Source organism: Heyndrickxia sp. FSL K6-6286 (genome assembly GCF_038630395.1).
In the GTDB taxonomy this organism is placed as follows: Bacteria; Bacillota; Bacilli; order Bacillales; family Bacillaceae_C; genus Heyndrickxia; species Heyndrickxia oleronia.
This window is the reverse complement of the sequence record NZ_CP152029.1, coordinates 521029-751714: the sequence shown is the minus strand read 5'-3', so window position 1 is coordinate 751714 and position 230686 is coordinate 521029. Positions and strand designations below refer to the sequence as shown.

Genomic DNA, 230686 nt, shown 5'->3' with positions numbered 1-230686 from the left:
TATAAAAATAATCAAGACTATCTAAAAGGATTTGTAGGTAGTGGAAGTTTAAATTATGATGATAAATATTGCTTTAATGCAAAGGATCTATCATTAAAATATAGAAAACCATTAATTTTTACATTTGAATTTAGTGGAACCGATAACGATATCATTAATTTTAAGAAGGAAGTGAATGAATTTGGAATCGCCAGCGTTAAGTAAAAAAGTAAAAGAGGATACATTCTTTACTTTAAATAACCTTTTGAATATACCGAAGGACGGGAGAATTCAATTAGATAAAGATAAAGAAGCTGTAAAAGCATACTTTTTAGAATATGTTAACCCAAATACCGTTTTCTTCTATACATTAGATGAAAAATTAGACTATCTAGTTGAAAATGAATACATTAAAGAAGACTTCTTAACAAAATATACTCGCGATTTTGTTAAAAAATTATTCAAAAAGATTTATAATAAAAAATTCCGTTTTCGCACCTTTATGGGCGCATATAAGTTTTATTCACAATATGCGATGAAAACGAATGATGGTAAAAGATTTCTAGAAAGATATGAAGATAGATTAGCATTTAATGCCCTTGCATTAGCGGATGGCAATGAACAATTGGCATTAGACTTTGCCGATGAATTAATTCATCAACGATATCAACCTGCTACACCTACCTTTTTAAATATCGGTAAAAAAAGAGCGGGAGAAATGGTTTCATGCTTCTTATTAACCGTATCAGATGATATGAACTCAATTGGTAGAAGTATTAATTCAGCATTGCAGCTTTCGAAATTAGGCGGTGGTGTTGGTATTAGTTTATCCAATATTCGTGCGAATAATGATCCAATTAGAGGGGTTTATGGATTGGCTGATGGGGTCGTACCTGTTATGAAATTGTTTGAAGATGCCTTTTCCTATGCCAATCAAGGTGGTGCCAGAGATGGCGCGGGTGTCGTTTATTTAAATGTCTTCCATCCCGACATTGTAGACTTCCTATCTGTTCGTAAAGAAAATGCGGATGAGAAAGTACGGATTAAAACACTCTCACTTGGTTTAATCGTTCCAGATAAATTCTATGAATTAATTAAGAACAATGACTATATGTATCTATTCTCACCACATGATGTCGAAAAGGTTTATGGCAAACCATTCGCTTATATAGATATCACTAAAGAATATGACAAAATGGTTGAAAATCCTAATATTCGTAAATCAAAAATCAAAGCTAGGGATTTAGAGACTGAAATTAGTAATCTGCAAAATGAAAGTGGATATCCTTATATCATCAATATTGATACAGTTAATCGTGCAAATCCGATTGATGGAAAAGTGATCATGTCCAATTTATGTACAGAAATTTTCCAAGTGCAAAGAGACTCAATGATTAATAATGATCAAACCTATGAAATTTTAGGAAACGATGTTAGCTGTAATTTAGGATCAACGAATGTCGTCAACTTAATGTCGTCACCTGACTTTGGAAAATCTGTAAGAACGATGCTCCGTGCCTTAACTTACGTAACAGACAATTCAAAAATTGATGTTGTTCCTCCTGTTAAAAATGGGAATGATATGTACCATTCAGTAGGTTTAGGGGCTATGAATTTACATGGGTTTTTAGCAAAAAGTAAAATTCATTATGGTTCTCCTGAAGCATTAGAATTCACTGATATTTATTTCATGCTATTAAACTATTGGACTTTAGTAGAGAGCAATAATATTTCAATAGAAACTGGACAAGTTTTTAGTGAATTTGAAAAATCAAAATATGCTACGGGTGAATATTTTAACAAGTATTTAGAGGAGCCTGAATTCGAGTTTAAGCATGAGAAAGTTAAAGATTTATTTAAAGATATCTTTATCCCTCGTCACAAGGATTGGCTTCAATTAAAAGAGTCAGTCATGGAGCATGGACTTTATAATGCCTATAGACTCGCAGTTGCACCAACAGGATCGATTTCATATGTCAACGAAGCGACTGCATCCATCCACCCAATTACGCAACGAATTGAGGAACGTACAGAAGGAAAACGTGGTAAGGTTTATTATCCTGCACCTTATCTATCTGATGAAACGATTCCTTACTATGAATCTGCCTATGATATTGATCAAAGGAAAATTATCGACACCTATGCCACTGCCCAAAAACATGTTGATCAAGGTTTAAGTATGACTTTATTTTTGAGATCAGAACTCCCATACGGAATGTATGAATGGAAAATTGATAGCGAATATCCTACTAAGAAAACAACTAGAGACTTAAGTATCTTAAGAAACTATGCTTGGAAACAAGGGATTAAGTCGGTTTACTATATTAGAACCTATACGGATGATGGAACCGAGGTTGGAGCTAATTATTGTGAATCGTGCAGTATTTAAGGAGGATTCGAATGTCAAAAGAATGGGATTATTATGAAGCGATAAATTGGAACAATATAGAAGATATGTTAGATAAAATTACGTATGAGAAATTAACTGAACAATTTTGGTTATCAACTCGTATGCCTGTATCAAAGGATAAATCGGATTGGACAAAATTGCCGGACCCTGAGAAGCGTTTGGTGGAAAAAGTATTTGGCGGATTAACCATGCTAGATACCCTTCAATCAGAAAACGGAATCGATGCATTGAGAAAAGATGCAAAAACACAACATGAGATCGCCGTCCTAAATAATATTCAATTTATGGAATCTGAGCATGCACGAAGCTACTCATCTATTTTTAGTACATTGAATACGAAAAAAGAAATTGAGGATATATTTAGATGGGCTAGAGAAAATGATCTTCTGCAAAATAAAGCACGGATCATTGACGAAATATATAAGAATGGTACGCCGCTTGAAAAGAAAGTTGCCAGTGTTTTCTTAGAGTCATTTTTATTCTACTCAGGGTTCTACACGCCATTATATTATTTAGGAAGAGCAAAATTAATTAATGTTGCTGAAGTCATTAAGCTGATCATTAGAGATGAATCAGCACATGGTGCATACATTGGATATAAATTTAAGATCGGCTTTGATCAATTATCAGATACGGAAAAAGAAGAAATCAAATCTTGGACTTATTCATTGCTTTATCAATTATATGAGAACGAAGTGAAATATACAGAAGCTTTATATGATGAAGTTGGTTGGACAGAGGATGTTAAAGTGTTCTTACGATACAATGCAAATAAAGCATTAATGAATCTAGGCTTATCACCTCTTTTCCCAGATTCTGCAGATGACGTGAATCCGATTGTCATGAATGGATTATCTACGGGAACAACGAATCATGATTTCTTCTCAACAGTTGGGAATGGCTATTTACTTTCCGTTGTTGAAGATATGAAGGAATCAGATTATAACTATTAAGCAAATGATAGATAGGGTTGTCTTGGGGGTCTAACCTCTTCGCTTTTTGGACGACCCTATTTTTTATTCAACAGAAAAGGAGAAATATCATGCAAATTAAGATAAAGTATTTTGATGAAAAATTAACGAGAATTAATAAAATTGTGCAAGGTGACTGGTTAGATTTACGTGCAGCACAAACAATTGAAATGAAAAAGGATGAATTTAAATTAATTCCACTAGGGGTAGCTATGGAAATACCTGAAGGCTATGAAGCACATATTGTCCCACGTTCAAGCACATTCAAAAACTTCGGGATAATCGAAACCAATTCGATGGGAGTTATTGATGAATCTTATAAAGGTGATAATGACCAATGGTTTTTCCCCGCATATGCCTTACGTGATACTGTCATTGAATTCAACGATCGAATTTGCCAATTTAGAATCATGGAAAAAATGCCAGCTGTTGAACTAATAGAGGTTGACCACTTAGGAAATGAAAACAGAGGTGGACTAGGTTCCACTGGAGTGAAATAAGCTTGTATTTGCTTGAAACAGCTGCTCATAAAATGACTGAAAGCCCTGCTGAGATAATCTCGGACAGGGCTTTTCACATCTATTTGACTTTCGAATTTTCTATAATGTTAAGCCGCCATCGACAACAACAATGGATCCTGTCATATAGCTTGCACGATCCGATGCTAGGAAGGAAACCATTTCTGCTAATTCTTCAGGTTCGGCATAACGACCGATTCTCATGTTTGGAATTTCTTCTGGAACATAACCAGATGTTTCAAACATTTCTGCCACACTTTTTGTGATACCTGTTTGAACACCACCAGGGCAAATGGCATTAATACGAATGCCCTTTTTCACATATTCCAATGAAGCTGATTTCGTTAAACCAACTACCGCATGTTTTGTCGCAGAGTAAGCTGCTAGGCTGTGTTCACTGCGGATACCAGCCGTTGATGCAGTATTAATGATTGAACCGCTTCCTTGGCTTTCCATCACTTTTATCACATGTTGCAATCCTAAAAACACACCTTTTATATTAACAGAAACTAGACGATCAAATTCTGATTCCTCTATTTCAGTAAGTGGAGCAAACTTTTGAATGATCCCTGCATTGTTGAAGAAAATATCAATACGTCCAAATGTTTCAACTGCCTCATTAACATAACGCTTTACATCTTCACTTTTAGATACATCTGCTTGAACAAAGATTCCTTCTCCACCCTGTTCTTTTACCAACTTTAATGTTTCTTCCCCTGATTCCTTGTTGAAATCTACTAATACAACCTTTGCACCATTGTTTGCAAGTTTAAGACTACTCGCTCTTCCAATCCCACTTCCAGCGCCAGTTATAATTGCAATTTTGTTTAATAATTCCATGTTTTTTTCTCCCCTATCTTTTTTGACTTGGTTTACATAGAAAATTGTATTACTTATTCGTATTGATTTATTGTACTTTTTTTACGCAAAATAGTATTTTTTTAATATATAGATAAAAAATATAATCGCCTTCATTTTTTTGTTACAACATACGAAATGAGGAATTCAGATGAAAAACTCCTTAACTGATTTACCATATATTTGCAAACTTTTACATGATACCCATCAAATTTCGGTGTTTTTTCTTAATTCATTCCAAGAATTTGAATATGAATATTTATCAAGTGACATTCGAAATGGACCCTATTATATTCCGTTGAAGGAGCTACTAGTAGTCCATTCCTATCAGAAGAATCCAGAGGAATTCCCTATCTTTTTTACGAAAGCAGAAATGAATTTTTTTATTATTCACCTGCAGGAAAACAAGCAATATTTAGGTTCTCTCATCATTGGTCCATCTTTAAAAAGTGAAATATCCGATGAGAGCATTCGTATTATTATGGATACATATAAAGACAACCCTAATAAAAGAAAACTGATTGAATTTTATCAATCATTACCCATCATTGATCAACCGGCATTTCTTTCACTCAGTTTATTAGTTTATTACACGATCTATCATCAACCATTAGATTCTTCAATAGTGATTCAAAATAACAAGGAGCTCGCATCATTTCATGCTCAAATTGAAAATTCCGAGCTTGAACTCTCAAAAGGTCGTCGAAATTCTATTTTTCATACAAATCTTTCCTATGAAAGAGTGCTACTGGACTATGTAAGAAAAGGTCGTAAAGATCAATTAAAGGAAATCATAAATTACTCGATTGTAGGGGAAGCGGAGCTAGGCTTATTATCTAAACGGAGCCGTATAAGAAGCGAAAAGAATTTAATGATTACTGGAATTGCCCTTGTATGTAGAGCAGCAATTGAAGGTGGATTAAATGAAGAAACCGCGTTCACATTAAGTGATTTCTATATTCAACAGCTAGAAGAGCTGGAACACATAAACGCAATATTAACGTTGATGGAAGAGGCCATTTATGACTTCACTAATCGCGTATACGAAGCCAATCAGCAAAAATATTCTACGGCCATCGCAATCTGTCAACAGTACATCTATAACCATTTGTATGAGGATATTACATTGGATCAACTAGCCGAGATCAGTCACTTAAGTTCAAATTATCTATCCTCACTCTTTAAAAAAGAAGTAGGCCAATCTATCAGTGAATATATTCAACAACAACGAATAGACGAAGCAAAAAAGCTACTAACACTAACCAATTACCCGATATCCGACATCAGTGCATGGCTAAGCTTCAACGACCAAAGCTACTTCATCAAGATATTCAAAAAATTCACCGGACTCACTCCAAAACAATATCGAAATGACCAGCAATAAAAGCAGTGGGGGTCTGACCCCCACCGCTTTAAAGTAGTAAAGAACAATTACGCTTGTTTAGCCAATTCTGTTATATAGTCAAAGAATTCATCACGATTTACATCGTAAACGAGATTGACTGGGCGTCCCTCATCTGTTTCAACTGTTCGGCCTTGGCTTGGTCCACTTGTGTGAACAATGCTGTTGATCCGTTTAACCTTCACTAGATCACTATTGCCAACAAATGCTGTTGTTAACACATCCCATAAGTAATAGGTTGAGTTGGTTGCAAAGTGCACAAGTGGTGGTACCATTGCATAGCATTGGCCAAGAAAGTCGACACCAATGTATTTACGCTCCGCTGCCCAACGATTCCGAACGTCAACCGTAAGTGGTACTTGGTTCGTGCTTTCAAGGGCGACTAAATCAATTTCTATCTTCGATTCCCATACACGTCCAGCTGATTCCGGATCCCAAAATACATTCCATTCCGCAGTCCCATCATGCTCAGGCTCGGCTACATTTCCTGCTTCACGGAAAGTGCCTCCCATCCAAACAAGTCGTTCAATTTTTTCCTCAATATCAGGTGCTACATCTAATGCACGGGCAAGATCAGTAAGTGGCCCAGTAAATAATAAAGTCGTTTTTCCCTCTGTCGCTCGAAGGCAATCAATCATATGAAGATGTGCAGGCTTCTCAGCTACAGGAGTTTCGACTTTTCCTGATTCATTTAAAATAGGCAAAGCATCGACATAAAATGCATGCATACGCCAATCTTTTGGAAAAGGATTTTTCCCACGAGAATTGGATTCGGCTACATCCAGACCACCCTGTCCGAAGCGATCAATGATTTTTCTACTTGCAAACACAGCAGGCTCCAAATAGCAATCTGCTGGAATAACCGATACACCCGTTAGCTTAACATTCTCCATTTTCAACAATAAGAATAACGAAATTAAGTCATCGACTCCACCATCATGATTAAAATAAATATTCTTTTTCATGTCGTTCTCCTTTTCCATTGATTTCACACCCATTATACAAGATTATTCTAATATATCAATAATTCGAACCTTGTCAACTATTAACAAAATTACATAACTAACTTTTAATAATAATATAAATATTAAAACATCTCGTATTTCCATTGATTCATAACCAACTCTAAGTTAGAATGTGTTTATTCTTAAAAACACAAATTAATATCCTTGTATAATATCAGTGGTAATGGTCTGATAGTTTCTACCTGGCAGCCGATAAAATGCTAGACTACAAGGAAGTATGAATAATGAGAGATTATGAATACATTTAATTAATTGCTCCTACCTTAAGAGCAACTAATTCTTAGTATCCCAATTATTTAAAAACTCTTATTTTTTCATGCTTTCTGTCAGTCGACTGAAGGTATGAAAGAATAAGAGTTTTTTATTTATCAAATAAAATATAACTGGGGTTGATGACTTGTTCTTTTTATTAAATATATTAGGTGTACTAATTGTTGCAGGACTTGTATTCCTTTGTTCACCAGCTAAGCGAAAAATAAAGTGGCGACCGCTTGTTAGTCTGTTTATTGTTGAACTGATCATTACATGGTTTATGTTAAGCACCCCCGTTGGAACATGGATTATTAATCAAATTGCTAGATTCTTTACTTGGTTAGTTTCATGTGCAAATGCTGGAATTTCGTTTGCTTTTCCATCAGTAATGGCAAACGAGACCGTTGATTTCTTCTTTAGTGCTTTAATGCCAATCATTTTCATAGTAACATTCTTCGATATTTTATCTTATTTTGGAATTATGACTTGGATCATTGATAAAGTAGGCTGGGTCATCTCAAAAATTTCTGGTTTGCCAAAAATGGAAAGCTTCTTCTCAATTCAAATGATGTTTTTAGGAAATACAGAAGCCTTAGCCGTTATTCGTGAGCAGCTAATGGTGCTGAAAAGTCAGCGTCTTTTAACATTCGGTATTATGAGTATGAGCAGTATCAGTGGATCAATCATCGGAGCTTACTTAACAATGGTACCTGCTGAATACGTATTTGCAGCGATTCCATTAAACTGTTTAAATGCCCTGCTATTAGCCAGTATTTTAAACCCAGTTGATGTTAGCAAAGAAGAGGATATCGTCTATGTTCCACCGAAAGAGGAGAAAAAGGACTTCTTTTCTACGATTTCAAACAGTATGCTCGTCGGAATTAAAATGGTTATTGTTATCCTAGCAATGGTTATCGGATATGTTGCATTAACCACATGTCTTAACGGGATTCTAGGATTCTTCATTCATGGTTTAACCATTCAAAAGATTTTCGGAATTATTTTCAGCCCATTCGCTTTCCTACTTGGATTAGGAAGTCACGATGCCATGTATGTTGCCTCATTAATGGGAATCAAAATCTCAACAAACGAATTTGTTGCCATGATGGACTTAAAAAACCATTTGAAAGACATGTCACCACATACAGTTGCCGTAACCGTTACATTCTTAACCTCATTTGCCAACTTTAGTACAGTCGGCATGATCTATGGGACATATAACTCCATTTTCGGAGAAAGCAGTTCAAGCATCATCGGGAAAAATGTATGGAAGCTTTTAGTCAGTGGTATGGCCGTATCTTTACTAAGTGCGATGATTGTTGGATTGTTTGTTTGGTGATAGAAATTAATTTTATCATTGCCATTAAAGGGCTGTCTGAAAAGACAGCCCCTTCTTTTTTAATAAGCAACTTATGCGAATAAATTCTAAAGTGTATTTTCGCCAACATTGTTACTATTTAAGGAAGGTTTTTACTAATACTATAAGTTCAAGAACGCTCTTTCTTTCATTTCACTTAGAATAGAGCTGCAAACTCCATAGACCTCTGAATCCCTTTTTGGAAAACCTGCAATTGGGCTTTTCAAAAGCATGCGAAAACAGCCTTTCTAAAAGACTCAGGCGATATCCATTTTATCTGTATACCCTACAGCAAAAAAATCCAGAATGCTAAGTAAATTGTGAGAAAAAAATAAAGGGATTCCCAAGTGGATATCCCTTTTATTTGACTATTTTTATAAAAAAATTATTTATGCCGGAAGATGCTCATAAGCCAGCTTTTTAATAATTTCCTTGTGTTGAGGATATTGAGAAATAAGATCTGCCTGTGTAAAAAGTTCAAAATCTTGAAAATCAAATCCTGGGGAGACCATACATCCAACTAAAGAACCTGTATCATTCTCCAACACTGAAGATCCGAAAATTGCGTGTTTCGGAACTAAAAATTGTGGCACCTCTCCGTTCTCAATATTCAAGCCTAATTTAACTTCCTCATATTCGCCATTTTCGTGAATCATATGAATGGTTAACGGACTTCCAGCATGGAAATACCATAATTCATCCGATTTCAATCTGTGAAAATGAGAAACATCCTGAGATCTTAATAAAAAGTAAATACTTGTATAAAGCTTTCGCTCACCATAAATATTTACCTTTTCCCCCGATTGAAAAGTTTCTTTGTAAAATCCACCCTCTGGATGAGGAATCAATTCTAGTTTTTCTATCCAATATTCTATTTCACTTTTTTTCATTGTCATAGTCCTTTCAACAACGTTTTAACGTCTTTATAAGGAAAGTATAGCAAATATTTATGTCGTTCTCCAAAGGGCAACTTTTGTCCTGAAGAAGTATCAACTAAAAAAAAAAGAATGCCCCCACAGTGAATATACAATGAGGGAACATTCTTTTCTTAGTGGAACTATGGATGCTTATTTAACCTAACACTTAGTTAATGGTGTCCTCTTCACCAGAATTGAATTCATCTAGCTCAAGCTTGTCATGCAATTTTTTAATTTCATCAGAAAGGACATATTCAAGATCTTTAAATTTTGATGAAATACTACTGCTTGAAACATTAAAATCATCAGCTAATTTCTTTTGTGTGAGGGATCCACCCACTGACAGAATTCTATCAACTAGATAAACCAAGGCTGCTTCATAAATAGCTGACTTTTTAATGGATGGTTTTTTCATCATGCAGTATTTATGCCAAAGCAGTATCCCCATTTCTGTAGCAGTTTCACCAAGTGGGTATGCTTTCATATATTCTTGGTAATCGACTGCCACTTCCTTATGCTGTGGCGCTATCCACTCTAAATCATCAATCGATACTTCTACTTGCCCAAATAGAAAGTAATCTAGCACCTCAAGAAATGAGGAAGACATAAAGTGAATAGGAGTTGCTTTCCCACTTCGTTTATATAAATTAATGATGCCCTCTTCTATTCTCACTGATGCACTAGCCGGCATATCTAAAAATGTCGCAAAGAAGAACGATTCTTCTCCTGCAGTTAAGATGGTTCCTAGGATCATGCCTTCTGGTTCTATATTATGTTCTTCTTCTAGCACCTTCACTTTTGTTATTTCATTAGTAAAGATGTCTCGAACGATCACATAATCATTTTCCATTTGTTGTTGAATTTTGAATACAGAAGGGGTCACATTTCTCCATGTTTGTAAACTATCCTTGATTTTTTGTCTATTAAACGTATGTATATGCTCGTCGATATACTCTGCTATAATCGTCTTTCCTTTTAACTCAACGGAAGTAATAAACCATAATAGATTAAAGAAGTAATATAATTCTTTCACCTCTTTTGGAACATCATATTCCTTCAGGTACTTACCCAAATTCGCATCTATCTCTTCTTGATGATTTTTCATTGCAAATTTGATAATATCCATCTGGATATCAGATAGTTCTTTTTCTATCAAATGTTCCATTGATACAACTGTATTATTTTTTCCACAGCATTTTTTATACTTTTTCCCGCTTCCACATGTACATAAATCATTACGTCCTATCTTCGCCATAATCAACTTACCTTTCCTCTGCTAATCTTATGTTGTAAAATATATTCCAAAAATGGACACCATTCTTCTTCATTTCATCACATACGTACATTATCTCTTCAATAAGTCATTGATCAGCAATGCCCCATAAAACTCATAGAAAAACTATGAACTTCGCATTCTTTGCTATTCTGATGACAATATACTGCCTACAATGAGCCTTATCCAGCACGTATCCCACAAAGGGCGAGTATTGTTCAAAAAGCTAAACTACTATCATTTGTAGAAAAATGGGGGCAAAAATTTTTTGCCCCATTTGTCCATATATAATAGTGAGCAATCATAGGAGCTTTGTCAAATAATTTTCATGGAAAGAATCACATGAAAATATCTCTTGGACGAAGTATCGTGTTTGAGTCGGGAATTGAAGAACTCTTTCCCGGCGCTCCATTCTTTGTTTCGTGGTAGATTGATATATTCTGAGGAGAAACCAAAATAAGGGGAGCAATCCAATAATTACTTTTAAAAAATTGTGGATATTGATTTGATTTAAATCCAACTAATATCCATCAACCAAAAAAAAGGGGATCACCCATCCCCTTTTCACAACACTACTCCGTTCTCACGTAATCGTGCTCTTAATAAAGAAATATTCAAATCTTTAGGATGAACTCTTTCTTTTAATGAAAGGGCCGCAGCAGTCCCAGCGGCTTGCCCTGTTGCCATGCAGCTTGGGGATAATCTTGTTGTTGCCAGAGCTTCATGGGTGGTTGAAATACATCTTCCACCAACTAGTAGATTATTAATTCCTTTAGGTACGAGACAACGATACGGAATACCATAGCTTCCATCTCCTTGAATATCATTTGCCTGTACACCTTTTCCAGTAGGATCATGAATATCAACTGGATAACCACTAAGAGCAATTGTATCCTCATATTTCCTACCGGCAATGACATCCTCAATGGTTAATGAGTATTGTCCATCTATTCTACGTGTTTCTCGAATACCAATTTGAGTGCCCACAGCAGATATTGACGCCTTTTCAAAACCAGGAACTTTCTCTTTCAAAAAATCTGCCATCATTAAGACTTGTTTACGTCCTTCCTTTTCCCCTTCTGTTAAATCAAACACATTTGTACCATCTAATCCTTGAACACGTGTGCAATTAACTAACACTTCATCCTCTTCAGGTCCTGCAAAGAATAATACTTGGTCTCTATTAATCGGAACACCTGATTCATTCCATTCCTTATAAAAGCCTTGAACTCCTGTTAAAGGAAGCTCATCTAATTCATTAATCGGCGTTTTTTTATAAAAATTGTTTGGGTTTTCTTTCATTACCTGCTTTACCTTATTTAAATCTACTCCGCGCATTCGGAACTTCATTGTCATAGGCTGAGTTTTATGATCACTTTCTCTTCCCTTTAAACAAGGCGCCCCCGATAGATAGGCAATATCTGCATCACCTGATGTATCAACAAAGCTTTTTCCAGTTACATGAATCGAGCCAGATTTCGTCGTTAAGTGAATGGAGGTAATGCTATTTCCTTCTACTTCTACCTTATCAACAAAGCTATGCACCAATACATCCACTTTCGCCTCCTCTAGCATTTCTAACGCTAAAATCTTATATTTTTCAGGATGATAGGGAGTTACCGTATTAGTAAATCCAACGGTATCTCGTAAATGACCAGGTGATCCTCCACAAGCCATCAACCGTTCAACAATTTCTTGTGCGATTCCTTTAATGACTTGCTTTCCAGAGCTTGTGTGGAACGTCATCCACGGATAAACTAAAGCAACTGTTGACATCCCTCCTAAAAAACCATATCGCTCAATTAACAGTGTTTTAGCTCCCATTCTACCTGAAGCAATCGCTGCATTAATACCCGCAGGCCCGCCTCCAACAACAACGACATCATATTCTAATTTTTCCTTCAACACTCCACTCCCCTTCATAAGCTAAAGCTTTTTATTTCCCTCCAGTCATGGACACACCTTCAATAAATTGCTTCTGGGCAAAGAAAAAGATAATTAGTAATGGAACAGTTGCCATAACGGATGCACTCATTAATAACTCCCATTTCGTACCTACTTCATCGGTAAATAATGCTAAAGCAAGTGGTAAAGTCATTAATTCCTTCGAGTTAATATAAATGAGTGGTTCATAAAATTCATTCCAGCTAGTTAGAAATGTAAAAATGGTCAGTGTTGCAATCGCTGGCTTTGCCAATGGAAGCATAATGTTCCAATAAATTCGGAAATATGAACATCCATCCAATTTCGCCGCTTCCTCTAATTCTTTAGGTACTAATAAAAAGAATTGCCTCATAACAAATACACCAAATACTCCAGCAGGTCCTAAGATCGGTATAGCAATTAACGGAACATGTGTATTGATTAATCCTAAATCCCTCATAAAGAGAAATAAAGGAATCGTAATGACTTCAACGGGAATCATCATCGTACTTAATAAACAAAGAAACAAAATAGAACTTCCTTTGAATTTTAATTTTGCAAAAGCATATCCTGCCAAAGAGCCTAAAAATATCGTTCCAATTGTTACTAATACAGCTATATAAAAACTATTAAAATAAAAAAGATGAAAAGGAGTTGATTTTAACACCTCGATATAATTTTCCCAGCGAAACGGTTTAGGAATAAGCTGAAAAGTAAAAATCTTTGTAGGATCTTTGAAACTAGTATTAATCATCCACAAAAATGGAACAATCATAATTAAAGAAAGGCCAGTAAGCACACCATAAAATGTAAATCTCGTTAAGATTCCATTTTTCTTTTTATTCCTCATGGAAAACCCACCTTTTTCTAACCCCCCATTGAATAAGAGTAAAGACTAAAATAATGACAAATAAAACAATGGCAATTGCAGAAGCATATCCAAAATCAAATAGTTTAAAGGCATTTTCCCAAATATAGTAAACCAATACTTTCGTACTGTTTCCCGGGCCTCCGTTAGTCATCACATAAATTTGCCCAAATACCTTCATGGAACCAATAATCGTTAAAATTAGGGTCAAAAATACAGTAGGAGTAATCATCGGTAAGGTAACATGCTGAAATTGCTTCCATTTATTCGCTCCATCTAAATAAGAGGCTTCATAAAGGTTTTTATCTACTTGCTGTAAGGCCGCTAAAAATAAGACCATGTTTAAACCCACATTTTTTAACGCGCTGACAAAAATAACGGCCCCCATTGCTAATTTTGGATCATATAACCATGCAGGTCCTTCTATTCCTAACCAACCAAGCAATTGATTAATAAATCCCTCATCTGTACCAAACATATACTTCCAAATAATTGACCAAACAACAATCGAAGTCATAACTGGAATGAAGATGGTCGTTCGAAATAAACCAATTCCTTTCAGATTTCTCTGTAATAGCAAGGCTAATAACAGAGCTAAAATAATATTGATCGGTACCAAGCCACCCGAGAAGATGAGTGTGTTTTTTAACACAACTAGAAAGTCTGGATCATTTACAAGTCTTTGATAATTTTCTGTTCCAATAAAATTAGGGTCATTCAGTAGCTTCCAATCTGTTAAACTCATATAAATTGAATAGATTAGAGGGAATAGCATGACCAACAGAAACCCCAGCATCATCGGACTCGTAAATAGATAGCCATAAAAGGACTCACTTCCAATAAATTTTCGTCGGTTTTTATTTTTCCTCAAATGAAGTTTCTTCTCTGTCTGTATGTTCGTTTCCATTTTTCCCTCCCCCTTTATAACGAATCAATCGCTTTTCTAAAAGAAGATACGGCCTTTTTTATACTTTGCGTATCATGACCGAGAACAATTGCTCCCAGCATAATCGCCTTAATTCCAGTCTGATAGAGCAACGGAATATCCGAAGGGGTAAGTTTGCGTTGTGACGGCACAAGAACAGGTACATCCACCTTCTGAACAAGTTTCTGATAAGCAAGAGCATCTTTAAAGGTTAAAGGGAATCCATATTCTTCACCTGGGATGATGGATGCCTCTAGTGCTGTTATCCCCATATTCTTCACATTTCCGAGTATATTGAAAGAATAATCAGCTGAAATAGCAAATGTCTTTTCCATTTGGTCAATAGACATCATCCAACCAGGCATATGATGCGCATAGATAGAAAAATAATCGAATCCACAATTAATTAATTCTTTCATTTCCCTTTCACTGATACTCTCTAATGCCCCTCCAGGCACAATTCCAAATGGACCTGTAAACTCACTTCTAATTTTGTGAAATTCCGTTCTATACGCCTCTGTCGCATAAAAATGATTTCCTGAGGCACGATGTTCTACATTAACATGTAGCTTTATTGCATCCACCCCAGACTCAATCGCCGCCCTAGCAAGCTCCCAATTATTTTCTGGTAAACTAACAATCAACGCTATATTCTTTTCTTTTAATAGTTGCGCTAAAGAAGTAGTCAACTTCATTCACTCCTATGAATAACGAACGGGTACTCTAAAAAGCAAAGGGGCTGACCCCAAATTCCCGAGGTCAGAACCCTTATTAGACAACCCCCTCATCGATTATTTCAACAATGGATCTATCTTTTTCTCCATCCCTTCAAGAATTTCCTCTGGCTTTTTCAATTGACCAAACAGTTCATCAAATCCAAATTGGATGGCATTATCAATTTTTTGCCATTCTATATGTCCTGCTTGTAAACGGGCATTGTTCATTTCATCGATCACAGCATGCTGAATACTTTCTTTTGGTGGATTATTTGGTTGATTAACAAACTGATCAGAGCTTAGGACTGACTCACGTGGTGGTACGAAAAATGTTGATGTTGCAGTGATTCCTTCCTCACTAGTAAAAAACTTCAGTAGCTCTTTTGCCTCTTTCGGGTGCTTTGTTCCTTTAAAGATTGAGTATCCTGCTTGACCCAGCATTGGGAATCGGCCTTCTGGTCCCTCTGGAAGTGGCGCAATATCCCATGTAAAATCCTTTACTTCACGTGCACTGGATACATAACTGTATACATCAAAAAACATGCCTATTTTTCCTGATTCAAAGCTAACCTGTTCCCCAGCTTTTGGATGGGATTTATCTGCAAACATCATTCGATCAAGCATTTTTAATGTATCTACACCTTCTTGACTATTCCACGTGAACTTTGTCTGATCCTCATTAAATAAATCCCCGCCATAACTCCAAGTTCTCGATAATAATGAAATCCAAGTATTCCAATCACGAAAGAAATTTGCGCCATAAACACCATCTGCTGTGATCGCTTTAGCAGATTTCTCAAATTGCTCCCACGTCCATGTTCCATCCGCAAAATGTTCATTTGGCGTTTTCTCCCCAGCTTTTACAAATAGGTCCTTGTTATAAAAAATAACCATTGGCGGCGTAGAAAAAGGAATTCCATACAGCTTATCCTCTTTTTTAAATAGATCTAATGTTGACGGAAAGAAATCATCCATCTTGTAATCCTTATCCTCTTTAAATGAAGTAATATCTTCTAAAATATCATTATCCATAAATTGTGGTACCATCCGCTCAGCTACCCAACCTACATCCGGCAATTCCCTTCCTGCTGCTAAGACTGATATTTTTTGCTGATAATCTGGAAAAGGTACACTTTGCAAGTTCACCTTAATATTAGGATGTGTTTTATAATATTTTTCTAACAGTTTCTTATATACTTCCTGATGTGCTTCATTTCCCCAAATCATAAAGGTTAATTCAACTTTTTCATCTTTTGATCCACTTGTTTTTTCCTTGCTGGAACACGCAGATGTAACCGTTATCAAAATAATCACCAACAAAATCAATCCGAATTTCTTTATCATTGTATTCCCCCCTCCCTTTTGCTACATTTTAAAACAAATACCTCCCCAATAAATATCCTGTAAAAAGTAGAAATAGTTCGTTATTGATAGATATTTTTATAGTGATTGCCGATATTGAATTGGGGTCATCCCAACCTCTTGTTTAAACAAAGTCATAAAATGCTTCGCACTTTTGTATCCAGATAGTTGTGCTACCTCATACACCTTTAAATGAGTTTGCCTCAATAATTTTTGCGCATACTTTATCCGTTTATTCGTTATATAGTCCGTAAAGGTTTGATTTAGCTCTGTTTTAAACAACTGACCGATATATTGCGGATGAAGATATACATGCTCTGCAATCATCTTTTATGTGATTTCTTGGCTTAAATGGTCATCGATAAACTGAAGGATCTTTTGAAATTGAGTCGATGTACCATCGTTAGTACTTTCATTTGTTTTAAAAACCTTGGAAATGACTTCGGACAACTCAATCCGGTTGACTGGTTTTAATAAATAATCAGTAATTCCATATCGTAAGGCTGTGCGGGCATATTCAAAATCATTATGTCCACTTAAGATAATAATAGGAATATCTTTAGATACCTGCCTTGCTTTTCCTATAAAAGTAAGACCATCCATTGCTCCCATTCGGATATCTGTAATAATAAGGTGTGGCAACCGTTGATGAATTCTTGTAATCCCCTCTTCGCCACTCTTTGCCTCTATCACCTGAATTCCACCGATAACCTGTTCAAGTAAAACCTTTAGCCCTTGTCTAATAATCTGTTCATCTTCAATGACTAGTACTTCCTTCAACCTTTTTCCCTCCTTCATTTATCAAAGGTAAAACCACTTGAATCGTAAAGCCGTTATTCACTTCACTTTGAATCTCTATTCCGTATTGCTTTCCATATAACAACTGGATCCGCTCATGAATATTGGGTAAAGCAATCCCATGATACTTTTTTGATGCGATCGGTACAGGAGAATGGATAGATTCATATAGCTCTTTTAGCTTTTTAGAGGAAACACCTTGCCCGTTATCAGATACAATAAGGGTAAGCTTTTCTTCCTTTCTATAGCCTCTAATAAAAATCGTTCCCCCCTGTGCTGAAATCCCATGAATAATCGCATTTTCTACAAGTGGCTGCAAAATTAGCTTAGGAATAGAAATATCTAGTAAGGACGGATCGATTTCTTCTCGATATTGAAGCTTCTCTCCTATTCGTACCTTTTGGATCATTACGTATGAATGAATAAACGAGATTTCTTCTCCCAATGTTACTAATTTGGAAGAATGGTCTATCGTATATCTCATTAACTTCCCAAGTGAACTAACCATATCCGACACATCTAAACTTCCTTGTGTGATTGCTAGCATATTAATGGATTCCAACGTATTGTAAAGAAAGTGCGGATTTAATTGACTTTGTAATGCACGAATTTCTGCTTCCTTCTCACGAAGATTGGTTTTGTATACTTCTGTTACGAGTCGATCAATTTCATTTACCATATGATTAAAGCCTTTGCCTAGCTCTCCTATTTCATCACCGGATTCAATCTGGACCCTCTGTGATAAATTTCCTTTTTCTACCTCACGCATGGAAGTACGTAATTTATGAATGGAACCTACTAAGGGCTTGGACAATATGACACCTAGTAAAGAGGAAATGATCATTCCAAGTAATACAACGAGCACAAGTACTTTCTGTAAATGATTCACTTCACTAAAAATTTCAGAACGAGGGGTCAGCATAATAATCTTGATTCCGGAGTAAGACGAAGTATTGGCAACCATCATATAGCTTTGTCCATCCATTATTGTCTTTGTATAATTATCTCTTTTTCCTTTATCAATCTGTAAAAGTAACGAATCGGGTATCATTTTCCTAGTGTTATTTGGATAAATTGAACGATTATGTTTGTCTACTATATAAATAAAGCTATTTGCCTGTGTATTTGATAAAATTTCTTTAAACAGTTCCTGTTTCAGGTCAATTTTTATAATCCCTAAAGATTTCTGTGTCGCTGGGTCTCTAATCAGTCTTGCGACCGAAAAAACATTCTCCTTTCTATTGATATAATAATTTGGCTGATGGAGAGGAAGAATAATCCATCCTCCATCTGCCTGCCTAATTTCTTTAATCCACTCACTTTTATTATCAAACACTTTTAGTAGCACCGTATTTGAATCCAAATTACTAAAAACAGTTCCATCGTTCGCAAGAATATGGATTCCTTTAATTTCATCTCTCATATGAATGAGACTAGAAATATACCTCCAAATTTTTACTCTTTCACTTGCTGGTGGAAGAGAAGCACCTTCCTTCATCACTTGATGATTTTTAAGAGTATTCAAGACATCTTGATCGTATAAAGGGGATAAGGAGATAATCTGCATTTCTTTAATATAGCGATTTAAATTACGATTCATTTGATCAGCAAGCTGAAGCTGATACTCTTTTGTTCGAAGTTGACTTGATTTTGCAAATTGATAATAAGTAATGCTTCCAAGAATTGTGGCAGTTAGAAGTATGAGCAGCGAAAAAACTAATATGAGCTTTGAACGATATGGAAGTGACAGTAATTTTCTTTTTGCCATCCTTTTTAATTTTGTATAGTTCATCAGACACCCCTCTTATAAATAGTTGTTACAAATACTTCGAGGTTTTCTAATGAATTCCTCCAAGGGGGGAAACTGTGCTACTCCTACGTGTTAACATCATACTTCTTTATACGTTTTATTTTTATAGGGATAAAATCACTGTCACAAATTTTCATTTTGCACGACTAATAATTAGAAAGCGTGAAGGTAGGTGAGGATGGAGTTGAATATTGATAAGAGGCAACTTGTCATGGAGTGGTATGAATTGTATTACGATGATATGTACCGTTTTATTTGGCTAATGCTGGGTGATAAACAGAGCTGCGAGGATTTTGTCCATGATACATTTGTACGTGCGTACACAGCATATGACCGATTCGATCATCGTTCCAGTGTAAAAACTTGGTTGTTTAGCATTGCAAAGCATCTTGTTCTCGATGAAATTCGGAAACGAAAAAGAAATAAGCATGTACCAGTTCTTTCATTTGAAAAAGAGATATCCTCTTCCTTTAATTTAGAAAAATATATTGAAAACAAGGAAGCAGTTAACCAGCTATTCACCTCGATTCAACAATTAAAGCCTAATTATCGAATGGTCATTATATTAATGAAGGTCGAAGAATACTCCACCAAAGAAACGGCAGGCATTCTTGGCTGGTCCGAGGTTAAGGTTCGAAAAACATTATCAAGAGCACTGCAATCACTTAGAAGGGACAGGGGGTCAGGTCCACTGTCCCTCCCTTCCTTTTACACTTTAAAGCAGTGGGGGTCTGACCCCCTTATTGTAAATTTTCAACAAACTCATCTAGTGTTGTTGAGTTTTTGACATAGATTCGTGGGAGTAGGTAGTTTTCGTTTGGTTTGCCTGTTTTTACATATGGTTCGGGGATTGTTGTTAGGCCAAATTGATAGTATTTCTTCGTTTCTGCTATTACTTTCTCATTAAAAATCCCATATGGATAAGCAAGGGCAATGACTGGTTTTCCTGTCATTTGCTGAATTTTTTCTTTAGATTCTTTTAATTCATAGTCAATATCTTTAACTTTCGTTAAATCAGGGTGTGTAGCTGTATGAGATTGAACAGAGAACATTCCCGAATCTACCATTTTCTTCAAATCACTCCTGGATAGTCGATTCGATCTACCGACAAAGTCAGAGATGACAAAAATCGTGGCTGTTGGATGAAAATTGGCCCCTTTTAGTTTTTGGAATATGGCAAAAGCATTTACATTATTTTTATATCCATCATCAAAAGTAATGAATATGGGCTTTTTCACTTGATTGATCTCCCCCCATCTTTCAAATGTCAATAATGTAAAGCCATTGTCTTTTAAATAGGCCATTTGCTTTTCAAAATTTTCAGGCGATACATATAAATCCTTCGAGCCCTGTCCTTTGAATTCATCAATTGAATGATAGATGAGGATAGGAATCTTTTTTTGAGCAAAGGTATGAGAGGGAATTCCAACTAAAGAGAAAAAAACGAGTAGGAGTACAACCTTTTTCATTATGTACCTTTTCTTAAACTTTGTTGCTAGGAAACGAAATAAATGAATGGAAGCCACGTTTTCCCACCCAATTAATTTTTTAGTAGAAATAATACTATACGAATAGCCAATTATCTTTGCGAAAACGGCACTCATTAAATTACCACCTTTACTTGAATTAACCAATCGTACAGTTATTATTTCGAATTTCTTTATTTTTATTTGCATTTTTTTCTAAATGCCTATATCTAAGTAAATATATTTAATGTCATACCCTAAAGATCAAAACGAAATATTCTACTACATTATCCATCATTCGTTTTACGTTCATTATTTAATCCTTATTGGATAAGTTCAAAATTAAAAATAAAAGCTCCGACCAGCGCTCCCCTTAACGAATCAAATATTTGAACTTTCCTTCAAGAGGGTGATATTCTAACATTACTATAGGAAGGAGTGTCTAATATGAGTAAATCCATTCCAGAGATAACTCTTAATGATGGGCTCGTTTTGCCAACTATCGGTTTTGGTACATACAAACTGAATGGAAATGAAGGGGCTAATGCAATAAAGAGCGCCATTGATGTAGGTTATCGTCTTATTGATTCCGCTTATAATTATGAAAATGAAGGAACCGTTGGAGAGGCCGTTCGACGCAGTTCAGTTCCAAGGCAGGAATTGATTATTACATCCAAATTACCAGGTCGTTATCATACATATGATAAAGCCGTTACAACGATTCAAGAATCATTATACCGAGCAAATTTAGACTATTATGATTTGTATTTAATCCATTGGCCTAATCCAAAACAAGATCATTATGTAGAAGCTTGGCAAGCATTAATTGATGCAAAAAAATGGGGATTCATTCGTTCTATCGGTGTTTGCAATTTCTTACCTGAACATATAGAACGGTTGGAAAAGGAAACTGGCGTTTTACCAAGCATTAACCAAATTGAATTACATCCTTTCTTCAATCAGGAATCACAAAGAACATTCCATCAAGAAAAAAACATTATAACAGAATCCTGGAGCCCAATCGCTCGAGCAAACCTACTACTAGAAAATGAAACGATTAAACAGATTGCTGAGCAGCATAATAAAACTGTTTCCCAAGTGATATTACGCTGGCATGTTCAGCTAGGAGCGATTCCAATCCCTAAATCCGCATCTCCAATACGTCAACTTGAAAATATCTCAATCTTTGACTTTTCACTAGATGATGCAGAAATGAAACGAATTAATGAACTGACACAACCGGATGGTAGAATGAAAAATCAAGACCCTGCAACGTATGAGGAGTTTTAACTAAAAGGCAAAACACTAGTAATTTTTTGAGGTTCTATCTTACACAACTAGGGCTGTCTGATACTTTGTTTTTCAGACAGCTCCATCATAACAAGTCCTTTTTACTAACATGTTCACATTCTTTCATTTCACAAGACACTTCTGCCTTTATTCTAGTAAAAACACGTTAATAGGTTTGAAGATATAGGCTTCATTAGACTTTAGGTAGCAAAAGTGATTATGTCAATATTTTTGCCGTAGCGAACCTATTTCGAAGTCTACCAATCCCTCTTATTTCACATTCAATAACATCTCCTTCTCCTACAAACTCTGCGCCGACAGGGCTTCCTGTTAAAATCACGTCACCTGGTTTAAGAGTCATGACTGTTGTAAGATAGGAAATCATTTTGCGAATCGGTATGATCATTAATTCGGTTGGGCTATTTTGCTTTTCTATATGGTTTAGGCTTGCTTCAACATGAACCTGAAACGGGTTCAGTTCAGTTTCAATAACCGGTCCTAAAGGTGTGAATGTGTCAAATGATTTACCGATTGTCCAATGGCCATCTTGATGGAAATATTGTGGGGCAGTTACATCATTGGCAATAGTATAGCCAAATACATAATTTAGCACTTCAGCTTCAGGGATGTTTTTTGCTTCCTTCCCAATAATAATCGCTAATTCCGCTTCAAATTTCACTTGGTCAATCCCTTCTGGAATGACAATGCTTTCCTCCGTTCCGATAACGGATGAAGTAGGTTTAAAGAAAAATACAGGAATGTCTGGTAGTTCACTTGGTAAATCTTCTACCTTGGAAACATAATTTGCTCCGATTCCAATAATTTGGTTCGGCTCTATGGGAGCCAATAATTTCACTTCATTTACTAGGAATTCCGAACCTGTATATTTCCAATCTCCAAATATATCCCCCGTTATTTCCTTAACGACTCCTTCGATAATTACTCCAGTATAAATGGTAGAATCCACTTGAAATCTAGTAAATTTCAACACACTAACTCCTCTCTACTTATTTCCGGAAAAAACTAGAATGCCCTCCATTTATTGTTTAACAGCAAATTTTGCCTTTGCCTCTAAACGGCGACGATGTAAAATTGGTTCGGTATATCCATTTGGTTGATCATAGCCTTTGAAGACTAGGTCACAGGCAGCTTGAAAAGCAATAGAATTAGAGTAATCCTCTGACATCGGTCGGTAATTAGAATCTCCCGCATTTTGCTCATCGACTATTTTGGCCATCCGCTGGAATGTTTCCCGTACTTGATCATCCGTACATATTCCATGATGGAGCCAATTCGCGATATGCTGACTCGAAATTCGTAAAGTGGCCCGATCCTCCATTAAAGCAACATTATGAATATCAGGGACTTTCGAACAGCCGATACCTTGTTCCACCCAGCGAACAACATAGCCAAGAATGCCTTGTGCATTATTATCTAATTCTTGCTGAATCTCTTCAGGCTCCCAATCAATCTGACTGGCTGCAGGAATCGCGAGAATATCCCTCAGTAAATCCACGCTTTCTTTTTCCAGCTTTTCCTGTACCTCTGTCACATCCACTTGATGGTAGTGAAGAACATGCAAAGTGGCAGCTGTTGGTGAAGGCACCCAAGCTGTATTAGCCCCTGCTTTGACATGACCAATTTTTTGCTTTAACATATCGGCCATTAAATCTGGCATCGCCCACATCCCTTTACCAATTTGTGCATGACCCTTGAATCCACTTGCTAGACCTACCATGACATTTGATTTCTCATACGCCTGGAGCCATTTCGCTGATTTCATATGATTTTTCCGAATCATTGGACCCATTTCCATCGAAGTATGAATTTCATCTCCTGTCCGGTCCAAGAACCCCGTATTAATGAATACAATTCGATCCTTCACCTGTCGAATGCATGCCTTCAAGTTTAATGATGTACGTCGTTCCTCATCCATCACCCCAATTTTTAACGTGTTTCGTTTTAACCCGAGCAAGTCTTCCACGCGATCAAAAAGTTCATTACTAAATGCTACCTCTTGTGATCCATGCATTTTGGGCTTGACGATATAAATCGATCCCTTTGTGGAATTTTGATAGGCTCCGTTTCCAAGTAAAGAATGTTTGGCTAGTAAACTAGTAAACACGGCATCCAATATTCCTTCAGGAACTTCGTTGGCATCTTGGTCTAGTATCATATTACTGGTCATTAAATGTCCTACATTTCGCACAAACATGAGAGAACGCCCCTTTAAACGCACCTCTTCACCAGTTAGCGAAGTATATAGTCGATCACTATTTAGAGTTCTGGTGATTATTTGGTCTCCTTTTTTAAACGTAGCACTCAAATCTCCCTTCATAAGTCCAAGCCAATTACGGTAAACGAGTACCTTATCCTCAGCATCTACTGCAGCAACTGAATCCTCACAATCCATAATCGTCGTTAATGCCGATTCCAAAAGGATATCTTTAATGCCTGCTTGATCGGTTTGACCAATTGGATGAGTAGGGTCAATTTGAATTTCTAAATGGAGTTTATTATTTTTTAATAAAATAGTGGATGGCTCCTCCGCTGTTCCTTTATAGCCAATACATTTAGACTCATCTTGGAGACTTGTCATTTGCCCATTTCTAAGTAAAATCGTTAGTTTCCCATCAACAATAAAATATTTCGTTGCGTCACTATGTGAAGCTCCTTTTAATGGAACGACTTGATCCAAAAACTCTCTAGCAAACTGAATGACCTTTTCCCCGCGAATCGGGTTATAGCTTCCTTCCTGCTGAGCTCCCGCTTCTTCACTTATCGCATCAGTCCCATAAAGCGCATCATAAAGGCTTCCCCACCGTGCATTTGCGGCATTCAATGCATAGCGTGCATTATCAACAGGAACGACAAGCTGTGGTCCTGCTTGAATGGCGACCTCGTCATCGACTTGTTCAGTTAATATGTTAAAATCCTCGACCTCAGGCTCTAAGTAGCCGATTTCCTGCAAAAATGATTGGTATTTATGAAAATCAAACTCCTGATTTTCACGGTGCCAAGTATTTATTTTATTTTGTAAATCATCACGTTGAGCCAATAATGCTCTATTTTTTGGAGTTAAATCTTTTATTAAGGTTTCTAATCCATTCCAAAATGGCTCCTGATCCACCTTGCTACCCGGTAAAGCTTCGGCATTAATAAATTCATAGAGAATTCGGGCCACTTGTAGATTACCTACTTTTACAAAATCATTCATCGTTTCTTTTCCTCCTTATTTAAATCTTTCAATCGAATATGGAGCAATCGATAAGGATGTATCTCCGTCGACTAATAATTCTGTCATTAATGTCCCTACTAAAGGAGACAGCGTGACCCCACTATGCATCGTTGCGACATAAAGGTTTTTGACAGAAGGAACCTTCCCAATAATCGGCAACCCATCTTCTGGGACAGCACGAATACCTGAAAAGGCTCTCACAACCTTTGCCTTACCAAGATCAGGTATGTAATACTTCGCCATATTTGCGGTCTCCTGAATGACATCTAATGTAGTTGAACGATTAAAACCTGCTTCCTCCATAGAATAGCCGATTAATACTTCGCCATTATTTGTCTGTCGCATTCCACTAATCGTATAATTGATAAACGGCTTTAAAGGTTCAGTTACGAGAATTTGCCCCCTTACCTGGTTCACGGGTATATGGACACCTAGCATTTTCCCCAATTCTCTCGACCATGTACCACCAGCTAAAATCAAGTTTTTACAAATATACTCACCTTTTTTGGATACAATGATGAATTGGTCGTTTTTCATTTGAATATCAAGGACTTGATTATAATACGAATAATCGATGCCATTCTTCTTGGCCGCTCTCATATACATATCAACCAATCTGAAGGGATTTACATTTCCATCGATTTTGCTAAATGTTGCCCCAGCAACATTTGGATTAATAGACGGTTCCTTTTCGATCACTTCTTCACGTGACAAAACCTTGATTTTTATGCCTATTTCCCGATAGGAATCTGCTAATCGTTTGGCCTTATCACGATCTTTCTCATTAAAAAATGGGGAGAGCCCACCCGTTCTTTTATATTCCACATCTCCAATTTTTTTGGCTAAATAGGGATAAAGTTCAGCACTGTACATACTGAATTCAGCATAGGATGATGGGGTTTTATTATGTACCCAAACCCAGGCTTGGGTGGATCCCGAAGTACCTGAAAGGGGATATTTTTTATCAATGACGAGGACGCCCTCTTTATATCGTTCAGATAGATGGTAGGCAATACTATTTCCAATGACTCCACCTCCAACGATAATCGTTTCATAGGCTGTATTCATTTCATCTCACCTTCCCATCTTCGAGCTCAACCTCATCAAGAACCGACTTCACAGCAGAAAAATGTTGACTGTTGGTAGACAATGTTTCTATTGAAATAGGTGATATAGGCATTCTTGTTCGTGGGAGGGGGATCTCCTGATACTCTTTTCCCGTTTGTTCATGAATCATTTGTGAGACAAGATCAGCACACATCTTTGCTTGACATGGCCCCATACCACAACGTGTAATTCGTTTAATATCATCAAAGGATTCCGCACCTAGACGAATCACCTCTTCAATTTCCTCATAACTTAACTCCTCACAGCGACAAATAATCGTTTCTTTATCCATATGATTCTCCTTTCATCCTTTCGAGAGTAAGTTGTCTCTAAGAAATAAATTGATCCTTTAGCTGAGGATGGAGGAAATTTTCAATATGCGTCATTCTTTCTATCCATAAATGAGGATCTTGTTTAGACTCTATTATTTTTATCTCTTTAAATAATGAATCTCTTAAGCTATTGGCTTCATCAAGCTCCAAAGCACCAAGATCCTCACATACACTAATTCCGGCGATCATTCCTGTTAATAGAATGGCACCATGAAACGATACTCCAGCAGCATTTCCACCTAGATAGACCCTATTTTGACTAGATTGGAGGCGTTCATTATATTGAGGGACCCACCCTCCAAGCTTTTCCTGGTAGCTAAAGGCACAATCCAATTGGTAAAATACGTCTGTAATCGGTTTTCTCCCACCATCTACACAAACAAGATCCGCATGGAATGCTTTTATTTCCTGATCGATCTGCACATAAACCTCTTCAACCTGACCATTTCCCTTTACCTCAGTAATAAAGGAATCGAGATAATAAGGAATATGTTCTTCTGTCATTTTTTCTATTTTGTCTTGATTGAGTGCTGTTAGTTTATTGGATTTCTCAATGATTCCTTCTATTTCGACGCCAACTTGTTTCAATTGAATCGCTACATCTATCGCAAAATCACTTGAACCGCAAATGACTGCCTTTTTTCCCGGGACGACAAAATTTCGATTGATTAATGTTTGTGCTGCACCAATCGTCATCACGCCTGGTAACGTCCATTTCTTAAAAGGAACAGCCCGTTCAGCAGCACCTGTTGTTACAATGACTTTCCTTGCCGTTATTGAAAAAACATTATTGCCATCGGATACACCAATACTTCCATCTTGATATAATCCTACAAATGTATGATTTAATAATATTTTCACGGGATATTCATTTAATTGATTAATTAATATTTCGGCTAATTCAAAGCCTCTCATTGGTGAAAATTGCGATGGTAAAAGCGATAGCATCTGGGTTTGTTGGACAAGCTGACCACCAAGATAGCTAGATTCATCAATCATAACAACATCTAATCCTCTCGATACAGTCTCAAATGCTGCTATTAATCCTGCAGGACCTGCACCGATAATGAGTACATCAGTTTCCATGACTATCTCTCCTTACATCTGGATCCCCCATATTCGGAAATATCTCCATTTCATCCTCAACCATTTTCATACATGTTCGAACATGGTCCTCGCCATTTACTGTCATATAGCAGCTACAGCATCTGCCACGGGAGCAAAATAAACCTCTCGCCTGCATAAGCTTTCGACTTTCCCCGAATTTTTTTACCCCATTCGCGATTAATGCAGCAGCGACAGTCTGTTGTTTATAGGCACGGAGTGGATTTCCATTAAAATAAATGGTAACGGGATCATGTAAACGCTCTCCCAATATTGGATGGTTGTTGATATGCATGAATACACCTACTTTTCTTTTGCTTTATTCGCATCCATTTACTATATTTCAAATGATATAATATTATAACTTTTATAATGAAAAATCCTTGCTTATTTCCAGACAGCAAGATTACTTTAGTTAACCTTCAAACGATTTCTAAGAGGGTTATAAGCAGTAATATCAATTTCCAACTCTTCTCCCATTGCTAGCTTTGCAGCTAGTGAACCAACATATGGACCCATAGTTAATCCTGAAGCACCTAGTCCGTTAGCAATGACTATTCCTTTCACAGTCGGAATCTGTCCTAAATATGGTAGAATATCTTGCCCAATTGGTCTAAATCCAATTCTTACTTCCTGCAAAGTACCCTCTGAAAGTCCTGGAGCAACATGGAGTGCTTCTTGAAGAACATCCTTTAAACCGGCAGCGGTTACACGATAATCAAAACCGGAACCAGTTTCCCGTGTTGCACCAACGACTACCCGTGAGTCTTCAAATGAGACAAGATAATGGCTACTTTGCGGTAGGATGACCGGCCATTTTGATGTATCCTGATCTGGAAGATGTAAATGAACAATTTGACCACGCTGTGGTTCAACCGGCGTATCAATACCAAGTGGCTCAAGTAACTCTGGAGCCCACGCGCCTGCTGCTATAACCACAGAGTCAGCCGAAATAAATTCATTATTTACATAAGCTCCTACTACTTTCTCATTTTTAATCTCGAGACTGGCAACACCAGTATAGGACTGTGCACCATGTTTCTCTGCTCCTCGTTTAAGAGCATCTCTTAGTAATCGACCATCTACTCTAGCGGCTCCAGTGACATGAACAGCTTGTAGATCTTCTCTTAAAGGAGGAAATAGTTGACGTGCTTCTTCGGCAGATAATCGACTAACAACTCCTACCTCCGGTGTTTCTGATTGACGCTCTCTAACCTTTTGTTCAATCACATTTAATTCATCCTCGTCAGTACTAACAGCTAAAGCACCTACTAATCCATATCCAAGATTGCTTTCACCATCTTCTTTTAGTTGGGAAACAAGTTTCGGATAGTAGCACGCACCACCTCTAGCAAGGGTGTAAAAATCTGGATCATCAACCTTAGAAATCCATGGACATACGATTCCAGCGCCAGCAGCAGTCGCTTGACCTTCATGTTGTTTATCAATAATAATCACTTCTGCTCCCTTTCTAGCCAAATGGAAAGCTGTACTAGCACCAACAATTCCTGAACCTATAACAATTATTTTCATTCCTTCACTGCCCTTCTTTATTTTTTCCACCAGTAATCTATCACGATAAAGTACTTACATTATTGGGTAATGACAGGATACAAAATGTTCATCCCCAACATTTCTAAATTCTGGTTTTTCTACTTTACATTTTTCCTTTCTAAATGGACATCTTGTATAGAATCGGCAACCACTTGGTAAATCCGTTTGATCAGGTAGATCATCTTCCAAAATAAACTGTTCCTTACGCTCTCTTAATGTTGGGTCAGGGATCGGAACAGAGGATATTAAGCCACGAGTATATGGATGAAGTGTATGACTAAAAAGCTCTTCTTTTGATGATAGCTCGACAACTTCTCCCATATACATGACAGCGATTCGATCACTAATATATTTGACTGCCGGAATACCATGTGCGATGAAAATATAGGTTAAATTAAATTTTTTTTGTAAATCCATTAATAAATTTAAGATTTGTGCTTGAATAGAAACATCTAAAGCCGAAACAGGCTCATCACAAATGATTAATTTCGGTTTTAAAGCAAGTGCACGAGCAATTCCGATTCTTTGCCTTTGCCCACCACTAAATTCATGGGGATATCGCCCAGAGAATGAACGATCTAACCCAACTGTTTCCATTAATTCATAAACTGTTTGCTCTAATTCCTTTCCTTTTGCTACTTTATGAGTTCGAAGTGGTTCTGCAATAATATCAAATACTCTCATTCTAGGATTAAGTGAGGAAAATGGATCTTGAAATACCATTTGGATATCTTTTCTTATTTTTTGCATTCCTCGTTCTGATAGTTTCGTAATATCAGATCCGTCAAAAATTATTTTTCCTTCTGTAGGCTCAAGCAATCGTAAAATAGTATTTCCAGTTGTAGATTTTCCACATCCTGATTCGCCTACTATCCCTAATGTTTCTCCTTTTTTTACAATTAAATCGATTCCATCCACAGCTTTTACATACTGCTTTGTTTTTCCAAAAAAACCTGTAGAAATAGGAAAATATTTCTTTAATCCTTCAATTTCTAATAGGGTTTCATGCTCTTTTTTCATATCGTCGTTGGTGGTAACAGTCATAGATTAATCACCTCTTCGTCACTATGAAGCCAACATCTAACTTCGGAACCATCTTTAGCTTGAACTAATGAAGGTTCTTGTTTTCTACAAATATCCATCGCATAAGGACAACGCGGATGAAACTTACATCCAACAGGCAATTCAGAAGGAATTGGTACATTTCCTTCAATCGATTCTAATTGATCCTTTAATTGGTGTATTTTTGGTGTACTATTTAGTAATCCCTTTGTATAAGGATGCTTTGGATTCTTAAAAATGTTAAAAACATTATCTTGCTCTACAATTTGACCAGCATACATGACAATCACTCGATCCACCATTTCTGCCACCACACCTAAATCATGAGTAATCATAATAATGGATGTCCCATATTCTTCACTTAATTTTTTCATTAGCTTTAAAATTTGCGCTTGAATGGTAACATCAAGAGCAGTTGTCGGCTCATCCGCTATTAGTAATTGTGGATTACAGGATAATGCCATTGCGATCATGACCCTTTGCCTCATTCCTCCGCTAAGTAGGTGTGGAAATGAAAAATAGTGTTTTTCCGCTCTCGGGATTCCTACCTTTTTTAACATTTCGATTGCTTTCTTTTTCGCTTCTGTCTTATCTACATTTTGATGGAGTCGAATTGCCTCTGATATTTGACTCCCAACAGTAAACACTGGATTTAGGGAAGTTAATGGCTCTTGAAATATCATTGAAATTTTATTGCCTCTTAATTGCCGCATTTCCCGCTTGGAGTACTTCAATAAATTTTTTCCATCGAACAGTATTTCCCCACCAACAATTTTTCCAGGTTCACTAACTAATTGTAGAAGAGAAAGAGACGTTACACTTTTTCCACATCCTGATTCACCGACAATACCGACTGTTTCTCCTTTTCCCACTGAAAAGGAAACACCATTTACAGAAGCAACCGTTCCACTGTCTGTAAAGAAATGTGTTTGTAAATCCTTCACTTCTAATAGTGTTTGAGTTTTAGCCATGTTATTCCCCCCCTTCCTATTTTCTTCCTTGTGTTCGTGGATCTAATACATCACGAAGCCAATCACCTAAAAAGATAATTCCAAGAACGGTAATTGTTATGGCAATTCCGGGGAACGTTGCTAGCCACCAGTTTGTAGCTAGATAATTCCTACCATCCGTCAACATTCCTCCCCATGAAACAGTTGGGGGCTGTATTCCTAATCCTAGAAAGCTTAAGGAAGCTTCTAAGATGATGGTTGTAGCAACACTTAAAGTCGAAATAACGATAAAAGAGGAAATAATATTAGGAAATATATGCTTTAACATAATCGTTGCATTTTTTGTCCCGATGGACTTTGATGCCTTTACAAACTCCCTCTCTTTAATACTTAGTACCTCACCCCTTACTACCCTTGCATATGTAACCCAGTTGGTAAATCCAATGACGACAATAAGAACCATGATACTAGGTTCAAATACAGCTAGAACAACTAAAATAAATAGAATACTTGGTATCGCAAGGAAGGAATCCACGATTCTCATTAAGATATTATCGATTACTCCACCATAATATCCTGCCAATATTCCAACTAAGATGCCGATGATACCTGCTAAAATTACTGAAAAAATTCCTACTAACAATGACACTCGAGTCCCATATATAATTCTACTTAAAATGTCTCTCCCTAAATTGTCTGTTCCAAGTAGATAAGTCGTAGACCCTCCGTCCAACCAAGCAGGCGGTTTCAGCATGTCTCCTAAATTATTTGCAGCAGGGTTATGTGGAGCTAAAATATTTGCAAAAATAGCAATAAACACTACAGCAAAGACAATGATGAATCCCATTGTGCCTGTTTTACTTTGGAGTAATAATTTTATTAAACGAAAAAAATGGTTATGTTTCGTATTTGTTACCGGTTTATTTACGTTAACAACCTGATCCTGATTTATATTTACTTCCACATCTTCACCCCCTATGAATAATTAATTCTTGGATCAAGTAAACGATAAATGAGGTCGGTTATGAGGTTAATTAAAATAACTAAAATAGCAATAACAAAAACCGCCGCTTGTACGACTGCCATATCCCTACCATTGACCGCTTGAACTAATAATTGCCCTAATCCAGGCCATGAAAAGACAGTTTCGGTAATTAATGCACCACTTACTAAATGAGTAACTTGTAATGAGGTAATCGTTACAACTGGAATCAGTGAATTTCGAAAGGCATGTTTGTAAACAACCAGTGTATCACTTACCCCTTTACTCTTTGCTGTCCGGATATAATCCTGGTTTAAAATGTCTAACATACTTGAACGAACTAACCTTGTCATTTCAGCTGCTACCCCAGTACCTAGAGTAATAGCTGGCAAAATTAAATGAGCCCATGTTCCCCTGCCTGAAACCGGAAATATTTGATAGTTTACGGCTAACATGAGAATAAGCATTATTCCAAGCCAAAAACTCGGCATTGCCTTTCCTAAAACAGAGCCCCCTGTAATGAACAGATCTACAAAGCTATTTCTCTTTTGTGCTGAAAAAATCCCTAATGGGATGGCAATAATTATGGCAATCAACATAGAAGCAGCTGCTAGCTCAAAAGTAGCGGGAAGCCGTTCTAATACTAATGGCAAAGCTTCTTGATGATAGCGAAATGATGTTCCAAAATTCCCCTGAATTAAATCACCGATAAAATGAAAATATTGATATAAAAATGGTTCATTAAGACCAAGTGCTGTTCTCAACGCTTCTCGATCAGCTTCAGAAGCATCTTCCGGCAACATTAAAGCAACCGGGTCACCAGCTAGATAAACTAAAACGAATACGACAAATGTAATAATAAATAAAACTGGTATAATTTGTAGCAATCTCTTCACCAGATACTTCTTCAATTCTTAGTCTCCTTTCAGAAACGGGACTAGCTTTTCTATCACAGTCCCGTTCATTTTCATCTCAACAATCAACTTACTTCAAAGAAATATCCGAAAAATTAATTACTTCATCTAACCTTGTTTGGAATGTAACTCGATCTGAAACTCCATAGTTAGCATTTTGTTGGAATAAGAAAATATGTGGTCTCTCCTCAGCAACAATAGATTGAATTTCTTGATACTGTTTGATTCGTTCCTCTTCATTCAAGTTTCTTCCAGCATCATGAAAAAGTTTTTCTACCTCCTGATTGTAATAATCGGTTTGTCCTGCTGCACGATCCTTTGTATAGTGAACCAATGAATAAGAAGCATCCAACAACCCATCTGCCAAGCCAATCATCAACAATTCTTTATTGGAGTTTGAATTATATTCATCTAAATACGCGCTAGACTCAAGTAATTTTAAATTTACTTTAATACCCGCCTCACCTAGCATACTCGCTACTAATTGGGCTACCTCTCCATCAAGTGGATATCTCCCTTTCGGTGCTGTTAATGTAATCTCTAGTCCATTCTTATAACCAGCTTCCGCTAATAATTTTTTTGCCTTGTTAAGATCATATTCATACGTGTTATATAAATCAGGATTAGAACCAACTACCCCTTCAGGTACACGTGTTCGAACGGGGACTCCTGTCCCTTTTAGAACAGAATCAACAATTGCCTTTTCATTTATAGCTAAGTCAATCGCTTCCCGTACTTTTGGGTCAGAAGTAGCAAACCCCTTTGTTGTTCTAACAACTAAAAGCATGACACGAGTTGTATCACCATTTAACAGTGACACACCCTTTTCTCCATTTACACGGTCCCATTCATTCGGAGGAATATCCGTTGCAATATCTACTCCCCCAGTTAGTAATTCCCCGACTCGAGTAGAGCTCTCAGGTATTGCTCTCACAACGACTTCCTTCCATTTCGGTGCTCCACCAAAATAATCAGTAAAGCCTTCTAAAACAACTCGATCATCACGATCCCATTTAACAAATTTATAGGGGCCAGAACCGACTGGTTTCTTTAAAAACTCATCCATGCCTACTTTTTCGATATATTTTTTCGGCATGATATCCGCGCCACTTTTGGCTAAAAGTCTTAATAATGTAGGCATAGGACCATCCGTTATAATTTCAAAATTCAAGTCATCAATAACATTTATCTTTGAAAGCTGTGTAAAATACGGAAATTCCTTTAATGTCTGATCCTTCATCACTCGTTCAAGACTATATTTGACATCTTCAGCAGTTAAAGGATCCCCATTATGAAATTTTACTCCTTCCTTTAACTTAAACTTCCATGTTACTTCATCTACATTTTTGTATGATTCCACTAGTTCTTGCTGAATTTCCATTTTATCGTCCCTATTGAATAATCGACTAAACATGTTCCTAAACACACGATCACCTGTTGTACTTAATGAATTTTGCGGATCTAATGTCGTAATATCAGCACTTTGAGCTAAAATTAATGTAGTTTTGTCTTTCCCCTTTTTCCCATTACTACTTTCCCCTGTTGAAGATTTGCCACTGCATCCAGCAATCATGAATGCCATAATAATACAAGCCACAAGAACGAACCTAAAAGACTTTTTCATAATTTTCCCCCTTTATCCATTGCTGATTTTTAAAATTTCAGATTATTTTTTATCTAAAATTATTAATAACTGCGGCTGTAACCTTAATTCCTTGAATATAATCATCAATGAATATATTCTCATTCGGCGCATGATAATTAGATTGGAGATTGGCAACACCTATTTGTACAGCTGGAATATTTGTATTTTTTAACATTTTATACATTGGACTTGATCCTGCTAGATTGCGCAAAATAACAGGTGGTTCTTGATAAACTTCATCCATGCTTTTAAGAACAGTATTTACAAATGGATGATTAGGGTCTGTATTAAATGGATGCAAACCATGTGCTTGCTTAATCTCAATATCGTTAAATCCATGTTTATCTAAGTGATTTCTTAACAATTGGGCAATTTTCTCGGGTGATTGATTGGGGACTAAACGAAAATCTAATTTTACCCTTGCAATTGATGGTAGTACGGTTTTTGACCCTTCACCGATATATCCTGACTCAATTCCACATATTGTGCATGTCGGGTCCGCTGTCAAACTTTCCTTTAATGCATCTCCTGATACATTTTTTAAAAATTTGGATATTCCGTATAATTTCTTTGTAGCTTCCTCATCATAAATCATCGATCCAATAAACTTTTTGTCTAGTTCACTCAATGGAACGATATCGTCATAAAATCCTTCAATTAATATTTCTTCATGTTCATTTTTCAATGTACTCAATGCCCAAATGAGTCTCCAAGCTGGATTTTCAATAATTGCAGCTTCTGAAGAATGTAAGTCCATATTGGCTCCCTTACAAGTTAACTCAACATAACATATCCCTTTCACACCTAATCCAACATGTGGTCGTTTGCTTTCAACTTCTCTCGAACCACCTTCCCAAATGATTCCATTTGTTTTGAGCTTGTTAGGATGCTCTTTCGCAAAAAATTCCAAGTGTGGACTTCCTACTTCTTCCTCTCCCTCAAAGATAAATTTAAGATTGATAGGTACTTTTCCATATATTTGTTGATATGCATGTACAGCACATATTCGAGCAATCAGGTTTCCCTTATTATCAGCAACCCCCCTTGCAAAAATTTTCCCTTCTCTTATGCTTGCTTCAAATGGAGGGCTTTTCCAATGATCAATTGGGTCTTCAGGCTGTACATCATAATGATTATAGAATGTGAGTGTTTTATCATGACCTTCTCCTAATTCGCCATAAATAATTGGATATCCATCTGTTGTTATTTCTTCAACCTCAACATTGATCATATTTAGAAATCTTTTTACAAGCTCTTTCATTTCTATCATTCCACGGTTTTGAGCAGAAACGCTAGGTTGATTACATGATTCGATTAACCAATCAAGATACATATCAGCATGATCTTCAATGTACTGAAAGACTTTTTCCATTCGTGCTTCATCCTTTCAAGGTTTGGGATAAACAAGTTAAAATATAAAAATATAATATTATAACTTTATATTTTATGAGTACAAATTAGACCTTATATCACTAAAGTCTAATTTCAATATAATATCTTGATTTTTCTTGTCTAATGATGAATCTTGAATATTCAATAATTTTTTGATCTTCTGTATGCGTAAACCTCTCTAATACAAATAGCTGCTCGCCTTTAGAAATATTTAAAAGGGCTGATTCATACTCATCTGCAATAATGGTAGAGAAAAAGATTTTGGCTTTCTCTAAATTCATTCCATATTTATTGGTAAAAACATTATAGAAAAGGTTATCTTCTATCATCTTTTCAGTGAGACCTGGAAATAAGGAGCTCGGAATATATGTATACTCAATACCAACTGGAGTGTCCTCTTCAATTTTTAATCTGTGAATTTTGTAGACTTTATCTTTGGCATCAATGTTAAGCATTTTACCAATTTTCACACCGGCTTCTTCTTCCTTAAAGGATAATGACTTATGTGGGTGGTGTTTATCTTCCCCTGCTTCATTCCGCAGTGAAACGAGCTGGTATATATCTTTATCCTCCTTTCTGCTTACAAAAGTTCCCTTTCCTCTCTGACGAAATAGAATTCCTTTGTTGACTAAATCATGTATGGCCCTTTTAACAGTGATGGTACTTACTTGGAATTGGGCTGAAAGCTCCTTTTCTGTAGGTAATTGATACCCAGGATCCCATTCACCTAAAAGAATTTTTTCCTCCAAGTAATCCTTTACTTGATGATATAAAGGTGTAGGCAAATTTTTATTTACTTTCATGTAATTCTCCTTAAATTGTTATAATATTATATCTTTTCTTTCCACAATTTAAGTTTACTATCATTTAACTTAAACGCCTAGAAAATTTATTATTTTTAAAGTATAACAGCAATAAAAAATATAATCAATATTATTTTTTGTTAATTTAAAATATTTAATTATTATTTAGTTTACTAAAGCTCCAAAGTGATTTCTCTCTAAGGAGCTTCCCAAATTTTCTATATATCTACTAAGCTTTTCTACAAAATCTGAGGAGTACTAGGCACCAAAAATGGAAGCACAAGAACCGTCCCTATTTAGATGCAAATACCTTGCCAACACCTAAGACCTTTTCAATTACGATCATTAATATAATGGTCAATATAATCATGATGCTTGAGATAGATGTAATAATAGGGTCGTATTGGTATTGCATATACGTATAGATTCTTACTGGTAGGGTTACAACATCCGTACTAACGATAAATAAGGCTACAGTTAAATCATCAAAGGAAGTAATAAAGGCAAAGATACAGCCCGCAATCACTCCGGATTTGATCATTGGTAGGGTAATGTGGAAAAATACCTTCCAGGAACTCGCTCCTAGATTCATAGCAGCTCGTTCAATGGAACGGTCAAAATCTACTAAACTAGCAACGACTAAACGTAGCACGAAAGGAACAGTTAAAATGATATGTCCAATAATCAAGGCAAGCGGACTGGCGGCAAGACCAATCCATGAATAATATTGAAGGAGTGCGACCCCAAACACGACGGACGGAATTAAAAGTGGTGAACCAACTAACTGTACAATTGCTTCTTTTCCCTTGAATTGATTTCTTACAATTGCAAGTGATGCTAAAGTGCCGATAACTGTTGAAAATATTGCCGTTCCTAGTGCAACAACAATACTCAAAATAAACGATTGCATAAATTCAGGATGATTGATTAATTCGGTGTACCATCTTAAGGTCAAGCCCTTTGGTGGAAACGTAATATATTCTGTCTTCGTCAAGGATGAGAATAAAACAACGACAATAGGTGCCAGTAAAAATAGATATACGATGATACAAAATGTATTTAACGTAAGTTTTGGAAGCTTTTTTCTCATTGAATAGCCACTCCTTTTTCAGAATAAGCTAATATTCTACTATAGATAATGATCGTGATAATGGCTAAAAAGATGAGAAGGAAACCAATTGCTGAACCATATGGCCAATTCAACATCACAGCCGTTTGTTCATAGGTTAAATAAGACATTACTTTTACTTGGGGTCCTCCAAGAATGGCTGGTGTGACAAATGAGCTAACACTTAAGCTAAATACCATCACTGAACCAGCAAAGATTCCTGGTAAAGTTAGCGGCAACATGACTGAAAAAAAGGTTCTTGCAGAACTTGCCCCAAGATTTTGCGATGCCCTAATGACAGACGGATCTATTCTTTCAAGAGATCCCATAATCGTTAACACCATATAAGGAAACAATACGTGAATCATGCCTAATATAACGCTGAATTCTGTATAAAGTAAGGTAAGTGGTTGATTAATAATACCTAAATCCATCAATGTATTATTTATGACTCCTTTATTAGATAGAATAATGACCCAACCATAAGAGCGGATGACCATACTTATTAATAATGGTGATAATACGATAAGAGTTAGGAAGTTTTTTAATCTCCCTTTAACTTTTGAGATTTGGTAGGCTACTGGATAGGATATGATGATCGTAATCAAAGTCGTTAATAGCGCAATTTTCACAGTCCGCCATAATACGCTTAAATAAAAGGAATCAGTCAGGAATTTGATATAATTTTGAAACGTCCATTCATTTCCAATTCCACTATTAGCATCAAAGGTTTTGAAGCTAGTCACAAATAGAAAAACTAATGGAACTAAAAAGAAAAAGATAAAGATAAGCAGTGTAGGTAATAGTAATAACCAAATATCAAGTTTTTTTCTGAAATTTTTCTTCTTTTTTTGCTGTAGTAACAATGATTGATCTTGATTCGTTGCGATTTCTCCTTGCATCGTCTCAACTCACCTCTTTTGAAGGTAATAGGTCCTCAGGCTTCCAATAGGTATAAACATTCTTTCCCTCTTCAATATGATGAGGATTCAACTCTGTATTTGAAATATCTGCAATGAGTTTTTTCTCTTTCACATTTAAAATATATCTTGTTTTTGAACCAAGGAATATTTTCCTTTCGACTCTTGTTTGGAAGCCAATGCCACCTTCCTCCTGTGATATTTTGATCCTTTCCGGTCGAATAAAGAAACTCATTTCCTTATTTCCAGAGGTTTGAACAGGCACAAGCTGTTCATTACCGTAAAAGCTAATTTTACATACATTATTTTCAAAGGTTTCGAGAACATTCCCTTGTACTTGGTTTACTTCACCAATAAATTTCGATACAAAATCCGTTTTTGGATGATTATAAATGGTTGTAGGATCATCGACTTGTTCAATGCACCCTTCATTCATTACAGCAATGCGATCAGAAATAGCAAGTGCCTCCTCCTGATCATGAGTAACGAATATCGTCGTAATCTTTACCTGTTTCTGGATTGTAACAATTTCTTCTCTCATTTCTTGGCGGAGCTTCGCATCGAGATTACTTAAAGGCTCATCTAGAAGAAGCACCTTTGGTTTAACGACCAATGCTCTTGCCAACGAAACACGCTGCTGCTGTCCCCCTGATAATTCCCTTGGGTAACGATTCTCATAGGCAGACAATCTAACCATTTCTAATGCTTCTGCTACTCGAATTTTGATTTCATTATTTGGAACCTTACGGAGCTTTAATCCATAGGCTACATTATTAAATACGGTCATATGGGGAAATAGAGCATAATTTTGAAAAACCATGCCCATTTCCCTTTTATTTGGCGGAAGTAAGTGAACAGGTGCCCCATCCACCATGATTCTTCCTCCGTCAACATCCAAAAAACCAGCAATCATATTTAAGGTCGTTGTTTTCCCACATCCAGATGGTCCTAGAAATGATATGAGCTCACCTTGCTGAATATCTAAACTTAGCTGTTTAACAACCTCAACTTGATTGAAACTTTTAACAATATCCTGCAAACTTAAATAACTCATCTAATCACCTCTTCATTAATGCGAGATTTCAATTTCTTTATTGGCTCTTTCCGTCCATTCCGCACGCTTTTCATTGACAAGCTTCCAATTTACTTTGATTAATTTGTCAATTTCCTCCTGGCCATATGGAATCTTCTTTGTGATCTCTCCTTCTAGTTTCACATTTTTATTAACGGGACCATCAAATAGCGCTTGTGAAAAATCCTTTTGAACCTCTTCACTTAATACATAATTTACAAATTTTTGTGCTAAATCATTATTAGGTGCATTCTTTACGACACTTATGGTTGACATCAATGCAATCGCACCTTCCTCAGGTACAACATATTCAATCGGGAAACCTGTGTCCTGCAATGTATACACCCGACTACTTCCCCACGCACTCGCTACTGTTTGTCCCTGTAAGAAGTAGTTAGATACATCGGCTGTTTTATCAAACGTTACGGCATTCTTTGCGATTTTTTTCAGAGCTTCAAAGCCCGGCTCTATATCTTCTTCACTTCCTCCATTAGCTTTTGCTGCCATGATGAGCAAGTGGACACCATAAGTATTTGCAATCGATGGTAATACTAAATTCCCTTTAAATTTGGAGTCTGCTAAATCATTCCATGATTTCAATGGCTCCCATCCGTTTTTCTCAAATAGTTCTTTGTTATAGGCAAGCCCTGTTGAGATAATTCCAAAGCCAATCCCAATATTATCTTCATCTTTTGCTATGTCATAAACATGTTCCATATTCGTAACTACTTTTTCATCTAATGGTGCTAAAAGTCCAAAGGCTTTTGCTTGTGCTTGTGGTCCATCATCTAAAAAAGCAACATCGATCTGTGGGTGATCCTTTTGTGCTTGAAGCTTTGATAATGTATCAACAGAGCTTCCGGTTATATACTTAACTTTTACACCATACTTCTTCTCAAATTTTGGAATAACTGATTCCTTCATTTTTTTCTCATAACTACCACCATAAGCCGCTAAAACTAACGTTTTGTCACTACCGTTACCTTCATTCGCTTTATTTCCTGTTTTGTTCCCACATGCTGACATGATCATAAGGAAAAGGCAAATGAATAATACAAAGAATTGTTTTTTCAACTTATTTCCCCCTTGTTCAATTTGTTATAAAACCAAATAACATCTACTAAAATCCATCTCTATTGTGACAATTCTGAAATTTTATCCCCTTAAGATTTTAATCATATAATCTTTGAGAATAAAATTTCTTATTGGGAATACATAAAAGGTGAAAAACCAATATAGTGAACGGTAATACTTCAACAATGCTTTAAATTTTGAGAATGTCTAAGAGGATAATAAGGGGTAATATCTAATTCCAATTTTTCATTAAGAGCCAACTTAGCTGCTAGGTTACCAACGAATGGTCCCATCGTTAAACCGGATGCACCGAGTCCATTGGCAATGATTAATCCATTTACTGCCGGTATATGACCTAATAAAGGAAGAATATCTGCACTAATGGGTCTAAATCCAACCCTTACTTCATGCAATGTACTATTTGAAAGACCAGGTGCTACAAATAAGGCTTCTTCAATAACTTCCTTTACACCGGCTGCAGTTACACGATAATCAAAACCAGAACCCGATTCTCTCGTTGCTCCTACAACTATTCTCGAATCTTCAAAACTAACAAGATAGTGACTACTTTGCGGAAGGATAACTGGCCAATTGGAGGTATCTTGATCTGGAAGCTTTAAATGAACGATTTGTCCGCGCTGTGGCTCAACCTGCAGTCCAATTCCATACGGTTCTAACAGTTCAGATATCCAGGCTCCCGCTGTTAGTACTACTGCATCAGCAGATAAAACCTCACCATTCACATGAACTCCAGTTACTTTTTCATTCACGATTTCGAGGCTGGCCAATCCGGTATATAATTGTGCACCATGCTTTTCTGCACCTCTTTTTAAAGCATCCCTCAATAATCTCCCATCAACTCGAGCTGCACCTGATACATAGACAGCTTTAAGATCTTCATTTAAAGGTGGGAAAAGTTCACGGGCTTCTCTACCTGATAAACGCCTAACCTCGCCGACCTCTGGTGTTTCCAATTGGCGTGTTCTAGCCGTTTGTTCAATCACATTTAGTTCTTCATCGTCATTACTAACAGCAAGTGCACCTACTAATCCATAGCCTATATTGCTCTCTCCATCTTCTTTAAGTTGAGAAACTAGTTTTGGATAGTAACATGCTCCAGCATTTGCAAGAGTATACCAATCCTTATTATTTACGCTACTAATCCATGGACAAACGATTCCAGCACCTGCTGCTGTTGCTTGCCCATCATGAAGTCTATCAACTAAAAATACTTCAGCACCTTTTTTTGCCAAGTGGTAAGCTGTACTTGAACCAACAATTCCCGAACCGATTACAATAATTTTCATAAGTTCATATCATCCCCTTCTTAATCAAAATTTACTAAACTAAAGTTATAAAATTATAATATTATATTCTTTTAAAATAAAAATTATATGTAAAATTACAAGATATTTTTTAAAGCTTTACTTCGATATAATACCTGGATTTCTCTTGCCTAATAATAAACCTTGAGTATTCAATAATTTGCTGATCCTCTGTATGTGTAAACCTCTCTAATACAAATAGCTGCTCGCCTTTAGGTATGTTTAAAAGGGCTGCTTCATACTCATCTGCAATAATGGTAGAGAAAAAGATTTTGGCTTTCTCTAATTTCAACCCATATTTATTCGTAAAAACATTATAGAAAAGGTCATCTTCTATCATTGTTTCTGTGAGACCTGGAAATAGGGAACTTGGAATATAGGTATATTCAATTCCTACTGGCGTCTCTTCTTCAATTTTTAATCTGTGAATTTTATAAACTTTTTCTTTCGCATTGATATCAAGCATCTTACCAATTTTCACACCAGCTTCTTCTTCCTTGAATGACAATGATTTATGGGGATGGTGTTTTGATTCATCCGCTTCATTCCGGAGTGACACTAGCTGGTATATATCTTTATCCTCTCTTTTACTGACAAAAGTCCCTTTTGCTCTTTGACGATAGAGAACTCCTTTGTTTACCAGATCATGAATCGCCCTTTTTACCGTAATGCTACTTACTTGAAATTGGGACGATAGCTCCTTTTCTGTTGGTAACTGAAAACCTGGTTCCCATTCACCAGAAATGATTTTTTCTTCTAGGTAATCCTTTACTTGATGATATAAAGGTGTAGGTAAATTCTTGTTTACTTTCATGTAATTCTCCTTAAATTGTTATAATATTATATCTTTTCTTTACACAATTTAAGTTTACTATCATTTAACTTAAACGCCTAGAAAATTTATTTTTTTAAAGTATAACAGCAATAAAATAGATAATCAATATAGTTTTTAGTTAATTTTAAATATTTAGTTATTATATATTACTTTAAAGGATTGATGTGTTTCTTTTGGACTACTTAAATGATTAAAAGACTACTCTTTTAATTCCATATATCCAAACGAATTGAAAAAAATCAAAAGCCCCAAAGAGATTTCTCTCTATGGAGCTTTCCTTTCTCCCTTATCTATCTACTAAGCTTTCGACAAAATCCGAGGAGTACCAGGCAACAAAAATGGAAGCAGAAGAACCGTCCCTATGCTTCTTTCATGTAATCGTTATATATTCTTTCAATCTCTTCTGGGATGGGTAAGTCTATTTCGATTAATTTGCTTTTTATGTGATTATAGTATTCTATGCATTGTTGTTTTTTGTTTTGTTTGATTAGGAATTCTAATAGTTGATACATATACTGTTCATTAAATTCATCGAGTTCTAGCATTTTTTGTAGGCAATTATATTTTAATAGTGAATTGGTGGAGGTTGAATTTGCTGTATATTTTTCAAGGACATTCAATACGCCTTGTTTTAGGTAGGATCGTATATGAATAGCCCAAGAATATTCTTCCTCTGCTAAAAAGTCACTCTCATAGCAATTTAATAGCTTCTGAATGGACACGTCATCGTGATTTCCTTGATCTAATAATGCATTGAGTTCATCCAAATCGCTTTTTATCTCAACATTTAATTGATAATGGTTATTGACTAATTGAATGGGCTCTTTGAGACCATTATCTTTGAGAAGCTTCCTTAATTGATAAATCGTTGTATGTAAATTGCTTGATGCCTTTTCAAAATCTAAATCTGGCCATAACTCCTCAATGATGACCGCATTTGCTATAGGCTGTTTTTGATGAAACCATAAGTATAAAAAAAGCTCACGTACCTTTCTTGTTCGCCACTTCATTACTTCATGCTGATTATTATGTAAATAAAAACTACCTAAAGTATGAGCATATAGGAGGTTCTTTTCGTGTTCTTTATTTTCCTCCATTTGTAGTTTCAATCTTTTTTGGACTTTCGTTAACGCTTTGATCAGTCGGTTTTCATGAACAGGCTTTAATAAATAATCTGTTGCCTCAACATCAAAAGCATCAACGGCAAATTGGGAATGTGCTGTTACAAATATCACCTGTATGAATGGGTGCCTTTTTACTAGTTGTTTCGCCACTTGTATACCTTGAATATCGATCATTTCGATATCTAAAAATATAACATCCACCGATTCTTTTTCAAGGAAGTGGAGGGCATCCACTGCATTTGTAAATGCCCCTTTTATCGAAACCTTAAATTGTGTGAGTCGCTTTAGGATGATACTTAAAACATCAATAGCCATTTTCTCATCATCCACAATAATTATATTCATGCAGCGCCACCCCCTGGTAATAGAATGACAATGGTTGTCCCCTTTCCTTCCTCACTGTATAAACGAAAACTTGCATTTTTCATTAATTTAAATTTTTTTAATGGATTCATATAACCAATGCGTGAGCTTTCCTCGTTTAATAGTTGCTGAAGTTTTTCCTCTGGAATACCGACACCATTATCATATATTTTAATACGAATAAATTGCCCTTCTCGTTGTACACTTACTTCAATCGTACCGCCCTCCGGTTTCTTAGAAATGCCATGAAAAACAGCATTTTCTACCAATGGCTGAAGTGATAATGCAGGAATCATTAATGCAATGGATTCATCAATATCATATTTTATCGTTAAACGATCACCAAAGCTCATCTTTTCGATATACAGGTATGCCTTTACAAGTTCAATCTCTTCTTCTATGGAAACAAAACTATTACGATAATGAACATTAAGCTTAGCTCGGAAATACGTTGCCAAACAGTAGAGCGCTTCTCGCGTATTATCCATATCGGTATAGCTCATACCAATAATTGTGTTAAGAGTATTATAGACAAAATGCGGCGTAACCTGGGAAAACAAATACTTCATTTCCACTTCAATTGCATCAATTGAAGATTGTTTAACAGCTAGCAAAGATTCAATTCGGATAAACAATTCATCCATCGAAACAGGCTTTTGTAAATAATCATTAGCACCAACTTGCAAAGTTAGCAATAGATCAGAATGCTTCATAATAGCTGTTAGCACGATGATTGGAAGCTCTAGCATGTCATAGTGCTTACGTACTCGTTTACATAGCTCATACCCTGACATCCCATTCATCATTAAATCAATTAACATACAATCTACCTGGTTTGTTTTAACATAGTCTACCGCATCAAAGCCATTATCAACAGCTATTACTGTATATCCCTTTAGAACTAATGCATCGGCTAAAACCTTGATATTCACATGGTTATCATCCACCACAAGTATTTTCTTATCATTCCCTTTATAGATTAAAGGTAAATTAAGTTTAAGAACCTCTGTGGATGGATACGGAGCAAGCGCAGCTGATTGCTCATTGATCACTTGTTCTTGCACTGCAAGTGGCATTGTAAATGTAAATGTTGTGCCTTCTCCTACCACACTTTTCACATGAATTTCACCATTTAATTTCTCGACAATATTTTTAGCAATACTCAAACCTAAACCGAGCCCTTCTTTTTTATATTGATGATTTACTTGATAAAAGGCATTAAAGATACGGTCCAAATCTTGTGTAGGAATACCAGAACCTGTATCACTAACTTCAATCATCATATGTTGATGATGGACATATGCCGTCACAATAATTTCCCCACACTTCGTATGTTTTATGGCATTATGCAATAAATTATACAGTACTTGCTTAAAGCGTAATTCATCGGTAAACATAGTTGGAAGTTCCAAGTCTACATCAGCAATTAAACGTACTTGACTATTCTTTGGCATGACACTCCGAATTTCTTCAACTACTTCGTTGATAACGGCTACTGAAACCTCAACTGGAGAAACCTTTACTTCCCCAGTCATTTGATTGGAGGAAAACAACAAATCCTCCACTAAATAACCTAAACGCTGTGTAACATTATGAATTAAGATAACTTGCTCCTGTTGAGGACGCTTCAATGGTCCCTGTGCACCTTCCATTAATGATTTTGCTAGATTTAAAATACCATTAAGGGGAGTTCGTAATTCATGTGATGTTTTAAGTAAAAATTCATCCTTCATTTCATTATGTTTAAGTAATTCATCCGACAATGCTTCTATTTTCATAAAGGCTACATTGGATCGATAGTTTAATAGCGAAGAAAAGCCTAAAAGCACAAGTAAAAACAATACAAATTCAGTATAATCAATAGGTATTCCCACTAAAAAGTTAAGAATGAGTAAAATAGTATAACAGCAAATAGCTGAAACAACGATTAAAACATAGCGAATACCTTCAAGGCGATTCATCATAACCCGAAACAGTGTCCACACATTATAGAAAATGATAGGTGCAGTAACCCCAATATAGGCTAAACTTCTATACAAGGATTCCTCCTCTGAGGTAGGTCTTAGATTTTTTGTAATTGGATTATATATACCGTAGAAAACAAAAACGACACCAAGCAAAATCATTACTATATAGATGGTTCTTTTTTTATGTAATTGTGGATACATATAATTGATAAAAAGGGTTAATGACATTAAAGCAATGGGTATTACTCCTAACTGCAAATGAAGTTGCTTCAATGGCGGAATATCAGGAAATAATAGAAAAAATGTTTTTTGGTTAATAAATGACATGTATAGCCCTAATGCTATTGTAAAGAGACCAAAAAATAGCTCCTCTTTCCGTTTCCGATTTTGCACATATGCAAGAATATAAATTGCTCCTAAAACAATATGCCCAATACTTATAAAGGCATCTACTGACACTTTCCATCGGTAATGTGTCTGGATGACCTCTTTCGTACCAAATTGAATAGGGAAAATAATTCCTGCACGAGAATAATAATAATTAGTAACATGAATAATAATGTCAAGTTCACGATTGATACTTCGAGCAAATACCGTATATTTATCATCATTCTCTGAACCATATTCACTCAAAACTGTGCTAGGATTTCCCTTTGCCCCTACCTCTACCCCATTTATAAAAACACGATTGGCTTGGCGGATAGCCCGAATATATAAGCCATACTCCGCATCAATCGGCACCTTTACTTTTAGATGGTAAGTCCCCACAGAAAGACCTTCGTCATTCGGCTCAACATACTGATGCCAATCAGACGGAACTTCAATCGTAGTCCTTTTGTTATTATAGATATCTAGCTTTTCCCCTGCGGGTATCAAAACATTGGGATAAAAGGACCAATCCCCATCTAGTTTTACCGGTTTCTTTAATTTCTCCGAGCCAATACTCACGACACCATCTTTTACCATTCGCGGATCATCGTTTACGAAATAATGCCAATTACCCAAGAGAAAGACAATAACAAACAGCATGATAATGCTCACGACAATTAATAGATTCTTCTTCATTATCATGTCTCCAAAAATGAATTTATTTTTATGTATATTTCCATCTTATGTCTTTCTTTTTTTTATATCAACTCCCTTCGAGATACTAACATAGATTCCATGAACAAAATCTGAACAGAAGTTCGATTGCAAGCTGTCACGATGATTTTAATCTGGCTTAAACTTTTTAAGGATGACCAAAAGTAGACTAAGGATAACCCCTAGTCTAGTTTCAAAAGATATGATTTTTTGGTTTTCTCTATTAAAAATTATTGTGACGATTGATTTAAAGGTTACAGTGTAATAGTGGTTTGGGTAGGTAATGAGCAACAGGGCACGTTTGGAAAAAAATAAAAGAAAAACGTCGTAGAGATGTTTACTCACCATGACGCTTTTCTATAACATTCGATAAATTTCGGGTGGTTTCAGGCGTAAACTTCTTTCTAGGAAGCAGAAGAACCGTCCCTATGCTTCCCTATGCTTCCAAAAATGTAAAGGAAGCTTGACGTAAAGTTAGCTTTACATTAAAATAATTCCAAAGAGGTGATGGTGGTTGAAAAATAAGGTACCCGAATACCGAAAAAAATATGGCTATTCCCAAGACAGATTAGCAGAAAAATTAAGGGTGTCTAGGCAAACCATTATTTCAATTGAGAAGGGGAAATATAATCCCTCCCTCCCCTTAGCTATGATAATGGCAGAATTATTTGAAACAAATGTAGAAAGCCTATTTTTTTTAGAAGAAGAAGATTATAAGTGAAGGATTTTAAAAACTAGGAGGATTGCCAGATGCATTATTCAAGAATACCCTTCTTCATACTAGGTATGCTCTTTTTAATGATGGCTGGATTTTTGATACTTGCAAGTATTAAAGCAAACGCTGCTCCTTCAACCATGATATTTATTCAACTAGCAATGGCGATTATGAGTTTTTGTTTATCCAACTTATACCCTCAGTTCAAGCAAAAGGATGAACGGATGAGACTCATTAGGCAAAAAGGAATGTTTGCTTCTTTTGTTGCGATGCTGATCTATTTAATTGTCTTTAATATAGGGATCCAATTCGATTTTATTATACTAACTGCAAATGAGATGCTTCATCTATTGTCAGCATTATTAATCAGCACCTTATTTATATCCTTTGTTATATTTTCCAAGATTTATTGATAAGTGTTCGAAGAGATGAATATAAGGGAGAGATGACTTGATGGAAAAATATATTATATTAGCAGTTATTATTATTGGGTTTTTACTATCATTGATTATCACTCGAAAAAATAAGGATGAGAATAACTCCTTATCCAAAAAAGGCGTTATGAAGCTAATGGGGCTTTTTGCAATGGTATTTATACTTGTAGTCATTTTGGTTGTATCTGTTAGTTAAAAATATTATTTTTTATTTTGTGGATTCACAGTAATTTTTCACCTTACAAATATAAAAAGGTAAAGCTATAGTAAAAATCCCTTGCTTTATTGGCAAGGAATTTTCTTTCATAATCGTTTTAAGATTGGTTAATGAAAAGCAAGGATTTAGAACAAGATTAAATACGAATCATACAATTATGCTCCGCTGCTTCCATTATACCTAAGACTACTTTCAACGAAGAAAGAGCATCTGATCCGCTTACAAGTGGTTCTTTGTCTAAACGAACACAATCAATGAATGCATCAATGACACCTGTGTTTGTTTGGTTATCATTTGTTTGAATGGATTCAAGCTTATAGTTAATCCTTTCCCCTTCTTTTGTTATCACTTCAATTTGATTTTCAGGGCTGTTGTATATTTTTATTATTCCTTTTTCACAATAAAGCGTCGTACTATTATCCTCTTCACCATAATATGTCCATGAAAAAGAGGCTGTACCAAGTCGTCCTTGCTTTGTTTTTAAAATACAGACGATGTTGTCACATACCTCAATTGGCTTGCCGTTTTCATCGACTTTATCGAGAGCACCTTGAAAGGCGCTAACTTGTTCGACTTCATCGTCTAATAAATAGTGTAGTAAATCAATTTTGTGGATCCCTAAATCACCTGCTACACCAAGGCCAGAGCGATCCTTTTTAAAAAACCAAGTCGATCTTGTTTTATTTACTCCCCACTGCTCTGGTCCTTGATGCCCAAATGTCGTTCTAAAGGTGAGCACATTGCCAAATTCTTTGCTGGCAATCATTTCCTTAGCCTTTTGATGGGCACGAGTGAAGCGTTGATTATGATCTATCATTAATTTGTTACCTGTTTTTCTTTGTGCTTCAACGATTTCGTTAGCATGTTCCATCGTTAATGATATTGGTTTTTCACATAATACATGCTTACCATTAAGTAAAGCCTTTGTAGAAAATATATGATGATTTTCATTCGATGAGCAATCACTTATTATTTGTATAGAAGGATCGAGTAATAGCTCGTCAACAGTTTCTACTACCCTTCCACCGAACATGGTAGCAAGATTTTCTGCTCGCTCAATATTTCTATCATAAAATATGATTTCTTTTACAAATGGATTCGCTTTATATTCTGGTGCATGGCGTAATTTGGCTATTGAACCACAGCCTATAATCCCCACTTTAAAATCCAAGTGAATACCTCCCTATTCCCTCTTTTGGAAGACAACTGCTACAATGATGATCAATCCTTTTACAAAGCCTTGAAGATGTGGAGATACATTCATTAAGTTCATCATATTATTAAGAATTCCTAAAATAAGCACGCCAAAAAATGTGCCAAGAATTTTCCCCTTCCCACCAGTCATTCTTGTGCCCCCAATAATAACGGCAGCAATTGCATCTAGCTCATAAGACACCCCTGAGCTTGAGGATGAGATAGAATTTAGACGGGAGGTTTCAATAACGGCAGCAACACTTACTAATAAGCCTACCAAGCTATATACAGCTAGTTTTACACGATTTACACGAATGGCGGAAAGAGTAGCTGCTTTCTCATTACTGCCTATAGCATAAACATAGCGACCAAACCTTGTTTTGTGCATCAATACATAGACAAGTACGGTCATAACGAGAAAAATAATGATTGGATAATCGATAATCCAAAGATCACTATTGGCAATAGCAGTAAATCCAGATACTTTCCCTGAAATACTTCCGCCATTAGCTATATATAGGGCAATTGAGCGTGCAGCGGCCATCATCCCTAAAGTAGCAATAAACGATGCAATCCTTCCTTTTGCTACCATTAATCCGTTCAAAAAACCAGCAAAAGAACCAACGATACATGCGGTTAATATGGCAACGAAAATACTACCTGAAGCATTTAATGCTAAAACGGAAATGACACCGACTAAGACGAGTACGGATCCAACCGATAAGTCGATTCCACCGGAGAGCATCACAACAGTCATTCCTAAAGAAATGATACCTATAATAGAAACTTGCATTAATATATTCATTTGATTATTAATGTCTAAGAATCTAGGACTCATTATCGATGCAGCAATAAAAATAATGATAAAGGCAATAATTACACTATAATCTGTCCATAGCCATGAGAAACGATTGCTTGCTTTCGATGATTTTGGTTGTGGATTTGATTCCTTTAATTCAGTATTAACCATTATGAAGGACCTCCCTTTTCGATCCAGTTGCATAACTCATAATTTCATCTTCTGTAGCTTGTTCACCAGTAAAGCGAGCCGTTATTTCCCCTTGATACATCACATGAATGGTATGACAGAGCTTTAAAATTTCCGGAGCTTCTGAGGATAAGATAATAATCCCTTTTCCTTGCTCGGCTAATTCGACAATATGCTGGTAAATCTCCCGTTTAGCACCAACGTCTATCCCTTGTGTTGGGTTATCAAAAATAATGATCTCCGTATCAACCTCTAACCATTTAGCGATAATCACTTTTTGCTGATTTCCGCCACTCAACTTATCAATGGTAATCCGTGGATTGTGTACTTTTATGTTTAATTTCCTTTTATAAAAATCAAATTTATTCTTTTCTTTCCCTTCATGAATAAAACCCGATTTTTCAAAATGCCCTAAAGAAGAGAGGCTCATATTATGAATCACACTTAAATCTTTTATAATCGCATTTTCTTTTCGATCCTTTGGAACAAGAGCAATTCCTGCCATTAATGCTTTTCGTGGATGATCTATTTTTACAACCCGCCTATTAACCTTAATCTCACCCGAGTATTTTTTTCGATAACCAAATAAGCTTTCAAATAGCTCTGTCCTTCCATCTCCAGCCAGTCCAGTAAACCCAACGATTTCACCTTTCCGGACAGTAAAATGAATATTTTTAAATAGTCCTTCACTGCTCAAATTACTCACTTCGAGTACAGATGGACCAAATGTATGCTTTCTTGTAAAGCGCTCTTCTGAAATTTCCTTACCGACCATGAGTTTTGTAATTGTCTCTATACTCTCATTTTCCATATCGCCATTCCCAACTACTTCCCCATCCCGAAGTACGGTATAACGATTACAAATCTCTTTCACTTCCTTCAGTTTATGGGAAATATAGATGATGGAAACACCTGAGCTCTTAAGATTTCTCATCTTTGCAAATAACCGTTCTACCTCATGTTCTGCCAATGCTGAGGTTGGTTCGTCCATAATAATTAGTTTCGATTTATGTAAGAGTGCTTTGGATATTTCAATCAATTGTTTATAGGAAGTATCCAGATTTCGTACATATTCCTTCGGATGAATATCCACACCTAATAGCGCTAAAATGTCACTTGTTTGGTTACACATTTCTTCTACTTTTAAAAATCCAAATTTATTTCGCAGCTCTGATCCTAAAAACAGATTTTCATAGACTCGTAAATCAGAAACGACATTTAATTCTTGGTGAATAAAACTGATTCCATACTGCTGTGACACACGTGGGTTTGTAAGTTTCACTTCATTCCCATTTATAATGATGGAACCAACATCTGGTTTGAGCACACCACCTAAAATATTCATCAAAGTGGATTTCCCAGCTCCATTTTCACCTAATAATGCATGAATTTCACCACTCTCGACTTGCAAAGAAACCTTCTTTAAAACGGATACACCGTTAAATGATTTTTCGATATTTTTCATCGCTATGAAAGGATTGGCAGACATTTCTCATCTCTCCTTTGTAGGGAAAAGGGGAAATACAACAACTATTCGACAGCTATTGTATTTCCGAATACTAATTTAAAGTTAGAAATTAAAACTTTGAATCTGGATCATAGTGCTCATCAACATTTTCTTTTGTCACTTGAGTGGCTTCTTTTACGACCATTTTTTCTTCTGGGTCTTCCCCTTTAGCTAATTTTGCTGCAATTTTCACTGCATCCTCAACCATCGTAGGTGAATATAAGAAGGTTGCTGAAATAAGTCCACCATCCTTAATGTTCTCAAAAACTTCCTTGCCACCACCGGCACCTGTTACAAATTGAATATCTTTACGACCGGCTTCTTTAATGGCTTGGAGGACACCTAGTGCCATTCCATCATCCTGTGTAAAAACTGCATCAATTTGAGAATGAGCTTGTAAAATGTTCTGCATTACTTCTAATGATTTTTCCGTTGAGAAGTCGCCACTCTGTGAAGCAATAATTTCAATTTCACTTTCACTCTCCATCGCTTCTTTAAATCCAGCTCCACGCTGCTCTGTCACGGAGCTTGGCGGACCTGTAATCTCTACAACTTTTCCTTTGCCTTTTAACTTCTCAATAAAGTACTTTCCAGCATTTACACCAATTCCTTCATTATCACCTTTTACCACAACTGTTGCTGCATCGTTTTCTAATTCTCGGTCGACAATGACTAATGGAATACCCGCATCTTTTATTTTCTGACCTACTGGAGTCAGAGCAGCTGATTCAATTGGGAGCATGACAATGACATCCACTTTTTGTGAAATCAAATCATCAATGTCATTTGCTTGTTTATTAGGATCTGCTGCATTGGTCATTACATAGTTAATTCCTTCACTTTTCTTGAGTTCCTTTGCTTGTTTTTCAGCATTATCAATGAGTGCTCCCATCCACCCATGTGTGGCAGATGGTAACGAAATACCGATTGTTAACTTATCGTCTCCATCTCCCTTACTACTACTACTTCCTTTTTCACTACTACAAGCTACCAAGACAAAAGCAGCTAATAAGCCTATACATAAAACTAGTAACTTTTTCAATCCATTCACCCCTTTGTTTTGTATAAAGCTCCCCCTTGAATGTAATCGATTACATTTTAAGGCCAGCGCTCTGATATGAAATCAATATTTTATAACAGAGCGCTAGTCTTAATGACTGCTTATCCTGATGTAGACTCGCGTATAACTAATTCATGATCTAAAATAACACTTTCCACCTCTTTGCCTTGTATTTTATTGATCAACATTTCGGCAGCTATCTTTCCCATTTTATACATTGGTTGGGCAATGGTAGTAAGTGTAGGATGGGTCATATTGGAAAAATCAATTTTGTCGAAGCCGACGATTGCTATATCATTCGGTACATGCAATCCATTTGCGTTTATTTCTTTAAGCGCTCCGATTGCTAACAGATCTGATACAGCAAAAATAGCCGTAGGTCTATCTTTTAAATTCAAAATTTTTTTCATTGCCTGTTGGCCGTATTCAAAACCTAATTGCTTTGTATGGTAGATGTAATCGTCATTCACAGTTATCCCATGTTCTTTTAAAGCCTTTAGGTAACCCATTTTACGTTGTCTGGCATATAAATATTTTTCATCTGAATTAATCAAAGCAATTTTTGTATGACCAATTTTAATTAAATGCTTTACGGCCCGGTATGCAGCTTCTTCACTATCAATGGTCACATATGGAATAAGACTATTCTCCGCATATTCACTGCATTGAATAATGGCATGCCTTTTAGCTAACTTTGTTAATGCTTCCATATCTACAGCTGGATCCATCGAAATAATACCATCAGCCATTTTTTTTCTAACTAAATCAAAATAAATATTCTCTCTTTCCGGATTGGAATCTGTTTCGCATAGAAGAATATTATAACTTTTACCAATTGCTGTGCTTTCAATCCCTTTAATAATTTCTAAATAGAACGGATTTGAAATTTTTGGAATTAACACGAGTAGTAATCGACTTTCAGAGTTTCTTAAATTCCTACCTAACATACTAGGCTCATAATTTAATTTTTTAATTGCTTCTTCTACTTTAATTCTTGTTTTACTTTTTACAGTACTCTGTCCATTTAATACTCTTGAAACGGTAGCTACTGATACCCCTGCTTCTTTAGCAACCTGCTTGATGTTTGCCATCTTGATCCTACTTTCTATGTCCTAACAAGTTTTTTGTAATCGATTTCATTTTCATGATATTATGAACAGAATTATCTGTCAATACAAAAAATTCATACAGAAAAACATTGATTATATTCAATAATTTATATATGGTTATAAATGTAATGGATTACAAATCAGTATATTCTGAACTTTTCTTATAAAAGGAGGGCTTTCTTTGAAATTAGGTGTTTTTACAGTTTTATTCTCCGATATGCCATTTGATGACATGTTAGACTATGTTTCTTCTAAAGGTGTGGAAGCTATTGAGTTGGGGACAGGGGGCTATCCGGGTAATGCACACTGTAATGTGGATATGTTATTAATGAATCCCCAGGCTTTACAACAGTTTAAGCAAAAGGTTGAGGAGCATGGATTAGTGATTAGTGCATTAAGCTGTCATGCCAACCCACTACATCCACAAAAAAAGATTTCGGAACCGGCAAATCAATTATTAGAAAAAACAATCCTTCTTGCTTCTGAACTAGGAGTCCCTGTTGTTAATACCTTTTCGGGATGCCCAGGCGATCATGAGCATGCCCTCTATCCCAATTGGCCCGTCACACCATGGCCCCATGATTTTCAAGAAATTTTAAAATGGCAATGGGAAAAGAAGCTGATTCCGTATTGGAAAGAAAAAAATGACTTTGCAGTGGCTCATAATGTAAAAATAGGTTTAGAGCTTCATGGAGGATTTTCTGTGCACACACCAAATACCATGCTGCGGTTAAGAGAGGCATGTGGTCCTGCAATTGGCGCCAACCTTGATCCAAGTCATATGTGGTGGCAAGGTATTGACCCAATAGAAGCTATTAAAATACTTGGTCGTGAGAATGCTATTCACCATTTTCATGCGAAAGATACAATTATCGATCAAAATAATATGAATAGAAACGGACTTACAGACATGACAGACTACTCGGAAATGCGTGATCGCGCATGGTATTTTAGAACCGTTGGCTTTGGTCATGATTTAAAAACATGGGCTGATATTGTTAGTACGTTGAGACTGATGAATTATGATTATGTTATTAGTATTGAGCATGAGGACGGGTTAATGTCCATTAATGAAGGATTTACAAAAGCTGTTGAAAACTTAAAACCTATATTAGTTAAAGACTCCATTACCGAAATGTGGTGGACTTAAATCTTGAAGGACAGTGGGACAACGGAACCGACCCCCTGTCCCAACAAGTTCCTTAATTTGACACAAAATTAATAAAGGATGAAATATTCGTTTTAAATAGATAAAAGTGAAATTAGGCAGAAAGTAGTTTGAAATTTAGTTTTTATTTTCTAGTTTTTGGTAGGCTGGTCTCTTGAATATGTAATCAGAAAGAGTATACTGGAGGTGTAAAAACTATAATTTTTTAGGAGATGCATGAGATGAAAGCATTAAGATGGCATAACCAAAAAGATTTACGACTAGAAAATATTGAAGAGCCTCAAGCTCTAAAAGGGAAAGTAAAATTAAAGGTAGAATGGTGCGGAATTTGCGGTAGTGATTTACATGAATATACAGCTGGTCCAATCTTCATCCCTACTGAAACACATCCATTAAGCGGGGATAAAGCTCCAATTGTTATGGGCCACGAATTTTCTGGACAAGTTGTTGAAGTAGGTGAAGGTGTGACAACTGTACAAGTTGGCGACCGTGTTACTGTTGAACCGATTTATGCTTGTGGTGAGTGTGAAGCGTGTAAAAAAGGAAAATATAATCTTTGCGATAAAATGGGATTTTATGGTCTTGCTGGAGGCGGCGGTGGATTTTCAGAATATGCAGCTGTACCAGCTGAAATGATTCATAAATTACCAGAAACAGTATCATTTGAACAAGGTGCACTTGTTGAACCATCTGCAGTGGCACTTCATGCTGTTCGTCAAAGTAAACTAAAAGTCGGCGACAAAGCCGCAGTTTTCGGTACAGGACCTATCGGCTTACTTGTTATTGAAGCACTGAAAGCTTCTGGTGCATCAGAAATCTATGCTGTCGAGTTATCCGAGATTCGTCAACAAAAAGCAGCAGAGCTAGGTGCCATCGTGATTGATCCTAAAAAATACGATGCTATTGAAGAAATTTACAAACGTACCAATGGCGGTGTTGATGTAGCTTATGAAGTGACTGGTGTCCCACCTGTTCTAAAGCAAGCAATTAACGCTACAAAAATTGATGGTGAAACAATGGTTGTTAGTATATTTGAAAAAGAAGCACCTATCCACCCTCATGATATCGTCATGAAAGAACGCTCTTTAACTGGTATTATTGGATATCGTGACGTATTCCCAGCCGTTATCAGCTTAATGGCTCAAGGCTATTTCCCAGCTGACAAACTAGTAACAAAACGTATTAAACTGGATGAAGTAATCGAAGAAGGATTTGAAGGCCTATTAAAGGAAAGAGATCAAGTAAAAATCCTTGTTAAAGCTGAATAAATGGCAAAACCAGATTTCTATGAAAATAGAAATCTGGTTTTCCTGTTTTAAGCACAGAATTACCTAAGGACTGAGTTATAGGAAATCATGTTACCATTTTGGGACAATGGAACCGTCCCCCTGTCCCTCCCTGTCCCTCCCTGTCCCTCCCTTTTTAACGACTTGTGTATCCAGCATCAGCATGTATGACTGTTCCGGTTACGTAAGAGGATTGGTCTGAGGCTAGCCATAGGCTTGCTTGGGCAATTTCTTCTGGCTGACCGAATCTGCCTAATAGACTGAGTTGAGGTGCGAATTCTTCTTCAGTTTGTCCAGTTTCTATTAAGGCACCTCTTAGCATAGGAGTATCAATTGCTCCTGGTGCTACTGAATTGACGCGTATATTTTTATCACCGTTTTCAAGTGCAGCTACCTTTGTCATTCCTACGACTCCATGTTTAGCAGCTACATAGGCAATATTATTCGGTTGAGGACGGAATCCACTTACGGATGAGATATTAACAATACTTCCGCCTTGTCCTTGTTTAATCATTTGTTGTAATTCATATTTCATACATAGTGCTGTTCCTGTAAGGTCAACAGCGATTAGCTTATTCCAATAATCTTCATCAAATTCTGCTGCAGGGGCATTATCTGGTGTTAATGCGGCATTATTGACAGCTACATCAAGACGTCCATACTTTTCAACTGTTTTCGCCACCATATTTTGTACTTGATCAGATTTAGAAATATCAACTTTTATAAAATAGGCAGTTCCTCCATTTGCTTCAATTTCAGATACTGCTGCTTGTCCTTTTTCTTCATTAAAATCTGCTACTACTACTTTAGCTTTTGCTTCTGCAAAAAGTTTAGCTGTAGCAAGGCCCATCCCCATTGCTGCACCGGTTACAATCGCTACTTTACCGTCTAATACTGGAAATGTCATTTCAATCACCTATCCTTAGATTTGTATGTTCTTCATACTTCCCTGAAATTCTATTTTTACAATTAAAATTATTGGGCATTTGCATACCTTTTAAGCCCAAATCCAATGTTTGCATAGAATCCTAGGATCAATTATGATGAAACAAATCAAGCATAGAATATTTATATAATAGCTTCAATATGCAATACTTAATGATATGTACGATAACCAACAGATTATTTGAATTTGTACACTAAAGTTGTCTAAGGAGTTATGTATGTCTGTTCAATATCCTGATAAACGAGTAAAGAGAACAAAGGAAAATTTCAGATCAACATTATTATCTTTAATGGAAGAAAAAAACTTTTCTGAGATTACCATTACGGAGATTGTAAAAGCCGCTGATTACAATCGTGGAACTTTTTATGCCCATTATAAAAGTAAGGAAGATGTACTTGAAGAGATAATTGATGAGATGTTTGAAAAAATGACGGAGGCTTTTCGTAAGCCCTACCTTCAATTATCTGTTGTGGATCTCGAAGAACTATCATCCCATTCCATTGTATTATTCGACCACTTTCTAGAAAACAAAAAGTTCTATAAACTGATGCTGAGTTCAAAAGTAACTGTTAATTTTAGAGAAAAAATGATTAAAAAATTAGTTCAATTATTTAGAGAAGACTATTCCGAATTCACCTATACTGAAGTAGACCCCGAAATTAATATCAAGCTTTTTAATACGTATCAGGTACATGGTATTATTGGTTTAATTTTAGAATGGATTGATCATGATTTTCCCTACTCTCCTGCGTATATGGGCGATCAATTAATACATATATTAAGTTTTTACATGAAGAAAGTAGTTATTAATAAGGAAGATGATTGAATTTCATTAGTATGATCCCTACTAGCTCAGCGCTTTTTGGAAAATTAAAAGCCTATTCTTCGATAAAAACCAAAGAATAGGCGATCAATATTTATAAAGGATTAAGATTTAATAAACTTATATATCAGGACAAATGATGGAAATATCTACTCCATAAAATTAACGATCACATCTGCAAGCTTTTTATTACTATCCCATCCATGCACATTTGCATAGGTTTCCTTTAAATTACTATAGTTCGGATGGGTGATTAGACTTTCGTTGTTTGTAATTTGCTCAATAATATCTTCTACATGATTAAATGTAAATGGTTCTAATAATTCTTCTAAATCCTCATACGCTCCTCTGGCATCTCTATATTTTTCTTCGTCATTTATATAAAGGAGTACGTTCCGATTGATCGGTAAAACATCAAAGATAATCGAAGAAAAATCGCTAATGAGACAATCCGTGATTAATAATAATTCTTGGGTTTCGATATCTCCTGAAGGGATAATGATATTATCAATCGCTAAATTTTGCTTTTCCATTGAGTGTAATTTAGCAATCACGACATATTCATTCCCAATTTCAGCCGCTAATTTTCTAAGATTAATCAAGTAATTAAAATCTGGGTATTTATTTTTAAAATTATAGTCTCTCCATGTAGGTGCATATAAAATAACCTTTTTCTCATTGGAGATTTGTAATTTCTGTTTTATTTCTTCCTTTAGTACTTGATTATTATCGTTGTCCTTCAGCCATTGCACCCTTGGATAGCCATAGTTGATGATTTTATCACTAGAAATGGAAAAGGCACTCTTAAATTTATTTTTTCCGCCTTCCGAATCGGATAAAAGATAATCCCATTTCGCCACATCTTTTTTCTTGTTTCGCTTATGGTTCCGATTATATTTAGAAACAAACTTTTCATGGCTATCAAAAAACAGCTTTTTATAGGGAGTTCCATGCCAAAGCTGAAGCCATAAAGCGTCTTCCTTCTTATAAAATGCTAAGGGGGTCCAGCTTTCAGTTATAAAAACCTTTGCCTCGCCAAGAGCTTTCCAAAATTCTGCACTCTTCGGTTTGATTCGGTATTCTAGAGGTACCGCTTCGTCTTTCGTAACATAATTAATGTTCAATTCCGGATATCTTTCCTTTAAATAATCAAAAAAGTATTTAGAATTACCCGTATAACGATAATCAAAACCTAAAAATAGGACCGTATTGCTTTGAACGGGAGACGACTGATATTTCTTTTTTATTTTTTCTAGATGATATAATCGTCTTTTTTTATTTAATTTACTTTCCTTCAATTTGTTTATATAAAAATGGATATCAATCATGTTTTTTAAGCTGCGATACAGTTTATAATAACGATTTAATTTTCCTTTTTTCTGTAATTTCCTTACTAACATAATCGTATTAATTTTATTATTCATAATCAATTTATTATGAAAGTATAGCTGATTAAATAAGACAATCTTCTCAGGGATAAAATAGGTTTTATTTCGGTTATTTAATAGCTCAACTGTACTTTTCACCATTTGTTTTCGGTATTTTTTTGGTATCCGTTTTTCTGAATATAGCTGCGCTCTGTAAAAAAGATATTTATAAACCATATAAAAAGACTCTTCATGTCTTGGGCTAAAAATAGTTAATGATCTGGAAACTGCTGTAAGATAATCATTCATATGCACGGTAGTATGGTAGTTTGTTTTTGTAGTAGAGCTAGGATTAATCCTAACTTTATAAAATGGATTACTGACGATACCAATCATATTGGCATTTTGAACTACATTTATATAAAACTCCAGATCTTCATAAATATAGCCTTCTCCATAACGAATATGATTTTTTTCCAAAAAGTCCTTTTTGTATAATTTATTAACGGTAAAATACGATTCTGCTTGAAATAGCATTTCACATTGATCCATCTCTAACCATTCTTCAATTAGGAATAGATCATTATTAACATATACTTCTCCTCTATCACTATAGAGATACGTCCAATCACAGAGTACAAAATCACAATCTCTTAGCTTTGCCTTTTTGTACATAACCTCTAACGTATTTTCATCAAGCACATCATCACTATCTAAAAAGAAGATGTATTCCCCTTTAGCCTCTTGTACTCCTCTATTTCGTGCAGCTCCTTGTCTTTGATTTTGAGACTGCTGTAAAACCTTTATCATCCTGTTTTCTTTACTATGAAAACCTTTTATCACATCTACAGTATTATCTTCAGAACAATCGTCTACACAAATAATTTCTATTTTCCCATTAAAGGTTTGATGATTGATTGAATCCAATGCGTCAGCTATTAAATCTTCAGAATTATATGTCGGAATAATCACCGAAATATCATACATTAATATAAACCCTCACTTCTAGAACTCTATTTAGTAAACATGATCGATTCTTCATCATAGTTCTTTACTTTTTGACCATATTTTATTTCTTTTTTATTTCGTTTGAACAAACCTGTTAATTTACTCATCACTCTTACGTAATAATTAAACTCATTCAATTTATATAAAAGACCATTTTTAGACAAGTAAAATTCAATGTTGAGACGATGTAGAGGCAGGAATATTTCAAATCCCGCATGTTTAAAGTCTCTAACGGTAACTCCCCATATTTTTATATCTTTTTTAATCTCTCTCTTAGGGCATTTCTTTAATTTTTTTCCTATTTTTATATAGATACAATCATTTTCTGTCAGACTATCGAATTCGGAACTATAGTAACCCTCTATTTTTATCCCCAATCCTACATAGGTTTTCTTTTTGATAATTATTTTATCGGAACGATGATTCTTAGAAATACTTACTCTCTTTAATGGCCATCCATTTCTTTTTAGCGATATTAAAAATTCTTTAAAGTAATGATTCATCTTTTGTTCAAGAATGATACGATCATCCACATACCTGATGATATTGATGAAGGATACGATGAATTTTTCTCTTTCCTCTTCGTTTAAGGAAGTCATAAATATTTTTGAGTTTTTCTTATATAGATATAGCTTAATATGATACACCAATAAATACTGAATATATGGTATGACCGTCCCAAACTTAGCCAGTGACAAATCGATCAGCTTCTTATAGCCGTTGTCTAACAAGTTAAACCTAGCCATATTCCCCCATGATTCATCTACTAATGAATGTCCGTTATCTTCTCTTCTATAATAATAGACAGTGTCTGTTACTACCCCATAATAGTTATTTTCTATTAGATATTGATTGAAAGACAGGGCATCTTCCCAATAAGAAATAGAGGTAACAAAGCTAAATTGATTGTTTTCGTATAATTTCTTTTTTATAAAGACGCCACCTGCATAATAATGAATAGCAGAGTACTCTTCTAAAATGTTAATGATTCGATCACCTTTACGAAAGCGATAATTAAGTGCATGGTCTTTTATCACACCTTCTGAATCAACATACTTAATTGGTAAAATTGCCAAATCTACAGGATAATCTCTAAAAAAATGATCGACCTTTTCGAGAGCATTCAGCTCCAACGTGTCATCTGCATCTAAAAACCCAATATAATCTGAATGTTCCGACACCATTTTACATCCTAAATTTCTTGCAGCACCAGGTCCGTTATTGTTTGTTTCTACATATTTAATATGACTAGGGTATCTTTCTTTGTATTGTTTACAAATAAGAGAACTATTATCTGTACTTCCATCATTAATAATGATCAATTCTATATGTTCTCGAAAATCTAATGTTTGATTGATCACACTATCAATTGCCTGACTGAGATAATCCATTTTATTAAAAACAGGCATGATGATTGCAAATCTCCCCAAATTTCTCCCCCCTTTATTCTAGTATAAAAAAATCTTATCTATAATAACATAACAAATTGTCGAATTTTGTATAAAAACGTAATAATTATTAACCAAATTCATATACTTAAAGGAAACAGTTAAATCAACCCATAAATATTACAAAAATTATCTAATTATCATAAATTTGAGAGGGGATTAGTTGGTCATATTTCCTTTTTACTATTGCTTTTGATTTACATAGAGAGTTACAAGTACATGTTCCTTCTTTTATATAGTTCCAATGCTAGATATCTAATTAACATTGGAACTGCTACACCTATGATTTTGATAGAACACTATTAAATATCAAATATATGTATTCTTAATCTTATTAAAATCGCTTGTGCCTCCAATTATAAAAAATGTAAATTTAGAACGAACTAAAGAGAAAAGAGGGCTGATTCATATTTCAATCATCCCTCTTTTCTAATTGGTTCTTTTATTAGTTATTTTATTAGTTCTTTTCCATTTTTATTAATTTCGTATTGATGTCTCTCGCAGCCTCTTCAATTTCTTCAAACGCCCAATTTCTTGTAGGTACGTCCTTTAATGTTGGTTTATCTACTCCTGATAATGGACCTCGTTGGAATAGGCGATTGAGTACCTTAACAGCTTCTGCCCTTGTTAGCTTCTCTTCTGGACAGAAGGTATTATCATTATATACGACCATAAAATTGGTTTCTTTAGCTTCTGTTACCCAGTACTTTGCCGAAACATCCTTATAATCTGCTTTTTGGATATTAACTAAGTTCCCACAGGTATCAAACATTGCTCTCTTTTTTATTATGAAGTTGTTCGTTGGCGTAACTAAATATCCTACTAGAGCTTTAGTAATACTATATTCTCAAACTACGCATAAACAATTATTAATTCTTAGGAGGAACAAAAACAACTCCGACACAAAAACCATATATTTATGGGGTTGGTAACCAATTCAAGCCAAATGAAGTTGTTACTCGTGTGCAAATGGCGGCGATGCTCGCACGTAATCTAGATAATATGTCAAACAAACGCATTGGGCCTATGCAGATATCATGGAAGCTAAAATGCAGGGATTTATGTTAGGGGTAAATTCAAATACATTTAATCCTGAAGGATCGATCACACGCGCACAAATGGCAACAATATCACAAGGAATATTAAGCAAAATCCTGTAGAAATTTGAATGGTATGTAATTGATAAAAATATAAGCTCCAGCACGTTGCATCGCTCTTGGTCTAAAAATATAATAAGTACACATGAATATGTTTATAGGAAGATATATGCTTTATCTGATTCGAAACTTTCACTGAAAGATCTCCATCTCTTCTTGCCTCAAATATTTAATAAATTATATTATTATGAGTTAGATTTTTCACTCCCCCAATTATTAGCCATATAAACGCAAAAGTACTAATAATAAAAAACGAAGTTCAACCTTATTTTTCTTCATAGTTCATCTCTATACAAACAATAATTATATATTGAAAGTAAAACTACTAATATACTATTTCCCTTACAAGTCTATAAATTGGTTACTTATCCTTGTTCTAATTTTAATTCTCCCATTAATAGATCCCACTAATTTGGCTTTGGTCTATATTGTTACAATTTTTACCATAATAACTAATATCCAATATAGTATCTTCAGATACATCAAAGACTTATTTCAAAGTATATCCATTTACTTCTTTTTTATTTTTTGATTCTAAAATCATGAACCTTAGAGATCGACGCTCCACAGTGTACAAACTCTTGTTCTTTTACAGGCATCTCTACATAAAAACAGTATTTATCCTCTACTATTTCTGTCCTCTTAACGATCACTTCTTTAAATCTAGTTAAAACTCTGTTAGAAATCATTATGCATATATCCCCGTCTCTACTTATTTCTTGACAACTCAAATTAAAAATAAATGGTTGATATTGTGCTTTTTTATGCACTCAAATTGTGTAAAAACCTAACAAATAGTATAGAACAAAAATATAAAGAAAAGCCCATAGAGACTTATCTCCACGGGCTTTCCATTAAAATTACTTATGTGATTTTAAATACGGGATAACCCATACTTAATTATTACTTAACTGAGATAGCAATAGGTGTAACTAAAGTTTTACCTTGTGGAATATCAACACCAGTTACAGCTGTAACTTTACTTGCAGCTGTATATCCAGGATCAGCAGCAAATGTAAATGTTAACTTTTTACCATCTGCAGATAATGTTTGAGTAGCAGTAGTTGCTCCTACATTATCAACATTGATTCCTAAAGTTCCACCTGCTGTTGCAGATACTGCTTCAGAGAAAGTAATTACAATACTAGCATCTTGTGCTGTAACTTCTTTTACTCCACCATCAAGTTTAATTTCTTCATTTACTAATCCTTTTGCATTAGTAGCAGTAGGATCAGTTGGTGTAGCAGCAGTTGATGCAAATGTAGCATCTAATTGAGCCACAGTTTTAATAGCATTAACAACATCATCAATTGTAGATACTACTTCTTTACTAACTGGATTATTAGCTAATTCTACAGTTACAGAATTTTTAACAGAATCATAAGTAGCTGTTGTTTTATCATTATTTTTAACTGCATCTACTATTTTTACTGTAAGACCATTAAAAGCAGTTCCATTAGAAGGTGCAGTAACTGTAATTGAATCAGTTGCATTAACAGCTAAAGTACCTGTTGCTTTTGCTCCTGTTACTGCTGATACTGCTGCTGTATATTCAGCACTTGCTGTTACTTTCGTTGCTTTAATACTATTTACTGCAGTTTTAAATTCAGAAGTTAAGTTTTCTGCTGAATATCCACCAGTAGGACGTTTTTCTAAAATTGTTTTAGCTACAGATAATTTTTCTGCTGAACTTAATCCGCTTAATGCATCTGCATAACTTGTATCTGCCTCTAAAGCTTCAAGTACCTTTTCAGGTGTAGTAGCTTTATTTACACGATCTAGAACAGCAGTTGCACCTACAAAATTAATTGTAGTACCTACAGGTGTTAGGATAGTTCCGGAACCTGAAGCGCTAATGTTTAGAGTTGTCGGACGATTAGTTTTAACATCAAATGTAATTTTACCGTCAGCACCAGTAGCTAATTGTAAAGAATTATTTGTTGTACCAAGATTTACTCCATTAGCTGTAACTCCACTAATATCACCAAATGTTGTAGTGAAATCAAATGTTACATTAGAACCTTGAACTCCGTTGAAATAAGGGAATCCATTTTGATCTACAGGTTGGAAAGTAACTTTTGCAGTTTCATTATAAAGTAACTCTTTAACTTCATTTCCTTCTTTATCAGTAACAGTTAATGATGCTGAATTAATTACAGCAGATCCGAAATAAGTTATTTCTGCATCTTTTTGTAAATCAGATGTGCTAAGTTTACCATCATTATTATTATCAACAAATACTGTAGGTAATGCATAAGAATCTTTAGTAGTGTTAATTACAGTGAATTGTGCTTCACCATCTTTATTTGTTACTAAAGAATACACACCATTTACAGGAGTAACATAATCTCCATTTGCATTATAAATAGATACATTACCAGATTTATTACCATCTTTGAATGTAACTTTAACAGGTGTGTTTGCAGGTGCTTTATTTCCTTTATTGTCAGTTACTGAAACTTTATAGCTACGTCCACCATTATTTGCAGCATGTTTACTTCCCGCAGCAACAGTAGAGTAAGAAGCTTTATCAGTACCTTCTGCTTTTACATCTAAACCAATTGTATGTTGAACACTGAATTCAACCGTTGGTGCAGCAGCTTGAAGTTCAGTAGCATCAAGTTTACCATTTCCTGAAGTTAATTCATTCAGTGAATTAATTACTGTGTTATCAGCAAACACGATTGGAGTAACTTTCGCATTTGAACCAGTTACTGTAAATGTAGCTTCACCATTTGCATTTAATTTTACTAATGCAAATTGTACGCCACCTGTGCTTGTTTGATAAGGGAATTTATTAGCATCAGTTGATACTAATTCAACTTTTTTGCCATCTTCTTTAATAGAGTAGACACTAGCATCAGTAATTCTTGCACCACGTTCTAATTTATCAGGTGTTACCCCAACATTTTCTTTGAATGCTACATTTACTGTAGAATTCGCAGCACCAGTCACTTTGTAAACTTTCTTAGCATTGTTTGCTAATGAGTTTCCTTCAGTAACTTCTTTAATAGCTAATGCTTCTGCCCAGTAAACTTTACCGTTTGAAGAAACGTCTGATTTACTAGTCGCATATGCAACTACATCGTCATTATGTTTATAGTAACGAGTATAAGAGTAAGAAGCTACACCATTTTCGTCTGTAAGTACTTCAACTTCAATTTTGCTATTTAAGTTAGAGTCTTTACTTACAATATTAAAAGTTACAGGGATTCCAGCTTTTGATTTGCCATCCTCAACTGTTACTTCAGCTTTTAAAGTTACTTCTTTACCAATTGTTCCTTGAACAGATGGAGTAGTTACTTTAATAGATTTTGGAACTACAGCAGAAGCACCGATGAATTTACCTAAAGTAGCTGAACCAGATTTAACAGTGTATTGTTTTCCACCTTCTTGAGCAGAAGTTGTAAGAACAACTGTTTTGCTATCTGTTTGTTTAACAGCTGCGTTAGAAATAGTTAATCCATCAATTGAGAATTTAGATGCTTGAACATCTTTAGCATCAACTGCATTTTTGAAAGTTACTTCAACAGTTGTATTGTTAGTTGCTTTAACTAATTCAACACCTGGGAAGTTGTTTCCAATTACATCACCAAATTTAGAGTCAGCACGGTGTAAAAGAATTGCTAAGTCTCCACGTTTGATAGGTGCGCTTGGATCGAATTTAGAAGCAGTTACCCCTTTGATTAATCCGTTAGCATAAGCTGTTTGGATGTAAGGAGTAGCCCAGTTACCAGCTTTCACATCAGTGAATGGAGTTGCAGCATTAGTTAATGTTAAGCCATAAGCGTCAACAACTAATTTAGCAAATTCCGCACGAGTAACGTTACCTTCTGGTTTGAATGTTCCATCTTCATAACCATTTACTAATTTTGCAGCATATAAGCTGTTGATGTATTGAGTTGACCAGTAGCCATCTTTAACATCTTTGAATGGAGTTTTTGTACCTTCTTCAAGGTGTCTGATAAGAGTGATAACTTTTGCTACCTCTCCACGAGTTACCTTGTTTTCAGGTTTGAACGTACCATTTTCGTAACCATTTAAAATACCTGCTTCTGCTAAAGCATCGATAGCTGTTTTGTACTCAGGTTTTGTAACATCTGAGAACCCAGCAGCTGAGCTTGCGATTGGTGCTACTGCAGATGCAACTAATGCTGCTGTTGCTGTAGTAGCGAATACTTTACGTGACTTTTTAGCCATGTTTGTATTTCCTCCCTTTTTTTATACTACATAGTTATTTAACTAGTTTCGGAGACATAGTTTACATGATAAGTAGTTTTAAGATCAGAATCTTTCCTACTATATGTATATATGAACCTATGCCGTCTCACGAGCCTAGTAAAATACGAATGAGCAAATTTAGCATATAATGCAACTACTAGTATATCTTACCTAAAATGTGAGGTCAACCATTTTTTGCTAAGGTTTCTAGATTTTCTTTGCATTGGATAAATTTACTCAATAAAGTTATTATTACAAGATATGACATGAATTTCAAGTGAATCTATCGTTGAAAATATTACCATTTCCAATTTTTAGATCACTTGTGACCTCTTCCTATTAATTTCGACAGAAATAGTGGAAAGTTAAGGCTATTTCTGTAAAAACTAACATGTTAAAACTATCATCTGGAAGAATATATTTCCAAGATTTAAGAAAAATATACATTACCCTTGACGAAAATACAAGAATAATTGGAGAAAATCTTTGATTCGTAATACATTTGTAATATTCTTGAGACAATATCATTCTTTTTATCTAAAAATATCCAATATTATAGGGGTTACGACCCAAACTACCGGTAATTCACTGCAAAATCCTGTACAATATTACTAATCCAAAGGATGGTAATCCATTACTTTATACACAAGTAAAGACAGACTATTTCCGTCTTCCCCCTCTAAATTGCACACTTTAAGGTACTTTTTCTAACCAATCCACGTGCACTCACAATAAAAAATCAAAATTTTCTCAATGACAAATATGGTACGAGTTTGGAAGTATTTTAGCTCCTTTTCTTACCAGATTTACATCCAGTCATCACCATTTCCGATTATATGTGGAAGCAACTTGTCTTATATCTAAAATTTCATTAATTTTTCAAACAAAAAAAGAGCCCACAATCATGTGAGCTCCTTCCTTTTATTTCAATTTAAATTCATCATTTAATTGTCTTGCGACAAATACAGCAAACTCTGCTCTAGTAATTGGCTGGTTTGGTAAGAAGGTTCCATTTTCATATCCATTGGATATATGGGCACCCTTTAACGCATTCACCGCTTCATAATAGTACATATTTGATTTCACATCACTGAAAGCTGCCTTCTGACTATTTGTATACCCATAGGCTCGTTGGAAGATTAACGCGACATCTCCACGAATGATCGGGTCCTGAGGCTTGAATTGCTTGTTTTCATAACCAGTAATAATCCCATTCGCATTGGCCTTGGCAATATAGCCAGATGCATAGAAGGTTGGTGACACATCACTGAAGACCGTCCGTTGTTGCGTGCCATCATAGGATAAGGTCTTTCCGATCATGGTGACCGCTTCTGCACGTGTGACTAATTCTTCTGGGTGGAAGGTTCCATCTGGATATCCCTCAATAATCTTGTTTTCTACTAAATAATTAATTTCATCGGTGTACCATGCATCAGCTTTCAAATCTGTTAACGCCGGTAACTTCGTTGACTTTGGTGCTTGGACTAACCCATATCCATATACAGGATCTTTTCCTGGTGCCCCGAGGTCAATCGCATTTGTTTGTAGTAGACTACGAATTCTTGAACTTTGCAGAGTTGGAAATTGCTGCTTATATAGAGCAAGGGTTCCTGTCACAAATGGAGTGGCCATCGATGTTCCTGTGTCATAAGCATAGTCATCTTCAGTATCTGTTAATGGATTGTAATACGTACTGTATATTTTATTCCCCGGTGCAACAACCTCTAAGGAATCTCCAGTATAGGAGAAGGAGGAATGCTGTCCGTTTTGATCAATTGATCCAACTCCGATAACACTTGGGTAACGTGCTGGGTATAAAATATCTGTTCCTAATGGTAAGGGCTTCAATGTATTTCCTGCTGCGGCAACAATGAGAATCCCTTTACTATATGCTTTTTCTAATTCCTGCTTTAAAGCTGTCGAGCCTTCTTTACTGGTAATACTAATGTTAATAATATCGACTTGATGATTGATCGCCCATTCGATCCCGGCAATCATATCTGCTTGACGGCCATTGCCTGCAGCATCCAATGCTTTGATGGCATAAAGCTCAGCATCTGGCGCGACCCCGACCGTCCCGATATCATTATCTAATGCGCCAATGATTCCAGCGACATGTGTGCCATGTCCATTATCATCTTCATAAGATTTTGTATATTCAACAAATGATACACCGCCCGCGATGTTTAAATCGGGATGCTTTTCATTTACCCCTGTATCGATTAAAGCAATCTTCACACCTTTTCCTGTTAATCCTAATGCTTTTGATTGCTGGGATACAACTTGTGGCAAACCCCAATTGGTTTGTTGGGCTTCGGTCTGAATTTCTGGATCGTCTTCCATCCATTTCACATGTGGAAGCTTTTTGATGATCTCTTTATTCGCTGCTGGGATGGTTGCTGATACGACCGATATTTGATTAAATACATGATGAATATCTTCGGTGTATTTTTTTAATTCGGTTAGATCTGTTCCTGGGTCAATCCCAATCATAACCCGTTCATGCTGATTCGAAGTCTCTTGTGCGAAACTTTCATGAGGAAATACCAAGATTAGAAGAATGAAAGAAAATAATAGGATGATCTTTTTCATGATGAATAGGTATCCTTCCTTTATAAAATGTAAGGGCTGTCCCATAAGTGTGTATGACACTTGTTATCTGAGACAGCCCCAATAGCTTATTGTTTGTCTTTCCAATTATAGTAATCTTTGATTCCATCAACGATTGCTTGTGCTGCTAGGTTTTGATAATTATCTGAGCCTAGTTTGCTTGCATCTGATTTATTCGATAAGAAGCCAAGTTCTATTAATGCAGCAGGAAGTGGATTGTATGTGATAACTTGATAATCAGCCGTTTTCACGCCACGATCTGTTGTACCGAGAGCTTTTACTAAGCGCTTCTGAATAAATGTTGCTAGCTGCTTGCTTGCTTCCGCACGAGGGCTTAATGCAGCCTTTGTATTATAGTAGGATTCCGTTCCATTTGCACTTTCACTACCAAATTTATTGGCATGAATACTTACAAATGTATCGGCTTTCGCATTTACCCCAATATTAATTCTTTGCTGCAATGTTGGATACGTATCCCCTGTTCTCGTCATGACAACTTTGATGCCTGCAGCTTCAAGCTTTTTCTGCACCTTTAGAGACACAGCTAATGTAATATCTTTTTCCACTAGTCCATTTCCAGAGGAACCGGGATCCTTGCCACCATGCCCTGCATCAATTGTGATAACATGTTTTCCAGTGACTGGAGGTGTTGGATCTTGTGGATCAGTTGGTGGTTGTACTACAGGTGGTGCATCGGATAGATACGTCGCACTTACATAACCTGTTAAACTACCATTTGTTATGTATGCCCAGTTATTCGCAATGCTGTAGACCGTCACTTTGTCACCGCTCTTTAAATAACCAATGGCTGCGTAGCTTGTGTCAGGTCCTTTTCTTACATTTAATGAGGTAGCATTCACATATTTGACGCCAAGGGGTTTTGCTTCAGAGGATACTCGGAAGTCTTCGTTCATCCCACGTGCGACCATTAAGGAGAATTCCTCGCGGCTAATATTGTTTGTTGGCTTGAACGTTCCATCTGGATACCCATTTGAAAGTCCGCCTGTTACCATTTGATTGATAACAATTCCTAGATTCGATGTCATAATCACATCTTTAAAAGAAACATTGCTTGTTTCTTTTAACTTGAATGCTTTTGTTAGCAGATAAGCCATTTCGCCTCTAGTAATCTTGTTTGTAGGCCTAAATGTTTTGTCTTCATATCCTGTAATAATCCCTGCTTCTACTGCAGATTGAATATAGCCAGATCCAAAGCTGCTTGCCTTTACATCAGCAAAGCTTGTAGTTCTCTTTGTTCCGTCTAATCCAATCGCCCGACCGATCATCGTTGCAGCTTCCTCACGAGTCACATTATTATTCGGACGGAAGGTCTGATCAGGATACCCCGTAATCACTTTGTTATTGATTAAATAATCAATCTCCGTTTTGGACTTTGCCGGAATATCGCTCATCGTGCCTGCAGCATGACCTTTGATAGGGATCATTGCTAGGACAAGAATCGCTAAGATGGATATTATTTTTTTGTAAGTCTTCACAGTCGCGGTTCAAACCTCCCTCTATTTGTCATTTCATGTCATAGTTTATCATAATTTTCTGCTCTCTTTGACATTTTTCTTGAAAAATATAAAAATAGTTTTTTGGACTCATATATTATTAGAAAAAATGATTAAACTCGAAGGTACTCCTTCTTTCATGAGAACAGTGCTTAGTAGCCTTTTCTCTGAATACGATAACCAAAATTTCCTGTTGATAATTGGAAGTCAAACATGTATCGTAAAAATTAGTATGATTTTAATCATATTCCGACGATTTTTGTCGGTAGACTGTGGTTAGGAGGCGACATGTTTTTTGAATAAGATTTGGGCGTTTATAAAGGAGCATCTGGCGTTCATCATTTTCTTGATGCTCATTACATTGAAACTACACTTATTTTCGAAAAATACAAATACAACATTTCTTTTAGATAATCTGGGATATTTTAAAAATGGCTTTTCGGTACTCTTTAAGCAAGGAAGCTTTGAAGCCTTTTATACGGGGCTATTTTTAGTTAGCTTTGGGGCATTATTGCTTCTATCGTTCTGGACCTTGTTTATGTCAGGACGAAAACAGTTAATTGCCTTGTTTATTTTAGACCTTGTTATTAGCTTTATCGCGATTGCGGATATTATCTATTACCGTTATTTCCATGATATCCTGTCAATCCCGGTTCTATCACAAGCGAATCAAACAGGTGCAGTTAGTGGAAGTATTAAGGATTTATTTCAATGGAAGGATCTTGTCTTTTTCATTGATTTGATTATTCTCATTCCGATCATTATCTTCCTATATATAAGGAAGATTAAATGGAAGAAGCAGATCGGCTACCGTGGCAAAGCCGCTACCTCTGTACTCGTTGCAGTGATTGGATTTATCTTTGTCTATGCGCCGACACAAGATTATATTAGCAAGTATGGGAATGTACTGTTCAAGCAAAACTGGTACAATATGTCCTTATTTAATAAGACTGGGCTTATTGGCTTCCACGCCTATGATGCGTATAAGTTCGTCGATGAAACCTTTATCCATAAAACCGTGATTTCGAAGGAAGATAAAAAGAAAGCACAGGATTGGTTCAAGGAGCATCAAAAAACATTGGCAGCCAACTCACCATATGATGGCATTGCGAAAGGCAAAAACATCATTATGATTCAGCTTGAAGCATTTAATAACTTCTTCATTAATCAAAAGGTGAACGGCCAAGAGATTACACCAAATATTAATAAGTTAATTAAAGATAGTATGTATTATAAAAACTTTTACCATGAAGCCGCACAGGGGCGGACATCGGATGCAGAATTTTTAACAAATGAATCGATGTATCCTTTAACATCAGGTTCTGTCTATGTGCGTTATGGAAATCAGAAATTTGATGGACTAGCTACGAATCTTTCCAAGGCTGGTTACACCACTGCTGCTTTCCATGCCTATGAAAAAAGCTTCTGGAATCGTTATGTCATGTACCAAAACAATGGCATGCAGCATTTCTTCGGTAAAGATGATTTCAAGCCAGGGGAAATCGCTGGTTGGGCATTGGGCGACCGTCCATTTTTCCAACAGGCCATTGATAAGATGAAGACCTTTGATCAACCATTCTATTCCTTTATGATTTCATTAACGAGTCACCATCCATATGAAATCCAATCACAATATAAGGAATTGAATTTAGAAGGCTACTCAGGCATTTTCGCGAATTACTTACAATCTGTTCACTATACAGATAAAGCGATTGGTGAAATGGTCGAACGTTTGAAAAAAGAAGGATTATGGGATAAGTCAGTCCTCATTATGTATGGTGACCACGATTATGGGGTCAAGGAAGATGCGAATATGACGAAGATCGCTGGTGTGGAAAATACACCATTGAATGTCGAGCGATTATACAATCAAGTACCCCTCATCATCCATTTACCGAATGATGCAGGAAAAGGTATTTATGAGAAAACGGCTGGACAGTTAGATATCGCACCAACCATCTTCCATCTACTTGGTATGAAACCTAACAATCTTTACATGATGGGAAGCAATATTGTATCCAAAGAAGATAATCTCGTTGTCTTCCGCTATGGATCCTTTACGAATGGGAAGGTGTATTATAAAGCATCCCAAGATGGTGTGTTCAGCAACGGAATTTGTTATGATTTAAAAACTGAACAAGAATCCGATGTCCAACAATGTAAAGCTGGATATGATGAATCCCGCGAACGTCTCACGATTTCCGACCATATGATTATGGGAAATTTAGTGACGGAGTTTGAAGGGAAACAGAAATAAATTCTAATAGGTGACGAAAACTTTCATTTCAGGCTTTCGTCACCTTTTTTCAAGAGGAGTAATTCGGGGGGCATTTACTCACTAAAATGAATGAAAGGTAGAAGCGAATGAAGAACAAAAAAATACTTATTCTCTGCTTGGCTTTGGTCATTGTGATTGCTTTATTTTTTCCTTTAAAGAAGCTTTACAATCAATCAAGGAATCAAGACAAGCCTGCGGAAAGTAGCAAAGAACTCACTACTGTTAAGCCGTATAAACATCCTGAATTGAAGGAAAGCTATGATGTTGTTGTCGTTGGTGGAGAACCTGAAGGGGTAGCAGCTGCTGTTGCCGCCGCTCGATCTGGTTCAAAAACACTCCTCATCGAGCATCGTGATGGACTGGGCGGTTTATTCACCTATGGAATGTTGAACTTTCTAGATTTAAGCCAGGATAAGAAAGGGGCACCTGCTAATACAGGAATCTTTTCTGAATGGCATAAGCTCGTAGGAAATCAAACAGGCTTTGATATTAAAGAAGGCAAGCTTGCTTTTCTAAAGCTTGTTCAGGACGAGCCTAATTTAACCCTTAGCTTAGAAACACAGTTAGTCGATGTTGTGAAAGAACAAAATCAACTTACAGGAATTAAAATTAAAGATGCCCAAGGGCAAGAAAAAACGATTGAAGCAAAGGCATTTATCGACTCAACCCAAGACGCTGATTTAGCAGTTAAGGCCGGTGCTCCATATTTTGAAGGTGGCGAGGATATTGGCTTGAAGGACCGCAAAATGGCGGTTACTTTAATGATCCACTTAAAAGGCGTTGATTGGGAAGAGATGAGAAAGGCAGCCGCGAAGGGATTGTTTGGCGGCGGTAATGTCCGCGCAACCGTTGGCTGGGGATTCACTGGCCTACATACAGCCTATAAACCAACCTTAGAGAATACTAGATTACGTGGCTTAAACATCGTGAAGCAAAAGGATGGCACCGTCTTCATTAATGCCCTACAAATCTTTGGTATTGATGGACTCGACCCTGAATCAAAACAAAAAGCCATCGAAATAGGTAAGCAGGAAACGAAAGGCGTCGTTGAATTTTTACAAAAGAACTTCCCAGGCTTCGAAAAAGCTGAAATCGTCGACTATCCGAATGAGCTATATGTTAGAGAAACACGCCATATTAAAGCTGAATATGCCGTGAAAATGTCTGATGTATGGGAAAACCGTGATCAATGGGATAGCATTGGCTTTGGCGCCTATCCTTCTGATGTCCAAGCAACATCACCACAGGATTACGGCTATGTCATGGCCGCACCTGTTCAATATGCAATACCATTCCGATCTTTAGTTCCACAGAAAATTAACGGATTACTCGTAGCAAGTAAGGCAAGTGGCTATTCATCACTCGCTGCTGGAAGTGCCCGCGTCGTTCCAACAGGAATGTCAGCTGGACAAGCTGCTGGTGTTGCCGCATCGCTAGCTATAAAAAATGATATTTCCTTCCGGGATATGAGTAAAGACAAAAAGCTGATAGAAACATTACGCGATCAACTTGAGGATCAAGGGGCGAAGCTCTACCATTTTGATATTAAATACAACTATCAAGGAGAATGGTACTATCCTGCGGTGCAAAAGCTCCTCAATTACGGAGCAGTCGTAGGTGGCTATGAAAACAAGCTTCCGGTTGACAAACCATTTAGTGAAAAGTTCTTCTTCTACTTCCTAGCGAATACAAAACGTATTTCACCAGTCGTGGAACAAAAGTATAACAATGGAATCATGGCTGTGAAGGACTTAGCAGCTGAAGATGATACACCGGTTACACGAAACAAAGCTGCACAAATGATCATGACCTATTTCGGTGAACCAGCTACTGGTGACCAAGCATGGAAAGCATTAATGCAAAAAGGCATCGTGAATGATACCTTTACCGATCATGTAAAAGAAGATCGTGAGCTAAAAGGGAAAGAAGCGTATTATTTAGCTTACTTAATGTATCAGTATATTGAAAAGGAAACAAAGTAAAAGATTGGAGCGTGGGAATCTAAGATTCTCACGCTTTTTTTGTTGTGGTGGTTGATTGTGCGTGTGGTTTTTACAATCCATTTGAATCAGCTAACATCTCTCATATAATACCTGAATTTTGTATTTTGTTGCATTTACAACAAATTATTTTTCTTATATACTTTTAATAGAGACTAGTATAAATCCAGAAGGGGCTAATAAATGAAAACATCAAAAAGAGTGACGAGAGATGCTGAGTTGAAAATTGCATTTTCTATCAGAGAAGAAGTATTTGTTAAGGAACAAGGCGTACCACTTGCAGATGAATTCGACGAATTTGATTCATTGGATGCAGACTGTGAGCATGTTTTAGTATATTACCATGAAAAACCGGTAGGAACAGGCAGAATCCGAATGGTTGATGGCGTAGGTAAATTGGAGAGAATTTGTATATTAGAGCCATACCGTAAGTTTGGACTTGGTAAAGTAATCATTTATGCATTAGAGGAAATAGCCGTTGAACAAGAAGTGACTAAAGTCAAATTGCATGGTCAAACACAAGCAGAAGGATTTTATAAAAAGCTTGGATATGAAACCTCATCAAGTGAATTTATGGAGGATGGGATTCCTCATATTTTAATGACTAAAACACTTAAAAGCTTGTAGACAATGATACTGTCTACAAGCTTTTATTGAGAGGCAAATCACGTTCACCCATTACCTCTTACATCTAACAATATCTTTCCGGTACTTAATCTACTCTCAATTAATTGATGGGCTAATTGAGCATCTTTTAATGGAAAACGATGACCGATTTCGAACTTTAGCTTCCCTTCACTTATATACTTTAGGACCTGTTTAGCTGTAGTCTGCAAAGAGTCTGGTCGCTGCATTCGAGTGGTGCCTAAACTAAAGCCAAGGATAGAGCGACAACTGGAGTGAAGATCGCTTGTTTTAATGGTCCCTGCCTTTCCACTAGAATGACCGAATTGAACGAATCGTCCATATGGAGCTAGACAAGTTAAGCTTCTTTCCGTCATTTCCCCTGCGATAGAGTCTAAAACGATCGATACCCCTTTGCCATCAGTAAGTTCATTTACTTTTTCCTCGAAGTTTTGATAGGTAACCACATGATCAGCACCCGCTTTTAATGCGATTGATGCTTTGTTTTCATTTCCGACTGTTCCTATCACTTTCCCAGCACCTAAAATTTTTGCTAATTGAATCGCAGTTGTCCCTACTCCCCCAGCTGCAGCATGAATAAGGATGGTTTCCCCTTTTTCTATCCTCGCTATATCCGCCAGCAATTTATAGGAAAGAAAGGATACCGTTGGACAAGCGGCCGCCGTATCAAAATCAATCGTGTCGGGTATTTCAAATGTAAGATTCTGTTCAGCCACTGCATATTCTGAATATGAACCACTCGCTGGAAAAGCAATGACTCGTTGTCCAATCTGTAAATGTTGAACCTTTGATCCCTTCTCGACTATGGTTCCAGCTACATCGAGCCCGGGCACAAATGGCAGTTTCCCACTACCTTTTTTACCGTATCTTGCCTTTACATCCGCATAATTGACACTTGTTTTCTCCACCTGAATCAATACTTGCGTAGGTTTGATCGTAGGAATATCTATATCCATGTATTTCATCACTTCAGGCTTGCCGAATTCAGTAACAACGATTGCTTTCATATGTATCCCCCTTCGATTATATGTTGGTTTACATTTTAAAGGAATTTCTTCAGAGGGAATATGACTAATAATTTATACTTTTATATAAAAAAATCTTATGGTTCCTATGAATAAAAAAAATGGTGACTGAAAAATCACCATCATTCCCTTCCTTATAAAGATCTTTTTTTGTATATCATTGCAGGGATCAATAAATATAAGGCATAGGCAAAAGACATCCATGCGGTAAAAGCAATAATCTGTGAATCGCTTAGCTTTGGAAAAATGAACTGGTGATTGGATAAGGAAAATGTGTCCAAGGCTAAACCAATAATCGTACCAATGACTCCGAATTTTAATGCTGCCTTTTTGGTTTTATCAAATAAAAGATACACATACGTAACACCCCAAAGTACAAATCCTGTGCAAAATAATAATAAGACAATACTGATCACATAATGATTTGTTCCAGGGCTAACAAGAACACGATCTCCGAAAAGTACAAAAAAGAGTGTAGCCAATAGCCATACAATCAACCCCCATACCGCTGTAACGATATAGCCTTTCATTCATTGCCCTCCCTATTTAGCAAATTCCCAAGTCCTTTAAGCAACCGTTCAATTTCTTCGTATGTTTTATCTACTGGAAAATCCTTTTGAACTAACGCCTGGAGCGCTATCCCATCAACTACCGCATTTAAAAGAATTCCCCATGTCTCAAGGGTAACGCCTTCAATTGGTGACTTGGTCCATAGATTGGTTAAATTATTCGTTAAAGCATTATTTTCTGCTACCATAACATCGCCTAATTGACTTCTTATTTTTTCATTATTAAAGCTTGAAGTAACTAGCGTAAAAAATAATTTATGAAAAAAAGAGTCATGTGAACAGCGACTTTTAGCAGACTCAATTGCTTGGCTTATGATATAGGAATGATCTTGCTGTGAAATTTCAGTCCAAGAACTTTCGCAAATATCCTTAACCATATCTAATAGCAATTGTTCCTTTGTTTTAAAATGGTAATAGATTGTTCCTTGTGTTACCCCTGCTTCTTCTGCGACTGCTCTCAAAGTAAATTTCTCTATTCCCTTATCAACCAAACACTCCTTCGCATATTGAATTAATTCATGCTTACTTACGACATTTGGCTTTGCCATTTCTTCACCACCTTTTTAGTTATTCAACTGACTAACTTTATAGTAATGGAAAATTCCGATATTTACAATCGTTTCTTTGCTGGAGTGAAATATTTTGGAGTTAGCTTTAGTACACTTGTTTAGTGAGTTTTTTGAAGGATTAGTGGATATGATTTAGGAGAAATATAAAAAGGGCTAACCTTAGCCCCTTTCCATACTTACATTTTTTTTGCTTTGATTGAAATGATGATTATCATAGCATTGACTTAACCATGCAACTAATGAATAAATGAACCTCTCAAAGTTGTAATCCCGTTTTCTAAGTACGCCTTTAAGCAGGTTAACGCAAAGACCCAGCCTTCCTTTTGCCCTAACATCGTGTTCACGATTTCAGGATCATCCTCATTAAAGCCTGATTCAGTTACTTCTATACGGGTACTTGCCTGATCTAACTCTACAAATAAGATAGTAACGATCGTTTCTTGATCTTCAGGTCCCCAGGAAAACACGATTTTCTTATTTTCCTCAACTTCTACCACATGGATTTTCCCCTCTGCATTGTATTCATCATATCTTAATGTAATATTTTTGCCTTGCTCCCATCTTTCCGAACTGGAGGAGAACCAGAAGTTTCCTATTTTTTCGGGATCTACGATTGCCTCGAATACTTCACTAGCAGGCTTCACTATTTTAAATTTTGTTGTTACTTGAGTATCCATTCTTACTCAACTCTCTTCTTGTATATTTAGTTCTATTATAAAACATTGTTCAAACTATTCAAATATCAAATAAGAGAGGATAACCGTATCCCCTCTTTTATTATTTCGTATTTCTACGTTATATATAACTATTCAACCCGGTTTCTACGGAATTTTTGAATGTTTCAACGTTGTCTCTCTGGATTCTACTAATTCACATTCTGTTTTTCCGCTATCTTAAATGAATCTACGATCGCTCCACCAACTACTACTGCTCTCTTAAATCTTCCTCCGATCCCAGAAGTTATACGCCTCAATATCATTGGTAATTGGCAATAGCTCATATCCGTTTTCCTTTAAGTAGCTGAGGACGGCAGGTAGAGCGTCTGCAGTTGTTGCTTTGTCGTGGAACAGGATTAATGGTGAGGTTCCACTCTTTTGTAGGGCTTTAATTTGATTGATTGTATAATTAGCTGTTTTTGGTCCGTTTAATAGTTTCCAGTCTAGACTATCAACATTCCAATCCCACATTTGGTAGCCTTTTGCATCCATCGCCTTGCGGTAGTTTGTGGTCATATATGGTTTGCTGCCATATGGAACTCGGATAACAGTAGAGTGCTGTCCTGTAATTTTTGCTAATGTACTTAAACATGTATTCATTTCACCAACTGCTGAGGCTGGGGAACGGTAAAATTTTTGTTGATCATGGGTCACCCCGTGACAGCCAACTCCATGTCCTTCGCTAACCATTTCTTTGACAACGGTTTGGTGCGCGGCCATATTGTCATTTAGCATGAAAAAGGTTGCCTTGGCATCATATTTTTTTAAAATATTCAGGATTCTTTCGGTATGTGCATTTGGTCCATCATCAAAGGTGAGGTAAGCGACCTTCCCTGGTTTTGTTGTTGTCTTTGTTAGTTCCTTTTTATATTTTTCATAGATTTGTTCATTTGTTAATTTTGCGTTTTTATCTGTAATTCTAGCAAAAGATCCTTTTTGTACATATTCAACTTGGTAACCGAAATATTCACCGATAAATCGGTATGGTGCAACCATTTGATTATTTACAAGATGGAGTGATACCTTCTGCTTTCCACCAGATTCCGTTATGATCATATTTTGCTTCAGATCAAGGGATAGTTTTCTTGATGCTTTCGTCAAAATAGCTATCTGCTTTTGCTGATCCCAGTTCACATCGACTCCTAATGATTGAGAAAAGAGACGAATTGGGACGTAGGTTACGTTATTTGACATAAATGGTTTAACATCTTTAAATTTTATCAATTCATCATTTATGACGATGGAAGCTGGCCCTGTTGAGCTCGCTTCAGCTTTTCCACTGAAGAAGCCTAATGCACAAATAAGACTCAGAAGTAGAATCATTGAAATTTTTTTCATGAGAAATTTCTCCCCTTTATTTTATCTCTTTTGTTTTTGTCGAAGCATGGAAAATAATATATTAGTAGATTATGGTAATAATCTATAGCCGTCAATAAAAATTTATTTAGGGCTTGTTCCTCCCTAATTAATATGAAGTTTACTAGAGTTTATGTATGGTAATTGAAAACTATGATTAAAAAAAATAACGAGGCTACCCTTATGTTGGGCATCCTCGTTATTTGATCATTTTTATTTTCCTCTTTTAATTTTTACTTCCTTCGTTGTTTCATTTCCGGCAATATCTACTACTTTGAAGACAAACGTATTTTCACCTTCGTTTAGATTTACATCATATTCAATCGTTTTATTGAATGCACGCATTTGATATGGTTCCTTCAGTTCCTGCGCAAAGATTTCACTGTCATTGACATAAACACGGATATCGTCGAAATTATCTTGGACATCTAAGGATACTCTTACTTTATCTGTGTCTTTATCAACAGTCGCCTTTGTGCCTTTAACCTTTAGCTTAGGTGCAGTGGTATCAACGATATATGGACGATTAATTTCGTGGAAGTTGCCACTTGCATCATACGCGATTAATTTCGTTTCGTAGATTCCATCCTTTTTCACTTTTAAAGTGGTGCTAAATTCGTATTTATTTGCTTCTGTTTCTTTTAAATCAACCTTTTGGTCACCAATTTTTAAAGAAGTTACTTTTGATTTGTCTGTGACATAACCGGAGAATTCAACTTCTTTCGTATTTAAGGCGTCCATAAATTCAGGTGTCAGTAAATGGATCGCAGGCTTTGTAACGTCAGTGCCGTAAGTGATAACCTGCTCAGTCTTATTTCCTGCATTATCGTAGGCAACCACCTTTAACTCTTGATCTGGCGCTACGATTTTTTCCAATGTATGCTTGTGATCATCCATTGAATAATAAGCTTCATTCGTTACTGATTTTCCATCCACAAGTACATCCCAATAAGCTAATCCGCTTCCGCCTTGGTTATCAGATGCTTGCACTGATACTGTTTGCGTTTCACTATTAAAGCTTGCTTCTAGCTTTGGCTTTGTTACATCGACTTTAACCGGTAATACAATGGTTTGTGGTTGAGCTTCTGGATAGTCGATGACGCCAGTAACAGCTAGATAATATTGGCCTTCCTTCGCTACTTGGCCATTGATTTTCCCATCCCAGCCAGTTTCGATATCTAAATGGAATTGAGTGGATTGTCCTGAATCATAGCCATCCTTGCGAACATTCTTATCTGTACGGAGCGTGCGAATTTCTTTACGATCCTTATCTAATACAACATATTTTACTTCTTTTGCATTTCTTAAGAAGGATAGGATTGGTACAGCATTATCTTGGACACCATCTCCATCTGGAGAAAATGCAATTGTATTCGGATCAACTTTACCTGTTCTTGGATTGACTCCGATGAAATCGAAATCATCGTCAATGGATGTAGTCACACCTGTCACGCCATAGAATGAGCGAGCTTCCCAAGATGGCTGATCAAAGATCGGTGCTGAATCCCATTTCCCTTTAAATCCAGTATATGGAACAGTTAATTCTGGATTTTTATCAGATGGATCTGTGAATGTAACAAATCCTTCTAACCAATATCCATTAGGGAATTGCTTACTTAAATCAGCATCTCCTTTTACTACACTTACTCTCACTTCTACTTTCGCTGTGCTATTTGCTGGAATGTTAATAGTGGACGTTTCTTTACCGTTCACCGTTACATACGCAAGGCCTGCTTTTACTAAATCACGTGAGCCTTGTGTATTTGGTTGAACGAATAATTGATTGTCTTTAGAGACAGTTTTATCTGTTTGGGCATTTGCATGTGCCTCATACGTTACTTCTTTATCTGTTAAGTTTTTAGCTGTTAATTCGAATGTGACGAAATCAGATTTTACTTCTTTTAAAGCTACTTTTGCTTCATTTGTTATCGAATCAGTGACAGTCACTGGTGTTGTTAGTGCAGCATTTAACTGCATTAAGCCTGCACCTTGACGTCTTGGAGAGACGAACACATCATTTAATGTAACTGGTGATGCTGTATTCATTAAAAGATTTTTTGCTAGCTTCACACGCTCAGCATTTTTCATCGTCCCATTTAACTGATTGCGAACACGTTCAAGTACAAGTGCTGCTCCACCTGAAACATGCGGCGCTGCCATCGATGTTCCACTCATCAATCCATACTTATTATTGTTTAATGTTGATAAAATTTGTCCACCTGGTGCAGTGATTTCTGGTTTGAAATCAAGGCTTGGTGTTAATCCCCATGAGGAGAACGCACTCATTTTTCCTGCATCAGGATTCGTAATTGTCTGCTGCTCCCCTTTAAAATCAAGAGTTACTTTTTTGCCACCAGCTAAAGCCGCTTTGATGTTATCCCCATCACTCTTTAACATGAACAAATAAGGAATGGTAATCTTAGCATCAGTTGCCATATTCACAATCCCATCGGAATTATTGTAGATGATGACCCCGATGGCTCCTGCTGCTTGAGCGTTTAATGCTTTATCTGTAAAAGCAATCTCTCCACGTTGAACGAGAGCGTATTTTCCTTTAAAATCCTTACCTGCAAATTCTTCTGCTTTTCCTAATCCTGCATCTAGGATTTCAAAGCTTTTTTGCGTATAGTCTTTCGGATGAGTACTTCCAGCTGATAAAAAGGCGGCATTTACCGGATCCTGTCCATCAACGGTATATGATAATGCATCGACATCCATATTTGTATTTTCATAGGCTGCAACCTGAAGTGATTCAGTTGCTAGACCTGGTGAACCGACCACCCCATAATCTGGGTTGGATGCAAATGGAGTACTATATCCATCTCCTAAAAGTGCTGAGTTCCCAGCAGAGATTGACATAAGAATTCCACTATCTGTTGCGCGCTTGATAGCTTCCTGTTCTGGATCATCAGCGGCGACAAATCCTGCAGTCGATCCTAAGCTCATATTAAGGACATCCGCTCCAAGCTTGATCGCGTCATCAATCGCTTTTACATATACATCACTATACGTACTCTTCATTTCAGGATCATTTCCAAACACCTTTAATGCAAGTAGCTGTGCTTCAGGTGCGATCCCTTGAATTCCACCATTTTCCTCGTCACCATTTGCTGCAACTGTACCCGCTACGTGCATTCCATGCATGGATGCTCCTGCGGTACTATCAATGATATCGCTGTTTTTATCCATATAGTTATAGCCATATGGTACCTTCGCCGTATAGTATTTTCCTGGAAGATTATTCGCTAGCTTAAGCTTCGTCACTCCATCCTTTGTGAGTGTTGCGGAAGCATCATCTGATAGTTTCATATCTTTATGATTATAGTCAATGCCTGTATCGATAATTCCAACGATCATACCTTGACCTTTAAATCCAGTTGTTCTCCATGCCTTTTGAGCCTGTACAAGCTCTTTACTATATTTCATTTCTGGTTGAACTTTTGGCATATCATACTTATGAACTACTTGGACTCTTTTTACGTTCGGAATTTTTTCTACTTTTGCAATATCGCCTTGCTTAATTTCTGCACTAAAGCCATTGACGACTGTTGTAAAATTATGTAGAAATTTGGCGTTAACTTTTTGCTCACTAATTTGAGTCTTCACTTTATTCTGACTCTTAATTGCGTCATTTTCTAACTCTTCTTTTGTTTTTTCATTTAATTCGCTAAATTTCATGCCCTTTTCTGTAGCGATATTAATTTTGGGATCATCTTTTAGTTCAATAATGACCCGAACATTTTCATTATTGCTTGCTTTGATTTTTCCCGTTTGCGGTGAAGCCACCTTTGGACTTGCACCTAATGCTGTGCTAGAAAATGCTAAAAGAAAGATTAATAATATTGCTGCACTTCTTTTGATCAATTCTGCTCCCCCTTAAGTTTGATAATTTTTTCTTACTCTAGTTGTATTAATATTCTGCTAATTTAAGAATAACATATTTTATATATATAGTAGGATCATCATTTTCGACATATTTTCCTTAATATCCGACTCGATTCGATTTCTTCTTTCCGCATTTGGTTATTTCTGCTATTCTTGTGTAGTAGGACTAGTGGTCTAAAGTGTACGAATGACCTAGTTACATAGATTTAAATATATGGAAAACATTTAAATTTAACCCTTTATTTACATAGCCGTTCTAATTCATCACGAACACTAGCCTTGAACAGGCGTTTTTCGTATACATTTGACCTTGTATGGCAAATATTCATAGAAAGGGAAACATTTATGGAAGAAAAGAAAAGTAAGAAGAAAAAAATATTAATCATCGTTTTAAGTATTTTAGGAGTGTTTATTTTAGGTGGCGGCGCCTTCGCCTATTCGGTGTATCACAACATCAATCAGACAGCTAAGAAAATTCATCAACCAGTCGTGAAGCGTGAGCAACCAGTGAAACGTGAAAAGGAAGTTACCCTAAAGGAACGTGATCCATTTTCCGTACTATTACTAGGAGTCGATAAACGGAAAAATGATAAAGGACGATCTGACACGATTATCGTTCTTACCGTCAACCCAAATAAAAAGTCTGTTGAAATGTTAAGTATCCCTCGGGATACACGAACTGAAATTGTTGGTAAAGGCACTACAGATAAAATCAATCATGCCTATGCCTTTGGTGATGTTGAGATGTCGATGGATACCGTAGAGAAATTTCTAGGTATTCCAATTGATTATTATGTGATGGTCAATATGCAAGGATTTAAAGATGTCGTGAATGCTGTAGGCGGAGTCGACGTCAAAAACGACTTAGAATTTACAGCAGGGAAAGAAACATTTGCTGTTGGTGATTTGCATTTAAATGGTAGTCAGGCATTAAAGTATTCGCGTATGCGTCATGATGATCCACGTGGTGATTTCGGTCGTCAAATGCGTCAGCGTCAAATTATTGATTCTATCCTTGAAAAAGGTGCCAGCATCTCCTCTCTTTGGACATATGATGACATCCTTGATGCAGTTTCGAAAAATTTAAAAACGAATTTAACATTAGACGATATGGTAGATATCCAAAGTAAATATAAGGATCTTCGACATAATATTAAACAATTCCAAATTAACGGTGACGGCAAAATGATCGACGGAGTTTGGTACTATCTTGTACCAGAGGAGGAACGCCAAGCAGTTTCCAATCGTCTAAAAGAACATTTAGAGCTACCGGCAACTACGGAGAGTGTAAAGACTGAAACACCTCAATAGGCAGAGCATGCAAAAAAGAAAGTAACCTTTCCAAATAAGTTACTTTCTTTTTTTTCTTGCTGTTTTCTTCTGATAATATTCGATCGTTTTCTCATGATCTTCTCGTACGGCATCTACAATGGACTTATCACTACTAACAGTAGCTTTCTTTTTTTTCTTGATAGTTTTCACAATGGGGACTGCCTTTGATTTTGACTGAGTGACTCTCCATCTACCTTCCTGCTGCTCAATAATGAGGTCAACGATTCCGAGGTAATTCCCCCAGCTACCTGCCTCTACTCCTGCTACTCCATTAATCGTACCTGCTTTATTGTCTACACCTTCAATGTTCTTGAACCTCGATTGATCTGGAAAAACGACATGTCGATGGCCAAAGAGGATAACATCAATGCCCTCAATTTTACTCAGCGGATACACTTCATCTTGTTCGTTCTTTGTAGCGTCAAGTCCGGAATGTGCGAGTGCAATGATGATGTCTGCCCCCTCCTCCTTCATTCTCGGAATGAAATACTCGGCTGTGGAGACAATATCCTTAACCTTGACCATCCCTTCTAAGCTTTTCTTTTCCCACTGCATCACCTTAGGTGTGACAAAACCAATGACCCCGATATTCACCGGATGCTTAATGCCAAATGCATCCACCACTTTCTTCCGAAGAATGACATACGGTTCATAAAAATTCACATCATCAAAATCAGTATTATTATAATCATTGATAAAGATATTCGCGTTTACATAAGGAAAATTCGCACCTGAAATTGAATGATGCAGAAAATCAAACCCGTAGTGGAAATCATGGTTTCCAAATGTCGCAGCATCATAATGAAGGAGGTTCATCGCTTTAAAAACGGGATGTACATTCCCCTCTTCCACCTTCCCCTTTTTGGCAGCAAATTCAGCAAGCTCATTCCCTTGCAATAAATCACCGACATCAAATAAAAGCGTATTCGGTACCTCAGCCCTAGCATTATTAATCAAGCTAGCCGTCCGCACCAGCCCAAATTCATCTGTATATCTATTCTCCTCATAATCGAAATTCATCATCCGACCATGCAAATCCGTTGTCTCAAGAATCCTTAACTGAACAGGGGCTAATGTACTTTCCTCCGCAGCACCATATGGCATCACAGAAAAAAGCACAACCATTTCAATCACCAAAACCAATGTAACTACGATTTTCCTCTTCATACCGAGCACACCCCATTCCAGGAAAAAAATTCAACTGGATTTATAGAATGTGCCAAAGTGTGGAAAATCATTCATTTTCTTTGAGTGTGGATGGGAGTGAGTTTAGTATTTGGATTTCGTTGGGGATGAGGAGAAGTTTGGGTGAATTTTCGATTCCGTTGCCCGAAGTTTGAGGGGGATTTGTAGGAGTTGGGATCCCTTTTCGCGCGAATTTGATGTTGATTCGCGCAAATTCTGGTCTCTTTCGCGCGAATTGAGGATGATTTGCACGATTTCGGTTCTTTCGCACGAATTTGAGGCCATTTACACAATCTCGATTCTTTCGCACGAATTTGAGGACATTCGCACGTTTTCGTATCCTTTTCGCACGAATTTGATGTTGATTCGCGCAAATTCTGGTCTCTTTCGCGCGAATTGGGGATGATTTGCACGAATTTGATGTTCTTTCGCACGAATCGGAGGGTGATTCACACAATATCGGTTCTTTCGCACGAAGTTGAGGAACATTCGCACGAGTTCTAAATTCTTTCGCACGAATCTGATGTTGTTTCGCGCAAATTCTAAATCCCACTCACACAAAAGAGGTCGGTTCTTTCCTCCCACTAAGGGACAAGAGAACCGTCCCCCTGTCCCACCACACACAAAAAAGTCGGTTCTTTCGTCCCCACAAAGGGGACGAGAGAACCGACCCGCTGTCCCTCTATTTGAAGATATTTGCTACTTTTTCTACAACGATTTTACTGCCTCCGCCTTTTTGAACTCCTTCGATGAGGAGGGCGATGAGGAGGTCTTTGTTTTTGGAGTCGTATGCGACGAAGACGCCGTTTTCTTTTCCGTTTTTATCTTCTTTAGAGCTTTTTAGTTCTGCTGTTCCTGTTTTTCCAGCTAGTTCAACGTTTGGAAGGTTTGCTCGATGCCCCGTTCCACGTGGATCTGCGATTACTTGTCGCATCATTTTGGAGACGGCTTGTGCGTTTTCTGGACTAATGATTTTTTCCTTCCAGATTCCTGTATTCTTTTCATCTACTAAAAGATATGGTTTCAGCATGTCTCCTCCATTTAAAAATGGGGTATAGGCAGTTGCAAGCTGCAGGATATTGGTAAGCATTTGTCCTTGGCCATAGCCAGTATCCGCAAGCAAAATTCCTCCGTCCTTCAATGTTCCATCCGATGAGATTTGTGATTTTTTCAAAGGATAGGTAAAAGGAATTTCTTCAGCAAATCCGAAATTCTTTAATCCTTTCACAAATTTATCTCCGCCCATATCGAGTGCTGCCTGGGCAAAGAAAATATTATCCGAATACATTAGTGCGGTTTCCATGTTGATCGGGCCAGATGTTGCATGGACACGACTAATTTCGTATCCACCCCAGCTTCCACCTTTTCCCCATGTTTTGCCGCTAATCGTTTTCGTATCCGTCGTTTTCAAGGTTCCATTTTGCAAGGCAATTGCGCCCGTGATTGGCTTAATGGCTGAACCCGGTGCATAAGACAGGGCGAAGCGGTTAATTAAAGGCTGTAATGGATCTTTTTCAAGCTTCGAATATTCTTCACCTGATAGTCCTAAAGCAAATGCATTCGGATCAAAGGATGGAGAACTTACCAATGATAGGACTTCCCCAGTTAATGGATGAATGGCAGCAGCTGTACCTGCATTTCCTTTCATTTCATTATAAATTCTGCTTTGTAGCTCCCCATCAATCGTTACGGAAATATTTTTCCCGTTTTGCACTTCTTCTTCAGCAATTACTTCGTCCGATCCATCCGACTTGATAATCGAAATTTTTTCTCCGGCTTTTCCACGTAAATCCTCTTCAAATAATTGCTCTAAGCCACGTTTTCCAATAACACTGTTCGCGGTGTACCCTTTCCCTTTCTGCTTCTCTAATTCCTCTGCAGTAATGGGACCAACATAGCCAACTAAATGGGCAGCTGCTTCTCCGAATGGATACACTCTTCCCGAAGTATCTTGTTTATCTACTCCCGGTAGCGCCCATAATTTTTGTAATAAGGCTTCATTCTCTGATGAAATCTTTTTAATTGGCACAAACAAGTTCGGTTTCACCCAACCAGCATTTAGCTTGTTATCAATTTCCTCTACAGACATATTTAATAGTGAAGCCAGTTGGCTTTTCACTTCTGCATCCTGACCACCCATTTTTTCTGGGACAATTCCTACCTCATAGATTTCTCCATTAATCGCTAAGCCACTTCCGTTACGATCACGGATTTCTCCCCTTTGCGGACTAATCGTTTCAGGTACAATTTTATCTCCCTTTTCAAGTCCTGGTAAAATTAAATTTGGTTTCCAATCAATATACCAATTGGCTTGATCATCTTTTTCCTCTTTTTTCAGCGTCACTTTTTCTTCATAATTTACAGCGCCTGCCATCGTTTGAAACGATAGTTTGACTGGAACGGAGACCTTATCTTTCTTTTTATAGTCCTCTTCCTTTAACTTTTTAAAAGTAATCTTTACATCCTTAATCTCAAGATCCTTATAGATTTTCGGATATCTATCAACAAAGTCTTTCGATTTATATTCTTTCTTTGAATGAGATGAAAGATAATCTGAATACATTTTCTCAAAATTATTTTTTTCCCAAAGCTTTACATATTCATTGAATCTCTCATTAGGTGTCGGCTCTTTTTCACAAGCAGCTAATACGAATAATGAAAGCAAAATAAAAAAGATAGCTTTTTTCAAAAAAAAGACCTCCTTATTTTTTCGTAATTCTATTATACTCATTCTCTCTATCATCCATGAAGAAAATTATCTATGTATTTTTATTTGATAGGACTTTTCTCATATTTTCTAAAAATTAGTAGTACCTTGGTCGCGAAATTTGCTAGAATAGTAGACATAATAGAGAAAGAAGGGGAAATACGCTGTGAAAAAACCATTAGTGTCGGTTGCTGCAACCACGATTCTTACAACCGCCCTTGCTCCGCAAGCATTTGTATATGCAGATACATACAAGGTTCAAAAGGGCGATACCTTATGGAAAATTGCTAATAAATACGGGACATCTGTAGCAAAGTTAAAAGAATGGAATCAATTAAAGTCGGATAATATTCTACTTAATCAGTCCTTAATCGTATCTACTAGCAGTTCCAAACCTAATCAATCGCAAAGTGTTTCCAAACCAACTGTTTCTGATCAGAATCAAGTAAAAACATATGTCGTTAAAGCAGGCGACACCTTATCCAAAATTGCAAGCCTACATAATATCACTTTAGCTCAACTTCAAACATGGAATAATCTTAATTCTTATTTGATCTACCCTGGTGATACGTTGAAGGTATCTCAATCAACCGTTTCAAATTCAGGTTCAAATTCCACTTCAAATGCAAGCGATGTCAATCCAGCTGCCCCAACCTACACCGTAAAGGCAGGCGATACTTTAGGAAAAATCAGCTTAGAATTTGGAATGACCATTGAAGAATTGAAAAAACTAAACTCTTTAACATCTGATCTAATCTACGTAGGACAAACACTCATTACTAATTCAAATTCGAATCAAATCACTTCACCAAATAATGGGTCATCATCAACAGGTTACTCAAGTCAAAAACTAATTGATGTGGCGAATAAATACTTAGGTACTCCATATGTTTGGGCTGGAGCTGATCCTTCTGGATTCGATTGCAGCGGATTCATTTATTATGCGTTTAATCAAGCTGGAGTTCAAATTCCACGTACATCAAGCGAAGGATATTACGGACGTTCATATTATATAAATACACCACAGCTTGGCGACTTAGTCTTCTTTGCTGATACGTACAAGAAAGGCATATCCCATTTAGGAATATACATAGGAAATAATCAATTTATTCATGCAAGTGATAACGGTGTACAAATTTCATCATTAGATAACTCCTATTGGAAGGCACATTTTGATGGATTTAAGAGATTATATATTATAAATTAGTTTGGATTCTTGCAATTATACCTTATTATTTTTAAACCTTGTGACCACTCTTTCCCAGAGTCTCACAAGGTTTTTTCATTAGATATCCTCATTTAACTATCTGCCAATCTTCTACATACTTTCCCGGGAAATGTCATGTTAGGCTGAAAATAAATGTTTGCTGTAATAATATAGGAAACCGCTGCGAATTGTGTTATAATTCCGAAAATAAGAAGTTGGAGTGAGGATATTGGATAAGAATTGTTTCATTTGTGATAAGCATGCTGGAACCATACAAACAGCTGGAAAGACAATTTACGAGGATAAATATGTATATGTCGGTCATATCGATCATGGTGGAGAACCCTGCTATTTAGGCCATATTATGATTGATTTAAAAAGACATGTGCCTACACTTGGTGATATGAATATGGATGAGGCGAAAGCTTTTGGAGTGATCATAGCAAGAGTGAGTAAGGCTTTATTACGTACGGAAAATGCAGAACATATTTATTCCCTCGTATCAGGAAATTCTGTCCCTCATCTCCACATGCATCTTGTCCCCCGATATCCGAACACACCGATGGAGTATTGGGGACCGATGTCTGTTCATGATTGGCCGGATGCTCCGATGGGAGATCAGCAATTAGTATCTGAGCTTTGTGAACGAATCAAAAACGATCTCTTGGAGAATGATGATGAAGCAATTTAATTGGGTAGGAAGCGAAAGGAACTTTGTCGATAAACCAACTATCAACAATGTAGGTCCTATTACGGTAGGGCGTTTCGGGGGAAATTCCTCATCTGGTTCAAATAAAAACGAGGATGGCTGCCTCGTTTGGGTAGATGAAGAGAATGATTGGGAATTTGCAATGATCCTTGATGCCCACTATTCTGCTGAAAGTGCCGAGTTGGTTATTGAAACATTCACCAATAAGAAAGCGGAGATTGTGGATGTTTTAGTCCCTGCGGTTAAGAAAGATTTTAATAAAGTACTAGAACATAAGATTCTACATATTTTTCAGGGGGAAGAATGCCTGCAAGCTTGTCGTGAGGTAAAAGGTGAGACTGCTTGTTTAATTGTTGTACGTAAAGCTCAATTCGTGTGGTGGTTTTCTATTGGAGATTGCCTGCTTTACTTACATCATCCCGAACTTGCCACATTAGGTCAATACCAACTGAACCAAAGGCATTTTTATGAGTGGGTTGGTCAAGTCAATACATTTGAATTGGATGTCCCATGCTATAGCACTGGAACGAGAGAATTACGAAAAGGTTCAAATCACCTCTTTTTAACAACAGATGGGTTAGTAGAATGTCCAGGTGATCCTTTTTCAACGCCAGATAAAATCTTTCATAGTGGTACCGAGTTATCCTGCGAATATATGGTTCATTCGCTGTTTCACACTATTCAAGATCATCATGTTAGAGATAGCACAACCATCCTTACTTGGAAGATTGATGTCTCAAAGGAAGGATGCATACCTAGCGATCTTAAGTAACATCAGGAGGTTATTATATTGTTAAAAGAACAGCTATATGAAATTATTCGTCATGACTATGCCCTACCTAAGGGGCTAGATGAATTTGAATCCGTACAGCAAGTGATTGGTGTCCTTGGATCTACGGATGCAGAACTAAGGGATGAGTTGGGTTATCGTATTCTAGCAAATTGGTTGGTTAAGAAAAATTTTTTAACTGGTTCGCAATTGTCTGTCATTCTCGAGCAAGCGATCTCAGACGAAATGCTATTTGATAAAATTGACGATGCTGAATCGGATCATGTATTTACGCGTACGTTTTCCTCCTTACTTATTGCGCTTATTTTAATCCGTGATAATCGGGAAGAATTTTTAAGTGAAACTGCATTTTTTCAAGCGTTCGAGAGAATCGGTTTATATTGCCGTTTGGAAAAGGATTATCGTTCTTATGTGGAAGGAAAAGGTTGGGCGCATGGACCAGCACATATATCAGATGCTATTGATGAATGTGTTCGCCATCGCTTTACTGGACTAGATGAATGCGCCAAGCTTTGGGAAGGCCTTTTACACTTGATCGAAGGAGCTCCCCACGTATATGATGCGGAAGAGGATGAACGAATCACGATTCCTATCATTGCCATGGTAGAATCGGGTAAGGTTCCATTTTCAACTTTATGTGAATGGCTTGAACGCATTGAATTACCATCAGAAAAGGATCTAATTTCCATGACGCGACGCATCAATATCAAACATTTTATACGATGCCTTACATTTGGTTTACTTGCAAAAGGACTCGGAAAAGTGGAAGATTTAATCATCATCGAGCGCAAATTCAACCCTTTTGTGGCAAGTTGAATAGGAGCTAGTCGTTAATTGGATGAATGTATCTCAGGGATGGAATCTGAGGTACATTTTTTTGTATATAGTTTAATAAAATCTATCTTATTGATTGGGTCTCATGTACATTCTAGTTTGTGTGGATGAATATCAGCTTCAAGTATGACCTCTGACACACATTTTTCGCTGTTACCTTTAAAAATCTGTCTCAAGTACGGCTTCTGATACACATTTTTGCTTTTGACCTTTGATAATCTGTCTCAGGCATGGCTCCTGACACACATTTTTCGCTTCTCCCCATGATAATCTGTCTCAGGCATGGCTTCTGACACACATTTTTCGCTTCTCCCCATGATAATCTGTCTCAGGCATGGCCTCTGACACACATTTTTCGCTTCTCCCCATGATAATCTGTCTCAGGCATGGCTTCTGACACACATTTTTGACCTTTACCCATGATAATCTGTCTCAGGCATGGCTTCTGACACACATTTTTGCTTTTTACCTTTGATAATCTGTCTCAAGCATGGCCTCTGACACACATTTTTCACTTATCCCCATGATAATCTGTCTCAAGCACAGCCTCTGACACACATTTTTCACTTATCCCCATGATAATCTGTCTCATGCATGCCCTCTGACACACATTTTTGACCTTTACCTTTGATAATCTGTCTCAAGAATAGCCTCTGAGCACACATTCTTCCCTAAAAACCCATGTTTAGCACACATCCCCCACTTAACCCAAAAAAATGTACCTCAAGAATAAATCCTAAGGTACATCTTCTAATCATAGGTAAAATTTAAATCGGCTACCGGCATACTGTGAACGGACGTATTCGAGGGGAACGCCGTTTTTTAGGTAGGCGACACGCTCTATTTGCAGGATTGGGGAATCAACTGGGATGTCTAATTGACTTGCCGTTTGTTTATTTGCGGCAATGGCCTCGATTGATTGCTTCGCATCTCCCAATGGGTAGCCTTTTTTCACTTCGATGAATTCATAGAGTGATTGCTGAATATCCTCTTTTGTTAGCCCTTCAGCCAATTTTACTGGAACAATTGAGGTTTCAATCGCAATCGGGATTTCATCGCCCAAACGAATTCGTTCAATATGATAGACATCTGTATCAGCATCAATGTTCAACTGATGTGCCTCTGTTTCAGTTGGCTTTCTAATATAGAAATCCGTAATATTACTGGCCGCTTTCTTCCCTCGTTGTTCCATTAGCTTAGTAAAACTGGTGATTACCTTTAGTGGCTGTTCGACCTTTTCATTACTAACATAGGTTCCACTGCCTCGTTTACGAGTGAGAATTCCTTCATCAACAAGGCCTTGTACTGCCTGCCGAATGGTCATTCGACTGACTTCGAATTGCTCCGTTAAAATTCGCTCAGATGGAATGGCCTCGCCTTTTTTCCATTTTTGTTGCTTGATGTTTTTTCTTATATGTTCTTGAATTTGATAATAAATCGGAATCGGTGATTCTTTATTTATCACTGGTATTCCCCACTTTTTTATTAGGTTACTTCAAGAAAGAAGGGCCCGATTCTCACCAAGCTATTAACAAAGAGCCTTTAATAATGATGCTGCTTCAGTATCTGCAAGGACAACCACATTTGGGTGCTTTTGCAGAACAGATGCCGGACAGCTTTCATCAACTGATCCCTCGAGCATTCTTTTCACTGCTTCAGCTTTGTTAGCTCCGAAAGCTAATAGGATGATTTTTTTTGCTGCCATAATGGATTGAATCCCCATTGAAAGAGCATGGGTCGGAACATCTTCTTCTTTCTCAAAAAAGCGTTTATTTGCTTCACGAGTGGATTCTGTCAATTCCACGACATGTGTTAATGAATCAAAGGAAGTGCCTGGTTCATTAAAGCCGATATGTCCATTTTCGCCAATCCCTAGGATCTGAACGTCCACTGGATGATCTTGCAGAATGGATTCATAATGTAAGCATTCTTTCTCTAGGTCCTCTGCCATCCCATTCGGTAAAAATGATTCTTTAAAATTCATGTGAGAAAATAATTCTGTGTTCATATAGCTATGATAGCTATGTTCATCTGTTGCCTTTAGTCCAACATACTCGTCAAGATTGACTGTAGAAATATTTGATACATCTAGCTTAGATTGACGAAATTTCTCATAAAATTTCAATGGTGTTCCACCAGTGGCAAGACCTAAAGTACGAATGCTGCCTTTTTCAATTCCTTCTTTTATTATATCAAATGCTTTTGCTGCTGCATCATCAACTGTTGTAAAAGTTAAAAGTTCCATGATTATTCCCCTCTTCTATATTGTTTTCCTAAATGATAGGTTTCTTCTACTTGTAAATTTTGATTCATGATTACGAAATCCGCATCCATACCTTTTTTCAGAAACCCTTTATGTTGGAGTCCGAATTCCTTCGCTTGATTGCCAGAGCTCATTTGAACAGCCTCTTCAATTGAGCAGCCAGTAAATTGAATAATGTTGCGGAATGCTTGATCCATCGTTAATATGCTGCCTGCAAGAGAGCCATTTTCCAAGCGACACTCACCGTCTTTTACGATTACCTTTTGTCCGCCAAGCTCTGATTCCCCGTCTGGCAGGCCTTTTGCTCTCATTGCGTCTGAGATAAGGACAATTCCCTTAGCCCCTTTTATTTTGTATGTTAAATTGACCATATCGGGATGAATATGAATCCCGTCTCCAATAATCTCTGCTTGAATATGTGAAGATAATAATGCATGCCCTGCAACACCTGCTTCACGATGATGAAGCCCGCGCATTCCATTGTATAAATGAGTAGCATGGGTCGTCTTACTCTCTAGAAGCTCTGCGCGCACAGCATCCGTATGTCCCATTGATGGTACAATTCCATTTTCGATCATGATGTTTTCAAACTCACGTGCACCATTTTTTTCAGGTGCATACGTAACCAATTTGATTTGCTCCCCTGATGCATGATGCCATTTTAAAAATAATTCGATGTCTGGGTCTGAGATAAATTCAAGAGGTTGCGCACCTGCTCTTTTTTCAGAAATAAAAGGTCCTTCTAAATGAACCCCTTCAATCGTCGTTCTGCCGGACTCTTTCGCTACTTTTACTGACTTAAGTGCCGCTTCAATCGCTGGATAATCTTGAGTAATCGTTGTTGCAAAGAAAGAGGTAACTCCTTCCTTAAGCAGTTGTTCACTCAGGAAAACAAGTTTTTCAGGATCCGCATCCATGACATCGACTCCATAGCCACCATGGATATGTACATCAATCATCCCTGGAATCACTAATTTGCCTGAAGCATCGATCTCTTCTATATTTTGATTCGATTGATAGTCATTCATCGATCCAGTTTCTAAGATTTTTTCCCCTGCGATACGTAAAAATCCATTGTCTATGATTCCTTCACCAGTATAAATTTTTGCATTGATTACCACTTTTTGTTCCAATGCAATCACCTCATTTTCCGTGTATTTTAGGAAATAATAAATTTATCTTGATACTTTTTATATAGTTGTCTATACCAATTATGGTATGTATTTTGGTTATTGTCAATGAATGAATGGTGATATACACTAATAACTTTTTCCCTTTTTATTATGGCTCGTTTCGTATAAAGTGTTGCATCGATTCTTGCCTTAAACGCTTGCAAAAAAAATTTCATACACAATTGACAGATTATTCGGTAATCTTACGATAGAAAACAGAAAATAATCCCTTTGGAGGAATGCGTCATGCGTTCAGATCGGGCAAAACAGAAAAGAAAAAAGAAAAGATGGATAATCGTTGGAGTTGTTTTGCTGTTATTACTAGTTGGAGCTGGAGCATACGCTTACTCCATTTACCATTCTCTAACGAAGGCAGTAAATACTATGCACACCCCTATTAAACGAGAAAGTACTCGGGTGGAGGAAATTACATTTCAAAGGCAAGACCCTTTCTCTGTTCTAATGCTTGGTGTTGATGAACGAAAGGGTGATCGCGGACGATCAGATACAATGATTGTTCTTACGGTTAATCCGAATCCGACGTTCAAATCCGTGCAAATGCTCAGCATCCCTCGTGATACACGGGTAGAAATCGTTGGAAAGGGAAAAGAGGATAAGATTAACCATGCCTATGCATTTGGTGGTGTGGAAATGTCCATGGATACAGTAGAAAAATTTCTAGATATACCGATTGATTATTATATTAAGGTGAATATGGAAGGCTTTAAAGATATAGTTGATGCACTCAATGGAATTACTGTAAATAATGATTTAAATTTCAGCTATGAAGGCAACCATTTTAAGAAAGGGCAAATACACTTAGATGGCAAGGAGGCTCTTTCCTTTGTCCGCATGAGAAAAGAAGATCCTCGCGGAGATTTTGGCCGCCAGGAACGACAACGCCAGGTCATCCAAGGTGTAATTAGTAAAGGAGCGAGCTTTACATCCTTAACTAGATTCAATGATGTGTTTAAAGCCCTAGGAAAAAACGTAGAAACAAATATTACTTTTGATGAGATGAAGTCTATTCAAAAGTATTATAAAGATGCACGTGAAAAAATTGAGCCCTTTCAACTAACAGGGCAAGGGACAAAGATTGATGGAATTTACTACTTTATTGTACCTAAAGAGGAAATTCAAAATGTACAAAGCCGGTTAAAGAAGCACTTAGAATTGCAATAGGTGTCTGGTACCATTTATGCATGTAACTTATCTGCATAATGGTGCCGACACTCATAAGAGGTGAATATTGTTGGAAACGAATAATCAAAAACCAAGTGGGTTGCTTAATGTACAGACGGGAAAAGAACATTTTTCACTTGATTTGTATCCACCTTCACCAGAGCTTAATCTATTTATCGAACATTATTGGATGGTAAATTGGGATTTAAGGGGACAGAAACCTTATCTGTCCGAAAATCTCCCACAACCTTCTGTACATCTTGTATTCGAGAAGAACCAATCTTCTATTTACGGTGTAGTCATGGAAAAATTTTCAATTCTTCTCGAAGAAAAAGGTACTGTTTTTGGGATCAAGTTTCGTCCTGGTGCTTTTTATCCTTTCGTCCAAATGTCAATGGATCATTTTACAGGACAAGCCATCCCTTCTCAGGATATTTTTGGCGAGGTTATGAATGAATTAGAGAGTGGTATCTTTTCCCTTACTGATCAAAAAGAAATGATTAATCTTGCGGAATCATTCCTTTTTTCCATAATACCTAACAAAGATGAAACACTTCTCCAAATTCACGCGATTATCGAAAAAATGAAATCTGATCCACTGATCAATACAGTAGAGGATATTTCTGAACATTTTCATCTCTCGGTACGAACACTCCAAAGATTATTTAAAAAATATGTAGGTATTAGCCCAAAGTGGGTGATCCGACGATACAGGCTTCTTGAGGTAGCAGATCAGCTTTCAAATGGTCACCCTCAACCATGGCAGCAATTAGTAGCTGACTTAGGTTATTATGATCAAAGTCATTTTATACGAGATTTTAAAAGCATTGTTGGGCGTTCCCCTGAGGAGTATATCCGAAAGTCAATATAATAAAGCAGAGACAAAAAATGGATGAACATTAGATCGTTTACCAAATATAGACGAGACAAAATGATCATCTCGTCTTTTTGTTCTATTCTTTTCACTAAAAAATTTCATTTCCAATTTTCGTATCTCGTTCCTCATTCTCTTGGATGATTTTTAGTTCATCATTTTTCGAAATGGTTAAATTCCCCTTTTTTTCTACTACATTTGAAGCTTTTTCATCATAAAATTTAATTTTTAATGTGTAATGATAATTGATTGTTCCATCATTATTCTCATTTACTTTTTTTAATTCTACATCTTCTAGTTCGATACTTTTCTTGGTTTTTTTTGAGATTTCAGGAGCTATTTGAAATAAACGATTTAAATGATGCTTTTCTTGAAGGTCTTTAGATAGGTACTTACTTACTTTTTCTTCGATGTTGGATACATCTGGAGGAGAATTGGGGTCTGTAACTGTATACTGTTCGATTTTATATTGCTTAATAAACTTTTCAACATTCTGCTCCTTTACCGTAGCTTTACTACATCCCATTAAACTAATGAGTAAAAAACAAGATAAAATGAAGCCAAAACACTTTTTTTTCATCTCTTCCCTCCTTTGTCTTTTATTAAGGCTCTTTTCTAAACCATTACTGCTAATGAAATAACTAATGCTGAACACGGCTGAATCCTTTATTGGGTGTAGAAGCCGACTGTTAAGCTTTTTACTAAACAGCCTTCATTTAAAATTACGTACCACCATCCAAGAAGTTTCATTTCTTTCGATGGAAAGTTAATAAAGCGTAAAATAATCCCCAATTCATTCAAAAATGTACTGGGGATTAGGGATTCTATCATTTGCTGCTTTAAAAATGGAGTTAAATCAATAACCCGATCCTTCCATTTCTTTCGCCATAGTAACTAGCTTATTTATCGTTTTCCAGTTACGCGTCGTAGCGGGAACACTCAATTTGTGTAGGTTGGTAGCTAGCTTTGAATCACGTACACTTTTCCTCTTAATAGTGCTAATAAATCCATTTAAATATATGGAGTTTGTCCTTTATCCTTCCAATCATCAAATGTGGGACCATATATGCCAGGCGGTCGTAATCCCGCTTGACGCATGAGCACGGTCAGCTGTCCGCGATGATGGACTTCATGCTGCACCAACAGATGCAATGATTTCGCCTTAGACCATTCCTCCCCATTGACTTCCTGGGAACTTTGCAAGTCAACATCCTTCCATTGTGTTTCCACTGCATCGACCAATGCCTGTGATACCTTCTTATATTCATCTGCGATTTTTTTTGCAGACGAGGGTGCTCTTTCTTCCCCATCCGGTTTTTCGAATTGAAGCTCAGCGCTTGACAAACTTCCAATAACCCAGACTAGATGCCAAGCAATCTGTCCTAATGTACGGTGTCCTGGTGTTATGGACTGCTGCAATGACTCATCCGTTAGCACATCCAATAAGTGGCTTGTAGCTGCTGATTCTGCTTTCCATTCTAAAATAAATTCATCAATTGTATGATACATTCCTTTTATCCCCCTTACAGTTTGTTCATACTTAAAAATTTAAATCATTTAAACAAAACTGTATTGTAAAAACGCGACAGATTCACTGTAACTTCTTCCGGTGAAAGAACGTCTGAATTTGTAAAGGGGGATAAAAAACACAGATGATGATGAGAATGGGTCTACTTTTAATATTGTTATTTAGTTTAGCAGGATGCTCGAGTGAAGAATCAAAACATAAGGATGCACAGCCACCAAGTGCCTCGATTCATATAGGAGAAAAAAACTACAAGACGAAATTGGGGACATATTGTTGGTCTTCAAACAATAAAGGAGTTTGTGTGGATACAGCAGGTCCTGTAGAGCTTCTAAAAGATCAAAAACCCATACACACCAAACCTGGGGAAACCATACAATTTGTAATGGATTATAATCCACAGCCTAATCAATTTCATGTTGTACAAATCAATAAGAACGCGGAGCTGGAAATTCCGGTTAAAAACAATCAATTTACCGCACCTACTCAAAAAGGAATTTATTATTATTCCTATGGAGTATGGTGGATGGATAAAAAAGATAAGAATTTATCACATGGTGATGCCTTCTATGCATTTGCCATCGAAGTTAAATGATTCAGTGTCTGACACAAGGTTCTTTTCCCAAGCATTTGATTTCAACGAGAGAAGAGCGGCTAGGTGTAAAAGCCGGCAGTTAGGCTTTTACACTAGCAACCTGCCTTCATCTCGTGTTAGGGTTTAAGTACTACTTTAATACAATTGTCTTCTTTTTCGTCAAAGACAGAGTAGCCATATTCTGCTTGATCGAGTGGTAATCGATGGGTGATGATGTCCGTTGGATCAAATGTTCCTTTAGTAATATGTTGATATAGCTCTGGGATGTAGTGAATAACGGGTGCCTGTCCCATTTTTAAAGTAATATTTCTTGCAAAAAAATCACCTAATGGGAATTGGTTATAACGTGTCCCATATACCCCTACTAATTGAACAGTTCCACCTTTTCTTACACATTGCGATGCCATAACAATTGCCCCCATCGCTCCCCCTTGTAGCTTTAATGCGGATCCAATTGCCTCAAGAACTGTCTTTTTTCCGTCCAGGCCAACACAGTCAATAACGACATCGGCTCCTCCTTTTGTTAACTCCTTTAAATAATCACCTGTGTTCTCTATTTTACTAAAATCAACTATTTCTACATGATTTGTTTTCTTAGCATGCTCCAAGCGATAGTGAATGTAGTCGACGGCTATGACTCTTTTTGCTCCTTTCATCCAAGCAAACTTCTGAGTTAACAGTCCAACAGGACCACACCCTAAAACGATAACCGTATCTCCTTCTTTGACACCTGCCGAGTCCACTCCCCAATAGGCCGTAGGGATAATATCGGACAGGAATAAAATTTTTTCATCCTCAAGCTCGCAATCTTCAGGAACGAGGAAAGGAGTAAAGTTTCCAAATGGTACCCTAAGATATTCTGCTTGACCTCCTGGGTAGCCCCCAAAAGTATCTGAATATCCGAAGTACCCTCCTGCTTCACCATGTGGGTTTGATTGATCACACTGACTTTCTAAATCATGCTGACAAAACCAACACTGCCCACAGGAGATATTAAAAGGAACAATTACCCTGTCCCCTTTTTTGAGTTTGTTTACAGCCGGTCCTACCTCTTCTACAATCCCCATTGGTTCATGACCGATAATAAAATTATGTGGCATATTGGGCATCATCCCATGAACTAGATGAAGATCGGAACCACAAATTGCTGTACTTGTAATCTTGACAATGATGTCATCGTCTTTATGAATAGTCGGTTCCGGAACATCCTTCACCTTTACATCTTTAATTCCTTGATAAGTTACAGCCTTCATCAAAGTACCTCCTTTGCTAGATCAATTTTTCAAAATTAGTTTCCCCATTATCCTTTTCTAGCCGCATTCCAATTTTTAACCTGCAATATATTGAATACTTTCAATTTTTAGATTGTTCTATTTATTCAATTCCCATATAATTTATGTCATGGGGAATTACTCCTCTAAAAATACTCAAGGGGGATGAGGATGGATAAATTTGTCGGATGGTTAAATGAAGTACTTTGGAGTCCGCCGTTAATTATTATTTGTATTGTAGTTGGGTTGTTTTTTTCATTTGCGACCCGTTTTTTACAATTGCGGCTAATTCCAGATATGTTAAGGCAAATGTTTAAAGGAAAAAGCTCGGATGCAGGAATTTCATCATTCCAGGCTTTATCTGTGGCTTTATCTGGGCGTGTCGGTACCGGAAATATTGCCGGTGTTGCTACCGCTATAGGGTTAGGAGGACCTGGTGCCGTTTTTTGGATGTGGCTGATTGCCTTTGTTGGCGCTGCTACAGCTTATGTTGAATCTACTCTTGCTCAAATCTATAAGGTAAAACAAGATGGTGAGTATCGTGGAGGACCAGCCTATTATATTGAAAAAGGGACTGGTATGAGATGGTATGGAATCGTATTTGCTGTTGCAACTATTATTTCATTAACCTTTCTAATGCCTGGTGTACAAGCCAACGCGATTGCTGAAGGACTTAATAATGCATTCGGGATGAATAAAATTCTAACGGCAACGATTATTGCTGTATTACTCGGAATTATCATTTTTGGTGGAGTCAAAAGGATTGCGGGTGTTGCTCAATTTGTCGTTCCTTTCATGGCTCTCGGTTATATTATTGTGGCATTAATTATTATTCTTATGAACTTTTCAGAAATTCCTGCGGTATTTGCTCTTATTTTTAAAAGTGCGTTCGGTGCTGAAGCTACATTTGGGGGAATAATTGGTTCTGCGATTTCCTGGGGCGTTAAACGAGGAATCTACTCAAATGAAGCGGGACAAGGAACAGGTGCCCATGCTGCAGGTGCTGCCGAAGTTTCTCACCCTGCCAAGCAAGGTCTTGTGCAAGCATTTTCTGTCTATATTGATACTTGGTTTGTTTGTTCAGCAACTGCATTTATGATTCTATTTACTGGTATGTATAGTACAAAGGCTCCTGATGGAACCTATCTTGCTAATAAAATGGGAACAGCTGATCCTGGTCCACAATACACACAGGCCGCTGTAGAAAGTGTATTACCGGGATTTGGTTCTGGATTTGTCGCTATTTCTTTATTCTTTTTTGCCTTTACAACTATTATGGCCTATTACTATATGTCAGAAACAAATGTTGCTTATCTAACGCGTGGAAAAAATAATCGTTGGGCTATTTTAGCCATTAAAATTGTTAGTATGGCAGCAGTGTTCTATGGCTGTGTCAAAACATCTGAAGTGGCATGGGCGTTTGGTGATACAGGACTAGGAATTATGGTATGGCTAAACATTATCGCCATATTGATCCTAATGAAGCCTGCTCTCGTCGCCTTGAAGGATTATGAACGGCAAAAACGAGAAGGAAAAGATCCAGTTTTCGATCCTGAGCCACTTGGCATCAAGAATGCAGATTACTGGGTTGAAAAGAAAACCGAAGATAAGCAAGAAGTCAGCTAATAGGTAGTCTAATTGGGGTCAGACTCCACACAATTGTGTTGTGGGGTCTGACCTATTTTTATGTTTTTTTCATTTGATATCCTGACAACAATCAGCCAAAATGAAACTATTGAATACATACACTGGTAGGTGCTTAGTAAATGTTAAATATTTTAATTGTGGATGATGATTCTCATATTCGCGAGCTTTTAAGACATACGCTGCAATCGGAAGGATACTTTGTTTTTGAAGCAACGGACGGAAATGAGGCATCACAATTACTCACTAAACAACAGATTCACTTAGCGGTAGTTGACGTGATGATGCCCCATAAAGATGGATGGCAGTTAACTGAAGAGATTAGGAAATACTATGATTTCCCTGTTATTCTACTAACAGCGAAGGATCAACTAGAGGATAAAGAAAAGGGTTTTTCAGTTGGTACAGATGATTATTTAACCAAACCGTTTGAGCCAAAGGAATTGCTGTTTCGTATGAAAGCATTATTACGTCGATTTCAAATGGTGAATTCCGAAAAAATCACACTAAATAATATTGTTATTGATCGTAAAAGCTATGAAGTGCATTGCAACAAAAAACAGCTGATGTTGCCGATGAAGGAATTTGAGTTATTGGCACAACTCGCAAGTTATCCTGACCGAATATTTACACGCGACGAATTAATTCAGCTTATATGGGGACATGATTTTGAAGGGGATGAGCGGACAGTAGATGTTCATATTAAACGGCTACGAGAACGCTTTAAGAATCATATGAATGACTTTAGTATTAAAACGGTACGTGGTGTCGGATATAAACTGGAGGTCGCCAAGCAGTGAAAACACTTTATTTACGAATCGTCGTCACGACAATCGTTGTGATGATATTCAGCAGTCTACTTTCCTTTTTCCTCTCCAATGCTTACTATCATTTTTATTTAAAGCCTCATAATGATGAAAAGGTAACGAGAATGGCTAAGGATATTCAATCCTATTATCAGAACCATTCCAGTATAGATATAAACCAATATTTGTCCCATATCAGCCAGTTAGGATATCAAATGTATTTAGTCGCTTCTGATGGAAATGGGACCTTCTATGGTGGTGATTTTCGAAAAAAAGAATTGGATCAAAATATTATTCAGGATGTAGTTAGTGGTAAAACATATCATGGAATCAATCAATTTCCTTCTAAACTGTTCGTGACGGGTTTTTTTGATAATGTCTTAAAGAATACAATTGGGGTTCCTGTAATCGTTGACGGAGCTCCTCATGCCCTTTTTATTCGCCCAAATCTTGAAGTCCAGTTTGGAGAAATGCGGATCTTTTTTGCCATTTTACTAACTTTTACTATTCTACTTAGTGTGATTTTTGTCGTGATTAGCACTAGATATATTGTAAAGCCAATCAGTAAATTAACAGAGGCCACCAAGAAGATTGCAAAAGGAAATTATAATATTCAATTACAAGTGCATCGGCGCGATGAAATCGGACAGCTTGCAAGTCATTTTTCCTTAATGACCAAGAGCTTGGAGCAGCTGGAAGCCATGCGCCAGGAGTTTGTTTCTAATGTATCGCATGAAATTCAATCACCCCTTGCCTCGATTCAGGGTTTCTCACAAACATTACAACTAGAAACTATTACGGAGGAAAAGAGAAAGCACTATCTTTCAATCATCGAGGATGAAAGTCGTCGTTTATCACAATTAAGTAAACAGTTACTTACCCTTGCATCTTTAGATAAAGAGGAAGGAATTGTTGAAAAGGATAGGTTCGATCTTTCCCAACAAATCAAGCAGGTGCTGTTTATGACAGAATGGAGCTGGAGAGAAAAAGACATAGCCATTGATATGGAACTTCCATCTGTTTTTATTCATGCCGATCAGAAGCTGCTTCAACAGGCTTGGACGAATCTGATTACAAATAGTATTAAATTTAGCGAAACCGGAGGTACGATTTCAATAAATATCCGTTCAGATAATGAAAAATGTTATATCGAGATATCGGATACAGGAATTGGCATTTCAAAAGAGGATCTTCCACATATTTTTCAACGCTTTTATAAAGCAGATAAATCGCGGATTCGAAAAGAAGGAAGTAGTGGTTTAGGACTGGCTATTACGAAAAAGATTATCGAATTGCATGATGGGAAAATCCACGTAGAAAGCATGTTAGGAAGAGGAACCACATTCTTTATGGAACTCCCTTTAACATCAAATTGATTTTTCCCTACTATTTAAAGGAGTCTCGGCTAATGTTGTCGAATAGATTTGTAAAATATGTTACTGAAAGAGTGATGAGGATGAATCCTTTTGTGTTTGCTTGTATTGCCCCTCATGGTGGTGAAATCATACCTGAATTAGGTGGTACGAAACCAGAAAGAATGAGGCTAACAAGAGATAGTATGATGAAGCTCGGTCATAAAATGCATGATGCTAAGCCAGACACGATTATTGTTCTTACACCTCATGGCACAAGAATTGATGGGTATTTTTCAGTATCTAATAGTGAAAAAATGTATGGATTTGTTGAAGAGAATGATGGATTTTACGAGCTTGAACGGTATGTCGATCGTGATCTAGCACTTGCCATTACAAAAGAAGCAAAGGAGCACAACATTCCTATTGCCTCTATTAATTACGGAACAGCCGCTGGCCCCATTTCCTGCTTGCCACTCGATTGGGGTGCAATTGTTCCTTTATCTTTTATGCCAGATGTACCAATTGTTGTTATCAATCCATCAAGAGACTTATCATTTGAAACACATATTAAGCTTGGCCAAATGATGAATCAGGTAGTCCAAAAATCGAACAAACGTGTCGCTCTAATTGCAAGCTGCGACTGGGCACATGCCCATGATGAGCGTGGTCCATACGGCTTTGACCCCGCTGCAGCACTACTTGATGAAGAGGTTGTTGGATTTATTCGCTCCAATGAGCTCGAAAAAATGGCCGAGTTTGATCAAGAATATATTGATGCCGCCAAACCCGATGGAATTTGGCAAACACTCATTTTAGCAGGTGCTATTCCAAAGGAAGCCCGCAATATTCACCTTTATTCCTATGAGGTTCCAACTTATTTTGGACTGATCTGCGCAGAAATCACATCCAGTCAAACATCCTATCATGTTTACTGATACCATATTAACAAATGGAGTCAGGTGCCTTCTTGGCCTGACTCCATTTGTTTTTTAAATAATTTTACTAATAACAGGTTTGCTAAATGGAGTGGGATCATACAATAAACAGTCCATCTTTTGGCTTTTATCCAGTTGAGACGATATAATAATTGATCCATTAGGTGGAGGGTTCCTAGTCCTAGTGCCCATTTTTTAGTTAGCAATGCAACATAAGCAATCACAGACTGGATCATAAAATATGCTGGTGCAATGATAAAATGCTGATAGTACTTTTTGCTCCATTTTATTCGGATTAAAAACTTTTTTGAGATAGCCACTAATACGAAATTTGTATTCAAATAATTCACCCAGAAGATTAGAAGAACAGTTATTCGCGCTGTCCATTTTTCTGGTTTTCCCTCAAGAAGTAGTGACCACTTTTTTACAACCCAAAAGAAAAAAGGTAAAGATATAAGCGTGTAGATTGTCTTCCACCAGTTTTTCTTGAATAAGCCTAATCGGATAAATAACCATTCAATTCCAGCATATAAAAATGTTGCTCCGAGACTCCATGTCCATTTTTTTTGAAACAAAGCAAGGGCTGTTGCCATAATCGGGACTGTAAATGCTTGAGAGATAATCGCCCCTAAAATCGTATCTTGCCATTTATTGCTAAAAACCTTTGGATAATACTTATAACTCTTCAATATATTAAGTACGAAATATTCGAAAACATAGGCTTGTCCAATGCTTGAAAAGAGCAGAATCCAAGGTTTTTTATCCCATTTTTTCACAAAGGTAATAATCACTAATACAAGATGTAGAAATGTTAAGATCGCATATATCAGTGAGTTTTTCTTCATAATAAGCCTCTTTCATAATGATTACATGCACTTTTTTCTATTTTTACTATCCACTTGTAATATAAATATAATAGGATCAATAAGATCGGATTGAGAATAATGGAATATCCGATATTCCACCAGCCATAATGAAAATATCCCCATGGCTCTGGGAGAAGAGCTAAAAATTCATATCCTAAAGTTCCAATTTCCCATACTAGATAATATAGAAATACTTTCCACCATTTCGCATGATGTGGATACCATTTTATAAACAATACATTTACAGGCGGAACTACAAGGAGATGAGCAAGCAATCCTGAATACTCAATCCCCTTGGTAAAATACCAATACCCATGGTATTTAAATTCAATATATAGATCGAAAATTGTTTGCAATACGAGGGTAAATGCGATAATGTGCACAATTCGATTAGTTGATAGTTTTTTTGCTGCTACTTTAAATGCAATAAAATTAAAAATAATAATTGCAGTAATAAGTCCTACCATAGTCTATCTCCTTTATTTAGATGTTCCCATTTTTACTATGTACGATTCTGTATGAATAATACTTAAGAAAAACGTTTTGGACAAAAAAGAGACCCTTCTAGGTCTCTATATGGACTTACTATATAAAACTGCCTGGGCGATGCCTACAAAATACTCCGATTCATCAATAATGTGCTTCATAACTACTTTTGCCGTTGGATTGTTGACGATTGGTTCACTTTCCTGAATCAGTTGATTACAAAAAGCAATGAATTGCACACTTTGCTCCAAACAAAAAGATACGAGTTTTGTTAGTTCCCGATATAATTCATAAGTAAATGTACCCGTTGTGCGGATGGTTGTTTCAATAAAACGTACCACCCGACCATGTGCCTCACGAAACGCGGTTTCCCATTCAAAAAGTGCATCAAAAAACTCAGTCTCTAAATCTTTCACAAGCTCCCGGATGACGACTGTATGCTCTTCTTCTTGCTGCTTCCAAAACTCGCACTCATCAAGCACGCGTAATGGCATTTGATTTCTATAGTAAAATTGCATGCAATCATTCCTTTCACTTTTTATCCCTATTTAAAGCTTATTACCAGGAAAGAGTGAAAAGAACTACTTTTGTACGGACTTAAACAGGATTTACACTGGAAGATAATGACTGTATAATACAGAAAAATCAAACATTTAACAAGGTGGATGTAATGATAAAAAATAGAAGACTATTTTCTCTCTCTCTTTTCCTACTGGGTTTATATGTTGTACTCATACTGCCATATCCTAACTCTTACTCTTTAGGTGAAACAATTATCCGAAATTGGTATACCCCTGCAAAAACCTATTATGTTACCAATGTTTTATTCCTTTTGGTTCTTTTAGGTTTAATCCTTCTCGGGATCTCACTAAAAAAGTTCCGTTACCGATTGATCATTCTTACAACCATTATAATCGCAAATATCCCACCCACAGTTACTGACTTCGTGCAAAAACATTTTTCCAGTGGAATTTATGCTATTGCTTATGATCAACAGTTGAGTCAATGTCATTTCCAAACAAAAAATAAGCACACCATGCAGGCCCAATGTCAATTGATTTTTGAAAACCACAGCAATGATACTGTCCCTTTTACAATCCAATTTTATAATCATGAAATTAGCGATTACCCTAATGGTTTAACTCTTTTAAAAGAAGCTGGACCCTTTGATGTCCTGGTAAAAGGAAATCAACGGACAAATATCAAAATTGAAAAGGATATTGATATTACTCATTTGAAATATGATAGCTTTAGCCAGGAAATCAGCTCCATCGATATTCGGATCAAGGCAGGTACTAGAACGAGGGATTTTATTAATTAACACTGCAGATCGTTATACATATAGGCTCTTTTCTCAATTGTTGTTATTTAGGGGTAAAGTTTTAATTAGTAAGAGGTAACCAAAGCGCGGGGTTAATGACCCGGTTGGCGGATTTCGAGTGGATTCGGTCACCTTTCGGCGGGATTGGTTACCCGGTTGCGCGATTTCATCCGCACTCGGTCACCTTTCGGCGGGATTGGTTACCCGGTTGCGCGATTTCATCCGCACTCGGTCACCTTTCGGCGGGATTGGTTACCCGGTTGCGCGATTTCACCCGGACTCGGTCACCTTTGAGCTTGATTGGTTACCCGGTTGGCGGATTTCACCCGGACTCGGTCACCTTTGGACATGATTGGTTACCCTATTGCGCGATTTCACGTGCACTCGGTCACCTTTCGGCATGATTGGTTACCCGGTTGCGCGATTTCACATGGACTCGGTCACCTTTCGGCGGGATTGGTTACCCGGTTGCGCGATTTCACCCGGACTCGGTCACCTTTGAGCTTGATTGGTTACCCGGTTGGCGGATTTCACCCGGACTCGGTCACCTTTGGGTCTGATTGGTTACCCGGTTGCGCGTTTTCACCCGCACTCGGTCACCTTTCGGCGGGATTGGTTACCCGGTTGCGCGATTTCACCCGGACTCGGTCACCTTTGAGCTTGATTGGTTACCCGGTTGCGCGATTTCACCCGCACTCGGTCACCTTTCGGCGGGATTGGTTACCCGGTTGCGCGATTTCACCCGGACTCGGTTACCTTTCGGCGTGTTTGGTTACCCTATTGGGGATTTCACCTGGACTCGGTCACTTTCGGGCGTGGTTGATTACCCTGTTCCGCGATTTCACGTGCACTCGGTCACCTTTTGGCATGATTGGTTACCCGGTTGCGCGTTTTCACGTGCACTCGGTCACCTTTCGGCATGATTGGTTACCCGGTTGCGCGTTTTCACCCAGACTCGGTTACCTTTCGGCGTGTTTGGTTACCCTATTGGGGATTTCACCTGGACTCGGTCACTTTCGGGCGTGGTTGATTACCCTGTTCCGCGATTTCACGTGCACTCGGTCACCTTTCGGCGTGTTTGGTTACCCGGTTGCGCGTTTTCACGTGCACTCGGTCACCTTTCGGCATGATTGGTTACCCGGTTGGCGGATTTCACATGGACTCGGTCACCTTTCGGCGGGATTGGTTACCCGGTTGGATTAAGTCCGTATAATTGTGTAAAAAGAAAAGGAGTCAAAATAATTCCTCTTGTCTACAATGTTAACAGCGACGAAAACAATGAGGAGGAAATTATTTTGACTCAAATTCAGTTTAACCTAAATATTGAAGATTTAAAAGACGCTGTAATGAATTCTGATTTAGGCGCAGTTATGAAAGCCTCTGTAGTTCTAGTGTTAAATACGGTGATGGAAAAAGAACGTGATAATTATTTACAAGCTGGGGCTTACGAACGTACATCTGACCGAAAGGACTCTCGGAATGGCTACTATGAACGTGGTCTCCTTTTGAATATTGGTAAAGTAACCTTGAAGGTACCTCGTACACGTAATGGGGAATTTTCCCCATCCGTTTTTGAAAGATATTCCCGGTGTGACCAAGCTTTTGTCCTTTCCATGCTTGAGATGGTTGTAAATGGAGTATCTACTCGGAAGGTCAAAAATATTGTTGAACAATTATGTGGAGAGAGCGTTTCAAAGTCTTTTGTTTCTTCTCTGACAGAAAAGTTGGATCCCGTTGTTAACACCTGGGCAAATAGGCCCCTAAATACAATGTATTATCCCTACATTTTTGCAGATGCCATGTATATCAAAGTAAGGGAACATAACCGTGTTGTATCTAAGGCAGTGTATATTGCGACTGCCATTAATGAAAATAATGGTCGAGAAATCCTAGGTTTAAAAGTAGATCACGTTGAAAGCTATGATGCTTGGCAAAGATTTTTTCAGTACTTACAATCTCGTGGTCTGCAATCCCCTAAACTAATCATATCTGACGCACATAAGGGCCTAAAAAAAGCCATTGCCGAAGAATTTGTGGGGACTACTTGGCAACGATGCACGGTACATTTTAAACGCAACATCTTTAGTCAATTGCCAAAAAAAGACATGGATGGGGTGAAACTAGGATTAAAGAGAATATTTGAAGCTGTAACAGTTGAGGATGCCAGAGGATTCAAAGAGGAATTTTTAAAGAGTTTTGGAGAAAATCCAAAACTAGAAAAGGCAATAGAGACATTGGAAGTTGGTTTCGAAGATGCCATTCAATACTTAAATGAACCTTCGAAATATCACCTTTATATTCACTGTACAAATTCATTGGAACGATTAAATCAAGAGGTTAGGAGAAGAGAACAAGTTATAAGGATTTTTCCTAATACACAGTCAGCGTTTAGATTAATCGGGGCACTTTTAATGGATATTGCTGAAGAACAAGCAAACAAAAAAATAAAGGTAGGGAATGCTCCATACCAAAGAAATTAGAAGATCAGTTGTTTTAGGTATGATGTATGGCCAAATTTCGAATTGACATTGAGCCTCCGCGGGCATGATGTAAAGCCAGGAAGCCAGGAGTTTAACAACCCCCGGCTTGCCCTCCAGGCTCTCATGCCCGCCCCTCAATGTAAATTCGAAATAAGTGTATTCCACTTAACATTATTTTGAGTATGTCGAAATTCATTGTAGACACTTTTACACAATTTTAAGGACTTGACTCCCGGTTTGGCGGATTTCACATGGACTCGGTCACCTTTCGGCGGGATTGGTTACCCGGTTGCTGGATTTCGAGTCGACTCGGTCACCTTTGGGCCTGATTGGTTACCCGGTTGGCGGATTTCACCCGGACTCGGTTACCTTTCGGCGTGTTTGTTTTACCCTTTTGGGGATTTCACCCGGATTCGGTCACCTTTGAGCTTGATTGGTTACCCTATTGGCGGATTTCACCCGGACTCGGTCACCTTTGGACCTGATTGGTTACCCGATTGCGCGATTTCACGTGCACTCGGTTACCTTTCGGCGTGTTTGGTTACCCTATTGGGGATTTCACCTGGACTCGGTCACCTTCGGGCGTGGTTGATTACCCTGTTCCGCGATTTCACCCGGACTCGGTCACCTTTCGGCGGGATTGGTTACCCGGTTGGCGGATTTCACGTGTTCCCGGTAACCAAATTACTTAAATAGTAACACCAAGTCAACATACAACGATGTTGACTTGTTTGAACCCCTCAACTTTATCAAATTTTCTGAATACACTTGATTTCCCCTCTATCTTTTCATTATATTTATCTGTATAAGGGGGTGATTTAATCATGAAAAAACTAGTTTCTCTAGCTCTTGCATGTATTTTAATTTTTGCCTTTGGTTTATCAGATACATCTAAAGCTAAGACGCAAATCATTTCTTATAAAAACTGCACAGAGTTAAATAAGGTATATCGCGGTGGTGTCGCTCAATCTGCATCAGTCAAAAACAAAGGAGGAAAAACTCGCTATACTCCTTTTGTTTCAAAGGAGCTCTACAATAAGAATACACGTTTAGACCGTGATAAGGATTTAATTGCCTGTGAGCGATAAACCTCTTTAAGTTAAAGATACATAATTGTTCTTCTTATTAGAGATCTATAATTGAGTTAGATCTCTTTTTTTATGCCTATTCCCTTTTTACCATCCCTTCTAAAAAGGAATTCTCCCCTCTTCACCGAAATATATAAAGGGGTGATCGAATGAAAAGAAAAGCATTACTATTTATTTTCGAGGGATTCTGTGAGTTTGAAATTAGCACAGCTATTTCAATGTTAAGAAGCACTCATGACTTACATACAATTGCCTTAGCTAATCATGCGTATCGGTCTGAAGCAGGGCTAAATGTACATCCTGATATGACTCTAAAAGAGATTGATGGAGCGGATTACGACGTTCTCATCATACCAAGTGGTGATTTAAAGCCTATAGCAGAAGCACATGAATTGTTTCGCTGGGTTGCTAACTTTGCTGAACAAGGTAAAATTATTGCTGCGATTTGCAGTGGTGTATATGTTCTAGCAAAATCAAAGGTCTTGCAGGATATCCCTTACACGGTAACTTTAACAAAGGAGCAACGAGAGTTTTTAGGAGGATTTCAAGAAGAGAATTTTCGTTACCAGCCCTTTGTCGTTCATGGACATATTCTTACTGCGCAAGGGCATGCCTTTGTTGACTTTGGAATTGAATTAACGAAAATGATTGGCGAGTTAGATAAGGAGGCAATTATGGATCTTCATGACTTTTATCACGGAAAGAAGAATCGCCGGATGGAAGAGTACAATTAAGGAGGTTTTTCGATGCAAAATCCATTTCATCATTTAGCGCGAGCCGTTTTTATCCATGAGAATAAAATACTACTTGCTCAAGCAAAGGGGATACAAACACCTTCCTCCCTGGTGGTCATATCGAATTTGGAGAAAGTGCCAAAGAAACTTTAAAAAGGGAAATTCAAGAGGAAATGGGTATTGATTGCACACCAGATCATTTTCTTGGATTAATCGAGCATAAGTGGGAGAAAAAAGGAATACTCCATTGTGAAATTAATCAACTATTTGAAGTCAAAAGTAGTGAACTTTCCCTTGATATTAATCCACCATCTTGTGAACCCCACCTCTCTTTTTTTGGTGTGGTATAGAGGAATTAGAGAAAGTAAATTTACAACCATATGTATTACGGGATTTAATTAGAAACTATGTGAATGGTGATCAAAAATTATGGTGGCAAGTACATTGGCCGAAGAGATTAACGAAGATAATAAAAGCTGAATGGAGATTCTGACATAAAATCATCATATCTATCTTGGATTCTCCCTTGTTTTGTCGATTCGGATTTTCTATGATGAAAACAATAGGATTGATCATAGGAGGATCCACTTTGAACATAGATATTCTTACAGAAGCAGAAGAATTTATTCGTACATACTACAAAGAAACGAATAAAACGGACGATCAACTCGAACAAAGACTGAATGAAATCCAACGGGAGATTCAAGAAAGCGGGCATTATTATCATACATATGATGAATTAGACTACGGTGCAAAAGTGGCATGGCGGAACAGTAATCATTGCATCGGCAGACTATTTTGGGAAAATTTACAGGTCATCGACCAAAGACATCTAACTACAGAGAAAGCGATATATGCTGCTTTACTTGAACATATTGAGTATGCAACTAATAAGGGGCGAATTCGTCCAACGATTACGATTTTCCACCAGAAAACAAAACATCATTCTGTCCGAATCTGGAATCATCAATTAATTCGTTATGCAGGTTACGAAACAGATGATGGCATAATCGGGGATCCAGATTCCCTCGCATTTACTAAAGCTTGTCAAGATTTAGGTTGGGAGGGTAAGCACACTCCTTTTGACGTATTACCTTTAGTCATTCAAATCGATCATCATTCCCCAAAATGGTTTGATATTCCTAGCGAATTGATTCTTGAGGTTCCTATTCGCCATCCGGAGCTAGAGTGGTTTGAGGACTTAGGATTAAAATGGTATGGCGTTCCTATCATTTCTAGTATGCGTCTTGAAATTGGTGGCATCACATATTCTGCCGCCCCATTCAATGGCTGGTATATGGGAACAGAAATTGGTGCGCGTAACCTTGCAGATGAATCTAGATATAATATGCTCCCCAAAATTAGTGATCTAATGGGTCTGAATAAGCGAAGCAATACCTCTCTTTGGAAAGACCGGGCATTACTTGAATTGAATACTGCTGTACTGCATTCATATAAAGAAGACGGTGTCAGTATTGTGGACCATCATACAGCAGCAAAGCAGTTTAAACGATTTGAAGAGAATGAAGTTGATGCGGGAAGAACCCCCACTGGAAATTGGGTATGGCTCATACCACCTCTATCACCTGCAACTACTCATATTTTTCATAAGCCGTATAAAAATGAGATTAAAAAACCAAATTATTTTTATCAACCTGTTCCATTTGCAAAATAAGCTGGATTTACATTAATTTGTGGACGATAATTTCAAGTTTGTGGATAATTGAAACTTGTGATTATGGTCCATTCTTTTTTGTAATAAATTTTTGTGGATAATCAATTTTTAAAAATTAATTGGTCTTGTTTTTGTGGATATATATTTGAAATTAAGATCTACTATTCCAGTTTTGTGGATGAGATCTTCTATTTTGTGGATTATATCACCTAATTGATATAATTTATTCGTTTATTTGAGGATTATTAACTTTCTATTGTGGATAATAGTTTCCAAAATTGAAGCATATATCCAGATTTGTGGATTATATTGTGGATACTATAAAATTCACAAATAAAGGAGCATAGCCGTTAGGTATGCTCCTTATCTATTAGTTATAAAATTTCACACGATCTTCTAATGGTGCGAATTCTTTGTCACCTGCTGGTGCAGTTGGTTTACCAAATGGCATTTGAGCAATTAGCTTCCATCCACTTGGAATGTTCCACTCTTTTTTCACTTCATCATCAATAAGTGGATTATAATGTTGCAATGATGCGCCAAAGCCTTCAAGCTCTAATGAAGTCCAAATTACATGTTGAAGCATTCCGTTTGATTGTTGTGACCAAACTGGGAAATTCTCTGCATATAATGGGAATTGCTTCTGTAATGATTCGATTACAGTATTATCTTCAAAGAATAATACTGTTCCATATCCACTACCGAAAGCATTCATCTTGTCTTGTGTAGAACCAAAGTTTTCAGCCGGAACAATTTTTCTTAATGTTTCTGTTGTAATATTCCATAGTTTTGTATGATTTTCACCAGTTAACACAACCACTCTTGCTGATTGTGAATTAAATGATGAAGGGGTATGCTTTACCGCATGATTAATCACTTCTTGAATTCTTTCATTAGATACTACCGCTTCACTGCTGATTCCATAATAAGAACGTCTATTTTCAATAGCAGAATAAAAATCTTTGTTTGTCATTGTATCGTCTCCTTGATGTGTGTCTAAATGTTTAACTGAATACGATTTCCAGAAGGATCTTCGATAAAGTAACTTCCCTCTACCTCACTTACCATAACTTCCAGGCTTCGCAAATTTTCTAGTACCTGTTGTCTCGCTTCTTCACTTGGAAACTGCAATGTGAACCATTTCAGTCCAACACTATTATCTGCAGGCTTAGGTGCGCCTATTCCATTCCAAGTATTTAAACCGATATGATGATGATAGCCACCTGTAGATAGGAAAAGCGCTTGATTTCCATATCTAGTGACAATATTGAACCCTAATCCCTTACAATAGAATTCCTCAACCTTTTCTAGCTCTGAAACATGCAAATGGATATGGCCCATCGTTGTTCCACTTGGGAGTCCCTCCCATTTTTGTCCACGTCCCTCTGCTAAAAGACCTTGTGCATCAATGGGTTCAGTTGTCATATGGACCTGTCCATCGTTCCATACCCATGTTGAGGCAGGACGATCTGCATAAATTTCAATTCCATTTCCATCTGGATCTGCTAGATATATCGCTTCACTGACTAAATGATCAGAAGCCCCTTGTAGCGGATAACCAACTTCAAGAAAATGCTGTAATATCTTCCCCAAATCCTTTCGACTCGGTAAAAGTATGGCAAAATGATATAGTCCAGTTGTTCTTGATTGCTTTTCACGTACATTATCAGGCTGCTCAATCTTTACTAACGGTGTTTTTCCATCAGCAGTTAAAAAGGCAACTTTATCTGTTTGCTTAATAATTTGAAAGCCAATGATCTGTTGATAAAAAGCAAGAGAACGTTCCAAATCTGAAACCTTCAAGTCAACTTGACTAACGAAAGTCTGAGGTGCTTGATGGAATTCCATCATGATTTTCTGCCTCCTAAGTTACTTTATGTAAGTTATTATATTTTTTATAGTATAGTTAGTCAAGTCATTTTATCTTAAAACCGTGCCTCTTTTTTCCCTAACGAATTGAAACATATAGAGCAAGATCGCCTTCAAAAGAAAAAGGGACAAAAATTGATACCTTTTAATTCTTACTAGGGAGCCATAACCAATCTTCTTAAAAAGATTGATGATGATATAAACGAAAATTGTATCAATAATAAAATTGATAGCCAAATACCTTTTAAACTTTCCATAGGTAAATTTGAGTATCCACAATGAACCCACAAAAAAAGGACCTGCAATAATGAGAAACATATCGGATATCGGCTTAGGCATAATTTTATTATAAAACCACCACCACACTCGTTTGTAAGCAACTATGCTCTCTAATAAAACGATAGAACATATGAATAACACACTTGGATAAAACCGTTTGAACGTGGATCTTCCTAAGAAGGGTAGCGTGAGAATAGGTAAGATTAAGGCCATTGCTAAATAAGGTTTGTATTTTTTCATTTGTGTACTCCGTTCTTTTTCCTTTAAATTATCCTTAACTACCTAGAATTATTAATAGAAAAGGCGATTGCTTTGTTTACAATCGCCTTCTTGTTTTTTATTAGATTATTGAAGTTTGCTTTTTTAAAAACTCTTTCACAACCGGCCAATCAGGAGGGCTAATTTTTTCAGGTAATTCCTTAAGTGAATAAAAACGTAACTCCTCCACTTCCTCTTTATCTGCCTGTAACTCTCCTTCATAATCGGAACAGATATAAGTAGCTACAACATTATAAACCTCATCACCATGTGGATATTGATAGTAGAGCTCCTCGCCTGAAAAAATCTGAAATAAACTAAGCTTTTTTGCCTTTAACCCAGTTTCTTCGTGTAACTCTCTTGCCGCTACCTCTATGAGGGATTCTCCCGGCTCCATTGATCCGCCAGGAAGCCCCCAGCAATGATTATCTTTTCTTAACTGCAATAATAATTCATTTTGTTTATTTAGAAGGATGACATTCGCTCCTGTCATAATAAGCGGACGACTTCCGACTACCTTTCTTAATTCCATGATATACCCCATCAACTTGACTCCTTACACGTCCTTTTACTATTCCTATTCGTCACATCTATAGGCTAATCCTTCTATATCAAGGAAAAAACGGTACCTTGTTTTACACTTAGTAACGTTTACGGAAATTTTACGATTTTTCTGATCGCTTCCATATAAGATAGGCGGTTGCTAATCCAATTGCACAGCCTAATAATGTTTCAAGCAATCTAGCCTCTATGAGGGCAGGAATAACGGTATCGGAACGGCCTGTTTCTGCAATAAGTAGGGCAAGTGGAGTAATGAATACGACGGCAAAGGCATAGTTACGAACAATAATCATTTCTACTAAAAATTGTAATGTCATGACACATAGCCCCAATAACCAATAGGAGGGCTGTAGGGCAAGAATTCCACCTGCAATAAAAACACCTACTGCTGTTCCTATTGATCGCTGGAAACTCCGATGGAGAATAATCGAGATCGTCGCACCTTGTAGCACACTTGCACATGAAATGGATACCCAATAAGGTCTGTGAAATCCTAAAGCAAATGCAAAAAGTGTTGCAACAAAAATAGCCGCTCCATTCCTTATTGAAGCTAATAGTATAGTTGAATCCTTTATGGCAGCTTTCCACGTATGATTTCTTGTTGTTTGAGTGATTTCCTTTTTATCAAAGAACCATTCCGACATTCCAATCAACCAAGCAAGACATCCCCCCATCAATGCGATGCCAATAGGAAGTAATGCTGCAGTTAAAGTCATCTGCAAGCCCGTACCAATTCCACAAACAAGGACAAAAAAATAGCCTGATGGAGGAGGAACCTTATAGGCACTACAGATAAAAGTCGACAGAAAACTAATGATTCCTAAAATCAAGGAAGTAGACAAAAAGGAAAAACCACAAATAATTCCTAAAGCAAAGGAAACTACTAATCCAATATTGACAATAATTAATTTAATCGCTCTTTGTTTATAAGATTCATTATGAACATATAAAGAGGTAAAACCTCCGATACCAGCAAGCAAGCCCCATTCAATATGGCCAAATAAAGCACCTATCAAAAAAGGGAGTCCCATCGTTATTGCAGCTGAAATGGCCTTTTTCCATGGATATTTCGGGGTACGATTAATATGAAATACCCCTCTCCACCCCTTATGTTTCGATGTCGTTCGTATCTTAATAATTTTTTTCTTGTTCACTGATAGCCCCCTAGGTTCAAGGTCATCTCTGCTCTATTTTATGATTCCTTTAACCTAGGCAATTCATGTATTCTATCATACCTCTTTATCTGAGGGGACATGCTTTTATCGTTTCTACTCTAGATCTTCCCCCACCTTCATCCACTACTTTAATTAAAGCCACCTCACTCATTTGCGCACCAATGGGTTTCATTCGCTTAGTGCAATACTCGAAAGCTTCTTTCAACTTATCCATAGGTAATCGATTTGCAATACTACAATGTGGAATCCATCTATTTGGGAGATAAAGTGAGTCCGGTTGATCATTAAATTCCTCCAGCATTTGATGATGCTTCATATGCACATCTAATAACTCAATAGAAGGTGTAGGAGCTAAAAATATCATCCCTGTTTTCATAAAGGTTCCTAATGAACTTAATGTAATCGGTAGCTTAGAACTCGATTCATAACAAGATTGAAGAAGAGGAATAAATCGATCTAAATCTAGCCTTTGATAAGAAGCAAATGTAATATGTGGTCTTCTATCTATTACTTCTTCAGCATAGGTGGATATGGCTTGATCACTAAGTTCTTTCCACACTTCTTTAATATATCTCTCTGATTCTTCGTCAAAATGCGCAACAACTCCGTACATAGAAGCCTCCCTTTAAAATTCTTTCTTTTTATCATCCAAATAGCTTTCATATACTTCTGTAACCTTGTTCTTATCCGGAACTAAGACATTCAGTTTTTTATTCAGTTTTTCAAGCAAAACAATCCCACGGAATAAACAGCCTCCAATAATTCCAAAGGCAATGATTCCCCCATAAACTGGTGGAATCATCACTAAAATGATTCCCAGTGCAAATGCTATTAAAATTGACCAAAATAAATTCATGCCTCACCTCTAATGATCGTAATTAATTCCGAAGGATGCGTTAATTTAGGATAAATATTTATGTTTTCCTTTCTACTTTCAGAAAGAAACCATGTGGCTTGATAAGGGATCATTCCCACTTGTTCAGCACCGAATAATTCATTTGATCCACCGTCACCAATAAAAATAACCTTTTCAGGTTCAACCTTTAAATTTTTGCATGCCATTAAATAGATTTCTGGGTTTGGTTTGGCACACTTCACCTTATAGGAAAAAATGACATCATCAAAGTACTGAGAGAGTGTACATGCCTCCCATGCAGATATCTCCTCTGGTGTACAATTACTGATTAGCCCTACTTTGATCCCTTGTCGCTTAAGTTCGGACAAGCACCCTATGATTTCCTCATTGATTTGTTCAAATGGAAGTGATTTTACTCTTTCTCTTTGCTTTTGCGCAGCGTCTAGCACTTTTAGATCAATCGGCATATTTTGGGCTCTTAAAATGTCAATCAACACGCTTCGGTAATTAGAAAATGTACCATCCATTCTCTTATCTAAACGCTTATGCCACTCTTTTTTGAATAGTTCCTCATTCAAGCCAATTTCATGGAACATATGGCCTTTCTCTCTTTTTCCATTTCTCCATTCCGAAATAAGTGTTTCAAATAAATCAAATAACACTGCTTGGATCAAGATAAGCCTCCTCCCTCAGTTCCCATTATCTACTTCTGCAAAGAAAGACCAATTACCTCCTATCAATACAGAAATAAAGGAGTATTAATGACTGTTATTTAATATAAATAACAATTAAGAATATTTCTATCTAGAGAATGATTAATGAATACAAAATTGGGGTAACACCGAAATCCTAATCAACTTCGTAATAACTGTATTAGCTGTAAAAGTCCACTGTAAAGGCTTTTATAAATATCAAAATAAAAGGAGAAATGATATGAAACATCCTGCCATTGAAATGTATGAGTATCATATTTGGGCAAATGCTGTGATTATTGAACGTTTGAAGGAGCTTCCTCAAGAGATTTATCATCAGGAAACAAATAGTGGCTTTTCCTCTATCGCGAAAGTGCTGTCACATATTTATCAAGTTGATTATGCATGGTTTGAGATTATAAAGGGTATGAGTATGAAGGAAGCAATGAGTGATGCCTTCCAAAAAGGTGAACAGCTGGAAGTGAAAGCTATTGAGGATATGGAAGCAGGTTACTTGGAATTATCGGAGCAAAACAAAGCTTTTCTGAACCAGTTAGATGATATAGAAAAGAAGCTAGTCGTCGATAATCCTTATGCTGGAATACTCGAAACGTCTATTTCTGAATCTGTATTACATATTGTTACCCATGGTTCCTATCATCGTGGAAACATTGCCACGATGCTTCGGCAATTAGGGCAAACATCCGTCATGCAGGATTATGGACTTTTTCTATATGCAAAACAAAAAAAATAAGGGGGACTTCCCCTTATTTTCTCAAACAGTGGTTCTATTTAGATAGCATTTAACAAGGACTTTTACAATCCGCCATTACTCCGCTGGTGGTCCAAACTTTCCAGCATTAAAATCGCGATAGGCTTGGCGAATCTCATCCATTGTATTCATTACAAACGGGCCATACGCCACTACCTCTTCATTTATAGGAACCCCAGAATAGACTAATACCTTTGAACGTTGGTTTCCCTTGATTACTAATTCGCTACCTTGCTGCCCGGATTCATTAAAGGTAAATGTTGCCACACCTGTTTTGCCTAGTGCTATTTCATTTGTACCTAATTCAACCTCTCCAGATAACACATATAGAAAGGCATTATGATTTTCGGGAATACGATGTATATATGTTGCTCCAGCAGCAACATTGATTTCAGACATAGTGATTGGCACCATACTATCAAGTGGTCCCTTTACGCCCTCGATATCACCAGAATAGACTTTTACAACTCCCCCATCAAAAGGCACATGTGGTACATCTTCTAAACGAATATCCTGATACGTTGTTTTCGTATTCTTTAACTCCTTTGGTAGGTTCAACCACAATTGTAATGTGTGGATTAAATCATCATCTACAGCCTCTTCTGCATGCCGTGCTGCCCAGCCGGCATTCATATATTGAACATCTCCTGCATCGAGTATAGAGTGGCCGCCAGCATTATCAATATGCTCCAGCCTGCCATCTATTACATAAGTAATCGTTTGAAATCCTCGATGAGGATGGTCTGAAAAAGTACCACGTTTAAACCAATCATCTGCCATCAGTATAAAAGGGTCAAACTCTTTTAATCGTTCAGGATGTAATACAAATCCTTGTTGAACGTGTGGATACCCATTTTGCTGATAGTTTACATACCAATGGTCTTTAACTGCTCGTTGGAAAATTGCTTTGTTTTCATTCATGTTCCATCCCTCCTATAGGAACATTATAAATCCAAAGTCCCATTACACCTATTAATATGTTTTACCAATGATGGACAGTAATGTTCTTCCAAACAGATTGCCAATCTTTCGCAACAATTCTATTTTCATAAATGCTTCTTCGTTCTTCATTCTCCTTAAAATAAGCAGTTGGCTTGATCAACATATTGATTACATCCGAAACTCCACAAGGGGCTGCCAAAATAAGCTGCTGGTCATCATCCAACTTCACCCCTAAAGCCGTGGCTGTTTCAGGAAATTTTGCTATAGCATCCACTGAGGAAGTATATGGTGGAATACCATTAACCGTGTGCATCCTTGCCTCATTTTTCACAGACCATGGTACATCTGGAAGTAAGCTCCTCAGCTTTCCTTCTAACCTCTTTTCTTCCTGCTCATCTATCCTCTCCGGATCAAAATATATGACATCAACATCTGCTAATGGGGTCCGATCCTTAACATGATGAAGCGTATCCCAAATCTTCGACCGGACAAATCCTGCACATACCCACCAATCAGGTAAATGAAGGGTTTGTACTGCACGTAAAATATCCATCATCCATACATCCTCTTGGATTAATTTGAGGATATCCTCTTTATTATTTAGCATGTTTAACACTTCCTTTGAAAAGTTCCTTTCTATCAAAAAGCCATAAAAACATCGCTTGATTGTGATCGAATAGATGGGGAATCTGAGCAAAATAAGCCATAAAAATCGATTGAATGGCAAGCATGACATACCAAATTGCGTCATATTCTAACTTACTTAATGGATTTTTTTGATGATAGGAATCAACTAATTTTTCTACAAAAGGAAACCATTCTGTGCTTAATTTTTTATCATGAAAAACCTCATTAAGAACACTCGTCGCACAATAGCAAAGATCAAAAATTCTTACATTCACCTCAGCTAGCTCATAATCGATGACACCTAGTAAATCTTTTTCTCCATAAATAAAATTTGATAGATGGGCATCGCGGTGAATAATTTGTTTAGGAAGATTATTTACTTTCAGTTGAAATTCTGATTCCAAATCTTGATAAATTTGATCTAACCGATCACTTCGGCTTTCTACCTTGTCCATTGCCTTTCTTGCAAAATGATAGATGGATTGATATACATCTCTAGTTGGAAATTGACTGATGAGGGGATGATCACTTAACAACTGATGGAGCATTGCAAGTGTTCTACCAAAATGCTGCGGTACTAGTGGATTTTCAATGATTTCCCTTGCAGAAAATACTCGTCCTGGCAAATAGGTATATAAACTAAAATACCTCCCCTCATCATCAATGATATATGTATTCTTTTTACTTAGCATGGGAGTAGGAACGCTGATATCAAAGTCTTGTAAATACTGTAAAATAGCAAGTTCGTTTCTTGCTACTTGGATATCCAACTTTCGTTTCAAAACATATTTTTCATTAGTAATGTCTTTAACTAAAATGGCTTGCTCGGAAAGTTTAGATATCTCTCCTGCTTGAACTCCCCAATATTTAAGGATTTTTTCTTTATTCATCTGATCCATCTTCATGCCCCATTTTCAAAAAGACTTTTTTCCCCTTCCTATTAGGAGATTCCGCTTCTCCTACTGCTTCCCGTACGTTTAACAAATCAAAATATATTTCCGGCATTGTAATTTTTAGACGTTGCTCCTTGACGAAGTTCATTATTTGATGAAATTTTTCTTGCCAATCATATGGCGATACTTGCTTGTTCCAATGGCGTAGGTGAAATAATTTCACATTGACTGCCGTTCGTTTTGAAACTTCCTGCCACTGAATCGGAATTCCCGATAAAAGCCCAATCGCTAAATAGTTTCCATGAGGTTGCAAACAATCGACTAACTGGGTACCCTCTATACCTCCAATTGAATCAATTGCTGCACTCACCCCACGCCCACTCGTTATTTCCATTACCGATTCCTTAAGTGAGGAGCAAGATGTATCGATTACATGTGCTGCACCTAGTTGAAGGAGCTCCTGTGTATCATTCGAATTCCTCGTAACCGCTATAAATTGAAAGCCAAATATCATCGATAGCTGAGCAAAAATCCGTCCAATTGCAGAACCAGCCGCATTCATAAGTAAAACATCCCCGGATCCCAAACATAAAACTTCCTGACAAATCACCAAAGCTGTTAATGGGTTGATATATAATTGGGCCGCAGTTTGATCGTTAATAGATGGCGGAATCGGTACCAACCATTCGGACGGAACCTTTACAAAATCCTGCCACGTCCCATCACCTCTTAATGGGAGAACCCGCTTCCCTAATAGATTTTGAGATACAGATGGACCTACTTCCTCCACAACCCCTACTCCCTCATACCCAGGCACCATTGGCAATGAAATACGATGGGAATACGAGCCTCTTACCGGAATTAAATCGGAAGGATTAATCGGACTCAGCAACATCCGAACGAGAACTTCCCCCTCTGCTGGCGGATTAACTCTTCTATTCACCACATAAAGAACGTCCTCTGGTTTTCCAAACTCATGACAAATCACACTTTTTGCTTTCAACACTCATGTCTCCTTAAAAAAGTACTATTCTCTTATTCTATAAAAAAAGCGTTACTTCCTCCATGAAGCAACGCAATTCATTTATGATTTTTTAAATTCTTGCAGCATATACACATAGCTGCTGATAAAAACGAGAGTAAAAATAATCATTGAGCCTGTAGAGAAAAAATCTCTTTGCCCTCTATCCGTAATCAAATGGATCAACATTCCCAGAAGATAATTGGCACTAGTAATTAATAAAGCAATCATGATGCCGGCTAGAATTGCTTTAAAATGATAAAAATAATTTTCCATAACACTCGATTCCTTTCTTTGCTCTACATATCAAATGACAAATTCACTGGTTCATCCAGCAATTCATAAGCCATTTCAATATTCGTCGTTGGTGTTTTTTCATCAACCACCTCAAACTTACATTGATCTAACCAAACATGACCTCGTCCAGAAAGTATGACGCCAAAAGCGATAACTGCACTATTTTCAGGGATATCAAGCACAATGGAATATAGATTCCAATTGGTATCCTTTACAATCGGACGATTACTCATATTATCAAATTGCATTACATCACCCGCCGCATTGTCTATTCTCATCCATAATCCGCAATATCCATCTACCTTTTCAGATTTAACAAAAGCAGAAAATTTAAGCCTTTGTCCAATGTATTTTTTTGCTTTAAACTGCTGCATCATCGTCGCAAATTCTTCAATGGTTGCTACTGACCTTGATCGGATATATCCTGAGGCTTTTCCTTGGTGGACGTTTTTTGTATCTAACCCCATCTCGTAATTATGCGGACTCGTTCCTGTAAGAAACCAACCTTTTATTTCTTGTTTTTGTTGTTCCATGTTTTCCCCTCCATTTTTATTCAAAATAATATTCATAGCTCGCCTATATTCCCCTGGTGGCATATGGTATAGCTTTTTAAATGCACGTGTAAATGCTTCAGGTGCCCCAAAGCCATAATAAAAAGCTATATTAATAATCGATTCATTCGTATCTATTAACATTCTTGCAGAATTGGTCAATCTTCTTATTCGAATATAGTCACCTATCGTCATACCAACTTCGTTCTGGAAGACTCTTAAAAAATGAAATTTTGAAAATCCACAAACACTAGCTACTAAATCAATCGAAAGCGGATGGTGTAAGTTTTCCTCAATATAATCAATAGCTTTCTGAATAATTTGCTGGTATTTCAAGTTTTGCACCTCCCTTATTCATAGATTACTAAATATCCCCTTTCCTTTCTTGACTTTTATTGCTAATTTTGTAAATTCATCAATCAAATTTCGTATAACTTGTTCACTCTTGTAAAAACTCAACTGCTGGATTTTACACCCAATAAAGGATTTTAGCGGTTTTTATGAAGTTTTCCGCTCTTTTCTCGTGAAGTGAAAGGAGGCACCTATATGGAACGGTGTTTTCTTCCTTCTTGGTAACCAAACACACCCTTTCGTTACCTTGGATACGCTTTATCCTCTTTGGGGGTAATCAAACTCTCATTTTGGTTACCCGTGACACGCTGGTTCCTGCTTTACGGTAACCAAATGCTCCTTTTCGTTACCTTGGACTCGCTATTTCCTCCTTTTCGGTAACTAAACGCTACCTTTCGTTACCAGGGACACGCGTTTTCCTCTTTCTCGGTAATCAAACACTCCCTTTCGTTACCCGGGACAACCGTTTTCCTCCTTCTCGGTAACCAAACACTCCCTTTCGTTACCCGGGACAACCGTTTTCCTCCTTCTCGGTAACCATACGCTCCTTTTCGTTACCCTGGACACTCGTTTTCCTCCTTCTCGGCAATCAAACACTACCTTTCGTTACCCGGGACACACGTTTTCCTCATCCTCGGTAACCATACTCGCTCTTTCGTTACCCTGCACACGCTCTTTCCTCCTTCTCGGTAATCAAACGCTACCTTTCGTTACCATCCACACGCTCTTTCCTCCTTCACAGGATTCACACTCACTCTTTGGGTACCGCTTATTGATTCAAACTTAACTTAATTAGCAACAATGTTGGAGAAAAGAGCCAAAATATAAAAATTCCGGTTGACCTCATGGTGTATTAAACATATAATACACACATAGCGTATGAATCATTTAATACATACACCAAAAAAAGGAGGAATTATAGATGAAAGTGTTGACTGTAAAGAATCTTAGCAAAGTATATAAAGGGAATATTGATTACGAAGCTCTTCGTCAAATTAACCTTTCAATAAACGAAGGGGAATTTGTTGGAATTATGGGTCCTTCTGGGAGTGGAAAGACGACCTTATTAAACATGATTTCAACGATTGATCGACCTACCTCTGGGGAAATTCAAATTGCTGGGGAGAATCCTTTTCAATTATCCCATAAAAAACTAGCTATTTTCCGCAGACGTGAATTGGGCTTTGTCTTCCAATCATTTAATCTTCTTCCCACTTTAACTGTAAAGGAGAATATTGTTCTTCCCCTTACACTTGATGGCGTCGATCTAAATGAAATGAATACAAAGGTGAATACATTTGCCGAAAAGCTAGGGATTTCAGCTATTTTAAATAAACGGACATATGAAATATCAGGTGGGCAAGCCCAACGAACTGCCATTGCACGTGCCTTGATCAACCATCCGAAGCTAATTTTGGCAGATGAGCCTACTGGAAATCTCGATTCGAAGGCGGCAAAAGATGTCATGGAGCTTTTAGAAAAGCTGAACAACGAAGAAAAATCTACCATGTTACTTGTTACACATGATGCATTAGCAGCTAGCTACTGTGATCGTGTCATCTTTATAAAAGATGGACAACTCGATCACGAAATTCAAGCGAGTCATAATCGCTCTGATTTCTATCAAAAAATAATTGAAAGGCTATCAATTCTAGGGGGGACATCAAATGAACATGCGACAATTCGCAACTAATAACGTTCTCCGTAATAAGCGAACCTATTTAGCTCATTTCCTAAGTAGTGCTTTCTCGGTCATGATCTTTTTCATCTATGCCATGCTCTTATTTCATCCTGATTTACAAGGAGAGCTTAAAGCAACTAGCCCAATGATTGCCTCATTAGGATCAATGGGGATTAAAACTGCGCAAGTGATTATTTTCATTTTTTCATTTTTCTTTTTGCTTTACTCTGTCAGTGCCTTTTTAAAACTACGTAAAAAAGAGTTTGGTATTCTAATGATTCTTGGAATGTCTAGGAAGCAATTTCATCGCCTGCTTTTCGTTGAAAATATGATCATTGGATTTGCCTCTATTATTGTGGGAATTGTTGTAGGGATTGTTTTTTCGAAGCTTCTTTTAATAATCTGTGCACATATTCTTGCTATTCAAGCTGGCTTGAAATTTTACTTGCCTCTAAAAGCAGCTTTCATGACTGCTGGAGCATTTCTCATACTCTTTCTTTTGATTTCATTATTCACTTCTAGAGTGATTCGCAAAGGAACAGTAGTGGAACTAGTAAAATCAGAAGAAAAGCCAAAGCCTGAACCAAAGGCTTCCCCATGGCTATCCTTTCTTGCTGTACTTTGCCTTGTTTTAGGATATGGGATGGTCCTTTGGTTTGCCATCATGCAGGTTTTTTCATTTAAGTTATTACTCTCTGGAGTTGCCCTAACAATTGTAGGAACCTACTTTTTATTTACACAGTTCAGTGTCTATACCATCCACAACTTAAAGAAAAAAGAAAAGTTCTTTTTTAAGAAAACAAATATGTTAACTATTTCGGAATTAATGTATCGAATAAAGGATAATGCAGTGATGTTTTTCTTAGTAGCTGTCATTTCTGCATCAGCATTTACTGGAATCGGAACATGCTTAGCGCTAGGAAACTCAGGTTTGTCCGAAATGACCAATCCTTATGCATTCAGCTATACATCTACAGATGAAAAAACTGAAAAGCAAAAGGTTCAACAGATTGAAACAGAACTAAAGAAAGCTGATTTTCCATTTAAAATGGGATCTTACACACCCCTTTACTCTTCAAATGGGGTAACTCTCATAAAGCTAAGTGATTATAATTCTTTGGCTAAAGCACTAGGCTACCAGACAGAAACTGTGAAAAAGAATGAAGCGATATTTACACCTACATCTGTCACTCAGAAAAATGCTTGGAGAATTAATGGACAAAAAATCGAACAATTAGATGTTGAAAAAGGGGATTTTTCCACCACATTTTCAGTCAAAAAGACATTGCCTTATATCGTATTGCCTGATATTGGCGACAACACAGCCGTTGTAGCTGATGAAATATATGAGAAGTTTTCCCGTCTCGAGAAGGAAGAAGAATCCTATTACTTTAAAGAAATTAGATTCGTTGTAAAAGATTGGCCAAAGACCAAGGAAGTAGCACAAAAATTAAATAAAGAGATGGATGATTATGGATTTAGTGCACTTGTGTTAAACTGGTTATATTCCAAGCAAGAGAATGGACTATTATTCATATTAAGTGGTTTAATCGGAATCGTGTTCTTTACTTTTGCAGCAAGCTTCATCTATTTCCGTCTTTATGCAGATTTAAACCGAGATGAACAGCAATATCGTATGATTTCAAAGGTTGGTTTGAGTAGAAAAGAAATGAAACAGATTATTTCACGGCAGTTAGTACTGTTATTTTTCTTACCTTTTGTCATGGCCCTTATCCATAGTTCTGTTGCCTTTTTTGCCTTGCAAAGAATAGTAGACTTTTCGGTATTGAAATCATCATTAATGATCTTTATTGCATTTTTATCAGCACAGATCATTTACTTTTTTATAGCTCGTTGGCGTTATTTGAAGCATTTATATAAAGAAGTAATGTAAGAGCAAAAACACCGTTCCCTTATTGGAACGGTGTTTCTCTATTATCGTTGGTTCATCCAGTTGATAAAATTATCAACAACTAAATCAATAAACTTAACCGTTGGTTCATGTGTTAGATTCCCTGATTCATCAATTTTTTCATGAACAGCACCTACATATACTTCGTTTCCTGGAAGTAAAGGAGATCCTACACCTGGACAGAATAAAATATCACGTAAATGTTGTTGAGCGCGTACTGTACCTAAAGCTCCCATTGTTGCACCCATGATCCAAGATGGTTTCCCAATCATGACTTTTTCCACACGAGATAACCAATCAATCGCATTCTTTAACACACCTGGAATAGAATAATTGAATTCAGGAGTTACCCAAAGGACTGCATCAGCTTCAGCTACTTTTCCTTTAAATTCAGTAACAACCTCTGGGGGATTCATCTCAATATCTTGATCATAATGTGGTAGATCCTTAATATTTAGTATTTCAAGTTCAAAGCGTTCTGCATACCTTGTTTGTATATATTTTGCTAGTTTTAAATTATATGATTCCTTACGAATACTTCCAACGATTGCAACTATTTTCATGTCTTTTTCCTCCAATTATTTAAAATAGTTGATATATCAACTATTAATTCGTCTCAAACCATTTTAACGTTCAGCCACATTCTCACGAACTTTTGTCAAAAGCCTTTGTAATTGAGTGACTTCTTCCTCAGTCATCCCTTTACTAATTGTATTAATAATATTCTGGTTAATCGGCATAACGTCTTTCCCAAGCATTTTTCCCTTTTCAGTAAGAAACACTTCAATCGAGCGTCGATCCTTTTGGCAAATTGTTCGATGAATGTAACCTTTCTTTTCAAGAGTAACAATCATTCTAGCAACACTTGATTTATCCTTATTTAACCTTAAGGCAATTTCATTTTGAGATACTCCCTCTTGTTCCCAAAGAATAGCCATAATTAAATTTTGTTCCGAAGTTAACTGGAAATCCGCAAGCTTTTTATTCACAAAGCTAGTAATTTCTAAATCAACCGAATGAATGAATACACCTAAATTATTTAATGGTTCATATTTCAAATAGATCACCCTAATTAGTTGACATATCAACGATTTACAAAACCTATTTTACAAAAAGGGATAAACCATTGTCAATCAAGTCAACCTACAATCTCAAATGACTTAATTTCCTGCAACATATACGTGGCAAATTCCTTTAGTAACCTATCATTTACTCCAACTCCACTAAATTTTGGATTTATATATTGAGATAGAGCCTTTGAAATTAATTCTTTATATTCATGAGGAACCATTTTCTCTCCCCATTCACCGCCTTCTTTTTTAGAAGAGACTACACCCTCTGATAAATAATAAAGCACTCTACATAAATTAAGTATATAGTACACGGGATTATGGATAATTTCTTGAACCGAATTGTCAATATCAAAAACAATTGATTGAATATAATAGCTTCGATCGATCTTCTTAAATACAGATTTCACTGGTTTTCCTAAAAGACATATTCCCCTTTCATATGTAACAACAAGATGCGCTGCCAGATCCGGATCAACGGTATCCCCACAAAGATAATCAGGATCTTGCAAATATCTATCCCTATGTACCTGTGAGTAATGTAGCTCAAATGGTGAAGGATGCTTGAAATCGATGATATCTTTTTCTACTAAAACACTCATCTCTAGGTTATAGTCTTCCAATTGCAAAATATCTTGAATAAGCCCCTTCTTTTTCTCCTTAGAAAGTTTCTCTTTCACAATAACTAAAATATCTACATCACTTTTTTGAGGTTGAAAACACCCCATTGCTAGTGATCCATGTAAATAAACTCCTATTAAATTTGACTTTAGATGCCTCTCGAATAGCGAACAAACCTTATCCAAAAATTGTTCAACCACCGGAATTCCCCCTTCCATTTTTAAGACTATTCTAATTTTTTATGATATAAAAAAAGGGATGACTCGTCAAAGTAAGTTGTCCCTTTTTATGCATTTGTTTATTCATACATCACGATATGTTTAAATCACATAGAAAACTTAACGCCGAGAAAAGTGGGATGCTATTCATGTGTTCATTTGAGGATATTTTGAAAAAGAATCGGATGATATAAAATTAGTGAATTGACGATGACGAATCAGCAGGATTCCGATGAATTCCGTATAAGAAATATCGAGCGAATCTTAGATTTTAAAGATACTATGTATTTGTAAAGGAGGGAAATGAATGTTACAGGAATTCAATCACTTAATGGATTATATAGAAACGCATTTAACAGAGGATATTTCTGGTAAAGAGATATCAAAAATTGTAGGACTATCTGATTATCATTTTAAGAGAATGTTTTCGTATATGGCTGGAATGTCATTGAGTGAATATATCAAAAACAGAAGGCTATCAGTTGCAAATGTTGAATTAATTAACGGAGCAAAAGTGACAGATATTGCCTATAAATATGGCTATCAATCAATCGAAGGATTTTCAAGAGCCTTTCGTGAATGGAGTGGTTTTTTACCTTCAGAAGTAGCTAAAAACAAAATTCAAAAATCATTTCCCAAATTTTCATTCTATATCGATATAAAAGGAGGAAAATCTATGGAATTCAAAATCGAAAAGAAAGAGAAATTTAATATAGTAGGTGTTTCAAAAAAAGTGCCTATTCAATTCGAAGGTGAGAATAAAGCTATCTTAGAACTCGCCCAGTCTATTTCCGAGCAACAAAAAAATGAAATGCACCAATTAGCCGATTTATATCCTCATCGAGTATTGAATGTGTCTTATGATTTTGATGATGGCTACCTGGAGGAAAAAGGATCTTTAACTCATATGATTGGTTTTGCAACTACAAAAGAAAATCCATTTGATAATTTAGAGCAAATTACTATTGAAGAAAGTTTATGGGCAATCTTCCCTAATCAAGGTCCATTTCCTACTACACTTCAAGAAACTACTGCAAAAATTTATTCTGAATGGCTGCCTTCTTCAGATTATGAATTAGTAGAACTACCTGGAATTTCTTTTACAGAGTACAATAGTATATCGGAAAATGTATATAGTGAAATTTGGATGGCAGTAAAGAAAAAAAGTTAAAGAAACACGCGGATTATATTTACAAAAAATTACACATTTAAATCTAAAAAGGTTGGGATTCTTTTCACTTAGGTCTCAACCTTTTTTTGTACTAATTTTACTTTTATATTTTCTCATATAATCGGAAAGTGGTCCCTTTTTCATATATTAGAGCTTGTCTACTGCACTTCGTAGCTTCTTAAGAGACTCACCTTAAATAGAAAAAATAAAAATGGGTAATGAGAAGGAAAAACTTGCTAAACTGAGTCCGTTTCGTAGACTTTGTATAAAAAACAGTAAGGACTGTCACTGTGGTAATGCCCGACAGTCCCTTTTAAATTAGTTATTCTGAACAATCTCTTGGATCTGTTCTTTGATATTTTCATTCGTATATCCGCCATGATAACAAATAACTGATTGAATATCATAGTCTAGAAATTTACTGAGAGAATGAATAGCCGTTTCCATATCTGGTGTATTTCGTGGAACGGGCCCTTGGATAGCACCATTATTTAAGACCATTGCATCTCCCACGACAAGCGTCTTGCTTTCATTAAGATATAAACTAATATGTCCCGGAGTATGGCCAGGAGTAAAAATGACTTGAATTCCACCAAAAAAGGACAGTTCCTGCCCATCTACAAGAGTATGGTCGACCTTCGCTTTCGGAGGATTCATATATAAAGCTTGCATCGAAGGTGGAAGCGTATCCCATACCTCTTTACTTATTTTTGTAGGGTCTGCCTTCATCATATGCTTAGTTCCTTCGATATAGGGTTTGTCTAACTCATGTGCATATACTTCAATTTTCCCTTGTGATTCCTGAAGGAGTTCTGGAAGACTGCCAATATGATCAATATCCTGGTGTGTCAAAATGACTGCTTTCAGCTTTTCAAAAGGTACTCCCACTTGGTGCATTGCAGCCTTTATAGCTGAAAGCTGACCTGGCATTCCTGTATCCACCAATATCGCCATTTCATCATCCCATAAAAGTGTTGGATTGATCTTAAAACCTTCAATATTGAGTTCAATCATTTCTACATGATCAGCTACTTTCATTTCTCTTCCTCCTTCATATATAATGCTTTATCAGAATATCCTAATTGCGAAAAAAAATGAAGAAAGCAAAACAAAAAGTTTTTATCAATTATTTTGATGCGATTTTAACACTTCCTTGGCAAATTCCAAACAATCCTTACAGATCGAGACACCAGGTCCTACTGCTAGCTCCCCGATATCCGCTCGACTTCTATTACAAAACGAGCAAACATCTGTGTAAGTTGCACCAGTTGCTTCTGAATTTTCTAACTGAAAAAACTGTTTGTAAACTGGACTTAGCTCGCTCCATACATCGAATTGATTGTTATCTAGGTCATAAAACACAAAGTTCCTTCCAGTATGTCCTCTATCCTCAATCTCCCCCACCTTCATTCCTTTTTGGATGAAAGATTCATGTAAGGTTTCCAATGCTTGTAGACCATTTACCTCAAAAGTAACAGAAAAACGTTCATGACCGTAGTAATCAATGAAATTAGCAGTTTGATTTTCTAATGAATTAACAAGAAAAAAGCTTTGATTGGCAAAGTTCAATATCGCTTTGTCCTGATCCTTATAACTTAACTCCGCCCCTAAATTATTCATATACCATTCAGTGGATTGCTCTACATTTGATACGGGTATATACATCGTCCCTACTCTAATTAATGATTCTTTCATCTTCTCATCTCTCCTTTTATGAATTTAAATGTTTTCTATATTTCAACCAATCTTTTCGTTTTACTATCCAATAGAAAATAGTGGGTCGATTGAGGAAAAGTATTTGTCTTTTTAAATCCAAATGAAACATAAAATTCATCCGCTGGATAAGTATCCGTACGAAGAACAACGACTTTAAAAAATCCCCTCGCATAGCTTAGAATTTCTTGCAAAAGAAGATTACCTACCCCTTGCCTTCGAAACGATTTGCTTACATAAAATCTTCTTATACGCCCAATATTTTTATCATTTGAGTAAGGGTCAATAGTTAATCCACCAATTCCAATTAACTCTCCATTTTTATGAAATGCCCCAAAAATCCCTTCACCTGGTTGGTTAAAAATATTCGCCCCACTTCTATATTCTTCTAAAAGTTTGTTTAAAAATCGAAAACCATCTTGTTTACTTTCTAGAATTAAATCGGATATTTCGTGATTGAGTAAGTGATCAATAGGCCTGATCTTAATAGTAATGATGATCCCCTCCACAACTTCCAATTCGACACACGCAAAATGGATGAAACCTTTGATTCGATTATTTGTAAGGTTATTGTCAAACCTCTCCTTTACAAAAACGTAATGCATCACTACTTTGCGCATCATTTTTCCACATTTTCATTTGATCGCCGACAGCTATAGTAAATTCCGCAAATGCCGTGCCTTTAGCCGTGATGATATTATCTAACACCTCAATATTGTTCCCCGTATAAGTAGCTCCTTCGAATACCTCACTAAAATGAGTAAACGTATTGTCTGTACAGGTAAACTTTTTTCCTTTTAGTAAACCAGCCTTTCCTAGTAAAGTAGCAGCAGCACATATGGTTGCAATAGGAGTTCCTTTTAAATGAGCATTCTGTAAAAACCCAGATAATAATGACTCATTTATGATTGTCTCAATTCCATCTCCGCCTGAGATAAGTACTAGATCATAATCCTCTACTTTCGCTTCCGCTAATGTTATTTGTGGTGTCGTAATTAATCCCCCAACACTTTCTACATGTTTTCCATCGACAGTTGCAGTAGTTACTTTGGCTTTTCCAACCTTTCTTAAGAAAAACAATGTATGAGCGATCTCAAAATCTGCATACATGGGATACGCGATAAATAGAATATTTCTCATTCAATACCTCCATGAAAAAAAATATTAAATAAGTTTTTTCGTACTCTTTCTATAACGGATTCCTATAAATTCTAATAAGATTTTTTACTCTATTAGAAACAGCAACAAAGTTTTTTTGCGTAGGGCTTTAAGTTACAGAAGCTTTCCCTTTTCTTCATACCAACGTATCATTCTCCACTTGCCATCTAATTCTTTCCGCCAAACTTCCAAGGATAACCCCTTCATCATCTTGTCTTCTTGTTTAAATATCACCTCATAGGAAACAGCCGCTTGTGTTTCTGTTTGAGGTACGATTGCTAAACCTGAATAAATAAATTTTATGTTTTTTCCTTTATAGAATTCTGCAGCTTCCTTGTTTCCTGCTCTTATCTGCTCTGCATTATAATGCTCTACTTCTCCCATATGAGGAATATACAGCATGCCCTGAAAATCATCAGCATACATAGTGTTCATTTCTTCGTATGAACCCATAGAAAAATTTTCATGTAGCTGCATCATTCTATAAATTTGATTTGCAACTTCGGATTCAATGCACAAAAAAATCACCCGTTTCTTTTAAAAATGGTTATTGAATATATTAATTTTTCAATCTATTGAGTAAAATAGAGACAGTTCACTAGGTTGGGAATGATCATTTATGATAGATTTGTTTTATTATAATTGGCAAGTTCGAGATGATTGGTTTCAATGGTGTGAAAATATTTCTCATGAGGAATTAACTTTCATGCGTAATGGTGGTATGGGTAGTTTCTTAAAAACTTTATTTCATGTGATTGATTGTGAGCAGTTATGGATTCATCAAATGCAGGGAACATCAGTATTGAAAAAGGAATTTAATTCTTTCTCGACGCTTGAGGAGGTTAGTGAATTCTCTCAATCTACCAGAATGATTACCAAAAACTTTCTTATGAATTGGAATAAAGAACAAGAGGATAAACTCCTTTATATCACAAGAAAAGATGGCTCGGTGCTATCCTTTCCATATGGGAAAGTTATCAGACACCTTATTTCACATGAAATTCATCATATTGGGCAACTTTCTATTTGGTCCCGGGAACTTGGTCTTAAACCGGTAAATTCTGACTTAATCATTAGAGAATATATTTAATATTGATGAGGCTGTTTAATAAGGAAAAGACGAAACAGCCCTTTTTTTTCCTTTATTATAATGACAGACTTAGGATTAATTGCTCTCCCATCTTTCCAGGTCTTCTACGCCCTGTATCAATATACCCGACTCTTTCATACACTTTTTGAGCATGTACATTTAGTTTATTAACCGATAAAACAATTTCATCACAATTGGGAAATTCTCGATTAATAAAAATCGGTAATTGTTCTAGTCCTTTTTTAGCATAACCTTTTCCCTGCTGTGAATGATTGACTGAAAAAGCAGTTAATAGCATTGCATTCGGATTATCTGTATATTCCTTCACTCTATCACTAGTATGCAACACAAAAAATCCAACAGGAACATGATTACTTACAATCATGATTGGATGACGTTCATGAGAAATTTCAAGCATTTCAATTGGTAACGCAGTAAAACGTACTTGTTCTTCAGGTAAATGATAATCAGTTATCAAGTCATACCATTCAGATTGATAAAACTGTAATTCAACCTTATCCACTGTAATCATATATAGCTCCTCCAATTGGAATATTCAATTGAATTATACCAAAACAGAACGTATGTTTGCAACAGTTTAGGAGGATAATTTAGAAACTTTTGATTTTAGTAATTCAAAGAGACCTTCCGGAACTAATCGAGACTCCTTTTGAAAATCTGATAAAGGCTTCCACATAACATCAAATTCAATCCCATTATCTTCTTTTCCTTTAAATATTGAAAGATTATAATAGGAGGAATCAATAAAGTCAGCTGCATATACTTGAACAATTTCATGACCTAGATCACCATCATACGTAAATATATTTTCTAACGTACCTAAGAGTTTTAAATGACAGATGTCTGCACCAATTTCTTCCTTAACTTCTCGTATGACTGCATCCGAACTCCTTTCTCCATACTCAATACCTCCTCCAACTGGACGATAAAAATAATTTCCTGTTTTCGGATCAATCCCTTCCGATACTAGAATTGAATCGCCTTTTTGAAAAATACAAATCGCTAAAGGTCGAATGATTCCCTTTCTCATGTAAAAACCCCCAATCTCTAGAATATTATCAATTCAACTTTTGCATGAGAAAATCCTTTTTTATCTGAAATAAAATTTCTAGTACTTCATCTTTCTTATGAAAAATAAGCAAATTCTGCTTCAATCATGGCTTTTATCTGAGTTTGCCCTGTTTGAATGGGAGTTCCTTCACTTTTTGCAAATAACGCTACATGGAAAGGTGATGTTGAGGGGGCCGAAGATATTTCAGTGATTTTTACTGGAATGTGATAAAAGGATATGGCTAATTGCTTCGTAATTGTTGCTGCCTTTTGCTGGGCATCCTTTAACGCTAGGGACAAAGCTTGATGGTAATATGCCTCGGGTTGGGCTAATGTAAATTGAATATATGCTATCATATTAGCCCCATTCTGCACGGCTACATCTATAACATTCCCTGTTAAATTAATCTCTTTAATTATTCCCTTAATGAGATGTGTAACTTTATAACCCTGCCTGATTATTTTTCCATTTTCACTTTCATATTGGACATCGATACGGTAATCAACAGTTTTTATCTCGTCATTGGCTATTCCCATTTGTAAAAATGCCTGAATGATTCTTGACATTACTCTTGTATTTTCTAACTGTGCTGTACTGACATCTTTATTTTCTGTCACTACACCTAATGTGATCTCCGCCATATCCGGTTGAGCGTTCACCAATCCTTCACCAGAAACCTTCATAAGATGTTTTTGCTTTCGATAAATTTGTGAATCTCTTGCTGAAACATGTGGATAATTTTGTTTACTATTCACATTATCCCCCCTTTTAAATACTAAGTCTTATGAATTTGCTGGGAGGGATATTCACTACAATATAAAAAATTATATTTATCCACAATTATGTTAATCTCGGTGATTTAAGATGTGTCTTAATACCGTCGGATGATACACATTTTTGAGGGTTTGACTTCATTATGTGTCTCAAGACCGGCGCGTGAGACACATTTTTTGGGGTTTGCATTCATTATGTGTTTTAACTCTAGGAATGAAACATATTTTATAAATTTTTTAATACTTTATTTGCTTTACTATGAGACTATGAAGGATTTTGGAAAAATAAAAACCTCTACTTTTTATGTAGAGGTTTTTCATTATGATTTTACGCGCCTTAGAGGATTCGAACCTCTGACCCACAGCTTAGAAGGCTGTTGCTCTATCCTGCTGAGCTAAAGGCGCATTCATTCTGGCGGAGAAAGAGGGATTTGAACCCTCGCGCCGGTTACCCGACCTACACCCTTAGCAGGGGCGCCTCTTCAGCCACTTGAGTATTTCTCCATACAAAAAATGGCTCCGCAGGTAGGATTCGAACCTACGACCGATCGGTTAACAGCCGATTGCTCTACCACTGAGCTACTGCGGAACAGGAAAATTTATAGATGGTGGGCCTAAATGGACTCGAACCATCGACCTCACGCTTATCAGGCGTGCGCTCTAACCAGCTGAGCTATAGGCCCGTTATAAGTGATTATGTATGGAGCGGGTGATGAGAATCGAACTCACGACAACAGCTTGGAAGGCTGTAGTTTTACCACTAAACTACACCCGCAGATCTCTTATCTTGAAGTAAAATATGGCTGGGCTAGCTGGATTCGAACCAACGAGTGACGGAGTCAAAGTCCGTTGCCTTACCACTTGGCTATAGCCCAATAAGTATTAATAATGGGGCGGATGATGGGAATCGAACCCACGAATGTCGGAACCACAATCCGATGCGTTAACCACTTCGCCACATCCGCCATAAATGGTGGAGGGGGACGGATTCGAACCGCCGAACCCTGAGGGAGCGGATTTACAGTCCGCCGCGTTTAGCCACTTCGCTACCCCTCCACAAATGAAAAATGGTGCCGGCCAGAGGACTTGAACCCCCAACCTACTGATTACAAGTCAGTTGCTCTACCAATTGAGCTAGGCCGGCATTAATAAATTATTATCCCCCAAAAGAGGAATAATATCAACATGATTAAATTTGCATTAAATGGTGGCTCGGGACGGAATCGAACCGCCGACACATGGATTTTCAGTCCATTGCTCTACCGACTGAGCTACCGAGCCAAATATAATATTTATTTTCTATATAAAATTGTATTCGCCATCGTCCCAATTTCAGAAAGCTTATTCAAGCTGTGGCTCAATTGGTACGCTGATGTATTGCTTTGTAGCCTATTCGGACGTGCTCTACCGACTGAGCTACCGAGCCATATTATAAAATGGCGGTCCGGACGGGACTCGAACCCGCGACCTCCTGCGTGACAGGCAGGCATTCTAACCAACTGAACTACCGGACCAAAATTCTTTCAAGAATACTTGAAATGATTGCGGAGGCAGGATTTGAACCTGCGACCTTCGGGTTATGAGCCCGACGAGCTACCAGACTGCTCCACCCCGCGATGATAGTATAATTAATTTTTTAATCCAATCTTATCATCAACTGTCCCGATTTCAGTATGCTTATTCTAGTAGCAGCTCAATCGGTACAACTCGTAGTTGTTCGATGAAGTAACGCTCGTTGCTCCACCCCGCGACGATATTATTAAAAATTTTTTAAAGGAATAGTTATGGCGGAGGAAGAGGGATTCGAACCCCCGCGCGGTGTAACCCGCCTGTCGGTTTTCAAGACCGATCCCTTCAGCCGGACTTGGGTATTCCTCCAAATAAATGGACCCTGTAGGACTCGAACCTACGACCGGACGGTTATGAGCCGTCTGCTCTAACCAGCTGAGCTAAGGGTCCTTTACTCCAAAAATATTAATAGCGGCGGAGGGGATCGAACCCCCGACCTTACGGGTATGAACCGTACGCTCTAGCCAGCTGAGCTACACCGCCATTTTAAAATTAATATGGAGCCTAGCGGGATCGAACCGCTGACCTCCTGCGTGCAAAGCAGGCGCTCTCCCAGCTGAGCTAAGGCCCCATGAATTTTCCTGGTCGGGAAGACAGGATTCGAACCTGCGACCCCATGGTCCCAAACCATGTGCTCTACCAAGCTGAGCTACTTCCCGTTCATGGCGCGCCCGAGAGGAGTCGAACCCCTAACCTTTTGATCCGTAGTCAAACGCTCTATCCAATTGAGCTACGGGCGCATACTTGTATTTTACTATAACTATTATGGAAGAATCTTTTGCTGTGCAAAAATCCTTAAATCTTTTACTTCGTAAAAATTTCTAGTGCCGAGGACCGGAATCGAACCGGTACGGTAGTCACCTACCGCAGGATTTTAAGTCCTGTGCGTCTGCCAGTTCCGCCACCCCGGCAAGGGTTGTTTGGAGCGGAAGACGGGATTCGAACCCGCGACCCCCACCTTGGCAAGGTGGTGTTCTACCACTGAACTACTTCCGCGACTTTATTTTATAATGCGGGTGAAGGGAGTCGAACCCCCACGCCTTGCGGCGCCAGATCCTAAGTCTGGTGCGTCTGCCAATTCCGCCACACCCGCGTTATGAAAAATGTTTTTCGTTACAAAAAACAATGGTGAGCCATGAAGGACTCGAACCTTCGACCCTCTGATTAAAAGTCAGATGCTCTACCAACTGAGCTAATGGCTCGTACTTTTTTTAAAAGTGGTGCCGGCCAGAGGACTTGAACCCCCAACCTACTGATTACAAGTCAGTTGCTCTACCAATTGAGCTAGGCCGGCATTAATAAATTATTATCCCCAAACAGAGATTAGTTGCAATGGTCGTCCAGCTTTCAGTTTGCTTATTCAAGCAGCAACTCAAGCTGTACGCTGTTGTATTTCAAAGTTGTTATTTCGGTCGTGCTCTACCAATTGAGCTAGGCCGGCATATATATGGTGGAGGATGACGGGATCGAACCGCCGACCCCCTGCTTGTAAGGCAGGTGCTCTCCCAGCTGAGCTAATCCTCCATATGATGACCCGTACGGGATTCGAACCCGTGTTACCGCCGTGAAAGGGCGGTGTCTTAACCGCTTGACCAACGGGCCACATTAAAATAAAGCAAAATAATAGCCCCAAAAAGGGGCCTATAGCCTGGCAACGTCCTACTCTTGCAGGGGGAGAGCCCCCAACTACCATCGGCGCTAAGAAGCTTAACTTCCGTGTTCGGGATGGGAACGGGTGTGTCCTTCTTGCCATAATTACCAGACTATATTTTAAAGGATTTGTACCCTCAAAACTAGATATATAAAGAAGTGTAATAACCTTAAATCTATTTGGTTAAGTCTTCGATCTATTAGTATTCGTCAGCTCCATGTGTCACCACACTTCCACCTCGAACCTATCAACCTGATCATCTTTCAGGGATCTTATTTAGATAAACTAAGGGAAATCTCATCTTGAGGGGGGCTTCATGCTTAGATGCTTTCAGCACTTATCCCTTCCGCACATAGCTACCCAGCGATGCCTTTGGCAAGACAACTGGTACACCAGCGGTGCGTCCATCCCGGTCCTCTCGTACTAAGGACAGCTCCTCTCAAATTTCCTACGCCCACGACGGATAGGGACCGAACTGTCTCACGACGTTCTGAACCCAGCTCGCGTACCGCTTTAATGGGCGAACAGCCCAACCCTTGGGACCGACTACAGCCCCAGGATGCGATGAGCCGACATCGAGGTGCCAAACCTCCCCGTCGATGTGGACTCTTGGGGGAGATAAGCCTGTTATCCCCGGGGTAGCTTTTATCCGTTGAGCGATGGCCCTTCCATGCGGAACCACCGGATCACTAAGCCCGACTTTCGTCCCTGCTCGACTTGTAGGTCTCGCAGTCAAGCTCCCTTGTGCCTTTACACTCTGCGAATGATTTCCAACCATTCTGAGGGAACCTTTGGGCGCCTCCGTTACCTTTTAGGAGGCGACCGCCCCAGTCAAACTGCCTGCCTGACACTGTCTCCCACCCCGATTCAGGGGTGCGGGTTAGAATTTCAATACAGCCAGGGTAGTATCCCACCGATGCCTCCACCGAAGCTGGCGCTCCGGCTTCAAAGGCTCCTACCTATCCTGTACAAGCTGTACCAAAATTCAATATCAAGCTGCAGTAAAGCTCCACGGGGTCTTTCCGTCCTGTCGCGGGTAACCTGCATCTTCACAGGTACTATAATTTCACCGAGTCTCTCGTTGAGACAGTGCCCAGATCGTTGCGCCTTTCGTGCGGGTCAGAACTTACCTGACAAGGAATTTCGCTACCTTAGGACCGTTATAGTTACGGCCGCCGTTTACTGGGGCTTCAATTCAAAGCTTCGTCTTGCGACTAACCTCTCCTCTTAACCTTCCAGCACCGGGCAGGCGTCAGCCCCTATACTTCGCCTTACGGCTTCGCAGAGACCTGTGTTTTTGCTAAACAGTCGCCTGGGCCTATTCACTGCGGCTCTCTCGGGCTTGCACCCTAACAGAGCACCCCTTCTCCCGAAGTTACGGGGTCATTTTGCCGAGTTCCTTAACGAGAGTTCTCTCGCTCACCTTAGGATTCTCTCCTCGCCTACCTGTGTCGGTTTGCGGTACGGGCACCTTTCACCTCACTAGAGGATTTTCTAGGCAGTGTGGAATCAGGAACTTCGGTACTAAATTTCCCTCGCCATCACAGCTCAAGGTATATGGTGACGGGATTTGCCTCGTCACCCCTCTAACTGCTTGGACGCACTATTCCAGCAGTGCGCTTACCCTATCCTCCTGCGTCCCCCCATCGTTCAAACGGTGAAGAGGTGGTACAGGAATATCAACCTGTTGTCCATCGCCTACGCCTTTCGGCCTCGGCTTAGGTCCCGACTAACCCTGAGCGGACGAGCCTTCCTCAGGAAACCTTAGGCATTCGGTGGAAGGGATTCTCACCCTTCTTTCGCTACTCATACCGGCATTCTCACTTCTAAGCGCTCCACCAGTCCTTACGGTCTAGCTTCGCAGCCCTTAGAACGCTCTCCTACCACGGACATCCAGCATTTTTCCGAAGGAAAAGATGCATTGATGTCCATCCACAGCTTCGGTGATACGTTTAGCCCCGGTACATTTTCGGCGCAGAGTCACTCGACCAGTGAGCTATTACGCACTCTTTAAATGGTGGCTGCTTCTAAGCCAACATCCTGGTTGTCTAAGCAACTCCACATCCTTTTCCACTTAACGTATACTTTGGGACCTTAGCTGGTGGTCTGGGCTGTTTCCCTCTTGACTACGGATCTTATCACTCGCAGTCTGACTCCTAAGGATAAGTCATTGGCATTCGGAGTTTGTCTGAATTCGGTAACCCGATGAGGGCCCCTAGTCCAAACAGTGCTCTACCTCCAAGACTCTTACCTTAAGGCTAGCCCTAAAGCTATTTCGGAGAGAACCAGCTATCTCCAAGTTCGATTGGAATTTCTCCGCTACCCACACCTCATCCCCGCACTTTTCAACGTGCGTGGGTTCGGGCCTCCAGTAAGTGTTACCTTACCTTCACCCTGGACATGGGTAGATCACCTGGTTTCGGGTCTACGACCTCATACTCTATCGCCCTATTCAGACTCGCTTTCGCTGCGGCTCCGCCTCTTCAGCTTAACCTTGCATGAAATCGTAACTCGCCGGTTCATTCTACAAAAGGCACGCTATCACTCTGCATAAAGCATAGAGCTCTAACTACTTGTAGGCACACGGTTTCAGGTTCTCTTTCACTCCCCTCCCGGGGTGCTTTTCACCTTTCCCTCACGGTACTGGTTCACTATCGGTCACTAGGGAGTATTTAGCCTTGGGAGATGGTCCTCCCTGCTTCCGACGGGATTTCACGTGTCCCGCCGTACTCAGGATCCACTCTGGAGGGAACGAAGTTTCAACTACAGGGTTGTTACCTTCTTTGACGGGCCTTTCCAGACCTCTTCATTTACTCCGTTCCTTTGTAACTCCGTATAGAGTGTCCTACAACCCCAAGAGGCAAGCCTCTTGGTTTGGGCTTCTTCCGTTTCGCTCGCCGCTACTCAGGAAATCGCAATTGCTTTCTCTTCCTCCGGGTACTTAGATGTTTCAGTTCCCCGGGTCTGCCTTCCTTACTCTATGTATTCAAGTAAGGATACTACCCCATTACGGGCAGTGGGTTCCCCCATTCGGAAATCTCCGGATCAAAGCTCGCTTACAGCTCCCCGAAGCATATCGGTGTTAGTCCCGTCCTTCATCGGCTCCTAGTGCCAAGGCATTCACCGTGCGCCCTTACTAACTTAACCTAAAAGGTTATTTAAAACTACTTAATGGATTCATCCATAAAGTGGCGATTCTCGGTTATTACTTGGTTACTTCTTATATATCTAGTTTTCAAAGAACAAATATGAGAGATAATTCTCTCAAAACTAAACAAACAGAAAACGTCTTAACCACGTAAGTGGTTTTCCATATTCCTTAGAAAGGAGGTGATCCAGCCGCACCTTCCGATACGGCTACCTTGTTACGACTTCACCCCAATCATCTGTCCCACCTTCGGCGGCTGGCTCCAAAAGGTTACCTCACCGACTTCGGGTGTTACAAACTCTCGTGGTGTGACGGGCGGTGTGTACAAGGCCCGGGAACGTATTCACCGCGGCATGCTGATCCGCGATTACTAGCGATTCCGGCTTCATGTAGGCGAGTTGCAGCCTACAATCCGAACTGAGAATGGTTTTATGGGATTGGCTAAACCTCGCGGTCTTGCAGCCCTTTGTACCATCCATTGTAGCACGTGTGTAGCCCAGGTCATAAGGGGCATGATGATTTGACGTCATCCCCACCTTCCTCCGGTTTGTCACCGGCAGTCACCTTAGAGTGCCCAACTGAATGCTGGCAACTAAGGTCAAGGGTTGCGCTCGTTGCGGGACTTAACCCAACATCTCACGACACGAGCTGACGACAACCATGCACCACCTGTCACTCTTGTCCCCGAAGGGAAATCCCTATCTCTAGGGAGGTCAAGAGGATGTCAAGACCTGGTAAGGTTCTTCGCGTTGCTTCGAATTAAACCACATGCTCCACCGCTTGTGCGGGCCCCCGTCAATTCCTTTGAGTTTCAGCCTTGCGGCCGTACTCCCCAGGCGGAGTGCTTAATGCGTTAGCTGCAGCACTAAAGGGCGGAAACCCTCTAACACTTAGCACTCATCGTTTACGGCGTGGACTACCAGGGTATCTAATCCTGTTCGCTCCCCACGCTTTCGCGCCTCAGCGTCAGTTACAGACCAGAGAGTCGCCTTCGCCACTGGTGTTCCTCCACATCTCTACGCATTTCACCGCTACACGTGGAATTCCACTCTCCTCTTCTGCACTCAAGTCTCCCAGTTTCCAATGGCCGCTTGCGGTTGAGCCGCAAGATTTCACATCAGACTTAAGAAACCGCCTGCGCGCGCTTTACGCCCAATAATTCCGGACAACGCTTGCCACCTACGTATTACCGCGGCTGCTGGCACGTAGTTAGCCGTGGCTTTCTGGTTAGGTACCGTCAAGGTACCGCCCTATTCGAACGATACTTGTTCTTCCCTAACAACAGAGTTTTACGATCCGAAAACCTTCATCACTCACGCGGCGTTGCTCCGTCAGACTTTCGTCCATTGCGGAAGATTCCCTACTGCTGCCTCCCGTAGGAGTCTGGGCCGTGTCTCAGTCCCAGTGTGGCCGATCACCCTCTCAAGTCGGCTACGCATCGTCGCCTTGGTGAGCCGTTACCTCACCAACTAGCTAATGCGCCGCGGGTCCATCTGTAAGTGATAGCCGAGGCCATCTTTCAATTCTCCCTCATGCGAAGAAAAAAGTTATCCGGTATTAGCCCCGGTTTCCCGGAGTTATCCCAGTCTTACAGGCAGGTTACCCACGTGTTACTCACCCGTCCGCCGCTAATCATCAGGGAGCAAGCTCCCATCAGATTCGCTCGACTTGCATGTATTAGGCACGCCGCCAGCGTTCGTCCTGAGCCAGGATCAAACTCTCCAAAAAGATGTTTGATATAGCTCTTATAAATAAAAGTAATTCATTGACGTTTCTGTTTTGTTTAGTTTTCAAAGAACTATTTTTGCGACGTTATTTATTTTAACACCACAACTCCGAAGTGTCAATTACTTTTTTAAAATAATTTTTTCGAAGTGTTTTTTTGTCGTATATCCGACAAGATAATACTTTACTAGATAATTAATCTTTTGTCAATAGTTTTAAAAAGTTTATCTAATATATTGTTTTTGTTTCAAATTTGTTACTTTGATATATTACTATAGTATTTCTTGTCATGTCAACAATAATTTTTCTTCTTCTCAACTAATACTGATTTACCTAAGAAATACAATAACAAAACAGTAAGAGGCAAAGAAAAGTAGTTATTAATACACTAATTGAAACGCGCCGTCATGCTCTCCATACTCTTTGCGCATGAATTGAAATAGTTGATGCTGACGGTAATCTTTGCACAATATCCTCTATTAATTATTAAAGAAAATAGGAAAATAACAAGAATAGTAGTAAAAAATCACAAATAGATTAAAAGTGCTAGCAAATTATGTTTGCGTTTGTTTGAGTGAGTACATCATTCACATCATTTCCAAGCACTCCTTGACTCAAGAAACAAAACCAATAAAAAGGAATGAAATATAGAACATGCATTTTATTAAAAAAAACAATCCACTGAATTTCATCCCTTCTGCCAACTACTTTAAACAAAAGCTTTATTACCGGTGACTATAATAATTGAAATGAAGATCCATCGATAATCTTTACCCCTCCTCTTTTTTCCACTTCATTCATTAATTTAAATAGAGCAGCATCCTTCTTTTTCGCCTCAATCATACAATCAATATGTGTAACGCTCCCTTTAATCTGATTTAAAAAACGAAAGAACATATCAATATCAACGTAATCAGCATGATGCCTAAAGGATTTTTCACTTTTAGGGCTCGAAATATGCATTTTAATGGGTAGCGGTGAATCCTTCCATGTTTGTATAATCCTTTCCCAACTCTCCTCCCATTGTTCATGTTGATGAAGGACTAGATGATGGTGATAATCAAAGACAAGGGGAATGCCCAACTTTTCACATAAATATAAAGTATCCTCTACAGTAAAAGATGTATCATCATTTTCAAGCATGATCATTTTTTGTATAGGTAAAGGAACCGTCATCCAATTCTCAATAAATCTTTCAAGGGATTTCTCTTTCTCCTTATAATCCCCCCCTACATGCATCACACAACGATGGGTTGGATTGATTCCCATTCCTTTTAATAGTAGATAATGGAGTTTTAATGTTTGAATGGAGTTCTTTAGAATTTCTTTTTTCGGAGAATTAAGTATGACAAAATGATCAGGATGAAAATCTATCCTCATCTGATGGGATTTGGCGTATTCCCCTACTTCCTTCAATAAACCTTTCAAGGGCTTGATGTAATCCCAATCCAGAAGCTCCTCATGATTAGCCAAAGGAATCAATCGGGAAGTTAATCGATAAAAATGAATGTCAGATGCCACATTATGCTTTAATAGCCTAAGTGTATTTTCTAAATTTTTGCTTGCGATACGTTCTAGTTTTCGGAGGGCGGCTTCACGATCAGGGATACGTTGAAATTGTGCATACGTCATCGTCTTTGATGGGGAAGCATTTTTTAATTCCATACTCATTGCTACATAACCTAAACGGACAATCATCATTCTATCACCTCATATACTAGCTCTTTTATTTAGGAGAAAATCTCTTACTGTTACTTCGCTCCTTAAAGATGAGGAACAATACTTGGTATAGAATATAAACCCCAATATATGCACCCGTAAGTAAGAAATAAACATTTAGAAATACGGAATGGATAGTAGTCATAAAAACGGTGTTGTCTTTGATTACATTTAGGATTGAATAAGCAGCAATATTTCCAAATATAAGGAAAGATAATAACGCTATACTATTAAATAGTAGACGAAGCATTCTCCAGTAATGTTGCAGTATATACATAATGATTGGAACAATCACACTAGCTATACCAATGAAAAATGACATATTTTCTTCTTGCCTCTCCTTCTAACAAGAACTCCTATAACAAATCTTATAGATTTAGATGTTGTAACATCTGAATATGTTGCCTATCTTTGTTTAAAAGTTCTTTAATTAATTGCAAGCTCTCTTCATCTAATTCATCATCAATCAATTCTTCAGTTTTATGAATTCCCATATTTTCTCCTTTAATAGCATCTTCTACAATTCCATCTAATTGGTCTGGAATCATTAAGTTATGTATAGAACCCTGTATAGAGCCCACTAATCCCTCGTCATGAACCGGAGTTCCACCAAGGTTTTGAATTCTTTTGGCCACTTTTGCTGCATCATCTTTAAGTTCTTGTTGAATTCTTTGGAACTTTTGTTTTGTTTCTTGATCGGTTATTTTCTGGATATATTGTTCATAAGCATGAATCCCCATAAATTGACCTTTTAAAAAATTATTGAGAGTTTTTACAGTCTGCTGATTTTTCATTTCATAATTCCTCCATTTACATAAGGATCAAACGAAAAGTGAGGTGTCTATTAAGGAGCTAACGGGCTAACCCTTAATTTTTTAGACACCTCCTTATAACACCATATTGACATTCCTAGTCTTTAGATTTAATCCCTTTTGCATTCGGGTCTACAATATTCCCACCATAATCAGGTAAGTGTCCTGCATGCTGCTTATTATATAAAGAACCTGCTCCCTCAGAGCTATTCATTTTGGTTTGCTTTTGTTTATGATTATTTCTCATAAAAAACACCTCCATTACTTGATATCATCTGCAGCTAACTAAAAATTATCCTTTTATTTATTGAGCTGATTCACTTTTTTCCCATTCAAAATTCTGCAAAAATAATTACATAATTTCCTCTTCTATAGGCATACTGACAGTGACTCTAAAAGAAGTTAGGTGAAAAAATGGACAATAATCAAGCATATAAGCCTGGAGAAGTTGTTTATGTCATTATCCGTAACCCTCATGCTCAAGATGTTGCGAATGTACAACAAGCTGCAGTGGTACAAAATCCGGAAAGCCCCAATCAGCTGGCACTGTTTTTACACGAAACATACTATCCATTAACCGATGAGTTTGCTGTATTTCCATCAGAGAGTGAAGCGGAACAAGCCTATCAAGAAGCCTTTGGTTTTTCCGAGGATGAATTGGGTGGCTATTATGGTTAAGCCCTTTGTTCCTCAGCTCGTTTATGTTGAGCCACAAGCTTTAGAATATTCGCTTGGAAGAGAACTCGTGTCTAGATTTGAATCGATGGGAATCGAAATCCGGCAAACCACATCACATAATCAAATAAGGAATTTGCCTGGCGAAAATCACTTTCAAAAATATCGCATGGCCAAGTCCACACTTGTTATTGGGCTAAGAAAAACATTGAAGTTCGATACTTCAAAGCCTTCAGCAGAATATGCCATTCCGCTTGCAACTGGGTGTATGGGGCATTGTCATTATTGTTATTTGCAAACAACCATGGGAAGCAAGCCCTATATTCGAACCTATGTAAATGTAGATGAAATCTTCGATGCAGCAGAAGAATATATGAAGGAAAGAGCTCCAGAGATCACTAGATTTGAAGCATCCTGTACATCAGATATTGTAGGGTTAGATCATCTTACCCACTCATTAAAAAGAGCGATTGAATTTTTTGGGCAATCAGAATATGGGAAACTTCGTTTTGTTACTAAATTTGCACATGTGGATCACCTGCTTGATGCCAAACATAACGGAAAAACCCGCTTTCGATTTAGTGTAAACGACGACTACATCATTAAATATTTTGAACCAGGAACATCCAGACTTCATGAAAGAATTGAAGCAGCTGCTAAGGTTGCTGAGGCTGGCTACCCATTAGGGTTTATCGTCGCCCCTATTTACTTACATGATGGTTGGAAATCCGGTTATCATGAAATGTTCGAAAAGCTAGAGGCAACCCTTCCCGCTATTGCAAAAAAAGATTTGACCTTCGAGATGATTCAGCATCGCTTTACAAAGCCCGCCAAACGAGTCATCCAAGAAAACTATCCGATGACCAAGCTTGAATTGGATGAATCAAAGCGAAAATGGAAATGGGGAAGATATGGGATTGGGAAATATGTATACACAAGCGAAGAGCAAGAAGATATAAAAGATACATTGGGTGGATACATTCATCGCTACTTTCCTGAAGCAAAGATAGAATATTTTACTTAGGCTAGGTTTATATAGATTTTGATTTTATAAAACCTTATTGTTTTTCGAAGAGGGTTGACGATCCTCAACCTGATATTATTCGTTAAACTAAATTGTACATTCAGAAAAAAGCCAAAATAAATGATGAGCTGCTTTAAGGAAGCCTTCAGCAGCTCACCACTCTACTACAGAGCTTGTAATCCTTTTTACCCCTCTAATAGAAGTTAGATCCTCAATAAGTCTAAACATAGATAAATCTTTTTGCTTTGCCTCAATCATGACATCAAAGTCGCGATCTATTTCCTTTGCCAACTTAAAGAAAGGAAGGACAAAATCTGCGGAAACAAAATTAGCATGTGAACGATATTCTTTCTCAGACTTTGGAGATGAAAGGTGGACCTTTGGAACCATTTGCCGCGATTCCCAGGTATTAAAAATGCGTGGTAAATAATGAATCAACTCAATCCCATCTTTATTCGCCATATAATGATGGTAATCGAGAATCATTGGTATCCCCTCTTTTTCACAAGCCAGAAGTGTTTCTTCAACATTATATGTTTTGTCATCATTTTCTAATGTCATCACTTCTTTAATTTTCTGAGGTACTAATTTCAAGTTTTGATGGAACCTTTTTAACGTAGCCTTTTTATCGCCATATGCTCCACCTATATGAATATTAATCAACCCTCTTTCTAATGCATTCATCGCTTGAAGCATAGAAAAATGGTATTCCATGTCCTTTAGGGCATTTTGTGTCACTTCCTGCCTTGGACTTGTAAAAAGGGTAAATTGATTGGGATGAAAACTGGGACGTAAATTGAATTGATTCACCAAATGTCCCAGGTCCTCCCATTCACTTTTAAACGGAGTAATAAAATCCCACATGACTTCTGGATGCGTTGCTAATGGAACGAGAGAGCTTGAGAATCGATAAAGTTCAATTTCATTGCCAATATTATAATGAAGAATTCGTTTTGTATTGTACAGATTTTGTGCAGTCGTCAAGTGTAGCTTCTCCAACCTGCTATCTTTAGGTAAACTAGAATATCTAGTAAAGGTGACCGTGCTTGAAGGACTAGCATTCCACAGCCTCATTGCATTGGCAACATATCCAAATCGAATCCTCATACCCTTCGCCCCTTACATAAACACGACAAGTTACACTTCCATCTTAGGTGGTTCTTCAAGCCAACCCTTCTCCATCATCAGTCTTGCACCTTCTAGACTAAATTCATATATATCTTTACCAAATACAGTGGTTTTCACTATTAAGTCATTTCGTAAATTAAAGCCGACACTAAATCCTTGTCCCCCAAGACTAAATCCACTTAGTAGATACGTACAAAATAACATCAGCTTTTCAGAAAAAGGAGCGTCTGTTGAACTTGTTAGTGTTCCACCTGATGTCACAGGGGGATTAATATTATTTTGATTCATAATATCTGATAATTCCTTTATGATTTCACTCGAAATTGCTTTTCCTTTAGTAAAATATTTTTTTACTTCATCATCCTTGGAACATTGAGCGAATCCCCTCATTAATTTTGCTCCCAAATCATTCGTCTCATACGAATGATAGATCAAACCAAATTCCACTGCATTAATCTGTCTTTTTTGACCAAAAATATTTGTTCCCTTCATGTATTGTGTATCTGCTATATAGTCAACAGTTTTAGGCATCATTGTATAGGTTGGCTTTGGGAGAAGATCTCGTTCAAGTAGATATTGTGTAAATAGATTGTAATAGGTTTGTGTTAAATCTGTTAGTTGTTTATAAAATTGAACGATGTCCTCACGATAGGCTATCGTCATATGTAGTACATACATCCCCATACTAATCTCTTTTAGTATTCGGCAAAACATAATATCAAAGCCATTTTCAAATAATGTAGGTGCACTAAGATTTACATCTCCGTTTGTAAATCCAATTGGTACTGCTGCTCCTTCATTTTCAAGAAACGTTTTAATTTCGATGACCTTCGGATGGAGCCCTTCCCACAAACCTGACATCAGTTCCTTTGCTCTTTGATCATCTGATTTCTCAATAAAATACTCTAATATCCGTAGAATCATTGTCTTTTTATGATAAGTTGTCCAAAGTGACCCAAGTTCGGTAGAGCTCATTTTAATATGATTTGACATTACATCTATTTCCTCCTGATATTGATCCAAGGCTATATTACCTACATATACTCCATTAGACCTATATAATCTTACACCAATCATATTGATAAATAGTATGTCTGTCTGATATTGGAATTATGCAATTCTATATGCATCTCTCATCATAAATATCCTTATAGGTAAAAAGTATGGTCATTTCCATAATCCGTTGTAATCACCTTATTTTTGCCATATGATAAATATTATAGAATGGTAGAATCAACCAATAATTCAGGCATAAAATCAGTTCATATTTTTAGAAAGGAATTCATTTATGAATGATACTCAACGATTTCAAGTTCATTTAACGGGAATGATAGATATTTTATCTAACCATCTATACAACGAAAAAGATGTATATATCCGTGAACTTCTGCAAAATGCGAACGATGCATTAACCGCAAGACGTAATTATCATGAAGATTTTAAACCTTATATTCATATGTCACTCACAGAAAGTGGTGATTCGCCTCCTACCATTATTTTTGAAGATAATGGGATTGGATTAACTGAAGAAGAGGTTCATCAATTTTTAGCAACGATCGCTAATTCATCAAAAGGTGAAAAGACATTCGGAGATACTAATTCTGATTTCATCGGCCGTTTTGGAATAGGCTTATTGTCTTGTTTTATCGTTAGTGATGAAATAGTCATGGTTTCTACCTCAGCAAAAAATAACGAAACGATAGAATGGCGCGGAAAAGCGGATGGAACCTATGAAATTCGCAAGCTGGAAGGAAAGACTTTTACTCCAGGAACAAAGGTCTATATACGTAGAAAAGAAAAGCTCAATTTACCAGGTGATTGTTTTGAAATTAGCACCTTGCGCCAAACGTTAAAAAAATACGGGGCTTGTTTAGAGCCTAACATTATTCTTGCATATAATGGCTTCGAAGAAGAAATCAATCGCTGGAGTCATCAATTTGCTAATAAAAGTCTTCTGCATCAAATGTCTAGCACTGACATTTTAGCTTTCGGTTCAGAGATATTAGGTATGGATTATCAAGATTATTTTTTTATTGAGAATAAAACAGGTCGGACATATGGTATTGCTTATATTGTTCCCCATACAATCCACATGAATGCCAAGAAATCGAATGCAGTCTTCCTAAATCGAATGTTCGTGACAAAAGAAAGCCAGCATTTATTACCCGATTGGGCTTTATTCATTCATTGTATTTTATGGACAGATGAGCTTAGTCCTATTGCCTCCCGTGAAGATTTCTATCAAAACGATGCATTAGAACAGGTGAGAGAGAGTCTCGGAATAGCAATCAAGAAAAATATAATTGACCTTCCCGATGTTACTTTAACTAAATTAATGCATATTCATTACTTAGGATTTAAAGCACTAGCTAGTCAGGATGATGACTTTTTATCATTTATATATCCTTATTTACCGATGAGAACATTAAATGGTGAACAATCACTGCAGACAATCTTAAAAAACGATGAAACGGTCTATTATACAGACACTGTTGATGCCTTTCGTCAAATCCAGGATATTGCAAGAGCGAAGCAAATGAACTTAATTAATGGTGGCTACACATACGATATTTATATTTTAAACAAACTTTCCCTACTATTATCTAATCATCAACTTCGCTTAATTGACCCCTTAGAAATGACAGATACATTAAAAAAATTAAATTCTGAAGAAGCAGAGCTCTTTGTACACATCATTAACGAAATCAATCAAAAAATGAATGATTTTAAAGTAAATGTTGAACTTCGACGTTTTGAACCTAATCATTTACCAACTCTCTTTATTCACTCCCATCAATCACAAGAGGATCGTGAATTAGAACGTATTGCAGAATCATCCAATTCCTTGTTTAGTGATTTATTAATGTCATTGCAGCCTCAGGAGCCTGCAAGACCTATTCTCTATTTAAATTGGAATAATGTATTAATTCAAAACATCTTAACATCAGATAAAACAGCTGAACAGCTATGTGTAATTGTACAAATTCTTTATATACAGGCTTTACTATTAGGGCATTATCCTTTAAAAAATAATGAATTAGAGATGATGAATCAAAATTTATTGTACTTATTGAAACTTGTTTAATATTTCCGAACTTTACTTATTGCCTTTGTAAAAGCCCTATCGCTAGCTCTTCACCTTGGCAAAGGCCGTAGCAGCTTTTGAAGTTTTGCAGAGAGAAAGTTTAAATACCGGGAAGGTGGTTTCTCCGGGACTCGGTAACCTTTGTGCGGGTTCGTTACCCTATAAGTGGATTTTTCATGGATTCGGTAACCTTTGCGTGGGTTTCGTTACCCTGTTGGTGGATTTTTCACCGACTCGGTCACCTTTGCACAGGGTTCGTTACCCTTTAGGTGAATTTCTCACGGACTCGGTAACCTTTGCACGAGTTTCGTTACCCTTTAGGTCGATTTTTCGCCAACTCGGTAACCTTTGCACAGGGTTCGTTACCCTATAAGTGGATTTTTCGCAGATTCGGTCACCTTTGCACAGGGTTTGTTACCCTATAAGTGGATTTTTCGCGGATTCGGTAACCTTTGCATAGGGTTCGTTACCCTTTAGGTCGATTTTTCACCAACTCGGTAACCTTTGCAAGGGGTTCGTTACCCTTTAGGTCGATTTTTCGCCAACTCGGTAACCTTTGCACAGGGTTCGTTACCCTTTAGGTGAATTTCTCACGGACTCGGTAACCTTTGCACGAGTTTCGTTACCCTTTAGGTCGATTTTTCGCCAACTCGGTAACCTTTGCACAGGGTTCGTTACCCTTTAGGTCGATTTTTCGCCAACTCGGTAACCTTTGCACAGGGTTCATTACCCCCTAGGTCGATTTTTCGCCGACTCGGTAACCAAAGTACCTGTTTACATTCCGTGAAGGAAGAAAACACCGATCCAAGGGAAAATAGCGGAAAACGCCATAAGCCCGCTCCGAATCCTTTACTAGGTGTAAAACATGCAGATTGCGCTTTGACTAAAGCAATAAACTATACGAAAACTGCCTAAAAAAATAAATGAGGTGATTACAATGGAAGATTATATCGAATTATTTGAAGAAACCTTAATGATGGAAGATAACGATTTGGCTAGAATTCCCATACTAGAGCGTATCATTCGAGAAGCGGATAGTCATAATGATATAGAGACTGGAATCGAAGCTCGTTTCGAATTAATTGAAACATGCAATTATTCTGGTTACCCCAAAAAGGTATTACAAGCATTTAGCTGGTTAATGCAAAAATATGAGGAAGATGAATCCTCTGTGGATGAACAACAATTATTCTGGTGCTATAAATGGATTGCGGAGCATGTAGTCGATTTTCCTGAGATTTCAAAAACACAAATTGATGCTCTGTTAACAGATATGAAGGAAAAGTTTAAAGCACGAAACTATTCTTTAAAACCCTATTATCGCGAACGTCTTTATAGTGCGATGAAAATGGGTGATCTAGAGACAGCCAAACAATTTTTTGATAAATGGAAAGAAACACCTGCTGACTGGATGTCTGACTGTCGTGCTTGTGAAGTAAATGCAGAAGTGGAGTATCATTTGTTTGCAGGGGATTTAGAAAAGGCCTATCAGGTTGCACAGCCCCTTCTTATGCAATCACTCACTTGTGCAGAGGTCCCTCATGTCACATTTAGTTATATGGCTTTAGCCTTACATACTATGGATAAAAATGATGCAGCAGAAAAGTGCTACAAAAAGGGATACAAAATGGTCAAAGAAAATGGAGAGTTCGCTGAAGAGATTGGAAATTATATTTTATATTTATTAAAAACCAATCGAAATGACGAGGCAGCTACTATTTTTAATAAAAACTTTGAGTATATTCAAAAGGTGGATACTACAATTGGAAAAATACTATTCTTACAATCTGCATATCCTATTTTCTTAGCACAAAATAATGTTGAGTGGCTGAAGCAAACAGAGAATTATACTAAACAACTTGACTCTCGTAATGGTACTGATTTTTATAAGAATCGCTTAGATGGAATTAAGCTATTAACTATATAAACGAAACTTACAAGGAAATGAGGAGAAACAAATGCAAGTACAAACTAATGCATATCGAGCAGCAAGGGAAGGAACATTAGAACGCAGCTTTTCTGATCTCATCGCGGTTGTTCCCGATGTATTATCTATAGAAGTGGTAAAAGCAAGATTGTTTGAAATTTATGATGAAGTTTCCATCCTTAATGAGGATGAAACTAGTATATTAGTAGAAATAAAATCAGACGATTCTGTAACACCTTATGAAATTCATGTTCAGCCTACTCCAGAAGATGTTCAATATGAGCAATATTACCGCCAGGATCAAACAACTACTGAAGAGGCATTTAAGCAAGCGTATACTGGTTCAGAGATATTTGTTCGAACATTATTTAACGGAGATGTGCTGAGTGGTTTCTACTACCAATTAGATTTTCTTTGGCGAATAGCACCAGACATGTTATTTGCTTTAGATTTAAGTGCAGCATCAAAAGTGATTTCACGAAGCTATATTCAATACCATATTGAAAATACTATCTTACCAGACGTACAGGATTTATACGTTATCCACTCTATTTATGAAGGCGGTGAGGAACAAGAGCCTTCCCAATTCTGGTTCCATACACATGGTTTAAGTAGAGCTGGGTTAACTGATGTAGAGTTAATTATTCCAAATCGACTCTCTTCGTATTATGGAATCCCTGATCTATTTAGTACCTTTGTTAATAATGCAATTGAAAATGGTAATGTTCCAATCAATGAGCCTGTATTGGTTGGCCAAAGTCAATCCGGCTATATCCAAGTAATTGCTGTTCCATGGGAGGAAGGCTTATCTTATGTCGGAAAACAAACATTGTCATTTGATTTAACTGATATCGAAACTGGCGAAATTCGCTTACAGCCGATGGATGCGGGCTATGAGTTTATCGGTGGGATGAAGGATCGTGATGAAATCCATCAACAGCCGTCCTGTATCCTATTCGAATATAAGGAAGAAACAGGATATATGGAATGCTTCTTCAAAGAATATGCTGATAACCAGGAATTAATGTATTACAAAACCAATAGTGAGACTGCACGTATTTCCTTTAATGCTAAGCAAAGCTTTGGTTACTTTAACCAAATTTTCAATATAGAAAAAGAAAATGAGAACTTTCGATTCCTTGGGAAGTTTGGCATCCCTTACTCAGAGGAAGAGCAGGAACATATGTGGTTTGACATGCAGGAAATAGCTGAACCAACGATTAAAGGAATACTCATTAATCAACCCTATTTTATCGATGACATGCAGGAAGGAAATCTTTATGATCTTAATTTTGACCATTTAACAGATTGGGTAATTTACGCTGGTGAGGATGTAATTAACCCAACAAACCTGTATCAATTTTTAGGCTAAAACACTTTACTTTTTTAAAGGAGGGATTCCAATGACAAAGACAATAGAGAGAACTGCGCATACGTAAAAGCGAGAAATACATCATTTCTCGCACTTAAGAATAAAGGAGAAATGATTATATGTTAACACTTAAAGGAAAATATAATGAAGCTATTTGCTATACCGATTTATTAGATGATGCCACAATTGGTCAAATCATCACCTTATGTAATCAAGAATTTGCAAAGGACAGTACCATTCGCATTATGCCAGATACCCATTCAGGAAAAGGCTGTGTGATTGGAACGACAATGACGATACAGGATAAAATTGTTCCAAGCCTTGTTGGGGTTGATATCGGCTGTGGTCTGTTTGTAGTAAAAATTAAAAAAGGTCGGATTAAACTTGATTTTGAGAAACTAGACAAACTCATTCGTAACCAGATCCCAAGTGGACATAGCACTCATGATAAACCGGTTGCTGATTTTGATTTACATGAAATTATCGCACCCATACACCGTGGCTGGGCATCTCGTAGTCTTGGTACACTTGGTGGCGGAAACCATTTTATTGAAATAAATGAAGGAAAAGATGCAATCTACTTAGTCATCCATAGTGGCAGTCGGTCTCTTGGCAAAGAGATTGCTGAGTATCATCAGGAAGTGGCTTATGAAAAATTATCTGCACTTCGTAAACATTTAAAGGAAGAAATGAAGGCTGCACATCAAAAGGGCAATATTGCCGAAGCAAATAGACTGGAGAAAATTCGCAACGATAAGAAGTTGCCCTATGAATTATCCTATTTAGAGGCACAAGACTTACAGAACTACTTGCATGATATGAAAATTGCACAAGCTTTTGCCCAATCAAACCGTGCCCAGATGGCCCAAACCATTCTAAAGGGAATGAAATGGCATAAAGATGTCATTGATTCATTTGATTGTGTTCATAATTACATTGATATCGATCATCTTATGCTACGTAAAGGGGCAACCTCCGCCCAAATGGGAGAGCCACTTATTATTCCATTAAACATGCGTGATGGAAGTATTCTTGCAACAGGGAAAGGACATCCTGATTGGAACTATTCCGCCCCACATGGAGCAGGCAGGATATTAAGCCGCTCAAAAGCGAAGGCACAAATTAGTCTTGAGAGCTATCAAAAGGCGATGAAAAATGTGTGGACCACATCGGTGTCAAAGAAAACATTGGATGAGGCGCCACAAGCATATAAACCAGCCAAGGAAATCGAAAAAGATATTCACGATTCAGTTGAAATTAAAGAAATCATTCGCCCACTTTATAATTTTAAAGGGTGAAATTCATTAGGGGGATTGTCGAAATTTGACACTCCCCTATCAATTTGAAAAGGAGAAATAGTATGAACCTAGAAGAATATAAACAGCAAATGGAGGAGGATGATTTCTCTCCCGGCTGGGATGAAATCGATGCTTCTTTTTCAGAAGTATATGGGACCCAGGAGCCAGCACATTATGGAACGAATATGGTAGCTCGAGCAATTTTTGGTGGAGATGAATATATTGATGGCTATAGTATCTATACATCGGATAAAGGATATAAACATATTGTTACCTTTGGTTTAAGTGAGCTTTACGGGAATGAAGAAGCCTTCGGTGGAGAATATAGCAAATGGGGTTATGAGTTAACGATAAAATTACCCGAAGAAGACAATGAAGAATGTATGTGGGCAATAGATATGCTTTCCAATTTAGCTAGATATACTAATCAATCAAAAGCCTGGTTTAATCCCTTTGATTATGTCGCTGGAAATGGTGAATCGATTCGTATTGGATACCCATCAAAAATCACTGCATTAATTATTGTTCCGGATACAGAGATTCACGGAAAACAAACTATCCATGGGAGATTGGATTTCATGCAGGTTGTAGGTATAACAGAAAATGAACTTCAAGCCATCAAAGGAAAAGGTTTAGAGGAGCGCGAAGCATTTGTGTGCAGGATGCAACAAGATAATCCAGAATTAATTACAGATATGAAAAGAGAAAAAGAATATATAGAGTAAGGCTTGCTCGTTATTTTTTTCAAATAGAGATACATAGATTTAATTTATAAAATATAAATTTCCTGCTTAAACTTTTAAGGATAGTGAGGGGCTACCCCAATAGCCCTCTCCTATTCAAAAAACTCCATATGTCCTTTTTCCTGCTTATAATATTTCAATCGATCTTGTAGTGTTCCCGTATGAAACTCAAATTTGTGACCGTCTGGATCAGTGAAATAAATAGATTTTTTATCCTTCACATCTCTTGGACGCCCCGGAAGAAGATTCACCTGCAAGGACTTTAGCTTTTCCAGCATCTTATCAAAATCCTTCTCTTCTATTGAAAATGCAAGATGTGTATAGGATTGATGGATTTCGTTACGCGGAATATCCTTTTCTTCATTAAGAGCTAACCATATCCCATTTAACTCAAAATAAGCTAAACTCCGACCCTTCACTAAAATCCTCGCATCAAAAACTTTTTCATAGAATGCTATGGATGCTTCTAAATTTGAAACAGAAAATAATAGATGGTTGATGCCTTGTACTTTCATGGTAGCCTCCAATATCCAGTAAATTTATGACCCTTTCTTCTGCATATGTAAAATCCAAATCGCCATTTGCAGGGTTGTTGCATGATTAAATTTTTGTGGATCATATCCTGTAACCTCTTTGATCTTCTTCATTCGATAGATTAGTGAATTTCGATGAATATATAAACTTTTTGCTGTCTCACTTAAATTTAAATGATTGGCAAAGAAATGTTCCAGTGTTTCTATTAATTTCTCTGATAAATTTCCTAATATTCTGTCACAGAACTGCCTAATTGTCCATTTATCCAGTCGATCTAAAAGTACCATTGCTTCAATTTCAGTGTAAGTAATCATACTTTGCGCCTCACTTCCTAATGCAAGTGCTGACATAGATTCGCTAAAGGAATGACGAATATAAGTATCCATTTCCACCACAGATCCAATTCCAATTCTAATTTGTGTTCCTTTTGATGTTAGCCGTTGAATAATCGTTAACAATTTTTCTTTTACCTTTTTTTCTGGAAGTGCAGAGGTTAATAGAAATAAACGATTTGCACTTAAGAAGCCGATCATGGCATGTTGAGAATGAAAAATTCCTTCTAAAAGTTGAATCAATTCCCTTCGATTATATTGACTTGATCCAAGTTCGATGGTTGCGACCTGATAGGGTGATTCCAATTTTACTCCAATCAAATGAAGTCTTTGCTGAATGGATTCCTTATCTATTGACTCCTTCATTAACTCTTCAAAAACCAGCTCCTTCAGTCTCTGCTTCCATTCAAGTTGTTCGGTTATGAATGCCTGCTGTATCATCATTTCTGTTATCATCTTTACTAATTCGCTAAACTCAGCTATCTCATCCGGATGTCCGGTAATTCCTATGACTCCGATGATTTTCTCTTGAAACACAATTGGAAGATTGATCCCCGGGAGTGAACCCTCCCACTTATGAGGATCCTGTTCGTATATATATAATGGCTTACCCGATCGTAATACTTCCATTGCTCCGAAGTGGGCCTTATTCACCCTTGTAGGATCACTTGAAGCAATGATCGTTCCTCTTTCATCCATAATATTTATATTTCGGCGCAGTCTTAACGTGGTTTGTTTTACGATTTCTGTCGCTATCCCCTGTGTTAACAATTTTATCCTCCCTTTTTATATAACTTTGGTATTAAGCCACACTTTCAGCCCCCCCTAATAAAGGGTTTCCTCGGTTCTAAGGAGGATTTGCAGTTCTTTTCTCACTTTATGTTTGAAAAAGAGTATAAAGAAAAAATGACGCTTCATTCGCTCACTTCATCTTCTATTTATCGATACGATTGCCCTTTTATCAAAGATGAATTTATTCTTTTTTGTATAGTATAAACAAAAAATATTCTAAAATCACATGAAATTTCATACATTTTGTACGATGTATAACGATTATTGCAAGATTATAATATTTTTAAAAGTAATTTAGTAAGGTGGTAATTTTTAATGAAAATTGTAATCGCACCTGATTCCTTTAAAGGTAGTTTATCAGCCTTTGAGGCAGCTTCTGCAATTGATCGCGGAATTAAGAAAGCGCTTCCTGAGGCGGAAACCTTAGTCGTTCCCGTTGCTGACGGTGGAGAAGGCACGATGGATAGCTTAGTAGCTGCTACAAATGGACATAAAGTGGATGTAACTGTGACGGGGCCATTATTAGACAAGGTTCAAGCTTCTTATGGCATTCTTGGAGATCAACAAACATGTGTGATTGAAATGGCTAGTGCCTCTGGACTCTGTCTGATTCACCCTGAACAAAGGAATCCACTTCTAACCACTTCATACGGCACGGGTGAACTCATCAAAAAAGCGCTGGATGACGGATGTAGAAAATTTATTCTCGCCATTGGTGGAAGCGCTACCAATGATGGTGGAATTGGGATGCTTCAAGCATTAGGAGTAAAATTGCTAGATTCAAATAGAAAGCCAGTAGGCTATGGTGGGGCTGCGTTATCACAAATCGTTGCCATTGATATGGAGGAATTTGATTCTCGAATTTCGACTTGTAATTTTATTATTGCCTCCGACGTACAGAATCCTCTTATAGGAAGGAATGGTGCCAGCCATATTTTTGGCCCACAAAAGGGCGCAACACCTGAAATGATCACATTTTTAGATCACCATCTATCAATCTGGGCAGATTTAGTAGAGGAGACAACTGGAACTCGTTTACATGATAATCCAGGAGCAGGTGCAGCAGGCGGCATTGGTGGAGCCTTTCAAGCCTTCTTCCCTTCCATTACTAAAAGAGGAATTGATATTGTCATTGAGTATACAGAATTGGAAAGGAAATTAGCTGAAGCTCAATGTGTATTTACTGGTGAGGGACAAATTGATGCCCAAACCGCATCCGGTAAAACACCGATGGGCGTCGCACAAATTGCGAAAAAACATGGCATACCTGTTTTTGCCCTAGCTGGTTCAATTGGTGAGGGAATTGAACATTTATATCCTTGCGGAATAACAAGTGTGCATAGTATTGTAAACGCCCCTATATCATTGGAGGAAGCTATAGAGAAAGCAAATGAATTATTAGCAGCAACCGCTGAACAGGTGATAAGAACTTACACTGCCACACTTAATGCTAGATAGATTCATAAATTTTGGCAATTAGATAACAAAATATAAAAGGAGCTGAGTGTCATGTTATTTTTAGTATTAATTATTGGGGTATTATTAATTGTTTTCGCAACAACTAAGTTCAAGCTTCACCCGTTCTTATCCCTTTTACTCGGAACGCTTTTCGTTGGATTTGCCTCTGGTATGCCGTTGACAAAAATTGTAGAAAATATTAACGGTGGTTTCGGTGGATTAATGACTAGTATTGGTCTTGTGATTGTATTCGGAACCATCATCGGTACGATTTTAGAAAAATCAGGCGCTGCCTTACGTATGGCAGAGGTCATTCTCCGAATTGTAGGTCCCAAAAGACCACAGCTTGCTATGAGTTTAATTGGATACATTGTTTCAATACCTGTATTTTGTGATTCTGGATTTGTTATTTTATCAAGTCTAAGAAAAGCATTAGCTAAACGAGCTAAAGTTGCTGTTGCCTCCATGTCTGTAGCACTTGCCACCGGATTATATGCAACACATACACTTGTTCCACCTACTCCTGGCCCAATTGCAGCCGCAGGTAATATCGGTGCCGATGGATTTTTAGGTACAATCATCCTTATTGGACTGATTGTCTCTATTCCTGCAACAATTGTTGGCTACTTTTGGGCAAAAAAAGTGGCAAGTAAAATTGAGGTTGAAGATGATCAAAATGAACTAGAATACGATTATGATAAAATTGTAGAATCATTTGGTAAAATGCCATCCGCCTTCCAAGCCTTTTTACCGATCATCTTACCAATTATTTTAATCGGAATTGGTTCTATCATCACGGTCGTTGGTGGTAATGGAAATATTGCATCTTTCTTTATATTCTTAGGGCAGCCTGTCATTGCCTTATTAGCAGGTGTGATTGCAGCATTTACTTTATTGCCAAACTATACTGAAGAAACCTTAACCAAATGGGTTGGTGAAGGTTTATATGATGCTGCTCCTATTCTATTAATAACTGGTACTGGCGGTGCCTTTGGAACAGTCATCAAAAATACTGGGATTGCCGACGTAATTCAAGGCTGGGATCTCGCTAACTCTTTCGGAGGAGTATGGTTCTTACTCATTCCATTCCTTATTGCAGCTGCCTTAAAAACGGCTCAAGGTTCTTCCACAGCAGCCTTAGTCATTACATCTTCATTAATTGCACCTATGCTGCCATTAATGGGAATTGAAGGTGCAGTACCACTTGCATTAGTTGTCATGGCAGTAGGAGCTGGTGCAATGACTGTCAGCCATGTCAATGATAGCTTCTTCTGGGTGGTGACTCAATTCAGTGGAATGAAGGTAACAGATGCTTATAAAGCACAAACAATGGCAACATTACTCCAAGGAGTAGTCACCATTATTTTTACGATGATTCTATGGATTATTCTCGTCTAATTATTTAATGTACACAAGTTTAAATCGTTCAAAACACTTGGTTATCCAGGTGTTTTATTTTGCTTTTTTTCAAACATTATTGCTATTTAAGTAAAGTTTTAATTTTACTGTGCCATAAGAACTGCTAGAATCTTTATTGGGAGTAAATCCAATAGTTGAGCTTTTGCAAGAACAACAAACTATACGAAAACAACCTTTATTTCTTTTGAATGGTTCCAAATGCTGCACCTAAGGCAATACCAATGCCTAAACCTAAAGCAAGTTGATCGAAAAGTAATCCAAAAACTACTCCAAATGAAAGGCCCATTGCTATACCATAACTAAAGGAATGGTTTTGTTTCTTCTTTTTATCTTTCGTCAATTAAAAAACTCCCTTGATGAAAAATGATAGGATATTACTTCATACGGATGGACGATCAAATGGTTTCAATTTTCGTATGTTTGAACTACAAAAAAAGAGGCGATTCATCGCCCCTTCTACCTCTATTCATTATTCACTTTTTCTCCATTACCGCAAAGTAATTATTTTCATTATCAGCAAAGTTAAATACTTTACCTGTAGGTAGATGAACCATTTCCCCTACAGTAATCTGTTTCTCTTTAAGCTCTTTATATAATTGATCTACATCATTGGAGAAAAACATTAACGAAGGTGTACCCAGATTCATTTCCGGCTCCATCTTTGCAATGATTTCCTTATTATGTAGAATAATACTTGTTTCTGCCTCTTTAGTTGGTGCAAGCTCAAACCATTTCATTCCTTGACCATTATCTTGCTCAAAAACAATGACAAATCCTAACTTCTCTGTCCAAAATTTAACTGTTTCCTCTTGATTATTTACATATAGCATGATTTGACCGACTTGATTAATCATTTGCTTCTCCCCATTTCCTCTATCTCCGAATTTTTATTCCTATTTTTCACATACAAAGCAATGGTTAAACACTATCTGATTTTTTTCCTGTAGTACTTAACATTACATTCCCTTATTATACTTCCATATTTCCTTTGTTTAAAATAAATACTGGATTTTAAATGAACCATTTTCACTATTATAAAAAGCTTTATAATCATTGATCTAATAAGACCTCACCGGTGAAATTAAATGAAGCTGAGCGGAATTCCCGACAGGTTCAATTAAAATTGGTTTCATCGTTCCTCCAAAGCTTATTCTGATTTCCTCATCACTTATTGCCTTTAAAGCATCCATTAGGAATCGTCCATCTAATGAAATACTTAATTCATTAAAACCATCCATTGATATTATCGCTTGTGTCTCTTCGATCTTTCCTATTTCAGAAGCATTCGAAGAAATTTTCAACTTTTCCCCTTCGATACTTAAATGGACATTATTATTTCTCCATTCATTGGCGAATAGACAAGCGCGGTCAATACCTTGTAGGAATTGGTTTGTATTTATTATAATTTTTGTTTTACAATCTTTCGGTATAAGACCAGCTATATTAGGATATGCACCCTCGATTAGTCGAGAATAGAGAGTAGTAGCTTCAGATTTTACAATGAAATAATTGTCGGTAATATACAGATCTATGACACTCGATTCAAATTCGGAAAGCTTAATTAATTCATTCAGGCTAAATCTTGGGATGACCACTGAGCATTGAAGATTAGATTCGATTGACTGTTCACATAATGCTAAGCGATGAGAATTGGTCGCTGCACAAACTAGTTTATTAGGAGAGAAAGACATATTCACACCTGTTAGAATCGGTTTCATCTCATTTTGTGAAGCTGCAAAGGCAGTTCGTTTGATTGTATCGAACAATTTACTCCCTACCATTCTTATATGTCCTTCACCATTGAATACTGGTAGATTTGGATACTCCTCTGAATTTAATCCATTAATATTCGTTATTATTTCACGCGATTGAATGGTTACGACATTTTTATGATTCACTTTAATATGCAGATCATCAGGCATTTTTTTAACGATCTCGCTCAAAAACTTTGCGGGGACGACCACACTTCCTTCACTTTGAACCTGGATCATTTGCTTACCATCACGCATTAATGGGATATACTTTTCAATAATAATATCTGAATTACTACCGATTAAGATTACTCCATTTTCATCTACACTCATCTTAATTCCTGTCAAAATAGGAAACGGTGTTTTCGAGGAGACCGCTTTACTTACATCGACTATGGCTTGTTTTAAACTCTCTTTATTGATGAAAAACTCCATTTTGATAGTCCTCTCAATTTTGAATAGTATTCATCTATCAATTCGGCATGATTCGATAAAATTCCTGTTAAATATTTTCTATTCAGCCATAAAAAAAAGATTTACCCCATTGTAAGAGCAAATCTCCATTATCATGAACAACAATTATATTATCTATTTGAATAAGAATGTTCTTTAAATTTTATATCTATATCTGGCAATCCGCACATTTTATTTGTAGTGTGTAAATTAATTTCTATATAAGATCATGCGATTACCTCTAACTAATCCCAGAATCCTCCATCGGAATGAATAATTTGGCCTGTAATCCATCTAGCATTATCACTTGCAAGAAAAGCGATTAAGCGTGCAGCATCCTCAGGTTGTCCAATTCTTCCCATAGGAAACTTCGGTAATAGATACTCCTTAAGCTCAGGATTCATCCATCCCGTATCTGTTGGACCTGGGTCCACTGCATTCACTGTAATAGAGTGCTTAGCTAAATCAGGGGCAATCGATAAGGTAAAGGCAGAAATTGCTCCTTTCGTTGCTACATATGCTAAATTTCCAGGCTCAGGTGCTTTATCTTGACCAGAGATAAGGTTGACCACACTTCCACTCTGTTTGCCCTCGATTCTTTTTGCAAATTCAACCGTAAGCATACAAGTACCGCGAACATTCACTGCATAATGCAGGTCAAGCATCTCAGCTGTCATCGTTCGATAATCAACATCTACACTATAGGTTGCGTTATTTACTAAAATAGCGGGGAGCCCAAGTTGAGCTTCAACCTCATTTAAAAGGATGGAAGGAGCATCTGGCTTACTTATATCTAATTCCATAGAACCCACTCGTCTGCCCATTTCTTTTATTTGCCGTTCTAGTTCTTTAGGGAAATCCATTTCCGGAATATAATAATCCATCTTTTGATCATATGGAAGGAGGTGGGTAAAAAATATATCTGCTCCACTTTTTGCAAGTTCTAAACAAATAGCCGCACCAATTCCTTCCCTTCGACTAGCTCCGGTAACGATAGCAATTTTTCCATGTAATTGGTCCATTTAATTTCTTACCCCTTTGTTAATCTTTTTATCCTCTGTAACAATTTGTTTTTTTGTTAAATGATGTCGAAATAGAAAACGTATTAGTTAAATAAATTTAGAGAAAGTATTGTTTAAATAAGTTAAATAAAATAATGATTCCGCCAATGATCATAAATGAGATTCCAAGAAAATATGGGGCTAAACCATTAATCTGATCAAGTATTGTTGCAAGCTTACCGGGAGGATCACCCCATCCAGTTAGATGTGGCACATAAATCGCAAACGCAAGGTGCATCATTCCAAATAAGAAAACACCAGCTAAAAACAAGATATAGCCAAATATTTGTACATCTTTTCTCAATGTATCTGTCCCCCTGTATATCTATCTTTTCCTAACAACAAAGGTCACTGCATTGGTTTTCATTAAAATATCATTCTCATTTCTTTGAATCTTGTATTCGAGTGGTTTTACCTGCATTGTAAGCTCATCCCATTTAGAGTATGTGTCTCTCAATTTCTCTAGCAAATGATCCGTTGAAAGATTAACCTCCATCATTGGTTCTAACTTCTTACCACTTTTAATATCTATCTCTTGGACATTTGAATTTACGACTAAACAGTTGATTCCTCCTCGTATTGTTCCTTTCACCATTCGATTTAGAACAAGATCCAAGCATTCTTCCGAGTCAACATGCTCTAAACTCGATACAGCGACAATATAATGAAACGCACATTTTTGAATTTCAAAGGAAGCAATATCTTCTTTTATCGGATAAATCTTATCTTCTACCCCAAATCTTTGACTATAAAGGCTCAACTTTTGTATAGCAGAATCAAGTATATCGACGCAAACCACTTTCCCTTTGTCTAGTTTTTGAGCCATCGGAATGCTATTTCTTCCTATTCCACTACCCAGGTCGAGAATCTTTACCTCTTCGACCCCCTCTAAAAATTCCATATAATCCAACACTGTTTTAACTGGTTTATGTAACCATGATCCTTCAGTAAATAATGAATATTGGTCATAGCAATAATCGTGATAGTTCTTTTCTGCTTCCCGTATACTTTTGATTCTATCCATTGATAGTCCCCTATATTTATAAAATTTCACTCATAAGCATTGTTCTTTATTTAATTTCATGTTCTCCTTTAATAAACAATGAGCATGTTGGATATTTCTCCTCAAATAATCAGGCAATTCCTCATTTGTTACAATTTGTTCAGTAGTCAGCCAAAGAATGCCATCCACTTCTTCCGGACTTTTGGCATATGCCTCACCAGATACATGCTCACATAAAAAAAACGATATCCACTACATGTTCTCCCATATCCGTTAAAAAAGAGGAGCTATTCACATAACCGTGGATTTTTACCTTTATACCCACTTCCTCTTCAATTTCTCGGTGCAATGTTCTTTCTAATATGTCAAATGAAGGTCCCTCTCTATCCACCTTGCCCCCAACTAATGATAATTCTCCCCCTGCATGTTCTTCCAACATACTTCGCTCAATCAAAAGCCATTTCCCATCCTTAAAAATGGCACCTTCTACATTAACAATAAACATACACTTCCCCCTATTTCCAAACTTCATCTAATTTATCCGAATAAAATTCCAATGCTTTTTTATATTCAAGAATATTTGTATCCACAGTTGTTTCTACTAAATTCCTCAAAAGAATTTCCATTGCATGATGATGCTCATTCAAATTGTATAAAGTCAATGCATAGAATACTTGAATTGCACGGTTATTTGGAAATTGCTCAATTCCCTTTGTCAGAATTTCCTTCGATTTTTCGTATTGTCCTAATGTACGATAGGTGCTACCTAATCCTAATAGAGCACCTTCTAATGCTTCATCTTGAAGTCCCAGTGAAATCGCTCTTGTATAGTAAGGAACCGCTTCACTTTCTTTCCCCATCACATCAAAGCTCCATGCACATTGATAATTCACCATCGGATTATCTGGTTCATGTTCAGCTAGTTGGATTAACATTTCGTTGGATTCCTTGAGATGTCCTTCCTTTCTCAAAAGCAAGGCTTGATCCATTAGATTCATTTCCATTCCCCCTATTAATTTTCTATGTATATTCAAAATTCCTTTGGAAACATTAATTTCGAGGTGATATATATGAAAAAATTCACAATACTATTCTTGGTATTTTTCCTTATCGGAAGCGGTTCAATGGGGGTCAATGCAGAGACACTTAAACCTGCCAAGAAAACGAAGATTAATGTAACAACGGAAAACATTTTTGTCGATTTAGTCACTCCCTATGTAACAGAAGCAGTTAAGAAGGAACATGGAAATAAGGCAACATGGAAGTCGGAAGGTGTAAAGCATCTTTCAATCAATAATGACCACACGGTGGATCCACCTAAAAGCTGGTATGAGGTAAGACTGAATATTTTAGTTCACGACAATGAGAAAAATGAAAACCATTCGGATACTGTGATAGTAAAAATTGATACAAACACATACCTAGGAAGTTCTCTTCAAAAAGATATCAACCTGGAAAATGTATCAATCGAGGTTAAGCAATACATTCATGGTGAACAAAATGAAAAGCAAATGAATTAGGATTTTATAAAAGGCACGGATTCGTCTCAAATCGCCTATTGTATACGAAACCGCTGCCTTTTTTCTACGAACTAATAAAGCATGCTAAAAGCTGATCTCATAATTTAACCATTCCGAATTTGTTTGTTTTCCGCCCATTTTCTCATATAATGACTGAGCATGGTAATTATCATGTGCTGTCTCCCAAGTCATTGCCGCATAGCCGTGATTCTTCGAAAATGTTAAGCTTTCTTTAAATAACTGTTCTCCCACCTTTTTCCCTCTAGCGTCTGGAGCAACAAACAAATCATTTAATATTGCTATTTCCTTTACCCTTGTCGTACTAAACGTAAAATATAGAGTGGAAAAACCAATTAGCTTTCCATCCTCTTCAGCAACAAATTGAATTCCTCTTTCAGGATGTATGAATAAAAGATTGATCAGTTCTCGTACATCCTTCTCATCTGGACGAGGCCGTCTGTAAAAATCAACAATATATTGATACATTAAAGGGATTAAAGCATCTACATCCTTTTCATTCACTCTGCGTATCATATCTAGACTCCTTCTTATTCTTGAGAATTCTCTTCATAGGATATTTTCACTTTATCAATTGTAGGGAGTACCTTTTTCACTGCACTTTTTACTTCTTGTAGAAAATGCTTCCTCATCCAATCTGCCGCAAACTCGTTTGTTGCATAAATCACCATTTCTGATTTATCAATATTATGTATTCTTGCATGCTTAAACCATGTCTTTAAAGCATTGGGCTCAATCGATAATTTTAATTCTTCCATTACTTCCTGCCATAATGCATCATTCTCCATCTGCACTTCCCTCACTTATATTCTCATCTTCGATAGATATGAATCGAGTTAGCTCCCCAAGACTTTATTAAATGATCAAGGGAAATAATCTGCCATCCGTTAAATATTGACTGTCCGTCTTTCTAATGCTCTTTTCACATACATTGTTTTTTACGCATATAGCTTGAATCCTGAATTGAGTAGGCTACGTGCTCTTTTCTACATCCTATACTTTACTTGATAGCGGATAACACTCGTAAAAATCCTAAAGCCCATTTTTACTTTATTAGAAATAGTAACAAAGTTTTAGAAAAGAGCTTTATTAAAGAAATAGTCTCTCCCTAAATAAAAGGTTGTATGGATCATCTGACCATTCTCGTCTTGCCAAATCAAAATATCCTTTGGATTTAAATGATTCATAGAAGTGGTTACTTCTTTATATCCTCTCCATTCTAATCCTAGTTGAAATGTTTCAGGATGAATCCATTGATTAATCAGCCATTGGCATTTTTGTCGATTTTCGGTTGCTGCAGCTAACACTGCCGCAAAGCAATTGGGGCCATTTTCTTTAGAGAAACGATTAAAGTACGGTATTATATGTTGAAATTGATTGACTACTTTTTGAACTTCCATATTCATTGGCGTAGAGTTGGTTGTATATAATTCTGCCAATTTAATTAATAACTCTCTTTTAAAGGAACCTGGCAAGAGAGTCCACATCTGCCTTTGAAACGCAAGATATCGCTGTTGATCCTGAAGTATATAGGGTTCAATGATGCCCTCTATTTCTTTTTGCATCATACGTGATTGGCTTTGAAATACAGGTTCTATTAGTTCCCAGTCAAAAATAAGCCCTCTACCAAATGCTTGCTGAGTCTTTAAAATATCCTGCTGCTTTCTCCTATCAATCATTGGAAATAGATTTTCTGGGACCACACAAACGTAGTTTGCTTCGTTAGAGATCTGCCACATTTCATAGCTATTAATCATATCAATGGTTTGATAAGAATTATGTTTTTTAAACTCTTCTCGAGGGATCACAAGGCTATGCTCAGGCATGTATTCTTTTACTTCCTCTAGTGTGGGAAAGTAAAATAAATCATATTCAGGCACTACCTTCTTCTCCCAAGCTTGGATGATATCATCCTCTATATCCATCATTCTCTCCGCGTTTACCATAACTCTCCCGCCTTTAGAGCCTTATTTAAAATATTGCCTAATTGTTCCTTTTCCATCTGCTACTTTAACCTCTGCAAATGCACCATTAATGAGTGTGATTTGTGGTGGAACATGACCACAGTCGATATCATAAATAATTGGAATTTGTAGCTCATGTTCAAGTTCCTTATACACATCTATCGCTGTATAATTATCAACTGGTTGATTTGCTGGGCTACGGCCAAGCATAATCCCCGCAGCTTGATCAAACCAACCCGCTAATTTCATCTGAACTAAGGATCGGCGTAAATCAGCTGTATTTAACTCGCAATTTTCCAAATACCATAGAATCGGCTCTTCATTTATATAGTTCTTCCTAAAGTTCTGGACATCCCCAAATGGTGTACCAATTAAGTGCCTAATCACATCGATACATCCACCAAGTAATCTTCCTTGAATATGAACACTTTCCCTATCGAGTGTTTTCCATTCAGTTTGTTCTGTTAAATGATAAACACATGGTGAAGGTTGATCATGTCGCCATGCTTTCTGATATTTCTCAGATGATGATTGAAGAACAGAGGCACCTTCTTTAGTAGCTAATACTGTTTGCCACATTGCTGTAGTTGGATCGGAATACTCTCCTCGTAAATCAACGAGGTTTACTCCATGAGCAGTTGCAATCCCTGTCTTTAATGTAATTGCCAACAGCAACACACTTACATCTGAGTATCCGAGTATCCATTTTTCTTTCATATTATCAAAATCAATTTTTTCAAGAATCTCAATTAATAATTCTCCTCCCCAAGGAGGAATAATCAAATCAATCTTTTCATCAGCGATCATTTGATTCAATTCATTCGCTCTTTTTCTAGCAGGGGCAGATTTCGCCTTATCCTGTGTCCAAACCGTATCACCACAAATGATATTGAAACCATATTCCTCCATACGTGTGCAGGCCTGTTTGAACATATTATGCAATTCAACATTGATTCCAGAAGAAGGGGCAGTAACACCGATGGTTGCATTTTTGTCTAATAATGGATATCTAATCATCATTCTTCCTCCTCTATCTTCGTGTTTCCCTGTTAATGATTGACCTTTTAATGAGTGGAATGAAAGGACTTGTTAGTCTTCATCCAAATTTTATTAGTTAAAAATATTACCTAAATAGTAGTAATATTTGAAACAAGAACCTTTAATAAAGACCAACTATCCAAAACATAAATAAGCCTATAAAAATAAAGCTAAGTGTAGCACCAAGTATAATCTGATTTTGACAAGCTTTTTCTTCTTTTATTTTCTTTATTAGAGTAACTAAATTCAAAAACCATAGCATTCCAATCAAGGGTAAAAAAAAGAATAGTAATAAGTCCATAAATTCTCCCTCATATAGATCATTACAGCTTAGTTATAATTATTTATTCGACACAAATAAGTTCGAAACCTTTATTGTTAAATAATTCCTTTATTTATGTAGGAAATGGATGTATTCTTTTTGAGAAGATCCTTTGTTTCCGGTATACCGATGTATTTTTGCGCCAGTTCCAAGTCCATCCATACCACTTCTTCAATTTCATCAGGATAAGAAATTTCAATTTCTCCACCAATCCATTTCCCTCTAAAATGAAAAAAGACTGCATGATGTCCTCTGGCTTTAAAGAATGCTTCATGAATTCCTACTATTCCATTGACTTCTACTTCTAAACCCGTTTCCTCTTTTACTTCTCTAATTGCCCCCTCAACGAGAGTTTCTCCAGATTCAACTGCACCACCTGGAAGAGTATAGTAGGATGATTGTTCCCCTTTATTTTTTACCATTAATACTTTATTCTCCTGCTCATCATACAGAAGAACATATGCCACATCTACTCGTTTCATCGTAACTCTCCTTTATCTTAAGTAAGTAGTTTTCCATTATAATTGCTGATCCTTATCAACACTGTTGAATCTATGAAATTACGCGATTAACCAACTCTTCGATTGATCCAATGACCTTTTCTACTTCTGGTAAATGATAAAAAGTGCTTGTTACATGAGGTTGATTGATATCTGAAGTTGGTGAATAAAGGTAGATCTTTTTTTCTTGGCCAAGCGCCAGCCCCAATTCAATATGTGTTCCTTTCCCTCCTGGTAAAAGAACAATGACCGTATCCGCCTCTAAAACTGCTTCTTTTTCTTTTTGACCTATCTCTCTTAATTCTTCAATAGTTGATATATGCTCATTTTTCGTCCAATCATAAGTATGAATATGCCCTTTCTCTTTTAACTGGTTGGCAACATCCCTTACTACTTCTTTATTTTTCAAACCTGAAGCGATATAAAATTTCATTCTTCTCTTTCCTCTCCTAAAAGTAGAAAAAGGAGATGAGTCGTCCATCTCCTTTTTCACATTTGTACTAAACCGAAAGAATAAATACACCACCACAATGGGAAATAGGGTGAAATTCACACTGACATAACTCTTTTAAAGATGAAATAATTTCATCGGCCACGAAATAAAATTCATCATCGTCCCAATATGCTAAGCTATCTATTTTACATTGTTCGAGGGATTGTCTTGTCTGGAACGAAATATCGCCAATATAAATTTTTCCCTCTTTCTTTAATAAAGGCAGCAAGCTTTTAATGAATTCTATTTTTTTCTCGTCCGTTAAGTGGTGTAACGCATACGTACTTATGATTGAATCATATTTCTTCCCGTTTAACTGTTCAGGTAGACCTTCTGTAAAATCAAATTCTATTAAATGAGCAGACGGCATTTTTAATTGTGCAATTTCAATCATTTTATTAGAAAAATCAATTCCAGTAATTTCATGTCCATTTTCATATAATTTATTGGTTAATACTCCCGTCCCAAATCCGATATCTAAGACAGACTGATTTCCACTTTGCATCACTTCATTAAATATCGTATTTAAGATGATTTTGTATCCAGCAAATGGATACAGATTACTTTCTTCACTTAATTGAACAGTTTGATCATAATCGTTTGCCCATAAATCGAACCCAAGTTTATTTAACAAGAATGCTCCTCCTCATATACCGAGCATTCCTCTTTAGAATGCTCGATTAGCTATTTAATTCTCCTAAATATAAATGGTGATTATTCTCTAAGTGCTTCATCACGTATCCCACCTTTCTTATACTATTATCTATAATATCCCAATTTTCTTTACATTGGAATTATTTATTTCAAATCCCATTTGGTGTTAATCAAGTAGATGAACCTCATCACCTATCTGTAAATCCCCTGTTTTTATGACAGATGCATAAACACCAAAATGATTATTTCGATTTTTCACTATCGTTTTCAGCAAAGAAGAATTTCTTTCCGCATTTTCAGGATTTACTGTAATAATCATGCATCTTTCACAATGCCTTTTTAGTTGAAGTTCAACTGCACTTCCAATCTTCATTCTTTTTCCAAACCATTTTTCTTCGATAAATGGAGTTTTTTCCTTTAATGATAGGAGTAAATTGGGACGAAACCTCCGATAATCCACCTCTGTTTCTCCCCATAATTGCTCCAATGCAGCTAAAGAGGCATCCGTAACTAGCTGTATATTCTCCTCTTCAATCGCCCCCACTGGGACATGTGTCGGACTATATTGAACAAGAGAAACCATTCGTTTCGATTTGTTTTGTATTTCTTGAGTAAGATTCTCGTCTCCCCAATGAAGAATCTCTCCAGTAGGCGTTGTAATTTCGACTTTAGGATACTCATCCAACTTTTCTGTCCCTATAAATCTCGCTTTATATTGAGCCATTTCTGGGAATTGCGTAATAGTCAGGTACTTATCGCGCCTTGTTTCATCTTTAAAGGCATGGCTACGATCCCCATACAAACCATATTCCATGATTTTTGTCTTTGCCACATTCTCTCCCTGAAAGGATTTTATAGGATAACGAACAATTTCTGCGATATGACCGATTAACATGTCACTCCCCCTTAATATACTAACTTTATACTCCTTCCTAATTACGAGAATAACGTTCAGATAACTTCTGTTTATGAGCATGAAATACTTTTTCTAGAGGAATATCGTACTTATTCGCAATAACAATGATATTCCCTAAAACATCTCCTAGTTCTTCCGTTAACTCTTGCTTATTCTCTTCATAAGAACCATCCACCTCATCTGGTCGATCTCTCCCAATCTCTAGGGCTCGGATCGCTCGTGCAACCTCACCTGTTTCTTCTGCTAAAAAGCCAATTCGAATAAAAATATCTAATTCTGACCATCCCCTGCTATCATAATAATCCTTGACCCATTGTTGAAATTCAGTAACATCCATTTTTTCCCTCCATTTCAATACCTTAAGTTTAACAAAATACTGAAACTTTTATATAATTGTTCATGATATTTTTAAGGGGGAGATCATATGAAAAAGTTAGCTGTATTTTGCGGATCTAGTAGCGGAGCATCTAGTATCTATTTAGAAGAAGCAAAAAAACTTGGAAAAGAACTAGCGAAGCGAAACATTGCGCTAGTTTATGGTGGAGCTAGTGTTGGAGTCATGGGTGCCGTAGCAGATTCACTTCTAGAAGAGGGTGGTCACGTAATTGGTGTTATGCCGACTTTTCTAGAAAATAGAGAAATAGCCCATAAGAAATTAACTGAATTATTTATTGTTGATACAATGCATGAGAGAAAAGCAAAGATGGCAGATTTAGCAGACGGATTCATTGCATTGCCTGGAGGACCTGGAACATTAGAGGAGTTCTTCGAAATTTTTACATGGGCTCAATTAGGTCTTCATCAAAAACCATGTGGTCTCTTAAATATTAATCATTATTATGATCCTCTCCTTGCATTATTTGACCATATGACAAAGGAACAGTTTCTACATGAAAAATACCGTCATATGGCGTTAGTGTCTAATGACCCAAAGGATTTACTTGATCAATTTAATACATATGAACCGCCAGCAGTAAAGACTTATTCAACGAATAAATAGAAGGAAGGGATGGTTTTAAAATAACCATCCCTTACGTTATTTGTTTAATCAGCTCTTGTAATCCATTCGGATATAAAATAAGTGATTCGATATCCCCCAGGGAAATCCATTTAGCTTGGGTAATCCTTGAGCCTTCTACTACTTGAAAGGTATCTTTCTTATAAAGTAGTTCATCCTTAAATTCAACTTCATATATTTGCGTGATTTCATGCCCGATTCGTCCATTAATTTCATAAATATTTTCTAAGCAGTGTATGTACCTTTTTATTGCTATTTCTACATCTAACTCTTCCTTATATTCTCTTATAAGCGTTTCATAAGATCTTTCACCAAGCTCGATCGTTCCTCCAATTGGACGATAAAAGTAGCCTATTCCTTTAGAATGGACTCCCTTTTGTTCTTCAAGAAGGATTTGATCATCTTTTCTTAATAATCCTAATGCATTTGCTCTTGGAACCATTTCTTCATCCCTTCATCTTATCCATTTTGACTGTTTTCGTAAGTCTGTTGCTTTCCTACTGCTGGCTTTTACAGCTAATAAAGGCTCAACGTTCTTATGAAGTTTGTAGCTCTTTTCTTAGTGGAATTAATGGGCTTGACGGTCTTGAACCTACTTTTAGTTAAAACATGACTTAAAGAGCAATAAAATCTTGAAAAAAGAGTTTTGATTTTTAAAATGAATATTCCTCCATTTTGATTGGTGTTATTGTCCCATTTTCCCAATCATCTCTAATGATTGCATAGCATAAAGAATCTGAAACACTCCCATCGTCATTTTCCCATGAGTTTCGTAGATACCCTTCCTTTACAAATCCACAATGAAATAATGTTTTACGCATTGGAATATTATCTGCCCGAGTATAAGCCTCTATCCTGATTTTTTTCTCAGGTAATTGAAATAGGTACTTAACTATCCAATGTACACAGTATTTTCCTATCCCTTTACCTCTATACTCTTCACTTAAGCGAAGATCAAATAAAGGAATAGTATCTGAAATATCATGAATTATTACTAGTCCTATTTTCTCCCCATCTATTTCAATCCAGAAAGTCTCCCTGTCCTCGTGATACCAACCATTCCTAAAGCTTTCACTTATTTTTTCCGCTGAAGGGATAGTATTTCCATGATATTCCCACTGATTCATTGTCATGAATGAGATTAATTCTTCAAGTTCATTTTCTAATGGTCGAAAACATAAATTTTCCATATTCCTTTCCTTTCTCCTGAACTATAGATTCTTTTAAGTACACCGATAAACTAATCGTAATATTCTGTTATTTATCACTATAGTAAACTACTTCATATACGTTTTTAAAAACTCTATATTGGAATTAAAATGCTCCGAATGATTCCACAAACTGTATGTATTCGGAATTTCGCTTGGAAAATCAAACAAATCGACTAGATATTGTTTTAACTTATTTAAGTCATCTTTTACACCTATTGGTCCATGACCTGGAACAGCGATATGGAAGGATAGCTTCGAAATTTCCTCTAATATTTCAATCCATTCTGTTGGGCTTCCATCACCTATCATTGGATGATTTTGTATGACTAATAAGTCTCCCATAAAAATGATCTGTTCCGTTGGAACATATAAAAAGGCATCACTTTTTGTGTGACCTCCACCATATGTTATTAGCTGTATTTCTCTCTTACTACCTTTTATACTATATTGCTTATCAAAAACGATATCAGGTAGTACGAGTTTTAATTGAGGTAGAGTCTCTTTTATTTCTTTTAGTTGGGAAATGACATCCTTCTGTGGACTTGGCTCTTGTTCTAATGTTTGGATATATTTCATTAACTGATCAATTGTTTGTTGCTGCTGCTTGATGCGTGGTGGATGAATTTCTTCCATTAATTTTCTAGTGTGGACTGTGGATATAATTTTACAATCTTCAAAGCTTTGATTTCCACGAATATGATCGCCGTGCCAGTGACTATTAACGACATATGAGATTGGATTTCCTATAAGATCTTCCGCTGCTTTTCTCAAATCTCTTGCCGCTTGAGGAGTATTAAAGGTGTCAAAGATCACTGTTTGGTCACCTAAATCAATAATACCTGCATTTCCAATCCCCCCTCCATATTCCGTTACAATGGCCGCATAGATTCCTTCCTTTATCTTCTCCAATGTAAAATGCTTCGATTGATACATATGAATCCCCCCATCCCTTATCTATTTTCATTGTAAGGTTTTAGTTAACTTAAATCATCATAATTCTTCAGTAAATCAATAAACACCTCAAGCGCTTTCGTTTTAAATGATGTGCGTAAAACAATGGAAAACTTCCGTTTAAAAGGAGTCCCTACGATTGGAATGATTTTTAATAAACCCATAGACATTTCCTTACGAATAGTTAGTTGAGATAAAAGTGTAATCCCTAGACCTGATTCAACCGTTTCTTTAATTAATTGCGTACTACCAAACTCCATGACATCCTTTGGAGCAATAGACATGTGGCGAAAAATTTTCTCTGCCGCCATTCTAGTACCTGAACCTAATTCACGGACAATCCACGTTTCCTCCTCTAAATCGGAAATGCTCACTTCTTTTTTTTGAGCTAAGTGATGATTGGTTGAAGCGATGACATACATTATATCTTCCGCAAATGGCTCAACTGTTAATTTAGAATCTTTATAGTCTCCCTCAATGATTCCTACATCTAATTGATGTCCCATCACCAGTTCCGCAATTTCTTTTGTGTTTCCGATAATAATTCTTGGCTTTATCAATGGAAATTCCTCATGTAATTTCGCTATAAAATGTGGCAGCACATATTCACCAAATGTATAACTCGCACCAATGGAAAGGGGACCACTTGCTCGATTAGTCAAATCATCAACTAAGTTCTGCATTTTCGAATAAAGGCCTAGAATTTCCTTTGCATGATAATAGATAATTTCTCCTGCTTTGTTTAAACGCACAAATTTATTCGTCCGATCTAAAAGTTTCGTCCCATAAGTACGTTCTAACATTTGTATATACTGGCTGACTGCTGGTTGCGTCATGTGAAGCTCCTCAGCCGCACGTGAAAAATTCCCTTTCTCAACCACTGTTACAAATACAAGTAAGTGTTGATCCATTCATATCCTTCTTTCCCTATTATAAGTTATTACTTATAATTAACATCATATATATTTATTTTCCTTATCGTCAATATTGACTTATGCTAAATCTATAGAAAATCACTGGAGGTGTTATAAATGCAAGCAGAAAAAGTTCTACAACTAGAACCAATGGAACCAAAAAAGAAACCCTCCGCTCTATATTGGATCAGTGGTATTGCATTTACGTTCTTTATCGCTCTTCTCGGTTTCTTTTTAGCCATGGTGCCTGGATTCGACCACGTCGGACAATTAGCTTCTGCCATTATTATTGCAGTTATCTATCGTCAAATTTTTGGGTATCCTGAAATGATTCGTTCTGGTATAGCCTTTTCTTCTAAACGACTATTGCGTTTTGCTATTATTTTATACGGTTTAAAATTAAATATTGATACAGTTTTACATGATGGAATCGGACTTTTAATTCGTGATGCAGGAGTGATTACCTTTGCCATCCTTTTAACGATTTGGTTGGCTAAAGTGTTTAAAGCGGATAAAAATATTTCCTTATTACTCGGAGTTGGAACTGGAGTATGTGGCGCAGCTGCCATTGCTGCTATTGCTCCTATTGTTAAGTCTAAAGATGAAGATACTGCTATCGGTGTTGGCATTATTGCATTAGTAGGGACGATTTTCGCCATTACCTATACCATTTTACGACCTTTTTTACCTTTAACTGCAGTAGATTATGGAATTTGGTCTGGTATTAGTTTACATGAAATAGCCCATGTTGCCTTAGCTGCAGCACCTGGTGGAGAGGATTCTCTTGCCATCGGACTACTAGCTAAATTAGGACGTGTTTTCCTTCTTGTTCCCTTATGCTTTATCTTTATGTATTTTATGAAACGGAAAAGCCATGGGCAGGAATCTGGTGATAATAAAATTGAGTTTCCTTGGTTTTTAATTGGTTTTATCCTCATGAGTTTATTTGGAAGCTATATTCTAGGAAGTCATATTCCTGTGACAGATGGATTTAAAAACGGAGTATCCAACCTAACTACTTGGTGCTTGACGGCTGCTATGGTTGGACTTGGGCTTAATGTTAGTTTAAAAGATCTTCGTACAAAAGCATTAAGACCTTTGATCGCTATGCTTATCACTTCCGTTTGTTTAAGTATAATCGCCTATTTTATCGTTTAACGATTATTACTAGTTGCCAGCCTTTAACTAAAAGGGTTGGCTTTTTAGTTTTCTTTGTGCTATCATAAATGAATGACAGTCATTCATAAAAAGGGTGATACTCAATGACCAAAAAATCGGAAGAAAAATACGATAAAATATTACAAGCAGCGATTCAAGTCATTTCCGAAAAAGGATATGAAAATACGTCCATCTCAGATATCGTTAAAAGTGCGGGAATTGCACAAGGAACCTTTTATTTATACTTCCCATCAAAAAGTTCCTTAATTCCTGCAATAGCTGATCATTTACTGACGATTACATTTGAAAAAATGAAGCTAGTCGTTTCTGACCAGGACTCATTTTGGATAGTTTTAGAAAAAGTCATTCGTACGACCTTTGAAACTACGGAGGATTTTAAAGATATCATCATTCTCTGTTATTCAGGTTTAGCGATTGAACATTCGATGGAAAAATGGGAGATCATCTACCAGCCTTTCTACCAATGGTTTGAAGAAAAAATCAATCTTGCCATTAAACATCAAGAAATCATTGATACGATTGATGTTAAACTTACAACGAAAATGATCATTAATCTCATGGAAAACACTGCGGAAAGATATTTTATCGGTAAAGAACATGATGCACTAGAAGAAGAATATCAAAAGGAAATTTATAACTTTATAAAAAGATCCTTATCAGCTTTTTAAATATTGGATACTTACATCCAATATTTTTTAGATAAAAAAATGAATGATAGTCATTCATTTGGAAAGAAGGGGAGAAATATGGAATGGTTATTATTATTACTAGCTGGCGCTCTTGAAGTCGTATGGGCGACATTATTAAAACATGCAGATAGCCTAATGGATTGGTTGATCACTCTAGTCGTTATCATCATAAGCTTTCTTTTACTCATTCGTTCATATAAGAAAATTCCTGTTGCTGCTGCTTATACAGTTTTTGTTGGAATCGGAACAACTGCAACCTACTTTGTTGGAGTTATTTTAGGAGATCCATTTTCTTTTAAGCAATTAATATTCCTAGTATTTTTAATTACTGGAATCATTGGAATGAAGGTATTTACCACTACTAATAATGAAAGGAGTGAACAATAATGGTTTGGGGATTACTATTGCTTGCAGGAATAGAGGAAGTCATTGCTACTATATCCATGAAATACTTAGATGGATGGAAGAAAAAATGGCCAATTATTGTAATAGTCGTCGGTTTTTCACTGTCCTTCTATTGCCTTTCAACCGCTATGCAAACCTTACCCGCAGGAATAGCCTATGCCGTCTGGACAGGAATTGGTACCATCGGGATTACATTAGCTGACCTTTTTTGGTTTAAAGAAAAGATCAATAAATTTCAGGCTTTCTCACTGCTCTTTATTTTAATTGGTGTCATTGGTATGAGTCTCACTTCTTAATGCTGTTATTTTTATAGATAAAAATGCTGCTCCAATTGTCTTTTGTGAGCAGCATTTTGATTATTCATTTTGTACCATTTCATAAAATCGTCTTTTTGAATAACATGAAGAACACATGGAGACTGGGTTTGCCTTTCAATTTTTGCATGCTCATCCGGAAAGATTGATTCCACATTAAAAGTGATATAAGGTAATTTTTCTTGTGCCTTTATGGACCGAATATTGTCCTTTTTTGCTCCAGCAAATACAAGCTCTAAATTAAGCTGTTGAAAAGCAAATATGAGAATTTCCTTTTTCGCCCATTCATTATATCCTTTACCCCAGTAGTCAAATCCAATCCAAGTACCAATATGACAGCTCTTTTTGTTATGATCGATGTCCTTTAATGTAATCACGCCAATTAAACCTTCTGTTTCATTGTATATGACCCGCGAATACTGCTTACCTTCCTCCTCTTCTTTTTTTATAAATTTGATAAAGCTAATTGTATCCTGAATCGTTTTCACAGATAATCCTAGTGCCTTGCTTACTTGAGGAGCACTAGATAGCTCAAACATGCGACCAGCAAACTTAATATTGTGCGGAACTAACCTATTCATGAAATCTCCCCTTTCTGATGTTTCATTCATTGTTCGACATTTCTTTGAAATTCCCTTCGGCGACAGCAGGAATATTGAAACTTTTGAAGAAATGAAGTTATTAAGAGAATATATATAAGGGAGGAAAAATAGAATGAATTTGTTAGAACACAATATATAAAAACGTATAAGAGGACCTCCTCTACTAAACAATTAAAATTGTTAAAAGAAAATCTGGAGGAGATCAATCATGATAAAAGACGAATTATTTTCTACTTATATACAGGAAAAAAATCAAACCTTTTCAGGATGGGATTTTTCATATCTATCAGAGACTGGGCGGGTGCAAAATGGAATCCTTTCTTGGTCCTATGGAAGTATCGTCCTTCCGCTTATAAAAGAAGCACAAGCTATGCTGGACATGGGGACAGGTGGTGGAGAATTTTTATCCATGCTGACACCTTATCCACCAACTATTTGTGCTACGGAAGCCTATCCCCCAAATGTTCCAATAGCTAAAAAAAGGCTAGAACCTTTAGGAGTAAAAATTGTGCAAATTGATGATGATAATGAACTTCCATTTGAAGACAATAGCTTTGACTTAATTATTAATCGACATGAATCTTACTCACCAACTGAACTAAAAAGAATTCTTACTAATCAAGGAATTTTTCTTACTCAACAAGTTGGAGGTACTGATTGCTCTCAAATAAACGAACAATTAGGGGCACCTTTAAATGAAGAATTCAATCATTGGAATATGCGCTATGCAATTAATGAATTAGAGGATCATGGGTTTAAAATTATTGATCACCGTGAGGAATTCCCTATGCAAAGATTCTATGACATTGGCGCATTAATCTATTATTTAAAAGCAATCCCTTGGCAGGTACCTGATTTCACTATTGAAAAATATCAGGATCGACTCTATCAAATCCATAAAATCATACAATCCAAAGGCTATTTCGATGTACAACAATCTCGATTTATAATTAAGGCCGTCTTAGAATAGAAAAAACCGGGTATACCGGTTTTTTCTGCTTAATTAGGATTTAGCTACGGGGGCGACCGGGTCATTATGTAACTTACACTTTTCCTTTTGACACACATTTTTGGACTTTTTCCCTCATTATGTGTCTCCACCCTTGCCTTGGACACACATTTTTGGCTTTTTTTCCTCATTATCTGTCTCCACTTTTGCCTTTGAGACACATTTTTGACCTTTTTCACTCATTATCTGTCTCCACTCTTGCCTTGGACACACATTTTTGGCTTTTTTTCCCGATTATGTGTCTCCACTCTCTCCTCTGACACACATTTTTGACCTTTTCCCCTCATTATCTGTCTCCTCTCTTGCCTTGGACACACATTTTTGACCTTTTTCACTCATTATCTGTCTCCACTCTTGCCTTGGACACACATTTTTGACCTTTTTCACTCATTATCTGTCTCCACTCTTGCCTTGGACACACATTTTTGGCTTTTCTTCCCGATTATGTGTCTCCACTCTCTCCTCTGACACACATCTTTGTCCTTTTTTCCTCATTATCTGTCTCCTCTCTTGCCTTGGACACACATTTTCAACCTTTTTTCCTCATTATCTGTCTCCACTCTTGCCTTGGAGACACATTTTTGACCTTTTTTCCCGATTATGTGTCTCCACTCTCTCCTCTAACACACATTTTCAATATTTTTTCCTCATAATGTGTCTCCACTAACACCTCTGACAAACATTTTTGGCCTTTTTTCCCGATTATGTGTCTCCACTAACACCTTGGAGACACATTCTTGTCCTTTTTCCCTCATTATGTGTCTCCACTCTTTCCTCAAAGACATTTCAACCTTTCTTCCTCATTATGTTGCTCCATTCTAACTTTCAAAGTATTTCTTTAATTTCCTTCAACGCTTTGGCTGTTTGAATATGGTTTAACCAACTAGCTTGAACAGTGGTTTGGTTAGTGATAACTAATTCAACAATATCCGCATCATGGAGTACGGTATAGATTGGTTTTTTCAGTCCATTTATCCTTGAAGCGGACATTTTTCTAGCGAGGTGAGGGTTTAAATGAAAAGCAAAATCAATGACTGTGGATTTTTCCGGTAAGGTGATAATATCCATTTTCGGTGTAAATACTGTTAGTTCCTTTTGAAATAATTCAAATGAAATCAAGTCGTGAAATTCAATTGGATTTGTTGTTACCGATTGTACAGATTGAATCGTATCTTTTAATATTTTGCTACTAAGCATTGGTATAGGATCGTTCTTTAATAATTGGAAGATACTTGTCTGCTCTGTTTGAATAATAAATTTTACTTCTATTTCATTAATAAGAACTTTTGTAGTGAGATGCTTTGAAAACATATTTTTCTCTATTGCAATATTGTCTTCGAAATGTTCTAGGGGTTGAAAAAGTTGGTGTACAATTCCAAGAGCAGTGTAGCAATGAATGGATTCTTTAGTTGTTAGCTTAATCATGAATAATTCAGCTAGTGATTTTTTTTCCTGGATAATAGATGCTGCTTTGTAGATTGGTTCCCTTTCCCAAGCCATCTTAATATCAAGATTTCCCTTACTTCTTATTATTCTGTCTGAACACGAATCGAAAATAGTGATAAATGTTTTAGTATAATTATTGACTAGCTTTTGGACTTCGTGAAATTTTGGCGGGTTTAAATACTTAAATGATAATTCCTCTAATTCCTCCTGCATTTGATACAACCCTAGCCGTTCAGCTAATGGAGAAAAAAATAATAATGTTTCATTGGCATATGGAACTTTCTTTTCAATTTTCTTTACTTCCAGTGTTCTCATATTATGTAACCGATCGGCAAGTTTGATTATAAGAATACGAATATCCTTCACCGAAGCAGACAATAGCTTCTTTACATTTATTGCACTATATTCCTCTTTGTGAAGATTCCCTTTTTTCTCCTTCGTTAAGCCTTCAACAATTAAAGCAACCTCTGAACCAAAGGAATCCCCAATTTCAGGTAAAGTGACACTCGTATCCTCCACAACATCATGGAGTAGAGCAGCAATTAGCGTAGTATGATCAGCTTGGTAATTCATTAAAATTTCACACACAGCTATCGGGTGAATAATGTAAGGTTCTCCGGTTGCCCGTTTTTGACCTTTATGTGCATCTTTTGCGAACAATAAGGCACGTTCTAAACTTTCAATCTCATCCTCTTGTAAATATAGGGCTTGGTCAAAATTCACATTCATACCTCCTTGGTTATAAAAAAAATAAATCGAATGATTTACAATAATAAGTCTATCTGTGAATGAATGGCTTATGAAAATTAGAATGCAAGGGAATAAATAATACGATGAGTATTCAACATTATGGAGTGAATAGAATTGAACTTCAATTCATTTTGGTATTTCTTATTACTTATATATAGCGTAATAATATTTATGTTTACCATATTTAAAAAGAGAAATATACAAACATTATTATTAGTATTTGCAATGATTGGATTTGGCTATTTCATTGAGACGATAATCTTTAACTTTTTAGGAAGCTATGATTATTACCCTCATATAATAAAATCCCCATCCTTTTATGATAATAATTTGGGGGCATTCTTCTCCAATGCATTAGCACTACCAGTGACAGCTACCTTCATCGTAACCCTTCATTTGCATTGGGTTTGGATGATTTTATTTTCACTTTTCTTTGTTGGAGTAGAATGGCTGTTTTTGAAGCTTCATATTTATTCACATAATTGGTGGACTTTAGTACATACAGGGGGCGGAATTTTTGTATATTTTGCAATAGCAAAGTTGCTTTATCTACAAATTCTACGTCGAAAAAATGAATTCTTTCATTATTTAATTCTTTATTTCATTGTCGGAAGTATTTCGGGAAGTGCACATATTCTACCCATTATCTTTTTTTCGAATCGGGTGTATCACCCTGGCTGGTTTGCTGATCCAGGTCGTGATTCTATAGCATTAGCAGCTGTATTCTATTTATGTGCTAGTCTTTACTATTGTCTTTTAGCAAAACTGGCATGGAAAATTGAGTGGGCAAAATATGTTCTAACAGGAATCCTAATGTTTATAGTAAACCTAATTCTTATCTCCGCTGGCCTTCTCCAGAGTCTAGTATGGTGGGATATCCCGTATTATGTTGTATTGTCTTTAGTACTTTTGAAGATCTCGATAGTAGTTGAAAAAAGGTTGGCGGGCACCAATGATCCAGCAAATCAAGAAAACTATTTTTAATTTGCCTTATTGGTGCCTGACACCGACTTAAATTATATATTCCTGATGCTTTTCGTAGTCACTTTTTTTGCATTCAAGTATGAGCTTTGTTCCTGTTTCTTCATAGCTCGTGTTAATCACATGGGCATATTCGTTGAAATAAGAAATGATGCCTCCCTTGTCATAAGGGATCAACATTTCACATTTGATATAATCTGTAAAGATTTCTTTTCTGATTAGTCCAATCAACTCATCCATACCAATTCTCTGTTTAGCTGAAAGAAATATATCTTCCCCTCTAACTGTTGGAATTTGCATATCCTTTAAATCGGATTTATTGTATGCATAGATCGTTGGGATATTTTCAATTCCAATATCCTTCAATGTTTCATTCGTAATATTGATTAATTGTTCATAATTTGGATTAGAATAATCAACGACATGGATGAGTAAATCACTTTCTGCCACCTCTTCTAAAGTTGAGCGGAATGCTTTTACTAGGTGATGTGGTAGCTTACTAACAAAGCCAACTGTATCCGTTAATAAAAATGATTTTTGATCTGCTAATGAAATATTTCTAACAGACGTTTCCAAAGTAGCAAAAAGCATATCTTTTTCAAAAACCTGTTTATTTTCAAGTGGATTAAACTTTTCCACCAATGCATTCATAATTGTTGATTTACCTGCATTCGTATAACCAACTAATGAAACAACAGGTACATTATTCTTTTTCCGTTGCTTACGTTGCGTTTTGCGGTGGGCCACTAAAACCTCCAGCTCTTTATTTAATGCTGTAATCTTGGCTTCAATTTTACGTCGATCCAGCTCTAATTTTGTTTCACCGGCACCTCTATTCTTCAAGCCAGACCCACCACCTTGGCGTCCTAAGGATGCACGTAATCCCACTAATCGAGGAAGCATATACTGTAGTTGGGCCACTTCAACTTGAAGCTGAGCCTCTTTTGTTCTAGCACGTTCAGCAAAAATATCTAAAATTAAAATCGTTCGATCAATGACTTTACAATCAATATCCGCTTCTAAGTTTCGAATTTGTGATGGAGATAATTCATCATTAAAAATCACTACATTCGCATCCAGCATTTCCACAAGTGCACGAATTTCATCAATTTTCCCTGTACCTACATAATGGGACTTATTTATTCTTTGTAAATTTTGTACGATTTCTCCGCCAACTTCTATATCACATGCATCAGTTAAATTTCGCAACTCTTCCATTGAATAGGCAAAATCAGGCTGATGATTTAGATTTACACCGACTAATATTGCTTTTTCTCTTTGTTCCATATAATTGACCTCCATTGTAAAATTACCCTGTCTGTACGAATCTGAGTAACGGATATGATTAGCATCCCCAAAAAAGGAGTCACTAAAAAACAATAAACTAAGGGAACAGCCCCACTGATTACTTATACATTCCTATTTTGTTATGTTAAAAATTGAAAAAAAGACAACAAAAAAGAGGGTAGAATCGTCTCTCCCTCTACTTGTTATATATTTAGGAAAATCAACACTATGATTTTCTTAAAGAATATAAAATAGGTTCCCTGAAGTAGGCAGACCAATCCGGTTACTCTGTACAAAGACAGAGCCTTTGAGCACTATTCAATTAGTAGCACAAACCATTTAATCGGATTGAAATGAACTTCAAGGCAAACCCTCCGTTCTGTAAAAAGTTATAAATATCTTACCATAAAACAAATTATGATGACAACATCTGGTCACCTTAATTTTCAGTTATTTTACAAAAAGGATATTTTTCCAATATGCAGGCTGCCAAAGTTCATCTAGCACCTTCCGCCTCTTGAATAAAAAATACCTAGCAAGGGCAACCCTTGCTAGGTATTTATTCTCGCTTATTCAATAATATTAATTTTACCTTCTGCTAGTTTTGTAGCCACATTACCGAAATCGTCGACTACTTTGACTTCGATGACGGCACCTTCAACTTTTATGTTGTTTGTTGCTGTCCAGTAACCAACATAATGGCCTTCAGATGTTTCCATCATTGGCAATTCTGTTGCATTATCACCTTCAACATTTGTTAAAGGCATGTGGATAGCAAATGTTGCTTTAAGTCCAGGTTTACTATCAAATTCAATTTTGACAGAACTTCCTGGCTTCAGGTCTTTATTTTCTGTTGGCAATAGGTTTTCGATTACAGGTCCATCGTATTGTGCTGTTACTGTAATCTTTTGAGTCACTTTATTACCTGCTTTATCTTGAGCAACGACTTTGATTTCGTTTTCTCCGTTTTCTAGCATGATACGCTTAGAATATTTTCCATCTTTTACAGTTGCTGCTTGACCGTTTACTTTTACCCAATCAAGGTTAGCATCTTCTACAGTACCTTCTACAGTTACTGTTTCTTTGTTTGTTTTTTCATTGTTTTTCGGACTATCAATTGAAAGAGTTGGTTTTGTTTTATCCAATACTACTTTAACCGGAGCGGATTCGTCCGTTGATCCAGACTCCACAGAAGCTTTCACTGTTAAAACATTTTCTCCTTCTGTTAACGTAACATCAGAAGCAAATGTTCCATTTTCAGAAGCTTTAACCGTTGCGACTTCTTCACCATTATTTAAAATATGCACATCTGTTGCTGGAGAAGCTGTACCTTCCACTTTTACTGTTTCTTGATTTGTAAACTCTCCATCTTTCGGAGAAGTAATGGTTGGTACTTCCACTTCATAGCTAACACGGGCACGAATCATATAGTTTCCTTCTTCAGCAGGGGATGGTGACCAAGCCCCACCAACTAATTGCCAGCTACGTTTTGCATTTGGTCCATTCTCATCCGTTCCTAATCCAGGAGTATTAGGATTTGGTCGTGATTGAATATAAACCATATAGAAGTCTCCATTTACGACAATTCCTTGTGCCGAAAGGTCGACAACTGTCCAATCACCATTTCGTAATGCCGTAGCATCAATTGGTCCAGCAAGTTTCTTACCTGGTGCTCCATCAGCTCCAGAAGCATCCCAAACTTCTACCTTGAACTCTGTGCCACCTGGTACAGGCCATTCTGTATCCCAGAAACGGAATACACCTGCTGTAACAATGGCAGATTTTTTCCCTTCTGGTAATGACATTTTCACTGCCCAGCCATTTCCTGCATCATAGAATGCATGTGCATTTTCGGCTGTACCATCATCATAACCGATATCACCGCCAGGATAGCTGATGATTGGCTCTAAATCAATATTGATATTGGCTGTTTCTCCACCATTTACTGTCACTTCAACATCTTGACCATGATAGTAAGGTGCAATGACTTTTAATGTGTAAGTTCCTTCATATGCAGTTAGATCATAATTTCCACTTGCATCAGTTTGAACCGGAGCGACAGCCGCATCCTCTACAAGTAGAACAGTTGCCCCTTGTACTGGTTCACCTGTTGAGCTATTTGTTACAGTACCACTAACATTTCCTTTTGCTAATTCTTCTAATACAAAATTCGCTGTTGCCACACCATTATTTTGAATATTTACGCTCTGTTGTGCAGGGCGGAATCCATAAGCATCAGCTTGTAGGGTATATGTGCCAGCTGCATGGGACATTTCATATTCACCATTCGCCGGATTTGTTGCTACGGAACGTCCAGTTTCTACTACACTTACTTGCGCACCTATAGGTAATAGTGTAGGATTAACTTGTTCCTCTTGGGTAGGAGGAGCATCTTTCTTAGGTAATTCTGGCTTAATTGTAGCTGGATTTACCTTTTCTTTTTTCGCTGAATCTTTTACATCATCTTTAACAACACCTAATGTACCTTTACCTGCAGAAGTTTTTCCACTAATTGATGTTGCTGAAAGTTTCACATCATCAATATACCAGCCTTGTTTCGGAACGCTTCCATCAGATTTTAAATTGAATCCAATATAAATACGTTGTCCGCTATATTGCGATAGATTTACTTCTTGATTTGTCCAGCTACTTGTTGTGCCATTTAATCGTAAAAGCTGTGTCCAGTTCTCACGATCAGTTGAAACAAATACATGGGCAAAATCATAGTTATTCTCTAATTCATACCAATTTTTGAATTGTAGGTATGTGTTTCCTTCTGGAAGATCGATTGGAGGCATAACAAGTGTCATGTTAGCACTATTATCGTAGTTTCCAGCAAGATTCGTTGCAAATACCTTTTCACCAGAAGCAGCACTTCTTGGTCCAGAAGTTGGCACACCCCATTGCCATGTATCCTTAGTTCCAAAGGAAGTCCAACCAGTTGGAGTAGATTCGAAGTCTTGAGAATATCCAACTGTGATACCAGCTAGGACATTAACTTCATAGATTTCGCTTGTCACTTCATTATTGCCAAAATCTAATACTTTCCAACGATATTTTAAAGAAGGTTCTTTAATCTTGTCACCAGGGATGACTGCTGAGTATTCTCCAGTTTTGAAATCTCCGGATTTTCTTTCAGCATTTACGCTTTGCCATTCCCCATTTTCATTTTGATACTCTACTGTAACAGATGATACACTAACATTGTCACTTACTTGTGCAGATACAGTTAAATCCATGCCTGAATATGTTTCAGAAATTGCACTGTGCTCTAAAGTAGGTGCTTCTGTATCATCCCCAGCTTTCGCTACTTGACCTTTTACTTTTCCAAGTCCATTCATAATGGAAGATACTGCGTCAAAAGCGTTTACTAAGCCATGCCCATATCCATTGTTCGGAGAGTTAGGGAATGTTGCATCTGTTAATGGTGTTGCTGTATCCATTAGAATTTGTTCAATTTCATCAACAGTAATTGCCGAATTGACTTGACGTAGTAATGCAGCTACTGCCGAAACATGTGGGCCTGCCATCGATGTTCCATTCCAACCGCCTTCATAGGCACCACCTGGAACTGATGAGCGAATATTTACACCTGGTGCTGATACTTCAGGCTTAGTCTCATTATATGGAGATGGTCCTTGTAATGAGAAGCTTGCTAATTTATTGTTGATATCTGTTGCACCTGTAGCAAAGCTTTCTGGATAGTTTGCTGGATTGGCGACTGAACCAGGTCCACCTGGATTGAATATATCTGTATTACCTGCAGAGAATTCTGGGAAGATTTCTGCTGCTCTCCAGTTTTGAACCATTTCACGGTACCATTCATCTAATCCAGGTCCGCCTCCCCAAGAATTATTTACTACATCAGGAGCCATTTCTGGGTGTGGGTTCCCTTGGGCATCTTTAGGAGCTAAAACCCATTCACCTGCTTCTAGTAGATCAGCATCTGTTCCACCATCGGCTGTGAATGCTTTTACAGCAATCCATTTTGCACCAGGAGCGACTCCAATTTGATTAGCTCCATTTGGTTCAGAACCAACCATCGTTCCCATCGTATGTGTACCATGTCCGTGATCATCATATGGTGTTGCTCGGCCAGCAGTTGCATCGAGCCAGTTCATGGCATTAGTTGGTGAATTTGGATTGGCAGGATTATATCCTCGGTACTTTTCTTTCAATGCTGGGTGATCCCATTGAACACCTGTATCAATACCTGCAATGACCGTCCCAGTACCATCGATTCCCATATTCCAAACCTGTGGTGCACCGACACGATCAATATTCCATTCGATACTATTTGTTTTTTCTTTTGGTTCAACTGCTGGTTTTACTACTTTATTTGGCGCTTGAATTACATTACTAAACAGCTGACGTGTTTCATTCGGAAGAACTTTTCCAACAGCCTCAAAGTTTGATAGCTTTTGCATAACTTCCTTCGTCGCTGTTACCGCCATTCCATTAACAATGTAGAAAGATTCAAAATCCTTCACATTGCCATTTTTTTGTTCGTTTTCAAGGAACTTAATAACTTCAGCTTGTGTACTCATCGCTGTTGCCCGTAATTCGGATACAACAGCTGAACGTTTTGCAAGTTCTGTTTTCACTGCTGAAAGATTTGCCTTGTTTGCATTTTCGGCTGCTTTTTTAGCGACCTTTTTCGTGTCTGCCTGCTCTTTGAATTTAATAAGGAAAGTAACCTGATCATTGTCAGACTTAAATTGTTGTAAAAGCCTTTCACTGACCTTGGAACTTGTTACCCCTCCTTTAGTGTCAAAGAGTGAAGTGTGTGGTTTTTTCGTCACAGATAATGATTCTGCATTTGCAAAACTTGGTGTAAGCAAGGATACAGACATCAGTACGGTAGCTAAAACCGAGGTGGCCTTTTTGACCTTTTTTCTTTTCATTTCTAGTTTTCCTCCCCTCTCAAAATAAAAGATGACAACTACTTTCCTCCTTTCTATAGACTGCTTGGTGAAGGTTCTTAGTTGTCAAAATAAATATATCTCTATAAACAAAAAATATTTGTCATAATTTGTCGCTGTTGGTCTGAATTTTCAGAAATTGGTAGAATCGTATCAATTAACATTTTCATAAAGTGCCAAAAGAACTACACAAGCCCATTCTTTTTAATGAAAAAGGTTGAGATCTCAACCTTTTTATTACACCTCTATATAGGTACACTCAACTATTGTTTAAAAATTTCCATATCACAACTGAAAAACACGAATTTAAACCTACTTTATCCCCCTTGTAAAAGGTAAAAAAAAGCAATATTAGTCTTAAAGTACCTAAGGAAGAGCATAAGTAAAAAAAACTGATGGTATATTTACCCATATAATAATAAATATCCATTTAGGACATCCTTCTTTTTACATATGAAGCGTTTATTTTTATTGACAAAGCCAAAGACTAGAATGATACTAGACTTTAGCAATGAATCGTTTCTTGAATTTTGTCGGCTTTGAAGTCCTAATCATTTAGCAGAGAAAAGTCTTGCTAGAATTTAATATATACAGATTTGACTCACGTACAAAATAAGCAATGATTATGAATCTAGCTTTATCATTTTTTTATTGGAGGGTTTAAATGCAAAAAACAAATACAAAAATGGTTACAATTGCCCTTTTTGTCGCTACTTTTCTAACCGCTATTGAAGGGACAATTGTCAGCACTGCAATGCCGACAATTGTAAGTGATTTAAAAGGGATCGAATTAATGAATTGGGTATTTGCGATTTACTTATTAACATCCGCAGTAACTGTACCAATTTTCGGCAAGCTGTCAGATTTATATGGTAGAAAATTTATTTTTATGATCGGCACTATTATTTTCCTTATCGGATCTGCACTATGTGGTTTAGCTCAAACAATGGAACAATTAATTATTTTCCGTGCAATACAAGGAATTGGTGCAGGTGCAGTCATGCCTGTAACAACGACGATCATTGCAGATATTTACCCATATGAAAAAAGAGCAAAAATTCTAGGTCTTATGGGAGCCGCTTGGGGAATAGCCGGAGTAATTGGACCACTTGTTGGTGGATTCTTCGTAGACCAATTATCTTGGCATTGGATATTCTATATTAATGTACCGTTCGGCATTCTTGCGATGTTAATGGTTGGTTTTGCTTTAAAAGAAAATATTGAAAAAACGAAGAAGAAAATTGATTTTGCGGGAGCAATTACATTTTCAATTGGTATGTTATCCTTGCTCTTTGCCCTGCAAAGAGGAGGAGATACTCATCATTGGACCTCACCTTCAATTCTTCTTACATTTGGAATTGGAATAGTATTATTAGTCTTATTTATCTTTATTGAATCAAAAGCAAAAGAGCCTTTAATTCCACTACAACTTTTCCGATTAAGGGCAGTATCGATCGCAAATGTTGTCGGTTTTCTTGCAAGTGCTGTACTTATCGGGATTACCGTTTATATCCCAATGTGGGTACAAGGGGTTACTGGACACGGAGCAACCATATCTGGTCTTATGCTCGCTCCTATGTCTCTTACCTGGATGATTGGTTCCTTTCTTGGGGGAAGATTGTTATTAAAATATGGTGAACGGTTGACCGTCGCTATAGGTACTGCAGTTATTTTCATTTCAACCATTTGGTTAATGTTTTTCAATATTCATACGGCTGAATTTTATTTCTATTTATTAGCCGCTCTAATTGGAGTAGGATTTGGAATGGTAATGACTATTACTATGGTCAGTGCCCAATCTGCTGTTGATTGGTCAATGAGAGGGGCTGCTACAGCTTCCAATACATTCTTCCGGACATTAGGGCAATCTGTTGGGGTCGCCCTTCTTGGAACTTATTTCAACTCATCAATTTCAGTTAAAACAACTCAATCCAATGTGAATACTGAAAGCTTAAATCAATTGATTAATCCGAATCTCGCTAAAGAACTACCTGAACAAATACGTGCATCATTACGTGAAATTCTCGTATTCGGTTTACACCATTTATTTATCGCTATGATGATTATTGCTTTGGTTGGCTTTTTTATTTCATTCCTTTTACCAAAGCTACGTGCAGAAAGAGAAGTTAACTAAAAAGGGGTTGTTATCAAGGGATTAATCCCTTGATAACAACCCTATTTTTTGTACAATATTTTCAACCTGACTACTAATAAATTTTCAGTTTACCGCTTGAAACCTTAGCATCTATCTTATACTCTCCTGAACCATGAGTGCCTTTGACTACTTTTTCATTATCTTGTCTATTATTTAGCGGAAAATCACAAGAGAAAATTCCACTGCCTACCTCTCCATTTAAGGTAAAGCTCGCATCCTTCGGAAGATCAAGATTGGCCATTCCAGAGTTTACCTTCAACATAATTGAATCATTTAATTCTGCCATTTGAATATCCATTTTACCTGAAGAAAGCTTTGCATCAAGCTTTCCTTTATATTGATTCACATCTACAATACCAGACTCCATTTTAATTGTACCTGTTTTAGCAGTGATCGCATTTATATTAGATTTACCAGAAGACCCTTTATGGTAAAAACGCTGGACATCTAAGTTTTCCAGTTTCATTATTCCAGAGCCCATTTTCACATTAAGATTCTTTAGTTTCATAGGGCTATTTTCAGCCTTCCCTGACATCACGATACGGCCAGATCCAATAGCTAGATCAATATCCTGATCGTAGCTTTCAGGGATATAAACATTTAATCTGCTTTTAGACCAGAAATTGATTCCGTCTAACCATTTCCGTTTTACCTCTATCCGAATCGTATCTCCACTACGATTCATGTTTAACTTCCCTTTTCCTGTTATTTCAGCCTTTATGTCCTCACGATCATCTGGAATGACTTTCACATCATAACTGCCAATATCTAAATCAATCTTTTCAATATTCTTTATTGATTCCGTTTGTTCTCCTTTGTTCCCGAACGGAAACCATGACGCTTGCTTTACATTTGAACCGACAAAATATAGAACAATGAGTACAGCTAGAAAAAACAATAATTTTTTCATCCTTTATCTTCCTTCCTGTCAACTTCTTATTTTCATCATAAGGAATAAATCTACCTGCAACAATGCACTATAGATTTAAAAAAAGGTAAGACCTTAGACATAGGATAAAAAAATCTTTCTCACTGTTTATTTGTTAGAGCTAAATAATCCATTACAACTTTACGATGGCTTTTTACAATTCCTTCTGGGAGTTCAAGTGGGTCTATAAATTGACAATCATTTAATTCAACCTGATCGACTACAAGCGTACCACTAAAATTTTCCGTGTAATAGGCAACTGTTACGGCAAAAAATTCATCACCATTTTCTGCCTTAATATATTGACTAGGTCCTGAATAAACATTTATTAATTTCAGATCCTCAACTGTCAGCCTTGTTTCTTCAAAGACTTCCCTACGAGCCACATCTTCAGTTGATTCCCCTAATTCCATTAAGCCCCCCGGCAAGCCCCATGATCCCTTTGGAAATTTTCGTTGCTGTAATAAAATGCGGCCATGCTCATCAACCATGACAACTACTGCACCAACCAAAATTAATGGTCGATGACCAACCAGCTTACGTATGTCTTCAATATATCCCAAATTTAATAACTCCCTTATTAGATTTTATAATCTACAGGTGTAAGAGGCTCTCCACCAAGTAAAACTCTTATAAGATTCTCCGCAGCCAACTCGGCCATTTTTAGTCTTGTTTTCTTACTGGCACTTCCGATATGTGGCAGTGTGACTACGTTTGGTAATGATAATAACGGAGAATTCAGGTCAAGAGGCTCTTTTTCAAAAACATCTAAACCTGCAGCCCAAATTTCTCCATCCTTCAAGGCTTCATATAGAGCCTTCTCGTCAACAATCCCACCACGAGCCGTATTAATTAAAATAGACGAGCTTTTCATCATTTTCAATTCCCTTGCACCAATCATGTGATGTACTTCTGGGCTGTAAGGAATTAAAATACTAACAAAATCAGAGTTAATGAGAAGTTTATCTAAATCACAATATCCTAATCCCAATTCATCCTCCAAGCTAGTCTTACGTGCACGACTGTAGTACAGGATATTCATTCCGAAACCTCTTGCTCTTCTCGCAACGGCTTGACCTATTCGTCCCATACCGATTATTCCAATGGTCGATCCATAAATATCTTGACCGGTTAACTGCATAGGTGACCAAGTTTTCCATTGATCACTCCGTAAATATTCAGAAGCCTCCACTATCCTTCGTGCAGTAGCCATTAATAAAGCAAATGTGAGATCAGCAGTTGTTTCCGTCAAAACACCAGGGGTATTAGTGACAATGATTCCCTTTTGTGAGGCGGCCTTCACATCAATATTGTTATAACCTACGGCTAGGTTACTAATAATCTTTAGATGGGATGCATATGAAAGAAGCTCTGCATCGATAGTTTCTGTTAATAGACAAAGTAAACCATCTACATGCTGAATTTCTTGTATTAAAATCTCCCTTGGTACTGGTACATCTTCTTTATCCCACATACGTATATCTGCATGGTCAAGCAAGTAATGATAGATTTGTTCAGGAATTTTCCTTGTAATATAAATTTTTGGTTTCATTTCATCACCCCATACTTACTTCTAGAAGGATGAATCATTTCCCTCTAATCCTTGAGATGATCATTTAAAATACTTTCCTCTAAAACAGTAGTCGTATCCCCATAAACTTTGGTAATATGTTTTTCTCCCCATGCACATAAAGAATCTAAAATACTTTGTAATGTCCAACCATATTCGCTTAATTCATATTCTACTTTCGGCGGGATTTGTTGATAGATAATTCGATTAATGACGCCATCCTCTTCTAACTCACGTAATTGTTGAGTTAACATTTTTTGTGTAATATTCGGCATTAAACGTTTTAACTCACTCGTGCGTTTTTTTCCATGTGTCAAATGACATAAAATCACACACTTCCACTTTCCTCCAATTACCTCAAGTGTTGCTTCCACTGAAATATTGTATTTCTTTTTTTGCATAATGATCCTCCTCTTTTAATGGGAACCAAAAAGTACCTATATTACTTTTGGGTTCCTATATAACAAAAAAGTGCGTACTTCCCAAACTTATTTCTATCTTCCATAATAGCATTTGCCGGTCGAATTATACTATAAGTTTTTATTAATATATATTTCCAAAAAAACAAGGAGGAATGAACATGTCTTTAAATAAAAGACGAAGTACGATGGCATTATTAGCACTCGCAGTAAGTGCGTTTGCCATTGGTACAACTGAATTTATTAGTGTGGGTTTATTACCACTCATTGCAAATGACTTAAATATCCCCGTTACAACAGCAGGTTTAACGGTTTCCTTATATGCATTGGGAGTCACTTTCGGAGCTCCCATCCTTACATCTTTAACATCTAGGATGTCGCGCAAATCTTTATTACTATGGATTATGATCATCTTTATCATCGGAAATAGTCTTGCATTTAGTGCAACATCTATTGGTGTTCTTCTTGTTGCACGTGTAATTGCAGCCTTTTCTCATGGAATATTCATGTCAATTGGATCGACCATAGCTGCGGATTTAGTACCAGAAAATCGCCGTGCAAGCGCCATTTCCATTATGTTTACAGGATTAACCGTTGCTACAGTCACCGGTGTTCCATTTGGTACATTTATTGGTCAACAATTCGGCTGGAGACTTGCCTTTTTATTAATTGTTATTGTCGGTGTTATTGCCTTTTTTGCAAACTGGATTCTTGTTCCGTCAGATTTAAAAAAAGGAGAAAAGACATCCTTTAGGGATCAAGTTAAATTAGTAACAAATGGTCGGCTAATGCTCTTATTTATTATTACTGCCTTAGGATATGGGGGTACATTTGTTGTCTTCACCTATTTATCACCTCTATTACAAGAAGTAACGGGATTTAAAGAAGGTACTGTTGCCGTTATTTTGCTCATTTATGGGGTCGCTATTGCTATAGGGAATATGCTAGGTGGAAAACTTTCTAATCGAAACCCTATTCGTTCATTATTTTATATGTTTATTATACAAGCTATTGTGTTATTTATTTTATCCTTTACTGCACCTTTTAAAGTAGCAGGACTTATAACTATTCTTTTCATGGGACTGTTAGCTTTTATGAACGTTCCTGGTCTACAAACATATGTAGTTATTTTAGCTGAACGATTTGTACCAAGCGCGATTGATGTTGCCTCCGCCGTAAATATTGCCGCTTTTAACGCTGGTATAGCGCTTGGATCCTATTTAGGTGGTATAATCACACATTCGATCGGGCTTATTCATACCGCTTGGATCGGCGCATTAATGGTACTTGGGGCTGTTATTCTTACTAGTTGGAGCTTGAAACTTGAGAAACAGGATCGTCAACGTAAAGTTAATTAATAAAACGATTGATAACTATAACTATTTTATCTATTAGGAGGAATTAAAATGATTCAACATTTACAAGATACAACAACATTGCATAATGGAGTAAAAATGCCATGGTTTGGGTTAGGAGTATTTAAAGTTCCGGATGGGGATACAGTAGTCCAGTCTGTAAAAGCAGCTATCATCAATGGATATCGAAGTATCGATACAGCAGCAGTATATGAAAATGAAGAAGGTGTTGGTCAAGGAATCAAAGAAGCACTTGATGAAACAGGACTTTCACGCGGGGATCTTTTCATAACCTCAAAGGTATGGAATGATGACTTTGGATATGAATCTACCTTAGCAGCTTTCGAAACTAGTTTACAAAAACTTGGATTAGACTATTTAGACCTTTACCTCGTCCATTGGCCGGTAGAGGGGAAATATATCGACACATGGAGAGCATTAGAAACACTTTATAAAGAAGGAAAAATAAAAGCCATCGGTGTAAGTAACTTCAACATTCATCATTTAGAAAGCTTATTAAAACATGCAGAAATTAAACCGATGGTAAACCAAGTAGAATACCATCCTCGTTTAACTCAAAAGGAACTTCATGAATTTTGTAAAGAACATGGTATTCAGTTGGAAGCATGGGCACCGTTAATGCAAGGAGGATTATTTGATCATCCTACATTACAAGAGATAGCAACGAACCATCAAAAATCAGTTGCCCAAGTTATCTTACGATGGGATTTACAAAATGGTGTTATCACCATACCGAAATCAACAAAGGAAGAAAGAATGATTGAAAATGCATCGATCTTTGACTTTGAATTATCTGCAAATGAAATGAAGCAAATTGATGCATTAAATGAAAATCGCCGTGTCGGTCCGGATCCAGATAATTTCGATTTTTAACTCTATCCATTTTCAACCTAAATAAATAGTAAACTCTAAAAGGGTCTGATCTCACATATAAGCATATTCTAGAACTAGAATATTGCATTGTGAGGTTGACCCTTTTTGCTTTTGGCTCTTTTTTGTTGCTATTTAAGTAAAGTTTTAACGAATAACTATCGGCTGTAGATCGCTATACCTTTTATTTTACTGAGAAAAGACTGCAATCTTCCATAAGAACCACTGGAATCCTTTATTGAGTGTAAAAGCCGGCAAAAACAGCCTTTATTTATAACTGATCTAATGCCTGCTTAAGATCCTCCCAAATATCCTCCCACGCTTCAAGACCTACCGATAAACGAATCAGTTGATTAGTAATGCCCATTTTTATACGCTCTTCTTCAGGAACAACTGCATGTGTCATCGTTGCTGGATGCTGAATTAATGTTTCAGAATCTCCTAGACTAACCGCAATTTTTATTAATTGACAATGATTTAAAAACTGCTGTGCCTCTTCTTTAGTACCGTCAATTTCAAAACTGATCATTCCACCAGGATGCTTCATTTGGCGTTTAGCAAGTTCATACTGTGGAAAATCTGGATCACCAGGGAAGTACATCATTTTCACCTTAGGGTGTTTTTTTAGCTGATTCGCAATTTTAGTCGCATTCTCACAATGGCGATCCAAGCGAACCGGCAGTGTTTTTAATCCTCTAATTAATAACCAAGCATCGAAAGGACTAATGATTCCGCCAATATCTTTAAGCGTCGTCATCATCATTTCGCTCAGTTCTTGCTTCCGACCTACAACCAATCCAGCAATCACATCTCCATGACCACCAATATACTTGGTCGCACTATGAATCACATAGTCACAACCTAGGGTTAAAGGCTGTTGTAAATAAGGAGAGCAGAAAGTATTATCAACAACAACAGGAATTCCCTTTTCCTTCGCAATCTGTACGACCATCTCTAAATCTACTAATTTCATCGTTGGATTAATAGGCGTTTCGATATAAATACATGTGGTATTATCCTGAATAGCAGACCTTACTGTTTCCTCATTTGAAAAGTTAATTAGATCATGACTAATCTGATGCTTATTTTCCATTAATTGAAGTAAACCAAACGTGCAGCCATAGATTCCTTCTGAACAAAGAATATGATCCCCTGTCTTTGTTAAATAAAAAAGGGTTGCCGAAACAGCAGCCATTCCAGATCCAAAGGCCAAAGCCATCTCTCCCTTTTCAAGAGCGGCGATCCTTTCTTCAAGCACTCGTACCGTTGGATTCCCTAATCGTGAATAAATATACCCCTCTGTTTCCCCCGCGAAACGCTTTTCCCCCTCTTCAGCAGTTGGAAAAGTAAAGGTTGACGTTTGAAATAATGGTGGCACAAGACTCCCTTCATGCTGCATGGAATCGTAACCAGTATGAATAACCTCTGTTTCAAATCGCTTCTGCTTTACCATCTAAGTGACCTCCCCTAATAATATAAAGCTATATATCTATCATATGATAGATAGTTAATTTATGGAAGCGTTTTCAACTATTCTATTCATATCAAAAAAGGCTGCCTCAATGAAGCTAGCCTTTTACTGATCCAGCAAGTAATCCCTTAACAAAATACTTCCCTAATAGGATATAAACTAATAATGTTGGTAGTGCTGCTAGTACAGCTCCTGCCATCTGAACATTCCATTGTACAATTTGACTTCCTGATAAATTTTGTAATGCTACCATGATTGGTTGCTGATCCGAAGTGGTAATCGAGATGGCGAATAAGAACTCGTTCCATACATTTGTAAACTGCCATATTGCTACAACAACAAATCCAGAAATAGATAAAGGTAGCATAATATTAGTAAAAATTCGTAAAAAACCGGCCCCGTCGATTTTTGCTGACTCAATCATTGATAAAGGGATATTCGCATAAAAGTTGCGAAACATTAATGTAGTAATTGGTATCCCATATACGACATGTACTAGCACTAAACCTGGAATCGTATTATAGAGCTCTATGTTTCTTAAAAATTGGATTAATGGAATCAAAATGCTTTGGTATGGTATAAACATCCCAAATAATATAAGCGTAAAAAGGACTTCCGATCCTTTGAATTTCCATTTTGAAAGAACATATCCATTCAAGGCACCTAACAAAGCAGAAAGTATGGTTGCAGGAATAACTAGATAAAGTGAATTCATAAAATTAGGCGCCAATTTTTCAAACGCTTGCCCATAACTGCTAAAATCAATTTCAGAAGGAAGCTTCCACATATTGACCAATGTTACTTCATCTAAAGGTTTAACACTTGTGACTAAAATAACATAAACAGGAATTAAAAAAAGACACGCAAGCAGAATAAGAATGATATAAATCAATGGTTTTGAAAAGCTCTTAAGCACCACGTTAATCACCTCTCCTGCTCATTATTAAGTAAGGTACCATAAAAATAGCGACCGATAATAACATCATAATCGCAATTGCTGCCCCATTGGCATAATAGTTGCCACGGAATGTCGTTTCAAACATATACACTCCTGGAACATCCGTAACATAATTCGCACCTGGTCCAGTCATAGCAAATATCAAATCAAATATTTTCAATGAAATATGAGCCATGATGATCACTACGCTTATTGTAATCGGACGTAAAAGTGGAATAATCACTTTTCTATACACTTGAAATTCGGTTGCTCCATCCATCCGTGCCGCTTCTTTCAATTCATCAGGTATTCCACGAAGTCCAGCTAAATACATCGCTACCGAAAATCCTGTCATCTGCCAAACGGCTGCAATCACTACTGCAAGAATTGCTACGGGAACACCCACTTCGATGTGACCTAATTTAAACCCTGCCAAAATATTTGTATCTGTATACCATAGAGGTTCAATTCCAAATTTCTTTAAAAAAAGATTAACACCTGTTGATGGATTTAAAATCCATTGCCAAACCACTCCTGTTACTACAAAAGATAATGCCATTGGAAAAAAGAATATATTTCGAAATATCGATTCACCACGTATTTTTTGATCAAGAAAGATGGACAAGACGAGTCCCATCAATAAAACTAAGCCAATAAATAGAACGGTAAACACCACCGTATTACGGACATCTGCCTGAAAACGATAATCGTTAAATAAATACAAATAATTTTTCAAACCTGCAAATGAAAAATCCGGGACGAGCGTATTCCAATTACTTAACGAAACATATCCAGTCCATCCAATGAATCCATATACAAAAATAGCAATTAATATAATAGAAGGTAATAAAAAGCTAATCGCTAAAACATGATCCTGTGTTAGCTTCTTTCTGCGTTTTTGTTCCGGATGAACAATAGCCGATTGATTCTTTATTAAATTTGGTGTCTCCATTCGTGCCCTCCTCTCGGTACTCACTAGTAAATTGTCTTTGACTGGTTTTCTCTTTTTTTGTTTGGTTCCTCGAATTTTGTACGGTTCTGTCTCTTTTTTGTGTGGTTCTTCCTTTTTATTGAATGGTTTCTTTCTTTTTTTGACTGGTCTTCTCTTTTTTTTGTTTGGTTCCTTGACTTTTGTATGGTTCTGGCTCTTTTTTGTGTGGTTCTTCCTTTTTATTGATTGGTTTCCTTCTTTTTTTAACTGGTCTTCTTTCTTTTTTGTTTGGTTCCTCGACTTTTGTATGGTTCTGGCTCTTTTTTGTGTGGTTCTTCCTTTTTATTGATTGGTTTCCTTCTTTTTTTTAACTGGTCTTCTTTCTTTTTTGTTTGGTTCCTCAACTTTTGTATGGTTCTGGCTCTTTTTTGTGTGGTTCTTCCTTTTTATTGATTGGTTTCCTTCTTTTTTGACTGGTCTTTCTCTTTTTTTGTTTGGTTCCTCGACTTTTATATGGTTCTGAACCTTTTTTGTGTGGTTCTTCCTTTTTATTGATTGGTTTCTTTCTTTTTTTGACTGGTCTTTTCTATTTTTTGTTTGGTTCCTCGATTTTTGTATGGTTCTGGCTCTTTTTTGTGTGGTTCTTCCTTTTTATTGATTGGTTTCTCTCTTTTATTGACTGGTCTTTTCTATTTTTTGTTTGGTTCCTCGATTTTTGTACGGTTCTGGCTCTTTTTTGTGTGGTTCTTCCTTTTTATTAATTGGTTTCTTTCTTTTTTTGACTGGTCTTCTTTCTTTTTTGTTTGGTTCCTCAACTTTTGTATGGTTCTGGCTCTTTTTTGTGTGGTTCTTCCTTTTTATTGACTAGTTTCTTTCTTTTTTTAACTGGTCTTCTCCTTTTTTTGTTTGGTCTCTCGACTTTTGTATGGTTCTGGCTCTTTTTTGAGTGGTTCTTCCTTTTTATTGATTGGTTTCTTTCTTTTTTTGACTGGTCTTCTCTTTTTTTTGTTTGGTTCCTTTCCAAATTCTAATGACTTATATTCAAACTTCAAAAAGAGGAAGAGAAAGCTCTCGTCCTCTTTTATAAAAACTTATTTATTTCAACTCAGCCTGAGCAGTTTTGAGTGAATTTAATAGGCTATCTACATCTAATTGTGTTACAAAAATATTAACTGCCTGATTTGCCTTTGTTAAGAATCCTTCAGCTGCTGCGGAACCATGAGCTAGGCTTGGAGCCAATTCTGCAGATTTGAAGTCTTCGATCGTTGACTTTCCGTAATCATCATATTTTGATGTGTCGGCATCTACTCGTGCTGGAATGGAACCTTTTAAAGGATTAAAAGCATCTTGCCCTTCGACAGATCCAAGAACACCTAAGAATGTTTTTACATCTTCAGCATTTTCCACCCCTTTTGGCAGACCAAATGTATCTGTTATTACTGTGAATATTCCTGATGAGTCAGGAGTTGTTGTATATCCAAAGTCTTCATTCAATGTAAGTTTTAAATCATTTACGAAATAACCTTTGGCCCAATCTCCCATTATATTCATTGCTGCGTCTCCATCGGCTACTAGTTGTGAAGCGTCTTGCCAGTTTCTAGAGCTGTGATCTTTATTGATATATCCCATCATTTTCTTAAAAATTTCTGCTGATTCCTTCACTTTCGGGTCATCAAAGGCAAGCTCCCCTGTCCAAAGCTTGTTATATCCATCGACACCAAGCTTTGCTACCAATACATTTTCGAAAATTTGTGTGGCTGTCCAGGGTTCTTTATCACCTAATGCCAGTGGAGTAATCCCCTTTTCTTGTAATTTATCTGCTATAGCAAAAAATTCATCAAATGTTTTTGGTACTTCAAATCCATTGTCCTCAAATACTTTTTTGTTGTACCATAATACATTTCCACGATGAATATTTACGGGAACAGAATAGATATTGCCATCTTTACTTACCATATCAATTAATGATTGTGGGAATTTATCGCTCCAACCTTCTTTTTCATATACATCATTGATTGGTTCCATTTTTCCTGCAGCAACCCAGCCTTCATTCAATTCCGCTCCTCCATGAACCTGGAAGGTAGATGGTGGATCATCCCCTTGCATTCTACTCGCCAGTACAGCTTTTGCATTGGTTCCTGCACCACCAGCTACAGCTGCATTTTCAACTGATATATCTGCATGTTTTTCCTTAAATAATGCTAATAATGCCTTTAATCCATCCTCTTCACCCGCACCTGTCCACCAACTGAAGATCTCAAGTTTTTCCTTTTTCCCCTTAGATTTCTCACCATCGCTGCTGGAGTTTTTGGAACTACAAGCACTTAATGCAAATACGAGAATAATAGCCAGCATGACAAAAATACTTTTACGTTTCATACTTCTTCCCCCTTTGTTCACTGAATTTAACAATTCCTACACTCATAATTTATCAGACTAATTCTTCCTGAACGCATGTAAGCGCCTTCATTATTTTGCGAATATCTGCATTATTTTGTTGTGCACTTCTCGCCATTTAATAGCAGAAAAATAGTAAGCCTTTGCATAAGAATAAAAGGGATAAAATAATACAATTTTGTTGTATCTTGGAGAACAATAGGTTATTATAACCAAGTCGCTAGTTAAAATGCACTAAGAATATGTGAGATAAAGGCAAACTATTTGAAAAAATAGGACGCAAAACCTAGGGTCTAAGGTTGGGGATAATCATCCATTCATACTATGATCGCCTGGCTACCTAATCATTGGCTATTTCACAATCCGGGATAGTCTCTTTGTTATATACATAGACTACAAGCAAGGTGATTTTCCCTTGTCTAGCTTACATATTAAATCAACAAATCTAACAAGAAAGGAGTACTAGACAATGAGAAGTATATTTTCATTTAAAAGTATAAAAGCGAAGATGTTATTTGGTTTTTCCTTAGTGATCATACTTGTCATCGGATTAGGTATTTATAATTTTTCGGTGACCATTTCAAGCAATAAAACGGCACAGAATATTGCAAAACATGAACTCCCTCTTTTATCTGCTAATAAAGGATTGGTCGCAACAATTGCGAATAGAATAGCAACTGCTCGGGGGTATGTATTATTTGGAGGAGACTATAAAGACCGCTTTAACGCCTATACAGAAGAGGGACAAAAATATGAAGCGATCGTTCGAGGTGTACATGCCTCAGATGAATTCAATCGCTTGATGGACCAAACGAAAGAATGGCGTGAATTTATTCAGGATAAAGTATTTGATGAATATGACAAAGGGAATGTGGAAAAAGCAAAGGAAAATTTACAAGAATCGATAACCGTTGGCCGTGATTTATTAAACGGTTATCAAAAACTGGCTGATGAAAGTGAAAAGGAGATTAATCAAAAAGAACAAGATATCATTGAAAGTGGGCAAACGTCCTTACTTGTGGGAACCATTGTAACAATTCTAGTCATTATTATCAGTTTTGCCGTAGCATTCATTACATCAAACAAGATATCAAAACCAATTAAACATGTCATGCAGCGCATGAAATTAATTGCAAATGGTGATTTGAGCCAAGAGCCATTACAAACTACTTTAAAAGATGAGGTTGGACATCTTATTATTGCAACAAATGAAATGAATCGGCAAACTCGTGATTTATTAAACCGAATTAATACAGTATCCGGATCTGTAACAAGTCAGAGTGAAGAGTTAAGCCAATCAGCAAATGAGGTAAAGTCAGGATCGGAGCAAATTGCCATTACTATGCAAGAACTGGCTTCTGGTACTGAGGTACAAGCGAATAATACAAATGAACTTTCCTCCATTATGGGATCATTTACACTTAAAGTTGAGGAAGCAAATGAAAAAGGAAGGCATATTCAACAATCATCCAATCAAGTACTTTCAATGGCTTCAGAAGGTAAAAAATTAATGGAATCCTCCAATGATCAAATGGCTAAAATAGATCAAATTGTTCAAGGTGCCGTCCAAAAGGTTCAAAGCTTAGATTCACAATCACGAGAAATCTCAACATTAGTTTCTGTCATTAATGATATTGCAGAGCAAACAAATCTCCTCGCATTAAATGCAGCAATTGAAGCAGCAAGAGCAGGTGAGCATGGAAAAGGTTTTGCTGTAGTCGCTGACGAGGTACGAAAACTTGCAGAGCAAGTTTCCCATTCTGTAACGGATATCACAAGCATCGTAATCAATATTCAAAAGGAATCAGGTATGGTGGCAGAATCATTACTGAATGGATACTCTGAGGTTGAAAAAGGGACCTCCCAGATTCAAACAACTGGTAAGACATTTACTGAAATTAATGAAGCTGTGATAAAAATGGTAAATAGTATAACAACCATTTCAGATAGCTTATCGGAAATGGAAGATAATAGCCTAAAAATGAATCGCTCCATTGAGGAAATTGCATCCATATCTCAGGAATCAGCTGCTGGAGTTGAGCAAACCTCTGCTTCCTCACAGCAAATAAGCAGTTCAATGGAAGAAATCGCTGGAAATTCAGAAGATCTCTCCAAATTAGCTGAGGAATTAAATGCTTTAGTGAATCAATTTAAACTATAATTCTTAAGCAATAGTTGTCTAGTAAGTATTTTGATTACTTATTAGACAACTTTTTTTATTTGGCTCTTTTCTCAAACATTTAAGTAAAGTTTTAACTAATAACTATCGGCTAAAAGATCATTAACCCTTTCATTTCACTGAGAAAAGTGCTGCAAACTCCATAAGAATCATTGAATCCTTCATTGGGTGTAAAAGCAGGCAGTTGGTTTTTACCAAAGCAACAAACGATACGAATATAGCCTTTATTTTTATCTCTAAATGAAAAAACGATTCTTACAAGAAGAATCGTTCATCACTTATGCGATAGATTTTGTATTTCTACATTTCATTCCACACTTACAAAGAATACTATGCTTTAAATATTTGATCTTTGTATGGCAGATGGGGCAAACCGTTTTTTTCATCATCAATTCACAGCTCCCTATTAGCCCCTTCGTTTCCAGCTCTGGAATAGGAGCTTACTATTTGGATAATTCCTGACATTCCTTACATATGCCATACACCTCAAAATGGTGCAATTGAATAGAAAAATGAGAGAGCCTTGAGGCAACTTGCTCTACTTCCTTTAACTTCGGATAATTAAAATCTTCTATTTTTCCACATGATTCACAAATAATATGATAATGATCTGTTGTGGAGAGTTCATATTTACTTATTCCATTACCATAAGGCAATTCCTTCAAAATACGTAGTTGAACGAATAATTTAACATTGTTATAGATCGTTGCCAAACTAATATAGGGTAATTCTCGATGGATATCTTCCACAGTCGGATGTATGTTGAGCTTTTGAATGGTACTCAATATTAACATTCTTTGCGGTGTAATCCGTAATCCTCGTTCTTTTAGAAAAGGAATAAGCTCCATCATCTGTTCTTCTTCCATAACCTTGTCCCCTTATAAAAAAAGCTCTTTCATAAGATTCTCCAATAACTATGTACTTTTTTCTCCACTCTATGGTTAATTCTTCTGCCCACCATTTAATTTAATGTAAAAAAAGGTTTTTAAAATAGGGACTATCTCGCATTGAGACAGCCCCCTATAGTTGAGAATATGAGAATCAAAATGAGAATGATTGATTACTATTTGCATTTTTGCAAATCGAACGAGTATACCTATAACCCTCTTTTTACACTTCTTGTGGTATAGATAATCCTAAGCCTTCTGCAATACGAGTTCCATACTCTGGATCAGCTTTATAGAAATGTCCAATTTGACGTAATTTGATTTCCTCTAGTTTAACGGGTTTCATTGCCTCTACAATATTATTCACTAAACGAGTACGTTCTTCTTCGCTCAATAGTCGATATAAATCACCTGCTTGAGTATAGTGGTCGAAGTGATCATATGCAACTGCATCTGCTACCCCGCTTACTGAATATGGCTGTTGTTTATCCTCTGGTGATTCTTTCGGTCCATCAAAGCTGTTTGGTTCGTAGTAAACAGAACCCCCGCCATTATAGAAACTCATTTGACCGTCACGTTGATAATTATTTACTTCATTTTTTGGACGGTTAATTGGTAATTGATTATGGTTTGCACCTACACGGTACCGATGTGCATCAGCATAGGCGAATAGGCGCCCTTGTAACATTTTATCAGGAGATGCTTCGACACCAGGTACCATTGATCCAGGTGAGAAAGTCGCTTGCTCTACTTCTGCAAAATAATTTTCTGGATTACGGTTGAGAACCATACGACCTACTTCAATCAATGGATAATCCTTTTGAGACCATACTTTCGTTACATCAAATGGATCGAATCGATACGAATTCGCATCCTCAAAAGGCATAATTTGTACATATAGTTTCCATTCAGGGAAATCCCCTTTATCAATTGCATTAAATAAATCTTCTGTATGATAATCTGGATTTTCACCAGCTAATTTTGCTGCTAATTCAGGATCAAGGTTCTTCACACCTTGTTCTGTTCTAAAATGATATTTTACCCATACAGCTTCACCATCATCATTTACCCACTTAAAGGTATGACTTCCATAACCGTGCATATGGCGGAGTGTTGCTGGAATACCACGATCAGACATAAGAATAGTTACTTGATGTAACGATTCTGGTGAGTGTGACCAGAAATCCCAAACAGCTGTAGGGTTTTTCAAGTGTGTTTGTGGATCTCTCTTTTGTGTATGAATGAAATCAGGAAATTTAATTGCATCGCGAATAAAGAAAACTGGAGTATTATTACCGACAATATCATAGTTTCCATCTTCTGTATAAAATTTAACCGCAAAACCACGTGGATCTCGAACGGTATCTGCAGATCCAAGTTCACCTGCTACTGTTGAGAATCGAATAAATAGTGGAGTTCGTTTTCCTACTCCATTAAACACTTTTGCCTTTGTATAGTTTGAAACATCATTTGTTACTTCAAAATAACCATGCGCCCCTGCACCTTTCGCATGTACGACACGCTCAGGAACACGTTCTCTATTAAAATGAGCTAATTTTTCTAGTAAATGTACATCTTGAATTAGTGTTGGACCACGAGATCCTGCTGTCATTGAGTTTTGATTATCCCCGACCGGTGCTCCCCAACTAGTTGTTAGTTTCTTATTTGTACTCAATCAAATCACCTCATTAATAATTTTTCGACAGACGAGTCATCGACTCTATTCTGCTTTTCTATAAAACTATGATAACACTTCTCAAAATAAAATCAATACTTTTTTATAATAATTATAATTTAAAAAGAAATATTAGGTGACTTACATTTCATAAAAGGACAATACTTCCCTTTATAAAGGTATTCGTGATTAAGTAAATTATGTCCAATTTTATTCAAGTTGTTTGATTTCGATATATCGTCGGTGATAGACCAGTTTTCTTCTTAAATACACGACTGAAATAATTTGGATCATTATAGCCAACACTGTAGCAAATTTCCTTTAGGCTTTTATTTGTATGGATTAATTCCCTTTTTGCATGTTCCAATCTTACATCAGTTAAATAATCAATAAAGGTAACCCCAAATTTCTCCTTGAACATTTTTGTAAAATGAAAAGGACTTAACTCTACAAAATCAGCTACTTCTTCCAATGAAATATTTTTCTCATAATTGTTTTCTATGTATTCTTTCGCTGTTTGTAAGTATCCTTTCTGATGGTTTGCTCTCCACGCATGAATAAGTTCTACTGCCTTCATTACGAACTGCCGTAATGAAATAATCCATTGCTCTTCCTGTATTGGCTTTTGTTTAATCTCAAAATGTATCCCATATTCCTTTAGCATTCTGGTAATCACAATAGATAATTCTTCATAAATATGGCTGTTTTTATCTTTATTTGCTTCCATATAAATTTCAAATGCCTGAAGTGCACGGTGATGATCACCTAATTTTATCGATTCAAGTAGATGTCTTTCTTTTTCAATAGAGGCTTGTTCAGTTAGATAATTGGTCTTTTCATATAGATGGGCAGTTCCCCATTTTTTTGATTCCAGGGCTAAAATCGCTTCATGATAGGAGTTCATAAGTCCATCGATGGTCTCAAAAGGCTGTCCTAAGCCTACCATCCATTTAGTATGATGGAATCTTTCCTTTAATGTTCGTACGACGGATCGAGCTATTGTAATCGCATTTGATCGCTTTATTTCATGACTTGATCTCATTAGTACAAGTACAGGAATTTGATTATCTGCCATAGGTCCTACAATACAATTCTCATCAAGCTTCGTTTTTAATAAGGATTTAACCCCGCTATATATTGTCCGCTTCTCATCATTGGTTTGTATATGATCTTGGCATTGCATGGAAAATATCATCATATATCCAGCTCGCACTTCAATTCCTAGTAATTTGCTCCATTCATCAATATTCATTTCCTCAATATGATTCATTAATAAGGTTGATAGCCATTCTGATTCAATGACCGATAAAGCACGGGATAAATTTCTTTTCATCTGTAATGATTCCATATATTGTTTCCGCTCTTCGAGTATTTCTTCGCGAACTCTCTTTAAAGCCGCTATCACATCTTCTTGCTTACTTGGTTTTAAGATATATTCTTTTACCCCTTGTTGCATAACTTCCTTAGCGTATTCAAAGGTATTAAAGGCGGAAACCATGATGAATTTGATCTGTTTATCCATCTTTTTTATTTCTCTCACTGCCTCTACTCCATCAATACCAGGCATTTTAATATCCATCATTATCAAATCCGGCTTCAACTCACGTGCCAGTTCAATAGCCATTCGGCCGTTTGGAGCCTCAGCAATAATTTCTATTTCCGGGATTCCGTTATGTATCATTTTAGCTAAGCCTAAACGTTCCAGTCTTTCATCATCGACGATGATCACACGCAAAATGGATTCACCCCTTTTTGAGCTTCAAACGAAAAACAGTCCCCTCTCCCAGCTTTGATTCAATGTCCATTACATCCTTTTGCTGGTAAAAAAGTTGAAGACGCTTCATGACATTTTTCACACCAATTCCTGTTGAATGTCCGGTTGCTCTCTTACCAGTTAACCGCTGTTCATTTGTTTCACCCTTTAATAATTGGCTTATGATTGACTGCTCCATTCCATTTCCGTCATCTGCCACTTCAATCACGATTTGATCCGTAGTTTGGTAAATGGTAAGTGTGATCCTTCCCCCTTCCTCCTTTGACTCCACACCATGGATAAAGGCATTCTCCACAATAGGCTGTAACGTTAGACGTGGAATGTTTGCATACATACATCTTTCATCTATTACGGTTTTAAATGATATACGATCCCCAAATCGGGTTTGCTGGATATAAAAATATTCTTTTACGCAATTCACCTCATCCTTTAATGTTGATGGTTTATCAATATTCTCTAGATTGTATCGAAGCAAGGTAGATACCGCTTCAATTAACCGTGTTGTCTCATGCGCATCCTCTAAATAAGCCATTTTTGAAATATTGTTTAACGTATTAAATAAAAAATGGGGATTGATTTGATTTTGTAAACTCTTAAGCTCCATTTCTTTTAAAAGTGTATCGAGTTCAGATTTATCTTTAATTTCATTCACAAGACCTACAATATTTCGTCGCATTTGGTTAAACGTTTCAGTCAATAATTTCAATTCATCCTTACTTGTTACTTCAATATCCCTTCCAGTTAAACGTCCTGCAGAAATCTCCCTTGCTGCTTGAGATAGACGAGCAATCGGACTTGTGATCCCACGAGAAATATATATAGCGAGTATCCCACAAATAATTAATAACGAGCCTAGTAGAAAAATAGTCGATAACCGATAATAATGATTTCGTTTCTTAAGCTGCTTAAAAAAGGATTGATAATTCGTTAATTCCTGATCAATTAAGGACATCGTTGTCTCCTGGATAAAATTAGCCACATTTGTCGCTTCATTAAAATAAGCTGCATACTGATTTATATCGCCCGTTTCAAAAGCATGTATGGCAATATAACTATCCTCCAAGAAACTTTCGAGCATGTTCTCATAGTTGCCAAGAGTAACAAAGTTTGATTGAGTTTCTATTTCTTCCTGCAATTTCTTTTTGTTTTTTCGAAGCTCATTACTAGTTGTGATAAATTCCTGTTGAAACATCGGGTCCTTTTTCACAATATAGGCATTCATTTTTTCGACCACGGTATTCGTTTGCTGGGCGATTTCATTTAGTAAAAGAAAGCGTCCAAAGCTTCGATTATATTCTTTCATAATCTTTTCGCTACTGTCATATACGAAAAAAGCTACACCATTAACTAAAACAACTAGAATAATAAAATAAATGAGGAGCTTCGTTCGGATCCGGATCATTGCGGTAATTCTCCTTTTTGCTCTATTAGGTCTTCCCTATGAATCACCCGAGTATCCGTATTATTAATTTCTGGTATAGTTTTTCCTTCCTGAATTTGAATCATCATCTCAACTGCCTTGTATCCCATTTCATAAGGCTTTTGTACAATCGTCGCATCAATCACACCTTTGCGAATATAGTCCAGTGTTTCATTAATCGTATCAAATGCAATGATATAGGTAGATTGTACGCGGTTTAAACGCACGACTGTTTGAGCAATTCCAATACCGTCTAGAGCACTTGTCCCATAAAATGCGTTCGTCTCCGGATGTTCAGTTAGGATTTTATTTGCCTTTTCGGCCGCACGAATTCTAGTAATATTGGACTCTTCAACAGTGATCACATGTATTCTGTCTTCATTAGCAATTGCATCCTTAAATCCTTTTACTCGCAGCTTTTGATGCTCCGCCTTGAAGCTACCAGTAATAATCGCAACATTAATCTTTCCCTTCGTGTCAGCTATTAAAGAAGTTCCTGCCAGAAATCCTGAATAATAATTATCTGTTCCAATATATGCCCTTCGCTGACTTGAAGGGGCGTCCGTGTCCACTGTTATTACTGGAACCCCTTTATTCACTAAATGGTTGATTACAGGGGTAAATTGCTTATCATTATATCCCTGAGTTAACACACCATCTACCTTCGAGGCTGCTGCTATTTGCAGCTTTCTTAAGTGTTCATTTATATTGGATTGCTTTGGACCTACATACTCTAGTAAAATATGATTGGCTTTCGCCGCTGCCATCGCCCCTTTTTCGACTAGCCGCCAATAATCATTATCCAGCTCTTCTGGTATTAACATAAAATGATATTGGTAATCGGGCATTATCTCGCCTGGATTTTGCTTACCAAGTGTATGCATCTTATTAGCATATAAACAAGCTAATGTAAACGTTATCAAAAACAATAGGATGCCTACGATATAAAATAGTTTTGCTACGCGAGTCATATTATGGGATGGGCCTCCATATAAATAGTTTTTCTTTTCAGAATAATTAATCTCATCATAGCATGTTTATTGTTTGTTGAAAATATTTACCCCTTCTCTCAAAATGATGTATTCAACATAATAAAAACTTATCAATATTAATAATTATTATAAAATTTACTAATGTACTATTATTAGTTAATCTAAAGGCAAGAAGTTTCTGAATAAGGGGGAATCATTATGTCTTTAGATTTTCTTCAACCTGATGATCAATTTACTTATGCAAAAAGAAAAACCGATGAATCTTGGATTCAATTCATGAAAGAAATGATTAATTTTGAAGGGAAAAGGGTACTAGATATCGGCTGTGGTGGTGGAATCTATACAAAGGCTATCGCTGAAATGGGAGCAGCACAGGTAATCGGCGTCGATTTTTCAGAAAAGATGCTTTCCGCAGCAAAGGTATATTGTCAGGGTTATGATACTGTTCAATTTATTCACGGAAATGCTATAGAAACAGGTTTGGACAGTGATCAATTTGACATTGTGCTTGAAAGAGCGCTCATCCACCATATTAAAGAGTTAGAACCGTGCTTATATGAAGTATTCCGTTTATTAAAACCTGGTGGCACATGTATTATTCAAGATCGCACACCTGAGGACTGCCTACTTGAAGGTAGCCCAACACATATTCGAGGATACTTTTTTTCAATGTATCCTCAGCTGATTGAGAAAGAAGTAGCTAGAAGGCATTCTAGTCGAGAAGTAATACGAAAACTACAACATTTAGGTTTTCAAAATATAACAGAAAATAAACTATGGGAGATAAGAAGAGTTTATGAAGACCAAGAGGATTTATGGGAGGATTTACGAAATCGAACTGGACGATCTATTCTCCATGAATTAAATGATCAGCAGCTAAATTCTCTTATAAAAGATTTACAATTAACTTTAAAAAATTGCTTCCCTCTCATTGAAAAGGATCGTTGGACAGTATGGGCTGCAAATAAGAATTCATAAAGAAAGTTTATTAAATAACATAGTGACTGACCATATCATTGTATAGAGGTAGTCACCTATAAAATGATATGGATCAGATCCTAACTACACTTTTTACATTTTCGAAAATTCATCAACTAAATCACTGAACTGTTTTAACGCATTTTGAATGGGTTCTGGAGATGTTAAATCGACACCTGTCTTCTTTAAAAGCTCAAGTGGATAATCGGAGCTTCCACTTTTTAAAAACTCAATATAGGATGCTAATGTTTTCTCGTCGCCTTTAAGAATTCGATCCGCTAAATGGATGGCAGAAGCAAAGCCCGTAGCATATTTATAGACATAAAATGGTCTGTAGAAATGTGGGATTCTTGCCCATCCATATTTAACTTCTTCGTCAAATATGATCGCATCGCCATTGTATTCCCTAAACAATTCTTCATATATTTCACTAAACACTTGTGCATTAAGTGGTTGTCCTTGTTCAGCTTTTTCATGGGTTTTCAGTTCAAAATCAGCAAACATCACTTGTGTAAATAATGTTCCTTTAAATTTATCGATAAAATGATTGAGTAAATACCAACGCATCGTTTCATCCGTTTCCTGGTTCAATAGGTAATGAATCAGTAATACTTCATTCACTGTTGATGCAACCTCTGCCACAAAAATACTATATTTTGCTGTATTTTGAGGTTGAGTTTTGTGAGAGAAATGGCTATGCATTGCATGACCCATTTCATGTGCTAGAGTGAACAGGCTACTTAAATCATCATGATGATTTAAAAGTACATATGGATGAACTCCGTAAACTCCTAAATTATATGCACCGGATCGTTTGCCAGGCGTTTCCCTCACATCAATATATCTAGCATTTTTAAATGAATCCAAAATTTTTATATATTCATCACCTAAAGGCTTCAGTGCATTTAACATGGTACTGTAGGCCATTTCATAACCTATTTTTTGTTCTACTCCTTGAACAATAGGCACAGATAGATCATATTGGTGAAGCTCCTTAAGACCTAGCTTCTCTTTTCTTATTTTCGAATACCGATGTAACGGAGCGATATTTTCCTTCGTTGTAGAGATCAAATTTTCATAGACCTCTTTAGGAACATTATCACTAAATAAGGCTTTCTCTAAGGCAGAAGGATACTTTCTAATTTTAGCCGTCGTCACATTATTTTTTATAGCAGCGGCAAGTGTGGAAGCAATGGAGTTTTTTAATTGTACATAAGGCTGATAATACGCTTTGTATGCTTCCTTTCGCTTCGCGCGATCTTGATCTTCAATTAATTTTGAATACATTCCACGAGTAAGTTCAACTTGTTCACCATTATCATTTGTTACAGTGCCAAATTTAATATCAGCATTATTGATCATGCTATATGTATGACTTGGTGAAGAAAGCGCCTCACCTAATTGAGAAAGTAACTCTTCCTTTTCTTTCGTCAAAACATGTGCTTTATAGCGGTAAGCCTCGAGCAAATTCTTTTCGAAATATTTCAGTCCTTGTTCTTCTTTCAGATAAGCTTTTAACGTTGATTCATCTAGACTCAATAGAAATGGCATAAAAAATGCAGTAGAAGAACTGATCTTCACTCCAAGTTGTTTTGCCCTATCCTGTAATGACTGTGCTGAAGATTCTCTCGTATCTATATCCACCTGGAGCATAGCATATGCCGATACTTTGCCAAACATAAAGGATAATTTTTCACTTTCAGTTAAGTAAGAAAGTAATGTTCCCCCGTCATGAATCTTTCCATCATAGGATCGCAGCATCTCGGCTATTTTCTCAATCTCCTTGACATCCGCTTCCCAATCCTTTTGAGAATTATAAATATCCTCAAGCTTCCATTTTTCAATTTCAGGTACATCGTTCCTTGAAGAATAGGTAATCATATAGAACTCTCCTTTGGTTAGTTAAGAATCACTTTGAAAATAAATTTTCGACATAATACATACTATAAACGAAAGCGCTTGAAATGCGAGAATTTTGCAACAACAAAAAATCTCTCCTATTCGACAATATTCTCGTTTCTCTGGATATTGTTACTTAATAAATTCACGCCCGCATTTGAAAAACGTCCATAGCGTTGAATGAAAAAAGCAAATCATAAAAGATTTGCTTCTTTAGAACATTATTCTTTTATATAGGTCCAACCTTCTTCTTGTCTTACCTTTCCAGCTTTCATGAGTCTACCTATTGCACGTTTGAAAGCTGCCTTACTCATGTCAAATCGTGCAGAAATATCTTCTGGTTCACTTTTATCCCAATAAGGCATTTTTCCACCGCGCCCCTGCAGATAGGAATAAATTTTCTCTGCATCTTCATCTAATGTTTCATGTACACGGCCTAATAAGGAAACATTAATCGTTCCATCTTCCTTTACATCAATAATCCGACCTTCTACCTTCTGACCAAGTCGCGGCTCCTGCTTACGCTCTGACTCATGGATAAATCCAATGAAGTTCTCTTCCGTTAATAAGAAGGTCCCAATTTTCAGCAAACGATAGGCCCACCCAGTTATGTTTCGATTAAAATCCTTTCGTGTTGCCTTCTCTGCTACCTCACGCATAATATTTTCTGTTGCCAATTTCCCAAACAAGCGTCCATTTTTATCTGCTTTCAACGAACAATACAATCGATCTCCGATAGTTGGCCACAGACTATGAAGGGCTGGTAGATCATCTTTTGAGACAAGAATGTCTTTACTAATTCCAATCGAAACAAAAACACCTAGTGACTCTTTTACTTCAACTACCTCAACCCAGTCATATGTTCCGATTTGAACAGTTGGTATCGTTAATGTCGCTGCAAGTCTCCCTTGATGATCCTGAAATAAAAAGACTTTTTGGGATTTCTCAGGATCAAATTCCTCAGGAACTTCACTATTATGAAGAAGAACATCTTCCTCACCATTTGTTAAAAAATAGCCAAATGGGGCTTCCCGTTCTACATCTAATGTTACTACAGTTCCAGCTTCTAAACTTGTCATATAAATAAATCCTACTTTCCAATAATTTGTTAATGTTTTTTATTAGCGATCAATTATTCCGGCTTTTAGCCTTATTGGGCTATAGCGCTCTTTTCTAATTATCATACTGAAACGGTTAAGAGAAAACAATGAAAACATGATTTCCCAATCGTAAATTAAGCTTTGTCATTATATCATTGTTTTTCCCCATTAAAGAATAAACAATCACTTCAGGAAGAAGAATATAATTGAAATTAATTAGGAAGGTGAGCTGATTCCCATAAACCGCGAAAAAAACATTCATGTCAACGCTGACCCTCATCTTAATTCCGAATATGAGGGAATTGAAAATGATTCATTCGGGGGACCCACAATGGGCCTTCTTATCGATACAAAAAAAGCAAATAATCCATTTCATGTTACCTCTTTAAGAAAGGATCCTGAAATGGAGAGATTTTCAAAATGGTTTGATGGAAAAATCCCTGGAAAAGAAGGAGATGAAAAACAATGACCCAATCTAAAAGACAACAAGAACGTCAATGGACAGTAAGAAAACAATCCCAGAACCCCCATGGAAAAATAAAATCTTTAGAAGAAATCGCAGATGAAATGACTCCAAATAAGAAGAAATAGGAAATGGATAGAGTGGGTTAAGGAGCCAGATCCCTTATAATGTACTTTATTCGACTGGGGTGAGACACATTTTTGGGCAATATCTCTTTTTATGTGTTTCCATTAACCCGGGTGAGACACATTTTTGGGCATAATCCCTTTTTATGTGTTTCCATTAACCCGGGTGAGACACATTTTTGGGCAAAATCCCTTTTTATGTGTTTCCATCGACTTCGGTGAGACACATTTTTGGGCAAAATCTCTTGTATGTGCTTCAATTGACCCGGGTGAGACACATTTTTAAGCAAAATCTCTTGTTATGTGTTTCCATTGACCCGGGTGAGACACATTTTTAAGCAAAATCCCTTTATATGTGTTTCCATTGACCCGGGTGAGACACATTTTCAGGTAAAATCCCTTTTTATGTGTTTCCATGTTGTAATCTACTTGAATAGAACAAGCTAAAAAATCCAAAAATTATTTAAACAAACGTTTGATTAATTTTCAAAAGTATAAAGGGGAGGCATTATACCTCCCCTTTTCTACTTATAACGTATCTATTAAATCTAATAGATCACTTGCAAATTTGGAATCAATTTTCTTTCCTTTTTGTGCTTGAATTTCATTGGAAAGAGCATTTAATTTTCCTTGTCTAGCGTTTTCGTTTTTTGCCTTTTGAATTCCTTCTACTTTAGACATTAGGCTATTGTAAATCCCTTTATTTGTAATATACCCTTTATCATAACCATATGTGATCCATTCATCTAAATGATCAAGATCCATTACGACAGTAAGGGTAAATTCTTTAATACTCTCATTCCCCAGTTTATCTATTGCTCGAACTACAATCGTATGATTCCCTACCTGCAGTGAGAATGGCTCAATTTTTATCGGATTAGAAACTTCTTTTCCATCTAGAGTGATTATAACAGACTCCACTCCACTGCCCTCATCAGTTACCGTAACATACTGTTCATAGGCTTCAGTTTGATAAAAACGTAATTGATCCAAATCATGAATAACCGGACCATCAGCATCAGCTTTTACAAAATGGTCAAAGCTAAGTGGCTTAAGTTGATACACATCTTTAAAAATAGATGAAATTCCAATGATATCTAGGACATCTCCATTTTTATATGATTTTGAGAATTCATCATAGGTTACACCCGTTCTCTCATCCACTCGCACTTTTGTTGTTTTTCCATCTTTCATTGCATCAAATTCAAATGCACGTCCTGCTACAACTAAATGATCGATTTTTACCTGTTTCAGTGCAACAAGCTCGCCTTGATTTTCATTCGTTAGTTCATTCACCGTTTTAGCTTGTGGTAAAGATTTTGTTCCTGTTTTTTCAATAGAGATTAAATTAGCAAGTTCCAATTCACTATTATACAGTTCAGTTGTACCTGTAATTTTTAATACATCTCCGGGCACATATCCAGCTTCATTTTGAAATACATAAATACCTGCTGAATCATCTTGAAGATAAAATCCTTGTCCTCCGAAGACACCTGGTTTCGAGGTAACGATTCCTTCAATTGTTACCGTCTTACCGACAGTCTCATTTCTTACTTCCTTAATAGAAATTTTCTCTGGTAGATTTGGTTTGTCCTCTGGAAGTGGCTCACTATCTACATTTCCAATCGTTACTGATTTAGTGACCAAATTTTTGCTACCATTTTTTAAACGTAAGCTTGCAGCACCTTCTTTATTAGGATTGATGCTTACCGTTAAATCCTTGCTTGCGCGACCTGTTTTATCGGCTGTCACCGAGAACTCAGAGCTATAGTTATACGATGTTGGCCATGAACCATCCTCGTTCTGGAATTTAGCAATTTGCTCTCCTCCAGTTAAATATATTCCTGCCTTTAAACCAGTAACTGTTTGTCCCGGTGCTAAATGATCAACTGTTACACGAATTTGGAACTCTTGTTTATTAGGTAATATATCTTGATGAACAAATGAATATTCCGCATTTACTTCAGCAGGCTTAGATGATCCGTATGAACCAGCCGCAAATGTAGATGGATCATACCATTTATATCCCGCAGCAGGCGCAGACCATGGTTCTGGCTGTGGTTCTGTCGATTTACTTGGAATCTCCATATCTTGCATTGGTGACACTTCATCTAAAGTAATTCCTGTTTCTTCAAAACTTGTATATTCTTCTTGCTCAGCTAACCAATCAATTAGATTTGTTAATAGAACAGCATCATCTTGTTCTTTAAAGCCATCATATGTTGTTTTCTTCGCGCCATTTTCTTCACGTGTATATTTCGGTGATGAATCCTCTACTGGAGAAGAATCACCAATAAATGCAGCCTTTCCTTTTCCTAATTTGGAAATTGCCACATAAGCCCCTTCATCCACGCCGCCACCAAAGTAAACACCTTGGTCAACCGCATTATTCCATTTATCTCTAGAAGATAATGCTGGAAGATAGACAAGGCCTTTAGCATGAGATGGATCAGTAATCGCTACTGTTGATCCTGCATGTACGGCAACGGAGTCAACCCCACTTGTTATTCCAAATGTTTCATTAGGTGAAACAATCGTTGTTGCGTTCACATCACCTATGGCATTGTATCTAAATCGAACACCAAAATGATCTGATAACCAATCAGAGCTTTCTACTCCTTGCATAGCAGCAGAGTTAGCTTCCTCCGCTGTCATTCCTTTTGCTGGGTTATCAAAAGCTCCTCTTCTGTATCCATTAAATACTTCTGAAGCATCCCAACGATTTTTATTACGATCCGCATTATAATGATCAGCAATAAAGAAAATACTTCCACCCGATTCAACATATTGAATCATGGCAGCCTGCTCAGATGCTTTATAAGGAATATTAGCTTCCCCAATGACTAACACATCGTAATCCTTTAAATCATCATACGTAATCGGTGTTGTCTTTCGAAGTTCTTTGACATAATAACCATTTTTAGCAATTGCATTGCCAAAGTCAGAAAAGCCACCATCAATAACCCAATCTGCAGCACCAGCTGTTTGGCCATGAGTGTTATCAAATAATACCTTCTTACCATTCGCATTTGTAGGTTTAATCTCTGGTGCAGGATCATTCGGTCCTTCCGCTTGAACAGCATGCATCCCAGTAAGTGATGGCAGTGTTCCTAAAACAAGAATCGCCATGACCACTTTTAAAAACAGACTCTTAACCTTCTTCATGTGTGACCTCCCATAGGAATTTTGTAATATGACACACTTTTTTTACAAGATTCATAGAAATGTGACATACCTATCAATAACTTTATCAGCATTTTTTTTTGCGATATATAGGACAAAAGACAGGAAGAAGGAAGAGGTCTGGTTAAGGTATAGTTCTAAATAAATAGGTCATTTTAACCAAAATCAGAATATAAAAAAAAGACTGCCAAAAATACAAAAGATCATCCCCCTATAAAAAAACAGTATTAAAAATATACTGCATGTGATGAGTTATGATCCTTTTTTGACAGTCTTTCTACTATCAATTATTGAGAGTACAAATAGTTTATTGCTTTGCTTTTCAATTTTTACGAAAGCAACAAAATAGGATTGCTTTATTCAATTACGGGTAAAACTCTTGTTTCCTTACTCATATCCGATTCACAAAGTGGACATTTCGGATTTTCGTCAAAGGTAAAAGCTTCTCTCATCCACCCCTGGCAGCTTTCACTTGTACATGACCAAACATTCGTTTCAACTTCGGGAACAGGCTCTTTCTGGCCTTTAAAATATGCCATATTCGTTCTTCTCCCTTCTATGTACTATCTTTAGTATAACCTATTTAAAGAAATTAAGATATATTATTGAAATCTTTTTAAGGAATGTTAATATTAGGAATAAAAAGGGGCTGCCCAAAAATAGACACCCCCATTTATACGTCTATTTTATAACCATGCTGCTCCAACAATAATAAGAAGGATAAACAATACAACGATTAACGCAAATCCTGCTCCAAATCCTCCCCGTGCATAACCATATCCTCCATATCCACCATAGCCGCCACAACCGCAACCATATCCGAACATTCTTGTAGCCATCTCCTTTTTATTAAATAATTTTTAATACAGATAAGCTGCTCCAACAATAATTAGTAAAATAAATAGGACAACGAGCAATGCAAACCCTGTTCCATATCCAGCTCCACCCATTTATTAACACCTCCTCTTAGCTTTACATTAATAGACTATGGTAATTTGCCTTCAATCGATTGGGGTTTTGACTATTTTTTAAAAAAATATTGCCTCTTTTCTTAAACATTGTTGCTATTTAAGTAAAGTTATAAGTATAAATATCGACTGAGGATCGCTACGCATTTCATTTTACTGAAAAGAGCTGTAATCCCCATAAGAATCGCTAGAATCCTTTATTGGGAGTAAAAGCCGGCAGTTGCGCTTTTTACAAAAGCAACAAACGATACGAAAACAGCCAAAATAATAAAGCTGCAGTGACATCAAAAAAATACATGCCTAAAAAAAAGCAGCGAACACTTTTATACTGTGTATCGCTGCTATTTTATTCTTTTGATATCCATTTGGTCCCTTACACTCTTTTTGCCAACAGCATTAATGTCATATCATCCATCGGTGGATTGTGTAGTCCTGCACGTACATCTCGGTAGTAACGTTGTAATGGACTTTTTTCGGATAAACTTCTTGCCCCGACAATTCTCATCGCTAGATCAACAATTTCTACTGCCTTATTCGTTACTGATAATTTAACCGCACTTAGCTCTGGTGAAAGTTGATTTTGTTTTTCTATTGAAGACTCATCCCACATCTTTGCAACCGAATAGAGGAAATGCCGTGATTCCAACAGCTTAAGTTCAATTTCACCAATTTTTTGCTGGATAGCAGGTAATTCGAATATTGGATGCGGCAAACTGTTTGGTTTATAGTTTTTCGCAAAGCGAACGGCTTCTCTCTTTGCAGCTTCAGCAATCCCTAAGTAACATGCTGGGATATGTAATAAATAGCCTGTAGCTGTCTTTTTCCTGTGCACCAGCTTTTCAGTCAAATACTCCAATGGAATCACTACATTTTCCAAAACTAAATCATGACTACCCGATGATCTCATTGCGATGCTATCCCATGTTTCTTCTACGGATACACCATTTGCTTGGCTAGGAATTAAGAAAAAACCCACTTCATCCGTTTCTTCAATCGTTGCTGATACTACAAAGAAATCAAGCATTTGAGACATCGTTGCAAATGATTTCCTTCCGCTAATGACCCATGTATCACCATTTTTGATCGCCGTAGTCAATGGTCTCCCACCTCTTGTGGGGCTGCCTGTTTGTTCTTCCGTTGCACACACATTTAGGAGTGCACCATTTTGCACTTCTCGACAGATAAAAGTAAATAGACTTTCCTTCCATGGTCGATTTTTTGCTAAATTCATCATCGTCCCCATATGCCAGCCAATGGATAAAGCTGTGGCACCATCTCCAATCGCTATCGCTTCTTGGAATCGAACAAAGTCATATAAGGGAATTTCTCCGCCCCCAAACTCTCGTGGAGCAGTAAGTTGTGTATAATTACTATTCTTTAAGTCTTGTATATTTTCAAAAGGAAAACGACCTGTAGAATCATTGTTAGCCGCACGTTGTTTAAAAGCTGGAATAAGGTCATTAATTGCATGTAATCGATCTTCTAAGGTCTGCATTGATAATAAATCCATTGACTACACCTCACCAGTTAAGTTTTGTATTTATTTTATACGTTCTTCAATTAAATTTCCACTAAACCGGTCGGAATTATCAACAAAAAAAATATATCGCTTCATTATGACTAATACAAGTTCGTTAACAAAAATGAAAGGTAAAATGTTAAAATAAAAGCAAAAAGGTCGTTTGACATGATTATTCTTTTATTTTTATTTATTTTTGCCCCATTGACCATTTTGATCCATGAGTTTGGACATGCATTGGGCGCTATGGTGATGAGAGCGACTCATATAGAAATGATGATTGGAACTGGAAAAAAGATTTTTACTTTAACAGGTCGAAAGTGGAAACTCTCCTTACATCTTTTGTACTTTCTCGGAGCACATACATCATGTGAGCGCCAACCCTTTTTTTCAAAAATTGAACGAATCATCATCAGTAGCTCTGGCCCCTTATTAAATGGCATTGTTGGTTTTTTCCTTCATTATTATATTCCTCTTAATCACTTAATGATTTGGGAACTTTTTGTGCTATTTAATTTTTGGCTCTTCTTGATTAACCTTATTCCCTACCGCATCGGTGGAAAGCCATCCGATGGATATACAATTTTACAATTATTAAAAAGGCGCGACTAACCCCGATATCTAAGGGGAAAATTTTTTCTTTGATATCCTGGAGATAAGCGCGGAGAATCGATTATGGCAGACTTAACTTACTATCAATTATGACATGTATCACTACTTAACCTAAAAAAGGTCGACTAAAACGGTGTTTTAATCAACCTTTTCTAAGATTATATATTATTGTTTTTCTCATTCAGTTCTTTTTCCAATTGTTCAATTTTTGCATCAAATGAATTTCGATCAAATCCCGGATTTGTATTCGATTCAAGCTGATCCATATAGCGCTGTGTATCCTCGAATCTGGATGATGCCTTCCCGTCTGTAGAATGATCAAGAACTGAATTTACCTTCTTATTTACTTGAATGGCATTTTCACGCCCCATTAATTCCAAACGTTTTATATGCATATCCTTTAATTTCATTTGCATTTCCCTATGCTTCTTCTCAAGGTCCTCTAATTGAACCGAAGTTTGCTGATAAGCTTCTTTTAATCTCTCTGCCTGTGCCTGGTACAACGCCTCTTCATGTTTAGCTGTTTCATGTAATGACATTTCATTTGCTTTTAAGGCAATTTCAGCTTGTTTATTCCGCTTTGCAAGCATTTCTTCTACCTGTGTCAATTCTCTTTGAAACTCTTCTTTCAACATATGCTGTCTTTCAATTAATTTCGCGACTTTATTGGTCTCCTCTTCACTTTCACGAAGATACTTATTTAATAATGCAATCGGATGTGTATCGTCTTTTTTTTCCATACCAACTTGTAAATCTTCTTTTATTATATTTTTAATTTTTTCAAATAATGTAGTCATATTTCATTCTCCTTCATTTGATTAATGATTTTGCTATATACATGGGGTCTATTTATTACTTGAATTTTCCTTGGATTTCATTCCATTGTTGATCAAAATTTGTGAATGGATCTTTTGATGCTTTAGCTGGTTTTTCTTCCTTTTTCCAATGTTTATAACCTACATATAAAAGATAGATGGCTAAAACCCCCGCTAAGGCAGGAAGATTAGCAAATGTTGCAGATACTCCCATTAAACCGATGATCGCCCATACTATTTTTCCACCTAATGAATCTGATTTAAGAAATTGCTTAAGTGAAAAATATGCGACAATCACACTGATGACCAATCCAATCAAATTCCCTAAACTGGATAAAGCTATAATCCCTAACCCAATACCTATACAAACCATCAAGAATTTTTTCATTTTCATTTCTCCTTTCGATACCTTTATGATAAAGAAATCTCTTAATGTATTTAACGCACCCTAGCTTTATTTTTTTATCAGACCTGCGACCTACCCTATCTGAAATTTAAAAAATAAAGGCTATTTTATCGAACATTTTTACTACTTAACTGAAATTTCAACGAATAAAATGGGTTAAAGTTTGACAACACCCTTCATTTTCTGAGAAAACTTTCATGATCTTTCGCTCTCAACCCAGAATGAAAATGGGTTCTCTGTCCCATAATGTAGATACCACAAACAGTGAGTATATGACGTAGCTCTTATTGGTGGTCTTACCCTGTTG

At 37.0% G+C, this 230686-nt stretch carries 209 protein-coding genes, 25 tRNA genes, 3 rRNA genes, 2 pseudogenes and 2 riboswitches (1 of these 241 cut by a window edge); of the genes and pseudogenes, 65 read left to right on the top strand and 174 right to left on the bottom strand.

All coding sequences use genetic code 11. From position 1 onward, the window contains the following. The 4 genes from MHI39_RS03955 to MHI39_RS03940 form a co-directional block, all read left to right on the top strand. On the top strand, positions 1-204 hold the 3' portion of the coding sequence (locus MHI39_RS03955) for a class Ib ribonucleoside-diphosphate reductase assembly flavoprotein NrdI (protein WP_342540726.1). The gene continues 177 nt to the left of window position 1, outside the view; only the last 204 of its 381 coding nucleotides appear in the window; the start codon falls outside the window, past its left edge; its stop codon occupies positions 202-204. Then, positions 176-2368: a class 1b ribonucleoside-diphosphate reductase subunit alpha gene (nrdE, locus tag MHI39_RS03950; RefSeq protein WP_180212243.1), complete on the top strand. Its 2193-nt coding sequence runs from the start codon at positions 176-178 to the stop codon at positions 2366-2368. Before MHI39_RS03955 ends, nrdE begins: the two co-directional genes overlap by 29 nt. Before the next feature lie 11 nt (positions 2369-2379). Next, complete coding sequence (gene nrdF / locus MHI39_RS03945) at positions 2380-3342, top strand: class 1b ribonucleoside-diphosphate reductase subunit beta (protein WP_058004631.1); 963 nt, start codon at positions 2380-2382, stop codon at positions 3340-3342. An 89-nt stretch (positions 3343-3431) separates the two neighbouring features. Further along, positions 3432-3860: a dUTP diphosphatase gene (locus MHI39_RS03940; RefSeq protein ID WP_180212244.1), complete on the top strand. Its 429-nt coding sequence runs from the start codon at positions 3432-3434 to the stop codon at positions 3858-3860. 99 nt (positions 3861-3959) lie between these two features. Here MHI39_RS03940 and MHI39_RS03935 read toward each other — a convergent pair whose 3' ends face one another. Next, complete coding sequence (locus MHI39_RS03935) at positions 3960-4718, bottom strand: glucose 1-dehydrogenase (protein ID WP_071974743.1); 759 nt, start codon at positions 4716-4718, stop codon at positions 3960-3962. A 169-nt stretch (positions 4719-4887) separates the two neighbouring features. On the opposite strand from MHI39_RS03935, the gene MHI39_RS03930 reads away from it, so the two are divergent. After that, positions 4888-6120 (top strand): helix-turn-helix domain-containing protein, encoded by a 1233-nt coding sequence (locus MHI39_RS03930; protein ID WP_342540725.1) that lies wholly within the window; start codon positions 4888-4890, stop codon positions 6118-6120. A 47-nt stretch (positions 6121-6167) separates the two neighbouring features. Here the strand turns inward: MHI39_RS03930 and MHI39_RS03925 are convergent, their stop codons facing one another. Beyond that, positions 6168-7103 carry a nucleoside hydrolase gene (locus MHI39_RS03925; RefSeq protein WP_342540724.1) on the bottom strand — a complete coding sequence of 312 codons (936 nt, stop codon included), beginning with the start codon at positions 7101-7103 and terminating at the stop codon, positions 6168-6170. Positions 7104-7287: 184 nt separating this feature from the next. Further along, a riboswitch (purine riboswitch) is annotated at positions 7288-7391 on the top strand. A 169-nt stretch (positions 7392-7560) separates the two neighbouring features. On the opposite strand from MHI39_RS03925, the gene MHI39_RS03920 reads away from it, so the two are divergent. Next, positions 7561-8754, top strand: coding sequence for a nucleoside transporter C-terminal domain-containing protein (locus tag MHI39_RS03920; RefSeq protein ID WP_280617000.1), 1194 nt, complete (start codon positions 7561-7563; stop codon positions 8752-8754). A gap of 407 nt (positions 8755-9161) precedes the next feature. Here MHI39_RS03920 and MHI39_RS03915 read toward each other — a convergent pair whose 3' ends face one another. The 10 genes from MHI39_RS03915 to MHI39_RS03870 form a co-directional block, all read right to left on the bottom strand. Continuing rightward, a complete protein-coding gene (locus MHI39_RS03915) occupies positions 9162-9662 on the bottom strand; it encodes a cupin domain-containing protein (protein ID WP_259548928.1) in 501 nt (166 codons plus the stop codon). Between the two features lie 193 nt (positions 9663-9855). Then, complete coding sequence (locus MHI39_RS03910; RefSeq protein WP_342540723.1) at positions 9856-10944, bottom strand: SEC-C metal-binding domain-containing protein; 1089 nt, start codon at positions 10942-10944, stop codon at positions 9856-9858. Positions 10945-11526: 582 nt separating this feature from the next. Next, complete coding sequence (locus MHI39_RS03905) at positions 11527-12867, bottom strand: FAD-dependent oxidoreductase (RefSeq protein WP_342540722.1); 1341 nt, start codon at positions 12865-12867, stop codon at positions 11527-11529. A 31-nt stretch (positions 12868-12898) separates the two neighbouring features. Beyond that, complete coding sequence (locus tag MHI39_RS03900) at positions 12899-13735, bottom strand: carbohydrate ABC transporter permease (RefSeq protein WP_078109627.1); 837 nt, start codon at positions 13733-13735, stop codon at positions 12899-12901. Beyond that, positions 13725-14552, bottom strand: coding sequence for a sugar ABC transporter permease (locus MHI39_RS03895; RefSeq protein ID WP_235813356.1), 828 nt, complete (start codon positions 14550-14552; stop codon positions 13725-13727). The genes MHI39_RS03900 and MHI39_RS03895 overlap by 11 nt, the downstream gene beginning before the upstream one ends. Before the next feature lie 122 nt (positions 14553-14674). Then, the gene (locus MHI39_RS03890) at positions 14675-15367 is read right to left on the bottom strand and encodes a hypothetical protein (RefSeq protein WP_257234079.1); all 693 of its coding nucleotides are present in this window, start codon (positions 15365-15367) and stop codon (positions 14675-14677) included. A 102-nt stretch (positions 15368-15469) separates the two neighbouring features. Continuing rightward, positions 15470-16738 (bottom strand): sugar ABC transporter substrate-binding protein, encoded by a 1269-nt coding sequence (locus MHI39_RS03885; RefSeq protein ID WP_180212249.1) that lies wholly within the window; start codon positions 16736-16738, stop codon positions 15470-15472. Positions 16739-16834: 96 nt separating this feature from the next. After that, entirely contained in the window at positions 16835-17083 is a 249-nt protein-coding gene (locus MHI39_RS03880; RefSeq protein WP_342540721.1) for a helix-turn-helix transcriptional regulator, read from the bottom strand. Between the two features lie 3 nt (positions 17084-17086). Then, positions 17087-17536: a response regulator gene (locus MHI39_RS03875; protein WP_342540720.1), complete on the bottom strand. Its 450-nt coding sequence runs from the start codon at positions 17534-17536 to the stop codon at positions 17087-17089. After that, a complete protein-coding gene (locus tag MHI39_RS03870; RefSeq protein WP_342540719.1) occupies positions 17514-19346 on the bottom strand; it encodes a sensor histidine kinase in 1833 nt (610 codons plus the stop codon). The genes MHI39_RS03875 and MHI39_RS03870 overlap by 23 nt, the downstream gene beginning before the upstream one ends. Before the next feature lie 202 nt (positions 19347-19548). On the opposite strand from MHI39_RS03870, the gene MHI39_RS03865 reads away from it, so the two are divergent. Beyond that, the gene (locus MHI39_RS03865; protein WP_342540718.1) at positions 19549-20151 is read left to right on the top strand and encodes an RNA polymerase sigma factor; all 603 of its coding nucleotides are present in this window, start codon (positions 19549-19551) and stop codon (positions 20149-20151) included. Here MHI39_RS03865 and MHI39_RS03860 read toward each other — a convergent pair. Beyond that, positions 20105-20833, bottom strand: coding sequence for a polysaccharide deacetylase family protein (locus tag MHI39_RS03860; protein WP_342541418.1), 729 nt, complete (start codon positions 20831-20833; stop codon positions 20105-20107). The two genes, MHI39_RS03865 and MHI39_RS03860, sit on opposite strands and share 47 nt — an antisense overlap. 444 nt (positions 20834-21277) lie before the next feature. On the opposite strand from MHI39_RS03860, the gene MHI39_RS03855 reads away from it, so the two are divergent. Further along, entirely contained in the window at positions 21278-22120 is an 843-nt protein-coding gene (locus MHI39_RS03855; protein WP_078109633.1) for an aldo/keto reductase, read from the top strand. A gap of 217 nt (positions 22121-22337) precedes the next feature. Here the strand turns inward: MHI39_RS03855 and MHI39_RS03850 are convergent, their stop codons facing one another. From MHI39_RS03850 to MHI39_RS03745, 22 genes are all read right to left on the bottom strand, one after another. After that, entirely contained in the window at positions 22338-23108 is a 771-nt protein-coding gene (locus tag MHI39_RS03850; protein WP_342540717.1) for a fumarylacetoacetate hydrolase family protein, read from the bottom strand. Positions 23109-23159: 51 nt separating this feature from the next. Continuing rightward, complete coding sequence (locus tag MHI39_RS03845; RefSeq protein ID WP_342540716.1) at positions 23160-25337, bottom strand: malate synthase G; 2178 nt, start codon at positions 25335-25337, stop codon at positions 23160-23162. 15 nt (positions 25338-25352) lie between these two features. Further along, a complete protein-coding gene (locus MHI39_RS03840) occupies positions 25353-26426 on the bottom strand; it encodes an FAD-binding oxidoreductase (protein ID WP_342540715.1) in 1074 nt (357 codons plus the stop codon). A gap of 1 nt (position 26427) precedes the next feature. Beyond that, complete coding sequence (locus tag MHI39_RS03835; RefSeq protein ID WP_342540714.1) at positions 26428-26757, bottom strand: (2Fe-2S)-binding protein; 330 nt, start codon at positions 26755-26757, stop codon at positions 26428-26430. A 37-nt stretch (positions 26758-26794) separates the two neighbouring features. Beyond that, positions 26795-27883: an FAD-dependent oxidoreductase gene (locus MHI39_RS03830; RefSeq protein ID WP_342540713.1), complete on the bottom strand. Its 1089-nt coding sequence runs from the start codon at positions 27881-27883 to the stop codon at positions 26795-26797. Next, complete coding sequence (locus MHI39_RS03825) at positions 27873-28196, bottom strand: (2Fe-2S)-binding protein (protein ID WP_078109638.1); 324 nt, start codon at positions 28194-28196, stop codon at positions 27873-27875. Before MHI39_RS03825 ends, MHI39_RS03830 begins: the two co-directional genes overlap by 11 nt. A 116-nt stretch (positions 28197-28312) precedes the next feature. Further along, positions 28313-29434 (bottom strand): FAD-dependent oxidoreductase, encoded by a 1122-nt coding sequence (locus MHI39_RS03820; protein ID WP_342540712.1) that lies wholly within the window; start codon positions 29432-29434, stop codon positions 28313-28315. Positions 29435-29488: 54 nt separating this feature from the next. Beyond that, positions 29489-30499 (bottom strand): oligopeptide/dipeptide ABC transporter ATP-binding protein, encoded by a 1011-nt coding sequence (locus tag MHI39_RS03815; RefSeq protein ID WP_342540711.1) that lies wholly within the window; start codon positions 30497-30499, stop codon positions 29489-29491. Then, a complete protein-coding gene (locus MHI39_RS03810) occupies positions 30496-31488 on the bottom strand; it encodes an ABC transporter ATP-binding protein (protein WP_259548912.1) in 993 nt (330 codons plus the stop codon). Before MHI39_RS03810 ends, MHI39_RS03815 begins: the two co-directional genes overlap by 4 nt. A 16-nt stretch (positions 31489-31504) precedes the next feature. Continuing rightward, complete coding sequence (locus MHI39_RS03805; RefSeq protein WP_058004600.1) at positions 31505-32431, bottom strand: ABC transporter permease; 927 nt, start codon at positions 32429-32431, stop codon at positions 31505-31507. 11 nt (positions 32432-32442) lie between these two features. Then, entirely contained in the window at positions 32443-33360 is a 918-nt protein-coding gene (locus tag MHI39_RS03800; protein WP_259548909.1) for an ABC transporter permease, read from the bottom strand. A 73-nt stretch (positions 33361-33433) separates the two neighbouring features. After that, positions 33434-34987: an ABC transporter substrate-binding protein gene (locus tag MHI39_RS03795; RefSeq protein ID WP_342540710.1), complete on the bottom strand. Its 1554-nt coding sequence runs from the start codon at positions 34985-34987 to the stop codon at positions 33434-33436. A 49-nt stretch (positions 34988-35036) separates the two neighbouring features. Further along, positions 35037-36380 (bottom strand): M20/M25/M40 family metallo-hydrolase, encoded by a 1344-nt coding sequence (locus MHI39_RS03790; RefSeq protein WP_259548904.1) that lies wholly within the window; start codon positions 36378-36380, stop codon positions 35037-35039. 100 nt (positions 36381-36480) lie between these two features. Further along, positions 36481-37203, bottom strand: a complete 723-nt coding sequence (locus MHI39_RS03785; protein ID WP_342540709.1) for a GntR family transcriptional regulator — start codon at positions 37201-37203, stop codon at positions 36481-36483. 292 nt (positions 37204-37495) lie between these two features. After that, on the bottom strand, positions 37496-38293 hold the full coding sequence (locus MHI39_RS03780; protein WP_058004597.1) for an ABC transporter permease: 798 nt from the start codon (positions 38291-38293) through the stop codon (positions 37496-37498). Further along, positions 38290-39213 (bottom strand): ABC transporter permease, encoded by a 924-nt coding sequence (locus MHI39_RS03775; protein ID WP_058004596.1) that lies wholly within the window; start codon positions 39211-39213, stop codon positions 38290-38292. The genes MHI39_RS03780 and MHI39_RS03775 overlap by 4 nt, the downstream gene beginning before the upstream one ends. Positions 39214-39217: 4 nt before the next feature. Continuing rightward, positions 39218-40285: an ABC transporter ATP-binding protein gene (locus tag MHI39_RS03770; RefSeq protein WP_342540708.1), complete on the bottom strand. Its 1068-nt coding sequence runs from the start codon at positions 40283-40285 to the stop codon at positions 39218-39220. 15 nt (positions 40286-40300) lie between these two features. After that, positions 40301-41377 (bottom strand): ABC transporter substrate-binding protein, encoded by a 1077-nt coding sequence (locus MHI39_RS03765; RefSeq protein ID WP_235849651.1) that lies wholly within the window; start codon positions 41375-41377, stop codon positions 40301-40303. 179 nt (positions 41378-41556) lie between these two features. Then, a complete protein-coding gene (locus MHI39_RS03760; protein ID WP_071974716.1) occupies positions 41557-42684 on the bottom strand; it encodes an FAD-dependent oxidoreductase in 1128 nt (375 codons plus the stop codon). Positions 42685-42793: 109 nt separating this feature from the next. Beyond that, on the bottom strand, positions 42794-43516 hold the full coding sequence (locus tag MHI39_RS03755) for a GntR family transcriptional regulator (protein WP_071974715.1): 723 nt from the start codon (positions 43514-43516) through the stop codon (positions 42794-42796). 380 nt (positions 43517-43896) lie between these two features. Next, complete coding sequence (locus MHI39_RS03750; protein ID WP_251345755.1) at positions 43897-45006, bottom strand: response regulator; 1110 nt, start codon at positions 45004-45006, stop codon at positions 43897-43899. After that, positions 45003-48056, bottom strand: a complete 3054-nt coding sequence (locus tag MHI39_RS03745; protein ID WP_342540707.1) for an ATP-binding protein — start codon at positions 48054-48056, stop codon at positions 45003-45005. The genes MHI39_RS03750 and MHI39_RS03745 overlap by 4 nt, the downstream gene beginning before the upstream one ends. A 532-nt stretch (positions 48057-48588) precedes the next feature. On the opposite strand from MHI39_RS03745, the gene MHI39_RS03740 reads away from it, so the two are divergent. Genes MHI39_RS03740 through MHI39_RS03730 form a run of 3 tightly spaced genes read left to right on the top strand, consistent with a single transcriptional unit; the run spans position 48589 to position 49419 of the window. Then, positions 48589-48795: a helix-turn-helix transcriptional regulator gene (locus MHI39_RS03740; RefSeq protein WP_071974712.1), complete on the top strand. Its 207-nt coding sequence runs from the start codon at positions 48589-48591 to the stop codon at positions 48793-48795. A gap of 29 nt (positions 48796-48824) precedes the next feature. Beyond that, positions 48825-49202, top strand: a complete 378-nt coding sequence (locus MHI39_RS03735; protein WP_342540706.1) for a permease — start codon at positions 48825-48827, stop codon at positions 49200-49202. A gap of 40 nt (positions 49203-49242) precedes the next feature. Continuing rightward, complete coding sequence (locus MHI39_RS03730) at positions 49243-49419, top strand: hypothetical protein (RefSeq protein ID WP_342540705.1); 177 nt, start codon at positions 49243-49245, stop codon at positions 49417-49419. 157 nt (positions 49420-49576) lie between these two features. Here MHI39_RS03730 and MHI39_RS03725 read toward each other — a convergent pair whose 3' ends face one another. The 5 genes from MHI39_RS03725 to MHI39_RS03705 form a co-directional block, all read right to left on the bottom strand. After that, on the bottom strand, positions 49577-50611 hold the full coding sequence (locus MHI39_RS03725) for a Gfo/Idh/MocA family oxidoreductase (protein ID WP_342540704.1): 1035 nt from the start codon (positions 50609-50611) through the stop codon (positions 49577-49579). Between the two features lie 12 nt (positions 50612-50623). Further along, on the bottom strand, positions 50624-51604 hold the full coding sequence (locus tag MHI39_RS03720; protein WP_342540703.1) for an ABC transporter permease: 981 nt from the start codon (positions 51602-51604) through the stop codon (positions 50624-50626). Next, positions 51597-53111, bottom strand: coding sequence for a sugar ABC transporter ATP-binding protein (locus MHI39_RS03715; protein WP_071974708.1), 1515 nt, complete (start codon positions 53109-53111; stop codon positions 51597-51599). Before MHI39_RS03715 ends, MHI39_RS03720 begins: the two co-directional genes overlap by 8 nt. An 88-nt stretch (positions 53112-53199) precedes the next feature. Then, positions 53200-54180: a substrate-binding domain-containing protein gene (locus tag MHI39_RS03710; protein ID WP_342540702.1), complete on the bottom strand. Its 981-nt coding sequence runs from the start codon at positions 54178-54180 to the stop codon at positions 53200-53202. A 110-nt stretch (positions 54181-54290) separates the two neighbouring features. Beyond that, on the bottom strand, positions 54291-55280 hold the full coding sequence (locus tag MHI39_RS03705) for a LacI family DNA-binding transcriptional regulator (RefSeq protein WP_216384308.1): 990 nt from the start codon (positions 55278-55280) through the stop codon (positions 54291-54293). Positions 55281-55479: 199 nt separating this feature from the next. Here MHI39_RS03705 and MHI39_RS03700 point away from each other — a divergent pair, with 199 nt between their 5' ends. After that, complete coding sequence (locus MHI39_RS03700; RefSeq protein ID WP_058006679.1) at positions 55480-56448, top strand: sugar phosphate isomerase/epimerase; 969 nt, start codon at positions 55480-55482, stop codon at positions 56446-56448. A gap of 239 nt (positions 56449-56687) precedes the next feature. Next, entirely contained in the window at positions 56688-57734 is a 1047-nt protein-coding gene (locus tag MHI39_RS03695) for a 2,3-butanediol dehydrogenase (RefSeq protein ID WP_259548881.1), read from the top strand. 154 nt (positions 57735-57888) lie between these two features. Here the strand turns inward: MHI39_RS03695 and MHI39_RS03690 are convergent, their stop codons facing one another. After that, a complete protein-coding gene (locus tag MHI39_RS03690) occupies positions 57889-58659 on the bottom strand; it encodes an SDR family NAD(P)-dependent oxidoreductase (protein WP_058006677.1) in 771 nt (256 codons plus the stop codon). Positions 58660-58915: 256 nt separating this feature from the next. Here MHI39_RS03690 and MHI39_RS03685 point away from each other — a divergent pair, with 256 nt between their 5' ends. After that, on the top strand, positions 58916-59524 hold the full coding sequence (locus MHI39_RS03685; protein ID WP_342540701.1) for a TetR/AcrR family transcriptional regulator: 609 nt from the start codon (positions 58916-58918) through the stop codon (positions 59522-59524). Positions 59525-59670: 146 nt separating this feature from the next. Here the strand turns inward: MHI39_RS03685 and MHI39_RS03680 are convergent, their stop codons facing one another. From MHI39_RS03680 to MHI39_RS03650, 7 genes are all read right to left on the bottom strand, one after another. Beyond that, positions 59671-61875, bottom strand: a complete 2205-nt coding sequence (locus MHI39_RS03680) for a CDP-glycerol glycerophosphotransferase family protein (protein WP_342540700.1) — start codon at positions 61873-61875, stop codon at positions 59671-59673. A gap of 26 nt (positions 61876-61901) precedes the next feature. Then, positions 61902-63326, bottom strand: a complete 1425-nt coding sequence (locus MHI39_RS03675) for a glycosyltransferase family 2 protein (protein ID WP_342540699.1) — start codon at positions 63324-63326, stop codon at positions 61902-61904. 475 nt (positions 63327-63801) lie between these two features. Beyond that, positions 63802-64116, bottom strand: coding sequence for an S-layer homology domain-containing protein (locus MHI39_RS03670; RefSeq protein WP_342540698.1), 315 nt, complete (start codon positions 64114-64116; stop codon positions 63802-63804). A gap of 906 nt (positions 64117-65022) precedes the next feature. Then, positions 65023-65190 (bottom strand): hypothetical protein, encoded by a 168-nt coding sequence (locus MHI39_RS03665; RefSeq protein ID WP_342540697.1) that lies wholly within the window; start codon positions 65188-65190, stop codon positions 65023-65025. A 214-nt stretch (positions 65191-65404) separates the two neighbouring features. Beyond that, positions 65405-68701, bottom strand: a complete 3297-nt coding sequence (locus MHI39_RS03660; protein WP_342540696.1) for an S-layer homology domain-containing protein — start codon at positions 68699-68701, stop codon at positions 65405-65407. A 942-nt stretch (positions 68702-69643) separates the two neighbouring features. Continuing rightward, positions 69644-71314 carry a S8 family serine peptidase gene (locus MHI39_RS03655; RefSeq protein WP_342540695.1) on the bottom strand — a complete coding sequence of 557 codons (1671 nt, stop codon included), beginning with the start codon at positions 71312-71314 and terminating at the stop codon, positions 69644-69646. A gap of 86 nt (positions 71315-71400) precedes the next feature. Next, entirely contained in the window at positions 71401-72828 is a 1428-nt protein-coding gene (locus MHI39_RS03650) for an N-acetylmuramoyl-L-alanine amidase (protein ID WP_342540694.1), read from the bottom strand. 313 nt (positions 72829-73141) lie between these two features. On the opposite strand from MHI39_RS03650, the gene MHI39_RS03645 reads away from it, so the two are divergent. The 3 genes from MHI39_RS03645 to MHI39_RS03635 all read left to right on the top strand — a co-directional run bounded on the left by MHI39_RS03645 (position 73142) and on the right by MHI39_RS03635 (position 77751). Then, complete coding sequence (locus MHI39_RS03645; RefSeq protein ID WP_342540693.1) at positions 73142-75103, top strand: LTA synthase family protein; 1962 nt, start codon at positions 73142-73144, stop codon at positions 75101-75103. A gap of 107 nt (positions 75104-75210) precedes the next feature. Then, entirely contained in the window at positions 75211-77106 is a 1896-nt protein-coding gene (locus MHI39_RS03640; RefSeq protein ID WP_342540692.1) for an FAD-dependent oxidoreductase, read from the top strand. Positions 77107-77307: 201 nt separating this feature from the next. Beyond that, positions 77308-77751, top strand: coding sequence for a GNAT family N-acetyltransferase (locus MHI39_RS03635; protein ID WP_342540691.1), 444 nt, complete (start codon positions 77308-77310; stop codon positions 77749-77751). A gap of 44 nt (positions 77752-77795) precedes the next feature. Here MHI39_RS03635 and MHI39_RS03630 read toward each other — a convergent pair whose 3' ends face one another. The 6 genes from MHI39_RS03630 to MHI39_RS03605 form a co-directional block, all read right to left on the bottom strand. Continuing rightward, positions 77796-78776, bottom strand: coding sequence for a zinc-binding dehydrogenase (locus MHI39_RS03630; protein ID WP_342540690.1), 981 nt, complete (start codon positions 78774-78776; stop codon positions 77796-77798). A 152-nt stretch (positions 78777-78928) separates the two neighbouring features. Next, on the bottom strand, positions 78929-79324 hold the full coding sequence (locus MHI39_RS03625; RefSeq protein WP_259548862.1) for a DUF5367 domain-containing protein: 396 nt from the start codon (positions 79322-79324) through the stop codon (positions 78929-78931). Next, the gene (locus tag MHI39_RS03620) at positions 79321-79911 is read right to left on the bottom strand and encodes a TetR/AcrR family transcriptional regulator (protein WP_259548860.1); all 591 of its coding nucleotides are present in this window, start codon (positions 79909-79911) and stop codon (positions 79321-79323) included. The genes MHI39_RS03625 and MHI39_RS03620 overlap by 4 nt, the downstream gene beginning before the upstream one ends. A 257-nt stretch (positions 79912-80168) precedes the next feature. Beyond that, positions 80169-80609: an SRPBCC family protein gene (locus MHI39_RS03615; RefSeq protein ID WP_058005185.1), complete on the bottom strand. Its 441-nt coding sequence runs from the start codon at positions 80607-80609 to the stop codon at positions 80169-80171. Between the two features lie 258 nt (positions 80610-80867). Beyond that, complete coding sequence (locus MHI39_RS03610) at positions 80868-81986, bottom strand: polysaccharide deacetylase family protein (RefSeq protein ID WP_058005186.1); 1119 nt, start codon at positions 81984-81986, stop codon at positions 80868-80870. Positions 81987-82217: 231 nt separating this feature from the next. Beyond that, a complete protein-coding gene (locus MHI39_RS03605) occupies positions 82218-85868 on the bottom strand; it encodes a S8 family serine peptidase (protein ID WP_083498449.1) in 3651 nt (1216 codons plus the stop codon). Positions 85869-86234: 366 nt separating this feature from the next. On the opposite strand from MHI39_RS03605, the gene MHI39_RS03600 reads away from it, so the two are divergent. Then, the gene (locus MHI39_RS03600) at positions 86235-87200 is read left to right on the top strand and encodes a LytR family transcriptional regulator (RefSeq protein ID WP_058005187.1); all 966 of its coding nucleotides are present in this window, start codon (positions 86235-86237) and stop codon (positions 87198-87200) included. A 39-nt stretch (positions 87201-87239) separates the two neighbouring features. On the opposite strand, the gene MHI39_RS03595 is transcribed toward MHI39_RS03600, so the two are convergent. Both MHI39_RS03595 and MHI39_RS03590 read right to left on the bottom strand, forming a co-directional pair. Next, positions 87240-88388, bottom strand: a complete 1149-nt coding sequence (locus MHI39_RS03595) for a metallophosphoesterase (RefSeq protein WP_058005188.1) — start codon at positions 88386-88388, stop codon at positions 87240-87242. Between the two features lie 700 nt (positions 88389-89088). Then, the gene (locus MHI39_RS03590; RefSeq protein WP_058005190.1) at positions 89089-91095 is read right to left on the bottom strand and encodes a penicillin-binding transpeptidase domain-containing protein; all 2007 of its coding nucleotides are present in this window, start codon (positions 91093-91095) and stop codon (positions 89089-89091) included. 184 nt (positions 91096-91279) lie between these two features. On the opposite strand from MHI39_RS03590, the gene MHI39_RS03585 reads away from it, so the two are divergent. The 4 genes from MHI39_RS03585 (at position 91280) to MHI39_RS03570 (ending at position 94635) form a co-directional block, all read left to right on the top strand. After that, positions 91280-92320, top strand: coding sequence for a peptidoglycan endopeptidase (locus MHI39_RS03585; RefSeq protein WP_058005191.1), 1041 nt, complete (start codon positions 91280-91282; stop codon positions 92318-92320). 229 nt (positions 92321-92549) lie between these two features. Further along, positions 92550-93011, top strand: a complete 462-nt coding sequence (locus tag MHI39_RS03580; RefSeq protein ID WP_342540689.1) for an HIT family protein — start codon at positions 92550-92552, stop codon at positions 93009-93011. Continuing rightward, a complete protein-coding gene (locus MHI39_RS03575) occupies positions 92998-93801 on the top strand; it encodes a protein phosphatase 2C domain-containing protein (RefSeq protein ID WP_342540688.1) in 804 nt (267 codons plus the stop codon). Before MHI39_RS03580 ends, MHI39_RS03575 begins: the two co-directional genes overlap by 14 nt. An 18-nt stretch (positions 93802-93819) precedes the next feature. Continuing rightward, on the top strand, positions 93820-94635 hold the full coding sequence (locus MHI39_RS03570; RefSeq protein ID WP_342540687.1) for a DUF2785 domain-containing protein: 816 nt from the start codon (positions 93820-93822) through the stop codon (positions 94633-94635). A gap of 772 nt (positions 94636-95407) precedes the next feature. On the opposite strand, the gene MHI39_RS03565 is transcribed toward MHI39_RS03570, so the two are convergent. The 3 genes from MHI39_RS03565 to nagA form a co-directional block, all read right to left on the bottom strand. Continuing rightward, positions 95408-96118 (bottom strand): GntR family transcriptional regulator, encoded by a 711-nt coding sequence (locus tag MHI39_RS03565; RefSeq protein ID WP_216384379.1) that lies wholly within the window; start codon positions 96116-96118, stop codon positions 95408-95410. Between the two features lie 63 nt (positions 96119-96181). After that, positions 96182-96898 (bottom strand): glucosamine-6-phosphate deaminase, encoded by a 717-nt coding sequence (gene nagB / locus MHI39_RS03560; protein ID WP_071974683.1) that lies wholly within the window; start codon positions 96896-96898, stop codon positions 96182-96184. A 2-nt stretch (positions 96899-96900) separates the two neighbouring features. After that, positions 96901-98049, bottom strand: a complete 1149-nt coding sequence (gene nagA / locus MHI39_RS03555) for an N-acetylglucosamine-6-phosphate deacetylase (RefSeq protein WP_342540686.1) — start codon at positions 98047-98049, stop codon at positions 96901-96903. A gap of 285 nt (positions 98050-98334) precedes the next feature. On the opposite strand from nagA, the gene MHI39_RS03550 reads away from it, so the two are divergent. Continuing rightward, positions 98335-99270, top strand: a complete 936-nt coding sequence (locus MHI39_RS03550; protein ID WP_058005199.1) for a LytR family transcriptional regulator — start codon at positions 98335-98337, stop codon at positions 99268-99270. 70 nt (positions 99271-99340) lie between these two features. Continuing rightward, positions 99341-100141 carry an AraC family transcriptional regulator gene (locus MHI39_RS03545; protein WP_058005200.1) on the top strand — a complete coding sequence of 267 codons (801 nt, stop codon included), beginning with the start codon at positions 99341-99343 and terminating at the stop codon, positions 100139-100141. A gap of 94 nt (positions 100142-100235) precedes the next feature. Here MHI39_RS03545 and MHI39_RS03540 read toward each other — a convergent pair whose 3' ends face one another. Together MHI39_RS03540 and MHI39_RS03535 are read right to left on the bottom strand one after the other, a co-directional pair. Further along, a complete protein-coding gene (locus MHI39_RS03540) occupies positions 100236-100724 on the bottom strand; it encodes a hypothetical protein (protein ID WP_058005201.1) in 489 nt (162 codons plus the stop codon). A gap of 431 nt (positions 100725-101155) precedes the next feature. Continuing rightward, the gene (locus tag MHI39_RS03535; RefSeq protein WP_058005202.1) at positions 101156-101653 is read right to left on the bottom strand and encodes a DinB family protein; all 498 of its coding nucleotides are present in this window, start codon (positions 101651-101653) and stop codon (positions 101156-101158) included. A gap of 143 nt (positions 101654-101796) precedes the next feature. On the opposite strand from MHI39_RS03535, the gene MHI39_RS03530 reads away from it, so the two are divergent. Then, positions 101797-102264, top strand: a complete 468-nt coding sequence (locus tag MHI39_RS03530; RefSeq protein ID WP_235813370.1) for a hypothetical protein — start codon at positions 101797-101799, stop codon at positions 102262-102264. Between the two features lie 116 nt (positions 102265-102380). Here the strand turns inward: MHI39_RS03530 and MHI39_RS03525 are convergent, their stop codons facing one another. After that, on the bottom strand, positions 102381-103517 hold the full coding sequence (locus MHI39_RS03525) for a zinc-dependent alcohol dehydrogenase (protein ID WP_058005203.1): 1137 nt from the start codon (positions 103515-103517) through the stop codon (positions 102381-102383). 189 nt (positions 103518-103706) lie between these two features. Between MHI39_RS03525 and MHI39_RS03520 the strand changes: the two genes are divergently transcribed. The 4 genes from MHI39_RS03520 to MHI39_RS03505 all read left to right on the top strand — a co-directional run bounded on the left by MHI39_RS03520 (position 103707) and on the right by MHI39_RS03505 (position 108275). Next, a complete protein-coding gene (locus MHI39_RS03520) occupies positions 103707-105161 on the top strand; it encodes an alanine/glycine:cation symporter family protein (protein WP_342540685.1) in 1455 nt (484 codons plus the stop codon). A 140-nt stretch (positions 105162-105301) separates the two neighbouring features. Further along, entirely contained in the window at positions 105302-105979 is a 678-nt protein-coding gene (locus tag MHI39_RS03515; RefSeq protein WP_216384392.1) for a response regulator transcription factor, read from the top strand. Further along, positions 105976-107361 (top strand): HAMP domain-containing sensor histidine kinase, encoded by a 1386-nt coding sequence (locus tag MHI39_RS03510; protein WP_342540684.1) that lies wholly within the window; start codon positions 105976-105978, stop codon positions 107359-107361. The genes MHI39_RS03515 and MHI39_RS03510 overlap by 4 nt, the downstream gene beginning before the upstream one ends. Positions 107362-107393: 32 nt before the next feature. Beyond that, positions 107394-108275, top strand: a complete 882-nt coding sequence (locus MHI39_RS03505) for an extradiol ring-cleavage dioxygenase (protein WP_235813371.1) — start codon at positions 107394-107396, stop codon at positions 108273-108275. Between the two features lie 20 nt (positions 108276-108295). Here the strand turns inward: MHI39_RS03505 and MHI39_RS03500 are convergent, their stop codons facing one another. From MHI39_RS03500 to MHI39_RS03490, 3 genes are all read right to left on the bottom strand, one after another. After that, positions 108296-109120: a hypothetical protein gene (locus tag MHI39_RS03500; RefSeq protein ID WP_058005207.1), complete on the bottom strand. Its 825-nt coding sequence runs from the start codon at positions 109118-109120 to the stop codon at positions 108296-108298. Further along, positions 109117-109608, bottom strand: coding sequence for a CBO0543 family protein (locus MHI39_RS03495; protein ID WP_212945406.1), 492 nt, complete (start codon positions 109606-109608; stop codon positions 109117-109119). The genes MHI39_RS03500 and MHI39_RS03495 overlap by 4 nt, the downstream gene beginning before the upstream one ends. A 105-nt stretch (positions 109609-109713) precedes the next feature. Continuing rightward, positions 109714-110145: a DUF2935 domain-containing protein gene (locus MHI39_RS03490; RefSeq protein ID WP_058005209.1), complete on the bottom strand. Its 432-nt coding sequence runs from the start codon at positions 110143-110145 to the stop codon at positions 109714-109716. Between the two features lie 152 nt (positions 110146-110297). On the opposite strand from MHI39_RS03490, the gene MHI39_RS03485 reads away from it, so the two are divergent. The 6 genes from MHI39_RS03485 to MHI39_RS03460 all read left to right on the top strand — a co-directional run bounded on the left by MHI39_RS03485 (position 110298) and on the right by MHI39_RS03460 (position 116925). Next, positions 110298-110948, top strand: a complete 651-nt coding sequence (locus MHI39_RS03485) for a hypothetical protein (RefSeq protein ID WP_342540683.1) — start codon at positions 110298-110300, stop codon at positions 110946-110948. A gap of 1295 nt (positions 110949-112243) precedes the next feature. Continuing rightward, complete coding sequence (locus MHI39_RS03480) at positions 112244-113428, top strand: IS256 family transposase (protein WP_071975458.1); 1185 nt, start codon at positions 112244-112246, stop codon at positions 113426-113428. An 824-nt stretch (positions 113429-114252) separates the two neighbouring features. Beyond that, the gene (locus MHI39_RS03475) at positions 114253-114516 is read left to right on the top strand and encodes an excalibur calcium-binding domain-containing protein (protein WP_058005211.1); all 264 of its coding nucleotides are present in this window, start codon (positions 114253-114255) and stop codon (positions 114514-114516) included. A 149-nt stretch (positions 114517-114665) separates the two neighbouring features. Continuing rightward, the gene (locus MHI39_RS03470; protein ID WP_259548835.1) at positions 114666-115250 is read left to right on the top strand and encodes a DJ-1/PfpI family protein; all 585 of its coding nucleotides are present in this window, start codon (positions 114666-114668) and stop codon (positions 115248-115250) included. Positions 115251-115262: 12 nt separating this feature from the next. Then, on the top strand, positions 115263-115403 hold the full coding sequence (locus tag MHI39_RS03465; RefSeq protein WP_259548834.1) for a hypothetical protein: 141 nt from the start codon (positions 115263-115265) through the stop codon (positions 115401-115403). Between the two features lie 436 nt (positions 115404-115839). Next, entirely contained in the window at positions 115840-116925 is a 1086-nt protein-coding gene (locus MHI39_RS03460) for a nitric oxide synthase oxygenase (RefSeq protein ID WP_342540682.1), read from the top strand. 370 nt (positions 116926-117295) lie between these two features. On the opposite strand, the gene MHI39_RS03455 is transcribed toward MHI39_RS03460, so the two are convergent. The 7 genes from MHI39_RS03455 to MHI39_RS03425 form a co-directional block, all read right to left on the bottom strand. Then, positions 117296-117898 carry a nitroreductase family protein gene (locus MHI39_RS03455; RefSeq protein WP_071975023.1) on the bottom strand — a complete coding sequence of 201 codons (603 nt, stop codon included), beginning with the start codon at positions 117896-117898 and terminating at the stop codon, positions 117296-117298. A 23-nt stretch (positions 117899-117921) separates the two neighbouring features. Then, a complete protein-coding gene (locus tag MHI39_RS03450) occupies positions 117922-118773 on the bottom strand; it encodes a VOC family protein (RefSeq protein ID WP_058005245.1) in 852 nt (283 codons plus the stop codon). Between the two features lie 640 nt (positions 118774-119413). After that, positions 119414-119875: an NUDIX hydrolase gene (locus tag MHI39_RS03445; protein ID WP_259548830.1), complete on the bottom strand. Its 462-nt coding sequence runs from the start codon at positions 119873-119875 to the stop codon at positions 119414-119416. Positions 119876-119993: 118 nt separating this feature from the next. Then, complete coding sequence (locus tag MHI39_RS03440; RefSeq protein WP_342540681.1) at positions 119994-121046, bottom strand: FUSC family protein; 1053 nt, start codon at positions 121044-121046, stop codon at positions 119994-119996. Between the two features lie 85 nt (positions 121047-121131). After that, complete coding sequence (locus tag MHI39_RS03435; RefSeq protein ID WP_342540680.1) at positions 121132-121680, bottom strand: 2'-5' RNA ligase family protein; 549 nt, start codon at positions 121678-121680, stop codon at positions 121132-121134. A gap of 12 nt (positions 121681-121692) precedes the next feature. Then, positions 121693-121923, bottom strand: coding sequence for a hypothetical protein (locus MHI39_RS03430; RefSeq protein WP_078110429.1), 231 nt, complete (start codon positions 121921-121923; stop codon positions 121693-121695). Next, positions 121920-122597, bottom strand: coding sequence for an HAD family hydrolase (locus MHI39_RS03425; protein WP_342540679.1), 678 nt, complete (start codon positions 122595-122597; stop codon positions 121920-121922). Before MHI39_RS03425 ends, MHI39_RS03430 begins: the two co-directional genes overlap by 4 nt. A gap of 259 nt (positions 122598-122856) precedes the next feature. Between MHI39_RS03425 and MHI39_RS03420 the strand changes: the two genes are divergently transcribed. Further along, positions 122857-123369, top strand: a complete 513-nt coding sequence (locus MHI39_RS03420) for a DinB family protein (protein ID WP_342540678.1) — start codon at positions 122857-122859, stop codon at positions 123367-123369. A 75-nt stretch (positions 123370-123444) separates the two neighbouring features. Here MHI39_RS03420 and MHI39_RS03415 read toward each other — a convergent pair whose 3' ends face one another. From MHI39_RS03415 to MHI39_RS03390, 6 genes are all read right to left on the bottom strand, one after another. Beyond that, the gene (locus MHI39_RS03415; RefSeq protein WP_078110426.1) at positions 123445-124308 is read right to left on the bottom strand and encodes a pirin-like C-terminal cupin domain-containing protein; all 864 of its coding nucleotides are present in this window, start codon (positions 124306-124308) and stop codon (positions 123445-123447) included. 61 nt (positions 124309-124369) lie between these two features. Further along, entirely contained in the window at positions 124370-124936 is a 567-nt protein-coding gene (locus MHI39_RS03410) for a nucleotidyltransferase family protein (protein ID WP_342540677.1), read from the bottom strand. Continuing rightward, positions 124926-125855 carry a phosphotransferase gene (locus MHI39_RS03405; RefSeq protein WP_342540676.1) on the bottom strand — a complete coding sequence of 310 codons (930 nt, stop codon included), beginning with the start codon at positions 125853-125855 and terminating at the stop codon, positions 124926-124928. The genes MHI39_RS03410 and MHI39_RS03405 overlap by 11 nt, the downstream gene beginning before the upstream one ends. Continuing rightward, positions 125839-126852: a zinc-dependent alcohol dehydrogenase family protein gene (locus tag MHI39_RS03400; RefSeq protein WP_342540675.1), complete on the bottom strand. Its 1014-nt coding sequence runs from the start codon at positions 126850-126852 to the stop codon at positions 125839-125841. The genes MHI39_RS03405 and MHI39_RS03400 overlap by 17 nt, the downstream gene beginning before the upstream one ends. A gap of 81 nt (positions 126853-126933) precedes the next feature. Then, positions 126934-127146 (bottom strand): hypothetical protein, encoded by a 213-nt coding sequence (locus tag MHI39_RS03395; RefSeq protein ID WP_058005226.1) that lies wholly within the window; start codon positions 127144-127146, stop codon positions 126934-126936. Positions 127147-127169: 23 nt separating this feature from the next. Then, the gene (locus MHI39_RS03390) at positions 127170-128054 is read right to left on the bottom strand and encodes an AraC family transcriptional regulator (protein WP_201785824.1); all 885 of its coding nucleotides are present in this window, start codon (positions 128052-128054) and stop codon (positions 127170-127172) included. 937 nt (positions 128055-128991) lie between these two features. Between MHI39_RS03390 and MHI39_RS03385 the strand changes: the two genes are divergently transcribed. Both MHI39_RS03385 and MHI39_RS03380 read left to right on the top strand, forming a co-directional pair. Further along, positions 128992-129762: an ATP-binding cassette domain-containing protein gene (locus MHI39_RS03385; RefSeq protein ID WP_058005228.1), complete on the top strand. Its 771-nt coding sequence runs from the start codon at positions 128992-128994 to the stop codon at positions 129760-129762. Continuing rightward, a complete protein-coding gene (locus MHI39_RS03380) occupies positions 129737-131644 on the top strand; it encodes an FtsX-like permease family protein (RefSeq protein WP_342540674.1) in 1908 nt (635 codons plus the stop codon). Before MHI39_RS03385 ends, MHI39_RS03380 begins: the two co-directional genes overlap by 26 nt. 41 nt (positions 131645-131685) lie before the next feature. Here the strand turns inward: MHI39_RS03380 and MHI39_RS03375 are convergent, their stop codons facing one another. From MHI39_RS03375 to MHI39_RS03365, 3 genes are all read right to left on the bottom strand, one after another. After that, positions 131686-132225, bottom strand: a complete 540-nt coding sequence (locus MHI39_RS03375; protein ID WP_342540673.1) for an NAD(P)H-dependent oxidoreductase — start codon at positions 132223-132225, stop codon at positions 131686-131688. 63 nt (positions 132226-132288) lie between these two features. Continuing rightward, complete coding sequence (locus tag MHI39_RS03370; protein ID WP_058005231.1) at positions 132289-132720, bottom strand: MarR family transcriptional regulator; 432 nt, start codon at positions 132718-132720, stop codon at positions 132289-132291. An 80-nt stretch (positions 132721-132800) separates the two neighbouring features. Continuing rightward, positions 132801-133553 carry an aminoglycoside adenylyltransferase domain-containing protein gene (locus MHI39_RS03365; protein WP_342540672.1) on the bottom strand — a complete coding sequence of 251 codons (753 nt, stop codon included), beginning with the start codon at positions 133551-133553 and terminating at the stop codon, positions 132801-132803. A 325-nt stretch (positions 133554-133878) separates the two neighbouring features. On the opposite strand from MHI39_RS03365, the gene MHI39_RS03360 reads away from it, so the two are divergent. Then, a complete protein-coding gene (locus tag MHI39_RS03360) occupies positions 133879-134742 on the top strand; it encodes an AraC family transcriptional regulator (RefSeq protein ID WP_342540671.1) in 864 nt (287 codons plus the stop codon). 318 nt (positions 134743-135060) lie between these two features. Here MHI39_RS03360 and MHI39_RS03355 read toward each other — a convergent pair whose 3' ends face one another. The 6 genes and pseudogenes from MHI39_RS03355 to MHI39_RS03330 all read right to left on the bottom strand — a co-directional run bounded on the left by MHI39_RS03355 (position 135061) and on the right by MHI39_RS03330 (position 138132). Then, on the bottom strand, positions 135061-135780 hold the full coding sequence (locus tag MHI39_RS03355) for an MBL fold metallo-hydrolase (protein WP_058005234.1): 720 nt from the start codon (positions 135778-135780) through the stop codon (positions 135061-135063). Positions 135781-135864: 84 nt separating this feature from the next. After that, positions 135865-135957 (bottom strand): hypothetical protein, encoded by a 93-nt coding sequence (locus tag MHI39_RS03350; RefSeq protein WP_235813372.1) that lies wholly within the window; start codon positions 135955-135957, stop codon positions 135865-135867. A 69-nt stretch (positions 135958-136026) separates the two neighbouring features. Next, positions 136027-136437: pseudogene (locus MHI39_RS03345) on the bottom strand (VOC family protein); the annotation flags it as partial. A gap of 35 nt (positions 136438-136472) precedes the next feature. Then, positions 136473-137075, bottom strand: coding sequence for a GNAT family N-acetyltransferase (locus tag MHI39_RS03340; protein ID WP_251346374.1), 603 nt, complete (start codon positions 137073-137075; stop codon positions 136473-136475). Continuing rightward, a complete protein-coding gene (locus tag MHI39_RS03335) occupies positions 137029-137595 on the bottom strand; it encodes a DJ-1/PfpI family protein (protein WP_071975043.1) in 567 nt (188 codons plus the stop codon). The genes MHI39_RS03340 and MHI39_RS03335 overlap by 47 nt, the downstream gene beginning before the upstream one ends. A 132-nt stretch (positions 137596-137727) precedes the next feature. Further along, on the bottom strand, positions 137728-138132 hold the full coding sequence (locus tag MHI39_RS03330) for a DUF4440 domain-containing protein (protein ID WP_071975044.1): 405 nt from the start codon (positions 138130-138132) through the stop codon (positions 137728-137730). Positions 138133-138232: 100 nt separating this feature from the next. Here MHI39_RS03330 and MHI39_RS03325 point away from each other — a divergent pair, with 100 nt between their 5' ends. Then, positions 138233-138703, top strand: coding sequence for a DinB family protein (locus MHI39_RS03325; RefSeq protein ID WP_071975045.1), 471 nt, complete (start codon positions 138233-138235; stop codon positions 138701-138703). Between the two features lie 55 nt (positions 138704-138758). Here the strand turns inward: MHI39_RS03325 and MHI39_RS03320 are convergent, their stop codons facing one another. The 35 genes from MHI39_RS03320 to MHI39_RS03150 all read right to left on the bottom strand — a co-directional run bounded on the left by MHI39_RS03320 (position 138759) and on the right by MHI39_RS03150 (position 151419). Continuing rightward, complete coding sequence (locus MHI39_RS03320) at positions 138759-139235, bottom strand: GNAT family N-acetyltransferase (protein WP_071975046.1); 477 nt, start codon at positions 139233-139235, stop codon at positions 138759-138761. 66 nt (positions 139236-139301) lie between these two features. Beyond that, entirely contained in the window at positions 139302-139754 is a 453-nt protein-coding gene (locus tag MHI39_RS03315; protein ID WP_071975047.1) for an NUDIX hydrolase, read from the bottom strand. 95 nt (positions 139755-139849) lie between these two features. Continuing rightward, positions 139850-140530 carry an SIMPL domain-containing protein gene (locus MHI39_RS03310; protein ID WP_342540670.1) on the bottom strand — a complete coding sequence of 227 codons (681 nt, stop codon included), beginning with the start codon at positions 140528-140530 and terminating at the stop codon, positions 139850-139852. A gap of 349 nt (positions 140531-140879) precedes the next feature. After that, positions 140880-140953: transfer RNA gene (locus MHI39_RS03305), tRNA-Arg, on the bottom strand. Positions 140954-140961: 8 nt separating this feature from the next. Beyond that, a tRNA-Ser gene (locus MHI39_RS03300) sits at positions 140962-141052 on the bottom strand. A 10-nt stretch (positions 141053-141062) separates the two neighbouring features. Beyond that, positions 141063-141137 (bottom strand) — tRNA-Asn (locus tag MHI39_RS03295). Positions 141138-141154: 17 nt separating this feature from the next. After that, a tRNA-Ile gene (locus tag MHI39_RS03290) sits at positions 141155-141231 on the bottom strand. An 18-nt stretch (positions 141232-141249) separates the two neighbouring features. Then, positions 141250-141323, bottom strand: a tRNA-Gly gene (locus MHI39_RS03285). 25 nt (positions 141324-141348) lie between these two features. Next, positions 141349-141423, bottom strand: a tRNA-Gln gene (locus MHI39_RS03280). Positions 141424-141437: 14 nt separating this feature from the next. Then, positions 141438-141513 (bottom strand) — tRNA-His (locus MHI39_RS03275). A gap of 6 nt (positions 141514-141519) precedes the next feature. Next, positions 141520-141604 (bottom strand) — tRNA-Tyr (locus tag MHI39_RS03270). Positions 141605-141616: 12 nt separating this feature from the next. Next, positions 141617-141692 (bottom strand) — tRNA-Thr (locus tag MHI39_RS03265). Positions 141693-141753: 61 nt separating this feature from the next. Next, positions 141754-141829: transfer RNA gene (locus MHI39_RS03260), tRNA-Phe, on the bottom strand. A gap of 156 nt (positions 141830-141985) precedes the next feature. After that, a tRNA-Asp gene (locus MHI39_RS03255) sits at positions 141986-142062 on the bottom strand. Between the two features lie 28 nt (positions 142063-142090). Then, positions 142091-142164, bottom strand: a tRNA-Met gene (locus MHI39_RS03250). Between the two features lie 169 nt (positions 142165-142333). Then, a tRNA-Ser gene (locus MHI39_RS03245) sits at positions 142334-142426 on the bottom strand. Between the two features lie 7 nt (positions 142427-142433). Beyond that, a tRNA-Ile gene (locus tag MHI39_RS03240) sits at positions 142434-142507 on the bottom strand. Between the two features lie 19 nt (positions 142508-142526). After that, positions 142527-142600 (bottom strand) — tRNA-Met (locus MHI39_RS03235). Positions 142601-142615: 15 nt separating this feature from the next. After that, positions 142616-142688, bottom strand: a tRNA-Ala gene (locus tag MHI39_RS03230). Positions 142689-142699: 11 nt separating this feature from the next. Further along, positions 142700-142776, bottom strand: a tRNA-Pro gene (locus tag MHI39_RS03225). Positions 142777-142780: 4 nt separating this feature from the next. After that, positions 142781-142857, bottom strand: a tRNA-Arg gene (locus MHI39_RS03220). 85 nt (positions 142858-142942) lie between these two features. Then, positions 142943-143028 (bottom strand) — tRNA-Leu (locus MHI39_RS03215). A gap of 10 nt (positions 143029-143038) precedes the next feature. After that, positions 143039-143113: transfer RNA gene (locus tag MHI39_RS03210), tRNA-Gly, on the bottom strand. 15 nt (positions 143114-143128) lie between these two features. Further along, a tRNA-Leu gene (locus MHI39_RS03205) sits at positions 143129-143210 on the bottom strand. A 33-nt stretch (positions 143211-143243) separates the two neighbouring features. Further along, a tRNA-Lys gene (locus tag MHI39_RS03200) sits at positions 143244-143319 on the bottom strand. Between the two features lie 16 nt (positions 143320-143335). After that, a tRNA-Thr gene (locus MHI39_RS03195) sits at positions 143336-143411 on the bottom strand. A 154-nt stretch (positions 143412-143565) separates the two neighbouring features. Beyond that, positions 143566-143641 (bottom strand) — tRNA-Val (locus tag MHI39_RS03190). Between the two features lie 6 nt (positions 143642-143647). Beyond that, positions 143648-143719 (bottom strand) — tRNA-Glu (locus MHI39_RS03185). A gap of 44 nt (positions 143720-143763) precedes the next feature. Beyond that, positions 143764-143880: ribosomal RNA gene (rrf, locus tag MHI39_RS03180) — 5S ribosomal RNA — on the bottom strand. A 67-nt stretch (positions 143881-143947) separates the two neighbouring features. Continuing rightward, a 23S ribosomal RNA gene (locus tag MHI39_RS03175) occupies positions 143948-146915 on the bottom strand. Positions 146916-147091: 176 nt separating this feature from the next. Next, positions 147092-148644 (bottom strand): 16S ribosomal RNA (locus tag MHI39_RS03170). The 16S, 23S and 5S rRNA genes sit together here with 25 tRNA genes alongside, the layout of an rRNA operon. A 732-nt stretch (positions 148645-149376) precedes the next feature. Continuing rightward, positions 149377-150339 (bottom strand): UV DNA damage repair endonuclease UvsE, encoded by a 963-nt coding sequence (gene uvsE, locus MHI39_RS03165; protein ID WP_342541416.1) that lies wholly within the window; start codon positions 150337-150339, stop codon positions 149377-149379. Positions 150340-150367: 28 nt separating this feature from the next. Next, positions 150368-150682, bottom strand: coding sequence for a hypothetical protein (locus MHI39_RS03160; protein ID WP_058004142.1), 315 nt, complete (start codon positions 150680-150682; stop codon positions 150368-150370). A gap of 46 nt (positions 150683-150728) precedes the next feature. Next, a complete protein-coding gene (locus MHI39_RS03155; RefSeq protein ID WP_058004141.1) occupies positions 150729-151154 on the bottom strand; it encodes a ferritin-like domain-containing protein in 426 nt (141 codons plus the stop codon). A 115-nt stretch (positions 151155-151269) separates the two neighbouring features. Further along, positions 151270-151419, bottom strand: coding sequence for a hypothetical protein (locus tag MHI39_RS03150; RefSeq protein ID WP_212946271.1), 150 nt, complete (start codon positions 151417-151419; stop codon positions 151270-151272). Between the two features lie 167 nt (positions 151420-151586). Here MHI39_RS03150 and MHI39_RS03145 point away from each other — a divergent pair, with 167 nt between their 5' ends. Next, entirely contained in the window at positions 151587-151850 is a 264-nt protein-coding gene (locus tag MHI39_RS03145) for a transcriptional regulator SplA domain-containing protein (RefSeq protein ID WP_058004140.1), read from the top strand. Next, positions 151843-152871 carry a spore photoproduct lyase gene (gene splB, locus MHI39_RS03140; RefSeq protein ID WP_058004139.1) on the top strand — a complete coding sequence of 343 codons (1029 nt, stop codon included), beginning with the start codon at positions 151843-151845 and terminating at the stop codon, positions 152869-152871. Before MHI39_RS03145 ends, splB begins: the two co-directional genes overlap by 8 nt. 153 nt (positions 152872-153024) lie before the next feature. On the opposite strand, the gene uvsE (MHI39_RS03135) is transcribed toward splB, so the two are convergent. Further along, positions 153025-153978 (bottom strand): UV DNA damage repair endonuclease UvsE, encoded by a 954-nt coding sequence (gene uvsE, locus MHI39_RS03135; RefSeq protein WP_342540669.1) that lies wholly within the window; start codon positions 153976-153978, stop codon positions 153025-153027. A 30-nt stretch (positions 153979-154008) separates the two neighbouring features. Continuing rightward, the gene (locus MHI39_RS03130) at positions 154009-154992 is read right to left on the bottom strand and encodes a DUF3231 family protein (RefSeq protein ID WP_058004136.1); all 984 of its coding nucleotides are present in this window, start codon (positions 154990-154992) and stop codon (positions 154009-154011) included. 295 nt (positions 154993-155287) lie between these two features. Here MHI39_RS03130 and MHI39_RS03125 point away from each other — a divergent pair, with 295 nt between their 5' ends. From MHI39_RS03125 to MHI39_RS03105, 5 genes are all read left to right on the top strand, one after another. Then, positions 155288-157084: an HSP90 family protein gene (locus MHI39_RS03125; RefSeq protein WP_342540668.1), complete on the top strand. Its 1797-nt coding sequence runs from the start codon at positions 155288-155290 to the stop codon at positions 157082-157084. 937 nt (positions 157085-158021) lie between these two features. Then, the gene (locus tag MHI39_RS03120; protein ID WP_342540667.1) at positions 158022-159011 is read left to right on the top strand and encodes a hypothetical protein; all 990 of its coding nucleotides are present in this window, start codon (positions 158022-158024) and stop codon (positions 159009-159011) included. A gap of 31 nt (positions 159012-159042) precedes the next feature. Next, entirely contained in the window at positions 159043-160383 is a 1341-nt protein-coding gene (locus MHI39_RS03115; protein ID WP_058004132.1) for a DUF4026 domain-containing protein, read from the top strand. 119 nt (positions 160384-160502) lie between these two features. Further along, positions 160503-161681, top strand: coding sequence for an RtcB family protein (locus MHI39_RS03110; RefSeq protein ID WP_058004131.1), 1179 nt, complete (start codon positions 160503-160505; stop codon positions 161679-161681). A gap of 62 nt (positions 161682-161743) precedes the next feature. After that, positions 161744-162406 carry a suppressor of fused domain protein gene (locus MHI39_RS03105; protein WP_058004130.1) on the top strand — a complete coding sequence of 221 codons (663 nt, stop codon included), beginning with the start codon at positions 161744-161746 and terminating at the stop codon, positions 162404-162406. A gap of 110 nt (positions 162407-162516) precedes the next feature. Here MHI39_RS03105 and fosM read toward each other — a convergent pair whose 3' ends face one another. Both fosM and MHI39_RS03095 read right to left on the bottom strand, forming a co-directional pair. Then, positions 162517-162939 carry a FosM family fosfomycin resistance protein gene (gene fosM, locus MHI39_RS03100; RefSeq protein ID WP_058004129.1) on the bottom strand — a complete coding sequence of 141 codons (423 nt, stop codon included), beginning with the start codon at positions 162937-162939 and terminating at the stop codon, positions 162517-162519. A 24-nt stretch (positions 162940-162963) separates the two neighbouring features. Next, positions 162964-164061: a sugar diacid recognition domain-containing protein gene (locus tag MHI39_RS03095; RefSeq protein ID WP_058004128.1), complete on the bottom strand. Its 1098-nt coding sequence runs from the start codon at positions 164059-164061 to the stop codon at positions 162964-162966. A gap of 336 nt (positions 164062-164397) precedes the next feature. Here MHI39_RS03095 and MHI39_RS03090 point away from each other — a divergent pair, with 336 nt between their 5' ends. After that, a complete protein-coding gene (locus MHI39_RS03090; RefSeq protein ID WP_342540666.1) occupies positions 164398-165540 on the top strand; it encodes a glycerate kinase in 1143 nt (380 codons plus the stop codon). Positions 165541-165591: 51 nt separating this feature from the next. After that, positions 165592-166938 (top strand): GntP family permease, encoded by a 1347-nt coding sequence (locus MHI39_RS03085; protein WP_342540665.1) that lies wholly within the window; start codon positions 165592-165594, stop codon positions 166936-166938. A gap of 196 nt (positions 166939-167134) precedes the next feature. Here MHI39_RS03085 and MHI39_RS03080 read toward each other — a convergent pair whose 3' ends face one another. The 8 genes and pseudogenes from MHI39_RS03080 to MHI39_RS03045 form a co-directional block, all read right to left on the bottom strand. Next, positions 167135-167299 carry a hypothetical protein gene (locus tag MHI39_RS03080; RefSeq protein WP_342540664.1) on the bottom strand — a complete coding sequence of 55 codons (165 nt, stop codon included), beginning with the start codon at positions 167297-167299 and terminating at the stop codon, positions 167135-167137. A gap of 133 nt (positions 167300-167432) precedes the next feature. Beyond that, entirely contained in the window at positions 167433-167813 is a 381-nt protein-coding gene (locus tag MHI39_RS03075) for a VOC family protein (RefSeq protein ID WP_342540663.1), read from the bottom strand. A 204-nt stretch (positions 167814-168017) separates the two neighbouring features. Further along, positions 168018-169145, bottom strand: coding sequence for a DNA polymerase III subunit beta (gene dnaN / locus MHI39_RS03070; protein WP_058004124.1), 1128 nt, complete (start codon positions 169143-169145; stop codon positions 168018-168020). A gap of 263 nt (positions 169146-169408) precedes the next feature. Beyond that, positions 169409-170185 (bottom strand): SDR family oxidoreductase, encoded by a 777-nt coding sequence (locus MHI39_RS03065; RefSeq protein ID WP_342540662.1) that lies wholly within the window; start codon positions 170183-170185, stop codon positions 169409-169411. Between the two features lie 97 nt (positions 170186-170282). Next, positions 170283-170528 carry a hypothetical protein gene (locus MHI39_RS03060; protein ID WP_071975400.1) on the bottom strand — a complete coding sequence of 82 codons (246 nt, stop codon included), beginning with the start codon at positions 170526-170528 and terminating at the stop codon, positions 170283-170285. Positions 170529-170549: 21 nt separating this feature from the next. Continuing rightward, positions 170550-171248: a class I SAM-dependent methyltransferase gene (locus tag MHI39_RS03055; protein WP_342540661.1), complete on the bottom strand. Its 699-nt coding sequence runs from the start codon at positions 171246-171248 to the stop codon at positions 170550-170552. A gap of 30 nt (positions 171249-171278) precedes the next feature. Then, positions 171279-171732: pseudogene (locus MHI39_RS03050) on the bottom strand (NUDIX domain-containing protein). A 10-nt stretch (positions 171733-171742) separates the two neighbouring features. After that, positions 171743-172231 carry a tetratricopeptide repeat protein gene (locus MHI39_RS03045; protein WP_058004121.1) on the bottom strand — a complete coding sequence of 163 codons (489 nt, stop codon included), beginning with the start codon at positions 172229-172231 and terminating at the stop codon, positions 171743-171745. A 66-nt stretch (positions 172232-172297) separates the two neighbouring features. On the opposite strand from MHI39_RS03045, the gene MHI39_RS03040 reads away from it, so the two are divergent. Then, a complete protein-coding gene (locus MHI39_RS03040) occupies positions 172298-172747 on the top strand; it encodes a DUF3888 domain-containing protein (protein WP_342540660.1) in 450 nt (149 codons plus the stop codon). Between the two features lie 84 nt (positions 172748-172831). Here the strand turns inward: MHI39_RS03040 and MHI39_RS03035 are convergent, their stop codons facing one another. From MHI39_RS03035 to MHI39_RS02990, 10 genes are all read right to left on the bottom strand, one after another. Next, entirely contained in the window at positions 172832-173281 is a 450-nt protein-coding gene (locus MHI39_RS03035; RefSeq protein ID WP_180213676.1) for a GNAT family N-acetyltransferase, read from the bottom strand. A 14-nt stretch (positions 173282-173295) separates the two neighbouring features. Then, the gene (locus MHI39_RS03030) at positions 173296-173553 is read right to left on the bottom strand and encodes a DnaA N-terminal domain-containing protein (protein WP_180213675.1); all 258 of its coding nucleotides are present in this window, start codon (positions 173551-173553) and stop codon (positions 173296-173298) included. Between the two features lie 285 nt (positions 173554-173838). After that, entirely contained in the window at positions 173839-174711 is an 873-nt protein-coding gene (locus tag MHI39_RS03025) for a hypothetical protein (RefSeq protein WP_342540659.1), read from the bottom strand. A gap of 21 nt (positions 174712-174732) precedes the next feature. Then, positions 174733-175746: a S66 peptidase family protein gene (locus MHI39_RS03020; protein WP_058004116.1), complete on the bottom strand. Its 1014-nt coding sequence runs from the start codon at positions 175744-175746 to the stop codon at positions 174733-174735. 142 nt (positions 175747-175888) lie between these two features. Continuing rightward, positions 175889-176068 carry a hypothetical protein gene (locus tag MHI39_RS03015; RefSeq protein ID WP_058004115.1) on the bottom strand — a complete coding sequence of 60 codons (180 nt, stop codon included), beginning with the start codon at positions 176066-176068 and terminating at the stop codon, positions 175889-175891. A 77-nt stretch (positions 176069-176145) separates the two neighbouring features. Then, positions 176146-176571, bottom strand: a complete 426-nt coding sequence (locus tag MHI39_RS03010; RefSeq protein WP_058004114.1) for an NUDIX hydrolase — start codon at positions 176569-176571, stop codon at positions 176146-176148. A 70-nt stretch (positions 176572-176641) separates the two neighbouring features. Next, entirely contained in the window at positions 176642-177022 is a 381-nt protein-coding gene (locus MHI39_RS03005) for a nucleoside 2-deoxyribosyltransferase (protein WP_058004113.1), read from the bottom strand. A gap of 67 nt (positions 177023-177089) precedes the next feature. Next, entirely contained in the window at positions 177090-177716 is a 627-nt protein-coding gene (locus tag MHI39_RS03000; protein WP_058004112.1) for a class I SAM-dependent methyltransferase, read from the bottom strand. A 186-nt stretch (positions 177717-177902) separates the two neighbouring features. Then, positions 177903-178631, bottom strand: a complete 729-nt coding sequence (locus MHI39_RS02995; protein WP_058004111.1) for an MOSC domain-containing protein — start codon at positions 178629-178631, stop codon at positions 177903-177905. A gap of 37 nt (positions 178632-178668) precedes the next feature. Then, positions 178669-178989 carry a MazG-like family protein gene (locus tag MHI39_RS02990; RefSeq protein WP_058004110.1) on the bottom strand — a complete coding sequence of 107 codons (321 nt, stop codon included), beginning with the start codon at positions 178987-178989 and terminating at the stop codon, positions 178669-178671. 87 nt (positions 178990-179076) lie between these two features. Between MHI39_RS02990 and MHI39_RS02985 the strand changes: the two genes are divergently transcribed. Beyond that, the gene (locus MHI39_RS02985) at positions 179077-179652 is read left to right on the top strand and encodes a TIGR00730 family Rossman fold protein (RefSeq protein ID WP_058004109.1); all 576 of its coding nucleotides are present in this window, start codon (positions 179077-179079) and stop codon (positions 179650-179652) included. Positions 179653-179683: 31 nt separating this feature from the next. On the opposite strand, the gene MHI39_RS02980 is transcribed toward MHI39_RS02985, so the two are convergent. The 4 genes from MHI39_RS02980 to MHI39_RS02965 form a co-directional block, all read right to left on the bottom strand. Then, complete coding sequence (locus tag MHI39_RS02980; protein ID WP_058004108.1) at positions 179684-180112, bottom strand: NUDIX domain-containing protein; 429 nt, start codon at positions 180110-180112, stop codon at positions 179684-179686. Positions 180113-180323: 211 nt separating this feature from the next. After that, entirely contained in the window at positions 180324-180860 is a 537-nt protein-coding gene (locus tag MHI39_RS02975) for a GNAT family protein (protein WP_259548785.1), read from the bottom strand. 87 nt (positions 180861-180947) lie between these two features. Further along, complete coding sequence (locus MHI39_RS02970) at positions 180948-181814, bottom strand: MBL fold metallo-hydrolase (protein ID WP_058004106.1); 867 nt, start codon at positions 181812-181814, stop codon at positions 180948-180950. 44 nt (positions 181815-181858) lie between these two features. Beyond that, a complete protein-coding gene (locus MHI39_RS02965) occupies positions 181859-182743 on the bottom strand; it encodes a LysR family transcriptional regulator (RefSeq protein ID WP_058004105.1) in 885 nt (294 codons plus the stop codon). 153 nt (positions 182744-182896) lie between these two features. On the opposite strand from MHI39_RS02965, the gene MHI39_RS02960 reads away from it, so the two are divergent. From MHI39_RS02960 to MHI39_RS02945, 4 genes are all read left to right on the top strand, one after another. Further along, complete coding sequence (locus MHI39_RS02960) at positions 182897-183904, top strand: YeiH family protein (RefSeq protein WP_058004153.1); 1008 nt, start codon at positions 182897-182899, stop codon at positions 183902-183904. Between the two features lie 104 nt (positions 183905-184008). Continuing rightward, complete coding sequence (locus MHI39_RS02955; protein ID WP_058004104.1) at positions 184009-184593, top strand: TetR family transcriptional regulator; 585 nt, start codon at positions 184009-184011, stop codon at positions 184591-184593. A gap of 78 nt (positions 184594-184671) precedes the next feature. Next, complete coding sequence (locus MHI39_RS02950) at positions 184672-185001, top strand: multidrug efflux SMR transporter (RefSeq protein ID WP_078109140.1); 330 nt, start codon at positions 184672-184674, stop codon at positions 184999-185001. Continuing rightward, on the top strand, positions 185001-185315 hold the full coding sequence (locus MHI39_RS02945) for a multidrug efflux SMR transporter (RefSeq protein WP_058004102.1): 315 nt from the start codon (positions 185001-185003) through the stop codon (positions 185313-185315). The genes MHI39_RS02950 and MHI39_RS02945 overlap by 1 nt, the downstream gene beginning before the upstream one ends. Before the next feature lie 11 nt (positions 185316-185326). On the opposite strand, the gene MHI39_RS02940 is transcribed toward MHI39_RS02945, so the two are convergent. After that, a complete protein-coding gene (locus MHI39_RS02940; RefSeq protein WP_342540658.1) occupies positions 185327-185914 on the bottom strand; it encodes a GNAT family N-acetyltransferase in 588 nt (195 codons plus the stop codon). A gap of 229 nt (positions 185915-186143) precedes the next feature. Between MHI39_RS02940 and MHI39_RS02935 the strand changes: the two genes are divergently transcribed. Next, positions 186144-186905 carry a class I SAM-dependent methyltransferase gene (locus MHI39_RS02935; RefSeq protein WP_342540657.1) on the top strand — a complete coding sequence of 254 codons (762 nt, stop codon included), beginning with the start codon at positions 186144-186146 and terminating at the stop codon, positions 186903-186905. Between the two features lie 864 nt (positions 186906-187769). On the opposite strand, the gene MHI39_RS02930 is transcribed toward MHI39_RS02935, so the two are convergent. After that, positions 187770-189113: an HD domain-containing protein gene (locus MHI39_RS02930; RefSeq protein WP_342540656.1), complete on the bottom strand. Its 1344-nt coding sequence runs from the start codon at positions 189111-189113 to the stop codon at positions 187770-187772. A gap of 141 nt (positions 189114-189254) precedes the next feature. Here MHI39_RS02930 and MHI39_RS02925 point away from each other — a divergent pair, with 141 nt between their 5' ends. Further along, positions 189255-190124, top strand: coding sequence for a hypothetical protein (locus tag MHI39_RS02925; protein ID WP_058004098.1), 870 nt, complete (start codon positions 189255-189257; stop codon positions 190122-190124). A gap of 27 nt (positions 190125-190151) precedes the next feature. Here the strand turns inward: MHI39_RS02925 and hflX are convergent, their stop codons facing one another. Both hflX and MHI39_RS02915 read right to left on the bottom strand, forming a co-directional pair. Next, positions 190152-191408: a GTPase HflX gene (gene hflX, locus MHI39_RS02920; protein ID WP_342540655.1), complete on the bottom strand. Its 1257-nt coding sequence runs from the start codon at positions 191406-191408 to the stop codon at positions 190152-190154. A gap of 569 nt (positions 191409-191977) precedes the next feature. Continuing rightward, a complete protein-coding gene (locus tag MHI39_RS02915; RefSeq protein ID WP_342540654.1) occupies positions 191978-196312 on the bottom strand; it encodes a S8 family serine peptidase in 4335 nt (1444 codons plus the stop codon). Between the two features lie 682 nt (positions 196313-196994). Between MHI39_RS02915 and MHI39_RS02910 the strand changes: the two genes are divergently transcribed. Further along, positions 196995-198464 (top strand): MDR family MFS transporter, encoded by a 1470-nt coding sequence (locus MHI39_RS02910; protein WP_251339709.1) that lies wholly within the window; start codon positions 196995-196997, stop codon positions 198462-198464. Positions 198465-198537: 73 nt separating this feature from the next. Here the strand turns inward: MHI39_RS02910 and MHI39_RS02905 are convergent, their stop codons facing one another. The 4 genes from MHI39_RS02905 to MHI39_RS02890 form a co-directional block, all read right to left on the bottom strand. Further along, positions 198538-199395, bottom strand: coding sequence for a DUF4097 family beta strand repeat-containing protein (locus MHI39_RS02905; protein ID WP_058004094.1), 858 nt, complete (start codon positions 199393-199395; stop codon positions 198538-198540). Positions 199396-199514: 119 nt separating this feature from the next. Beyond that, positions 199515-199976 (bottom strand): NUDIX hydrolase, encoded by a 462-nt coding sequence (locus tag MHI39_RS02900; protein ID WP_058004093.1) that lies wholly within the window; start codon positions 199974-199976, stop codon positions 199515-199517. 17 nt (positions 199977-199993) lie between these two features. Then, a complete protein-coding gene (locus tag MHI39_RS02895) occupies positions 199994-200965 on the bottom strand; it encodes a D-glycerate dehydrogenase (RefSeq protein ID WP_058004092.1) in 972 nt (323 codons plus the stop codon). 44 nt (positions 200966-201009) lie between these two features. Next, positions 201010-201384, bottom strand: a complete 375-nt coding sequence (locus tag MHI39_RS02890) for a helix-turn-helix domain-containing protein (protein ID WP_058004091.1) — start codon at positions 201382-201384, stop codon at positions 201010-201012. 179 nt (positions 201385-201563) lie between these two features. Between MHI39_RS02890 and MHI39_RS02885 the strand changes: the two genes are divergently transcribed. Next, positions 201564-202760 (top strand): MFS transporter, encoded by a 1197-nt coding sequence (locus MHI39_RS02885; protein ID WP_058004090.1) that lies wholly within the window; start codon positions 201564-201566, stop codon positions 202758-202760. Between the two features lie 48 nt (positions 202761-202808). Then, positions 202809-203651, top strand: coding sequence for an aldo/keto reductase (locus MHI39_RS02880; RefSeq protein ID WP_058004089.1), 843 nt, complete (start codon positions 202809-202811; stop codon positions 203649-203651). Positions 203652-203919: 268 nt separating this feature from the next. On the opposite strand, the gene megL is transcribed toward MHI39_RS02880, so the two are convergent. From megL to MHI39_RS02860, 4 genes are all read right to left on the bottom strand, one after another. Beyond that, complete coding sequence (gene megL / locus MHI39_RS02875; RefSeq protein ID WP_058004088.1) at positions 203920-205101, bottom strand: methionine gamma-lyase; 1182 nt, start codon at positions 205099-205101, stop codon at positions 203920-203922. Positions 205102-205216: 115 nt separating this feature from the next. Further along, positions 205217-206038 carry a carbohydrate ABC transporter permease gene (locus MHI39_RS02870; RefSeq protein WP_058004087.1) on the bottom strand — a complete coding sequence of 274 codons (822 nt, stop codon included), beginning with the start codon at positions 206036-206038 and terminating at the stop codon, positions 205217-205219. 1 nt (position 206039) lies between these two features. Further along, positions 206040-207008 (bottom strand): sugar ABC transporter permease, encoded by a 969-nt coding sequence (locus MHI39_RS02865; protein WP_342540653.1) that lies wholly within the window; start codon positions 207006-207008, stop codon positions 206040-206042. Between the two features lie 1074 nt (positions 207009-208082). Then, on the bottom strand, positions 208083-209366 hold the full coding sequence (locus MHI39_RS02860; RefSeq protein ID WP_278892675.1) for an ABC transporter substrate-binding protein: 1284 nt from the start codon (positions 209364-209366) through the stop codon (positions 208083-208085). Between the two features lie 262 nt (positions 209367-209628). Next, a riboswitch (cyclic di-GMP riboswitch) is annotated at positions 209629-209728 on the top strand. Positions 209729-209853: 125 nt separating this feature from the next. On the opposite strand from MHI39_RS02860, the gene MHI39_RS02855 reads away from it, so the two are divergent. Then, positions 209854-211545 (top strand): methyl-accepting chemotaxis protein, encoded by a 1692-nt coding sequence (locus MHI39_RS02855; protein WP_278892676.1) that lies wholly within the window; start codon positions 209854-209856, stop codon positions 211543-211545. Between the two features lie 461 nt (positions 211546-212006). Here the strand turns inward: MHI39_RS02855 and MHI39_RS02850 are convergent, their stop codons facing one another. The 5 genes from MHI39_RS02850 to MHI39_RS02830 all read right to left on the bottom strand — a co-directional run bounded on the left by MHI39_RS02850 (position 212007) and on the right by MHI39_RS02830 (position 218290). Continuing rightward, complete coding sequence (locus MHI39_RS02850; RefSeq protein WP_058004083.1) at positions 212007-212429, bottom strand: Fur family transcriptional regulator; 423 nt, start codon at positions 212427-212429, stop codon at positions 212007-212009. A gap of 244 nt (positions 212430-212673) precedes the next feature. Further along, positions 212674-214125, bottom strand: coding sequence for a catalase KatA (katA, locus tag MHI39_RS02845; RefSeq protein WP_342540652.1), 1452 nt, complete (start codon positions 214123-214125; stop codon positions 212674-212676). A gap of 214 nt (positions 214126-214339) precedes the next feature. Beyond that, entirely contained in the window at positions 214340-215854 is a 1515-nt protein-coding gene (locus tag MHI39_RS02840; protein WP_278890960.1) for a response regulator, read from the bottom strand. 13 nt (positions 215855-215867) lie between these two features. Further along, positions 215868-217301, bottom strand: coding sequence for a sensor histidine kinase (locus MHI39_RS02835; RefSeq protein WP_278890951.1), 1434 nt, complete (start codon positions 217299-217301; stop codon positions 215868-215870). After that, positions 217298-218290 (bottom strand): sugar-binding protein, encoded by a 993-nt coding sequence (locus MHI39_RS02830; RefSeq protein ID WP_071975430.1) that lies wholly within the window; start codon positions 218288-218290, stop codon positions 217298-217300. The genes MHI39_RS02835 and MHI39_RS02830 overlap by 4 nt, the downstream gene beginning before the upstream one ends. 219 nt (positions 218291-218509) lie before the next feature. On the opposite strand from MHI39_RS02830, the gene MHI39_RS02825 reads away from it, so the two are divergent. Continuing rightward, on the top strand, positions 218510-219289 hold the full coding sequence (locus tag MHI39_RS02825; protein ID WP_278890950.1) for a class I SAM-dependent methyltransferase: 780 nt from the start codon (positions 218510-218512) through the stop codon (positions 219287-219289). A 93-nt stretch (positions 219290-219382) separates the two neighbouring features. Here MHI39_RS02825 and pepF read toward each other — a convergent pair whose 3' ends face one another. Then, positions 219383-221170, bottom strand: coding sequence for an oligoendopeptidase F (pepF, locus tag MHI39_RS02820; RefSeq protein WP_342540651.1), 1788 nt, complete (start codon positions 221168-221170; stop codon positions 219383-219385). Between the two features lie 239 nt (positions 221171-221409). Further along, positions 221410-222267, bottom strand: coding sequence for a S1-like domain-containing RNA-binding protein (locus MHI39_RS02815; RefSeq protein WP_278890947.1), 858 nt, complete (start codon positions 222265-222267; stop codon positions 221410-221412). Between the two features lie 352 nt (positions 222268-222619). Between MHI39_RS02815 and MHI39_RS02810 the strand changes: the two genes are divergently transcribed. Together MHI39_RS02810 and MHI39_RS02805 are read left to right on the top strand one after the other, a co-directional pair. Beyond that, a complete protein-coding gene (locus tag MHI39_RS02810) occupies positions 222620-222757 on the top strand; it encodes a hypothetical protein (RefSeq protein ID WP_158022182.1) in 138 nt (45 codons plus the stop codon). After that, positions 222754-222879: a DUF6254 family protein gene (locus MHI39_RS02805; protein ID WP_235813315.1), complete on the top strand. Its 126-nt coding sequence runs from the start codon at positions 222754-222756 to the stop codon at positions 222877-222879. The genes MHI39_RS02810 and MHI39_RS02805 overlap by 4 nt, the downstream gene beginning before the upstream one ends. Positions 222880-223404: 525 nt before the next feature. Here the strand turns inward: MHI39_RS02805 and MHI39_RS02800 are convergent. From MHI39_RS02800 to MHI39_RS02780, 5 genes are all read right to left on the bottom strand, one after another. Further along, positions 223405-226005 (bottom strand): endonuclease, encoded by a 2601-nt coding sequence (locus tag MHI39_RS02800; RefSeq protein WP_342541415.1) that lies wholly within the window; start codon positions 226003-226005, stop codon positions 223405-223407. Between the two features lie 410 nt (positions 226006-226415). Continuing rightward, on the bottom strand, positions 226416-226598 hold the full coding sequence (locus tag MHI39_RS02795; RefSeq protein ID WP_058004073.1) for a cold-shock protein: 183 nt from the start codon (positions 226596-226598) through the stop codon (positions 226416-226418). Positions 226599-226745: 147 nt separating this feature from the next. After that, positions 226746-226886, bottom strand: coding sequence for a YjcZ family sporulation protein (locus MHI39_RS02790; protein WP_083498398.1), 141 nt, complete (start codon positions 226884-226886; stop codon positions 226746-226748). A gap of 33 nt (positions 226887-226919) precedes the next feature. After that, positions 226920-227009 carry a YjcZ family sporulation protein gene (locus MHI39_RS02785; protein WP_071977175.1) on the bottom strand — a complete coding sequence of 30 codons (90 nt, stop codon included), beginning with the start codon at positions 227007-227009 and terminating at the stop codon, positions 226920-226922. Between the two features lie 391 nt (positions 227010-227400). Then, positions 227401-228537, bottom strand: a complete 1137-nt coding sequence (locus tag MHI39_RS02780; RefSeq protein WP_342540650.1) for an acyl-CoA dehydrogenase family protein — start codon at positions 228535-228537, stop codon at positions 227401-227403. Between the two features lie 177 nt (positions 228538-228714). Between MHI39_RS02780 and MHI39_RS02775 the strand changes: the two genes are divergently transcribed. Beyond that, positions 228715-229158 carry a site-2 protease family protein gene (locus MHI39_RS02775; protein ID WP_058004071.1) on the top strand — a complete coding sequence of 148 codons (444 nt, stop codon included), beginning with the start codon at positions 228715-228717 and terminating at the stop codon, positions 229156-229158. A 158-nt stretch (positions 229159-229316) separates the two neighbouring features. Here the strand turns inward: MHI39_RS02775 and MHI39_RS02770 are convergent, their stop codons facing one another. Next, positions 229317-229955 carry a PspA/IM30 family protein gene (locus tag MHI39_RS02770; protein ID WP_058004070.1) on the bottom strand — a complete coding sequence of 213 codons (639 nt, stop codon included), beginning with the start codon at positions 229953-229955 and terminating at the stop codon, positions 229317-229319. A 55-nt stretch (positions 229956-230010) separates the two neighbouring features. Continuing rightward, entirely contained in the window at positions 230011-230361 is a 351-nt protein-coding gene (locus MHI39_RS02765) for a hypothetical protein (RefSeq protein ID WP_058004069.1), read from the bottom strand. Positions 230362-230686 lie beyond the last annotated feature (325 nt).

Bases quoted from the DNA above. Each gene is read 5' to 3' on its own strand.
- nrdE (WP_180212243.1), top strand. From the start codon at position 176: ATGAATTTGGAATCGCCAGCGTTAAGTAAAAAAGTAAAAGAGGATACA.
- nrdF (WP_058004631.1), top strand. From the start codon at position 2,380: ATGTCAAAAGAATGGGATTATTATGAAGCGATAAATTGGAACAATATA.
- MHI39_RS03940 (WP_180212244.1), top strand. From the start codon at position 3,432: ATGCAAATTAAGATAAAGTATTTTGATGAAAAATTAACGAGAATTAAT.
- MHI39_RS03935 (WP_071974743.1), bottom strand. From the start codon at position 4,718: ATGGAATTATTAAACAAAATTGCAATTATAACTGGCGCTGGAAGTGGG.
- MHI39_RS03930 (WP_342540725.1), top strand. From the start codon at position 4,888: ATGAAAAACTCCTTAACTGATTTACCATATATTTGCAAACTTTTACAT.
- MHI39_RS03925 (WP_342540724.1), bottom strand. From the start codon at position 7,103: ATGAAAAAGAATATTTATTTTAATCATGATGGTGGAGTCGATGACTTA.
- MHI39_RS03915 (WP_259548928.1), bottom strand. From the start codon at position 9,662: ATGAAAAAAAGTGAAATAGAATATTGGATAGAAAAACTAGAATTGATT.
- MHI39_RS03910 (WP_342540723.1), bottom strand. From the start codon at position 10,944: ATGGCGAAGATAGGACGTAATGATTTATGTACATGTGGAAGCGGGAAA.
- MHI39_RS03900 (WP_078109627.1), bottom strand. From the start codon at position 13,735: ATGAGGAATAAAAAGAAAAATGGAATCTTAACGAGATTTACATTTTAT.
- MHI39_RS03895 (WP_235813356.1), bottom strand. From the start codon at position 14,552: ATGATGCTGGGGTTTCTGTTGGTCATGCTATTCCCTCTAATCTATTCA.
- MHI39_RS03885 (WP_180212249.1), bottom strand. From the start codon at position 16,738: ATGATAAAGAAATTCGGATTGATTTTGTTGGTGATTATTTTGATAACG.
- MHI39_RS03880 (WP_342540721.1), bottom strand. From the start codon at position 17,083: ATGATTGCAGAGCATGTATATCTTCATCCGCAATATATCGGTCAGTTG.
- MHI39_RS03870 (WP_342540719.1), bottom strand. From the start codon at position 19,346: ATGAACTATACAAAATTAAAAAGGATGGCAAAAAGAAAATTACTGTCA.
- MHI39_RS03860 (WP_342541418.1), bottom strand. From the start codon at position 20,833: ATGAAAAAGGTTGTACTCCTACTCGTTTTTTTCTCTTTAGTTGGAATT.
- MHI39_RS03855 (WP_078109633.1), top strand. From the start codon at position 21,278: ATGAGTAAATCCATTCCAGAGATAACTCTTAATGATGGGCTCGTTTTG.
- MHI39_RS03845 (WP_342540716.1), bottom strand. From the start codon at position 25,337: ATGAATGATTTTGTAAAAGTAGGTAATCTACAAGTGGCCCGAATTCTC.
- MHI39_RS03840 (WP_342540715.1), bottom strand. From the start codon at position 26,426: ATGAATACAGCCTATGAAACGATTATCGTTGGAGGTGGAGTCATTGGA.
- MHI39_RS03835 (WP_342540714.1), bottom strand. From the start codon at position 26,757: ATGGATAAAGAAACGATTATTTGTCGCTGTGAGGAGTTAAGTTATGAG.
- MHI39_RS03830 (WP_342540713.1), bottom strand. From the start codon at position 27,883: ATGGAAACTGATGTACTCATTATCGGTGCAGGTCCTGCAGGATTAATA.
- MHI39_RS03825 (WP_078109638.1), bottom strand. From the start codon at position 28,196: ATGCATATCAACAACCATCCAATATTGGGAGAGCGTTTACATGATCCC.
- MHI39_RS03820 (WP_342540712.1), bottom strand. From the start codon at position 29,434: ATGAAAATAATTGTTATAGGTTCAGGAATTGTTGGTGCTAGTACAGCT.
- MHI39_RS03815 (WP_342540711.1), bottom strand. From the start codon at position 30,499: ATGACTGTTACCACCAACGACGATATGAAAAAAGAGCATGAAACCCTA.
- MHI39_RS03810 (WP_259548912.1), bottom strand. From the start codon at position 31,488: ATGGCTAAAACTCAAACACTATTAGAAGTGAAGGATTTACAAACACAT.
- MHI39_RS03795 (WP_342540710.1), bottom strand. From the start codon at position 34,987: ATGAAAAAGTCTTTTAGGTTCGTTCTTGTGGCTTGTATTATTATGGCA.
- MHI39_RS03790 (WP_259548904.1), bottom strand. From the start codon at position 36,380: ATGGAAAAAGTCTTTCAGTACATTGAAGATCATGCTGATATGTATCTT.
- MHI39_RS03785 (WP_342540709.1), bottom strand. From the start codon at position 37,203: ATGAAAGTAAATAAAAATTTGCCTACACCTTTATATCATCAAGTAAAG.
- MHI39_RS03780 (WP_058004597.1), bottom strand. From the start codon at position 38,293: ATGAGAAAAAAGCTTCCAAAACTTACGTTAAATACATTTTGTATCATC.
- MHI39_RS03775 (WP_058004596.1), bottom strand. From the start codon at position 39,213: ATGCAAGGAGAAATCGCAACGAATCAAGATCAATCATTGTTACTACAG.
- MHI39_RS03770 (WP_342540708.1), bottom strand. From the start codon at position 40,285: ATGAGTTATTTAAGTTTGCAGGATATTGTTAAAAGTTTCAATCAAGTT.
- MHI39_RS03760 (WP_071974716.1), bottom strand. From the start codon at position 42,684: ATGAAAATTATTGTAATCGGTTCGGGAATTGTTGGTTCAAGTACAGCT.
- MHI39_RS03755 (WP_071974715.1), bottom strand. From the start codon at position 43,516: ATGAAAGTAAACAAGAATTTACCTACACCTTTATATCATCAAGTAAAG.
- MHI39_RS03750 (WP_251345755.1), bottom strand. From the start codon at position 45,006: ATGAATATAATTATTGTGGATGATGAGAAAATGGCTATTGATGTTTTA.
- MHI39_RS03745 (WP_342540707.1), bottom strand. From the start codon at position 48,056: ATGAAGAAGAATCTATTAATTGTCGTGAGCATTATCATGCTGTTTGTT.
- MHI39_RS03735 (WP_342540706.1), top strand. From the start codon at position 48,825: ATGCATTATTCAAGAATACCCTTCTTCATACTAGGTATGCTCTTTTTA.
- MHI39_RS03730 (WP_342540705.1), top strand. From the start codon at position 49,243: ATGGAAAAATATATTATATTAGCAGTTATTATTATTGGGTTTTTACTA.
- MHI39_RS03720 (WP_342540703.1), bottom strand. From the start codon at position 51,604: ATGGTTAATACTGAATTAAAGGAATCAAATCCACAACCAAAATCATCG.
- MHI39_RS03715 (WP_071974708.1), bottom strand. From the start codon at position 53,111: ATGTCTGCCAATCCTTTCATAGCGATGAAAAATATCGAAAAATCATTT.
- MHI39_RS03705 (WP_216384308.1), bottom strand. From the start codon at position 55,280: ATGGCAAACATCAAGCAGGTTGCTAAAGAAGCAGGGGTATCAGTAGCT.
- MHI39_RS03695 (WP_259548881.1), top strand. From the start codon at position 56,688: ATGAAAGCATTAAGATGGCATAACCAAAAAGATTTACGACTAGAAAAT.
- MHI39_RS03690 (WP_058006677.1), bottom strand. From the start codon at position 58,659: ATGACATTTCCAGTATTAGACGGTAAAGTAGCGATTGTAACCGGTGCA.
- MHI39_RS03685 (WP_342540701.1), top strand. From the start codon at position 58,916: ATGTCTGTTCAATATCCTGATAAACGAGTAAAGAGAACAAAGGAAAAT.
- MHI39_RS03680 (WP_342540700.1), bottom strand. From the start codon at position 61,875: ATGTATGATATTTCGGTGATTATTCCGACATATAATTCTGAAGATTTA.
- MHI39_RS03670 (WP_342540698.1), bottom strand. From the start codon at position 64,116: ATGTTTGATACCTGTGGGAACTTAGTTAATATCCAAAAAGCAGATTAT.
- MHI39_RS03665 (WP_342540697.1), bottom strand. From the start codon at position 65,190: ATGATTTCTAACAGAGTTTTAACTAGATTTAAAGAAGTGATCGTTAAG.
- MHI39_RS03660 (WP_342540696.1), bottom strand. From the start codon at position 68,701: ATGGCTAAAAAGTCACGTAAAGTATTCGCTACTACAGCAACAGCAGCA.
- MHI39_RS03655 (WP_342540695.1), bottom strand. From the start codon at position 71,314: ATGAAAAAGATCATCCTATTATTTTCTTTCATTCTTCTAATCTTGGTA.
- MHI39_RS03640 (WP_342540692.1), top strand. From the start codon at position 75,211: ATGAAGAACAAAAAAATACTTATTCTCTGCTTGGCTTTGGTCATTGTG.
- MHI39_RS03635 (WP_342540691.1), top strand. From the start codon at position 77,308: ATGAAAACATCAAAAAGAGTGACGAGAGATGCTGAGTTGAAAATTGCA.
- MHI39_RS03630 (WP_342540690.1), bottom strand. From the start codon at position 78,776: ATGAAAGCAATCGTTGTTACTGAATTCGGCAAGCCTGAAGTGATGAAA.
- MHI39_RS03625 (WP_259548862.1), bottom strand. From the start codon at position 79,324: ATGAAAGGCTATATCGTTACAGCGGTATGGGGGTTGATTGTATGGCTA.
- MHI39_RS03620 (WP_259548860.1), bottom strand. From the start codon at position 79,911: ATGGCAAAGCCAAATGTCGTAAGTAAGCATGAATTAATTCAATATGCG.
- MHI39_RS03615 (WP_058005185.1), bottom strand. From the start codon at position 80,609: ATGGATACTCAAGTAACAACAAAATTTAAAATAGTGAAGCCTGCTAGT.
- MHI39_RS03610 (WP_058005186.1), bottom strand. From the start codon at position 81,986: ATGAAAAAAATTTCAATGATTCTACTTCTGAGTCTTATTTGTGCATTA.
- MHI39_RS03600 (WP_058005187.1), top strand. From the start codon at position 86,235: ATGGAAGAAAAGAAAAGTAAGAAGAAAAAAATATTAATCATCGTTTTA.
- MHI39_RS03595 (WP_058005188.1), bottom strand. From the start codon at position 88,388: ATGAAGAGGAAAATCGTAGTTACATTGGTTTTGGTGATTGAAATGGTT.
- MHI39_RS03575 (WP_342540688.1), top strand. From the start codon at position 92,998: ATGAAGCAATTTAATTGGGTAGGAAGCGAAAGGAACTTTGTCGATAAA.
- nagB (WP_071974683.1), bottom strand. From the start codon at position 96,898: ATGGAACTTTTAACTTTTACAACAGTTGATGATGCAGCAGCAAAAGCA.
- MHI39_RS03550 (WP_058005199.1), top strand. From the start codon at position 98,335: ATGCGTTCAGATCGGGCAAAACAGAAAAGAAAAAAGAAAAGATGGATA.
- MHI39_RS03540 (WP_058005201.1), bottom strand. From the start codon at position 100,724: ATGAAAAAAAAGTGTTTTGGCTTCATTTTATCTTGTTTTTTACTCATT.
- MHI39_RS03535 (WP_058005202.1), bottom strand. From the start codon at position 101,653: ATGTATCATACAATTGATGAATTTATTTTAGAATGGAAAGCAGAATCA.
- MHI39_RS03530 (WP_235813370.1), top strand. From the start codon at position 101,797: ATGATGATGAGAATGGGTCTACTTTTAATATTGTTATTTAGTTTAGCA.
- MHI39_RS03525 (WP_058005203.1), bottom strand. From the start codon at position 103,517: ATGAAGGCTGTAACTTATCAAGGAATTAAAGATGTAAAGGTGAAGGAT.
- MHI39_RS03520 (WP_342540685.1), top strand. From the start codon at position 103,707: ATGGATAAATTTGTCGGATGGTTAAATGAAGTACTTTGGAGTCCGCCG.
- MHI39_RS03515 (WP_216384392.1), top strand. From the start codon at position 105,302: ATGTTAAATATTTTAATTGTGGATGATGATTCTCATATTCGCGAGCTT.
- MHI39_RS03505 (WP_235813371.1), top strand. From the start codon at position 107,394: ATGTTGTCGAATAGATTTGTAAAATATGTTACTGAAAGAGTGATGAGG.
- MHI39_RS03500 (WP_058005207.1), bottom strand. From the start codon at position 109,120: ATGAAGAAAAACTCACTGATATATGCGATCTTAACATTTCTACATCTT.
- MHI39_RS03495 (WP_212945406.1), bottom strand. From the start codon at position 109,608: ATGGTAGGACTTATTACTGCAATTATTATTTTTAATTTTATTGCATTT.
- MHI39_RS03490 (WP_058005209.1), bottom strand. From the start codon at position 110,145: ATGCAATTTTACTATAGAAATCAAATGCCATTACGCGTGCTTGATGAG.
- MHI39_RS03485 (WP_342540683.1), top strand. From the start codon at position 110,298: ATGATAAAAAATAGAAGACTATTTTCTCTCTCTCTTTTCCTACTGGGT.
- MHI39_RS03475 (WP_058005211.1), top strand. From the start codon at position 114,253: ATGAAAAAACTAGTTTCTCTAGCTCTTGCATGTATTTTAATTTTTGCC.
- MHI39_RS03470 (WP_259548835.1), top strand. From the start codon at position 114,666: ATGAAAAGAAAAGCATTACTATTTATTTTCGAGGGATTCTGTGAGTTT.
- MHI39_RS03465 (WP_259548834.1), top strand. From the start codon at position 115,263: ATGCAAAATCCATTTCATCATTTAGCGCGAGCCGTTTTTATCCATGAG.
- MHI39_RS03455 (WP_071975023.1), bottom strand. From the start codon at position 117,898: ATGACAAACAAAGATTTTTATTCTGCTATTGAAAATAGACGTTCTTAT.
- MHI39_RS03450 (WP_058005245.1), bottom strand. From the start codon at position 118,773: ATGGAATTCCATCAAGCACCTCAGACTTTCGTTAGTCAAGTTGACTTG.
- MHI39_RS03445 (WP_259548830.1), bottom strand. From the start codon at position 119,875: ATGGGGTATATCATGGAATTAAGAAAGGTAGTCGGAAGTCGTCCGCTT.
- MHI39_RS03435 (WP_342540680.1), bottom strand. From the start codon at position 121,680: ATGTACGGAGTTGTTGCGCATTTTGACGAAGAATCAGAGAGATATATT.
- MHI39_RS03430 (WP_078110429.1), bottom strand. From the start codon at position 121,923: ATGAATTTATTTTGGTCAATTTTAATAGCATTTGCACTGGGAATCATT.
- MHI39_RS03420 (WP_342540678.1), top strand. From the start codon at position 122,857: ATGAAACATCCTGCCATTGAAATGTATGAGTATCATATTTGGGCAAAT.
- MHI39_RS03415 (WP_078110426.1), bottom strand. From the start codon at position 124,308: ATGAATGAAAACAAAGCAATTTTCCAACGAGCAGTTAAAGACCATTGG.
- MHI39_RS03410 (WP_342540677.1), bottom strand. From the start codon at position 124,936: ATGCTAAATAATAAAGAGGATATCCTCAAATTAATCCAAGAGGATGTA.
- MHI39_RS03405 (WP_342540676.1), bottom strand. From the start codon at position 125,855: ATGGATCAGATGAATAAAGAAAAAATCCTTAAATATTGGGGAGTTCAA.
- MHI39_RS03395 (WP_058005226.1), bottom strand. From the start codon at position 127,146: ATGGAAAATTATTTTTATCATTTTAAAGCAATTCTAGCCGGCATCATG.
- MHI39_RS03385 (WP_058005228.1), top strand. From the start codon at position 128,992: ATGAAAGTGTTGACTGTAAAGAATCTTAGCAAAGTATATAAAGGGAAT.
- MHI39_RS03380 (WP_342540674.1), top strand. From the start codon at position 129,737: ATGAACATGCGACAATTCGCAACTAATAACGTTCTCCGTAATAAGCGA.
- MHI39_RS03375 (WP_342540673.1), bottom strand. From the start codon at position 132,225: ATGAAAATAGTTGCAATCGTTGGAAGTATTCGTAAGGAATCATATAAT.
- MHI39_RS03360 (WP_342540671.1), top strand. From the start codon at position 133,879: ATGTTACAGGAATTCAATCACTTAATGGATTATATAGAAACGCATTTA.
- MHI39_RS03355 (WP_058005234.1), bottom strand. From the start codon at position 135,780: ATGAAAGTAGCTGATCATGTAGAAATGATTGAACTCAATATTGAAGGT.
- MHI39_RS03340 (WP_251346374.1), bottom strand. From the start codon at position 137,075: ATGCGCAAAGTAGTGATGCATTACGTTTTTGTAAAGGAGAGGTTTGAC.
- MHI39_RS03335 (WP_071975043.1), bottom strand. From the start codon at position 137,595: ATGAGAAATATTCTATTTATCGCGTATCCCATGTATGCAGATTTTGAG.
- MHI39_RS03325 (WP_071975045.1), top strand. From the start codon at position 138,233: ATGATAGATTTGTTTTATTATAATTGGCAAGTTCGAGATGATTGGTTT.
- MHI39_RS03320 (WP_071975046.1), bottom strand. From the start codon at position 139,235: ATGATTACAGTGGATAAGGTTGAATTACAGTTTTATCAATCTGAATGG.
- MHI39_RS03315 (WP_071975047.1), bottom strand. From the start codon at position 139,754: ATGAGAAAGGGAATCATTCGACCTTTAGCGATTTGTATTTTTCAAAAA.
- uvsE (WP_342541416.1), bottom strand. From the start codon at position 150,339: ATGATTGTCCGTTTAGGTTATGTAGCAATGAGTATGGAATTAAAAAAT.
- MHI39_RS03160 (WP_058004142.1), bottom strand. From the start codon at position 150,682: ATGTCATTTTTCATTGGTATAGCTAGTGTGATTGTTCCAATCATTATG.
- MHI39_RS03155 (WP_058004141.1), bottom strand. From the start codon at position 151,154: ATGAAAAATCAGCAGACTGTAAAAACTCTCAATAATTTTTTAAAAGGT.
- MHI39_RS03150 (WP_212946271.1), bottom strand. From the start codon at position 151,419: ATGAGAAATAATCATAAACAAAAGCAAACCAAAATGAATAGCTCTGAG.
- MHI39_RS03145 (WP_058004140.1), top strand. From the start codon at position 151,587: ATGGACAATAATCAAGCATATAAGCCTGGAGAAGTTGTTTATGTCATT.
- splB (WP_058004139.1), top strand. From the start codon at position 151,843: ATGGTTAAGCCCTTTGTTCCTCAGCTCGTTTATGTTGAGCCACAAGCT.
- uvsE (WP_342540669.1), bottom strand. From the start codon at position 153,978: ATGAGGATTCGATTTGGATATGTTGCCAATGCAATGAGGCTGTGGAAT.
- MHI39_RS03130 (WP_058004136.1), bottom strand. From the start codon at position 154,992: ATGTCAAATCATATTAAAATGAGCTCTACCGAACTTGGGTCACTTTGG.
- MHI39_RS03125 (WP_342540668.1), top strand. From the start codon at position 155,288: ATGAATGATACTCAACGATTTCAAGTTCATTTAACGGGAATGATAGAT.
- MHI39_RS03120 (WP_342540667.1), top strand. From the start codon at position 158,022: ATGGAAGATTATATCGAATTATTTGAAGAAACCTTAATGATGGAAGAT.
- MHI39_RS03115 (WP_058004132.1), top strand. From the start codon at position 159,043: ATGCAAGTACAAACTAATGCATATCGAGCAGCAAGGGAAGGAACATTA.
- MHI39_RS03110 (WP_058004131.1), top strand. From the start codon at position 160,503: ATGTTAACACTTAAAGGAAAATATAATGAAGCTATTTGCTATACCGAT.
- MHI39_RS03105 (WP_058004130.1), top strand. From the start codon at position 161,744: ATGAACCTAGAAGAATATAAACAGCAAATGGAGGAGGATGATTTCTCT.
- fosM (WP_058004129.1), bottom strand. From the start codon at position 162,939: ATGAAAGTACAAGGCATCAACCATCTATTATTTTCTGTTTCAAATTTA.
- MHI39_RS03090 (WP_342540666.1), top strand. From the start codon at position 164,398: ATGAAAATTGTAATCGCACCTGATTCCTTTAAAGGTAGTTTATCAGCC.
- MHI39_RS03085 (WP_342540665.1), top strand. From the start codon at position 165,592: ATGTTATTTTTAGTATTAATTATTGGGGTATTATTAATTGTTTTCGCA.
- MHI39_RS03075 (WP_342540663.1), bottom strand. From the start codon at position 167,813: ATGATTAATCAAGTCGGTCAAATCATGCTATATGTAAATAATCAAGAG.
- dnaN (WP_058004124.1), bottom strand. From the start codon at position 169,145: ATGGAGTTTTTCATCAATAAAGAGAGTTTAAAACAAGCCATAGTCGAT.
- MHI39_RS03065 (WP_342540662.1), bottom strand. From the start codon at position 170,185: ATGGACCAATTACATGGAAAAATTGCTATCGTTACCGGAGCTAGTCGA.
- MHI39_RS03055 (WP_342540661.1), bottom strand. From the start codon at position 171,248: ATGGATAGAATCAAAAGTATACGGGAAGCAGAAAAGAACTATCACGAT.
- MHI39_RS03045 (WP_058004121.1), bottom strand. From the start codon at position 172,231: ATGGAAATGAATCTAATGGATCAAGCCTTGCTTTTGAGAAAGGAAGGA.
- MHI39_RS03040 (WP_342540660.1), top strand. From the start codon at position 172,298: ATGAAAAAATTCACAATACTATTCTTGGTATTTTTCCTTATCGGAAGC.
- MHI39_RS03035 (WP_180213676.1), bottom strand. From the start codon at position 173,281: ATGATACGCAGAGTGAATGAAAAGGATGTAGATGCTTTAATCCCTTTA.
- MHI39_RS03030 (WP_180213675.1), bottom strand. From the start codon at position 173,553: ATGGAGAATGATGCATTATGGCAGGAAGTAATGGAAGAATTAAAATTA.
- MHI39_RS03025 (WP_342540659.1), bottom strand. From the start codon at position 174,711: ATGGTAAACGCGGAGAGAATGATGGATATAGAGGATGATATCATCCAA.
- MHI39_RS03020 (WP_058004116.1), bottom strand. From the start codon at position 175,746: ATGATTAGATATCCATTATTAGACAAAAATGCAACCATCGGTGTTACT.
- MHI39_RS03015 (WP_058004115.1), bottom strand. From the start codon at position 176,068: ATGGACTTATTACTATTCTTTTTTTTACCCTTGATTGGAATGCTATGG.
- MHI39_RS03010 (WP_058004114.1), bottom strand. From the start codon at position 176,571: ATGAAACGAGTAGATGTGGCATATGTTCTTCTGTATGATGAGCAGGAG.
- MHI39_RS03005 (WP_058004113.1), bottom strand. From the start codon at position 177,022: ATGAAATTTTATATCGCTTCAGGTTTGAAAAATAAAGAAGTAGTAAGG.
- MHI39_RS02995 (WP_058004111.1), bottom strand. From the start codon at position 178,631: ATGTTAATCGGTCATATCGCAGAAATTGTTCGTTATCCTATAAAATCC.
- MHI39_RS02990 (WP_058004110.1), bottom strand. From the start codon at position 178,989: ATGGATGTTACTGAATTTCAACAATGGGTCAAGGATTATTATGATAGC.
- MHI39_RS02985 (WP_058004109.1), top strand. From the start codon at position 179,077: ATGAAAAAGTTAGCTGTATTTTGCGGATCTAGTAGCGGAGCATCTAGT.
- MHI39_RS02980 (WP_058004108.1), bottom strand. From the start codon at position 180,112: ATGGTTCCAAGAGCAAATGCATTAGGATTATTAAGAAAAGATGATCAA.
- MHI39_RS02975 (WP_259548785.1), bottom strand. From the start codon at position 180,860: ATGGAAAATTTATGTTTTCGACCATTAGAAAATGAACTTGAAGAATTA.
- MHI39_RS02970 (WP_058004106.1), bottom strand. From the start codon at position 181,814: ATGTATCAATCGAAGCATTTTACATTGGAGAAGATAAAGGAAGGAATC.
- MHI39_RS02965 (WP_058004105.1), bottom strand. From the start codon at position 182,743: ATGGATCAACACTTACTTGTATTTGTAACAGTGGTTGAGAAAGGGAAT.
- MHI39_RS02960 (WP_058004153.1), top strand. From the start codon at position 182,897: ATGGAACCAAAAAAGAAACCCTCCGCTCTATATTGGATCAGTGGTATT.
- MHI39_RS02955 (WP_058004104.1), top strand. From the start codon at position 184,009: ATGACCAAAAAATCGGAAGAAAAATACGATAAAATATTACAAGCAGCG.
- MHI39_RS02950 (WP_078109140.1), top strand. From the start codon at position 184,672: ATGGAATGGTTATTATTATTACTAGCTGGCGCTCTTGAAGTCGTATGG.
- MHI39_RS02945 (WP_058004102.1), top strand. From the start codon at position 185,001: ATGGTTTGGGGATTACTATTGCTTGCAGGAATAGAGGAAGTCATTGCT.
- MHI39_RS02940 (WP_342540658.1), bottom strand. From the start codon at position 185,914: ATGAATAGGTTAGTTCCGCACAATATTAAGTTTGCTGGTCGCATGTTT.
- MHI39_RS02935 (WP_342540657.1), top strand. From the start codon at position 186,144: ATGATAAAAGACGAATTATTTTCTACTTATATACAGGAAAAAAATCAA.
- hflX (WP_342540655.1), bottom strand. From the start codon at position 191,408: ATGGAACAAAGAGAAAAAGCAATATTAGTCGGTGTAAATCTAAATCAT.
- MHI39_RS02915 (WP_342540654.1), bottom strand. From the start codon at position 196,312: ATGAAAAGAAAAAAGGTCAAAAAGGCCACCTCGGTTTTAGCTACCGTA.
- MHI39_RS02910 (WP_251339709.1), top strand. From the start codon at position 196,995: ATGCAAAAAACAAATACAAAAATGGTTACAATTGCCCTTTTTGTCGCT.
- MHI39_RS02905 (WP_058004094.1), bottom strand. From the start codon at position 199,395: ATGAAAAAATTATTGTTTTTTCTAGCTGTACTCATTGTTCTATATTTT.
- MHI39_RS02895 (WP_058004092.1), bottom strand. From the start codon at position 200,965: ATGAAACCAAAAATTTATATTACAAGGAAAATTCCTGAACAAATCTAT.
- MHI39_RS02890 (WP_058004091.1), bottom strand. From the start codon at position 201,384: ATGCAAAAAAAGAAATACAATATTTCAGTGGAAGCAACACTTGAGGTA.
- MHI39_RS02885 (WP_058004090.1), top strand. From the start codon at position 201,564: ATGTCTTTAAATAAAAGACGAAGTACGATGGCATTATTAGCACTCGCA.
- MHI39_RS02880 (WP_058004089.1), top strand. From the start codon at position 202,809: ATGATTCAACATTTACAAGATACAACAACATTGCATAATGGAGTAAAA.
- megL (WP_058004088.1), bottom strand. From the start codon at position 205,101: ATGGTAAAGCAGAAGCGATTTGAAACAGAGGTTATTCATACTGGTTAC.
- MHI39_RS02865 (WP_342540653.1), bottom strand. From the start codon at position 207,008: ATGGAGACACCAAATTTAATAAAGAATCAATCGGCTATTGTTCATCCG.
- MHI39_RS02860 (WP_278892675.1), bottom strand. From the start codon at position 209,366: ATGAAACGTAAAAGTATTTTTGTCATGCTGGCTATTATTCTCGTATTT.
- MHI39_RS02855 (WP_278892676.1), top strand. From the start codon at position 209,854: ATGAGAAGTATATTTTCATTTAAAAGTATAAAAGCGAAGATGTTATTT.
- MHI39_RS02850 (WP_058004083.1), bottom strand. From the start codon at position 212,429: ATGGAAGAAGAACAGATGATGGAGCTTATTCCTTTTCTAAAAGAACGA.
- MHI39_RS02835 (WP_278890951.1), bottom strand. From the start codon at position 217,301: ATGATCCGGATCCGAACGAAGCTCCTCATTTATTTTATTATTCTAGTT.
- MHI39_RS02830 (WP_071975430.1), bottom strand. From the start codon at position 218,290: ATGACTCGCGTAGCAAAACTATTTTATATCGTAGGCATCCTATTGTTT.
- MHI39_RS02825 (WP_278890950.1), top strand. From the start codon at position 218,510: ATGTCTTTAGATTTTCTTCAACCTGATGATCAATTTACTTATGCAAAA.
- pepF (WP_342540651.1), bottom strand. From the start codon at position 221,170: ATGATTACCTATTCTTCAAGGAACGATGTACCTGAAATTGAAAAATGG.
- MHI39_RS02815 (WP_278890947.1), bottom strand. From the start codon at position 222,267: ATGACAAGTTTAGAAGCTGGAACTGTAGTAACATTAGATGTAGAACGG.
- MHI39_RS02810 (WP_158022182.1), top strand. From the start codon at position 222,620: ATGGGCCTTCTTATCGATACAAAAAAAGCAAATAATCCATTTCATGTT.
- MHI39_RS02805 (WP_235813315.1), top strand. From the start codon at position 222,754: ATGACCCAATCTAAAAGACAACAAGAACGTCAATGGACAGTAAGAAAA.
- MHI39_RS02800 (WP_342541415.1), bottom strand. From the start codon at position 226,005: ATGGCGATTCTTGTTTTAGGAACACTGCCATCACTTACTGGGATGCAT.
- MHI39_RS02795 (WP_058004073.1), bottom strand. From the start codon at position 226,598: ATGGCATATTTTAAAGGCCAGAAAGAGCCTGTTCCCGAAGTTGAAACG.
- MHI39_RS02790 (WP_083498398.1), bottom strand. From the start codon at position 226,886: ATGTTCGGATATGGTTGCGGTTGTGGCGGCTATGGTGGATATGGAGGA.
- MHI39_RS02785 (WP_071977175.1), bottom strand. From the start codon at position 227,009: ATGGGTGGAGCTGGATATGGAACAGGGTTTGCATTGCTCGTTGTCCTA.
- MHI39_RS02780 (WP_342540650.1), bottom strand. From the start codon at position 228,537: ATGGATTTATTATCAATGCAGACCTTAGAAGATCGATTACATGCAATT.
- MHI39_RS02775 (WP_058004071.1), top strand. From the start codon at position 228,715: ATGATTATTCTTTTATTTTTATTTATTTTTGCCCCATTGACCATTTTG.
- MHI39_RS02770 (WP_058004070.1), bottom strand. From the start codon at position 229,955: ATGACTACATTATTTGAAAAAATTAAAAATATAATAAAAGAAGATTTA.
- MHI39_RS02765 (WP_058004069.1), bottom strand. From the start codon at position 230,361: ATGAAAAAATTCTTGATGGTTTGTATAGGTATTGGGTTAGGGATTATA.